Below are 230,686 nucleotides of genomic sequence, written 5' to 3'. Positions count from 1 at the left end.
TCAACGATACGATGGGTCACAGCATCGGCGACAAATTGCTGGTTCAGGTTGCGCAACGGCTACAGCAGTGCGTGCGCTCGTGCGATACGGTGGCTCGCCTTGGGGGGGATGAGTTTGCATTCATTCTTTCCAATCTGGCCCAGGCCGAGGACGCAACCGTGGTGGCGGAAAAGGTGATCGCCGGGCTCTCGCTGGTATTCGAACTGGACGGCCAGGAAATTTATATTTCGGCAAGCCTCGGGATCAGTATCTATCCCGGAGATGGCATCGATGCGGATAGCCTGCTGAGGAATGCCGATACTGCGATGTTTCAGGCGAAGGAGCTGGGCCCTGCAATTTATCAGTTTTACCTGCCGCAGATGAATGAGCGTGCGGTAGCTCGTCTAAAAATTGAGACTCAGCTTCGCGGCGCGCTGGCGCGGCACGAATTCGTGCTTCACTATCAGCCAAAAGCAAGTTTAACCAGCGGTGAGATTACGGGTTTTGAGGCCCTGCTGCGCTGGCAGCATCCAGCGCACGGGCTCGTGCCACCGCTCCAATTCATCTCCGTCCTTGAGGATACCGGGCTGATTGTGTCAGTGGGTGAATGGGTGGTACGAACAGTCTGTGAGCAGATCAAAACATGGAAGAGTCAGGGCCTGGTTCTGCATCCGATCTCGGTCAATCTGTCGGCACGGCAGTTTCAGCAACAGGATCTTGATTCAGTAATCGGAAAAACGCTGGAGGTTACCGGCATCGATCCACGTCTACTCGAGTTTGAACTGACCGAATCGGTATTGATGAAAGAGGCTGAGACAGCCGCCAATGCGCTGCAGAACCTGAAGGCGTTCGGTGTGCAAATATCAATGGATGACTTTGGTACCGGCTATTCGAGTCTCGCTTATCTCAAGCGGTTTCCACTTGACGTACTCAAGATCGACCGCGCATTTATCCGTGACGTGACTACGGATCCGGATGATGCAACCATTGCCGTTGCAATGATCAAACTCGCGCACAGCCTGGGGCTGAAGGTGGTAGCCGAGGGCGTTGAAACCAGAGCGCAACTGGATTTTCTGATTGAAAACGGTTGCGACGAAATGCAAGGTTATTATTTCTCACACCCCCTGCCCCTTGAATGCGCATCGCAGGCTCTTGTCGACGGTTATCGGTTGATGATGAGCGCTCCAGCGATGAATCAGTGAGATCGCTATACCCATCGCTACCGTCGATGCGACCCATGCAGTGGTCCGCGTTCCATTCTTGTTGCCGGCCACCCGGTAGCCAGTCGCTGTACACGTTAATTCGCGATCATTTCCCTCAAAAACAACGCTTCCATTGTCAAAGATGCTCTTTTGCCTAAAGATGAGCCTCTTTACGCACTGGCATTGCGATAAAGCTCTTTCCCTATCTCATGATATTTGTTACTTTAGCTACCGCAAATTCCCAATCCGCGGGGGGCGGATGAATTTTCTAACAGAGAATGACAAATGAAAAAAATTATCCTGGTGATTTGCGTCATGTTTGCGCTTACCAGCGGAGCTTTTGCGCAGCAAGGGGGGTTGAATCTCAGATCGCATTCCGCATTGATTATGGACGCTCAGCGCGGGAACATCCTTTTCCACAAGAACCCGGATAATGTGATGCCGATCGCGTCCATCACGAAGCTCATGACGGCGATAGTTGTGCTCGATGCAGAATTGCCGCTGGATGAGGAGATCGTCATAGAAGCGGCCGACATCGATATTATCAAGAATACCCGTTCCCGCTTGCGGGTAGGGGGAAGTCTTACTCGTCAGGAATTGCTCCGCCTGGCATTGATGTCTTCCGAGAATCGTGCTGCAGCCGCGCTGGGACGTTCGTATCCCGGAGGCATCAGCGCCTTCGTTGCGGCCATGAACCGCAAGGCATTCGAGCTTGGTATGGGTAACAGCTATTTTGTTGATTCTACCGGGTTAAATAGTGCCAATGTTTCCACTGCGCGCGATCTGGCTAAAATGGTCAATGCCGCATACGATTACGATGTCATTCGCGAATTTTCCACGACCGCCGCACATGAGGTGGCGTTCACGGATGATGACCGCAGCTTGCAATTCGTCAATACAAACCATCTGGTACGCAGCAGTAGCTGGGATATTGGCATTTCAAAAACAGGCTTTCTTAGCGAGGCGGGGCGCTGTCTCGTGATGCAGGCAAATATTACAGGCAAGCAGATCATTATTGTATTGCTTGATTCCTGGGGAAAGAACTCCCGTATCGGCGATGCTAACCGCATCAAGAAATGGATGGAGATCGGTTTCACCCGCAAGGTTCGCGGTTAATATATTTTTCGAAGCAGGTTGCTCAACTGGCATCCCGCTTAACCTGAACATGGAATTCTCCGGGCCGGGTTCAGGAAGAAACAGCTATCCGTGCTTTTTTTAGCTCTTGCGCGCCTGTTCTCTTTACGTGCCGCTGCATCTGGCGGGTAACAAATATCGCAAAAACCTCGATTTTTCCGATCGCCTGCTTTAACCTTTTATACAGGCACAGATTGGCCTGCAGCTGGACGGGAAGCGGCGACCGCCCGGGAAGGAGGTGTTTATGCAATTGCAATTGATTGCCGCACTCATCATTGTTTTCCTGATTGTCATGTTCGCGGTTCAGAATGCCGTTGCTGTAAGCGTCGTATTTTTTCTTTGGCGGCTCGATGCATCGCTGGCCGTGGTGATTGCCGCATGTTTTGGGCTCGGTGCGCTTATCGGCGCGCTAGTGACGGTTCCAACGATGCTGCGTGAGCGGATCTCGGCAAGCCGCCTGCATAAACAGGTGGATGCATTACGGGCCGAGAATGACAGTTTGCGCGCTTTGAAATAAGGACGCGTCCTCGATGCCAGGCTGATACTGACGGATATCAAACCGGTTTTAACAGTATCGCGGCAGCGATACCGCTTTGACCATTTAAAGCAACTGAAACACAAGAATGGCGACAAGGGTAGGCGGAAGCGCGGCGGCCAGTAGACCTAAAGGATGGATCGCTCCATCCTTGAACGAACCCTTGAGTATGGAAAAACCGGCGGGGTTTGGCGCGTTGGCAATAACTGTCAGGCCTCCGCCAGTGACGGCCCCGGCAACCAGCGAATACCGGAACTCCGCGCTTGTTCCATCCAGCAGAGAACCAAGATACGTAAGGGCTGCATTGTCCGTTATTGCTGTCAACAGAGTAGCGCCGAAAAAGAGTACCGTGCTGTCCATGTCCACCAGCAAGGGCTGCAACCACCACTTCTGCTGTCCCCCAAGAACAACCAGGCCGGCAAGGAAAAAAGCGACCAATAATCCTTCCCGCAGGATCAGCCGGTCCTGATAGCGTTCATATGCATGGGCAAAACCGAGGAAGAAGAGCAGCAGACCCATGAAGACGACTGGGTGATGCGCAAACACTACCACCGCGACCAGAAACATTATGTGTACAAGCACCACGAGCGGTGGAACTCCGGCATGCGTAGAACATTCCTCGCTCTTCAGTCCCGACAATTCCCGTTGAAACAGGATAGTGACTGCAAGCGCATTCACCAGCACGCCAATCGCGGCTTTCCAACCGAATGTGGTGAACATGAAAACAGTATCCCATCCCCACTTGCCGGCCACCATGAGAACTGGCGGCGCGGCAAAGGATGTCATCGTTCCACCAATCGAGATGTTGACGAACAACACGCCGAGCGTGACATATTTGAGCCGGGCCGAAATTTCCCTGCAGTAATAACGCTCAAGCAGAATCAATCCGGCCAAGGTCATCGCAGCCGGCTCGGTGATAAAAGAGCCCAGCAAAGGCACAAACGATAATGTTACGAAGTAAAACGCTTTGCCCTCCCGCCAGGGAATGAGCCGGGCGAGCGTTTTTACGCAAAGCATGGCGAATTGCAGGATCGGGCGGCTGCCTGAGATTACCATGACCGCAAACACGAACATGGGTTCGGTAAAGCTCTGCTGATCGAGATAGTTTACGGCGGCATGCTTACCGTCTGTAATCAGCATCATGATGACAAGGATCATTGCCCAGAAGCCGAAAACCACCTCAACTTCGCCCAGAAAGTGCCAAATACCCGCATGGGCGGGGTGTGTATGCGCCATCTGCTCGAAATATTTTGTCGAGAAAGTGTGAATTAGCGCGATGCCGAACAGAAGTGCGCCGATGATTTCGATGGGAGCGGGATTCATTCGTTTGCGGCAGATGCGTTGATCTGGTCGGTGTTGCTGCGGGGAACATTCATGTTCGAGCCTTCGGAGGGAGCCCTGACAGGCTTTATGCTCAGCGGTTCACTGTACGTATATGGCGATCGCGTCTATTTTTTGGTGTGAGGATGAGGAATTCGGACGAACCTATCGTTTCAACTATTAGGGCGGGCCAGCGTTTTTCGCCCGTTAGTTGAAAAATAACTCCGCCTGAATCTTGAGCTGCGTTGGATTTTATTTCATAGCGTCAAGGTTGGCCTGTGCATCAGCATTTCCTTGTGCAGCGGCTTTCTTGAACCACTCTTTGGCCTTCGCCTCATCCCTGGGAACGCCTTCACCTGCGTAATACATCACTCCGAGATTGTTTTGCGCATCGACGTTGCCCTGATCGGCTGCTTTTTGAAATAACTCTACCGCTTTGGCCGGATCTTTGGCGACACCTTCACCATTCGCATACATCAACCCGAGGTTGAATTGGGCATCGGCATATCCTTGTGCAGCCGACCGGTGAAACCACGCCGCCGCCGTGACTGGGTCATTACTCAGGATTTTGCCTGTAGAGTCTTTGGATATCGCTTCGCCTGTGTAGAACAGGACACCGAGGCCGTTTTGTGCTTTTGCATCTCCAGCTTCCGCATCCTTCCTTAGTTGCAGAAATTTTTCTTCCGGAGTGGCTTCATTCTCCGGCCCTGCCGGCATGATTTCCTGTAATAGCGCTGACTTCTCTTCTGGCGTTAACTCGCTTTCCAATACCGACGGGATCTCTTTCTCGGACGTGAATTCATCTGGCAGCTTGGTCTGCGCTTCGGTTTTAGCGGCATTCTCCTGCGCTTTCTCGCCGCAACCCGCGAGCATGATCAGGGGCGCCGCAAGCAGTGTCACAATAAGGATATTCATCGAGTATTATGTCCCGTTATGTTCTTTTCCAGGCTGACTCAACAGTATGGTTGCCCTACGAGTCGCCTCAATCTCATAGGCTGTAATACATATCAAACTCCACGGGGTGCGTGGTCATGCGAAATCGCGTAACCTCTTCCATCTTGAGCTCGATGTAGCCATCGATCATATCATTCGAAAATACGCCGCCACGGGTAAGGAAATTGCGGTCCTTGTCCAAGCTGTCGAGCGCTTCGTCCAGCGAAGCACAGGGATTGGGAATCTTTGCGGCTTCTTCAGGCGGAAGGTCATAAAGATTCTTGTCCATGGGATCGCCTGGGTGAATCTTGTTCTGGATACCGTCCAGCCCGGCCATCAGTAAGGCGGTGAAGGCGAGATAGGGATTCGCGGTGGGATCCGGAAAGCGCACTTCAATGCGTCGTCCCTTGGGACTATTGGCGTAGGGGATACGGACTGCCGCCGAACGATTGCTAACCGAGTAAGCGAGGTTGATGGGCGCTTCAAAACCCGGAACCAGGCGCTTGTAGGAATTGGTGCCCGGATTGGTAATGGCATTCAGGGCTTTGGCATGTTTGATAATTCCGCCTATATAGTACAGCGCCATTTCCGAAAGACCTGCATAACCGTTTCCGGAAAATAAATTCTGTCCGGCTTTCCAGATCGATTGGTGCACATGCATCCCTGAGCCGTTGTCGCCAACAATGGGTTTCGGCATGAAAGTCGCTGTTTTTCCGTACGAATGCGCAATGTTGTGCACCACATACTTGAACGCCTGGGTCCAGTCGGCGCGCTTCACGAGGCTATTGTATCTGGTACCTATTTCACACTGGCCTGCAGTCGCCACTTCGTGGTGGTGCACTTCGACTTCAATGCCCATTTCTTCCAGTGCAAGACACATGGCGGAGCGGATGTCATGCAGGGAATCAATCGGGGGAACCGGAAAGTATCCGCCTTTTATACCGGGACGGTGCCCGATATTGCCTCCCTCGTATTTCTCCGCCGAGCTCCAGGCTGCTTCCTCAGACTCGATTTTCACCGAACAACCCGACATGTCCGCATGCCAGGTTACAGAGTCGAAAACGAAGAATTCAGGTTCAGGGCCAAAATAGGCGGTGTCACCGATGCCCGTCGACCTCAGGTAAGCTTCGCCGCGCTTGGCCAGCGAGCGGGGGTCGCGGTCATAGCCCTTGCCATCGGAAGGCTCCACCACATCACACGTGATGAACAGCGTCGCCTCGTCCATGAATGGATCCATTTTGGCGGTGTCGGGATCAGGTATCAGCAACATGTCGGATGCCTGGACCCCTTTCCAGCCGGCAATGGAAGAGCCATCAAACGCATGGCCGTCTTCGAGCTTATCCGCATCAACAGCATGAGCGGGTAGTGTTACATGCTGTTCTTTACCGCGGGTATCGGTAAATCGTAGATCAACGAATCTCACTTCGTTGTCCTGAATCATTTTCAGAACATCGGCTACCGCCATTTTTCTCTCCAAACCGGAATTGCAGTTGTATGAAAATACTCCAGTTGCTGGAGTAGTTACAAAGCGTAGCATTATATCAGCAGGAGCGCCGCCATTTCTTCAAGAAGAAAATACCGGGAAGCATCCAGAGCGAGGTTATGACGCGGGACCTACCAAGCTGCGGATATAAGGGCGGATAAAAGTTTTAAGCAAACGCCAGTTGGAAAATGGATTACCATTGTATTTTTTAATCGATATTATGGGAAACCATATGGAAACCATTACTGCAATACTTGAGAGGGCGCAACAACGCGCCCGGGAAATGGATTTACCCTATGAAGGCGCACTGCTGCCAACTGAAGCACTTACTCTGCTGCAGGAAGCGCCTGAGGCAAAATTGGTGGATGTACGCTCCCGGGCTGAATGGGATTGGGTTGGGAGAATACCGGGCGCGGTCGAAATCGAATGGCAGTCTTATCCTGGCATGCGGCCCAACGCGGATTTTCTCAACTATCTTTCCAGCCAGGTGGACAAGGAATCACTTGTGATGTTCATCTGCCGCAGTGGCGGCCGTTCGCATCAGGCTGCCGCTACCGCCACCGAATTGGGTTATGCGAATTGCTTTAATATTCTAGAAGGTTTTGAAGGCGAGAAAGATGCAACCGGGCATCGCGGCACGAAAGGCGGATGGAAGGCGGCAGGCTTGCCGTGGGTCCAGGGATGATCTGGGAGGGCAGAATGAGAAGCGCGGATCGGAGATTGCTAGACCGCCGCTGACCATTTGACGACGCCGGAGTAGGCTGTGATAAGCACAATAATCCCGAATCCGATGCGATACCATGCAAACACGGTGAAATCATGGTGACTGATAAAACGCAATAATCCGCGTACTGCCAATAGCGCGCTGATGAACGAGGCGACAAAGCCGACAACGAATACGCCGATGTCATCGAAATGAAGGATGTTGTGATTTTTGTATATATCGTAGAAGGTCGCTGCGAACATAATAGGGATGGCCAGAAAAAAAGAAAACTCGGTGGCGGCCTTACGGGATAAACCAAAAAACAGGCCACCAATAATGGTCGCGCCCGAGCGTGAGGTTCCAGGTATCAGCGCCAGGCACTGCATCAATCCCACCTTCAGTGCATGCCTCCAGTCCATATCTTCCACTCGCTCGACATCCACCACGTGATTCCTGCGTTCCGCCCACAGAATCAATACCCCGCCGATGATAAATGCCATCGCCACAGGCACCGGATGAAACAGATATTGCTTGATGGTCTTGATGAACAATAAACCCAGAATCGCGGCAGGCAGAAAAGCAATGAATAGGTTTAACACAAAGCGGTTCGCATCCTGCCGCGAACCGATATCACCGATTACATGTCCGATCTTGACGCGATATTCCCAGCATACGGCCAGAATTGCGCCCAACTGAATGACGATTGCGAATACTTTTCCCTTTTCGTCATTGAAGTCGAGCAAGTCACTTGCGAGGATCAGATGCCCGGTAGAGGAAATCGGGAGAAATTCGGTCAGCCCTTCGACAATGCCGAGGATCAGGGCCTTAAAGAGCAGAAACCAATCCATAGGCGATTATCCGGCCGAAAGCATTTGGCGGCGGATAAGCATGTATGAACAGGGAGAAGTGAAGATAGTACCAGGCAATGGACTTTTCCAGTGGCGAAACACAGGCCGCGATTAACCGGCTGCTTATTTTTTCGGGCATTATCGCACTGAACTGCGCTTCAGGCTCAAGATACTTATAAACGCCAGATTGTAGGGATCTTCTCGCTGGCAACAGCAATCGTTTCCGATGATTTGTCCCCACCGACTCTCGCGATTTGGCGCGACGGCTGTGGGGGATTGCAATTACAGCTTGCTATAAATCTCCGCTCCTTTAGCCACAAATTCGTTAGCTTTTTCTTCCATGCCTTTTTTCAAGGCTTCGTGTTCACTTACCCCTTGGCTAGCGGCGAAATCGCGCACATCCTGGGTTATCTTCATCGAGCAGAAATGGGGGCCGCACATGGAGCAGAAGTGCGCGAGTTTAGCACCCTCCTGCGGCAAGGTTTCGTCGTGAAACTGTTTTGCCTTGTCGGGATCAAGCCCGAGATTGAACTGGTCATCCCATCGAAACTCGAAGCGGGCTTTTGAAAGCGCGTTGTCGCGCATTTGTGCGCCTGGATGGCCCTTTGCCAGGTCTGCCGCGTGGGCGGCAATTTTATAGGTAATAATACCGTCTTTTACATCATCCTTATCCGGCAGGCCCAAGTGTTCCTTGGGCGTAACGTAACATAGCATCGCTGTGCCGTACCAGCCGATCATGGCCGCGCCGATTGCCGATGTAATATGATCGTAGCCGGGCGCGATGTCGGTCGTGAGCGGGCCCAATGTATAAAAGGGGGCTTCGGCGCAGTATTTCAACTGCATATCCATGTTTTCCTTGATGAGATGCATGGGAACATGGCCGGGGCCCTCGATCATCACTTGCACGTCGTGCTTCCATGCGACCTGCGTCAATTCGCCGAGGGTTTCCAGTTCCGCGAACTGGGCTTCATCGTTGGCGTCGTGTATCGAACCTGGACGCAGACCGTCACCCAGAGAAAAGCTTACGTCGTAAGCCTTCATGATTTCGCAGATTTCCTCGAAGCGGGTGTACAGAAAACTTTCCTTGTGATGCGCCAGACACCACTTCGCCATGATCGAACCGCCGCGTGAAACAATGCCGGTCAATCGTTTTGCCGTCATCGGAACATAGGCGAGGCGCACACCTGCATGGATGGTGAAGTAATCGACACCCTGCTCGGCCTGCTCAATGAGGGTGTCGCGAAAGATTTCCCAGGTCAGTTCCTCCGCCTTGCCATCGACTTTCTCCAGCGCCTGATAAATAGGCACGGTTCCAATGGGAACCGGACTATTGCGGATAATCCACTCTCGGGTTTCATGAATATTCTTGCCAGTCGAAAGATCCATTACCGTATCACCGCCCCAGCGGATGGCCCAGGTCATCTTCTCGACTTCTTCCTGAATGCTCGAACCAAGCGCCGAATTACCGATATTGGCATTGATCTTTACCAGAAAATTGCGCCCGATGATCATCGGTTCGGATTCTGGGTGGTTGATGTTGACGGGAATGATGGCGCGGCCTCTGGCCACCTCATCGCGTACAAATTCGGGCGTGATATGTCGAGGCAGCAATGCCCCGAAATCATGGCCTGGATGCTGACGCATGAGTAATTCCCGCTGCTGATGACCCAGGTGCTCACAACGCTGATTTTCGCGTATCGCTACAAATTCCATTTCCGGCGTGATAATCCCGCGGCGGGCATAGTGCATTTGCGTCACGTTTGCCCCTGCTCTACCACAACGGGGTTGGCGTTTCAGATCGAAGCGCATTTCCGCGAGCCTGGGATCGGCCAGACGTTGTCGGCCATACGCGGAAGCAGGGGCGGAAAGAATTTCTGTGTCCCCTCGTTCGTCTATCCATTTTTCGCGTAACGGAGCCAGGCCCGAGCGGATATCTATTTTTGTCTCGGGGTCGGTATACGGCCCGGACGTGTCATAAACATAAAGCGGCGGATTTTTTTCCGTACCCATGCTGGCCGGTGTATCGGATTGGCTGATTTCCCGCATTGGCACCTGTATATCCGCGCGGGAGCCGTTTACATAGACTTTTCGGGATTGTGGCAGAGGCTTGACCGCCCCTTCGTCAACATGGGCGGTCTTGCTCGAAAATGGCGACGGAAATTGCGCCGCGTTCGAAACTGTTGCATTCATAATACGCTCCTTGAGTGCCATAAAAAGGAGCGGGACGGCTAGTTCCCAGCTTCCCTACGGCGGCATTATCCGTGTCAGGTAGAGGAACCTCTGAATAAGTCTCACGCGGGCGCGACGCCGGCTTTGCGGGATGGGATGCGCGAAAGGCGACGACGTGAATGGTCGATCCCCTTCGCTAGGAGCCTGACAACGCAGACCGCCCGCAAAGCCGACGTCCCATTGGGTTGTGGCAAAATCGGGCGCTCACCGCGTTGCACTCCTTGGCATCGTAGGCTAACTACGACCTGCGTCGTGCGCCTTGTGAGCATCCCGATTTTGCCGCAACGCGCTCCACGTGGGACTTATTCAGAGGTTCCATAAGGGACTATCTCACCGGTTGCCGGACGATTCCGGAAACGGACCCCTAGCTGCTGCTGTGAAGCTAACGGAAATGTGGAATAATTGCAAGTTTGTTATGACATTTCATATAGGGCATGGGCTGGACATGGATCTCGAACAAAGCCGGTTTAACATGGTGGAGCAGCAAATTCGTACATGGGAAGTGCTGGACCAGGAAATTCTCAAATTATTATTCGAGGTGCGGCGTGAGGAATTTGTCCCTGCGGCTTACCGTTCGCTTGCATTTGTAGATATGGAAATCCCGCTGGGATACGGTGAAGTCATGCTGGCCCCCAAGCTGGAAGCGCGCATTCTGCAGGAAGTGCAGGTAAAAAAAACCGACAGGATTCTGGAGGTGGGCAGCGGCAGCGGTTATCTGACTGCATTGCTCGCCAAGACGGGCGAGTATGTTTACAGCGTAGAAATAGTGCCGGAACTGAAAGCCATGGCGGAAAAGAATCTTTATGCCCATGACATCACCAATGTAACGCTGGAAACTGGAGATGCCGCCCATGGCTGGCCTCAGCACGGACCCTATGACGTAATCGTACTAACGGGATCCACTCCGGTTTTACCGGAGGCGTTTCAGAATACACTCAGGGCGGGGGGGCGCCTGTTCGCGGTGGTCGGCGACGCGCCCGTGATGCAGGCTGTGCTCGTCACTTGCGTGAAACCGGAAGATGAAGACGGAACAGGGGCATATAATGCCGTCGGCTTGTTCGAGACCTGCATAACGCCGCTCAAAAATGCAAAGCAGCCGGCGAGATTCACATTTTAGTCTTCCGGATCAACCCACGAATTACAAGCAAATCCGGCTGGTCTATTGCGTCTATTGCTTAGGCCAGGTTCAAATCGGCAATAATTTCTCGCCCGACTGAGTAAGGCAATCTGGAATCAAAGTGAAAATTCCGCAATACATTTATGCGATATTGATTGCCGGAGCGGCTTTGCATACTCCGCTTCATGCGGCTGACCTGATGGAAATTTATCGCGAAGCGCTGGAACAGGACGCAGTGTATAGCGCCGCGCGCTACGCGAACCAGGCAGCCCAGGAAAAACTGCCGCAGGGTCGAGCCGGGCTGCTCCCCACCGTCACACTCGCGGGCGTGCGCCGGCGACAATATATAGATATAGAACGCGTTGGAGGACTTCCCCTCGGTGGTATCGCGGTCAGGCCGTCCGAGGTGATCATTGATAACCAGAGCCTGACTATCACGGCAACACAACCGATTTACCGCAAGGAAAATTTCGCTATTTATGAGCAATCCAAACTTCAGGTTGCGCAAGCGGATTCGCAATTCATCATTGCAGCTCAGGATCTGATACTGCGTGTGGCGCAGGCATATTTTGACATATTGGCCGCCGAGGTGAATGTAGAGGTGGCGGAGGCGCAGAAAAAGGCGATTGGAGAGCAATTGGAGCAGGCCAAGCGCAACTTCCAGGTGGGTACAGCGACTATCGTCGATACTTATGAGGCCCAGGCTCGCTTCGATTTAACGACGTCGCAGGAAATTGCCGCCAAAAACGACCTGGAGATACGAAAACGCGCCCTGCAACAGATTATCGGCCGCATGCCCGACGATCTTGTACGTCCGGATGAACTTGCATCCGATCTGCTTACCCTGAAGTATACGAACATGCAGGATTGGGTCAATGTAGCCGAACAAAACAACCTTGCGTTGAAAGTCCAGCAGGCGGTATATGAAATCGCAAAAAAAGACGTGGAACGAGCCAAGGCAGGGCATTATCCAACCCTCGACCTGGTAGCAATATATAGTGATCAGAAAGGTGTCGGCGGTACGATTACCGGTCGCCCAATCGACCTGACCTCAAAGGAAATAGGGGTTCAGCTCAGCTTCCCGCTATTCCAGGGTTTCGCGGTCCAATCGCGTGTACGCGAAGCGCTGGCTACCCAGGAAAAAGTACTCCAGGACCTGAACAATACCCGGCGCAACAGTGTGCTGCAGGTGAGCCAGCAGTACCTTAACGTCACCAACGGCATTGCCCAGGTGAACGCGCTGAAGCAGGCTCTCGTATCGAGTCAGAGCCAGGTGGATTCCACCAAGCTCGGACAGGAAGTGGGTGTCAGGACCGAGGTGGATGTATTGAATGCCCAGCATTTGTTTTATTCCGCGCGACGGGACCTTGCCCAGGCGCGTTACAATTTTCTCATGTCGAGATTGAGATTGGAGGCGGAGGCAGGAGAACTGGATGAGGAAGATTTGCGAGAGATAAATGCGGTATTGCTGCAATAACTTCTTCTAATTAATTCCGGTTGCTGCGCGATCGACTGATGCGGCGAGGAGTGCGGTTATAGGTATTTGGCAGCTTGAGCAATCTCCGGTACGTCGATTTCCAGAAGAGATTTCAAACGGCGGCTTTCCCTGCTGCGTTGACGCACAATCAGTTGAGTGTTAGATTTTCCACCGGGATGTTGCGGTCTTGGCGCAATTTTGAGTTATATCACAAGCATAGGGATAGTTGTGACTGCATGGACAATTAGACTTCGCATCCAGAATTGACTTATTCCGGGCTGCCTTACCGGCTTACGAATAATTGGAATGCCGCGTCTGTCAGATAAGCCCGGTATTAGAATGCTGATAATCTCAAGTCAAATTCCGCAACGATATATTGCCGATCTGCGGGCTTTCACCGGAGCATTGCCGTCAAGACAATGCGGGAACGAGCGCAAGCGCAATCTTCAATATTCGCACCTCGCCGCCATTTTACTTTCAAATCGAATAACATAGCTTGGCAGCTATGAAGGCCAACCATGAGCGAGCCAGCCATATCTGATTCATACTGGAGTCAGCCGCCCATCCTCTCGAGTGGCGATAGGCCGGCGGGCGTTCGAGACACGCGGCCGACTGAAACCGACAAAGGCGTATTGGACGTCAAGACTTTCGATGCAATCGAAACAGACCAATTATTCGATTCGATCAATCATGCCGTCACTCATGCCGGACAATCGGTGCTTTACCGCTCACTGGCTCGGCCCGGCATGGATGCCAGGGTGACGCGGAAAAAGCAGGAGGCCTTGCGGGAACTGGAATCGAATTCCGGTTTGCGGGAAGCGTTGAAACGTTTTATCGAGGAGATGGCGCAGGGGGAGAAATCGTTTTATGAGTTACTCTATGGCACCTTTACCGGCGGTTTAGCCATTGGCAATTCCAGGGGCGGCAAAGATGAAATGGAGTTCAGCGGTTATGGGTATCACCAATTTATCGATGGCACCGGATTTGTGACTGATCTGGTCGAGGCAATGCAAACGTTGCCACAGCCCCGGAGCGCGTATCTCCAGGACTTATTCAATGCCATTCGTGACTTCGGGAACTCTCGTATCTACTCCCTGATAAGCGGGCCGGTCTATCCGATGGAAGGAAAGTTCAAGACACGGGAAGAAAAGCCGCGCTATTTTCCCATCCCGCGCTTCAGGCCCTCAATGGTCAAACCTCTTCCGATGTTTGGCGCCTTGGGTGCGATATGCGCCGCTCTTTATTTTTTTCAGAATGTGCTGGCCGCTTTTGGAATCGGCTACCTGGGGTATGGAATACTCGTGCTGGCGGTGCCGATTCTACCAGTCGTCCTGATAGCCATTGCCAGCTCCGATCGTGATTCCGTCATCTATCCATTACGCAAACTGTTCAAGCACAGCCCTGAACTGGCACGCTTGCTGGAAACGTTTGGCATGATCGACGAGGTTTTGTCATTCCATCGCTATTCGCAGGTTTTTGGCGGCAAGATGGCGTTGCCCGAGATACTCGAAAGCGAACGGCACTCCCTTGTTGTTACCGAAGCAAGAAATCCGCTGCTTGGCAGGGCGAATCCCCACTACGTGCCGAACGATATTTTACTCGACGACGCCGGGCGGCTGCTGGTCATCACGGGACCGAATAGCGGCGGCAAGACCGCGTACTGTAAAACAGTGGTCCAGCTCCAGTTACTGGGGCAGATCGGTTGCTACATTCCCGCTGCTGACGCCCGCCTGGTGCTGGCGGAGCATATTTTTTACCAGGTACCGGACCCTGGACATCTGGATGAGGGCATAGGACGTTTTGGCCATGAACTGAAACGCACGCGCGCGATTTTTTTTTCCTCCACTGCCCTGAGTCTCGTCGTGCTGGACGAGCTCTCGGAAGGAACGACATTCGAAGAGAAAATGGAGCTTTCGGAGTATGTCCTGGCAGGTTTTTACGAACTTGGAGCAAGTACATTGCTTGTTACCCACAACCACGAGCTATGCGAGCGCCTGCAGAGCAAGGGAATCGGCCGTTACCTGCAGGGCGAGTTTCTGCCTCAGGGCCCGACTTATCGTCTGATCCCGGGCGTATCGCGGGTGAGCCATGCCGACCGAGTAGCCGCCGCCCTGGGGTTCAGCAAGGAGGACGTGGAGAAGCATCTTGCCACACGTCGTACTTGAGGCTAGCAGCCTGTCGGACTTGAAGAATCGAAGCGAAAAAGTGACTGGGTGAGGACAGATTTTGAGGATTTTGAAGGCAAATAGTTATTCTATTGGCCGAAAAAGCGGCGAAATATGGACCAGCCAGACGCTTTTGCAGCCGATTTCCTTTAAGTCCGACAGCTGCTAAGCAAGGGTCATGGTATTTGGTCGCTGTTCAGGGCCATAGACATGGGTAACCTCAGCATACCCTTCGGTTTTTGTTCCATACTGCCTTGATGTTGTTGCTTGAATTGCCCCTCAATCGCCACGTCTAAAATCGAATAAATGTAAAAGCTGTGGGGCACCACAACAATGCGAGTTCAATCGCGGCTTCAGATTCCTTAAAAGAATTTGAGAGCTGGATAAGGAGGCATGATGAAATCATTGGTTACGGGTGCAAACGGATTTGTCGGCTCGGCGGTAGCACGCTGCTTACTTAATGCAGGTCACGATGTGCGATGCCTGGTCAGACCAGGAAGTGACCGGAGGAATCTTGACAATCTACCTGTTGAAATTTCAGAGGGTGATTTGCGTTCCGCACCATCTTTGAAACGTGCAGTGGCCGGTTGTGACAGTTTGTTTCATGTTGCCGCGGATTATCGTCTCTGGGTGCCTAATCCGGAAACCATGTATGACATCAACGTAAAGGGAACTCAGGCGCTGATACTCGCTGCGGCCGAAGCCGGAATGAAACGGATGGTATATACCAGCAGTGTGGCAACGCTGGGAGCGAGCCAGAACGGCGACCCCGTCAACGAAAATACGCCTTCGAGCCTTTTATCCATGACGGGACACTACAAGCGGTCAAAATTCATGGCGGAACAGGTCGTTCAGCAGATGACCGATGAACATAAGCTGCCTCTGGTTATAGTGAACCCTTCTACACCGATAGGGCCACGTGATATCAAGCCTACGCCGACAGGACGCATAGTAGTTGATACCTTATGCGGCCGAATGCCTGCGTACGTGAATACCGGCCTGAACATTGCCCACGCGGATGACATTGCATATGGACATCTTCTGGCCTACGCGCATGGAAAACCAGGAGAGCGTTATATTCTGGGTGGCGAAAACATGACGTTGTTACAAATACTGCAAATGATCGATGAGATAAGCGGCAAGCGGACAAAGCGATTTAATCTTCCTGTCAAACTGGTATTGCCCGCTGCCTGGATAATGGAAAAAATGGCAATGGTGACGAATGTTGAGCCGCGCGCAACGGTGGATACCGTATGCATGGCAAAGAAAAAAATGTTCTACTCCAGTGACAAGGCCGTACGCGAACTGGGTTATCGATACCGGCCAGCGGCGGAAGCGCTTGAGGATGCGATGATCTGGTTTCAGGCTAACGGTTATTGCGGCCAAAACTCCATACGCTGAGGAAACCGATCTTTGAACGTCATGGGTTTTTGCTAATTGACGACTTCGAAACCGGCATCCTCGATAGCCTCCTTGAACTGAGCTACCCCAGCCATGGCAACATCATACTGAACTGTGACTAGGCCTTGCTCCAGGGAAACGTCCGCACTGCTTACGCCCGGTATTTTCTCCAGGACATTTTTTACACTGTTGACACAACCCATGCAGGTCATGCCTTTAACTGTAATGGTTTCAGTTTGCACCTGCTTATGCTCCTTTCAGTACCGATAACGCTTGATTAAACCCGCCTCCGCCTCCTCGCGCTTCAATAATAATACCAAATCGGCGGCCCCTCATACCGAACAGCGAACTCATTGGCATTTTCTGTACTGGAGCGGCGACCGGTTCGGAGTGCCTAATTTTCCTGCCGAAGTTGCGGAAACAGAATCACATCACGAATGCTGGGGCTATCCGTAAATAGCATCACCAGCCGGTCTATACCGATACCTTCACCGGCAGCTGGGGGCAGGCCGTATTCAAGAGCGTGGATAAAGTCGGCGTCGTAGTGCATGGCCTCAACATCTCCTGCTTCCTTGGCATTGGCTTGTTCGAGGAAGCGCGCCGCCTGATCCTCCGGGTCGTTCAATTCAGAAAACCCGTTAGCGATTTCGCGTCCGGCAATGTAAAGCTCAAACCGGTCGGTTACCGCAGGGTTGATGTCATTGCGCCTTGCAAGGGGCGAAACCTCGGCAGGGTAATCGACAATGAAAACCGGCTCAAATAGCAAGTGCTCCGTGGTTTCATCAAACAACGCAAGCTGCAATCCGCCGATTCCATCTTCCGGTTTGCAAGCAATTCCAAGCGCGTGTAGCGTGCTGATCAGGAATGATCGATCGCCAAGTTGCGCATCGGTATATTCCGGGTGAAATTTCTGAATCGCTTGAGTAATAGTGAGCCGCTCAAACGGTGGTGCAAGATCGATTTCGCGTCCCTGATACGTTATTCTGGTCGTGCCTAAAACTTTTGCCGCTAATTCCCGCAGCATGGTTTCGGTGAGATCCATTAAGTAAGTGTAATCCTGATAGGCTTCGTAAAATTCCAGCATGGTGAATTCGGGGTTGTGGCGAGTGGAAATTCCTTCATTCCTGAAACTGCGATTGATTTCGAACACTCTTTCCATACCGCCGATCATCAGGCGCTTCAAGTAAAGCTCCGGTGCGATGCGCAGATATAATTGCATATCCAGCGCATTGTGGTGAGTGACGAAAGGCCGGGCCGCGGCGCCGCCGGGAATCGGGTGCATCATTGGCGTCTCTACTTCCAGATAGTCGCGCGCAACCAGAAATTCGCGAATGGACTGGATGATTCTGGATCGTGTAATAAATACTTTGCGGCTATTTTCGTTAGTGATGAGATCCAGATAACGCTGACGGTATTTCTGCTCCTGATCGGTCAGGCCGTGAAATTTTTCCGGCAGCGGGCGCAGTGATTTTGTGAGCAAACGCAAATTCGTGACGCGTACCGACAGTTCGCCCGTCCTGGTTCTGAATAGCGTGCCCCCGGCACCCAATATATCCCCCAGATCATAATGCTTGAATGCATCGTGAACCTCCGCACCGGCCGTGTCGTTGGCGATGTAAAGCTGGATGCGTCCACTCATGTCCTGAACGGTGGCAAAGCTCGCTTTGCCCATCACCCGCTTCAGCATCATGCGCCCGGCTACGTTTACAACCCTCGGTTCTGCTTCCAGCATTTCATTGGAATGCTTCCCATATTGCTGGTGAAGATCCGATGAAAAATCTTTCCGGCGAAAGTCATTGGGAAAGGCATTCCCCGCTTTACGCAGTACATCCAGCTTGGCCCGACGATCTTCGACGAGTTTGATCTCTGCGTGAAGCCGATCGAGCGTTTCATCCAGGCTTTTCTCTAAAGCATCTTCCGTCACTACCGACTCTCCTTATATGCCTTGTTTCAAACTGGCCTCGATGAAATCATCCAGCCCGCCATCCAGTATTGCCTGTGTGTTGCCACTTTCCATACCGGTGCGCAAATCCTTGATGCGCGACTGATCCAGTACATAGGACCGGATCTGGTGCCCCCAGCCGATATCGGTCTTGCTGTCTTCTATCGCCTGCTTTTCGTCATGGCGCTTGCGCAATTCCGCCTCGTACAACCGCGATTTCAGCATTGCCATTGCATCCGCGCGATTGCGGTGCTGCGAACGCCCGCTCTGGCACTGCACCACGATACCCGTGGGATTATGCGTAATCCGAATGGCCGAGTCCGTTTTGTTGATATGCTGACCGCCTGCGCCAGATGCGCGGAATGTGTCGACTCGTAGATCAGCCGGGTTGATTTCTATTTCGATGGTTTCATCCACTTCCGGATAAACAAACACGCTGGCAAAGGAGGTATGGCGGCGATTGCCGGAGTCGAATGGCGATTTTCGCACCAGCCGGTGTACGCCAGTCTCGGTGCGGAGATAGCCATAGGCGTACTCGCCTGAAATTTTGAGACTTGCGCTCTTGATGCCCGCGACCTCGCCGGGCGACTCTTCCATCACCTCCACGTTGTAGTCGCGGCGCTCGCAATAGCGCAGATACATGCGTTCGAGCATCGCCGCCCAGTCCTGTGCTTCCGTGCCGCCGGAGCCCGCCTGAATGTCCACGAAGCAATTATTGGCGTCCATGGGATTGGAAAACATGCGGCGGAACTCCATGTCCCCCACTATTTTTTCCAGCTGAGCGATGTCCCGCTCAATGCTCTGCAGGGTAGCATCGTCATCCTCTTCTTTAGCCATCTGGAACAGATCCCGGGCATCATGCAGCTGCCGCCCTACTGTTTGAAGGTTCAGGACGACGCTTTCCAGCATTTTTTTTTCACGACCCAATTCCTGCGCACGTTTGTTGTCGTCCCAGATGGCTGGATCCTCCGTCATCCGGTTGAGTTCGTTCAGCCGTGTCTGCTTGTTATCGAAGTCAAAGATACCTCCGCAACGCTGCTGCCCGGCTATCGAGGTCATCCAGTTGATAGAGGATGGCGTTAAGCTGTTCCGATTCCATAGAAGCCTTTCAGGATGACAAAAAAAAGAATTATACAGGAAGCGGGATGCGTATTTACCGCACCGCTTGAGGGACGAGAGAAGCCAATGGCATGATCAGGAAACAAAAAATGGAGAATGGGAGCGATTGTTGGAGGAGTTGCCGGAATCGGGATAGGGTCCTGCACGTTCCCGGTACGAATTATCGCTAAACCATCAGTTATCCATTAATAGCTCATCAATCAATCAATGCTTTAGCGTGAAAACGCAAATGGTTTTCGATAAATGTACTGATAAAAAAATAGCTATGGTCATAACCTTCACGAATATTGATCTGTGCGGGGTAGTTAGCTGCCTTACAGGCGGCGATAAAGCGTTCGATTTTGAGTTGCTCAGCCAGGAATTCATCCGCGTCACCCTGGTCTATCAACATGGGCAGATGATCCGATGCGCGCGCGGCCTCAAGGAGCAATGTTGTGTCATAGCCCCACCAGCTCTTTACGTCATTGCCAAGGTAGTGACTGAGCGCTTTTTTTCCCCATGGACTGGTTATCGGGTTAACGATCGGTGCAAAGGCGGATACTGACCGATAGCGCGCCGGGTTGCGCAATGCGATCATCAACGCGCCGTGGCCGCCCATGGAATGTCCGCAGATCGACCTTCGATCGTTAACTGGAAAATGTTGCTCGATCAGGGTGGGTAGTTCATCAACAACATAGTCGTACATACGGTAATGCCGGCTCCAGGGTTCCTGGGTAGCGTTCACGTAAAAACCGGCGCCCAACCCCAAGTCATATGCGGCGTCGGGTGCTCTGGCAACGCCTTCTCCGCGCGGACTGGTATCCGGTATGACAAGCGCAACGCCGAGCGCGGCGGCAAATCGCTGAGCGCCGGCTTTGACGCTGAAGTTCTCGTCGGTGCAGGTTAATCCCGACAGCCAGTAAACAACCGGCACCTTTCCGCTATTGCCCGCCTGGGGCGGCGCTGCCTGGCGCATCTGGGACGCTTGCTGCGCGTCGGGCGGCAGGAAAATGGAAAAGTTCATTTCGCAGTTCAGCGACGTAGAACTGTGCCTGTAACGCTTTTGTGACCCATCGAATGATCGATGGGAGGAGAGAAGCTGCAATTCGGGCATGTCCAGAGTTCTCAATTTTTAAACCTTTGCTATGTCTGGAAATTCATTTATTGAAATGAATAACAGTGCGTATGGATTTACCCTCATGCATCAGATCGAATGCTTCATTGATATCCTCCAGCCCCATGGTGTGAGTGATGAAAGTGTCGAGTTCGAATTCTCCGTCGAGGTAGCGCTGAACATAGCCGGGCAGTTCAGTACGGCCCTTTACGCCACCAAATGCCGAACCACGCCAGACGCGTCCTGTCACCAACTGGAAGGGGCGGGTGCATATTTCTTCGCCTGCGCCCGCTACACCGATTATCACGGACTCGCCCCAACCCTTGTGGCAGCATTCCAGGGCAGAGCGCATGACTTTGACATTGCCGATGCACTCGAAAGAAAAATCGACACCTCCGCCCGTCAGTTCAATAATCACGTCCTGAATCGGTTTGTCATAATCCTTGGGATTCACAACATCGGTGGCGCCCAGTTGCTGCGCGATTCCAAATTTTTCGGGATTGACGTCGATTGCAATAATGCGGCCGGCCTCGGCCATCGCCGCGCCAATAATCACCGCCAGCCCAATGCCGCCCAGGCCAAAGACCGCCACCGTATCGCCTGCTTTCACTTTCGCCGTGTTGGCAACGGCCCCCAGGCCTGTCGTCACGCCGCAACCGAGCAGGCAGACCTTTTCCAGCGGCGCTTCCTTACTGATTCTGGCCAGCGAAATTTCAGGTATCACGGTATATTCGGAAAAGGTCGAGGTGCCCATGTAATGATAAATGGGTTTTCCGTCCTTGAAAAAACGCGTGGTGCCGTCAGGCATCAGCCCCTGTCCCTGTGTGGCGCGAATGGCCTGGCACAAATTGGTTTTGCCGGATTTGCAGAACCTGCACTCGCCGCACTCGGGGGTATAAAGCGGAATCACGTGATCGCCCACCTCGACACTGGTGACCCCTTCGCCTAGCGCCTCGACCACGCCTCCCCCCTCATGGCCAAGAATGGCAGGGAATTTACCCTCGGGATCTTTTCCCGACAGTGTGAATGCATCTGTATGACATACGCCGGTGGCCACCATGCGCACCAGCACTTCGCCTTTCCGTGGAGGCAGCAAATCAACTTCTTCAATACTTAACGGCTGGCCGGAACTCCAGGCGACAGCGGCACGTGTTTTGATCATTTCCATAGGATTCGCACTCCTTCTTTTTTCTTTTATCAGTATCCGTAGTATGCGCAGGAATCCGACAATTTACAAATCCGATCAGCCGTTGAACCATATACAGCAACGGTTTGCTTTTTCAGTTAGGGCGTCCTATTATGAAATCAGGCCGGTTTGAATCTCTGCCGTCACTAATAACTTTTAGGAGATCATGATGCGACGAATTTACTTTTTAGTTCCCGATATTGCCACTACTAAACGTATCGTCGACGAACTGCTTCTTGCGCGAATCGTGGAACGGCATATTCACGTGATCGCAAAGCGCGGCACCGAGCTTGAGGATTTGCCGGAAGCAAATCTGCTTCAGAAGAGTGACTTTATTCCTGCAGTGGAACGTGGACTTGCACTGGGTGGAACGGCCGGGGCACTTGCGGGACTGGTCGCCATTGCGCTTCCCCCTGCCTCAACGGTGATTGCGGGCGGTATTCTTCTGGGAAGCACTCTCGCGGGGGCGGGAGTAGGAGCATGGGCCGGCAGCCTGATAGGCGTGAGCACGGCCAATTCAAGGATCAAGAAATTTGAAGAAGCAATTGAAGCTGGTCAACTTCTGGTTCTGGCCGATGTGCCAAAAGGCCGGGTTGATGAGATTGAGGCACGAATAAAAGAACACTTGCCTACGGTGGAGATTGAAGGAACTGAACCGATCATACCCGCATTTCCGTAATCATCGCCATGAAGGAAATGGCGTAGACAGGCATTGGAACTGCCGCATGAAGCGACAGTTGATGTAGCTTTTCCAGTATCAGTAAAGCGCCCAACGTCCTGCCAGGCAGCGGTATTAAGCAATGGCACATCTATCTGCAGTTGCTGATGAGGCTGAGGCTACGGTTATAATCCTTGAGCAGGCGGCTCGATAGATATACGCGCAGGTTTCTCTCCAGGTGGTTTTGCCATGTGTGCCGCAAACACACTGGACTTGGACAGCTTTTGACCTTCAATAGCCGCTACATCTCCCGCCCCAAAATCCACGGATAATTTATTGCCTGCAGAGCGGATTTGACTCTAACGAAGCCTTCAGGCGTAGTGCGTAGTGTTGAAGCCGCTCTCGGCAAGCCACGCCAGCGGGTGAGGCTGCGTGACCAGAGGCTCGCCGCCACGCACTGCCTATCGTCAAGGCGGACGCTATCATGCGGGACCTCCATCGGCCCGGGCTTCAGTTTGTATCCGGGCAACGGGCGGGGACTCGCTATGAATAATCGTGAGCCCCTATCCCCTAGTTGGGGACACTGTGTCGTATGTTCCCCACCGATAAGTATCAGCTCACGAAGAGGCGGAGCGATCGATGAGTTCGTAGCGATGATCGATGAGTTCGTAATGTAGATGGAAAGCCTGGATTTCGGTATCAAGGTTTTAGTTTTGCTCATGCTGGTTTATCATGCACGGTCCTAAACCGAGGGAGCCGAGGAAACGACACAATGGCAGGATTAAGTAAAGGTACTCCCATTCCCACTGAAATAAAACTGCATCGCAAGTCCGGATGGCTGGAGGTTTCCTTTGCCGACGGTAAAACGTTTCAGTTCTCCTGCGAATTTTTACGTGTCTTTTCGCCTTCAGCGGAAGTGCGCGGCCATAGCCCGGGACAGGAAGTGCTGCAAACCGGCAAAAAAGAGGTGAAGATCAACCATATCGAACCCGTGGGTAATTATGCAATTCAGCTGAATTTCTCGGATGGCCACAATACCGGGCTTTACTCGTGGGACTTGCTGTACGACTATGGCTTGCATCAGGATGAGATGTGGGAAAGATATCTGCACCGAATGAAAGAGGCGGGAGCGAGACGGGAACCGATTGACGTTCGCCAGCCGTGAATCGAAATTCGGGAAAGGAAACCTCCGGGTAAACCGCATAACCTTGCTGCTCGCTATGTGCACTTCTCCGGCAATGATAGCTAAAGATATGGCCTTCGACCGTACTGGTGATCATCTCGGTTTTACAACTGGCCCCTCTGTCGATGACTTTTTCGGCGGTTCCGCAAACGCTTTGGTCTTCCTATAATATACATAACCTTTTTATATAAGAAACTGAACATTCATGACGAAAACTACGGATTTCGGCTTTAATACGGTCGCTGAAACAGAGAAAGCTCGCAAGGTGGCGGGCGTGTTCGATTCGGTTGCGGAACGCTACAACCTGATGAATGACCTTATGTCGGCAGGCATGCATCGATTGTGGAAGCGGTTTGCAGTGGAAACAAGCGGAGCCAGGAAGGGCAGCCGGGTACTTGATATTGCCGGCGGTACTGCGGACCTGAGCTCATTGTTCCTTGAGCACGTAGGTAGCAACGGCGAGGTCTGGCTCACCGACATTAACAGCTCCATGCTCACAATAGGTCGCGACCGCCTGCTGGATGAAGGGGCGGCTGTGTCGGTGGCACAGTGCGATGCAGAAAAACTTCCGTTTCCAGACGATTATTTCGATTGTGTGAGTGTTGCTTTTGGTCTCAGAAACATGACCCGCAAGGACATGGCGCTGAAGGAGATGCTGCGTGTGCTGCGTCCGGGTGGATGTGTTGTCGTGCTCGAGTTCTCCAAGGTATGGAAACCGCTGCGGCGCTTCTACGATTTCTACTCGTTCAAGATTCTCCCGGCCATGGGGGGAATCATCGCCAAGGATCGGGATAGCTATCGCTATCTGGCCGAATCCATTCGTGTGCATCCATCCCAGGAAGAATTGAAGCAATTGATGCAGAAAGCCGGATTCGAGCGGGTAGAGTACTTCAACCTGGCGGCCAACGTGGTTGCACTGCACCGAGGTTACAAATTCTAGGGCATCTGGTTTTCCGGCTCTGTATGTCTGTTAGCGTACAGAAAGATGCCTGGTAGTTGTTAAGATTTATGGGTTCCCGTCCCCTAGTTCTCGAATCGCGGCGGAAAGAGGCGTTTCTCCAAAACAGGAAGTGGAAAACTGGAGAGCCTATTCAATTTGTCATGAGACTGTCCTTATGACATCGTATCAGGTAGCGTAAAGGCTCAACCATAAGCAGATCCGGATACGGCTGCATCAGGAAAAAGTTTTGACCAGCCGAAGATGAGCAGCGGCCGTGAACTCTGGAATTTGAGAAGCCGCCTGCAAAAGAAAGGCTTATCAGTGTCGTTCGTTACCGAAGTCAAGTCGAAATCGGATTGAATCAGGTTCCAATCCGAACCAAGGATCAAACAATGGCTGATATTCGCCACGTGGTACTCATATTTGGCGAAATTCTGATAGATCGGTTTCCCGACAGGGAGGTGCTGGGGGGTGCGCCATTCAATGTCGCCCGGCACCTGGGGGCCTTCGGTTGCGCACCTGTCCTGGTTTCCCGAATAGGACAGGATGCAGCAGGCGCGCGCCTGCTGCAGACCCTGGAAAGCTCGGGGCTGAGCACGCACGGTGTGCAGCTCGATTCCATTTATCCTACCGGGGTAGTAGAGGTCAGCTTCACCTTGGAAGGTCACCGATTCGACATTGTTCCCGACCAAGCCTATGATCATATCCATCCGCGGTTATCTCGAATGACAGCACTTGCTACGACTCCGGAATTGGTCTACTTCGGAACACTGGCGCAGCGTGCCGGCTCACATCGGGCTCTGCGTCATATGCTGCGTGCTGCTGCCGGTCTGCGTTTCTTCGATGTCAATTTGCGCGATCCATGGGTATATGCCGAGCGTCTGCACTGGTCGCTGCAGCATGCGGATATCGTTAAAACCAATGACATCGAGCTTGACCGGATAACTCAACTACTTGATCTGGAGGAAACATCTCCCGAGGCTCAGGCGGAGGCGTTAATCCAGCGATATCAACTACGTGGCATACTGGTAACTTGCGGTGCCTCAGGGGCGTGGTGGCTGGACGATGCTGCGCAACAGACGGCGATGGCATCCGATCCTGTCCCGGATATCCGCGATACGGTTGGCGCCGGGGACGCATTCTGTGCCGTTTTCATGCTTGGTCTGCTAAACGGCTGGGCCATACCGCTCACCTTGCAGAGGGCACATCGTTTTGCCGGAGCGATCTGCCGGATACAGGGCGCCATTCCGGAACACAACGACTTCTACAGGCCGTTCATTGACGAATGGCATGTATTAAGATGAAGGAATTGTATGTTCTGATGCTAAGCCTGCATGGGCTGATCCGGGGAAACGACCTGGAACTGGGATGCGATGCGGATACCGGCGGCCAGGTGTTATATGTGGTGGAACTGACACGGGCCCTGGCTCGTCAACGGCAGGTCGGCAAGGTGGATCTGCTGACTCGCCGCATCGAAGATTCCACCGTATCGCCGGACTATGCCCGTCCTGAAGAGGCGCTCGGCGACAATGCGCGGATTATTCGCCTGCATTGCGGGCCTCGTCGTTATCTCCGTAAAGAAAGCCTCTGGCCCTATCTCGATCAATTGGTGGATCGTGCGCTACTTTTTCTACGCGAGCAGAAGCGTTTACCTGATGTCATTCATAGCCATTACGCGGATGCAGGGTATGTAGGAATGCAGCTTTCCCAACTTCTGGGTATTCCGCAGATCCACACCGGTCACTCGCTTGGACGCAGCAAGCAGCAACGGCTGCTGGCACAAGGCCGCAAACCGCAGGCATTGGAGCGCCAATTCAGTTTCTACCGGCGAATAGCTACCGAGGAAGCCATACTGCAGCATGCCAGTCTAATCATAACCAGCACACCTCAGGAAAGTGCTGAGCAGTATGGTTTATATACCAGCTATCAGCCAGAGCGCGCCGTCGTAATCCCGCCCGGAACCGATATATCGCGCTTTGCTCCCCCAAGTCGGCAGATGCCCCCGGATCCGGAGGCCGCAAGCCTTATCGATCGCTTTCTGGTACATCCGCGCAAGCCGCTGGTGCTTGCAATTTGCCGTCCGGAAATGCGGAAGAATCTCAGCGCTCTGGTTGCCGCATTCGGCAGTTCACCTGCGTTGCATGAGAAAGCCAACCTGGCCATCATAGCCGGCAACCGCGAGGACATCCGCAAGCTGGAAGCCGCCCAGACGGAAGTGATGACCAATTTATTGCTCGATATCGACTGTTACGATCTATGGGGCAAAGTGGCGCTGCCCAAGCACCATAAGCCGGCCAATATTGCCGGGTTCTATCGGCTTGCGGCTCAGCGTCGAGGAATTTTTGTCAATCCGGCGCTTACCGAGCCGTTTGGCCTTACCTTGATCGAGGCCGCTGCGAGCGGGCTTCCTGTCGTTGCTACTGAGGATGGAGGGCCCCGCGATATTGTCGCCAACTGCAAAAACGGGGTGCTGGTGGATCCCCTGGATGCACACGCCATTGCCGGAGCGATTGAATACGCGTTAGCTGATCCGGCGCGTTGGCGGCAATGGGCGCGCAATGGAATTGCGGGAGTTAAAAATCACTATACCTGGGATGCCCACGTCAAGAAGTATCTGCACGTTTTGCTCCGTTTGCTGCATCACGAGCGCAAACAGATTCGCCGGACCATGGCCATATATCAAAGGCCGCAACGCCATCCGCTGCCCTTGATATCTCATATGCTTATCACCGATATAGACAATACCCTGCTGGGTGATCGTGCCGCATTGCGCCGTTTCCTTGCTATCTTGCGGGCAACGCCGCCAAACCTGGGCTTTGGTGTCGCTACCGGCCGGACGCTGGAAAGCGCATTGAAAATACTGAAGGAATGGAGCGTGCCCTTACCTGACGTGCTTATTACCTCGGTGGGCAGCGAGATCAATTATGGCCGTGAACTTCGTCCGGATATCGGGTGGCAAAATTTTATCAAATATCTTTGGCGCCGCGATGCGATCCAAGACGCGCTGCGCGACGTGCCCGGCCTCACTTTGCAGGCGGAGGAAAACCAGCGCGAATTCAAGCTCAGCTATAACGTGGATCCGGAAAAACTGCCCGTGATCTCAAGAATACGCGCTTTGTTGCGCGAAAAAAAACTGTCTGCGCATTTGATCTATTCGCGCCAGTCATATCTCGACATTTTGCCCCTGCGCGCCTCGAAGGGACGAGCAATACGTTATCTCGCCTACAAGTGGGGATTGCCGTTGCGTGCTTTTCTGGTCGCAGGTGATTCCGGCAACGATCAGGAGATGCTGATCGGCGACACGCTTGGCGTGATCGTTGCCAATCATAGCCCCGAACTGGCCATGCTGCGAGGAAATGAACAGATATACTTTGCTCGTGCCAGCTACGCGGATGGCATCGCTGAAGGCATGGCTCATTACGAATTCGGCACTTCCATAATGGAGAACGTGAATGATTCACCAATTTGACGCCTGGGCTGCGAACCATCGCAGCGATTTGTACGCGATGATACGCAGATGGTTCGAACTTGAACGTCCACTTTTGCTGCGGTCTGATTTACGGGCAGCATTTCATGCGCTGAATGCGGAACAGCTGACTGCCGAGCACCCCGGCTCCCTTATTGGAACCCCGCTGAATGAAATTATTGATATGCTGCAGGAAGCGGTGTGCCGTCCCCCCCTGATCTATATGGCGGTACGTGAAGGCGCCGGGAGTTGGCATTTTATGTCCATTCATCAGCAACGGCTTGTACCAGAGCCGGTGAGCGTATCGGATTATCTTGTTTTCAAAGAACTTCTGGTAAACCCGGATGGGGTGAATGAACCTGCATTGGAACTGGATTTTGCTCCTTTTAACCGCGGTTTTCCCAAACTCAAGGAAATCCGATCGATCGGGCAAGGCGTTATTTTTCTTAACAAGCAGCTTTCGAGCGGACTGTTTACCCAGCTTGGCCTGGGGACAGCCAAGCTGTTGCATTTCTTGACCATGCATTCCATGGACGGCAACCACTTGATGCTCAGCGGCAATTTTGCCGACGCTGCCGCATTGCGTACCGGCTTGCGCCGTGCGCTTGGGCTGCTCGATAAATATCCCGGAGATACACCATGGAGCGTAATTGCAGAACCGCTGAGCGGATTGGGTTTTGCGCCGGGCTGGGGTGATTGCGTTACGCGTGTAAGCGACACCATGAGTCTGCTGGTGGATCTTCTAGAAGCGCCTTCACCGCAAATTCTCGAGAACTTTCTGGCGCGAATACCGATGATCTCGAAGTTGCTGATCCTCTCGCCTCACGGATATTTCGGGCAGGATAATGTATTGGGGCTGCCGGACACCGGCGGTCAGGTGGTATATATTCTCGATCAGGTGCGGGCGTTGGAGCGGGAAATGAGCGAACGCTTGGTCCTGCAGGGGATAACGGCGCAACCAAAAATCCTGATCGGCACGCGCCTGATCCCTGAGGCTGGGGATACATTGTGTAATCAGCCACTGGAAAAGATTCATGGAACCCAGAATTCATGGATCGTACGCGTGCCATTTCGTAAAGAAAATGGCGAAATCGTCCGTTCCTGGGTCTCTCGTTTCGAGATCTGGCCGTATCTGGAGAACTTCGCGCACGACATGGAGCGCGAAGCGCTGGCGCAATTGAGCGGACGCCCCGATTTGATAATCGGCAATTATTCGGATGGAAATCTGGTTGCCTCATTGATTGCCAAACGAACTGGCGTGACGCAATGCAACATCGCGCATGCACTGGAGCAGAGCAAATATCTGCATTCCGCCTTGCACTGGCGGGAGAGCGAAAGCCAGTACCATTTCAATTGTCAGTACACGGCTGATCTCATCGCGATGAACAGCGCTGATTTCATTATAACCAGCACCTATCAGGAAATTGCCGGTACCGCCCATACCGTGGGCCAATACGAAATCTATCAGAACTATACGATGCCCGGTTTATATCGGGTAGTGAACGGCATAGATCTTTTCGACCCAAAATTCAATATAGTCTCGCCGGGGGCCGACGCCGACGTGTACTTTCCCTATCTCGACCGCGAGCGCAGACTGCACTCTCTGATACCCGACATTGAACGTCTTCTGTATGAGAATGATCCCGGGGTGCCATGGCGTGGCCATTTCGATGATCCTGCCAAGCCGCTGATCTTTACCATGGCGCGTCTCGATCTGGTCAAGAACCTGACTGCACTCGCGGCATGGTTCGCGCAATGCCCGCGTCTATGGGAAGCTGCCAATCTACTGGTGATCGGCGGACATGTTGATCCCGCTACGTCGACGGATGGCGAGGAACGCGCTGAAATCGAGCATATGCATGCGATCATGAATGAATACAAGCTGGAAGGACGCATGCGCTGGCTCGGCACCCGCCTGGAAAAAAATCTTGCTGGTGAGCTATACCGGCACGTGGCCGATAAGCGGGGTATCTTCGTACAGCCAGCCCGATTTGAGGCATTCGGACTCACCATTATTGAAGCTATGTCCTCCGGTCTGCCGGTATTCGCCACATGCTACGGCGGCCCTCGGGAGATCATTCAGCATGGGATATCAGGTTATCATTTTGACCCTAACGACGGTGCGACGGCCGCCAGTGCCATGGCTGATTTTTTTGATCACGCAGCCGATAATCCCGATTTCTGGGACAAGATTTCGGAAATGGCTCTTAAACGGGTCGAAACACGTTATACATGGCGTCTTTATGCGGAACGAATGATGACCCTGTCGCGTATTTACGGTTTCTGGAAATTTGTCAGTAACCTGGAACATGAAGAGACCGCCCGTTATCTCGACATGTTTTACCATTTGCAATTCCGTCCGATGGCACAGGCGCTGCCCCATCAGTAATGATCTTCAATATATTCAGGTTCATTCCTGATTTCGCCATATTCTCTGAAGAAGGTGCGGGCAAATTTTTACCTTAAACGGCTCAGGGAGAGCGGCTTTCCCAGGCAGTAATCAGGTTGCACGGTGTCGGCTGGACGTTTATTCTCCCTTGTATACCGTTTGAGTACGATTGCAGGCATGCAGTTTTTTTAAGATATTTCGTAGATCGTTCTTCACCTGGAAAGTGCTGATTCCCAATATGGCAGCAGTTTCGGAAGTGGTTTTGCCCAGCTTCGTCCAATTCATTATCTCAATTTCACGAGTGCTCAACCCGAAATCTTCGCCACTCTCTTGAGAAGGAGCAGGTTGCCAAGGTAAGGGATCAATCTGCCCGAAGGCAGCGTCAAGATAGGGAAGCAGTACTTTGATAGTATTCATCGAGGATGTACTGAATTGCTTTCTTGAACTGAAGATTATATAGAGACAGTCGTGCTGTCCGCGTTTGTCGCTTATACCGTGTATCAGTATGGATTGCATGCCTTGCAATGCCTCCCCAAGGGAACACTGCAGTCCACGCTCTTCAAGCAAAAAACCAGATTCACCGACGCCGAGGGTGTAGGGCGTATTGCCTTGTTCAATCCAGCGATTAAAAAGTCCCTGGAGAAGGGGGGAAAGGCTCCTCACGTCGGAATGCTCAGTTCTCACCCCTATTAAGGCAGAGACTATATCGTGGCCAATAAAATTGGAGTTGAAGTTTCCCCACGCCGCAAGCATGATTTCGTGGGGCAGGTAATGTTGTATCTCCCCCTGCAGCCATAAAAAAAGATCGTAATGTCGACGCACAGCCAGCCATTCCTGGGTTATCCGGGCGTATCCTCTTATATTTTCAGCGGAGAGAGGAAAGGGCAAACCCATGTCTGGTCCATGTCTGGTATTCGGTTGTTAAAAAAATTCTTGGTTGTTCCGCTTTGCCGACGTACCTGTGCATCTGCCATAGCGTTAAAGCAAGATACATGCCCAGTTGTTAAAATGCGGATTCTCAAGGGTCAAACGAATATTCTCCGGAAAGATGTAAGGAATTTCGACGCCGTCATCGGCAAGTCTCCTGATAATCTTCCCAATCCTCCCACCGAACTATCGGACTATCGGACTTATACGAGGCGTTTAAGGCACTCGGTTTTTTTGAGAATGCAGCACATCGGTATTGTTTCAGCTTCCGGGATCAACTGCGTGCTACTGTTGACGGATTTACAATCGTCGAGACTGCCCGGGTTTTTCGCCGGCAGTCAAACAGATGCATTCGCAAACGGTTTAACCGATCATCCCGGGATTGAGGTTCAACGCTCCACATTTATACCGTTTTTCTGAAGCCCATTGGCTGAGGAAGCGTGAACAGGCACTCTTGCCAGGCATTTCATTTCATGCTCGCTTGATTGTGCGTTGTACTATCAAGGCCCCGTTTCGGTGTTTCTGAAGATACCGATATGGTCTTCCCGACAGCAGAAACGGGATTTCCTTGTTGATGACTTTCTTTGTTGATAGAATAAATTCGATCCATCCATTAACTCTGTGTTACCCACGCCGTATTTACTACAGCGGGAGCAACCTTGGACGCATCAAACAAACAGCAGAAATTTATAGAGGGTTGCGCTTTTGGGTACACTTCCGTAGAAATCCGATGACAGGGCGCCAGACCGATCTGCGAATGTCCTTTCCGTTCAGTATTCGCTAAGAACTCCGGCAGTGAAGGTCTTTATTATTGCCGGTTGTCGTTCCGAGTGCATTTCGGGTATCTGCGGTTGGAGAGAATTTAGTTAAGGAGCATTTCATGAACAAGAGAGTTGTAGGTGTCGCACTCTTCGCATTTGTCTTGTCATTGCCAGCCTCTGCCGCCTTGCCGCAGTCAGAGCTGCAACCGCAGCAACAATCACAATCACAGCCGCTGCCCCATGGCGATGGTTGGCGACTCGTCCGGTCTGTTCAGCTTGGAAATTCGAAGAACTACATTCATATGGTCCTGATCGATAGCAAGCGGGATATGGACCAGGCCGTCTATGGCGCAGCGCTTAGCAAGATATGCAGATCCGAACCTGACTTTTGCAGAGTGAGGTTCTGGAACGAGGAACGTCATGTAGCCCAAGCAATTTCTTTTACTGATGCGCAGTTTAAGGCGCTGAGGGCCGAGTACGTCTTCAACCGGGCGGGAAGTGTCCAGCAAATGCGATACGCCTGCACGGTTGTATCGGACAAGAACCAGTGTTTTTCCCATTAAGGGATCTGGGCCTCTACGATACCGAAGCATTATGGCAGTCTTTTTTGATCCGCTGTTGACCCGGTCGTGGGGTGATAGTTGAGCATTTGCGGGCTACTTTATATCGAGGAGTTTTCATGCCGCGCCAGTTGATAAGTTCAGGTTCCACGTTCGAGCAGGAGATTGGTTATTCAAGGGCCGTGGTAGAGGGCGACTGGATTTTTGTGTCCGGTACGACTGGATTCGACTATAGCAAGATGACAATATCCGATGACTTGGAGGAGCAGGCTGAGCAATGTTTCAAGAATATCCAGCTAGCCCTGGACGAAGCGGGAGCGAGTATGCGAGATATCGTCCGGGTGACATACGTATTGCCTGATGCTGCTGACTTCCCAAAGTGCTGGCCCACCTTTCGCAAATATCTCGGACAGATCAGACCGGCGGCAATGATGATCTCAGCTGGTCTTTCCGATCCACGCATGCGTATTGAAATTCAGGTAACGGCCCATCGGGGCTCCGGGGCCTGAGATATTGGTCAACATTGGTTCAAAGAGTAATGGGGGACGCAAGTTCGAGTGTGTATTTGGGTGCTGGTAACAATAATACTTGAGGGAGGTAATTAATGGCTTCAACGAACAAAGTCTTTATCAGCTTTGCGCTCAGGGATATCAAGTCGCATGATCGGCTTCTTGAGCAGTTGAACAAGGAGCAAACAAAGTTTTCTTTTGTGGATATGCCTGTGAAGCAGTCATGGGAGCCGGCCTGGAAGGAAGAGTGCCGGGCAAAAGTGACTGAGTGCGATGGCGTGATTGCTCTCGTTACAGCCAATATCATTCGGGCAAGCGGTCAGCTATGGGAATTGATCTGCGCCTATGAGGGCAGGGTGCCTGTGCTGCTCATTCACGGAAATGACGAAAAACTACCCTCCAAACTGCCTGATCCCGTGGGTCAGCGTGATATCGAGCCGTGGACATGGCCGACCATTTCGAACTTTCTCAATAGGCTGTGAAGCTAACACGTGATTGGGACGAGGGGCGACACCTGCAAGAATACGATGCTCGAAACATGATTCCTCACCATGTTTTTCTCCCTGGTGCATGATTCTTGCGATAATTTTTGTTTTGTCGCCCTATTGATATTTGGTCATTATCTTGCAGCCCTACTCCAGCTGGACGGCAACATCCGGCGAGTTGCTGTATTGTAATACGGGCAAAGCGGCGACCCGCTGCTCGATCTTTTCCATCATCCTCCGGTAGGCAGGTGCATCAATTCCGCCGAAGCGTTGTTTGAATTCGACCTCAGACATGAATTCTGGCAGGTCCGACCAAGCCGGCATCAAATCCGCGTCCTCAAGTCCAGACAAGAACCGGCGCTGAAGTTCTCTTGCCGAGGTGCTGCTTGCCACGGCCTTTTCACCAAATTTCGTACCCGCGCGATCAGCGGCAATGTCATTGAACGAGAAACCGCTCCCGTGGCGGGAATCCTCAATCTCCTTATACAAACCGATCGCATCGGATAGGGCGGTATCAGCATAGGCAGCAATTGCGGCTGATACCATGAAATGCTTTGCAAGATCACCGCGTCCATCAACCGTGATTTCCTGAGGCGCGGGGCGGGGCCAGGTTGCTGCCATCGCCGGAAGAATCCCTTCCGGAGAAACTCCGAGCACGTGAAATGTCACGACTAGAATTACTGCCCGGTTTTCCGCCAATGCATCGCCATTTGGCAAATGATTCGCAGCAACGCGCATTAACGGCGACAGGACTTCCGCCAGAGACACTGCTTTATTCTGTTTGCTGTTCGCGGCAAGAAGCGTCTGATAGCGAAGCAAACGCTCGCGCTCCCGTTCGTCTATGATTGACGCTCTCATTTCATGAGAAAAGTCATCCGCCCAACGATAAACAATGCTCAATTGATTCCGTGAGACTTTCACCCGCTTGACCGCGTCAAGCCCAGCTCGATATTCCGGGCTTCGTCGTAACCAATGCACGAGTTGAAGCACGAGTATGTCCGTAAGCATATCGGGCAGCGGAAGTTTTCCAATTTGCATTGACCTGAGTTGGGGTAAGCTGTCTGTCTCTACCAGAGAAGCTTCCAGGTTCAGATAGCGGCCAAAAAATGGCGTTGCAGAGGTTGGAAGGCTCAACCGGATAATGGCATTGCGATCGGCGAAGGTAACCTGGGCGCTACCTTTACCAAGACGGCGCGCCAGGTAATTGACGGCCAGATCGGCGTCCGCGGGCGTTACTCTGGCGGCGACGAGCATACCTGGGTGTACCCAATAGCGATGCGCATCGACAATCTGCTTCGCCCGGCCTATATGCTCAGGCGTAAGAATAACCTGACGGTCAATACGGGGATGGTCTTCAAGGGCCAGCGCCAGCGCGGTTATTAGCGCCAGCGGTATAATGAACAACAAGCCTATTGAAAAAACAAGCAGAAGTTTGCGCATCACTGGAGCCAGGAGTCTGTTGCCAGGGGTTCTGTTCCGGATTACCGAAGGGGACAGAAAAACAAAAAAAACGGCATCCGGGTTCGAATGCCGCCGTTACGTATGCGGAGACAAAGATAGGGAAAATTAGTCCCGTTGCCAGTTGGTAATTTGGAATAAGACGTTATGCATCTCTTACCAGTATGGCCGGTAATATCCTCCCCAATAAAATGGGCTGCCATAATATCCATATCCGAAATATGGGCTAAAGCCATAGCCACCATAGCCTCCATACCCATAGCCATAAGGATAAGCCTGGTAAACGGGCCACAAATAAATGGCCTTGGAAGACAGTAATGGCAGTTGCACGGCTTTTTTTCCTATCATACGCTGGATGTCGCCTTCAAGTTTTCCCGCCACGGTGATTTCCCTGTCCTTCGCATAAACGGCCGGGTCAAGAAACTGGGAGCTCTTGATAACAAATCGTCCTTCGCTCGGCTTGTTCACTTGAGGGCGGCCGGTGTAATTGAGAGGATAGGACAAGACTTGCACGAGCGTGAAGTTTTCCTCATTCTCTACCTCGATAATCACACCGCCCCATCGGACAGAGGTGTCCTTGTAACTATCCGGGCTCTGGCTCGCCTGACTGTAAGTAATATCCGCAACAGGCACATCCTTGACCGCTGCGGGCAACCCCGCGCATGCGCTCAATGACAAACAAACCAATAATGAATACAGTCTCATGTGTTTTCCCCTTCATTAATGAAATACGATGCCATGGCACTTACGAAACTACGCTACAAGCATAGTTGAATCCGGAATAAAAACACGTACTTTAAGACAATTATTGCAGAGGATGATTCGGGTACCATTGAAAAAGTGCATATTTTCAGATGACATTCAGCTCTGGTTTCAGCTCTCTGGGAAAAATGCGTATGCCGCAACCTTTACGCAAGCAGCATATGGCGTAAAGATCCTTGAAATACGCCTGCGTTGTCCCGCAGGAGAGGATTTTTTAAATACTATTTCCGCCAATTGATCCGGCTTTGCACCTCGATGTGAATAGATCAGGATTGTGTTTCTCTCCATACTGCGTTTACCTCCGGGTTGCTAAAACAAGAAGTCAACGTGTCCTGTCCTGGTACACTTTGCCTATTCTGCGCTGAACCAGATATCTCCGTACCACGCAGTTGCAGTTGTGCCTGTATTGTCCGTATCGGTCATGATCGCCACCGCATCGACGCGTTCGGGTTCATCACCGAAAACACTCCGGTAGTCGGCACGCACGTCGCGACGTTCGTCTATCCATTGGCCAACCCGGTCAGCGCCGGATTCTACCGCGAGCATGCGCGCATTACTGGTGTAAGCGTTAGGCCAACTGCTACCGACCGGTTGCTTGTTAGACCACACGTAGTTGATGGCGCGGGTGCGCCAGAAGATAGGCCCACCAGAAAAGATTACGTAGACCCTTGCGGGATAATCATCGCCGGCGCGAGCGCGCTCATCGCCCCCGCTCAGTATGTTGCCGATCCGCCATGTCCAGTTGAGGATAGGCGTTTTACCGAGGTCGATGTTTACCTCGCGATAAAGTCCTGATGCACCTTTGCTGCTATCCGCGCGCAGGACGATTCTCCCGTTTTCGTCCGTCAGGCCGTAGTGGGTGACGCCCGCAAATGTTTTAGATTGCCAGCCGCTCAGGTCGCCGCGTGAAAAACGGGCAATGACCGCACGCTCATCCCCCGCCCATGATAGAGCAGGGCAATAGAGCGCTATTGAAGAGGCCATTATCGAACAGCCCATTATCCAGGTCCAATGCAGTAATTTGGGCATTGTTAAGGTATCCTTTCGAAAAAAATTCGATGAGCAATACCAGCAGGGATACTGTTATGGGCATGGTGAAGGCTGGAATCGCTGGGCGCATTCATTTTTACCTGTTTGCGTGTTACTCTCTTGCGTCTGCATCGTGCCTTATGCTCTACTTATGTAGTAGAAACGCCATCGCATCAAAATTGAACAGGGATTCATGTGGATTAATGAATTGTACTGTCAGGTACGATAAACTTCACCACAAACCCGATCTCTGGAATTGAAAGGAACTCGCTTCGGCCATTACAATCGAATGCGAAAGCAGTGCTCGTTCCAACGCCTTATCTGACCTACTACACCGTTTTGACGCGTTATCGTTGGTTAAGCACAGTTAAACGCTTGCTCGGGCGTACTGATCTTCGTCCAGTTGGGTTCAGTTGGATTTAGTTGGATGTAGGCAGCGGCATATCCAGGTGTACACTTCGTTTATTTTTATAGAGGCAATTCATACCCGAGGTTGAATATGACTTTGAACGCACGAAAAACTATAACACCCGTCCAGTTCGCTTCTGAAAATCCCCAATTACGTGTGATGCCTAAACAGCTTTTTCCACGAAACCCTATTCTTGATGGCGATAATGTAGCTGCAAAGCGTGAGGAGATATGCGAATATTTTCATGCCACGCTTGATCGCTACGAACAGCTCTTCGAGACATTGCGCAGCGATGAAGCCTATTTCAAAAAACCGATCCCGTTGCGTCACCCGCTGATTTTCTACCTGGGGCACACGTCGACTTTCTTTACGAACAAACTGCTGCTGGCGGGACTGATTACTGAACGAATCAACCCGAAAATGGAATCCATGTTCGCCGTGGGCGTTGATGAAATGAGCTGGGATGACCTGAATACCACCCATTACGATTGGCCTTCGGTTGCAGAGGTGCAGGCCTACCGCAATACAGTACGCGACATTGTTAACCGGATTATCGAGGAAACGCCGCTCACTTTGCCGATTGGCTGGGATAGTCCCTGGTGGACTATCATGATGGGCATCGAGCATGAGCGCATCCATCTTGAGACGTCATCCGTCCTCATCCGGCAACACGCGCTGGAATATGTCATTCCTCATCCCGCATGGGAACCTTATCGTAAATCCGGACCGGCGCCCGAAAATCAGTTGATCGATGTACCAGATGGCGTCGTGCGTCTAGGTAAGGATAAAACCGATCCCATTTACGGATGGGACAATGAGTATGGCGCTCATATCGCCGAAGTTGGGGCCTTTCAGGCCGGCAAATTTCTGGTGAGCAACCGGGAGTTTCTTGATTTTGTCGAGGCAAATGGTTATGGCACAGAGACATTATGGGAAGAGGAGGGATGCGCATGGCAACGCCATGTTGGCGCGGAACACCCCACCTTCTGGGTTCGACAAGGCGCCGAGTGGCGATTGCGATTAATGACCAAAGAAATACCGATGCCCTGGGATTGGCCGGTCGAGGTGAATTATCACGAAGCCAAGGCCTTCTGCAACTGGAAAGCCATAGCGAGCGGTCAACCATGCAGATTGCCAACGGAAGACGAGTGGTATCGACTGTATGACGTAGCCGGGTTGTCCGAAGTGCCGCATCTCGAACCGGCGGCAGCGAATATCCATCTTGATCATTGCGCCTCCAGCCATCCGGTAAATGAATTTCCTCAGGGGGATTTCTACGACGTCGTCGGCAACGTGTGGCAGTGGACCGAAACGCCGATCTATCCTTTTGAAGGTTTTGAAATTCATCCGCATTATGATGACTTTACCACGCCGACCTTTGATGGTCGCCATAATCTCATGAAGGGGGGTTCCTGGATTTCATGCGGCAATGAATCGATGAAGAGCGCACGCTATGCATTTCGGCGTCATTTCTTTCAGCATGCCGGGTTTCGCTACGTGGTTGCGGCTGCTCCTGCCGTTCAGCATGGTTCCCACTATGAAACGGACAAGTCGCTCTCGGAATATGCCGAATTCCATTATGGTGATACCTACTTCAGCGTGCCAAACTTTCCGAAGGCACTGGCTGAGCTGGCTATTGCAGCAATGGACGGAAGACCCGCACACAAGGCCCTTGACCTCGGTTGCGCCTCGGGGCGTGCGACCTTCGAACTGGCACGGCATTTTGACGATGTGACCGGAATCGATTTTTCCGCTCGCTTCATAGGCCAGGGCGTCCAGCTTGCGGAGCAGGGAGTACTGCGCTACACATTAACGGATGAGGGTGATCTCGTTTTTTATAGAGAGCGGACGCTGGCTGGGCTGGGCCTGGATAAGGTCAAGGATAAGGTAACGTTTTATCAGGGTGATGCCTGTAATCTCAAGCCTCTGTTTACCGGCTATGACCTTATCCTTGCCGCCAACCTCATCGATCGTCTTTATGACCCAGCCAAACTACTCACAGCTATTCACACACGGCTCAACCCCGGCGGCCTCTTGCTGATTGCTTCGCCATATACCTGGCTTGAGGAACATACCAAGCGGGAAGCATGGGTGGGTGGATTCAAGCGCGATGGCGAGAGCTTTGGAACGCTCGATGGCCTGAAAGAGATCCTGGGCAGCCATTTCAAACTGGTCCAGGGTCCGACGGAAGTGCCATTCGTTATTCGAGAAACCCGGCGGAAATTCCAGCACACGCTTTCGGAAGTAACGATCTGGGAAAGAGTGGCTTGAGTGCGGGCCATGTTTTGAACCACGGCTTCGATCGCGAAATCGATCGTGCCCATACCGCCAGTCTGAAATATGACGCGCGCCAAAGCATGTTCGGCGCAGCGGGGGTTACTCCGTTATGGGTAGCGGATATGGATTTTGCCGCACCGCCAGCGGTGACTCAGGCACTGTCACGGCGCGCCGCCCATCCCGTGTACGGCTATACCGTCTATCCTGATAGCCTGTATGAATCATTGGCAACCTGGTTGAAGCGGCGTCATAGCTGGAACATACACCGGGATTGGATCATGATGTGCCCTGGCGTGGTGCCTTCGCTACACGCGGCTGTCATGACATTCGCCGAGCCAGGCGAAGCTGTCATTGTGCAACCGCCCGTGTATTTCCCCTTTTTTTCGGCTGTCACCAGTACCGGCAGACAACTGGTGCATAATCCGTTGCGCCTGAGGAACAGTCGTTATGACATCGATTATGATCATCTGGAGCGATGTGCAGAAGGAGCCCGTCTGTTATTGCTATGTTCCCCCCATAACCCTGTCGGCAGGGTATGGCGCAAACAGGAACTGAAACGAATCCTGCAAATTGCCGAGAAATACGGCCTGGCGATATTTTCGGATGAGATCCACGCAGATCTGCTCTATCCTGGAAACCGGCATCACGTGCTTTCGATGCTCGCGGAAGCATCGGCCGGAAACAGGGCTAACGTCGTAACCGCCGTTGCGCCCAGTAAGACATTCAACATTCCCGGGCTGAATCTTTCCGTTCTCATCGTACCTAATCCCGAGTATCGAGAAAAGCTTAGCCAGACATTCGACATGATGCACGTCAGCGCATCCAATCCTTTCAGTATCGTCGCTTTCGAGGCCGCCTATCGGGAAGGCGAGGCCTGGCTGGATGAGTTGCAGGTTTATCTGCAGAAAACGCATGATGTTGTCGCGGAGTATCTTGCAGCGCATCTTCCGGAAATTCGCCTCATCAAACCGGAAGGTACTTATCTGCTCTGGCTTGATTGTCATACGCTCATGACCTTGTTACGGATAAATGACATGCAACTAAGGCATTTTTTCGTACATGAAGCTGGTGTGGGCATGAGTCCAGGCACTCTATTCGGCGCGGCGGGAAGCGGCTTCATGCGCATGAATATTGGCGCGCCACGTCACGTCATTGAAACGGCCCTCGAAAATATCAGAAAAGCAGTGTATCGGGCCAAGCATGGAAGCGAGTACGGCTCAGGAAACTTCTGAACGAACCCCAGGTTACCGGCAGAGGTATTGTCCATGGAGCTTGTTCAAAAGTTTCGCCGCACGCCCCGGCGCATGATCATTCCTTTCTATCCCGCAGAATTTGGCAGGAGCTGCATTGCTCCACCGGCAAAGGTCAATTGGGAGTGCCGCCCACCAGCATATCGGTGCAATGGAAGCAACCGTTGGGGTTCATGCGTGGCCCCGACCTGACATTCACTGCGTTCCTGGCGGTCTGGTCACTCCTTTCTTCAGGTAGATGAGGCAGGAAGCCTCACTGCTTCGCCAGACTATTGCCCTCTTGATTGTTCAGTCAAGTTTTGTTTCGGATCCTTGCTTTGCCGACCGTATTTAGCGACATGCCATGAATGCAGCAGTACATGCCCATAGCGGCTGGATCGCAGTTTCCCTTACCATTTGCATCTGGACGGGCTTTATTCTTGTTACACGGCACGCCGGCGCAGGCATGCTGACAAGCTGGGATATCACGTTGCTGCGTTTCGGCGTAGGCGCGTTAATTGCTATCTTTTTCCTGCCGCGGATACTGCTGCCGCCACTCAAGGTCATCGTGCTATTCTCATTGTTTGGCGGTATAGGTTATGCCATTGCCGTATATGCCGCTTTTCGGATGTCGCCCGCCGCGCATGCTTCGGTGCTGTTGCCCGGAGCACTCCCATTCTTGACAGCGATTATTGCGTGGATCTGGCTTGGCCACAAACCGGTAAGGCAGCGCCGAATCGCACTGCTTGTTGTCTTTGCGGGCATCGTGTTAACTGCCGCTGACTCAATTTCACGCGGTCCTCAACTCACCCGCATGCAAATTCTAGGCGACCTGCTTTTTCTTTGCGGCTCATCGTCGTGGGCAGTGTTTACGCTGTTGCTCGGCCGTTATCCGGTACCGCCCCTTGCCGCAACGGTAGCTACCACGCTGGGCAGCGCGATAGTTTATCTGCCCATCTGGTGGTTGTTTCTGCCTAGTACGCTCGGCCAGGCGACCAAAAGCGAAATTGCCGTTCAGGCCGTATATCAGGGTGTGCTAGTGGTGTTCGTCGCAATGTTGCTCTATACCTTCTCGGTGCGCCGTCTTGGATCCCAAACCGTCGCCTTGCTGATGGCTTTTGTGCCGGTCATATCGGCGCTCGCCGCTGTGCCACTTCTGGGCGAGCCGCTGTCTTTACTGACACTGGCGGGACTGAGTGCAGTAACCGTCGGCGCTGTTCTCGGTGTTCGGGCAGATCGCGGCGCCGGGATCAGCGCCTGAATGCGAGTAACATAACATTAAACCTAAATCCGGTAGTTGAGCGGGGTGGAGTGTATGGTTTTTGGGGTGCAGGGCAAGGCGCAATGACGCGGAATGGTCATTCCATTCCAAGGAGTTGTAACGCAGCCATGTGCCGCAAAAACCGTGCAATCCACCCCGTAGCGGACTCACCTAAAAGTTGAAGGTCAAGTGATACAAAAAGTCTTTTTGGATCATAACCCTAAGCTCGAAAATGAGCGGTCAACTGCCGGATTTAGGTTCAATAGGGCATAATGTGTCCGCCGCCTGACTTCGTGAAAACGCTCCCCCTGCGGATTATGGAATGCAGTGGAGCGAGCTGGACATCATGGAATCACTAAAATAAGGAGGGCGGAAAAATGGCTGAATCGGCATTCGGTAAAGAGTGAGAAGGCGTCGTTATCCATTCGCGAGGAAAGGCTACACGACGTGGCCACAATTCAGCTATGTTTAGATGGCAATATTTCTGACACCCTGCTCCGATTCACCATGCCAAAACCCGGACTTTCCCCAACTTCTTCAACAGGCATTCTGCCTGGCATGCCGTCGACAGCCCTTCCTTCCGTCTGGGTAGCCCAAGTCGAATCACAGCTCCTGGATGAAGAGAAGGTGCTGACGTGGCTCGAAACCGATCTCGATACCCAACTATATTTTTCAGCTGGGCTTGTGGTTGTTACCAATAAACGATTGTTGGCTACGGCAGAGAAGGACTTGACCTGGCAGGGCTGGCCCTACCGGCCAGGGCTTACGCTTGCGCGTTATGATCACGCCGGGATAGGCAGCATCGAGCTTCTGGACGAGGATTCATTACTCGCTGCCTGGCATTATACATTGGGTAGCAGTGCGGCTGCCGGTCGTCTGGTTGAGCAATTTACGCAACAGCTCAACTACCGGCTCACCGGAGAACAGCCTCCGCCGCCCGCTCAGGCGCGATGCCCCAAATGTCAGAGAGTACTTGATGTGCCCCTATTGCCGGGCGAGGAAGAATGCGCAGCGTGCAGAGAGGAGAGTCAGATCCCGCCATCGACCTGGACACTCTTTCGCTTGTGGCGTTTTGCCAAACCCTACAAATTGCGGCTGCTCACTGGTTTCCTGCTGACGTTGGGCAGTACTGCTGCTGCGATGGTGCCCCCCTATATGACCATGCCGCTGATGGATAATGTGCTGATTCCCTATCAGAATGGTAAGCCCATCGACGTTGACCTGGTCGTATTCTATCTGACCGGACTGCTTGGCGCCGCGATTCTGGCATGGATGCTTAGCTGGACGCGAACCTATATGTTGGCGCTGGTTTCTGAACGTATCGGTGCCGATCTTCGCACTGCCGCCTACGAACATCTTCTCAAACTCTCGCATGCCTATTTCGGTGGAAAACGGACAGGCGACCTGATGGCGAGAATTGGTTCGGAAACCGATCGCCTTAACATGTTCTTATCGCTACACCTGCTTGATTTCGCTACTGATGTGCTGATGATCGGCATGACGGTCGTCATCCTGGTTTCGATCGATCCCTGGCTTGCGGTAGTGACGCTTGTGCCGCTCCCCATCATCGGCTGGCTGATCCACATGGTGCGGGACAGATTACGCACCGGATTTGAAAAGGTTGATCGTGCCTGGGCTGAGGTCACCAGCGTGCTTGCCGACACCATTCCCGGCGTACGCGTTGTCAAGGCATTTGCGCAGGAGAAGCGCGAGGCTACACGCTTCCGCGCCGCTAACGAGCGCAATCGGGAGGTCAACGATCGGGTCAACAAGGTCTGGTCGTTGTTTACCCCCACCGTTACCCTGCTTACCGAGATCGGGCTGCTCGTGGTGTGGATTTTCGGTATCTGGCAAGTATCCAGAGACGAAATCACGGTTGGCGTACTGACTGCCTTCCTCGCCTATATCAGCCGTTTCTACATGCGGCTCGATTCGATGAGCCGCATTGTCTCGTTTACCCAGAAGGCCGCGGCTGGCACCAAACGGATCTTTGAAATACTCGATCACGTTTCCAGCGTTCCGGAGCCCGCACATCCGGCGCATTTGCCCGTCGTTGAAGGCCGCATCCAGTTATGCGATGTAGGGTTTCGTTATGGCACCCGCAGTGTGACACGCGACATCAATATCAACATCGAGCCGGGCGAGATGGTCGGCCTGGTTGGGCATAGCGGGTCAGGCAAGAGCACGATTGTCAACCTGATCTGCCGCTTTTACGATGTTACTGAAGGCGCGATCTTGCTGGATGGAGTGGATATTCGCACCCTGCCGGTAGCTGAATACCGCAAGCACATTGGTCTCGTGCTTCAGGAGCCCTTCCTGTTTTTCGGGACCATTGCCGAGAATATTGCTTACGGTAAACCCGACGCGAACCGGGAGGAGATTGTTGCCGCAGCCCGCGCTGCCCATGCCCATGAGTTTATTCTGCGCTTGACGCACGGCTACGACTCCCTGGTTGGCGAGCGGGGACAGGCACTATCGGGAGGTGAGCGGCAACGCATATCGATAGCTCGCGCACTGCTGATTGACCCGCGCATTTTGATTCTTGATGAGGCCACTTCCTCTGTTGACACGACCACCGAGAAAGAAATACAGAAAGCGCTCGAAAATCTGGTACGGGGCCGAACGACTATCGCAATTGCCCACCGTCTTTCCACTCTGCGCGATGCGAATCGGCTGATTGTGCTCGACCGTGGCAGTATTGTCGAGGTAGGCAATCACGCTGAATTGATGGGGCGTGAAGGTCATTATTACCGCCTCTATCAGGCGCAGGCACGCAACGTCGACATCGAGGGTGATTTGCGCAGGCCCGAGGTCGAACGCAAGGTTGAGGAGGGCCGCGAATGACTGATAAAACACCTTATCGGCTGAGCCGTGATGCTTTCGGACGTCTGGTGTATACGGGACCAGATGGCGAGACGGAAGTAGGCATAGTCCCGGTGCGCGCGTTTCCGATAACCGCCCCGGATCATGGCCTGGCGTTAATCGATCCGAATGGTCATGAACTGGTCTGGATCGACCGGCTGGATGATGTACCCCGGGATATGCGTGAACTTGTCGAAGCTGAGCTCGCCAGCCGCGAGTTCATGCCTGAAATCAGCCGCATTCAAGACGTTTCGAATTATGCTACGCCTAGCACCTGGTATGTTGAAACGAACCGTGGCAAGACAGCCTTCATTCTCAAGGGGGAGGAGTACATTCGCCGGCTTACCCCGCCTGCTCTGCTGATTACTGACAGCCATGGCATTCACTTCCTGATTCGCGACCGTTATGCACTCGATCATCACAGCCGAAGGATTCTAGACCGCTTTCTTTAGAACGGCCTGCCGAAGTGCTGTGTAGTTCGAGAAATCCGCCAAAAACAGAAAAACCTTCCGTGCCACGTGCGACTCAGGACGTCTGGATAATTGTCGCTGATTAGCGACACAGGATAGTCATATTCCATCAACGTTTAGTAGCAACGTGAAAACAGGTGTCGGTTAAAGGCGACATTAATACTTATTTTCCCGCGTCAACTCATTGTTCGGCCGCTTTATTTAATTTGGCATGATTTATGCTTTGATCTTTTTCGCGTGCCGATCCCTGCCGGACAATAGGGACAATAATGGATCACGCGAAAATACAAGCCCGATTCGCAGGTTTTCCAATTTGAAACATCAGTCATGCGTGAAATTTAATTCCTCATCCGTCAAATCGACGTATGGTAGAACGGCTGCCAATACGACTGCACCAGCCAATCAATAAACCTGGTCAATCAACAGAGAAGCCCGCTGTACCGCGCAGTCGGCTTGAGTGTGAGTGAGAGCCTGCCATATGGATGATCAAGGGTCTGAAACCGTTCTTCCGGGGTCTGTTGTGGCGTTTACGTTCAACAGAATTAATCTGCCGAACGGTAAACCGATTCTCCCCGCTCGCGTTAGTCCAGCTTTAACTTACTCCGTGCGAGAATCTATGCTGGCTTATGCGAATACAACCACTGACTCGACGAACCCAGACCCGAATAGTAGAGATATAAAATTTATTGAGATTCGCCACCTCAACGGCCCGAATATGTGGACTTGCCGCCCCGTCCTCGAGGCGGTTGTCGATATCGGCGAGCTTGAAGACCTTCCATCCGATATGATCCCCGGCTTTTATGAGTGCCTGTCTTCCTGGCTTCCGTCGCTGGTTGAGCATCGTTGCAGCTATGGAGAGCGCGGCGGTTTCCTGCGGCGGCTCAAGGAGGGTACCTGGACGGGCCACATTCTCGAACATGTCACGCTTGAGTTGCAAAATCTTGCCGGCATGCCCGGCGGCTTTGGCAGAGCTCGTGAAACGTCGCTGCGCGGCGTTTACAAAGTGGTGGTCAGCGCCTGGCATGAGGATATTGCACGTAGCGCCTTGTCCTCGGCCCGTGAACTGGTGCTGGCGGCGATGGGACGCTGGTCCGGTGATGGGCTCTATAATATCAAACAGACCATTGAACGCTTGCGTAACATGGTTGACTCGCTTTGGCTGGGTCCTTCGACCGCCTGTATCGTCCAGGCCGCCGCCGGTCGCAATATCCCCGCTATCCGCCTTCTCACCAAGGGAAACCTCGTTCAGCTCGGCTATGGCATTCGAAGCCACCGTATCTGGACAGCGGAGACGGACCGTACGCCAGCCATTGCGGAAAGTATCTCGCGCGACAAGGATCTGACCAAGACATTGCTTCGGTCCTGCGGGGTTACTGTCCCTGAAGGCCGAACTGTTAATAGTGCGGAAGATGCCTGGGAAGCCGCTCAGGACATTGGGTTGCCAGTCGTCATCAAACCCTGCGACGGCAACCATGGACGCGGCGTTTTTATTGAGCTAAGCAAGCGCGAAGAAGTCGAGTCCGCATATCACGTGGCTCTGGAAGAGGGTGATGGCGTATTGATCGAACGTTATGTTCCGGGTACGGAACATCGCTTGCTGGTGGTTGGCGGCAGTCTCGTTGCCGCAAGCCGCGGTGATTCAGTCTCGGTTACCTGCGACGGCAAATCAACTATTGGCGAACTGATCCGCCATCAGATCAATTCAGATCCCCGGCGCGGGGCATCCGAAGACCATCCTCTGAATCCTGTCAGCGTAGATGGTATAACCATTATGGAAGTTGTCCGTCAGGGCTTTACCATCAATTCGGTGCCACCGGCCGGCCTGGAAGTTCTGATTCAGCGTAACGGCAATCATGCTTTCGATGTCACTGACGAAGTGCATCCTAGCATCGCTGCGGCTGCTTCCCTTGCAGCGCGCATTATCGGACTGGATATTGCGGGCATTGACCTCGTGGCCAGGGATATCTCGCGCCCGCTTGCCGAACAGGGTGGGGCGATCGTTGAAGTCAATGCGGGCCCCGGGTTGCTGATGCACATCAAGCCTGCCATTGGCACCCCTCGACCTGTAGGCGAAGCTATCGTAAATCATCTCTTTCCGAACCACGACGATGGTCGTATTCCGATTGTAGGCATCACTGGCAGCTACGGAAAAACCACGGTGGCGCATCTCGTCGCCCAACTACTGGCGTTATCCGGCAAGCACACTGGCCTGGCGTGCAGCGATGGCTTCTATCTCGACCAGAGGCAGGTCTATAAGGGCGATCACGCCAAATGGAAGGCAACCAACGACATTCTGATGAATCGCTCGGTTGAAGCCGCTGTTTTTGAAAATGGGGGCGATACCATGCTGAGTGAGGGATTGGCCTACGATGGTTGTCAGGTTGGCGTCGTAACCAATATCGAGCTATCGCGTCATTATGGGCAGTATATCGAAACGCCCAAACAGGTTTTCGATATACTGCGTACCCAGGTGGATGTAGTGTTGCCTGCAGGCGCAGCAGTGCTGAATGCCAGGGAGGCAATGCTGGTCGAAATGGCTGCGCTATGCAATGGTGAAATCATTTACTTCAGTCTCGATCCTGACTTGCCGGTAATAAAAGAGCATTGCTTGCGCGGTACGGCGGGTATAAACGGCGCGAAGGGCAAACGGGCAGTGATGGTTCGCGATGGCGAAATTCTCCTTGTTTCCGGTTCCAGCGAACTGCCGTTGAGTAAATTGACTGATGTTCCGCTTACCGGAGGCGGGCATGCGATCCATGCTGTCGAGAACGTTCTCGCAGCGGTGGGTGCCGCCTGGGCACTTGGTATCGAACCGACTCTCATACGTGCGGGAATCGAAAATTTTTCGGTATTTAGCATGACGTGAAAACCAAATTAGTAACACCTCCGGTACAAGAAACATCAGGAGAACTTTCGATGAAAGTATCACGTATCCGCGCATTGCGCGGTCCCAATTTATGGAACCGGCACACAGCGATAGAAGCGATTGTTTGCTGTGGCACAACGGAATTTCCCGCAAGGGAAAATCCGGGTTTCCTGGGCCGTTTGCGCGAACGATTCCCTCAAATCAATTTGCTCCAGCCGGCATTCCATCCTGAAGCCGGGACCATGGCCCATGCACTGGAACGCGTTGCGCTCGGTCTGCAAATACAGGCCGGCTGCCCGGTGACCTTCAGTAAGACTGTTCACACGCTGGAAGCCGGCACTTATCAGGTTGTTGTAGAGTACAGCGAAGAGGACGTAGGCAGGCTGGCCATCGATCTCGCGCAAGCATTATGCCAGGCGGCTGCCGACAGCACCTCCTTCGATCTGGACGATGCGGTGAACCGCCTCCGCGAACTGGATGAGGAAATACGGCTTGGGCCGAGTACGAGTGCAGTCGTCCGCGCAGCCGCTGCACGCGGGATTCCCTTCCGCAGGCTGACTGATGGCAGTTTGGTACAGTTTGGTTGGGGTAGTCGTCAGCGTCGTATTCAAGCTGCGGAAACCTGCCTGACCAGCTTCGTGGCGGAGTCCATTGCGCAGGATAAGGAGCTGACCAGAACGTTGCTGAATGCTGCGGGTATTCCCATCGCCCCCGGCAGGCAGGTAGCGAACGCGGAGGACGCGTGGACTGCGACCTGCGAAATAGGCGCACCTGTTGTCGTTAAGCCGCAGGATGGCAATCAGGGCAGGGGAGTTGGCGTAAACCTCATGAGCCGCGAGCAGGTGGAAACCGCTTATGCAGCGGCGGCTGAGATCAGCGGTAAAGTCCTGGTTGAACGTTACATTCCGGGGCACGACTACCGCATTTTGGTGATCGGCAATAAAGTGATTGCCGCGGCACGCCGCGACCCGCCCCAGGTTATTGGCGACGGCACACACAACGTAGGTCAGCTGGTGGATCGGATCAATAGCGACCCGCGGCGCGGAGAGGGTCACGCCAATGCACTTACAAAAATACATTTCGACGAAATTGCCCATGCCCATCTGGCAATCCAGGGTTTGACGGCGGAATCCATACCGTCTCAAGGGGCACGCGTGCTGCTGCGCAGTAACGCCAATCTTTCCACTGGCGGAACGGCTACCGACGTTACCGACGATGTTCATCCCGAGTTCGCTGCACGCATGGAAGCTGCCGCACAAATGATCGGCCTGGACATCTGTGGGGTCGATGTGGTGTGCGATACCGTATCGAAACCATTGGAAGGGCAGGGCGCCGTTATCGAAATCAATGCCGCACCGGGTCTCCGCATGCATTTGCAGCCTTCGTTCGGCAAAGGGCGGGCGGTGGGAGAGGCAATTATCGCCAGCATGTTCAAAAAGGGCGATGACGCACGCATTCCGCTCGTGGCGGTGACAGGTACCAATGGCAAGACTACCACTGTTCGCCTTATCGCCAATATCCTTGATTGCCAGGGCATGCGTGTGGGCATGACCAGTACCGATGGCGTTTATATTGATGGGCAGCGCATTGATACAGGCGACTGCAGTGGGCCCAAGAGTGCAAAAAAAGTTCTCCTCCACCCCGATGTCGATGCCGCGGTATTAGAGACCGCTCGAGGTGGCCTGTTGCGCGAGGGTCTGGGCTTCGATCGCTGCGATGTCGCGGTGGTGACCAACATCGGCATGGGCGACCACCTCGGTCTCTCATACATCAACACCGTGGAGGAGTTGACCGCCGTCAAACGCATCGTCGTTCAAAATGTTACACCTGGTACCGGTATCGCCGTACTGAACGCGGCCGATCCTTTCGTGGCCGGCATGGCTGCTCATTGCCCTGGCAAGGTAACCTTTTTCGCCCGCGATCCGGATAATCCGGTAATAGCGAGGCACCGGGCGCAAAACAAGCGCGTCGTCTATGTCGATGAAGATGCCATTGTCGCTTCAGAGGCTGGCATTGAATACCGCATACCACTGTCTGGAATTCCCGTTACCCAAAATGGTGCTATTGCATTCCAGATTGAAAACGCGATGGCTGCGACGGGAGCGGGCTGGGCGCTTGGCCTTGATTGGGAGATCATACGCGCAGGTCTTGCCAATTTTGTCAGCGACACCCTAACCGCGCCAGGCCGTTTCAATCTCTTCAGTCACCGTGGCGCTACCCTTATTGCGGATTACGGTCATAACGCGGACGCAATCCGGGCGCTTGTGCGTGCCATCGACAAGATGCCAGCCAAGCGGCGTTCCGTGGTTATCAGTGGCGCTGGGGACCGTCGCGATGAGGATATTCGCCAGCAGACTGAAATCCTTGGCGATGCTTTCGACGAGGTAGTGCTTTATCAGGATCAGTGCCAGCGGGGCCGTGCCGATGGAGAAGTGCTTGGTCTGTTGCGGCAGGGACTGGAACATGCGAAACGCACTCGCGATGTCAAAGAGATCCGAGGCGAGTTTGGAGCTATCGATGCCGCTTTTGCCAACCTGAAAGACGGAGAGTTATGCCTCATTCTCATCGATCAAGTGGAAGAAGCGCTGGGGCACATTACCAAACGTGTGGTTGCCGGCTAGGCCGCCGGGTATCAGGCCTTCGTGATTTTTGGAGTCACGTTGTGCAGCCGACATCGGATATGGTCAAAATTTCAGGATGCGGATAATAAAATTGAGTGTCATAGCGAATAAATTTACCGGCTTGCTATAGTCATCTACTTGACCATCATTTACTTGTCCATCCATAGCGTCACTTTCTTCAGCATGCATAACGTCACCTCCCTTGTGTTCCATTAACAGGAAAACCATTAAAACTATCCGGCATATCGCAGGTTGCAATCCGTCAAAGTTAGCCCTAAACTGAAACGGCATCCGGACTTGGCTATACGCCGGGTTCGTGCGATGCTTCTTTGCTGCTTAACTTCCCAGAAGGAGAAAAACCATGGCAGGAGACAGCGTTTATCGAATAACGGAGATAATAGGCACCAGCAAGACATCCTGGGAGGATGCCGCCAAAAATGCTGTTGAGACTGCGTCAAAGAGCTTGAGGGATTTGAGGGTTGCGGAAATAGTAAAGCTTGATATGGTGATTGAAGATGGTAAGGTGGCTGCGTATCGCGCGCGAGTCAATCTGTCTTTCAAGTATGAGGCCGACAAATAGACAGGGAACCCGAATGAGCCTTCGCCTGATCGAAAAGAAGCCGAAGCCCACTCAGGAGTATCCGACACAAAAAAAAAGGCGCATAAGCGCCTTTTTTGTTTCCTTGCTTTCGTGCGATTAAACTACCGCCTACATGGGCTACACGGCCGCGGTCGCTTCTTCCTCAAACTGAAGCTCCACCTTGTTATCTGCACCGATATCCACCGTCACTTTGCCGCCGTTCGCCAGCCGCCCGAACAGTAGCTCATCCGCTAAGGCGCTGCGAATGGTATCCTGAATGAGACGGGCCATGGGACGCGCGCCCATGAGAGGATCAACGCCGTTCCTGGCAAGGTATCCTCTCAACGCCTCGGTGAATATCGCATCCACTTTCTTCTCCTGCAATTGAGCTTCAAGTTGCATCAGGAATTTATCCACCACACGCAGAATTACCTCGCTGTCCAGAGACGCGAACGAAATGATCGCGTCCAGCCGGTTGCGGAATTCGGGCGTAAACATGCGCTTGATGTCCGCCATCTCGTCACCCGCCTGCGCCGCCTTCGTGAAGCCCATGGTGGCCTTGCTGAGTGCTTCCGCGCCTGCGTTCGTCGTCATGATAATCACTACGTTGCGGAAGTCCGCCTTGCGGCCGTTATTATCGGTCAAGGTGCCATGATCCATCACTTGCAGCAGGATATTGAAGATATCGGGGTGCGCCTTTTCAATTTCATCCAGCAGCAGCACAGAATATGGCTGCTTGATGATGGCCTCGGTAAGCAAACCGCCCTGATCGAAACCCACATATCCAGGCGGTGCGCCGATCAGGCGCGAAACAGCATGCCGCTCCATGTATTCAGACATGTCGAACCGGTGCAAATGAATGCCTAATGCATAAGCAAGCTGCCGCGCCACCTCGGTTTTGCCAACGCCGGTGGGACCGGAAAACAGGAATGAGCCGACTGGTTTCTGCGGATTGCCCAAACCGCTTCTCGCCATCTTGATTGCGGCCGTCAGCGCGTTGATGGCCTTGTCCTGGCCGAACACTACCGCTTTCAAATCGCGGTCCAGCGTCTTCAACGTGTTGCGATCATCGCTGGAAACATTTTGCGCTGGAATGCGCGCAATCTTGGCAATAATGCCCTCGATCTCATGTTTGCTGATTATCTTGCGCTGTTTCGATTTAGGGAGGATGCGCTGCGCTGCGCCGGCCTCGTCTATCACATCTATCGCCTTGTCGGGCAAATGCCGGTCATTAATGAAGCGCGCCGACAATTCCGCCGCAGTGGTGAGCGCAACCGCCGTGTATTTGACGCCATGGTGCGCCTCGTAGCGGGCTTTCAGGCCGCGCAGGATGGATACGGTTTCTTCCACGCTTGGCTCAAGCACATCGATTTTCTGGAAGCGACGCGATAGCGCGTGATCTTTTTCAAAGATTCCCCGGTATTCGCTATAAGTCGTGGCGCCAATGCATTTCAATTGGCCGGTATTAAGTATCGGTTTCAGGAGATTGGAGGCGTCCAGCGTACCGCCGGAAGCAGCGCCCGCACCGATCAATGTGTGAATCTCATCAATGAACAGAATGGAGTTGGCGCTCTCAAGCAATTGTTTGAGCACCGCCTTCAGTCGCTGCTCGAAGTCACCACGGTATTTGGTACCCGCTAACAGTGCGCCCATATCCAGGGCATAAACCTGGTGGTGGGCAAGCACTTCGGGAACATCATTTTCGATAATGCGCCGTGCCAATCCCTCGGCGATAGCGGTTTTGCCGACACCAGCTTCACCGACAAGCAAGGGATTATTCTTGCGGCGGCGGCATAGCGTCTGTATCAGGCGTTCCAATTCACGTTCACGCCCGATCAATGGATCGATCTTGCCCGCAAGCGCTTGCGAGTTGAGATTTACCGCGTAACTTTCCAATGCGCCGCCCGCATTCATCTCCTGCTCGGTATCGCCTTCGCTATCGGTTTTGGCGGTACTGCCCTGCGGTACTTTACTGATCCCGTGAGAGATATAATTCACCACATCGAGTCTGGTTACGCCCTTCTGATGAAGAAAATAAACCGCGTGTGAATCTTTTTCGCCAAATATCGCTACCAGTACATTGGCGCCGGTGACTTCTTTTTTTCCGGAAGACTGAACATGCAGAATCGCTCGCTGGATCACCCGCTGAAAACCCAAAGTAGGCTGCGTGTCCACTTCGCCGCTGCCACCCACTGTAGGCGTATTTTCCGTAACATGCTCTGTCAGCAACCGCCGCAAATCATCCATATCGACGGAACAGGCGCGCAGTACCTCTGCGGCAGTCGGATTGTCGAGCAGAGCCAGTAGCAAGTGCTCGACCGTAATGAATTCGTGGCGCTTCTGCCTCGATTCCACGAATGCCATATGTAAACTTACTTCTAGCTCTTGAGCAATCATTTTCAGGTCTCCTCCATCACGCACCTTAGCGGATGTTGATGCTGCCTCGCAAATGCGACCACCTGTTCAACCTTGGTGGTAGCCACATCGTTGGGATAAACTCCACATATTCCCGCTCCATCCATATGTACTTTGAGCATGATTTGCGTTGCCTGTTCTCGATTCTTGGAAAAAAAAATCTGTAACACGGCCACCACGAAATCCATAGGGGTGAAATCATCATTCAGCAAGATCACCTTGAACATTGGCGGTGGCTTGAGTTTACTCTTTTTGGCCTCCAGTACAACATCTCCATGATTTCCTGCCTTCATCTCTCCTGTCTCGCTGTTCATCAGTTAGAGCGCAAACGCAACCGGACCAGCCTCTGCACATTCAGTCCATTTCCATTACTTAATATTTGATGATTACGTCGAATTATTCAAGTACCTTTAGAAAATTATTCTGTTGCATTTCTGTAAAATAACTGCGCACGCTACTTGACTTGGACACCGGATTTGCGTAAAACAGCTCTTGGCGTTTGGCTTCAAGTTCTCTGCAGTACCGGTTACAGCCGTTTGCGGTCTTGAAACTCAAACAGTGTTCGGGTTTCCGGCCCGTTTTTTCATATAGGAAGCAATAATGGCAACTGGTACAGTAAAATGGTTCAATGACTCAAAAGGTTTTGGTTTCATTACCCCCGATGACGGCAGTGAAGATTTATTCGCTCACTTCTCCGCTATCAATATGTCCGGATTCAAAACTCTCAAAGAAGGTCAAAAAGTGAGCTTTGAAGTTACTCAAGGTCCCAAGGGCAAACAGGCATCAAACATTCAGTCTGCTTAACGATTCCATTCTGGCACGGCTAGCCGTGGTCAGACTGTAATCCTATTACAGAATTATACACACCCCTTGCCGGAAAGTCGGCAAGGGGTTTTTTCGTTTTTTCATGCAGAAATCAAGCAGGCATATGTTCGATCAGTGCCTGACCGAATGCCGAACATGAGACCTTCTGCGCGTGGGGCATCTGCCGTGCAAAGTCATAAGTCACGATTTTGTCCTGGATCGTTTTTTCCATAGCACTGGTAATCAGCTCGGCAGCCTCTATCCAGCCCATGTGTCGCAGCATCATCTCTGCCGACAGAATGATCGATCCCGGATTAACCTGATCCTTGCCCGCGTATTTTGGCGCAGTACCGTGGGTTGCCTCGAAAATTGCAATCGAATCGCTGAGGTTTGCGCCGGGCGCTATCCCGATACCACCAACTTGCGCCGCCAAGGCGTCGGAAATGTAGTCACCGTTCAGATTCAGCGTGGCAATCACGTCGTATTCCTCGGGACGCAACAAGATCTGTTGCAGGAAAGCGTCAGCGATCACATCCTTGATGATGACCCCTCCCTTGTCTTCGGGCAACTTCATCCAGGGACCACCATCAAGCATGCCAGCTCCAAATTCTCGGGCAGCCAGTTCGTAGCCCCAGTTTTTGAATGCACCCTCGGTAAATTTCATGATATTGCCCTTGTGCACCAGGGTGACCGAGCGGCGATTATTCTCTATAGCGTACTGTATGGCCTTGCGTACCAGACGCTCAGTACCCTCTCTGGATACGGGCTTGATACCGATTCCCGATGTTTGCGGGAAGCGTATCTTCGTGACGCCCATATCCGTCGTTAAAAAATTAATGATCTTTCTTGCATTCACCGACTCGGCTTCCCACTCGATCCCGGCATAAATGTCTTCGGAGTTCTCGCGAAAAATCACCATATCGGTTTTTTCCGGATTTTTTACCGGACTTGGCACTCCCTGAAAATAGCGGACCGGCCGCAGACATACGTACAAATCCAACTCCTGACGTAAAGCCACGTTGATGGATCGAATACCTCCGCCCACCGGGGTAGTTAGCGGGCCCTTGATGGAGACAACATATTCCCGTGCCGCCTGCAGTGTTTCATCGGGCAGCCAGACGTTTTCACCGTAAACGCGAGTGGCTTTCTCGCCGGCATAAATTTCCATCCAGAAAATCTTGCGTTTGCCGCCATAAGCCAGTTCGACCGCGGAATCCACCACTTTCTTCATGACGGGCGTAATGTCCACGCCAATACCATCACCTTCGATACAGGGGATAACGGGGTTATCCGGCACACTCAGGGAAAAATCTGCATTTACGCGGATTTTTGTTCCTTCGGCTGGTATGCTGATGTGCTGGTACATGGTATCTCCCGAGAGTTGTCAAGCGAATAAGAATCACTGGCGGCGAAGCTGCCGATTATACGATAAGATTCGTTCCTGCATTCGTTTGCGCTCCTCGGCACTCGTTTACTCTCAATTAATTACGTAACGGCAAACTGCACAGAATCATGATCTGGAAACCCAATGTCACGGTTGCAGCGGTCGTCGAGAAGGGCGGGCAATATCTGCTGGTTGAGGAACAAACCAGCAGCGGTATACTGTTCAACCAGCCAGCGGGCCATCTGGAACCAGGCGAATCCATTATCAGTGCCGCCATTCGGGAAACTCTGGAAGAAACGGGCTACACTTTTGTCCCGCAATCAGTGCTAGGCATTTATCACTGGCACTCCCTGGCCGAGAACGTTACCTTTATCCGCTTTGCTTTTACCGGTTCTGTCGTCGATCATGATCCGGATAGAGCGCTGGATACGGGCATAGTGCGCGCCGGATGGTTTGGCGTCGAGGAAATCCGACAGATGACCTATTGCCACCGGAGTCCGCTGGTGATGAGATGTATCGAAGATCATCTGGCGGGCAAACACTATTCTCTGGAAATTCTTACTCATTACGATTAAAAGATGAGCAATTCGGAATCATGAACAAAGCACGAGTAGTAGTCGGCATGTCCGGCGGGGTCGATTCATCCGTCGCGGCATTACTGCTGAAGCAGCAAGGGTTCGAAGTAATCGGCCTCTTCATGAAGAATTGGGAAGACGATGATACCGACGAATACTGCTCTTCCCGGCAGGACCTGCTTGATGCGGCATCCGTTTCGGATATTATTGGAATTCCCCTGGAAGCGGTAAATTTCTCGGCTGAGTATAAGGATCGCGTGTTCAGCCACTTCCTCGCCGAGTATAAAGCCGGACGTACTCCGAATCCGGATGTGCTATGCAACGCCGAGATCAAGTTCAAGGCATTTCTCGACCATGCAGCCGGGCTCGGCGCCGACCATATTGCAACCGGTCATTATGCCCAGGTACGCGAAACGAACGGAATATTCCAGTTACTGAAAGGCGAAGATGGAAGCAAGGATCAGAGCTACTTTCTCTATCGTTTGAACCAGGCACAGCTGTCCAAAACCTTGTTTCCCATTGGCCATCTTTACAAACGCGATGTGCGCAAGATCGCCAGGGACTATGGATTGCCGAATTTTTCCAAGAAAGACAGCACTGGAATCTGTTTTATCGGGGAGCGGCCCTTCAGGGAGTTCCTCAATCGTTACTTGCCGAATGAGCCAGGGGAGATACAGACCGCAACTGGCGCTGTCATGGGCAGGCATGACGGCCTGATGTACTACACTATTGGCCAGCGGCAGGGGCTGGGCATCGGCGGAACAAGAGAAGGTGATGGCGAACCCTGGTTCGTTTCAAACAAGGACGTCGCACGAAATATTCTGGTCGTAGTGCAAGGCCATGATCATCCCGATCTATTCAGACCTTCGCTCACCGCAGCCGATCTGACTTGGATAAGTGGACAAACCCCTCAATGCAACTGGGTTTATGCCGCCAAGATCCGTTATCGTCAAACGGATGCTCCCTGCGCGATTGCGTATGTCGACCACAGCAAATGCAAAATCGAATTCGCGCAACCGCAGTGGGCGGTGACACCAGGACAATCCGTGGTTGTGTACGAGAGTAAGGTGTGTCTGGGCGGGGGGGTTATTACTAATGAGTATCAGGATCTCTGAATAGGTTCTCCGCGGCGCGGTCGGCGCCAGCTGAGTCATCACGAGTAGATGGGCCATGTCCCATCTACTTTACATTCGCATGATTGCCTGCTCGATCAGCCCCGAGGCACCGTTTCGATAAATGGCGTCCGTTTCTCCAACCTGTCGGAAAGATCGGCAAGATTAGGAAAGGTGTTGCGCCATTCGATTTCAGGAAAGCGAAAAGCCAGGTAACCGAGCGAGCACCCCAACGCGATGTCGGCCAGCGTATAAATGTTGGCGTCGCACCATTTCTTATCGCTTAACTCGTGGGCAGCCGCTTCCAGACCCCTGGTAACTTTTTTTTGCTGCCGCGCAATCCATTCCGGGCTTTGGCTCGCTTCAGGGCGTTTGCGTTCGAGGAACATCGCTGCGGCAGCGTCGCAAATACCGTCTGCCAGTGCTTCCCAACGCTTTACCATGATGCGCCGGCGGTTGGATTCGGGAATGAGCCGGGATACGGGATTGATATTGTCGAGATATTCGACGATCACGCGCGAATCAAACAGGCTGGTTCCGTCGTCCATAATCAATATCGGCACCTTTCCCAGCGGGTTGTAATCCGGTACATGGCTATCCGCATCCCAGGGAGCTTCCAGTTCAAAATTGTAACCGATGTGCTTTTCCGCCAGAACGATGCGCGTTTTGCGCACATAAGGACTAGTGAGCGATCCGATAAGCTTCATGGCCGACCTTGGGGGAATTATCAGGTAGCATTATATCGGCTTTCCGCGTGACAGTGCACGGTCCGGACGATGCGGCGGATGCCCTGCCTATGTTAGAATGGCTCCCGCCGGTGAACAGCCTGGAATCGGAATATGAATTCATCTTTTCTCACCGCACTCTCCCCTCTGGATGGACGTTATAGCGCCAAGGTCGCCGCCTTGAGGCCTTACTTCAGCGAATTTGCGCTGATTCGATACCGTGTTCATCTGGAAATAGAATGGCTCAAGGCCTTGAGCAATGCAGCGGGTGTGGCTGAGGCGCTGCCATTCTCTATCGCCACCATTGCTCAACTCGACAGCCTTGCGGCAAATTTTTCCGAGGCCGATGCGGAAGCGGTCAAGCTCATCGAGGCACGGACCAACCATGACGTAAAGGCCGTCGAATATTGGCTCAGAGAGCGTCTGACGGGCAATGTCGAAGCCGCCAGGATTACGCAGTTCATCCATTTTGCATGCACTTCGGAAGATATCAACAATCTTTCTCATGGATTGATGCTGATGCACAGCCGCAACAGTGTCATGCTGCCGGCGCTGGATAAAATCATCAGCAAACTTATCCGGATGGCCCATGAATTGGCAGATATCCCCATGCTTGCCCGCACCCACGGTCAACCGGCAACACCCACTACCGTCGGCAAGGAATTTGCGAATTTCGCTTATCGCCTGTCGCGGACGCGTGAACAGCTGGCTGGAGTTGCCGTTCTCGGAAAAATCAACGGCGCCGTGGGTAACTACAACGCCCATTTAGCTGCTTATCCCGCGTTTGACTGGGAAAAATTTGCGCTTGGTTTCGTTGAAAAACTCGGCCTCAAATTCAACCCCTACACTACCCAGATCGAACCGCACGATGCAATGGCAGAGCTGTTCGATGCATATGCCCGCGTTAACACCATACTGCTGGATTTTAACCGCGACGTGTGGGGATATATCTCTTTAGCCTACTTCAAGCAAAAAACTGGAAAAGATGAAATCGGTTCATCAACCATGCCACACAAGGTCAACCCGATAGATTTCGAGAATTCGGAAGGAAACCTCGGCATTGCCAATGCACTGTTGCGGCATTTGAGCGAGAAGTTGCCTGTATCCCGCTGGCAGCGTGATTTGACCGACTCCACCGTGCTTCGCAATATGGGGGTGGCATTAGGGCACACCCTGCTGGCCTATGACTCCTGCAGCAGAGGGCTGAACAAACTGGAAGTAAGTCCGGAACGTTTGGCGTCGGATTTGCAGAATGCCTGGGAAGTTCTGGCGGAGCCGATTCAGACAGTGATGCGACGTTATGGCATTCCTGATTCCTATGAGCAGTTGAAGGAATTGACCCGCGGCAAAGGCGGCATCACTCAGGATACGCTTCACAAGTTTATTGACAACCTTGCATGCCCGGAAAGCGAAAGAACCCGCTTGCGTGAAATGATGCCGCAGAATTATATTGGCGCCGCCGCCGCGCTGGCCCGAAAAATCGGGGTTGAAAACAACTAACTGAAGCTGTTGCATTTTTTTCATTGGATCCTTCACGTGTCAATGGGATGCCCGGACCACGTTTATAGCGATGGCGCCGCACCGTCTCGACACTTCCATTCAATGTCTTCAAGGTAAACAACCTGCTCTATCCGCAATGATCTCTGCCGGAACTTGAAATTGGAAAACCCGTCCCGATATAGTCATGAACCGAAATTAGGAGAAGCCCATGACAGATGTAAACCGACCTAAACCAGATCAGCCTGAACAGACAGCAGCAACGAATGAAACAGGCGCGCCCCCATCCAAGGACAACGAGACAGCGGAATCGGCGGTGGAATCGATGCCGAGCCTGGAACAATTATTGAAAAAAGCTGAACTCGACGCTGAGGAGCATTATGACGCCTGGCTGCGCGCCAAGGCGGACGCGGAAAACATAAGAAAGCGTGCGCAGATTGACATTGCCAACGCTCACAAATATGCAATCGAGAATTTTTCCACTGAGCTGCTGGCGGTAATGGATAGCCTGGAAGCGGCGCTGGCGGTGGAAAATGCGACCGTGGAGAATTTTAAAAGCGGAATGGAACTTACGCTCAAACAGCTTACGGCCGTTTTCGAAAAATTCAATATCAAGCTGATCAATCCGCAGGGCGCGAAATTCGATCCGCATCTGCATCAGGCAATGTCTACGGTAGACTCCGATCTCGCTCCCAACACCGTCGTGCAAGTTATGCAGAAAGGTTATGTACTCAACGACCGCGTGATTCGACCGGCACTGGTGATGGTTTCCAAGGCTAAAGAGACTTGAAATTCCAACCTTGACCCCCATTTGCGGGACAGACGGATATTTCGCGCAGTCGAATATCAATACTAACTACTAACAAGGATCAAATCATGGCAAAAATTATTGGCATTGACCTCGGCACCACCAATTCATGTGTGGCCGTCATGGAGAACGGCAAGCCCAAGGTAATAGAGAACTCGGAGGGGGCGCGTACGACGCCTTCCATTGTCGCCTACACGGAAGACGGTGAAATTCTGGTGGGCGCATCCGCCAAACGTCAAGCGGTCACTAACCCCAAAAATACTCTGTTTGCGGTGAAACGTCTGATCGGACGTCGTTTCAATGAGGAGATGGTGCAGCGGGATATCAAAATGGTGCCCTACAACATCATCAAGGCCGAGAACAACGATGCCTGGATAGAAGTGCGCGGCAAGAAAATTGCCCCACCGGAAATTTCTGCACAAGTGCTGATAAAAATGAAAAAAACCGCCGAGGATTATCTGGGTGAGCCAGTGACCGAAGCCGTCATTACCGTTCCCGCCTATTTTAACGACTCCCAGCGGCAGGCGACCAAGGACGCAGGACGCATAGCCGGCCTGGAAGTCAAGCGCATCATCAACGAGCCGACTGCGGCGGCCCTGGCTTTCGGCATGGATAAAAAAGAAGGCGATAGGAAGGTGGCGGTATATGACCTTGGCGGCGGCACGTTCGATATTTCCATTATCGAAATCGCGGAAGTGGAGGGTGAGCACCAGTTCGAAGTATTGGCCACCAATGGCGACACTTTTCTCGGTGGCGAGGATTTCGACTCACGCGTAATCGAATATCTTGTGGATGAGTTCAAAAAAGAAAACGGCATAGACCTGAAAAAAGATATGCTCGCTCTGCAACGGCTAAAAGATTCGGCGGAAAAAGCCAAAATCGAACTTTCTTCCAGCCAGCAGACCGAGGTCAACCTGCCCTACATTACGGCCGATGCCTCGGGTCCCAAACATCTGGCGGTGAGAATTACCCGTGCCAAACTGGAAAGCCTCGTGGAAGAGCTGATAGAGCGAACTGTCGAGCCTTGCCGCATTGCAATTAAAGATGCCGGCGTGAAAATATCGGACATTGAGGACATCATTCTGGTGGGCGGACAAACCCGTATGCCCAAGGTGCAGGATAAGGTCAGGGAGATTTTCGGCAAGGAACCGCGCAAGGACGTCAATCCGGACGAAGCGGTTGCGGTCGGCGCTGCCATTCAGGGCGGTGTGCTGCAGGGCGCAGTGAAGGACGTGCTGTTGCTGGACGTTACTCCGTTATCGCTGGGTATCGAGACGCTTGGCGGCGTAATGACCAAACTGATCCAGAAAAACACCACCATTCCCACCAAGGCGCAGCAGGTATTTTCGACTGCGGAGGAAAACCAGACCGCGGTGACGATTCATGTGCTGCAAGGTGAGCGGGAGATGGCCTCCGGTAACAAGAGTCTGGGTCAATTCAATCTGAGCGACATTCCGCCCGCGCCACGCGGCATGCCGCAAATCGAGGTGGCATTCGACATTGACTCCAATGGCATACTGCACGTATCGGCCAAAGACAAGGCTACCGGCAAGGAAAATAAAATCAAGATTCAGGCAAGCTCCGGTTTGTCGGATGAAGAGGTGCAGCGCATGGTCAAGGATGCCGAGGCGCATGCCGAGGAGGACCACAAAACGGTAGAGCTTGTCACCGTCCGCAATCAGTGCGATGCGATGATTCATTCGGTGAGAAAAACATTGAAGGAGCATGGCGAAAAATTGGACGACGATGAAAAGTCCAAAATAGAAGGTGCGCTGAAGGATGCGGAAGAAGCATTGAAATCCGATAGCAAGGACGTCATCGAGGCCAAAACTCAAGCACTGGCCGAGGTGTCGCATAAACTGGCGGAGAAGATGTATTCCCAGGAGCAGGCCCAGCAGGCCCAGCCCGGCGCAGAGTCCGGCCAGCAGGGCGGCGGCGAAAAACCCGTGGAAGGCGAAGTAGTGGATGCCGAGTTTGAGGAAGTAAAGAACAAGAAGTAAGCAGGGGCGCACCAAAGCTGAAGCGCAGAGATGCGGAGAAGAGGTTGAACGTCTTCGGTGCATCCTGCGTTTTGGCGTTCATTGGAGAAGCAAGCATCGAGCGTTGAATGATCCTCTACGCTTCCAATTTTCAAGAAAACCTATATGAGCAAACGCGATTACTATGAAGTGCTGGGCATTGACCGCGACAGCAGCGAAGAGGACATAAAAAAAGCCTATCGCAGGCTTGCGATGAAACACCATCCAGACCGAAATCCGGATAATCCCAAATCGGAGGATCACTTCAAGGAAGCAAAAGAAGCTTACGAAATACTTGCAGATCCGAAGAAGCGGGCCGCGTATGACCAGCACGGACATGCCGGCGTGGATCCGAACATGGCAGGAGCAGGCGCCCAAGGGTTTGCCGACGCATTTGGCGACATATTCGGTGACCTCTTCGGTGGGCGCGGAGGACACGCAAATGTTTATCGTGGCGCGGATCTACGCTATAACCTGGAAATTTCGCTGGAACATGCCGCACGCGGAACGGAAACCAAGATCCGTATTCCCACCATGGATACGTGCGGAACCTGCCATGGCAGCGGGGCAAAACCTGGCACTTCGCCGGTCATGTGTCCTACTTGTAACGGCCATGGACAGGTAAGAATGCAGCAGGGGTTTTTCTCCATTCAACAAACGTGCCCCAAATGCCATGGCAGCGGCAAATTTATCTCGAGTCCCTGTATTACATGCGGCGGCGCGGGAAGAGTCAAACACCATAAGACCCTGGCGGTAAAAATTCCCGCCGGGGTGGATGAAGGTGACCGCATCCGTTTATCCGGAGAAGGCGAGGCAGGCGTCAACAATGGCCCCCCTGGGGATTTGTATGTTGTCATCCATCTGTCGCCTCACGCGGTCTTTCAGCGCGATCACAACGACTTGCACTGCGAAATGCCTGTAAGTTTCACCACCGCCGCGCTGGGGGGGGAAATCGAAATCCCCACGCTTGAGGGCCATGCCAAAATCAGGATACCGCCGGAAACCCAGAGCGGGAAAATATTCCGTCTCCGTGGGAAGGGCATCAAGGGCGTGCGCAGCAATGCTCAAGGCGATTTATTGTGTCATGTGGTCGTGGAGACACCGGTCAAACTCACCGCCCGCCAGAAGGAATTGTTGCAGGAATTGGAGGCACTCAATCAGGAAGACGGTTCCCGTCATAGCCCCCGCGCCAAGTCCTGGATGGACAAGGTGCGGGAATTCTTTGCGGAGTAAGTCTTGTTCCGGCAGTTGCGGTAATTGCAGCCGGTAGCAACTTGAAGTTGATTTGGAAGACCGTATCACTTCATATCGGCTACGTGCAAAGAGCGTAGTACGACATCAATGAAAACCCCAAAAAGAATTGAACCGCTGATCCAGGATGGCCTTGTCGATGAGGTCATCCGTCAGCTGATGAGCGGCAAGGAAGCCACTGTCTATGTAGTGCGCTGCGGTGACGAGATACGTTGCGCGAAAGTTTACAAAGAGGCCAATAAGCGCAGCTTCCGCCAGAGCGTGAATTACACCGAAGGCCGCAAGGTAAAAAACAGCCGTCGGGCGCGAGCCATGGAAAAAGGCACCCGCTATGGACGCAAAGCGCAGGAAGAAGCCTGGCAAAATGCCGAGGTGGACGCCTTGTACCGTCTGGCTGCTGCGGGTGTTCGCGTGCCCAAGCCGTATAACTTCCATGAAGGCGTGCTGCTGATGGAATTGCTGACGGACAGCGAAGGCAACGCCGCGCCGCGGCTCAATGATCTAACGTTCACCGCCGAACTGTCGCGCGAATATCACCGCATATTGATCACACAGGTGGTGCGCATGCTCTGCGCGGGGATCATTCACGGAGATCTGTCAGAGTACAACGTGCTGGTCGACAGCACGGGCCCCGTCATCATCGATCTTCCCCAGGCCATCGACGCGGCGGCCAATAACCAGGCTTTGAAAATGCTGCTGCGGGACGTCGAAAATCTGGCTGCGTACTTTGGCCGCTTTGCGCCCGAGTTGCTGGCCACCGACTATGGCAGGGAGATATGGTCCCTCTACGAAAGCAGTCAACTGCGCCCGGACAGCGTCCTCACTGGCTGTTTCGAGCGAATTGAGAACCCGGTCGATATGAATAGTGTCATGCGCGAAATCAAGGATACGCTCAAGGAAGAAGAGGCGCGGCAGCTTTATCGTTCCTTACGATTACGTCAATAACATGATATGACAATGACAGGGGCGCCCTTGCGACCCTTCAGACACCGTTGCTCTGCTTCAGGGGTTATCAACCGGCTGGTTTAGCCGTTTTCAGCCTCTCGCCTTGGACGATATCGCCATCCAAATAGAACCACTGCCCGGTCTCGCGCACGAACCGGCTGATTTCATGCAAACGATGTGCGCGCCCGCCCACCTTGTAGCGTGCCACAAATTCCACCACCGCATGGTCCGGCTCCAGCTGTTCATGCCGCCGCACTTCCAGCCCCACCCAATTGCGGTGCAGTTCGTTCGTCAGTTCAAGTGAAACCGGACGTGTACTGTGATGCCAGGTCGCCAGCAGATAATCTTTACGACCGAGGGCGTATGCCATATAGCGGGAACGCATCAGCGCTTCAGCAGTGGGAGCAGCTTCGCCATCATCCAGATAGCGGCCGCAGCAGTCGATATATTCTTTGTTGCTGTCAGCGTAAGGAGGACATCGCCCGGTTCCCGATGGTTTCGCCGTTACTCCTGCGCAGCCGCACGGGCCGCGCATTGTTTCGTATCCATGGAAACAAGACCCGGTTGAGCGTTTTCGATTGTAATTCTTCCGATAGTTGCGATATGAACACACGAGAACAGCTGTTATACCTGCCACAGCGGCGGCTCATCCATCAGTGCGATCTGTTCGCGCAGTTCAAGAATGCGATCCTGCCAATAGCGCTGAGTGTTGAACCACGGGAACGCCTGCTTGAAGGCGGGATCATCCCAGCGCTGCGCGAGCCAGGCCGCATAATGGATCAGGCGCAGTGTGCGTAGCGCCTCGATCAAATGCAATTCACGTTCGTCAAAATCGCAAAAATCCTCATATCCGGACAGCACATCGGTCAACTGCCGTATCATGTCGGCGCGCTCGCCCGACAATAACATCCACAAGTCCTGAACGGCGGGCCCCATGCGGCTGTCGTCAAAATCCACGAAATGCGGACCTTCGTCCGTCCACAGCACATTGCCCGCATGGCAGTCGCCATGTAGTCGCAATTCGCGCACTTCGCCCACACGTGCAAAGCAGTGGCGCACGCCATCCAGCGCCTGATTCAACGCGCTGCGATAGGCCGCCTCGAGATCAGCCGGGATGAATTCATGCGCCAGCAGATAGTCGCGCGGCTGCTCACCGAAGCTGGCGATATCGAGCAAGGGGCGTTCGCGAAACGGCTTGAGTGCTCCAATGGCGTGGATGCGTCCCAAGAAGCGCCCCATCCATTCCAGCGTATGGCGGTCTTCCAGTTCGGGCGCACGGCCACCGCGTTTTGGAAAAACAGCGAAGCGGAATCCCTCAAAATGGTGCAGGGTTTTTCCATCCAGCATTAACGCGGGTACGACAGGAATTTCGCGCTCGGCCAATTCCTGAACGAATGCGTGTTCTTCCAATATCGCGGCATCCGTCCAGCGTCGGGGACGATAGAATTTTGCCACCAGCGGCGTGCCCTCTTCCAAGCCGATCTGGTAGACACGGTTCTCGTAGCTGTTGAGCGCCAGCAGGCGGCCATCGCTGCGGAAGCCCACGCTTTCCACTGCGTTCAACACGCTATCGGGGGGAAGTGTTGAAAAATCTTGGGGCGGCGGACTGCTCGTTTTTATCACCGCCAATGACTCAAAGTGAAGTGCCCTTGCGTTTTCGTATTTCAGCGGGTGGGGCTGCATACTGTCAGTTTTTCAGATCCGAACGACTATACTATAAACGGCTGCGCGGTGGGTCATTCGCGATATTCGGAATGACTTTCTACCATTCGCCGCGCAGCACTTTTTCCGCCCAGAACAATCCCGAAACAGATTTGTTATCGGTAATTTTCCCTTCCCTTACCCATTCCAGGGCCGTTGCCAGCGTTAGCGTAAATACCTCCAGATGCTCTCCGTCATCGAGACTGGCGCCTTTGAAGGTGAGTTCTTCCGCAAGGTAATAGATCAGCTTCTCGTCCGAATAACCGATACAGGGATGAAGGGTGGTGAGATAACGCCAGTTTTTTGCCGTATAACCGGTTTCCTCCAGCAACTCCCGTTGAGCGCACAGTAGCGGCTCTTCGCCACAATCTATTTTTCCGGCGGGAAGTTCGTAGAAATCCCGATGCAGGGGATAGCGATGCTGACGCTCCAGCACCAGTTCACCGTTGCCGAGCAACGGTAGGATAACCACCGCGCCAGGGTGGATAATGTATTCTCGCACTGCTATTTTTCCGTCAGGCAGACGAGCCTGATCCGCGCGCACATGCAGAAGTTCACCATCGTAGACATTCTGGCTGCTGACGGTTGTTTCGGTGAGGTCGAGAGCTGGTTTAGACATGAGAAAGACGCATTTCCGATAGTGCGAACAGGCAATATCCTTAACGGGCGCCGCTTGTTCTGCCTGGTCGTTACATCCGGATTTGCTTATGGCAAAAAACTTGCATTGGATTATACACTCGTGCAGCGGGCGGCGATTCACTCATCGTTCTGGTTAATCACACGGGAGGAAGGAAACCATGCGCTGAAACAGCTGCCTTTGCCCAATTCGCTATCGATTTCCAGCCTTGCCTGGTGGCAAGTCAGAACGTGCTTGACAATGGCAAGCCCGAGGCCGGTACCGCCGGTTTCACGCGAACGTCCGCGATCTACGCGATAGAACCTTTCTGTCAGCCGGGGTATATGCTCGGGTTCAATGCCTATGCCTGTGTCCTGTACGGAAAATACACCCTCGCCATCGCGAATCGCCCAGTTCAAGGTAATATCGCCGCCACTGACGGTATAGCGTATGGCATTGCTGATAAGATTACTGAAAGCGCTGCGTAATTCGTCGGCGTTACCCTGCAATTTTGTAGCGGTATCGATATTGAGAATGATACGGTGACGCCCCGCACTCAGGGATTTGGCTTCATCATATAGCTGGCGCAACATTTCAGGAACGTCGACGTTTTCATCGCGAATCAGGTTTTCGGTATCCTCCAGCCGTGACAGCATCAACAAATCTTCCACCAGACTCTGCATGCGCCGGGTCTGGTCGGTCATCAGCGTTAGTGCCCATTTACGTGTTTCAGGATCTGAATGATCTTCGTCCGACAGCGTCTCGAGAAATCCGCCGATCACTGTCAGCGGCGTGCGCAATTCATGCGAGACATTGGCCACAAAGTCCCGGCGCATGGTCTGAATTCGTTCAAAACGGGTCACATCACGGCTAAGGAGCAGTTTCTGTTTATCACCGTAGGGCACGAACTGTAGCGACAGAGTCAGTCCCTGATGCCGGGGTTGCCTGATGATCAGTGGTTCGGTGTAATCCTGGGCAGCCAGGTATTTGGCGAACTGCGTTTGGCGCACCAGGTTGGTGATATGCTGCCCGGCGTCAAGATGGGAATCTATGCCCAAGTGTTTTTCGGCGACAGGATTGCACCATTCGATACGGTCCATTTCATCCATGATCACCACACCCTCCGGCATGGCCGAAGTGGCGCGCCGCAGACGCTCCAGCGCGGAACTGATATGCTGATGGCTTTGTCTCTGATCACGCACGAGGCGGGACAGGCGCGCAAAGACGTCTCCCCATTTGCCCGAACTATCCGGGAATGCAGATTCCCCCGTTTGCAGCCACTTATCCAGGATTGTCAGCTGGCGCCAGTGATGAATGACCAGCAGCAGCAGCGCGACATTATAAAATACCAATGTCGTGATAGGGCCCAGCGTGACCAGGAGTACCCCGGTTACAACCGTAATCAGGATAAGCGTGGGCAAACGCTCCCGGAAGGGCTCCCAGAAACCGGGCACGCGAGTTATTTGGAAGAATGAAGCTTAATCATTATTTTTCTGTTATCCCATGCTTGCCGTCAATAATGCGGAGAAGCGATAGCCGGACCCTCTCACAGTCTGCACCAACCCATCCTTGCCGACTACTTCCAAGGCCTTGCGTAACCGGCGGATATGCACATCCACGGTACGATCCTCAACAAATACATGGTCTCCCCACACCTGGTCGAGCAGTTGCGTTCGGGTATACACTCGTTCGGCGTGCGTCATAAGAAAATGCAGCAATCGGAATTCGGTAGGTCCCAGCGCCACTTCAGTGTCATTGGCCGTTACGCGATGAGCAGCCGAGTCGAGCCGCAACCCGCCAATCTCGACCATGTCATCGGCCGCTTCCGGGGAGCGCCGGCGCAGCACTGCCTTGATCCGTGCGAGTAGTTCACGTGGCGAAAAAGGCTTGGTGATGTAATCGTCCGCACCGATTTCCAGACCTGACACCTTGTCGCTTTCTTCAGCGCGAGCTGTAAGCATGATAATGGGGATTGTTTTAGTACGCGTCGTTCGCCGCAATACGCGGGCAAATTCGACACCGCTCATTCCCGGCAGCATCCAGTCAAGGAGCACCAGGTCGGGCAGAGCATCATTCACGATTTCCATGGCTTCTTCCGCATTCCTTGCGGAAAAAACCACATGCCTGGCTTGCCGCAGGCTGTACGAGATCAATTCCTGGATCGCCGGTTCGTCTTCCACTACCAGTATTGTTGCTGCCATCGGCCTAATCCCTCTAATCCTTTAAAATCTTCTTCGGGTTTGATTTTCCTTAATATTGCGATGATATGTAAACAGTATTGCGGTTTTGTGACATTTGCAAGTCTCGATCAGCAAAAAAGTAGGACGAATCTCAGTCTTATCATAATGTTTCGACCGAACGATGGGAATCAAGCTCTACAAGATCAGGATTACCCGATAATCGTTGACATTGGTCCGAGTGGGTCCAGTCACGACCAGATCGCCGAGCTGATGAAAGAAAGCATAAGTGTTATGGCCGGCGAGCAGGGCTGAGGCGTTAATGCCCATTTCCTTTGCCCGACGCAACGAATCAGGAAGGGCGACCGCTCCGGCATTGTTTTCCGTGCCGTCTATGCCGTCGGTATCGCAGGCAAGGGCATAAGTATTCTCAACGCCTGCAAGCCGGACGGCGAGTGACAGCAAAAATTCGGTATTGCGTCCACCCTTCCCATTTTGCCCAATGTGCCCACCATGGGCGCCACGTCTATTTTCACGCAATGTTACCGTTGTCTCACCGCCCGAGATCAGCGCCATAGGGGGTTTCCATGGCTGTCCATATTGACGGACCTCTTTCACCAGGGCAGCGAAGACGCTGGCGACATCGCACGCCTCGCCGGTAACGGAGTCGCCCAGTATGACAGCGGGAATGCCTTGCGTGTGAAAATATTCTGCAGCCGCCAGCAGCGAATCGTGTGCGGTAGCGATCACTCTATTTTCAACGTGATCGAAAGTAGCGTCGCCAGGTTTGGGCGTCTCGTTGAGCTTGCCCTGAGCACCGGCCAGCAATATTTCCATGATGGCGGGAGGCGCATGTACGCCGTAATATTCGATAATTGCCAAGGCATCCAGGTACGTAGTCGGATCAGGTGCACACGGGCCGGATGCGACATAAGTCGGATCGTCCCCGGTCACGTCTGAAATTATCAATGCAAGCACCGGCGCTCGGCCTGAAGCCGCAAGCCTTCCGCCCAGAAGAGCGGAAAGATGTTTGCGTACCGTGTTGATTTCCTGAATTGTCGCGCCGCAGCGAAGCAGTTCCATGGTGACGTTTCGGAGATCGTTCAGCGATACCCCTTCGACCGGCAGCGATAGCAGACTGGAACCCCCGCCGCTCAGCAGGCATAGAAGCAAATCATCAGGGCCAAGTTTATTTACCTCTGCCTGAATAGCGCGTGCGCCTTTCTCGCCCTGTTCGTCGGGTAAGGGATGCCCTGCTTCAACTACGGCGATCTTCTGGAGAGGCAGGCCGTGGCCATAGCGGGTGAGAACAATGCCGTCTAATCCCGTATTTTCTGGCCAATGGTTTTCCACTGCCAGCGCCATCGCGGCAGCGGCTTTGCCTGCACCGACTACCAGCGTGCGGCCGGCAGGCGATCTGTGAAGCAAATCGGCTGGGAGGTGGCGGGGCACGATATGTAGCGGATCGGCTGCGGCGAGTGCGGCGTTGAAGCTGCCAAGCAGCAGTCGGCGGGCATACTCACCGGCGTTCATATCGCCATCTTTTCGGTCACGAGCCAAGTATGGTTTTCAGATAATGGCCGGTAAAGCTCTTCTCGTTCGCTGCGATTTCCTCCGGCGTGCCTTCGGCTATGATCTCTCCGCCGCCTTCGCCGCCTTCGGGGCCAAGATCGATAATCCAGTCGGCAGTCTTGATGACGTCCAGGTTGTGTTCGATTACTACTACGGTATTGCCGTGGTCTCGCAGCCGATGCAGCACTTTCAGCAGCAGATCGATATCCTGGAAATGAAGACCGGTAGTGGGTTCGTCGAGAATGTAGAGGGTGCGGCCGGTATCGCGTTTGGAAAGTTCCAGCGAGAGCTTTACCCGTTGGGCTTCGCCACCGGACAGCGTGGTTGCGGACTGGCCCAGGGTGATGTAGCCAAGGCCGACATCCAGCAGGGTTTGCAGTTTACGCGCGACAACCGGTACGGCGCTGAAAAACTCATGCGCCTGTTCCACCGTCATTTGCAAAATTTCGTTGATGTTTTTTCCCTTGTACTGAATCTCCATCGTTTCGCGGTTATACCGCTTGCCATGGCAGACGTCGCACGAGACATATATGTCGGGTAGAAAATGCATTTCGACCTTGATCATGCCGTCGCCCTGGCAGGCTTCGCAGCGGCCCCCTTTGACATTAAACGAGAATCGGCCAGGCCCGTAGCCGCGCTCGCGCGCCTGAGGCACTCCCGCAAACAACTCCCGAACCGGGGTAAACAGGCCGGTATAGGTGGCCGGATTCGAGCGTGGCGTGCGCCCGATGGGACTTTGGTCCATGTTGATGACCTTGTCGAAAAAAGCCAATCCATCCAGACTCTGATACGGGGCGGGCTCCGCGGCGCTGCCATAGAGATGACGCGCCGTTGCATGGTAGAGGGTTTCGTTGATGAGCGTCGATTTGCCGGAGCCGGATACGCCGGTTACGCAAACGAACAATCCCACAGGCAGGCTGAGGTTGGCGTTCTTCAGGTTATTGCCGGATGCACCTTCAATTTTGAGCCAGCGATCGTTTTTCGGTTTCGTTCGTTTTTCCGGCAGCGCGATGGTCAATTCACGGGAAAGATACTTCCCGGTGAGAGAGTTGGGATTTTTCTGGATAGCCTCAGGCGTACCCTGCGCAATGACTGATCCGCCATGCTCGCCCGCGCCGGGCCCCATGTCTACCACATGGTCGGCGGTAAGTATGGCGTCCTGATCATGTTCCACCACGATAACGCTGTTGCCAAGGTCGCGCAGGTTCTTGAGCGTTTCCAGCAAGCGTGCGTTATCCCGTTGGTGCAGGCCGATTGAGGGCTCATCCAGCACATACATGACACCCGTCAGCCCTGATCCGATCTGGCTGGCGAGGCGAATGCGCTGGGACTCGCCGCCGGACAGGGTATCGGCGGAACGGTCCAGCGACAAATAATCCAGTCCGACATTGTTGAGGAATAATATGCGGCTGGAAATCTCCTTGACGATCTTTTCCGCAATGGCGAATTTGTGCCCCGTCAGTGTTACCTGATCGAAAAAAGCCTTGGCCTCCTTCAGAGGCAGTGCGTTGATTTCATAAATCGCCTGACCCCCTACCCGAACATGGCGAGCTTCGCGGCGCAGCCGGGTACCCGCACATTCCGGACATGCCTGGGAATTGAGGTATTTTGACAGCTCTTCACGCACGGCAAGCGACTCGGTTTCCTTGTAGCGCCGCTCCAGATTGGGAACGATGCCTTCAAACGTATGCTTCCGATAGTTGCGGGTACCACTTTCGTTCAAATACGAGAATACGATCTTTTCCTTGCCCGATCCGTTCAGGATGATGTCCTGGATATTCGAAGGCAACTGCTCAAAAGGTACCTCCAGATCAAAATGGTAGTGGGTGGCAAGACTCGCAAGCAACTGGTAATAAAATTGGTTACGCCGATCCCAACCTTTGATCGCGCCGGAAGCCAGGGATAAATGCGGGAAGGCGACTACGCGCTTGGGATCGAAGAAAGTGATTTTCCCCAGACCATCGCATTTGGGGCAGGCGCCCATCGGGTTGTTGAAAGAGAATAAGCGCGGCTCCAGTTCCGGCAGGGAATAGCTGCATATCGGGCAGCTGAACTTGGCAGAAAAAAGGTGCTCCTGGTCAGAGTCCATTTCCACCGCTAAAGCGCGTCCGTCCGCGTGCCGCAGTGCTGTTTCGAATGACTCTGCCAATCGCTGCTTGGACTCGGGTGAAACTTTGAGCCTGTCCACCACGACCTCCACGGTATGCTTTTTGTTTTTTTGCAATTTCGGCAGCGCATCGATTTCATATACTTTACCGTCGACCCGCAGCCGCACGAAGCCCTGCGCGCGCAATTCATCGATTAAATCCATTTGCTCGCCTTTGCGTCCCACCACCAGCGGTGCAAGTATCATCAGTCGGGTGTCCGGCGGCAACTGCTGCACATGATCGACCATTTGCGAAACGCTTTGCGCCGTCAGCGTGATGCCATGCTCTGGACATTGCGGATCGCCCACCCGTGCGAACAGCAGACGCATGTAATCGTGTATTTCAGTAACGGTACCGACCGTAGATCGGGGATTATGAGAGGTCGCTTTTTGTTCGATGGCGATGGCGGGGGATAAGCCCTCTATCAGATCGACGTCGGGTTTTTCCATCAATTGCAGGAATTGACGCGCATAGGCGGAGAGCGATTCCACATAGCGCCGCTGACCTTCCGCGTACAGCGTATCGAACGCGAGTGAAGACTTGCCCGACCCGGATAAACCGGTGATCACTATCAGCGTGTTTCGCGGTAAATCAAGATTGATGTTTTTGAGATTGTGCGTGCGTGCACCACGAATTTTTATGAATTCCATTGCTTGCTTCCATGTGGGTGCTCACGGCTCCCCAAGGCACAGACGCCAAGGCACAGACGTATGCAGGCTGCCCCAAAAACAACTGAGACAACCTGAGGCTGAGGCTACCTGAGAACCGGTCAAACCTGTTAATATACGCAACTTTCCGCGTTTCCCCAATCTGATTCATGTCGTCCTCCCTTCCGCACGAGAAAATGTCACCGATAGAGTTGCGCGCGACCGCCGGTCTCGCCGGCATCTATGGGTTGCGCATGTTGGGGATGTTCATCATTCTGCCCGTCTTCGCGTTTTATGCCGAGCATCTGCCGGGCGGCAGCAACTATACGCTGGTGGGTATTGCGCTTGGGGCGTACGGATTGACTCAGGCGATACTGCAAATTCCTTTCGGCTGGCTATCGGATCGGTTCGGGCGCAAGCCCGTCATATACGTTGGCCTGATTCTGTTCGCCATCGGCAGTTTTATCGCTGCATCCGCCACTGATATCTACGGTGTAATTTTTGGCCGCATCATTCAAGGAGCGGGTGCGATTTCAGCCGCGGTGATGGCGCTTGCCGCCGATCTCACCCGCGAGGAGCATCGCACCAAGGCAATGGCTGCGATCGGGATGACCATAGGTGCAACCTTTGCAGTCTCCTTAATTGTCGCGCCGGCGCTAAATCGTTTAATCGGGGTACCAGGCATTTTTGTCATGACAGGGGTGCTGGCGCTACTGGCGATGGCAGTGGTTTCCAGAATCGTTCCCGATCCGGTGATCAGCCGCTTTCACTCCGATACCGAAGCATCGGCAGGACGATTCCATAATGTATTGCGTGATCCACAACTGCTGCGCCTGGATTTCGGTGTCTTTGCTTTGCATGCGGTCTTGATGGCGCTATGGCTGGTGGTACCGCTGTCGTTGCGTACGGCTGGTCTGGCGGCAGACCATCACTGGCAGGTATATCTCCCGGTACTGCTCATCTCCATGATAATGATTATCCCAGTCATCATTTATGGCGAAAAGAAGGCAAAACTCAAACAAGTATTCGTCATTTCGATTGCCGTCCTGCTGGTGAGCCAGGTATTGCTGGCGTATACATCCGATTCATTATGGGGCACCGCAACGGCACTGCTGGTGTTCTTTGCCGCCTTCAACCTGCTGGAAGCCACGTTGCCCTCGCTCATCTCCAAGATTGCACCGGTTGGCGCAAAAGGCACGGCCATCGGTGTCTATAGCAGTGTTCAATTTCTTGGTGCATTTGTCGGCGCAACCGCGGGCGGCTACCTGTATCAGCACCATGGCGGCACCGCACTGTTTGCTTTCTGTGGCATCCTTTTGGCATTATGGCTGATGTTTGCGCTCACCATGAAAGCGCCGGCCGCGGTGCGCACCAGAATGTACCATGTGCAGGAAATGGATACGGGTAAGGCCACAGGGTTATCCCGTCAATTAGCCGCGCTGCCCGGTGTGCATGAGGCCTTGGTGCTCGCGAGCGAAGGCGTGGCGTACCTGAAAGTGGATATGAGCGGTTTTGATGAACAAGGCGTTGTTCAATTATTGGGGGGAGAAGCTTAAATGGCATCAGTCAACAAAGTAATACTCATCGGCAACCTCGGCAAAGACCCCGAGACTCGTTATATGCCAAACGGCGATGCGGTGACAAACATCACTCTGGCTACCACGGAAACGTGGAAAGACAAAAACGGTGAAAAGCAGGAAAAAACCGAATGGCATCGCGTCACTTTTTATCGCAAACTCGCCGAAATAGCCGGCGAATACCTTAAAAAAGGCCGTCCGGTTTATGTTGAGGGACGGCTGGAAACGCGTAAATGGACCGACAAGGCGGGCGTTGAGCGTTACACCACCGACGTTATTGCCACCGATATGAAAATGCTGGGCAGCAAACCCGGCAGCGGCAGTTATGAAGGAGCGGATAGGGAGGAGGGCGGTTTTGCGCCGAGTCCATCCAGTAGTAAAGCCCCTGCCAGAAGCAGCAGCGGGTTTGATGATATGGATGATGATATTCCGTTTTAAAGTACACCTAGTAAAGATTAGTAAACAGAGCTCACGGTTAAACTCGGCGTCTAATTTGCGTTGTCTTTGGATGAGCAGGAATAGCTTGTTACGAAGTGACATTTCCATTCACTCTCTGGCTTATATAGTTATGGGGGAATCGGTCGTAAAAAACGTTGATATACTTTTTTTCCGCTGAACGCCTTCTTTACCAAACATGACAATCGCCGAGATTAACCCAATCAAACTGTCATCTCTCAGAAAAGACATGAAGAACCTGCTGCTGCTTCTTGTCACACTGTTCGCATTTACCGGCGCAGCTTATGCGGTCGTCAATATCAATACTGCAACTCAAGCCGAGCTTGAAACACTTCAAGGGATAGGCCCGGCCAAAGCGAAGGCCATAATCGATCATCGAAAGAAAAAAGGGTCGTTCAAGTCACCGGGCGACCTGGAAAATGTCAAGGGCATTGGTCCGGCAACAATGAAACGGCTTCGCAAGGATATTGCTGTTGGCGGGACCACAGCGGTCAAGAAGGAAAATAAGCCCGTTCCCAGGTAACGACCAAATGCATTGGTAGGATGGAGGCTGCAAGCCGCAATCTGCAATCCATCGTATCAGGGATCGATGGGTTGTGCTTCGCTCCATCCATCCTGCTAATTCCATCGTAGACGTCGCTCAAGCCGGAACGTATGCGATAATCCGGCATAATCCTCTGCAAATTACGTCGTCATGTACAAAACCATAGAAGATTTTGTCGGCAACACGCCGCTGGTAAAACTCAAGCACTTGCCGGGGAATACCAGCAATGCCGTCCTCGTCAAGTTGGAGGGCAACAATCCGGCAGGTTCGGTGAAAGACCGTCCGGCATTGTCGATGATTACGCGTGCGCAAGAGCGCGGGGATATCAAGCCGGGCGATACGCTGATAGAGGCCACCAGCGGCAACACCGGCATCGCGCTTGCGATGGCCGCGGCGGTAATGGGTTATCCGATCGTGCTGGTGATGCCGGAGCACCTGAGCATAGAACGGCGGCAATCGATGAAGGCGTTCGGCGCGGAAATCATACTGACCTCAAAAGAGGGGAGCATGGAAGAAGCGCGGGATGTAGCCGAGCGCATGCGTGATGAGGGGCGGGGGATCATTCTTGATCAGTTTGCCAGTCCAGATAACCCGCGAGCCCATTACGAAGGCACTGCTCCCGAAATCTGGCGAGATACCGGGGGGGGAATTACCCATCTGGTGAGCAGCATGGGTACCACCGGCACCATTATGGGTTGCTCCAGGTATTTCAAGGAAAAAAATCCGGCGGTTCAGATTATCGGTGTGCAGCCGGAAGAAGGTGCGCAGATTCCGGGCATCCGCAAGTGGCCGGAAGCCTATCTGCCAAAAATCTACGATGCCAATCGGGTAGACGCCATTATGCTCGTTTCTCAGGCTGAAGCCGAGGAAATGACCCGGCGGTTGGCGAGCGAGGAAGGAATTTTTGCCGGGATTTCGTCAGGAGGCGCGCTGGCGGCGGCGCTCAAGATTTCGGACGAAGTGGAAAATTCTACGATTGTCTCAATCGTTTGCGATCGGGGCGATCGTTACCTTTCCACAGGGGTTTTCCCAGCCTGATCATGGAGTCGGCGCCCTCCCTGCGAGCCACGGCGGGGAAAACGGCCATGGCTCGCTCGACAGCTGTATGACCGGAATACCACGCACTGCCAGGAGCGCTATGCGAGCTGCCCGAGTCGTGTTTAGCCGAGCCAACCATGATAAAGCTGCTCGTCATCATATTGCCAGTGTTCCTTGCTGCTACCTTTTCCGCACATGCGGATCCTGCAATTACCCTTTCTGTCGATGACGTTCGAAGTCCCGTTTTAAATGCCAAAGGGATTCAAGCCAGCCTGACAGGTCCAAAAGCATCATTGCTGGAAGTGCAGTTGGGCGAAGTCGCAGTACAGAGAAAGGTTTGGCGTGATTTGCGCTTTTCCTGCCACAAGTTTCAGGTTGCCGACGGTTTGATCCGTTGTGATGAGGGTGTGCTGAGGCTTGCCAGTTCGGCACCGTTACCTGTGTCATTCCGGTTTTCTTCCCGCCATAAGACTCTCGACATAAAAATCCGGACTGCATCCAATGAGGGCAGCGAGGACTGGAGGCTATCTGTGCAGTGGGGAAAGCCCATTTGGGAGGGTATGCTGACCATTGCAAACGGGGGCGCCGCGCGTATTGCAGAATTTGTGCCGATTGGTGAAAAAGAAATTTTACCTACCCCCGTCACGGGAAAGGGAAAGATCAATGGCGCCATCAAACTGCATGGCGATGCGGGCGGTCTTGCTGGAATTGAAGCGGACCTGGCGGTGGATGGGCTGTCATTCAGCGATGCCAGCGGTTTGCACGCCGGCGAGGATATTAGCGGCCAAATCAACGCAAAGGCCCAGCGCGAGGGCAGCGAGAAGGCTCCTTTATGGAAATGGCAGGCGGATGCGAGCTGGCCGCGCGGCGAGGTGTTCTGGCAGCCGCTTTATTTCGCGGGCCAGGGTCAGCGTTTGAGCGCGAGTGGAGAACTGAATGAAAACATCATCCGCATTCTCGACGGCAAACTTGTGCTCTCGGGTATCGGCGAGGTGGATTTATCGGGTGTGATAGAGCGGCCAGCGAACACGGTGCGTGATTTCGATTTGAGCGCTGATAATCTGGAGTTATCCATGCTGTTCAGCCGGGTGCTGAAACCGTTTTTCGTGAATACTCCATTTGCCGAATTGAAAGCTGCCGGGCACGCGGGAATCAAATGGCGTTACCGGAACAGCGCCCACGAATTGCTTCATATCAATTTGCGCGATGTATCCGTGGAAGATGAGCGCGAGCGCTTTGCATTTCGCGGCGTTAATGCCCGTATTCCGTGGGAGGTGCAGGGAGCGGACAAGATCCACGAGCCGACGAAAGCGGATATCCATATCCAGGGCAGCGAGCTAGGTCGGATACCAATAGGCCAACTGCACATTCCGCTGGTAATGGACGGGTTGAATTTCAATATCCCGCGATTGACGATGCCTGTGCTTGACGGGGAACTTACTCTTGAGAACTTCAGCGCATCGCCGCAAGCCGACGGTAAGCTACAGGGCTGGCGATGGCAATTCAGTGGAGGGCTTTCGCCCGTATCCATGCAAAAGTTGACCGAAGCACTCGGTACGCAGCCGATGCAAGGCACGCTGTCGGGCGAAATACCCGTGGTAAGCTACAATGGCTCAACCGTCGAAGTGCAGGGCGCCCTGCTTTTCAAGGTATTTGACGGCACGGTATTGTTATGGAATCTGAAGGTGCTGGATCCCTTTGGACCCGCGGCATCACTCATGGCAGATGTGGATATGCGCAATCTCGATCTCGATCTGCTTACGGGTACGTTTTCGTTCGGCAAAATTCAGGGCCGCGTGGATGTCGCAGTGCATGATCTTGAGCTTTTTAACTGGAAACCGGTAAAGTTTGATGCAAGCCTCATGAGCAGTCCAGGCAATTATCCACGCCGCATCAGCCAGGCCGCAGTGCAGAATATCTCCTCTCTGGGAGGGTTTGGAGCTGCAGCCGCAATCCAGCGCAGTTTCCTGCATTTTTTTGATGATTTCGGTTACTCGAAAATTGGCTGGAGCTGTTCATTGCGCAACGGGACCTGCCGCATGGGCGGGATAGAGTCGGAGCCCTTGCAGCATGGTTACCTTATCGTCAAGGGTGGCGGAATTCCGGCTATTACGGTGATAGGCTATAATCGCGAGGTGGACTGGTGGGAATTGGTGAGCCGCCTTCAGCGGATCACTCACCCAGACGCCAAGCCTGTCTTTCAGTAGGGTATATATGAAGAATAATTTTTTTCACGCGGGCTTGCTCACGTTGGCCGGTTCGTTGCTAGCGGGATGCGTCACCATTAACATTTATTTTCCTGCGGCGGCTGCCGAAAAAGCAGCGGACAAGATAATAGAAGAAGTGTGGCAGCTGAAGAAACCCGAGGAGAGTGGAGGTACGGATAGATCCGCGCCTTCCGACGAACCGTCTTCCCAACCCGCCATACGGCCGCAGCAACCGCAACAGTAAAGGCGAATATCATGGGTAACCCAGTCGTTCTCTTCCGTTTGATGCTGCTGACGCTGTTGTCATTGATGCCGCTTCCTGGCTATACCCAGGCAAACATCGAAATCGATACCCCGGCGATTGCGAGTCTCAAGCAGAGCATGCAGCAGCGCCACAACCAGCTCGAGCCCTATTATGCGAAAGGTGCGATAGGGCTCACGCGTGATGGGCTTGTCGCCATGCACGACGCCACTGCGTTGCCATTATCGGCGCGCCAGCCCGTCAACGCCTTGATCGCCGCTGAAAACCAGGACAGAAACGCGCTTTACCGTGAAATCGCCCGCGCCAATAGCCATCCTGAATGGGAAGCGGATATTCGCTCCATTTTCGGCCAGCGGTGGATTGAATTGGCCCGGTCAGGGTGGTGGTATCAGAACGCAAGCGGCTCCTGGGTCAGGAAATAGACTCGCATCCCACAGCCTTGTAAACTCATCGCTCACAAATTCCCTTTGAAGCCCCTCTCGTGATACCCGTACTGGTTTTCGATATCGAAACCGTTCCCGATATTGAGGGATTGCGCAGGCTTTACAATCTCCCTCCGCAGCTTGCACCGGCCGATATTGCCGAGATGGCGTTTCAGTCCCGCCGCCAGGCTATCGGCAATGATTTTCTCCAATTGCATATACAGAGGATTGTGGCAATTTCCTGCGTGCTGCGTGACAAAAATGATTTTCGCGTTTGGTCCTTGGGGAATCCCTTGGATTCCGAAGCGGAACTCATCCGCCGTTTCTTCGAAGGGATAGAGAAATATACTCCTCAGCTGGTTTCCTGGAACGGCGGCGGCTTCGATCTGCCGGTGCTTCATTATCGCAGCCTGATCCATGGCCTTCAGGCGCGCCGCTACTGGGACATGGGTGATGATGACCGCGACTTCAAATGGAACAACTATCTTAGCCGCTACCATACGCGCCATCTCGACCTGATGGATATACTCGCGCTGTATCAGCCGCGCGCCAACGTGCCGCTGGACGAGTTGGTGAAATTGATGGGCTTTCCCGGAAAACTCGGGATGGACGGTTCTCAGGTGTGGAGCGCGTTCCAGAATGGCGAGATTGCCGCTATCCGCAACTATTGTGAAACGGATGTGGTGAATACCTATCTTGTATTTTTGCGCTTTCAGCTCATGCGAGGAGTTTTTGACAACGAACAGTATCAGCGCGAATGCGAGCTGGTGCGGCTCACCTTGAGCAAATCTACCGAACCTCACTGGCAGGAATTTCTCGGTCAGTGGTCCTATTTATCCGGCGAGAAAATACTTTGAACTTCGTCATTCCGGGCTTGACCCACTGCTGTCCGGAATAAATCTGTTGACAAATTCATGAGAACAGCCCTATCTGTACCTGTGCCAATTGTTCAAGCCGGGATCGTCGCCTTCGATATAAAGAAACGTCGATATCGGGACGCTGAAATAGCGTGGCGCGAATCAGGCACAGGCACTCCCATAGGCTCTGCTTCAAGCCCTGCACCTGTTTATAGAGCACTACCAGCAAATAGCTGATGAGCGCGGTCAATATCTGGATGCGCACGGCGTTTTCACTGCATCCGAGAAATTGCTTGATCTTCAAATGCTGTTTGATCCATTTGAAGAACAGTTCGACTTGCCAGCGACCCTGATAGCGCTGCGCAATTTCCAGTGCCGTGCTGCGCAGGTCGTTGGTCGCCAATATCAGGGGTATTGGCTTGTCGCATCTGGCAATACTGATGTAGCGCAGCGGCTTGTCGTAGAGGTTCACGCAGCCACCGCGTGGATGCTTGTGCTTGAAGCGCACGATCCGGTCCTGCAGCACGATGGGCGCAGCTTCCGGCGGGATAGGCAGTTCCTGCTCGACCCGTAACGCAGCATTGCGTTTGAAGCGGGTGACGAATTTTGCCCCTGCCGCATCGATCCGATGCCACCAGTTGTAGTCGCAGTAGCCTTTGTCAAACACATACAATGCCCCCTCCCGCAGTGGCACAGCGATAGCTTTTTCTACATCGTTGACGTTGGCAGCACTGAAGTCGTGCCAGACCGGCGCATGCGGCTCTGAAGCCAACAGCACGTGCAGCTTGATGCCTTGGGTATTGCGAGTGCGATTCTCCAATGTCCAGGTATCAAACTTTGCTCCTTTGAGTGTGATCGAGGTCGAATCCAGCAGATACAGCAATTGTTTGACCTGCTTGCGCATTTGCCGTGATGCCTGTCCCATCAGTAACTGCGCGGTGTCGGCAAACACCGCTTCCTTGCGCTTGCCGTTGGCATCAGCCAGGGTGGAGCGCTTGATGCAGCCGGTATCGAGGTGATAGTGGTGAGCAATGTGACTATTAAAACCCGCCTCCACTTGCCGCAGGCTGCCTGCTCCGCTTAATTGGCCATATACCATCGTCAGCAGTTGGTCCCAGCAACGGAATTTCTTGCTGTATTTGTCCGCTTGATGCTGCTCGACAATGCGATCGAACGCTCCACGCGATAACCCCTTCATTAATTCCTGAAATCGGCTTATCCTAAACATGGTTGCAGGTTTGGTTTTTAAGTTGGCAAACAGGGTTTTAACCCTTTAAACCAATGCCTGCAACCCTTTCCAGATTTATGGATAAATTTATTCCGGACAGCAGTGGGGCTTGACCCGGAATCCAGTCCAAACCAACAGTGGTATGCATTGCACGCCGCTGGATGCCGGTTTCCGCTGGCCGCTGGATACCAGCTTCCGCTGGTATGACGTTTGTACTGTCTGCCTGCCGGATCAATAGCCGATTTACGCTTGTTCCCGACTTCAGGAACGGTCTACCGCAAATATGCCTGCCCCCGTTGTCATCGAATCCCTTGATCAGGAAGGCCGTGGCGTTGCCCATGCGGAAGGCAAAGTCATTTTTATCGAGGGCGCGCTGCCGAGTGAACTGGTTACCTATAACGCATATCGAAAGAAATCAAGCTTTGAACTGGCACAGGTTGGGCGAATTCTCAAGCCTGGATTTTCGCGGGTAGCGCCACTATGCCGCCATTTTGGTGTATGCGGCGGATGCAGTCTGCAGCATATGGACGCTCGTTCGCAGGTGGCGGCGAAGCAGCGTGTTCTGGAAGATAATCTCAAGCATATCGGCAAGGTCGAGCCGGAACTGATATTGCCGGCTGTATATGGATCAGCATGGGGCTATCGATACCGCGCACGATTATCGGTGCGCTATGTCGCCAAAAAAAATGCGGTGCTGGTGGGCTTTCGCGAAAAGCGCAGCAGTTTCGTGGTCGACATGCAGGCTTGCGAAATCATGCCTTCGCGCATTTCACGGCTTATCATGCCTTTGCGGAAATTGGTGGAAAGCCTGTCTATCCGTCAACGTCTCCCTCAGATCGAAGTATCGCTGGGCGAGGATGTAGACGTGCTGGTTTTGCGCATTCTCGAACCGTTGACTCCGCAAGACGAAGCATTACTCAAGGATTTTTCCGATCAGCATCACATTCAGTTTTTCTTGCAGCCCGGCGGTCCCGAGACTGCCTATCCTTTTTATCCGAAAGACGCGGCTGAATTGAATTACACCCTGCCGGAATTCGATATCGTTATGCCGTTTAATCCTACCGAATTTACACAGGTGAATCCTTCCATGAATCGGGTACTGGTAAGGCGCGCGCTGAATCTGCTCGATCCTCAACCGGGGGAGCGCATTGCGGATTTATTTTGCGGATTGGGAAATTTCACTCTCCCGATCGCACGTCGCGGCGCGGACGTGGCAGGTTTTGAGGGAGGCGCGGCCATGGTTCGCCGCGCCAGCGAAAATTCGGAACGCAACGGGCTTGGGCGAAATACGCAATTCATCGAAACCAACCTGTTTGATATAGATGAAACCTGGATGCATAAGCAGGGGTATTTCGACAAGATGCTGATCGACCCGCCACGGGAAGGCGCAATCGCTGTGGTTACTTCCCTTGCAGAAGAAGAGATCAGGCCTCGGCGGATCGTTTATGTATCCTGCAATCCGGCTACGCTGGCCCGTGATGCAGGTGTACTGGTGCACCGAAACGGATATTCATTGAAGGCTGCGGGCATCGTAAACATGTTTCCTCATACCGCACATGTTGAATCCATTGCGCTGTTTGAGAAAGAAACTGTTGAGGCAAGAGAGCACAAATGAAAAAGGGCGGCTGTTGTCAGCCGCCCTTATCCTGCTTAACAAATGTTTCCAGCGTTAGTCTCTTTCACCTGAGAAAGCCAACAACAGGTGCAGCAAGCTGGTGAAAAGGTTGTACAGGCTGAGATAGATACCCATCGTCGCCATCACGTAATTGGTTTCCCCACCGTTAACGATCCGGCTTACGTCAAACAGAATAAAGCCGGAAAACAGCAGCACGGCAACTGCCGAGATGGCGAGTGAGGCTGCCGGTACGGCGAAGAACAGGTTAGCAACGGAAGCGATGATCAGCAGCACAAGCCCCACAAACAGGAAGTTCTGCATAAAGCCGAAATCCTTCTTTGTCACCGTGGCTATCCCTGCCAGCGTGAAGAAAATCATTCCGGTCCCTGCGGCAGCGGTTCCGATAATTTGTGCACCGTTCTTGAAATGAAGCGCATATTGCAGCATCGGGCCTAACCACCAGCCAGCGACGAAAGTGAACAAAAACAGCAGCGCGATCCCCATCATGCTGTTGCGTGTGGCGCTCACCCCAAACAGCAGACCCATCATGACCGCCAGCATTACCAGCGGACCCATGATCGGCGCTTGTGCGAGGAAAGCGAAATTGGTGCTCATCCCAATCATGGCGCCGAACAACGTCGGAATCATGGTCAAGCCAAGCATCCAGTAAGTATTGCGCAGAACCTTGTTGCGGCCGAGAGCAAGTCCCGTTTGCGCGCTCCGGCTGGAATATCGTAGTTCAGGTTGCATGACGTCTCCTTGGTTGACGAACTGATACGTGTGTAAGACTACTCATGTTTAGGGAAAGTTGCAATCGTAACATTTCAGGCGCGTCCTCTACTGGCAAAATAAGGCTCAAAAAGGTATTATTCCTCGCCTCAGCGTTAGGAGGCGTGGCCGAGCGGTTTAAGGCAGCAGTCTTGAAAACTGCCGTAGGGGCAACTCTACCGTGAGTTCGAATCTCACCGCCTCCGCCAGAATGACATCCGAACCCATCCGCCAACGTTCATAAGTACCTGAATTTCAGTAGCCTTTCCCCGCTTTATAGTCCGCAACAGTCCGGTAACATCCGCTTGAGTCCGAGCTGAAACCGTGGTAATTTACGTGGTAACAAACTTATCACATGAAATATTACCACGATGAGGAATTACCACGATGGCTACCAATTTGTTATCCGCTGCAGAGTGCAAGAATGCCACCAGCAATGGCGCGGGCATCCGTAAGTTGCACGATGGCGACGGCCTTTACCTATGGGTTTACCAGGACGGTCGTAAGTACTGGAGGATGCGCTACTGGCAGGCAAGTAAGGAGAAATCCCTCTCCTTGGGTGTATACCCCAAAGTAAGTTTGAGCGATGCGCGGAAAAAGCGCGATGAGCTACGCCAGCAACTGCAAGCGGATCTTGACCCTTCCGCCGAGCGCAAGGCCGCAAACCTGCGGAAAAAGTTGGCGGCGGAAAACTCCTTTGAAGCTGTGGCTCGCGAGTGGTACGGTAAGCAAGTGCATACTTGGGTGTCTCATCATGCCAGCGATGTAAAGCGCCGTCTGGAGAGCAATATCTTCCCTACCTTGGGCAAGCGTCCCGTCGGCGAGATTGAGGCGCCAGAACTGCTCCAGGCTATACGAAAGATAGAGGCACGCGGCGCATATGATCTTGCCCACCGTGTCTTGCAGGTATGCGGACAGGTATTCCGCTATGGCATTGCTACCGGGCGCTGCTCCCGTAACCTTTCAACCGATTTACGCGGTGCACTGACCCCTCACAAGAAACAGCATCAATCCGCGGTTCGTTCCGAGGAATTGCCGGAACTGTTAAGAGCGATTGCTGGCTATGACGAAATCGGCGACAAGCAAACCCGCCTTGCCCTTCAGTTGCTGGCGCAAACGTTCGTGCGCACCAATGAACTTATAGGCGCGGAGTGGGTAGAGTTCGATCTGGACAATGCCTTGTGGGTTATCCCTGCCGAGCGCATGAAGATGAAAGCCGAGCATATCGTCCCCCTATCAAAGCAGGCGCTCCCAATGCTGGCGGAACTCAAGGAGATATCTAGCGGCAGCCGCTTCGTATTCCCCGGGCGTAACCGCGACAAGCCCATCAGCAATAACACAATGCTATTTGCCCTGTACCGCTTGGGCTACAAGGGCAAGATGACTGGACATGGATTCAGGGCGGTAGCATCGACCATTCTTAATGAAACCGGCTTTAATCCTGACGTGATCGAGCGCCAGCTAGCCCACTGCGAACGCAACGAGGTGAGAGGCGCCTATAATCGGGCGGAGTATCTGCCCGAGCGTAAGCGAATGATGCAGCATTGGGCGGATTACCTGGACGGATTGGCCCACGGTGCGAACGTATTGCCGCTGCATGGCAAGGTTGCGTAGTTGTTGACAATCCTATTTATAGGAGCAATACTGTTCTTACCTCTGCAAATTCAGGGGCCGGGTTTGACAGCTCGGGAAACAAGGCGGACAACCGCCATCAAGCGGTTTTTTTACGCCCGTTAAACATGAACATGCGCTTTACGGGTGGCTCGTGTGGGAGGGAGAGATCCCTGCCGGTCCTTGTTCCGGTCTGTCAACCCGCACGTGTCCGCCCACCCATTTGACAGTGGGAGGCGGAAAAACTTAAATAACTTAACAAGGAGAAATACCATGCCTAAATCCGCCGGCACGTCCGTGTCATCAGAAATAGATTCCGTTTACCTCGAAGCAACATATTCCCCCGCTGACAGAAAGCTGCGTTTTTTTACGCCTGCCCCCGACCTAGACGTTAGCGAGAATCTTTTTAACCGCTTGATGGAAGCCGGGTTCAGATGGGACAGCAAGCATTATGTGTTTGTGGCTCCAATTAAGCGATCCGCGATCGAGCTTTTGATCAAGTTATGCGGAAAGATAGGAGATGAACGGATGGCCTAGTGCCTGGCAGGAAGGGGCTTCGGCCCCTTTTTAGTGCGCCTCAAACAGGAAGGAAATTCTAGAACATGACTGGTTACGTGCAAATTTGGAAGTTCTGTGAGCTCACTGGGTATACGGAGGACGCAGTTCGCACCAAAATCAAGCGTGGGGCATGGCTTCAAAACCGTGTATGGCGAAAAGCACCTGACGGACGCATTTTAATCAGCATTGAGGGATATCGTGACTGGGTAGAAACAGGGATGGTGAACAAGAAAGTAGATGGCGAAAAGGAATCGAGGGAACGCCAATCAGTTCGTACAGGATCACCTCTACCTATCGGCCAGCAAGGGACGAGCCCCAAGAGCAATAGCGCGCCTTTACCTATCGGGGCACCAACTGCCAGGAAGCCAAAAAATGGATGACGATAAAGAACCTTCGCCTGAGGATTTTCCGGTTAAAGATATGGAAATGATAGACGCGGAAATGGTAGGCGGGGATACAGATGATCCGCTGAATATTCCAGTAATGAGTATCCGAGCCCGCGTGCGGCAAATGAAATCTGATGCGGAAGGCGGTGACGCCGATGAAATGATCGCTCTACTCAAATTCGCTGAGCGCCTCAGCGAAGAAATCAAAATTGACACAGAAACGCGGCTTGTCGGCATTGCGCTGGCATCTCTCATCAGTCCGATAAAACACCTATTGCAAAACAAAAAAGCGATGCTGGCAGCCTTCGGCATTCCCCGAAAAAAGACGGGTCGCCGCAAGTCGAAGGAAACAGAGGAAGGTAATAAAGACCTTGCCAAACAGGTCGACCGTTACATTGTTAACGACAATACCCTTACTCTCAAAGAAGCCAAAGACAAAGTTCTTACGGATATCGATGAGTTCGTAGATATAAAAACTGTGGAGCGTGCTTACAAGAAATATGGCGCTATGGTAGCAATCGAAAGAATACTGGATGAAAAGTATCGCGACAAAAAGAAACAGCAGTAACCCCAGCGGTTCCCTATAGATAGCCCTCAAGCGCGACATTAATTGCGACCAATTCCTGTCGTGACGGACATCAACGGACACAATAGGATTTCGACGTCTGTAACTTACAAGAGGCGACCGAAATGCATAAACTCCCCGAAACCGGGTTTCTTCGTTTGTACCAAATTATCGGTGATCCCAAAGCGGAACCGCCGATTCCCCCGATAATTCCCGTAAAAAAAACCTGTTGGTGGGACGGAGTGAAGTCAGGCCGTTTCCCGCAACCCGTGCGCACTCTTGGCAAGCGCGTGACGGCGTGGCGAGTGGAAGATATCCGCGAGACCGTCAAGCGTCACGCATCCAGTGAGACCTTGCAATGAGTGCGGCGGGAACATTTCCCATACATTCCACTGCTCTGCCATCCGGAAATCCCGCGCCGAGAAACGCCGAGAAGATGTACGCGGGTGGGGGTGAAACGTGGTCTGGCACCGAGTTATGGGAATACTACTTACTCAAGCGCCGAGATCCAGCGGCAGCCCGAGCGCTCAAGGCTGCTAAGACTGAACAGGTGGAAGACTGGTGGAAGAGAAGCCAAGATTGCCAGAGGAGAGCCCTCAAATGAATGCGGCAGGCAAAGTAATATCATCCCAGGAATGGCGCAAGCTGAGCGAAGTTGAGCAGAAAAAATGTATTGCGGATTACATACCCCGAGGCCTTGAGGGCTGCGCTGATCTGGAATTAATCGAGATGCCGAGACTCGTTGTCAACGGAAAGCGCGTCAAATGGCACAGCCAGCAAGATTCGATCACGGGGCGGGAGCCTGAACGCCTCGAATTTCAAACGGCAGCGGATCTGCTAGCGATGCCACCCGCGCAATATTTGGTAAAACGCATCCTTCCGCAAAATGGGCTGGTCCCTATCTTCGGGCCGCCCAGCAGTGGAAAATCTTTTCTGGCGCTTGAACTGGCCTTTGCCATTTCGGAAGGCAGGCCATTTTATGGCCACCGAACTTTACAGCGTGATGCGGTTTATTTATGCCTGGAGGGTCAAGGCGGTCTAGCACAGCGTGTCCGAGCTTATTATGAATACTATCGGGATGAGGCTATTGAGCCGACCGTACAGTTTGTTAAAGGCTCCTTCTCGCTTTTCAGCCCGCATGATGTCGAAGTCTTTATTGAAAAGGTGAATAATCTTCACTCTGATAACTACTGCCCGGGTATCATCATGATTGACACTTTGAGCGCTGCGGCAGCCGGGGCGGATGAAAATTCGAGTCCAGATATGGGAAGAATTGTAGACACTCTCCATCGTATCGGGGAGGAGTGCGATTGCGTTGTTATTCCTATCCATCACAGTGGAAAAGACGCATCCAGGGGCATGCGAGGGCATAGTAGCCTGCTCGCCGCCAGTGATGCGGTGATCGAAGTAAGGCGTGAGGATGACCGGCGGTCCTGGCGGCTGGCGAAATCAAAAGACGGAGTTGACGGGGAAGAACATGCATTCCGGCTTTCATCTGTGGAGTTGGGCACGGATACCGACGGGGATCCGATAACCTCGTGCATCATCACTCCAGAAGAACGCACCGCTGATTCTGTACGACGCGTGAAGCTCCCTAAGGGCGGAAATCAGAAAGTGGTATATGACGTGGCCGGCGAACTGCTTCGGGCATCAAATGATTTTGCTAAGGGTGGCGCGCCTAACGGGCGTCCTTGTACTCGCGTGGATGAATTAATCGAGGCCTGCCGTGGTCGCCTGGCTGTTGAAAATGATCGAGTGCCGGAACGGGTAAGGATTGCTGTGACAGGATTGGTAAATGCCGGTTGCCTGATACTGCGAGAAGGCTGGATATGGATTCGATAGCATGACAATGGTATCAAGAACTCTTGAATAGTCCCCAAAACGTCCCCAATCTACTGATTAAAAAATAGGCAAAAAGCCCCATTTTCCCCAAAATGTCCCCAAACTGAAATTTTGAGTCCCCAAAACGTCCCCAAAAAAGTCCCCAAAACGTCCCCAAAGTCCCCATTTTCCCCAATTTAGTCCCCAATCTTCCCCAATCCCCCCTTTAGGGGGGATGGGAATGGGTTTGGGGAATGGGGAAGCTGATGCGTTTCGGTGTGATGAGTTGATAAAGTATGATTCGAACCATGGGCAACATTTCCCAATAATTTTTTCTAACTTTGGTCGAACTTGTTTTCTTTCAGTCATTGTCATGGATGAATTAGATATCCGAAGTTTTTGGCGCCGCGGAGACAAGGCTTTTACCGATGACTTCTGCTCGGTGGACGTGCGGAAGCTGTCCCGTGAATATCGTCTTCGCCCGAACAGTGAGGCCTTTATCCTTGCTGGCAGTGTAACGGTGGATCTGGAATGGAGGCCATGCCACCTGGGCGGTTACCGCGTCTATTTTCGCTGCCCACGCTGCCTGGGGCGCTGTTGCATCCTTTACCGCTTCCCAAAGGGGGAGATGCCTTCGGATCAGTATGGGTGCAAGAAATGCCTGAACTTGGCTCATCCTGTTGAGAATGAAGGGGAGTCCGAGCGTGCATTCCGCCGCTTTAAACGAGCTTATGAGCGCCGAGGTAGTGAAGACTCAAGCCAGCCGGAAGGAAAGCCGTTATGGATGCGCTGGCCCACTTGGAGACGGCTAACTGATCAGTTCCTTGCGACTATCGAGGGTCGCCTTGAGCATGACGAAAAGATGACCGAGCGGCTGAGGAGATTGTATGAGGTCCAGCCAGTTACCAAGCGGGCTCGGTAGGCTATGGTTCCTTCCCGGTGTCGCTCGAGCTGGAATTCGAGTTCATCGCCTCGGCTCGCATATCGTCCACCAGCTTCTTGATGTGGTTCAGCACCGTCATCTTCGCCGCCAGGTCGAGAACCTTCTTCCGTTTTTCTGGCGTCAACTTGTCGAGTGCTGGAGTTTTCGATGTAGGCAAGTTCTTCCTCCGATGCGCGCTGTAGCGCTTCAATATTGTCACGATACCATGAGCTGGAAGGCATCATGAGCGACTTCAAAAACGGTGACCTGGTAGTAACACCATCTGGCCACATTGCCAAGGTAAACAGATATTGGGAAGAGTCGCGCCGCGATGATTGCGCACGTGTTGATCTAACCTATGCGGATACGGGCGAGCAGGTAAAGCTATCGCCGAAGCTGCTGAAACTGTATGAGGGGGAACAGCCGCAGCGATGCCGGCGCGAACGCAAAGAGCGCGGGGACGTGTCGATCGGGCCTAAGCGAGTTTCCCGGCGCTTGGATGATGCGCCTATCCCGGCGCTTGATATCGTCGAGCAGCTGCTGCTCATGGATGGCTGCATGAAAGTCCGGATTCAGGGGCAAGCTGGCGGGTTTGCCAGCAGCAAGAAAAGAAGGACGCTGCACTGAAACGAGAGGCGATCACGCGTCCGGTTAACTTGCCTGAACGATTATTATGGTTTGATCGTCCGCACATTCGGCTGTATTGTTGCAGTGACCGGCTACGCATCCCCCAATAACCAATAACCAAAGGAGTGATGGTCATGCTCAAACTCAGGATAGCATTCGTTGCAGTGGTAATGCTGGCAAGCGGACAATCACAAGCTGACTTTACCAGCATCAACGCAGAACAGATGGAGCGAAACGCTCAGCCGTGGCAGCCACGCATTCCCCACTACAACTTAAACCCACAGAATCGGCTTGAGGTTATGGAGAATTACGCGATAGAGAGTCGGGAAATTGCCACGGCGGCAATATATCAACAGAGAATGCGCGATATCCGACGCTCAACGGATGAATCAAATAGCAGAACTGACCTATACAATCAGCTCACTGAGCTTACCAAAGAAAATACCGCGCTTCGGGAAAAAGCAAAAACGCTTGATGACTTATCTCGGCTTATCCGTTCCTCAGGGATGACTCAGGAAGAGTTTACGAGCTGGCTAGAAGCCATGAGACTTAGCCATCAGGACCCGACGCGGTCGAGTGCCATAGTGAAATCCATCCTAAATATACCCCGGTGAAACGCTGAAAATCCAAAATTTTTGGAGAGGGACCTCAATGGAGGTGAGCGCGCGTGCGCCGGGGGTGGCGGGGTGGGGGAAGTGCTCTATCAACCCATGACGCTTGCCGGTCGGTTCCGTACTTAACTGAGGGGAAGGACGCCCCGATTGCTGAGCCGCTCTCCATCGAAGGAAATCGCATTGCTTCATCGATAGTTGAAGAGGTCACCGCTTAATTGCCTCTCATCCGAGGGCTGGAATTCTGCTACGCTTTCATCTGGTCGCGCTCCGAACGTTTCGGACGTATGCGGGTCGCCTTCCTTTTTGGAAGCAGCACCTGGCGCGGAGCGGACCTTCCACATGCTCAAGGGCCTCTCCACGAGGCTCTACAATCGATTTAAATCCTCTTGCCATACTCCTGGGCATCAAGCAGCGCAGATATAGGCGTCTGCCTGCGCATAAGGCAGGCTGAATCCGCGCTCGATTTCTATGGTAGTAATCGCGTAAGCGTTTCCACCCAGTCTCGCTGTTTCGTTGCGAACCTTATTCAGCATGTCCCGCTTGGCCTCGGGTTTGCTGGAATAAAAGATTACGCCTTCGGCCTCTACCATCCCGACAAACTTGCAACTTTCCGTCACTACATGCTGTATCTCGCGTACCTGCATCCCTTCCTCTGTAATAGGGGCGGCACAGCTAGTTATAAGCAAGAGAACAAAAAGCCCGACCCCTATTCGGGTAGCAGGACCGTATGGATTTGGATATGACGACATGCTCGCTCCCGCTAGGCGACGGTTGAATTGAGCGGCAATGGAGATCCTTTCGCAGCCGGCTTTGCTCCTAGCCCGAGGGCATTCTTTATCCCTCCTTTATCCAAAATCTGATACTGTCCAATGGCGTCAGCGATGCCACCGACACCATTCAAGACGCCCGCAGCATTCTTGGCTCCAACGCCCGCAAGGTTCGCGTCGTCCAACTCCAGAGGCAGAATTCCGCTTGACCGTGCCGACTCATTGTTAAGCATGCCGACACGCTCGCCCAGGCGATTCATTCCGAGTTTATTGTCAAGATTGAGGCGGCCAAGTGACGACACTTGCGACAAGTTCCGCGCGTAGTTCTTCCCCTTCTGCAGTGCGCCCACAAGCTGCTGTTGCATCGTGTCCTTGATTATTTGCGGTGCATTCGTGTTGTCAGCCATGTATTCAGTTGATGTGTCCACCGTTGGCGTCATGTACTTGTACAACTCGTCAGCTATCCCTTGTTGTTTCTCTTGCTGAGACTCAACTTCATGCTTTGGCAAGACCTTTTGCATCTCGGCATCGCGCCGCCGGTCAATGTCACGCTGGCGGGCGGCCTCTGCATTTTGTGCAGTTTTTTGCTTATTCCGGATACTGCTCTGGGCGCTCATTTGCGCTACCGTGCCGCCGGCAGATGCAAGCGCAGATGCTACGGCGGCGGCAACTAGCCACGGTGATATCGCTGGCATTATTTTCCTCCTGTCACAAGCTGAACTACAGCGTTCATATCTGGATTTGAAATCAATGTTTCATCAATTCGATCGACATCTGTTTCCGCTGTTGCGTGAATACAGAACCAGACAGAGTCCTTTATGGCCGTGATCATATGATGCTGTTCCGCGCCTATCTCTATGCAGGCAGGAGCCTCATACCTAGCCTCTTTACCGTCAATCTTGACCATAACTTCGCCACTCACCAGAATGCTCATGTGGCTGTACTTGTGTTTGTGCGACACAATGTACTGACCGGCGCCAATGCGCATCTGCTTAGCGTATATCCCATCGCTGAAATAGTGTTTAATCATCAGTTGACTGCCCTGACAGCACTATTAGGCGCGTTGTACAGGAGCTTTTGTTGGTTGTGCAGCATGTTGGCCTCCGCCAAGTCTTTAGCTTCAAGTTCTGATCAATTCTTTTCCATCAATCACCCCGATGTTACGTGTAGATTAATGCCTGATCTTCGTTAAATCAAGCCGTAAAACAAACAGTTATAAAACGTAACAGATGTCTGTGCGTGATCAGGGAAGGATCCGCGTGCTTAGTCCATAACAAGAAATTGTTACAATAATTTATGGTAGCCAAAAAAAATCAGACAACCACCATCCGGCTACCGAAGCACATCAGGGCTCGTACGGACGTATACCTGAAACGTAACCGCTTATCGCTCAACGAGCTGGCAAGCCTGGCGCTCACCGAATACCTGGACCACCACGAATCGGCTCACCATCACGAAGGCCCCGGCCTGTTGCGAATGGATGAAATCGATATCCGCCTTTTAGAAGAAATTTTACGGAAAGAGGGGCGCGACGAGTAAATTGACCAACTTGAACTGGTTGAATTCATCAACAGTCAGCCAGCCGGAGAGGTTGTATTGGCACACTCGGATTTCTTGAAAAAGGGCGCCTGTTGTACTTGGAGAAGTAGCGGGAAATTTTTCCTGCTACTATACTGCCTCAACGGTAAGAAAAATTCCTGCTACCTTTCTCCAGCGTGAAGCCTGCCTGATGGCAATGAATGATAGCAGGCCGACTCTTATTAAGGTCGGCCTTGCCTGTCTGCAACAAGAGGTATCGACGCGCTATTCGTGGTAACAAACGTGGTAACTAATATTTAAGTGATGTAGAGAATGAGTGATGGAAAGGCTTTCAAGGCTTAATGTGAATGACACCGCCCCGCCAATACAGCAGCCCAGTGTGGTTCAAGCGTTATGCAGATCACTAAAAACACTCTAGCTGACCACATTCAAGGCGAATTCAGTGGCATCCTGCGCCGGGAACAAAACGGCCCCTTTAACACATGTTTAACAATTCCGGTAAAGGCCTGCCGGCATTCCCCGCTGGCGTAACTCATAGCGCAACGCCGGCTGCGGCCAGCGTTGCAGCCCTGCCGCCGCGCGGCGGCGTCCAAGGCCGAGATCCGAGCACTGGAGTCGCGGAACTACGTGTTTAAGTTGCCATTTCATCAAATGGCAACCAGCAGACAGCGTTTTGATATTAAGGGCAGCTTGCTTACTGTGCCCACCGATTTTGAAAAGTCTTCAGCTGGTTTTCCATAGAGGCCATTGCAATTTTGCGCATTTTTAATATTCAGAAATCATTAGCTCGGCGCGTTTTAATACATGAAAACTCTAATTGATATTACTTACGATCTTTTTGAGATCGATCCGGTTTCCTTTTATTCGACCCGCTTTTCAAGTGGCGGTGGAAAATTTGAACCCATGGCGCTTCGACCTATCTGCAGGCGGGCAATAGGCTTTCAAAAGTTTGAATTTCTTGCTGAGGAAATTGCCGGAGTTCTACACAGTCAGGCTCCTGGATTTTCTGTACTCGACATTGGCTGCGGCTCGGGGCGATTCGGTGCTTACATTAAAAGCGTATTCCCAAACTGCCGTCTCACTGGCGTTGATATGAGCAAAGCTTGCACCGAAGAAAGTTTAGAAAATGGCTATGATATGGCCATTCAATGCGACTTCATCCAAGGACTCCCTTTTCCCGATGATTCATTTGATTTTGTATTTTCCATGGATACATTTGGGCACGTGGAGTTTCGCAATAAAGACGGGCTGATATCCGAAATCAATAGGGTGACCATTTCCGGCGGCAGTGGTTTTCACGGAATAGAGTGCGGGGATATTAATTACTTAAACTGTAATCCAAAAGACGAGAAAGACCCAATTAGAAGGTACGTTTATATTGACGGACATATTGGCGTTGAAAATCTTGATCAAATATACGATCGTTTCTCGAAGGAAATGACAGTAACAAAGGCGTTCAATTGGCAAGTGAGGCCATTGCTTGAGGTGGAAAATGCTTTAACCCACAGCCAATGGGGCGAAAAATTTAGCGAAGACTTGAGTCAGTTTCAGACACCGGAAGCTATGTTGCTGGCCGATGCTGTGATCGGACACATTAACCGCACAAATATAGACATGTTGCTTTCAGGTTTTGGGCCAATTCTGACTCAAAAGAGGCTTGACGAGATTGTCCCCGCGGGCCCAGTCAGAAACTATGTCTCGTCATTGGTGAATTGGGGTGGTTTTGCAATGATTTCAACTCATTCATGAGGGACTTTTTGGATGGGAGAGCGGCAGGAAAAAAGGGGGTCAGACTGAGCTAACCCGGCTTTTCCGGACACATTGGAAGCTAGACAATGTGACGGAGGTGTCAAATAAAGAAGAGCAATGGCAAGCAGAATCATGAGCACAAGCGAGAGTGATTCGGCAAGGAGTTCAAACTGGAAGCGATCAGGCTTTTGGAGCTTGGACAGAAACTGCCGCTGAGCTTGCTTTGGAACTGGGGATCGCCCGCAACCAGTTATATAAATGGCAGGGCAACTTGGCAAAGTTGGCAAAGAACAAGCCTTTCATGGTCCCGAACGCAAGAAGATGAGCGCAGCGAGAATGAAAGCCGTCATTGAAACTTCTACCTGCATTGACATGACGCCTAACAAAGCAATTCCACAGGTCAAAGGCAGTTTTCTGCTGGGCAATCTAAGCCAGATGAGTGCGAATCCGTTTCAAGCCCTTTGTGACTGGCAGCGAGATTACGGTGGCCTGGTCAGCTTTAGATTGGCTAGCCGCCAGTTTTATCTATTCGGTCATCCGAAGCTGTTTGAACAAGCCCTGATCAAGCAAAGCGATGTTTTTGTAAAAATCCACGATGCCGGAAAACCGACCGGCCTGGCGTTGGTGTTGGGACAGGGATTAGTAACAAGCCAGGGTGATTTATGGCAAAGGCAACGGCGGTTGATGCAGCCGGTTTTTCAGAGAAGCAATATAACTACGCTGTTGCCACAAATCGCCACTGCTGGCAGCAATATGCTGGATAGATGGCGGAAATTAGGTGAACGTGCGGAGGTTAGCCTGTCTCAGGAAATGATGCAGCTGACGCTGGAGGGAATCACCCAGACCATGTTCAGCACCAGCGTCCTCGACAAAATAGAACAGATATCTCCATCTTTGGATACCTTGCTCAGGTATGCCGCTAAAACCATCGTGAGTCCTTTGACGCTTCCGTTGTATGTACCCACCCCGGCCAATCAAAAATTCAAACAGGCGCTGGGAATAATCGATGGTGTCATTTACGGAATCATCGATCAACGCCGCACTACATCATCTGTGCACAACGATTTATTGGATATGTTGTTAAAAGCAAGCGATGACAACGGCGGCGAAAAAATGACTGACAAACAGATTCGTGATGAAGTCATTACCATTTTTGGTGCAGGCCATGAAACCACCGCGAATTTGTTGAGCTGGACTTTATATTTACTGGCCCGGCATCCAGATGTACTCGCCAAACTGCGCCAGGAGCTTGACGGCCTGCTGCAAGGAAAAATACCGGATGCCGAAGATTTGCAGCAGCTTGTTTATACAAGAGCCGTACTGAATGAATCGATGCGTTTTCGTCCACCGGCTGGCATTATTCTGCGTAAAGTCAACAAGGATACCGAGGTTGACGGTTTTTTTTTAAAGGCCGGCAGGCTAGCGATATTCAGCATTTTCAATCTTCATCATCATCCTGATTTTTGGCCGCAACCGGAGAAATTCGACCCTGAACGGTTTTTAATACCCGAAAATCGCAGGTTTTCATTTATGCCATTCGGGACAGGCGAACGCATCTGTATCGGCAGTCATTTTGCATTACTGGAAAGCCAGCTATTGATAAGCATGATAGTTCAGCACTATGATTTACAGTTGCTTAAGGCTGAGGAAGCCGAGATTGAAATGGCGGTAACCCTGCGGCCCAAAGGTGGAATTCCAGTCCGGATAAAGAGGCGATAAAATCAATCTCCAGTTCTGTGGCTTCTGTTATCTACAGGTGCCGTGGAGAGCATGACTTTGAGCAACGTCACGTAAAATTTCCAGACGCATAAACGCAGCCTTTTTCGGTGTAACATGCCCGGGTTTTGTTATTTGTTAATGCCGGGCTGCGTTTCCTGCTGTTTATTTTGTGCAACCTTGAGCTTCTTCAGGGGTACATTGTCCTGCTCTATTGCTGAGGTATAGAATTCGCTAACCAATTATCCATAGTGAGGCCTTCATATGAAGAACAAAGAACAGAATGGGACCGCGCGATCTGGGCGCGTGAAGGGAATGGTCAATAGTATACTGTTGGCAGGCTGCCTGTCGTTCGGGCTTGCTGCCCAGGCGGCGGTTACTTTTCAGTTCCAGTATATTGATCAACCAGGTACCGGATTTCTTGATCCGGCGGACGGCCCAGTCCGTCAAGCTGCCCTGAACACTGCGGCCAGTACGTTCTCCAGCATGTTCGGCCACCACTTCAGCAATTCGGGCACGATTGTGTTAGAGGCCAGCGCCACCGACGATCCCCACAATACAACACTGGCAGCGGCGGGTAGCCAGCTTATCGATCCGGGGCTGGCCGGATTCAATCTTGGAGAGGTCGTGCGCACGAAACTGCAAACCGGCGTAGACCTGAACGGAAACGATGTCGATGGCTCGCTGGATGTCAACTTCGGAAACGCGTGGGAATTGAATTTCAATGCGCCGACCTCGAATACCAAATACGACTTCTACTCCACGATGTTTCACGAGTTTACGCACACGCTTGGTTTCGCTTCATTTGTCGAGCAATCAGGCGACCCGTTTTTCGGAACGTCAGCCGCAGGAAGCTGGAATGCTTTCGATCGCCTTATCGTTGACAAGAGCGGGGTCAGCATTATCAATCCGGCAAACTTTGCGCTGAATCAGGCGGTCTGGGACGCGGGCAGCGTGGGCGGCGCCAGTCCGGCTGAAGGTCTGTTCTTCAATGGCACCAATGCCGTGGCCGCTAACGGCGGTAACCCGGTTGGCTTGTATACGCCCGAGATATGGGAGGAGGGCAGCAGTGTCTCCCACCTCGACGATGAGAACGCGGCTTTAGCCGGAATGATGATGCTTGCGGCATCGGATACAGGCCCTTACGCCCGCGACTATAGTGCGATTGAGGTTGGCATCCTCGAAGATCTCGGCTATGCGGCCGTCGTGCCGGAGCCTGAGATTTATGCGATGATGCTGGCGGGCCTGGGATTGTTCGGCTGGCTTTCGCGGCGTCGCCAGGTCTGACGTTATAACCCTCTTGCTTATTGGTATCCAAAGGGCGTCCGGTTTCATGATCCGGCGTATCGGGCAATGCACGCACCGCACAGCTCTTTTCTGAGTAGTGGCCTCGTAATTTTCATGCTGTGTTTTACGGAGGCAGTATCGATGGCTGCCGATCGTACCTTGGGACCAAACGGCCCGCCGCTCGCCTATCGCATTGATGAGGTCACGCTCCGTCTGACCCGCCACCCCGGCAATTCCGCCTTCCCCATCCGGCGGATCAGCATTTCAGGCACCGGCAGCGCTTCACTGGAGCACGATGGCCGGCTTGTGCAATTCCCCTATGCAACCAAGGATCTGATGATCCTCCTGAATGAGCTTTACAAAATTCGTTTTTTCGATCTCCCTGTCAAGTACACTACCCGATATTCGATCTTCCTGAAAGAGGACGGAATTGTCGGGACGTCCGCATTACGCATGGCAGATGCGGGAAGCACCAGCGTCTGTTTCGCGGTGGCGGAATATGAAAAGTGCGTCACTTACGGCCGCGATGGTCCACTTGAGCTGGAGAACATTGCCAAGCGAATCTTCGCCGATACGGAAGGAGAAGGACTGGCGGGCGAAAGATAGGGGAGCCCGCGGGTCACTACGAATACGCAGAACGAATAAGGAGAAAGCAATGTCAAGTGTTGGTTATCACGAACCCATCGAGGAGCTATCCGATGAAACGCGGGATATGCATAGAGCAATCGTTTCTCTAATGGAAGAGTTGGAGGCGGTTGACTGGTACAACCAGCGTGTGGATGCGTGCAAGGACGAGGACCTCAAGGCAATTCTTGCGCACAATCGGGATGAGGAGAAAGAGCACGCCGCCATGGTTCTGGAATGGATTCGACGCAGGGACCCGGTGTTTTCCGGGGAAATGAAAGAATATTTGTTCAGGGACAAGCCTATCGCTCATGATACATAAGTCCGCATTCCAGCTATTCATTCAGCATGAGCCTCAGGGATGGAGCGGACAATGATTGTCATGCTGTTATTGCTCCGATCAATCCTTCAAGACACATTTTTCAGCCATTGCCGCCGCGCTTCACGTGCGTTCGCGAACGCCCTTTCAAGCGCTTTCCCATCACCGCGCGCCAGCATTTCTCGCACGTCTGCAAGTTCGCGTTGGTAAGCATCGATTTGACTGGATAGTGCTTCACGGTTGGCGAGGCATATGTCGCGCCACATCTCGGGGGAGCTCCCCGCAATGCGGGTAAAATCGCGGAAACCAGTACCGGCAAAATTCAGCGGATCGCTGGAGCGCAGTGGATCGTTTGAGCCCGGCAGATCTTCCGGATGGACCGCAGAGACATGATTCATTAGCGTGAATGCAAGCACGTGGGGAAGGTGGCTGATCGATGCCAGGATTTTATCGTGCTGGCGAGCGTCCATTCGAAAGACTTGCGCGCCGCAAGCCTCCCAAAATTCTGTCATTCGTTTTATCGCCTTGGTAGAGGTTTCTTCCAGAGGGGTCAACACCACTTTCTTGCCGCGGAACAGGTTGGCATGGGCGGCGCCTGCGCCGCTTTGTTCGGCCCCGGCAACGGGATGCCCGGGAACAAAATTTTTCAGGTGTCCAGCCAAATGAGAACGCGCCGCCATGATTACGTCGCGTTTAGTGCTGCCAGCGTCAGTTACGATCGTGTCAGCTTCGAGATATGGAGATATCTGCGCCATGATTTCCGCGGTTTGCCCGACCGGTATGGCAAGGAATACGATATCCGCATTTTTCAGCGCTGAGGGAAGGTCGGCGGCGATTTCGTCGATCGCCCCCAGCTTTAGCGCCCGCTGCATATTTTCCTGGCTGCGTCCCACGCCGGCGATATGCTTGACCAGAGCTGCCTTGCGTAAAGCCAGCCCGAATGAACCGCCGATCAGGCCGACACCGATAATCACCAGTTTGTTGATCACGACGTTCGCCACCTTCGCCACCCTTGAAACAGTTTAGTGCCGCGATCGATGTCTGATCAGATTACGATTGATTACAGACTTCGTCCAATTACTTCCGCTATTCCTTTCAGCGAGCCCATGAGGGTCTCGAATTCCTGGGGATTCAACGCCTGGTCCGCATCGCACCAAGCTTCGCACGGATTTGGGTGCATTTCCACCAGCAGGCCATCCGCGCCTGCCGCGATCGCCGCACGTGCGAGCGCGGGAACCATCCAGGTCTTGCCTCCAGCATGAGACGGATCGACGATAACCGGCAAATGGGTTTCTTTCTTCAGCACAGGGATACAGGTCACATCCAGCACATTGCGATAGGCTGTTTCAAAGGTGCGTATGCCGCGCTCGCAGAAAATGATGTTGTGGTTGCCACCGGCTGCAATGTATTCCGCCGCCATGAGCCACTCGGAAATCGTCGCTGACATCCCGCGTTTAAGTATCACCGGCTTGTTGATACGGCCCACTTCCTTCAGTAGTTCGAAGTTCTGCATGCTGCGAGTGCCTATCTGGATCACATCCACGTCATACTTGAGGAAGGTGTCGAGCATGCGCGCATCCATCAATTCAGTGACGATGCGCAGGTTGTATTTATCCGCCGCACGGCGGAACATTTTCAGCCCTTCTTCACCATTCCCCTGAAACGTATAAGGGCTGGTGCGAGGCTTGAAGGCGCCGCCGCGCATCAGCTTGCAGCCTGCCGTGGCGACATGCTGCGCCGCTAAATCCATCTGGCCTTGCGTTTCCACGGAGCACGGGCCGCCGATCACCTGCACCTGCGTGCCGCCAACCGCCACTCCACCCACATCTATTATCGAATCGCGCTTATGAGATTCGCGCGATACGATCTTGTACTGTTTGACAATGTGCATGGAATATTCGACTCCGCTCAGGGAATCGAACATTTCCGGATCGAGTTTGCGCTCATCGCCAATCGCGCCAATGATTGTGCGTTCGGTGCCCCGTGAGACGTTCGCATTCAGGCCGAAGCTTTGAATTTTAGCTATTACGGTGCCGATTTGCTCGTCGGTGGCGCCGCTGTTCATGACGATGATCAAACGGATTCTCCTCGTACCATTTCAGCCTGACTAGGGGCTATCTCAGGGATGTCGCGAGTCGTACCAAGCGCTATCTCAAGGGATTTCAGGAATTTCTGATTTTCAGATTCGAGCCCGACGGTCACGCGCAGATGCTCGGGCATTTCGTAAATACCAATGGGGCGCACGATAACGCCTTGCTTCAAGAGGCTTTCATTTACCGCCCGGGCGCTTCCCGGTACACGGAAACTCAAAAAATTACCATAAGATGGAATGTACTCGATGCCAAGTTGTCGCAGTCCGGTGGTAATCTGAAGCATCCCTGCCTGGTTGAGCGCATAAGAGCGTTTCACAAATTCCTCATCATTCAGGGCGGCCACCGCGCCAGCAAGACCAATACTGTTTACATTGAACGGCTGGCGTACCCGATTCATCAGGCCGCTCACGTCCGGATGTGCCAGCCCAAAGCCTACGCGTACACCAGCCATGCCATAGGCTTTGGAAAAAGTGCGGGTGATCAGCAGATTGGGAAAACGCTCTAGCCATGCGATGCTGTCAGCCTTGACGGCGGTTGGCAAATATTCATTATAAGCTTCATCAAGCACTACCAATACATCCGGCGATACCCGTTCCAGAAAACGGAGTACCTCGTGAGCAGTCAGCAATGTGCCGGTAGGATTATTGGGATTGGCGATGAATACCATTCGAGTTTCAGGCATCACGGCATGCAGCATGGCGTCAAGGTCGTGGCCATAGTTTCTGGCGCGAACCGTTATGCCGCTTGCGCCCACTGCCTGCGTGACCAGTGGATAAACCGCAAAGGCGTGTTGCGAATAAACAGCCGATGCGCCCGGTTTCAGGAATACCCGGGCCGCCAGCTCCAGAACATCATTGGAGCCATTGCCCAGCACAATCTGATCGCTGCTAACACCATAACGTTGCGACAATGCCGATTTCAACTCGAAGCCGCTTCCATCCGGATAAAGCGCTACCGCATTCAATGCCTTGCTCATCGCCTCCAATGCCAGCGGACTTGGCCCTAACGGATTTTCATTGGAAGCAAGCTTGATGATGGCGCGTTCATCCATATCCATTTCACGCGCCAGTTCAGAAATGGGTTTGCCGGGTTGATAAGGACTGATTGCGCGGATATATACAGGAGCGAGGTCGCAAAGATTCATAAGGTCAAGGGCTCGTAAATTACAGAGCATAGAGAAAAAGTCGAAAAACGGAAAGAATGGACTAGGACGCTACGGGATTCTCATGCGTGAAACTCAATAACTCGAAAAGAAGGTCACCCTGCGGGATACGATCCAAGTACTTTCATGAACGCGGCTTTATCCCGCAGTTCCTGCAGCGCTTTGGCGATTTTTGCATCCTGCTGATGACCCTCGATGTCCACAAAAAATACGTATTCCCATAAACCGGCGCGGGAAGGACGGGATTCCAGACGGCTCATGCTCACTCCATGGTCCGCCAGCGGAGCCAGTAATTCATGTACCGCCCCAGGACGGTTCCTGGTCGACATTACCAGCGACGTCTTGTCCCTGCCGGAGGGAGCGACTTCCTGCGCGCCGATTACCAGAAAACGAGTGGTATTGTTGGGATCATCCTCAATATTCTCGGCGCAGACAGTGAGCCCGAATACTTCTCCAGCCTTTTTGCCAGCTACCGCAGCGGCATTCTCATCCTCCGCAGCCAATCGTGCCGCATCCGCATTGCTGGCTGCGCTGATCCGTGCCGAGCCCGTCAAATGAGGCAGATTGACATTGAGCCACTCATGGCACTGGGAAAATGACTGAGGATGGGAGTAGATTTTTTTGATGCGCGCAAGATCCGGATGGTGCGCGAGCAGAAGCTGATGTATGGGCAGTGCTACTTCACCACACACTTTTAACGTGGTCTGCAGCAACAGATCAAGGGTTCTACCGACCGCCCCTTCGGTAGAATTCTCCACCGGCACAACGCCATAACCGGCTTCACACGACTCCACTTTGCGGAATACGTCATCTATGGAGCTGCATGCGAGAGTTGTCACTACGGCACCGAAGCGCTTTAACGCGGCTTCTTCTGAAAAAGTCCCTCGCGGGCCCAGGTATGCTACTGTTAAAGGCTCTTCCATGGATCGACACAAGGACATGATTTCGGTAAATAGTCGTATAACGTGTTCATTTGCCAGCGGCCCGGGATTCAGTTCGCACAGTCGGGCCAACACCTGGGCTTCGCGCTCGGGGCGATATGCCATGCCGTTTTTGATTTGCCCAATATCCCGGGCAAGCGCAGCGCGGGTGCTCATCAATTTGAGCAACTCGCTGTCAATCGCATCTATCTTGTCGCGTAGCTGTTTGAGTTGGCCGGTCATCGAGAATGAATTTTTATATGGCTTTTACTGCCCCGCCAGTATTGGCAAGTAGCGCACCATCAATACGCCGTTGATTGCCGCAATCTCGTCTATCGTTTTTTGTGGTACCGGGCTATCGACGTCGACCAGCGTGTAGGCCATCTCACCCCGGGATTTATTACCCATGTTGTGAATATTAAGACCTGCTTTAGCCATGCCGGTGGAAATCTGTCCCAGCATGTTGGGTACATTGGCGTTGGCAACCGCCAGCCGGTAGGGGGATCCGCGTTCCATTGTTATGTTGGGGAAATTGACCGCATTGATGATATTGCCGTGCTCCAGATAATCTATCATCTGGTTCGCAACCATTACTGCACAATTTTCTTCCGCTTCCAGCGTCGAAGCGCCCAGGTGCGGCAGCGTGATCACGGCCTCATGATGCTGCAATAGCTGGCTGGGAAAATCGCAAACGTAATATCTTATTTTGCCGGACTCGATTCCCTCAAGTACCGCATTTTCGTCGACTATGCCATCGCGGGAAAAATTGAGCAGGATCGTGCCGTTTTTCATATTCCGCACGAGCTCATGATTAATCAGATGGCGAGTCGTGTCCAGCAGCGGCACATGCAACGTTACAAACTCACTGTTACGCAGGAGATCTTCGATGCTTTCGGCTCGTTTAACTTCCGAAGATAGATTCCAGGCCGCATCTACCGTTATATTCGGGTCGTAGCCCATCACTTTCATGCCAAGCCGCAGGGCTGCATCCGCTACGAGTCGTCCGACAGCACCCAAGCCTATGATGCCGAGAGTGCGTCCCGGCAATTCAATTCCGGCGAATTGCTTCTTGCTTTCTTCGGCCAGTTTGTGCAACGTCGCGTTGTCCCCCTGCAAACCGTCGGTGAAGCGAATCGCGGGAATCAGATTGCGCGATGCCATCAGCAACCCGGCCAGCACCAGTTCTTTCACCGCATTGGCGTTTGCACCGGGGGTGTTGAAAACAGGCACGCCACGGACATTCATCTCTTTCACCGGGACGTTATTTGTGCCTGCACCCGCCCGGCCTATCGCTTTTACGCTGGCCGGAATATCCATTTGCAGCATGTTGTGCGAACGTACCAGGATTGCATCCGGCTCGGATATATCGCTGCCGACCTTGTAATGACCGATATCGAAAAGCTTCAGCCCGAGCGGGGAAATCTGGTTGAGTGTGAGTATCCGGAAAACTTTATGTGCGCGTTCAGGCATGATTGCTCGCAAATTCTTTCATGAATTCCACCAGGACCCTTACCCCTTCAAGGGGCATGGCGTTGTATATCGAAGCCCGCATTCCTCCAACTGAACGATGCCCCTTCAACTGGATCAGTCCGCGTGTCTGCGCCTGTTTCAGAAACTCTTCGTCGAGGCTTTTATCCTTTAAGGTGAACGGTATATTCATGCGCGAACGGTCACGCCTGGCTACGGGACAGTGATAAAAATCGGTGGTATCCAGAAAGCCGTACAACAGGTTGGCCTTAGCAATGTTGGTTTTCTCCATCGCCTCCAGTCCACCTCTTTTTTTCAGCCACTCCAGCACCAGGCCGGTAATATACATCGCATAGGTCGGCGGGGTGTTATACATGGAGTCGTTATCGGCGTGAATTTTGTAGTCGAACATGGTCGGGGTGCCGGGCACGGTTGTACCCAGCAAATCCTCACGCACGATGACGATGCACAATCCGGCGGGCCCCACGTTTTTCTGCGTTCCCGCATAAATCAACCCGAACCGGGACACGTCCAGCGGGCGTGACATAAAGCTGGAGGACATGTCCGCGACCAGCGGCATAACATTCGCCTGCGGCAGGGCCGGCGTCCAATTGAACTCCACGCCACCGATAGTCTCATTGGGTGTGTAGTGCAGATAAGCGGCGTCGGGATCGATATTCCATGTGTCCTGCGTCGGCGCGTAAGTGAAGTTCGCATCCTCGGAGGAAGCGGCGACATTGACGGTGCAATATCTCTTCGCTTCCTTGATGGCTTTTTTGGACCACTCGCCCGTATTGATGTAGTTGGCGCTTTTCTTGCCACGCAGCAGATTCATCGGCACCATGGCAAACTGACTGGAAGCGCCGCCTGACAGAAAGAGCACTTTATAGTTTGCGGGAACGCCCGCCAATTCACGCAAATCCGCTTCTGTCCTGGCGGCAATGGACATGAATTCCTTGCCGCGATGGCTCATTTCCATAACCGACATGCCGCTGCCATGCCAGTCGAGCATCTCATCACGCGCCTGTTGCAGCACCTCCGCAGGCAATACCGCCGGGCCTGCGCTAAAGTTATATATATGTTCCATTAAAGTTCCTTATCTCTACGGGACGCTTTTGCCTGTAAAAGCCAAAAATTGCCATGACCTGCATGGCCCGCTTTCCAGATTCTCAGCCTATCTTTCCTATCTTCTCTTGCAAATGCTTCCTGCGCCCGAAAAAATTCGTACTTTCAAAAAATGGTTTCTTACACATCAAAGTGTATCCGGGCCAAAATTCCGGTTAACGTTTTTGTTTCCCGGTAAATGAGCTTACCCGCAACTTCGGATTTTTAGAAGTGCCCTGAGTCCAAATCCTATTCCTCGTCGGTCTCAACCACTCTTTCCAGTCCGGCGAGTTTCTCACCCTCATCCAGGTTAATCAACGTTACACCCTGAGTAACGCGGCTCATCTCGCGAACTTCCTTGACGCGAGTGCGGATCAGCACGCCGCCAGTGGTGATGAGCATGATTTCATCATCCTCCCTGACAAGCTTTGCCGCAACGACTTTTCCGTTCCGCTGACTGGTCTTGATTGCAATCATGCCTTGGCTGCCGCGACCATGGCGGGTGTATTCGCCTATCGGCGTGCGTTTACCATAGCCGTTTTCCGTTGCGGTCAGGACCGCCAGTTCCTCACTCTCTGCCACCAGCAGCGAAATGACTTTCTGATTCTTGCCCAACTTCATCCCACGTACTCCGCGCGCACCCCGGCCCATCGGCCGCACGTCGTTCTCATCGAAACGCACTGCTTTTCCACCGTCTGAGAAGAGCATTACATCATGCTTGCCTTCCGTTAGTGCGACACCGATCAGAAAATCGTCTTCGTCCAGGCCCACCGCGATAATGCCGCTGGCGCGAGGGCGGGAAAACTCCGAAAGTGGTGTTTTCTTCACTGTACCGAAGGAGGTCGCCATAAATATATAGCGATTCTCGTCGAACACCTTTACAGGAAGAACAGCATTGATCTTTTCGCCTTGCTCAAGTTGCACCAGGTTGACGATGGGTTTGCCGCGCGACGCCCGGCCGCCCTGCGGCACTGAATACACCTTGATCCAGTAGACCCGTCCCCGGCTGGAAAAGCAGAGGATGTAATCATGAGTATTGGCGATGAACAGATTATCAATGAAATCATCTTCTTTAGTGCCGGTCGCCTGCTTGCCACGTCCACCCCGTTTTTGCGCCCGGTAGTCGTCCAACGGTTGCGATTTGATATAGCCGCTATGCGATAGCGTCACGACCACATCCGCAGATGCGATCAGATCCTCCATACTCAAGTCCTGAGTATTAATGACGATTTCGCTGCGCCGTTTATCACCAAATTGTTGCTGGATAGCAAGAAGCTCCCCGGTGATGACGGCTGTGATACGTTCCGGCTTGGAAAGGACGTCGATAAGATCGGCAATCTTTTCCATTATCTCCTTATACTCGCCAACGATCTTGTCCTGCTCCAGCCCGGTTAGCCGTTGCAAACGCAATTCCAGAATGGCCTGTGCCTGCGCATCGGACAGGCGGTATCCTTCCTGCGACAAGCCGAATTCGGGCGCTAATCCGTCAGGACGGAATGCCTTCGCGTCTACTGAGGCGCGAGCAAGCATTTCCTCCACCAGGGTGGAATGCCATACCCTGGACATCAGGGCATCTTTCGCGACCGCGGGGGTCGGCGCCGCCTTGATCAACGCGATCACTTCGTCCACGTTTGATAGCGCCACCGCGAGGCCCTCTAGCAGATGGCCGCGTTCTCGCGCTTTTTTCAGTTCGAACACGGTGCGCCGCGTCACCACTTCGCGGCGGTGACGCAGGAAGGCGTCCAGCATTTGCTTCAAATTCAGCAGCCGCGGCTGACCATCCAGCAGGGCAACCATGTTCATGCCGAAGGTGTCCTGCATCTGTGTTTCTTTATACAGGTTGTTCAGCACCACTTCCGGCACCTCTGCGCGCCGGAGTTCAATGACCACACGCATGCCGGATTTATCCGATTCATCGCGCAAATCGGAAATGCCCTCAATTTTCTTGTCCCGTACCAATTCTCCGATGCGGACCAGTAAATTGGCCTTGTTCACCTGATAGGGCAGCTCGTCGATAATGATGCTCTGGCGGCTGCCCCCCTTTTCCATATCCTCAAAGTGGGTTCGTGCGCGCATGACCACGCGGCCGCGCCCCGTGCGGTAACCTTCTTTTACGCCAGCGACGCCATAGATGATGCCGGCGGTCGGAAAATCCGGCGCGGGAATGATTTCGATCAATTCTTCAATACCGATTTCAGGGTCTTTCAGCAGTGCGAGACAGGCGTCCACCACTTCGTTCAGATTATGCGGCGGAATATTGGTCGCCATGCCGACCGCGATGCCGGAAGAGCCATTGATAAGCAGATTGGGAATTTTTGCAGGCAGAATCAGCGGTTCTCTTTCCGATCCGTCGTAGTTCGGGCCGAAATCCACCGTTTCCTTGTCGAGATCCGCCAATAGCTCATGCGCGATGCGCGACATCCGGATCTCGGTATACCGCATTGCCGCCGCATTATCGCCGTCTACCGAACCGAAGTTTCCCTGGCCGTCCACGAGCATGTAACGCAGCGAAAAGTTCTGGGCCATGCGCACGATAGTGTCATATACCGCGGTATCGCCGTGCGGATGATATTTACCGATCACGTCGCCGACGATACGCGCAGATTTTTTATAGGGCCGATTCCAGTCGTTGGACAGTTCGTGCATGGCGAATAGCGCGCGGCGGTGCACCGGTTTCAAACCATCCCGGACATCCGGCAATGCCCGCCCGACAATTACGCTCATGGCGTAATCAAGGTAGGAGCGGCGCATCTCCTCTTCGAGGCTGATGGGCAGAGTTTCTTTAGCGAATTGATCCATTACCAATTTTCAGTTGAGACAACGAGTTATAGTATGTATTCTGTCCCGGATGCCGTCTCGGATAGCCATACGTAAAGCCTTTGATTTTAGCATGCCGGACGTGTTGAAGTCACCCGCGCATTCGGGTTTTCATGCCGTATGCAACAACATGTTTGACAAGAACAGATATATAAATAGATAATCGATACGGGGATATGCAATAATGAGCCATAGCCAAGTAGAATAGCTGCGCTTGTTATTTGCATGACTAAAGGGATGATTTGATTTTGAATTGAAGTTTTTCTGAAAAAAGGGGCAATAGCATGAAAAATTCAGTAGCGAAAAAACTCTTGCTTGGGGCGGTTGTCTTGCCGGTGCTGTTTTCAGGAGCGGCCATGGCTGAGGAAAGACCCGAAGCATACGCGGCGGATAGCCGTGGCGAGGTTGCCAGAGACTCCTCCGGCGACTGTTGGCGCACAGGGTATTGGACACCCGCCATGGCAACTTACGAATGCGATCCTGAACTGATGCCAAAACCTGAAAAAACAGTCGAAGCACCTGCTGAACCTGCTCCTGCTCCTGCTCCTGTTTACACCGAACCTGAAAAAATATCGCTCTCCGCCGACCAGTTATTCGATTTCGATAAGGCTGTCCTGAAACCTGAGGGGAAACAGGCTCTGGATGACCTTGTAGCCAAACTTGGGGATGTCAAATACGACACCGTAGTTGCAATCGGTTACGCCGACCGTCTCGGTGCCGATGACTACAACAAGAAGCTTTCCATGCGTCGCGCTGAATCTGTCAAGGCCTATCTGGTTAAGGAAAAAGGGATACCGGCAGACAAGGTCTTCACCGATGGTAAAGGCGAAGCCAATCCCGTGACCGGCGATTCGTGCAAAGGCAACAAGAAAACCAAGGCATTGATCGCTTGCCTGCAACCTGACCGCCGCGTTGAAGTCGAAGTAGCCGGCACGAAGGCAACAGTACAGTAATTCTTTTAAACACAAAAATTCAAACCCTGCCGCGCGCAGGGTTTTTTTTTGCTAAGCTTTCCAATAAATGGTCTATCCCGAAAAAATCGATACATTGCTGGAGGCGCGCTGGGTTATTCCGGTGGAACCCGCCGGGGTAGTGTTGCGCGATCATGCCATTGCAATTGACCGGGGCAAGATCCGGGCAATAGTGCCTAGTGCTGAGGCGCAAATGCAATTCTCGCCTCAAGAGCGTATCGTTCTTGGCAACCACGCGCTGATGCCGGGCCTGGTCAATCTCCATACGCATGCGGCGATGTCGTTAATGCGCGGAATTGCGGACGATCTGCCGTTGATGGAGTGGCTCAACAATCATATCTGGCCTGCGGAAACCCGGCATGTCGATTCCGGTTTCGTTTTCGATGGAACCCGGCTTGCCTGCGCAGAGATGCTGAGAGGCGGGATCACCTGCTTTAACGACATGTATTTTTTCCCAGAAGCCTCGGTGAGGGCAGCGGTTGCATCCGGCATGCGTGCCAGCATCGGCATGATCGCAATTGATTTCCCCACCGCTTACGCCAGCGATGCTGACGATTATTTGGCAAAAGGTCTGGCCCTGCGCGACGATTATAACCAGCACCCACTGCTATCGTTCTGTTTCGCACCCCATGCGCCTTATACGGTGAGCGACAGGGTGTTTGGCAGCATTCTCACTTATGCCGAGCAGCTTGATCTTCCTGTTCATATTCACCTGCATGAAACCGAGGACGAAATCAGGAATAGCCTGAAAAGTCATGGCGTGCGTCCGATAGAACGCCTGCACAAGCTCGGCCTGCTCGGCCCGAATCTGATCGCGGTACACATGGTCCATCTGAACAGTGATGAAATCGGGCTCATGGCGCAGCAGGGCTGTACCGTGGCAAATTGCCCTTCTTCCAACCTCAAACTCGCAAATGGGCTGGCGCCTGTGGCAACGCTGCTAGGCGCAGGGGTTAACGTCGGTCTCGGGACGGACGGCGCCGCCAGCAATAATCGCATTGATATGTTCGAGGAAATGCGGTTTACGGCACTGCTTGCAAAAGCGCAAAGTGGCAAAGCGGATATGTTGCCAGCCTGGCAGGTATTGCAAATGGCGACGCTCAACGGCGCCCAGGCGCTGGGTTTGGGCGCGGTTACCGGCTCACTGGTGGCGGGCAAAGCCGCTGACATCACCGCTGTGGATTTTTCCAGCCTGGAACTCGCGCCCTGTTATGACCCACTTTCGCATCTCGTCTACGTCGCGGGGCGCGAACATGTGAGCCATGTGTGGGTAAATGGTAAACTTCTGCTTAATGACGGAGAATTGACCACGCTGGACGAGCAGGAATTATTGCTCAGGGCAGAATTCTGGCGGGAACGAATGACAACCGGGCCTCAAAATATTGAGTAAAACAATGGAAAGTAAAAATGTAAACGTCGATCCGCTGGAACTGGATAAATTCAGCCAGCTTGCGCACCGCTGGTGGGACCCCAACAGTGAATTCAAGCCGTTGCATGAAATCAATCCGTTAAGGCTGAATTATATTGACCGCTTTGCCCAGCTGGCAGGCAAGACCGTACTGGATGTCGGCTGCGGCGGCGGCATCCTGTCGGAAAGCATGGCCGAGCGCGGTGCAGAGGTCACTGGCATCGATCTTGGCGACAAAGCCCTGAAAGTTGCTAAATTGCATTTGCTGGAAAGCGGCAAGCGAGTGAATTACCGCAAGATTGCAGTGGAAGAACTCGCCATCGAGCAGCCTCATCATTACGATGTGGTCACCTGCATGGAAATGCTGGAGCACGTGCCAAATCCCGCGAGCACCGTAAAGGCTTGCGCTCAACTTGCCAAGCCTGGCGGCTGGGTTTTTTTCTCAACCATCAACCGCAACCCCAAATCGTATCTGTTTGCCGTCATAGGCGCGGAATACGTGCTGAATCTGCTGCCGCGCGGCACGCACGATTACGCAAAATTCATCAAGCCATCGGAACTCGCGCGCATGGCGCGTGCCGCAGGACTGGATGTGGAAGAGATCACTGGCATGACGTACAACCCCATCACTAAAGTCTACGCGCTGGAAGCGGATTCGGACGTCAACTACATCATGGTATTTCGTGCCTGAATCGTGAAGTCAGCCAATTTGCTCTAAACCACCTACACCACCTACACCACCTACACTACCTGCAATCGCCTGCAACGCCGTGCTGCCTACGCCTACTCGAATCCAAGGCCCGTTCGCGTCTCACCCAACGAGATATTCGATAGCTCATCCATGATCAAAGCCGTTCTCTTCGATCTTGACGGCACTCTCGCCGACACTGCGCCCGATCTGGGCTACGCCCTCAACCGTCAGCGCATCACACGCGGCCTCTCAGCCCTGCCGATAGAGCTCATTCGTATCGAAGCCTCAGCCGGCGCACGCGGCCTGCTGGGTCTAGGGTTCAATATCAAACCCGGCGATCAGGATTACGACGCAATGCGTGCCGAATTTCTCGATTTTTACGCCGAACGGCTGTGCCAGGAAACATGTCTGTTTCAAGGCGTGGCGGAACTGCTCGATCAGCTCGATGCTCGCGGCCTTCCCTGGGGAATCGTGACCAACAAACCCGCGCGTTTCTCCATACCCTTGATGCAGGAGCTGCGCTTGAGCAACCGTGCCGCATGCCTCGTCAGCGGGGGTGATACAACTCATTCCAAGCCCCATCCAGAGCCGCTGCTGACCGCGAGCAAAGCACTGGATGTAGCGCCGGACGATTGCATCTACCTGGGCGACGACCTGCGCGACGTGCAGGCCAGTCTGGCTGCCGGCATGGAGCCCGTTATTGCCAGATACGGTTATCTCGGGAACGTAGGGGCTCCTGAAGCCTGGGGTGCAAGGTACCTGATAGATCAGCCGCAGGAACTGCTTGGTTACCTGTAGTTACCTGTTGGTTTCTGTTATAGTGAACCTGTGGCTGGATGCTTGAAAGAGGGAATTGAACTCTTCCGTCTAATTCACATCTAATCTTTACTTACAGAATGCCGGGGGCGACCTGGCTTCGACGTGGGTTGCAAAGCAAAGCAGGGCATACCGAGGACCAGTTACCTCGTAAATACATCTGGAAACCAATAGTCGCAAACGACGAACGTTACGCTCTAGCCGCTTAATCCGGCTGGACTCCGCACCGATGGGCCTCAACGTCGGGTCTGACAACAGACAGCGGAGCCATTAACGAGGATCGCGCTCGGTAGGGTCACTTTACAGAGCGCTAAAAAATAGGTGACTCGCCTGTCATCAGTCCGCCAGTTGACGGATTCCAGGTTAAATTAAATAACATGGCTAAGTATGTAGAACTGCCTGTAGAGGACTTGCGGACGCGGGTTCGATTCCCGCCGCCTCCACCAATTAAAAAGCCACCCTAAGGGTGGCTTTTTAATTGGTGAGCCCTGCATGACACGAAATGCGAGCTTGTTGGCCCGAGCTGAGACCTTTCTAATTCCATTTTGGCTACGATCAATCGTGTCTGACCCTATTATCCCTTAAAGGTCAGCAATGCGTCTTTATCCTTATTTGTAGTAGTTTCGATTTGATCCGACAAACAATGTCAGATTCGAACTGCCGCCAAGTGCCGGGAAGCGGCCCTCGGGCGCGAAAACGAATAAGCCACAAGGGGCGCGTCTGCCCCTTTGTGGCTCGGCATCAAACTCTGCTTAAGCAGTCTTGCGGCGGCGCGCGATAAAGCCCAGCAAACCCAGACCGGCCAGCAGCATGGCATAGGTTTCGGGTTCGGGGATTTGGCCAACGGCGGCGACCTGCCCCAGGTTATTGATCCCCGTCGCGGTGATTAGAACATTTTCGCCCGGCAGACTCACCAACGAGTTTAAGTCGGTCATGCCCACGCCATTGGGGCCGGTGATAAAGGCGTGCTGATCACCTGCGGCTGTGCTGGAGTACCCCACCACCTGCCCGGCGTCGTTGATGCCAAGGGCGGCACTGTCACTTCCACCCAACGTCCCGAGATCGGTCATGCCCACGCCATTGGGGCCGGTGATAAAGGCATGGGCAGTAGGACCTGTCGTGGAGTACCCCACCACCTGCCCGGCGTCGTTGATGCCAAGGGCGACACTGCCACTTCCACCCAGCGCCCCGAGATCGGTCATGCCCACGCCATTGGGGCCGGTGATAAAGGCGTGCTGATCACCTGCGGCCGTGTCGGAGACCCCCACCACCCGCCCGGCGTCGTTGATGCCAAAGGCCTGACTGGAACCTCCACCACCCAGCGTCCCGAGAGTCCCGAGATCGGTCATGCCCACGCCATTGGGGCCGGTGATAAAGGCGTGCCGAGCAGTACCTGCGGCGTTGATGGAGTCCCCCACCACCCGCCCGGCGTCATTGATGCCATAGGCGAGACTGTCACCTCCACCACCCAACGTCCCGAGATCGGTCATGCCCACGCCATTGGGGCCGGTGATAAAGGCATGGTAAGGACCTGCGGCCGTGGTGAAGTACCCCACCACCTGCCCGGCGTCGTTGATGCCAAGGGCGACACTGCCACTTCCACCCAGCGCCCCGAGATCGGTCATGCCCACGCCATTGGGGCCGGTGATAAAGGCATGGCGAGCACCTGCGGCCGTGTCGGACCACCCCACCACCTGCCCGGCGTCGTTGATGCCAGAGGCGTAACTATTACTTCCACCCAACGTCCCGAGATCGGTCAGTGATTTGCCATTGGAGTCTACGATGAATGCATGTTCCTGTGCGAAGACAGGGGAAACAAAACCAAGCCCTATACTCAGGGCTGCGGCCAGAATCAAGCTTTGGATTGTAGAGCTATGCGTAATTTTCATGATTTTCTCTCCAGTAAGGGAGAATTTTTAAAGATTCGGGGCTTCTGCTGAGTTGTGAAAAGCGTGCCGACAGCGCGGTCCCCTGCGTCAAAGATGACTGCCCGGCTACCATTTCTCACAACTTATCTTAGATCAATTAAGGGAAAAGTATATGAGCCGAGCGGCCTAGAGAAATATTCAAATGTTGTGTACGGCGGCATGATCAGGCGGCGATTCGTTGATGATTTTCTGCTTTCGTTATGATCCCGTTTTTGAACTGAATGCCAGCAATAACCTTGGCGATTAATTCAGATCCTCGCAGAAGCAGCCAGCGGTGTTCAGCGCTCTTCACCAGTTTAAATACCATGGATAAAATACTTGTCCGCGAGACGCAGCCCCGGGTTTTGGCGGTTCGCAGCCGCACTGTGGCAAATTTTGATTCAATCGGGTTGGTGGTACGAAGATGAATCCAGTGCTCCGCCGGAAAGTCATAAAAGGTCAGCAATGCGTCTTTATCCTTATTCAGGCACTCAGCCGCCTTCGGGTATTTCGGCTGGTAAGTTTGTACGAACAGATCGAAGGCCAAGCGTGCATTCTCCCGTGTGTCCGCCATCCAGATCTGCTGCAAATCCGATTTGGCTTTGGGTTGCAAATGCTTGGGCAGTTTGTTCAATACGTTGGCGGTCTTATGCACCCAGCAGCGCTGTACACGGGTTTTGCCAAACACTTGCGGCAGCGCTTTCCAGAAACCCAATGCCCCATCGCCGACGGCAAGCTTGGGATCGATTGTGAGACCGCGGCTTCTCAAGTCCAGCAATACTTCTTTCCACGATTGCTCCGATTCCCGAAAACCGTCCGCCAAAACGACTAATTCCTTCTTGCCCTCAGCCGTGGCACCTATGATTACCAGGATGCATTGATTCGCTTCCTCATGCCGCACGCCGAAATGAATGCCGTCCACCCACCAATACACATATTGCTTGTTGCGCGTGCTCATCTTGCCAGACTGCTTTTAAGCGGCTGATCGTGGCTGCGGCCAATCCCGGCGCATCCCGTCCCAGGAGGGATGCCAGGGCTTCAAAAAAATTGCCAGTCGAGATGCCTTTCAAGTACAACCACGGCAGCAATTCCTCAATGGTCTTGGTGCGCCGCAAATACGGCGGCAGGATCGCGGAGGTAAACCGAATCCTGCTTGCCCGATCCCGCACCCGCGGCGCTTTGATGCCAACCTCGCCTAGCCCCGTCTGGATCGTCCGCTCCGGCAAGTATCCATTGCGTACCATGCGCGCGCGCCCCGCTTGATCCACATCGAAACGATAGCGTTCGAGAAATTCTGCAACCACCGCTTCGATCGCTCGCGCCAGCATCTGCTGCGCTCCGTCGCGCAGCACTTGCGTCAATCCATCCGACACTTCGCTCACAATCCCTGGATTTCTTAATGCTAAAACGTTATCTTTACTCATGGCGTATTCCTCCTTCTTTTGAAGTTGATGATCTTGGTCGACCATCAAGAATACGCCACCCTCTCAACCCTCGTCATACACAAGTTTCGAGCATAGCTCATGTAACGTTTCCGGTGATTGGCGGTTATCTTTTCTATGAGGATGGTTCCCGTGGGGTGAGAAAGACAAAAACAAAGAACAGTAAAAGGAAATTAAAGTCGTCGAAAAGCACACAAACTAAGGCGGTAGCGAATAGGGAATGCAGTAACTTTTACAGTAACTTGGAATAGATAAATTACATAACATAGTATTAATAAGGGTTTGACTGATCTATTCAATTGACGCCGCCCCCCACCAATTAAAAAGCCACCCCTGCGGGTGGCTTTTTAATTGGTGGATCCCCTATGAGACGGGATACGGACTTGTTGGTCGGTGCGAGTTGAGACCTTTCTAATCTCCACTATGGTTACGATCAATCGTGTCTGGCCCCATTTCTTCTCTTCGGCTTTCCTGCTATGGCGCGAACCATACTTGATGAAGTGCTGGGTTTTCGTCCCTATTTTATCGAACACCAACTAGCTCACTCGGTTAGAGACCCGAATGGCCGCGCCTATAATCGCACGGCGCATCTACCTGAACGCCGCAAGATGATGCAATACTGGGCAGACCACCTGGATAAGCTGAGAGCCGGTGCGGAGATTATCCCCTTGAGTGGCGTGGCCTAGCGCAAACCATGAGCGAAGATAACGCCCCTAATCTTTTTTCAGCTGAACAAGACCTTTGGGCGCTTCGCAAGCCCACCTTGGGACAGCTGGAAATCGGCTAAGCAGGCGAGACTCTGGCATGCTGTTGCACTGCTTGCGATCTTGATCCGGGTAACTTCCAGCTTTTTGATAAGCCTCAACCCGCGAGGTTGTTTAAGGAGCGTCCACGTCAATTTGACGACTTGCTTGTTATGGCTAAAGGCAGCATTGGAGCTAACGGTGTTCTGAAACTGGTTTCCCGTAGCGAGGAAGGGCTGGAAGAGAGCGAAGTCAAGCTTTCAAACTTCGCCACTTGGCTCAAAAGCATACAGCACAAACCTCTCGCACAATTCTTCTGGCAGTCCGAACCCATTACCCTCAGCAACATGGATTGGCCATGGGGGAGGCACGAAACGGATTTACTGCGAAAAGCTGGCTGCCGCTGCCCGGCGCTCCTGTTACCGTACCACCGTTACCGGATATATTCGAACCGATTTCATTTTGCGGTAATGGGGAATACCCTGTGAATTGAACGTTACGCGTATCTTACGCGAATTGTTACTGCTGTTACCGATTAGCTGGGTAACTTTCGGACGGCAGGCAGTTTTCGATACAAGCCACCATGCAATCTTCCCAAAAGCAGACATTCACAGTTTTATAATCACCGGCTTGCGAGGCTTTTCGCTCAGGTCCGGTTTTGCAAACATCCGGGTTCAAGGCGTTCTACCGCCTCGAATCCCTTCGTTTTTTTAAACGACATATTATGGATAAAGTTACTCATACAGTCAGATGAATCAATATTATCCATGTTGAGCGATTGCAGTGTATTACGTGATACACAAGCAGATAGAATCGGAGCTTCTTCTAGATGCCCTGTTTTGCTATTCAGTAATTTATCAACCGCTGTTACAAAAACCATTTCATCAGGGAGAATGGAAAACAGTTCGTTTGCTACTCTAAGAACACAGCTACACACATAATCTTGATAAATTTCGTTAAATTGACTTTTTGGCATTTGCTTCACGGATAGATGGCCACTCTTTAACAAGCTTTTTACCTCATTTGGGATAACCTCAACCCCGTAAATATTGATTGTAGTTTCTATCATTGAGTTCTCTGCAATTTTAAATGACAAGCTCGATCCTAGTGTCGAAATCTCGGAAAAAGGGTCTAGTTTCTCAATTGCCGTCAGTTTTGACTTTATGTCATTATTAAGGATTCCACGAGCCAATTGAGCGTCTTTACTCCAATCGCTATACTCTCTTTCCCAATTCTCAATTTTGTTTATATTTTCAGATTCGTCATCTTCGATAGCCTTTGATATCTCATCCGCTAATTTCTTTCGCTTTTTATCTTCTCTTTTAAAAAGTTTATCTGTAAATCCAGGTTGGTAATTAGCCGCAATGGCTTTTGTTCTTGCTTCACGTTCCCTGAGATTTTTTGGTTTTTCCGGTTCTGGGGCAGACGCCATTGCTTTCCAATCCACCAGTGTGCCACACTCCTTGTGTACTGATTGGATTACATCAATATGATTTTGATATACATCTACTTCATATGCGGCTTGTTCTAGTTCTTGCATTTTTTCGTATTGTTTACGTTGCTGTTCGAGTCCACGTTGGCGACGTTTTGCATCCCTTTCTGCCGCTCGGTATGCAACACCAATAGAGCGAACTGTACCTTTCCATCCCATTTAAATAACCCCTTTACTATGAGTAGCTAACAGATCAGACGGGTCTACTGATCCGTACCATTGAAAATAGTGAAGCATGCAGATTCAAGATAACTAGTTGATTCATTGATGACCTCATAATTTGCCTCTCAGCTTACGCATCTGTAAAGCCTTAGAAACAATAAGGAAAATATATCGACAGAAAGCGCTACCCACAGATAACGTTGTTTTCTCCCATACTTAAGCTGTCGTCAACAAATGCTTCCCGTATTCTCTGGATCCAAATTATTGACTTCCAAAAACCGCCTTCCATTCAACTCTTCCGTTGGAAATGAGCGTGTCTATCCAATGCCAAGGCGAATATAGTCGTCCACCGTAGTCTCGGTCCTGCTTGCTAACTAGCCTCAACCGTATTGACACTGGAGGGTTCACACCATTGCGCTGACGTACCGATTTTTAGCTTGAGATCGTTGCAAATCCATGTCCTGATTGCGATCTATAGTTGACTTTATTGCCCTGCAACACCTGAAGCCGCCACTTTGGTACGTACGAGAATGTTATCTTTCTCAACGATTCCTCCGGTGGCCATCAAGCGATCAATTCCTGCCGCTATTACCCCAAGAAGCTGTGCGCTAGTGGCAGAGTACCCAAATGCTCGGGAAACCGCTTGAATCAACTCATTCCGACCTGCACCAAAGTTGTCGTCGATAATGCGCAACAAAGCTTCGTCTATCTCGACAGGCGGGAGTATCTCAGGTTTACGTAACGTAGGAGACGTAACTATGGAACGATCACGGATAGTGATGGGTTTACCGGGAAAATTGTAAAAATCTTTTCCCTCAATTAGCCCACGTTTGGCAGCGACTTCGGCCGCGCGCGCGACGACCGCCCGTATACGTGCCCCCGCCCGGCCGAGTCCCCAAAGAATTCGAATCCTTGACGTGATCTCATTAAGATGGATTGGGCCTTCAACTTCCACAATCTTAACAACATATGTTGCCATATCCGCCAAAGGAGTTTCGTGTGGGTCGTACTGTTGGTTTACCGGGAAGTTGGCCTCGACATAGAAATGGCGCTCCAGTGCAGAGGAATCGATCGTGTCATTGTCCACTACGGCGGTAACCACTTCTGTGTCATCAATTCTCTCTCCTTCAAAGGTAAGCGGTACAGCGCGCGCCGGTCGGGTGCTTTCCTCGTCGCGATCCCGCCAAACAGATTTTGCTCGGTCGATCGCCTCCTCGATTTTCTTCATCTCTCGTTGCGGCCGCAGGAACCAGTCGGCGCTCCACACGCGGTGGATGATCCATCCATGTGCCTCAAGAACTTGTTGACGTAGTCGATCACGATCACGTGCTGATCGTGATGAATGAAACTGTGCACCATCGCACTCTATGCCAAGGATAAAGCGCCCCGGCCGTTCTGGATCAGATACGGCCAAGTCGACGCGAAAGCCTGAAGCCCCGATCTGACGTTTTACATCGTGGTCAAGAGATTGTAGACGCTCACATACCTGAATCTCAAACTCGCTATCGAAATCCTTTCCCGTTGGTTCGCCCAATCCAAAATTGCCCGTTTCAGCGAAAGTCAGAAACAGTTTGAGTGCTGCTACACCGCGAGCTCGCGTTCTTTCCAAATCGATATCTGAACCGGTAAAATTACAGAATACCTCGCACCTCAGCTTGGCGCGAGAGATCAGAACGTTCAATCGTCGCTCCCCGCCCTCCCCACTAAGTGGACCGAATGCATGAGCCAGATAGCCTTGTTCCGTCTTACCATATCCGATGGAGATGAGGATGACATCACGTTCGTCGCCTTGGATGTTCTCCAGATTTTTTACAAAAAATGGCTCGGTGGAAGCCGCACTGAAAAACTCTTCCACCTCTGGATTGGCCCGTCTTAGCAGTTCAAGTTCTTTCAGCACAGCTTGCCGTTGAGCCACAGAGAAAGTCGCGACGCCGAGACTTTGATTCGGGCACGCCCGCGCGTGGCGGATCACGGATTCCGCGATTGCCTTGGCTTCCCTAGGATTAGTTCGGGATTCACCCCGGCCGTAAGGCGCATCCTTCAAGAGATTGAACTTCAGCCCCATTCCAGCAACAGCGTCGTAGGGGCTTGGAACAATGAAGAGCTTGTTTTCGTAAAATTCCCGGTTTGAAACCGCAATAAGCGATTGATGCCTGGATCGATAATGCCAACTCAGCATCCGATATGGCACACCCTTGGCAAGGCAGAGTTCGAGAATACTCTCCGCATCCTTGGCCTGGATTGTGACGCCATCCTCGACCTCTTCTGGATCTTGCTCTCCCGTCAACTTTTTAAAAAACGCGGTTGGAGGTAATTGGTGTTCGTCACCGACGATAATTATCTGGCTAGTTCGGGCGATGGCGCCCAACGCATCTACGGGCTCAATCTGGCTAGCCTCATCCATGACAAGGAGGTCGAACGTAGGGCCACCGGGTTTTAGAAACTGGGCTACGGACAGTGGGCTCATCATAAAGACGGGCTTCAATTGCTGAATGGCAGCCCCAGCCTTCTCGAGGAGTAGGCGAATAGGCAGATGGCCACGTTTTTTAGCGATTTCTGCGTTCAGGACGCCAAGAGGACCAATGCCCGCAGCTCCGCGTGGCCGTCCCTTAGCATGTTCGGCCACGATTTGTTCTTGGGCTAGTTCAATGCGCTCGCGATCCAACTGGCGAAAAAGCATTACCAAGTTGTTGTGTCCTTCCCCATCGAACGCCTTCAGTTCAGGCCAAGCATCGAACAGTGCAATCCTTATGATTTCTGCATAGCTCCGGTCAAATACACTAACCGCATTATCGTGTTTCAGAACTCCGTCATGGATGGCATCTACCAGTGGCTTGCATCCGAGTCCAGCAAGATATCTGCCACGTGCAGCGAAGGTGATGAAATGGCTCAGTCCTTCCATATCGTTACGCCAGTCAGTTAGGTGGTTTGCTAACTCGTCAAGCGGAATGTCGTCTGAGCTGTTGACACCGAAAGCAGGCTTCATGTCAAGATCAAGACACGTAACCAAATCATCAAAATGGGCCTTCAATGTTGGTAAAGTAGACGAGAGGATCGTTCCGGCATACTCAATCTCGTCTATGTTGGCAACTTCAGCCAATCGGTTCCAGATAAAACTTGGCAGATGATCATTCGCGGCCCGCCACATGAGAATTCGATTTAACACATCCCAATTGGAGCGTTCATCCTTCCACACATTACCGAAGGCTTGCCCTGTCGCTTGCGTTTGCGTAAATCCGGTCTTTGCTGCCTGTGCGGAAATGATCTTGTCAACGAGGAACAATCGCTCGCTTTGTCCCTTCGGAAGCGGAGCTTTCAGGTATGAGCGTAACAAGGATATCTGCGCACGGTAGCTGCTATCCAGAAACCGGAATAAGCCCGTGCCCTTTGTGACGATTGCTCTGCGTATGGAAGTATAATCGGCAGTGCGGCCAGCGTCATTGAAGAGTTCCTCAGCCTCTTTCCAAGCAGTAGAGTAGGAGCGCCCTGTCGCAACAAGAGCTTTAAGGCCTTGTACATCATGTTCTTTCCAGGCGGGAGATACTAGGGCAGAGCGATCCAGGTCTGGCGGAAAGGGGATCGCTGCAAGGAACGTTAAAGCTGATTTTAGATCGTCCCAAGTGCGAAGCTCTGGGCAATTCAAATGCTTCACAGCAGCTGCGGCATGAGTTCTTACTTCTTGTAAAACACCAGCCAATTCTTCGATCTTTCGGGATAACGCTGTCCGTTCCACTGGATCTAGCGGACCACGTCGAACGCCGCGCCAGATGTGCTGTGGAACATGGCCTATACCACGCCACCTTTCGACAATATCTTTTACCACCGCCCTCCGGTGCGCTACACTCTCCCAAGTCCAGACATCCGCACCATCAAATTTGAGTGGAAGATCATCTTGCTGCAGCACGCGAGATAGACGGCCGAGAATAGCATGTGGCGAGAGGCCACAAGGTTGCAACGGGCTGTGGAGCCGGCTTGCAAAATCGTTTAAGGTGGCGCCTGTGTCGCTAAGTTTCTGAATGATTGTAAAGTCGCTACGTGATGATCTAGGCTGAGCGTCGCGGGTACGCTTGAGCTCCTCCAAGACGGATCGCTTGTTCACCTTGTTCGAGTGAAGCTCTAGTGTGAGTGGACCAAGTCCTACCTGACGGAGCCGTCTATGTACCACCTCCAGCGCAGCCATTTTCTCGGCGACGAACAATATCTTCTTTCCATTTGCGACAGAGGCAGCAATAATATTTGTGATTGTTTGCGACTTTCCGGTACCCGGAGGCCCTTTAATGACCAACGTTCGTCCTCGGGCTGCCTCAGCAATTGCTACGGTCTGAGAGCTGTCAGCGTCCACGACATGATGGAGTTCGATGGGAAGGATGACGTCATCGATCCTGGCGGTCTCGTTAACAAGAGGAGCGCTTTCCGGAAACCCATCCCGTAAAAGTGCGGAGATCATTGGATGAGTATCGATTCCACTCTCTTCCGGCCAATTGTCCGGATCAAGGTCACGATACATAAGAAATTTCGAGAATGAGAAAAAACCGAGAACCATGGCATCGGGCAAAACTTCCCACCGCTTTTGATTCGAAACAGTCTCCGCTACCTGAGTGCAATAGGTCGCCAGATCAACTTCGTCCTCGTCCTTGAAATCTTCTATCAATAATCCAAATTCGATCTTCATCTTTGCCTGAAGAGTCAGGTTTGGGGATGGCGGCTCCTCTCTCCATCTGAGCTTGAACCTGTCTGCAACGCTGCTACGCTCCAGCTTGACTGGAAGCAGAACGAGCGGGGCGTTTTTTCCCACATCAGAGCTATCGCTATCGAACCAGCGTAATAGACCGATGGCAAGATAAAGAATATTGACGCCTTGTTCCTGTTCAAGCATCTGTGCGTCATACCAGACATCGAAGAGCCGCTTCTGGAGGCCTCCAGATGTGAGACGGGTCTGCAGGCGGAGATCAGTGTGGCGCGAGGCCACACCTTGCCCATTAACTTCTTCCTCGTCAGGCTGCGGAATGCCCCCGGTAACGTCATCCTCGGGATCCAAAGCAGCACGCTCCTCCTCACTTAATTGAACACCCGGTAAAAAGCTGAGGGTTTTACCTGATGTGAGGAGCCGGAATACTTCTGAAGCTTTTTCATCGACGATCTCAAGGGCACGATTGTTGCGCGTTCGAAGGGGCGTGTTAAGCAAACGATTACGCGACGAAAGATCGAGCAGCGCATGTCGCTCCTTCAGCAAACGATCTCTGATAGATATGATCGCGTTACTCTCGGCCCTTTCTTCCTTAAATGAAATATTATTTCCCATTGTCAGCAGCTCTTTTCCTGAAGTATTAAGAAGATGACTTACCGGAATCCCCAGCTATTTGTTCTAATGCAAGATGATCTACGGAGTACGCGCATTTTCCCCTTGCTCTTTTATTCTAATTTTTGTTTAGGTATCGAGCTTATTTATGTACGAAAATCAAAGTTTTCGGGTGGGGTTGGTAGACTATTTTATCTAACTCAACAGTATTAGCTACTGTCCTGAGGTACACCGGAGTGTCAAAGTGGTTATTTAATCTAGTTATTGAGAGGTAGGTCGGAAGGCGTATGTCAGGAGCAAATCCCTTAAAATGAAAATAGAAAGGCGTATTAATAGGATTGCAATTGCATTTCGGGCAAAGAGAACAGAAAAGCCATCATGACAAAGATCATCATTAATGTAATCCTGAGCTAACCCGGCTTTTCCGGAGCACGTGTGATCATAGTCGAAGCCGTCCAATCACGCTGGGGGTATTTTTGAGGGTATTTACCGGGAATCGGACCATATATTTTCGGCTAACATTAAGCACTGACGCGGTCGTGTTGGGTTCTGGTTCGATTCCCGCCGCCCACCAATTAAAAAGCCACCCCAGCGGGTGGCTTTTTAATTGGATCTCGTATTAATCTGAAATGCGACGAACTTGTTCGGTCCGGGTTGAAACCTTTCTAACTTCCCCTTGGTTTTTAGAACTCCTGATGAGGTATCCTTCGGGGTGTCGGTGAGCTAGACCAAGCAACCACTAGTTGCATTTTGACTTGAATCAGCGCCATGTTGATGATTTTTAAAGAGGAAGAATTTAATGAGTTCTAAATATATTGTATTGATTATTGCCCTTAGTGCCGCTTTGATTAGTTGTGGTGGCGCGGTTCCTGAAGTAAATTCCACGAATTGTTCTGGCATAGGAATGCAGGCGGTACTTCCAACTTTCGAAAACGAAGCTGAGCGGCAAGCATTTGTTGATAAATGCCAATCTGTAGCAGAAAAATAAAGCTCGCGACAAGCTGTCGAGCCGAGTACAGTTGTTATCACCGGACAAGAATTGATCAAATTCTGAGTTGTTTACCGGTCGATGACTGATCATGGCATAGAACAGATCGTGAGTTGCTTTTGTTTGGCTTATTCTGATTGATGCATACGTCGCATTGAATGCTAATGAAATCGTAATTGAAACTTCTAACTGTATTGACGATGTCGCATAACAAAACAGTTCCACAGGTCAAGGGCGATTTTTTGCTGGGCAATTTACTCCAAATGATTGCGAATCCGTTTCAAGCCCTTTGTTGACTGGCAGCGAGGTTATGGGTGACTTGGTCAGCTTCAGATTAGTTACACACCAATTTTATCTATTCGGTCATCCGAAGCTGATTTACCGTGACTAGCTGAACCGCTCGCGCAGGTTCTTCACGGCATTGGGCTCGCCGCGAACCCGAAAGAAGGCGCCCTCACTGTTTGAGTACTCCCCCAGCACCTGGCAGCTTGCGTAAATTTCCCCGCGCAGTTGCTGTGCCGACCAGGGAAGAAAAAGCTCGGCCTCAACCAGATTTTGCTGGAAAAACGCGACGATCGTCTGGCGGAGCTTCGCGATTTCGTCAGGGCGGCGTGCACTCATCACGACGCAATTCGGGTACTGTGTTCGCAATGCCTCTTCGCGTTCAGCTTGCGCTGCTGCATCGCCGACGTGGTCGATCTTGTTGAATACGCGGATACGTGGCACGACATTCGCACCGATCTCCTCAAGCACTCCCTCGGTGACCTCGAGCTGACGCTCAAAACCGGGATCGCTTGCATCGATGACGTGCAGCAGCAGGGATGCATCAAGCGCTTCGTCTAGTGTTGACTTGAACGAAGCGACCAGTCCGTGTGGCAAATTTTTTATGAAACCGACCGTATCACTGACGAGCACGCGTGGCACGCTCTCCGGTTGAAGGGCACGCACTGTGGTATCAAGCGTAGCAAAAAGTTTATTCGCGACCAGCACTTCGCTTCCCGTGAGAGCCCGCATCAAGGTGGACTTGCCGGCGTTTGTATAGCCGACGAGCGCCACGCTGGCGAGTCCTTGGCGCTCTTGCCGCCGCGCACGCTGCGTCTTGCGCTCGGCATCCATCGCGACGATTTCCTGTTGAAGTTCGGCGATGCGATCACGGATCTTGCGTCGGTCCAATTCAGTGTGCGACTCGCCGCCGCCCCGGCCACCGACGCCGCTGCGCTGCCGCCCTTGCGGCCCCGCAAGCTTCGCCGCCTCGCGCAGGCGTGGCGCCATGTACCCGAGGCGCGCGATCTCCACTTGGGCGCGCGCAGCGCGAGAGCGGGCATTGCGATGAAAAATTTCGAGGATGACCATAGTGCGGTCCATTACCTCGCAGCCGACCTCTTTTTCAAGGTTGCGCGCCTGCGATGGTGAGATTTCGTGGTCGATCAGGATGGTATCGATATCCCGGCTGTCAGGGTTAGCGGCTGTTTCCTCGAACCCTGCGGGCTCCTTGTTCACGAAGCTGCGTAGTTCCTGCCGCTTGCCGGCACCCAAGTATGCCGTCATGTCAAAGCCAGAGCGCTTCTGCACGAACGTGCGGACGACTTCATACCCCAGTGTTTTTGCGAGTTCGCGCAGCTCGCTCAGCGACGCCTCGAACTCGCTATCGCTCACGCTCGGCAGTTGTACGGCCGCCACGACGGCGTACCTGGATTTCTCTTCAGCTTCTCTTTGCATTAGGGGATTGCTTATCTTGAGTGGGCGAATTCAGATAGTACCTGCAAATGTAATAGCACCTGCTAATCGCTATAATCTGGAGTATGGAAGGGATCAGGAAAAATGCTTGACGAGATTCTTCTTGCATTCAATCTGACGCCGCATTTTGCCTATTTTAACTTCGATTATCGACGCAGGATCGCCAACCAACGCGCCATATTGAGGAGTGTCATCAGGGAAGCGACAACATAAGTCCATGCCGCGGCGTTGAGCAATCGTCGGGCATGCGGCATGATTGCCTTTGGGCTGACCGCCCAGGCGAACCGGTTTTATCGAGAGTGAGCCGATTTTCCATACTATGAATAAAGGGGCACTCGCCACACCCCGCACTCTTGTGCCCCACCTTCTGTATTGATATTGAGGCGGATTTGCACGGGGTGAACTGGGAATGGACACTGCTGTACTGCCGGCGACGGGAAACGGAGAAGGCACAAAAAAAGCTCGGAGGCGGCTGTCGTTGTGTTGAGCTGTCCACAACCGGTCAATTAAAATAATAAAAATAGAGTGAATGGCTTCATGACCAAAAGACTATTGCCTTGGATGGTGACACGCTCGTGGAAATGATCCTTCTTATCGGCATTCAGGCTTCCGGCAAAACTACTTTTTACCTCGAACGTTTTTTTGAAACCCATGTTCGCATCAGTATGGATCTATTGCGAACACGCAATCGCGAAAGCGTTTTCATGCAGACCTGTCTGGCAACGCAGCAGCGCTTTGTTATTGACAATACCAACCCGACTCGCGCAGACCGTGCACGTTATATTGAACCGGCACGAAACGCTCGGTATCGCGTGATCGGTTATTTCTTCGAGCCCGACCCGAAAGCCTCGTATGAGCGCAACCAAGGCCGGAGCCAAAAGCACCGCGTTCCCTCTCCGGGTCTTTTCGGCACGTTGAAGCACTTGGAGCGGCCTAGTATCGAGGAAGGCTTCGACCAGCTATTCCTCGTACATGCAGATAAAGGCAGATTTGAAATCATGCCGATGTAAAAAGGGACGCCGTCCTGGGTAATAGTTCAGGAGAAAATGCCCACCCGCACGATGCCGTCGTTGCCGATAGTGCCGCGGAACATGCCTCTGGTGTTGAAACGCATTGCATAATTGCCTTTTGCATCCAGCACGATCAAGCCGCCATCACCGCCGATGCCTGCGATTTCCGCCAGCGTATTATCCGCCGCCTCGGTAAGCGGAATGTGCTGCAACCGTACCTGCGCCGCCGTGTTGAACGCAGCTACTGTGCGGATGAATATTTCTCCCGTGCCAGTCGCGGATACCGCAACCGAACGATTGTCCGCGTAGGTTCCGGCGCCGATGACGGGCGAATCTCCTACGCGCCCGAAGCGCTTGTTCGTAAGCCCGCCAGTCGATGTGCCGGCGGCGAGATTGCCGTGACGGTCCAGCGCCACGGCACCCACCGTTCCGCGCTTTTCATCCGCGTCAGGCTGCGGCGTATCGGGAAGCACGTCATGGTCCTGCAGCAGATGTTCTTCGGCAATGGCTTTTTGCAACTGATTCCACCGGAATTGGGTATAGAAATAAGATGAATCAACGATCTCCAGGCCCTTCTCGGCGGCAAAGGCATCAGCGCCCTGGCCCATCAGCATCACATGCGCGCTATTAGTCATCACGGCGTGCGCAGCGCGGATGGGGTTGCGTATTGTCGTAACCGCGGCAACAGAACCTGCCATGAGTGTGGAACCATCCATAATAGATGCGTCCAATTCAATGCGGCCGGCATTACTGAACACCGCCCCCTTGCCCGCATTGAATAAAGGCGAATCTTCCATGACCACGATCGCTGCAATCACGGCGTCAATGCTGCTGCCGCCCGCTTCAAGCACCGTATGGCCGGCAGTCAACGATTGCGCAAGCACTTGCGTATAAGCCTGTTCGAGTTCCGCTGTCAGTTTGCTGCGCGTGATAGTACCGGCGCCACCGTGAATCACCAGTCGGATCGGTGAAGTATCCACCCCAGCGGTGTTTGTTCGTGCTATCACGTGTTACAAAATCTAAGGGTAAGGAAAGTTATTATCGGAGTTTCTTCGGGAGGGTTTGTAAATGTGCGCAAACCTGGATGGTAGCGTTGGACATTTACCTATAACCGATAGAATCAGCGTATGGCTTCTAACTGTTCAAGATGTGGGCACCTCAAGTATTTCCTGATTATAAATCTCATAAGCGGAGTCTAATCTGATCAAAAGGCGAGGAAACGGATTTGGCTGGGGTAACAGACCAAGCTTGGCCGATCATATCATGACAAGCCAAACTAAAATCCTCACGTGAAACATCAGGAATGTTAATGTTTAGCGGACGGCAGCTGGCATTCGATGCCATTCTCTACGCTCTTCATGAAGGCGTTGGCTGCATGGCCCGTAATGTCAATCCTCTGCGTCCGATTTTCAGGGGTCAGGCCGAACCCGCCCCGTTCCGTTTCTGTTCCGTTGCGGGTGCATTGCAACCTGAGCAGATATGCCAGCCCCGTGCAGATCCACTGGTGGTAGCGTTTGGCGCGCTTATCGTCTGAGGTGTGTGTGACCGCGTAGGCGTCGTTGAGTCCTTCCAAGGCGCAGGCCACCTCCACCGACACCTGCTGAGTCGGGTTGCCCTCGACGTTTTCGTAGAAGCCTTGCTCAATGATCTGGTCGTGCATGCGGCAGACGTAGTCCGCGACTTCCTGCTTGATTCCAGCGCTCTGAGTGCATTCGAACAAGAGGCGGCAGGCCTGGGATTGCCAGTTGGCGAAGAAGACAAGCACGTCCTCCGCTACACGAGCGCGCCGGAAGTACTGCACATCATAATGGGAGAAGCCGCGTTCCGCGCTATGCAGGTACCGGGTGTTCTGTAACTGCCGGTAGGTTTCCAGAAGAGCGAGCATGGCCTCGCCGGCGTACAGTTCCTCTCCGTGGTCCGGCAGGTCGTGGAAGTACACCTTGTAGGAGCCGTCTGGCCTCTGCTGCTGGAGTATCCCCTCGGCGAGGGCAGCGATCTGCCGGGTCCTGCGGGGCGGCGAGGCGTGCAGCAGGGCCAGGATCATAAAGGCACTGTGGGCGATGGACGAAGGCTCCTCCAGGCGGCGGGGGTCGAGGATCAGGTACCCGTCGCGTTCCACGAGGTAATCCCCGTAGTGCCGCAACGACTTCTCGACCAGTGGTCGAAGCTCGTGCCTTTTCAGGAAATCGCTGAGCATTTGCACGTCCCACACGGAAGCGATATCCCGGATGGGGGATTTCTCGCGGATGAATTCGTCGTCCCGGGGAATGTAGAGGTACTCGAGCATCCCGGTATCTGGGTTGACCATGCCCTTGTACCATCGGTAGACGAGCTCCAAACGCTGCGTCAGCAACTCTGCTGTTTTCATGGTTTTATCTCTCCAGTCATCCAACCCGAATTTCGCCTGTGGGCCTCACGTTGAACGCCAGAAGTTCCGAATCGCCCGTTGCCCACCGGATCACCGATTCGCGGCAGGCAGATTGTTGGACATGGCTCGATTTTATCTATTCGAGGCAGGAAAGGGACATTCAAATTTATGAGGCATGACGCACAGACCTAAAAGAGAAAGACGAGAATAATGGTTATTCGATGGATGTGCCATGATAAAGTTTTTATTATTTTGTTATAACTCTATCCTTATATACTGGACCGGTTGGGTAGCTCTGGGATTAGCAGGCAACTTTGGACCTTAAAAGAGTTGAAGGGTCCGAAGCGGACAATAGAAAACCGCCCAAGCGATTGGAAACAAGTGACGGTGGAAAATGTTATTCGTCGTTACGTGGCATTATTAGCAGTTAACGGTCGCTGCATGCGTCAAGGTCATATCCGGAAGCAAGCAGGTTGACCATTAATTTCCAACTATGGTCCGCAATACTCCTCTCCAATTCGAACTCCATACTCCGCAATCGTCATTGCGCGCCGCAATTATCGATGCCTACCGGCGCGACGAGGCACAGAGCCTGGATGAGCTGATGGGGCAGATCAATCTGCCGCCCGCAAGCCGTTACCAGGTGCAGGAACGCGCACGCAGACTCGTCACCGCGGTGCGCGGCAAGCGTACCCATGCCAGCGGGGTCGATGCGCTGTTGCATGAATTTTCGCTATCCAGCCAGGAAGGCATCGCGCTGATGTGCCTCGCCGAGGCGCTGCTGCGCATCCCCGACAGGGAAACCGCCAATCGCCTCATCCGGGACAAGATCAGCGGGGGCGGATGGGACGCGCATCTCGGGCACAGCCCATCACTATTTGTGAATGCCGCAGCATGGGGCTTGCTGATTACCCGCAAGCTGGTGTCGACCCACAGCGAGGGCGGATTAACGGCCACGTTGACACGTCTGGTCGAGAAGGGCGGCGAACCCCTGATTCGCAGGGCCATGGATCTCGCGATGCGCATGCTGGGTCATCAGTTCGTGATCGGCGAGACGATCGAGAAGGCACTCGAGCGCAGCCGCGAGCATGAGGCGCGCGGTTACCGCTATTCCTACGATATGCTGGGCGAAGCTGCTCTCACCGCAGCCGACGCCGAACGCTACTATGCATCGTACGAGGCCGCAATTCACGCCATTGGCAAGGCAGCCGCCGGGCAGGGTGTCCACGCGGGAGCCGGCATCTCCGTCAAGCTTTCCGCGCTGCATCCGCGCTACGTCCGCGCCCAGCGCGAGCGTGTAATCGCCGAGCTGCTGCCTCGACTTAAGTCGTTGCTGGCGCTCGCCAGGCAATATGACATCGGGCTGGACATTGATGCCGAGGAAGCCGACCGGCTTGAGCTCTCGCTCGATCTGCTGGAAGCGCTCGCGTTCGACCCTGAGTTGGCCGGCTGGGATGGTATCGGGTTCGTCGTCCAAGCCTATCAGAAGCGCTGTCCAGCCGTAATCGACTGGATTATTGACCTTGCGCGCCGCAGCAGTCACCGGATCATGGTGCGGCTGGTAAAGGGCGCGTATTGGGACGCGGAGATCAAGCGTGCGCAGGTCGAGGGATTGGAGGACTATCCGGTCTATACACGCAAGGTGCATACGGACGTTTGCTACCTCGCCTGCGCACAGAAGATGCTTGGCGCGCCGGATGCGATCTACCCTCAGTTCGCGACGCACAATGCCCACACGCTGTCGGCGGTCTACCAGATGGCGCAGGATGCGCGGATTGACGACTACGAATTCCAGTGCCTGCACGGGATGGGTGAGGCGTTGTACGACCAGGTGGTGGGGGCGGGCCAGCTCGCAAAGCCCTGCCGCATTTATGCGCCCGTTGGCAACTACGAGACGCTGCTTCCCTACCTGGTGCGGCGCTTGCTCGAGAACGGCGCAAATTCGTCCTTCGTCAGCCGCACCGTCGATGAAGACGTAAGCATAGACGAGTTGGTCGCCGATCCGCTCGCCCAGGTCGAGCGCGAAGGTGCGCGGCCGCATCCAGCGATTCCGCTGCCGTGCGAGCTTTACGGCGCCGAGCGCAGGAACTCATCCGGTATCGATTTCAGCGATGAGCACGCGCTTGCCAGACTGGCCGCCGAGCTCGCCGAATTTTCGGGGAAGGATACTCTGGACCAGTCGGCCGTGCCGATGCTCGCCGACGGCGACCGTAACGACGGGGAGCGGCTGCCGGTTTTGAATCCTGCCGATCGGACTGATTGCGTCGGTACAGTGATTGAGGCGAGCGATAGCGATGTAGAGGCAGCGCTTGCCGCCGCCCAGGCATTCGCGCCCGAATGGCAGGCGACGCCGCCAGGGTACCGCGCGATGCTGCTTGAGCACGCAGCTGACGCGCTTGAGGCGCACCGATCAGAATTGATCGGACTCGCGGTGCGTGAAGCCGGCAAGTCCCTGCCGAATGGGCTCGCCGAGGTGCGCGAGGCGGTCGACTTCTGCCGCTATTACGCACAGCAGCTTCGCAGTCAGTTTGCAGGCAGTAGCAAGCCAGAAGCGCTGGGGCCGGTGGTCTGCATCAGTCCATGGAATTTCCCGCTTGCGATATTCATTGGCGAGGTGAGCGCCGCGTTCGCCGCTGGTAACCCGGTACTTGCGAAGCCGGCCGAGCAGACACCGCTGATCGCAGCCGCCGCAGTCAGGCTGCTGCATGAGGCCGGCATTCCGCGCGCGGCGCTGCAACTTCTGCCGGGGCGCGGCGAAACAGTCGGGGCACACCTCATTGGCGATGGGCGAGTGCGCGGCGTGATCTTCACCGGCTCGACCGAGGTCGCGCAGCTCATCCACCGCACGCTCGCCGAGCGATCGCACGAGGGCGAGGTTACGCTGATCGCCGAGACCGGCGGACAGAATGCAATGATCGTCGATTCATCCGCGCGGCTTGAGCAGATGGTGCAGGACGTGCTGGTGTCCGCGTTCGACAGCGCGGGCCAGCGCTGCTCCTCGCTGCGCGTACTGTGCTTGCAGGAAGAAATTGCCGACCGCGCGCTGGAAATGCTGAAGGGAGCAATGCAGGAACTTGCGCTCGGCAATCCAGGGCGGCTGGCTACGGATGTCGGCCCGGTGATCGACGTCGAGGCGCAAGGTGCACTGCTCGCGCATATCGAGAAAATGCATGTCGCGGGCCATGCGATGTTCCAATTGCCACTGCCGCATGTATGCGCAAACGGTACCTTTGTACCGCCGACCCTGATCGAAATTAACGATATCAGCGAGCTGGAGCGCGAGGTGTTCGGTCCGGTGCTGCACGTTGTCCGTTTTGCGCATGACCGGCTGGACGAGTTGGTCAACAGTATCAACGCGACCGGCTACGGGCTTACGCTCGGCATTCACAGCCGCATCGATGAGACCATCGATTTCATCGTGACTCGCGCGCATGTTGGCAATATTTACGTGAATCGCAATATGATCGGGGCTGTGGTGGGGGTCCAGCCGTTCGGCGGCGAAGGTAAATCGGGCACCGGACCCAAGGCAGGCGGGCCGCTCTATCTGTACCGTCTGCTACGGCAAGCGCTGGTGTCGCTCGAGCGCATCGGCGGCGTACATGAAAACGGCGAACGGAACCAGCAGGGTGAACCGGAGGCGCTGGCGGCGCTGCGGGCTCTCGGCGATTGGGCGCAGCAGACAGGGCGCGTCTCGCTCTTTGAACTCTGCCAGGATTACAGGGCGCGCACGCCGCTCAGGTATCGCATCCCGCTGCCGGGTCCAACCGGTGAGAGCAATACGCTCGTGTTCGCGCCACGCGGGGAAGTAGCCTGCCTTGCGAATGACGAGGAAACGCTGCTTGAGCAGATTGCCGGAGCCTTGGCAACCGGCAACCGCGTGCTGCTCGCGGACGGCTCGATACCACGGGCGCTGGTCCACACGCTGCCGCCAGCGGTAAGAGAGCAGTTGCGGATTGAGCAGGACTGGATGCAAGCCGCACCCGACGTTGTGCTGCACGTGGGTTCTGCGGACGACGCCTACCGGCTGAGAAACGAACTTGCGGCTCGCGACGGTGCGCGGGTGCCGTTGATATCAGCCGCGGGCAAAAATTTTCCCCTGTATAGGTTAACGGTAGAGCGCGTAGTGAGCGTGAATACGGCCGCCGCCGGGGGAAATGCCAGCCTGATGACACTGGACGCTTGAACGCGTCCGATGAACATGCTCATGCTGTTATTCTTTTTGAATCAATTTCGTAACCGTAACCATGGGGCGCGTTTTTCGCCTGATCAAGTCTTCATGAATGCTTCATCCAATACTTCATGAACAAATCGTTCAATGCCTGCCGCGCTTGAATTACGCGGTCCCGCCACATTCAGTATCCTGATCCGGTTTGTTTTCAGGAAAGCGCTGATCCATTTACGCCATTCATCGCAGGGATAAACATGCAGGCATGGCCGATTGATTTTTCTTGCCCATTCCTGCGTAAATAGTGATCCCCCTGTCAGCTCTGGCGCCAGCGTAACAATCAGCGTGGCATCGCTGTCGCGCACGTTCCATTTCGTACGCTGCTGGTAGTTGCGTCCCACTGTTTCCTGCAAGCGATAGCAATCCGGAATTATCCCATCTTCTGCTCGCCGCCCAGCCGGACACCAGCCACCATGCTGTATATCATGGGCTATGGCCCAATCCAGCGCAGCGCGATCAGCGCCGGTTTGTCCACCTGAAATTATTTTCTGGATCACTGTGCGCTAAAGAAGCCCCTGAACTGGTTATTAACCGGTCTTGAGTTTAACCGAAAAATCCGCGATGCCTATCTTGAAGAGCAACCTGGCTGCCGCATCGAGTGTTTTGAATTCGCGGGTTTCGCGTCTTGCTGTTTCCAGCGGCTGGCCATCGATCACTACCATATAGCCCTCGGACATTACCGCATAATGCACCTGCACCCGCTTTACGGCGCTGGCATTAAGCAAAAGTTTCACTTCACGCTCTATCATGTTTTCTTGCCCAGCAATAACCCGGTAGCGGGACCACGTATGTCCCATGGTTCAAACAGGTCCTGCTGGTCGACCATCATCAGCAGTTCGCCTGGCTGCACTTGTAAAAATTTGCAAAGTTTTTCCAATACGCCGCGATCAAAGCTGTTTACCCGGTCGTAATAGTAGCGATCGAGCGTCGCGCGAGCAATGCCCGTCGCGCGGCAAACATCGGCGACCTTAATGCGTCGAGTGCCAAGAATGGTAGAAAGTCGACAAGTAATCATTGTTGGGTTTATTGTTGATCGATTTCGATGAAATAATAACATCAATCAGTTAAATATAGCTACGTCCAGAACCCTCTTTGCTGCGGTAGGAATATAAGTTCGACACGTTCTGCGCTGATATTAAGACACTTGTTTTCATACAGCATTGGTGTAATAATGTATTACATGAAATCAGAAAAAGCCTCAACGGAACCCAGCTATTCGCTGGCTGAACTTTGCGTATTTGCGGATCTGCCTCCCCGGACCGTTCGTTACTACGTTCAGATCGGCCTCGTTGACCGGCCCGAAGGCGAGACGCGCGCTGCCCGCTACGGTCCGCGGCATCTCGAACAATTGTTGCTGATCAAGAAGTGGACGACAGCCGGTGTGTCCCTGGAGCGCATCCGCGAACTGCTCCGGGGCGAACAGGCGCCGATTCCTCCTCGTCCACGGGCCGTTGGATCGGTCGAGGTATGCAGCCATCTGACAGTGGCGGATGGGATTGAAGTGGTGATCGAGCCGGGCCGGGCGGGTTTATCGCCTGAGCAGGTGCGTAGGCTGGTGAAAGGCATCATGGGGGTATTTGCTCAGGTCAGCGGCGGCGTGAGACTAGAGCAGGACAAGAGCAATAACTAGAACAAAAGGGAGAAGAAAATGGATCAGTACGGCCATCCACGTCTGGAAACAAGACATGGCGAACCCATGATGCTCGAGGGTGTGCGAGCGACAGGCGAAGTGCGGGGCTTGATGCTGAAAATGAGCGTGGAACAGCGGTTTCGCAATTCCAGCGGAAAGAACGTCGAGATTGTCTACAGTTTTCCCTTGCCCTGGGGTGCAGTCCTGCTGGGCATTGATGTCCAGTTGGGAGATCAGCACCTGGCTGGTTCGGTCATCGAAAAGAATCAGGCCGAAGTCCGCTATGAGGAGGCGCTCTCGGAGGGCAACGCGGCTGTCATGCTGGAGAAGAACCGCGATTGCAGCTACAGCCTGAACCTCGGCAATCTGGCGGCGGGAGAGAATTGTGTAATCAAGCTGCGCTACGCGCAGACATTGCAATTTGAACAGCGCGGCCTGCGCCTGTTGATCCCGACAGTTATCGCGCCACGGTACGGCGACGCCGTCACCGACGGCGGAATGCAACCGCATCAGGCGCCAGTAAGCGATTTATTGGCTGAATACCCATTCGATATTGAATTGAGCCTGCACGGCGAACTGGCGCGTGCGCAAGTGGCGTCACCCAGCCACTCCATCGGTATTTCCCGCAGTTCGACCGGGGCGGATACCATATTGACGATATCGCTGGCGCACCGAGGGACGCTTGATCGCGATTTCGTACTGATCGTTGACCAGCTGACCCAGGACTCCACAGCCATCCTGGCTCGCGATTTTGTTGAACCGGAGGGCGTGGCGGCGCTGGCGAGCTTCTGTCCGCGTATTTCTGCATCGGGCTCGACGGCTATTGCCGTCAAGATTCTGGTGGATTGCTCCGGCTCGATGGAAGGCGACAGCATCCAGGCCGCCAAAGGGGCCTTGCAGTCCATTATTCATCAATTGGACAAAGGTGATCTTTTTTCGCTCTCAAGATTCGGCAGCACTGTTGAGCATCGCTCGCGCGGTCTCTGGGGGGTAACAGAAACCACCCAGTTAGCGGCTCAACGTTGGGTTGCTGGTCTGCAAGCCAATTTGGGCGACACCGAAATGGAAGAGGCGCTGCGTTTGACGTTCGGACTTGCCCAAACTGTGCCTGGCGACGTCCTCATCTTGACAGATGGTGAGATCAGTGCCATTGACAGCGCGGTTGAATCCGCGAAAGCCTCGGGCAATCGAGTGTTCGTGGTCGGTATTGGCAGCAGTCCGGCGGAAAGCCACTTGCATCGGCTGGCGGAAGCCACCCTTGGCGCTTGTGACTTCGTGGCCCCGGGTGAAGCGGTGGAGCCTGCGGTGTCACGAATGTTTGCGCGCTTGCGCTCGCCACGATTGACGGACTTGAATGTCGTGTGGCCCGGGGGTTCAAAACCCGAGTGGGTGTCGCGCCTCGATGCAGCGGTTTTTGATGGGGATACAGTCAATGTATTCGCCTTCTTCAGTGAGGTGTCGCAAGTGCCGGGCGGCGATGTGCGCCTGCTAGGCACTCGTTCAGCGGGAGGCGTACCAGAAGAGATCGGTTGTGCCACGTTCGCGGCAGTTGTGGAACCTGATAACACCTTGTCGAGATTGGTTGCTTCCGTGAGGCTGCAATCCATTGAAACGAATTCGATGATCGGAGTACCACCGGACGCGAAGCAATTGGGGGTTGCCTATCAATTGGTAACTGACCAGACCAGTTTTCTGCTGGTGCATCAGCGAGCCGGAGAATATAAGCCGGCCGATATGCCTGATCTTTACAAGGTCAGGCAGATGGTTCCTGCCGGATGGGGCGGCACAGGGTCAGTGACAGGGTCAGTGATGTTCTCTCGCGGTGGACCCTACCTGGGGGCCGGCATTACCGAATATCAATCAGCTGTTTCCCCGGACTGGAGCGATGTCGATGCGCGCGGCACCAAGGTAGCTCAGAATGCATTGTCGTTCGAATATGGCGCTCACGCGAATACCGCTGCATTGCAGCACAAGCGCGACCACATCATTGACCGCACGAAGCGGCACTATTGGTCCGGCTCGGAACTGACTCCCCTGGGGTTGAGCGAATGGCTGCGCATCGCCCCCATGACAGACTGGCCGAAGACCTACATCGAATTGCGCCAGATCGGTCTCGGTGCATGGTTGACAGATTGGCTGGAACTGGTGATGGGCGTGGATACTCAATCGCTGCCCGAAAAAATCGTGGTCAAAGCATTTCTGTATGTGATGTCGCAGCGAAGCATCCATGAATCCTTGACCAAATCCTCCGGACTTCTGCAGGGCCTTAATTTGATCCCGCAGGGGGTGAAGGATTCGTTTGCGACAAACCTCGGCGTTGGCCGTCCCAATGTGGATACTCTGCTAGTGGAGGAAATGGTGGCTTCGTTGGATGGGATGACTGGAGATACCTGGCCTGATCGGATCTATGCGATGGAAAAGCTGCGAAAAGAAACCCAGTTGAAAGAGAAAGAAGCCGCCGTCTGATGCGCAAAACCGACGGAGGTTCTTGATTCAGTGATGCGCTGGAGACATTGGATGGGCAGACCCGTTTCCCGCACCAAATTCTCTTTGTTTTCCGGTGAGCAACATGGTGAGACGCTACAACCAACAAATTAAACAATTAAAGAGGAGGCGTATTATGAAACCCATCATCCCGGCTCTGCTTGCGGTTCTAATTTCCGGAATCGCTCAAGCTGATCCGCCGCAACTCGGAGATCGGCAAACCGGCAAATACCTGGGAAACCTGAGCGCCAATCCTTACGACCCTAACTCGGTAAGTAATCCGTATGGCCGGTACGGAAGTGAATACAGCCAGGACTCCATCAATAATCCCCATGGACAATATGGAAGCCGCTACAGCAATGACAGCGCTAACAATCCCTATGCCACCAATGCGCCGGCAATACATGGAAATGATGGATATAACCCTGGTTACCGTTATTAGGAGTTATTGAGCAGGTCCAGTACAGAAATATTTATGTGTGTGTTAGTGTCGCCACGGACGTCATCAGCTGGCAGGCTGGCGGACACTTGTAGTTGACATGAACGATTTCAGGATTGGTCTCGTCCAAACGACCGACCCAATCCCCGCCTGAGCAAACGTCAAGTGTCGTTATCTGTCTGATCCTTAAGATCCCGATGCCAGATTAACTCCTTATTCTTATAGACTTCCCTGACCCGGTGGAAGGGAATCTCGTGAATGCGGCCATCCCGGTCTGTGACCTGAAAGAAAAAATGGTCCCCTGGAGTAAAGTGAATCTGATGTAGCGGGACCTGGATGACTATCTCATCTACACGATCGTAGTATCCGATCACAAAATCCCCTTTTGCGAATGAATCATCCCAGCGAATCCGATTGAGTAATTCCTGAATGGGGATCATGAAAGCTCCTCGCATGTGAACCGCCACCATCTTTTTTTTGCAGTCATCAATGACGGCGCACGCGACCGCATTCGATCAGGCACTTCGCCATACATCCGCGATGCGATCACTCAAATGCTCGTACCCTGTCACAAACCCGCAACTGCTCCATCGGCCAAAAACCTTACTGTTATCCGACCTGTTCATTATTTGATGCTACATTAAATTCTTCGATCCCGAAAACATGTTTTTTCCTGGTCGCAATATCAGGTAAGAGGCTCGGCATGCGAGACATCGACGGTTCATATGGAGAAGGCGGAGGGCAACTGCTTCGTACATCGGTGGCGCTTGCGGCAATTACCGGTCAACCTGTCCATGTTTACAACATCCGGGCCAAACGAAGCAATCCCGGTCTTGCACCGCAGCATCTTACCGCAGTCAAGGCAGTAGCCGCGCTTTGCGGCGCGGAGGCGGAAGGGCTGGAGGTCAAGTCCCGGGAAATCAGTTTTCGTCCCGGTCCGTTGCGCGGTGGCCAGTACGATTTCCCCATCGGCACCGCGGGGAGTATCACTCTGGTGCTTCAGGCAGCGCTTCCCGTTGCCATGGTTTGCGGTGAGCCATTGCGGATGAATATCGTCGGAGGTACAGATGTCCGCGCTGCGCCGCCGCTGGATTATTTCCGCTATGTGCTGCTGCCATTGCTATCCGGTATGGGCGTCAGGGCAAAGATCGACCTGCTGTGGCGAGGATATTATCCGCGCGGAGGAGGGTACGTAACGGTGGAGGTGGAACCCTCTCCGTCCCTTCGACCTTTGATCCTGGATGCGCCGGGAAGCCTTACTCAAATTCGCGGCTTTGCGCATATCTCCAATATGCCAGCCCATATTGTCCAGAGAATGGCGGGTTCGGCACTGGCGGAACTTTCAGCTTTTCCCACACCAGCTATCGACCTTGCCATATTAGGCGTCGATAAAGCGATCGGTATGGGTGGAGCAATCCTCCTGAATGCATATATGGAACACACCAGGCTGGCTGCTTCCGCCGTAGCGGAGAGAGGAGTGCCTGCCGAGCGGCTCGGATCTGTGGCGGGACAACTTCTGCGGGAAGAAATTTTATCAGGAGCGACCCTCGACATACATGCTGCCGATCAGGTGCTGATCTATCTCGCGCTGGCTGGAGGCGCTTCCTGCTTTCTCGCAAGAAGCCTTTCGTCTCATGCTGCCACTACTATCTGGTTACTGGAGCAGTTCCTGCCGATCCGCTTTAGCGTTAGCCGGGAAGGGAGTCTGGTTCGTATCAAGGCGGAGCCGAATGGGTTTGATTAGCAATGCGGCTATGGATGATGAAGGGTTACGTTGCTGTATCCGATCTCACCAGTCTACTTATCTTTCATACGGCAGATTCATATACCCACATCTGCTATTTGCCGCTCGCGCAACAGTCCGACCTATGGATAAATCAGCGCGATGGCACACCTGGCATTTTTAATGAAATAGACTATATTAAAAATGCTGGCTCATTCGAACGCACTGGTATTTGACCTGGCTGGAATATCAAATTTACGAGGAAAAAAAATGGCGGAGCAGCGTGAAAATTATAGAGGCCGTGAGATTATTGTCCGATCAGGAGAAGATGCTTTAACGGCGACAGAAGGCCGAGGCCCGGAGGGACTCGAACTATTCATCGAGGGAGAGAAGGTTTTCATGGTGCGAAATGCGGCTGGTGCTTTTATTGCATCCGGCCTTGCTTTCGACCCTCAGCCTTCACCGATGGATTTAGCCAAAAAAATTATCGACTCTAAACAGGCGGGGGAATAACGACATGGGAATCCGAAAGAACCAGTCCAGTCTGACGCCATCCGAGAAATCCGCATTCGTTGCTGCGGTAAAAGCGCTGAAGGCAAGCGGCGACTATGACATATTCGTTGCCCAGCACCGCGCCGCTTTTCTTGCCAGCCCCAACGATCCCGCTCATGGAGGGCCGGCCTTCCTGCCGTGGCACCGGGAATATCTTGCTCGATTTGAACGCGCGCTCCAGGAGATCGATCCCAGTGTTTCTATCCCTTATTGGGACTGGACAGTGGACAGGACGGCTACCGCCTCAATTTGGAATGCGGACTTTATGGGGGGAAATGGAACGGGCGGTAGTCAACGGGTGACGACCGGCCCCTTCGCTTTTTCTACCGGGGAATGGAACCTTACCGTCCTGGACCCGGGCGATACTACGCCCTTCTTAACCCGCGCGTTCGGCGCCATGGGATCTCTGCCTACCCAGTCCGCAGTGGATGCTGCCAAAAATGTAGTTCCATATGATTCCTCACCCTGGAATTCCGGCAGCAGCATGAACACGAGTTTTCGAAACCGACTTGAAGGGGTTATTCACAACCCGGGACACATGTGGGTCGGAGGGTCGATGATGGCAATGTCATCTCCCAATGATCCTGTGTTCTGGCTGCATCATTGCAACATCGACCGGCTGTGGGCCGAATGGCAAAGGGAAAACCCCAGCCAGGACTACAGGCCGGCCAGCGGTACCCCCAACGTGGTAGCCGGCCACGGCCTGGACGATCCGATGCCCCCGTGGGACGAGGAAGCGACGCCGCCAACACCGAGAAGCGTTCTCGATCATCATGCGCTTGATTACACGTATGACAATGAAGAGCCTGAAACGCCGCAGGTGGTGGCACTTACCATTGATGCAGCTCCTGCAGCCGCTTCGATAGCCCAGGCAGGCGAGGTTGACGTTTTCAGTTTCGCGGTAACCGCACCGGGAAGTTATATTGTTGAGACCCAGGGCTCAACGGATGTGGTGGCGTCCCTTTATGGGCCAAACAATATGGCGACCTTCATTACTGAAGACGATGACAGCGGACCGGGAACGAATTCGCGGATTACAAGGAACCTGGGGTCGGGGACATATTACGTTCGCGTGCGGCACTACAGCAGCTCATCGGTCGGTGGTTACAGTATCTCGGTGAGGGGATCGGCAACTCAGCCGGGTGTTCAAACCATCCAGGTGAACGGTCCGGCAGTGCAGGGAACCATCGCTGCTCCGAACGAGCGGGACATGTACACTTTTACAGTCGCTACGTCCGGCATGCACATAATCGAAACAGCTGGCAGCACGGACTGCTTCGTTACATTATCTGGTCCCGATAATCCAGCCACATTCATCGCACAGGATGATGATAGCGGTCCGGGCGCCAACTCGAGAATCGCAATCAGTCTGGCCCCTGGTACGTACTTTGCGCGGGTAAGACATTACAGTCCAAGCGGGACGGGTGCCTATAGTATTTCGGTTAGAGCCTGACAAAATTTCCGGCGGGCTGCGGACTGCCTACTGCCAAAAAAATAAAAACCGATGAAAAGCGTGTTGGCTTTGGGCGCTCATCTGTCTTGCAGGTTGCCGCTCGATGATGGCCGATCACAAGCCCATCAGGACAGAAGATGGCTCCCAAGTTTACTCCATCACAAGCTTATATGACGTAAGCAGGGGAGCAAGGGGGCGGACTGCCGAATGGCTGGACATCAACGCGCGCGAAACCTTTGTCTGTCCGAATATACGCTTATCTCCGAGGACTCGGTTCCGATCCTCAATTGGCTTGATGAAGTCATACACTCGCGTTTTATCTGGGAAATCAGGTGCACGGAAGAAACGCGGGAACCATCGTCCCTGGCATTTATCTGCTCTGCGGTCGCGCCGTGTGGTAGCGCACTGAAAAGTCGTTGGGTATGAAGTATCTTTTTCAAACAGCGGTATTGCTGTACAGATCAGGGAAGCCACATGAACCATTCTTCAATATCAGGAAAGGTACCGCCGAATTCTTTGCCTCTCGTCATTGAGCTGACGTTTAGTGTCGCAGGGCTGATTCTGGCTCTTTCTGCATCCTGCATCGTCCATGCCCAGAGCACCCCAGTGGGGAACAATACCTCCACACAGTCGCCACCCGCGCCGGGGGGTGAATACAATCCTGGAGAAACGCCTTCAGGGCAGGAATACAGCATTATCAAAAAGGGTGAGCCTGACAAAAGCGAAGCTGCAAAGAAAGGTGCCGATCGCTCCAGCAATAAGCAGGAAAAACGCGAGGATAAGCCGGGCACTGGATCCATCATTGATCGAGATCCCAGGGAAACCAGTGAGGGATCCGGCCCCGACCCCTTTGGACGCTATTAGCCCTGGCCATCGTTGCTAATCGGAGGCGTGTCTTGATTCATAAAGTCATGAACAAGCAAGGGCTTAACAAAATGCTCAAAAGTGTTCCAAGTGGCTTGTACAACGCGGCACATACCGCTGCAATCGTTCTCCGTATCGTAGTCCAGAATGGGTTTGCTCTTGCAGTGATCGTAGTGATGAGGCGCTGCTTTTGCGGTTCGTATTTCTATCTCAACCCGGAGCGATAAGAAGAAGGGGAGTTGTATGAATATCAGACAAGTATGGGCTCTGGTCAAAGCTTCCTTTTCGTCCTGGATCGATGATTATGCGCCAAGCATGGGGGCAGCGCTCGCCTACTACACCATGTTTTCGATAGCGCCGCTTTTATTGATTGTCATTTCAACCGCTGGGCTGGTCTTCGGAGAAGAGGCCGTGCGCGGAGAAATTTTCGGCCAATTGCGGGGTTTGATGGGTGAGGAGGGGGCGCTGGCAGTGCAGGGCTTACTTGAAAGCGTGAGCGACAAGGAAGAGGGCGTGGCGGGCACAGTCATTGGAACCGTCTTGTTGCTGATTGGCGCCACAACTGTATTTGGCGAGTTGCAAAACGCATTTGACCGTATCTGGCGCGCGCCTGGCAAAGATAAGAAAGGGGGGATATGGGGCTTGATCAGGTCGCGATTGCTGTCGTTTGGAATAATACTGGGAATCGGTTTTTTGCTGATCGTATCTCTTGTACTCAGCGCTGTGGTGGCTGCGCTCGGAAAATGGTGGGGGCCGTTCTTTGCAGATCTTGAAATACTGGCAACCTGGGTGAATTTCGTCTTCAGCTTTGCCCTTATGACTGCTGTATTCGCAATGCTTTACAAATTCATGCCACGGGTGAAGATTCAGTGGGAGGATGTCTGGGCGGGAGCCGCCGTTACCGCATTATTGTTTACCGTGGGCAAGATTCTGATTGGTGTTTATATCGGGAAAAGCGCGGTTAGCTCAGGATTTGGTGCTGCCGGTTCACTGGTGGTTGTGCTGGTTTGGGTATATTACTCCGCCCAGATATTTTTACTCGGGGCTGAATTTACATGGGTATATTCCCACGCTCATGGATCAAGGAGAGAGCAGAGTCTCCCTGAAACGCCAACTGGAATTGAGCCGGGCAGGAGTGATGCAATGAAAAACGGGGGAATCGAAGACCGTCGGACGAGCCTTTTCCATTAAAACTTCAGTTTTGCCCGACACTTCGCTCGCTCAAATTTCCAACTTGGGCAAGGGTCCTCAATAATCCCCATGTTTGGCTGGTGCTATCGATAAGTTTAAACTTATCTTCAACCCGTTTTCGGGCTGCCTTCCCATTTCAGTTCGCATGGATTCATCTGACATCAAGGTGCATGATTATTTGCCATTCCCTTCAAGTCGCCGATACCGTTCAGCAACCCGGTACCTCCTACTTCGACAACAGTATCATCACGCCGCCGACGTTTGTCGCAATCACCGGCAAGCCGTCCCCAGCGCAGTTGATGTGGGCGTCTATTATCATATCGAGACAGATTTCGACTTATTCCGCCACGTACACTTTTTCTCTTGGCTTCAATTTTTTAATCATGTCCGCCGCCTTTTTTCCCGCTAGAAAAGCATGGTCCGAGTTGTAATATTCCCATTCGCTATAGCGGCCGGACAAGATGATATTTCGTTCCGAGAGCCATCTTTTAACAATTTCCACGTTTTGCTTCCTGACGTGATCATATACGACGTACGCATATGGCATATCTACGAGATTCGCGGTTATCAGTTTGTCGCCATGGGTCAATAGGCCGACGCTGATGCAGTCTTCTACGCACCGGTCGATCAAATCCTGGCCGTCTACTGGAAGAGGCTTGGCTGGCGAGTAGGATATCTCGCATGTCAGGCCAAACCCGCCCGGCGGATTGCAACCAGGGCTTGCATTTCCTTGGAGAAAGACGCGGTGAAAGATGGTATCTTCCGGATAGTAAATCCAATGCTTGTCCGAAATGTTCTCCCGGCCGATACCAAGATTGACGCAGCGCACCGAGACGTAACGTAGCGCTGCTGCCGCTTTTGTGATTGGTGGGGGCGCCTCGTCTCCCATACGACGAATCAACTCGGGCAACGGCATCGTACTGATCAAATTCTCATACCGATAACGCCGTCCATCACGAAGCGTAATCAAATGCTGGTCTGGCGATATGCGGGCAACGTCGGCATTCAGTTCAATAGCGCCTTTGATATGGGGAATAAAACCGGACATCATCGCTTGAAAACCGCCGCGTAAAGGGTAGCCAAAGCGTGCGTTAGGCCCCATCGGTTTGGCGACGGGCTGAAGTGCCCCATCAATGATTTCTTCCAGATCAGGGAGGGGCACCCGGCCACCAAGCCAGGATGTTTCCATTTCCGTCAACGGCACTGTCCAGAGTTTTTTGTTGTAGGGTATTGCAAAATGCTTCGCTATGCCTGAACCCCACATCCTGTAAATGAATTCTTCGAAATTTTCAGATCTGTTTTTCGCCGCCGTCGCATTTTCATACGAAAACGTTTTCCCGGAGTCAGGCAGGGTCCCGTCAGCGCAGCAATCGGATAGAATCGCGGCTGCGCCATCTATCGCCTGACAAGTCCCCGCAGTTATGGATTCCAAATTTTTCGACATCCCATAGCGCGATTCTATTGCCCCGACAATGCACTCTCTGATGACGTTCGGCGGCAGGCCGTAAAGGGCGCCCTGGAACGGATAACGGGTATGTACACCTTTGCTGTAGACCCAGGCTTCACGGTTTTGCCAGTGAACATTGTTGCCGAGCAGAATTTTGTAGAGTTGCTGAACATAAGCGTCGTTTGAAAACATGATGTGACCGGCGTGATCGAAGGTAAAGCCTTTGTCATGGATAGAGCGACACCATCCGCCGACAGTAGGGTTCTTGTCCAGCAAGAGCGTGTCTTCATCAAGATGATAGGCTGCGCTAAGCCCCGTGGGTCCCGCGCCGATAATAACGCACTTTTTGTTTTCCGCCGGCTCAGGCTGAGCCGAACGATGGATAGGTGCATCCTGTCCCATCTGAGACCGTGCAACACTCATTGACTCTTCTTTCTGAGCGCTTGTGAATTGCATCAGTTCGTGCATTTTTTCCGCTGTCGTATTCCACGATGTTGCCGATACCAGCTCTCTCATCCTGATGATGTTTCGTTTATGCTCCTCGGGAGTTGTCAATAACGAATCCTCGCAGGCTTTGATAAAAGCCTGGGGCGACGCCGCAATCGATACCACTTCACCATACAGGTCAACAACGTCAGTAATGGGCGTACTGACAATAGGCAATTCGGCTGCCATGTATTCCAGCGTTTTGGTGGGGCTGATGAAGCGCGTCGATTCATTTAACGCGAAGGGCAGCAGGCACACGTTCCAGCCCGCGAGAAAATGGGGTAGCGCTTTATAAGGTTGTTGCCCCAGATAGTGAATGTTATGGCGTTGTGGCAGCGAGGCGGGGTCAATTTTTACAACCGGGCCTACCAGAACGATCTGCCACCGCGGATGGGCATCGGCAATACGGGCAATAAGTTCCATATCGATCCGCTCGTCAATGACGCCATAATAGCCGAGCCTGGGGCCGGGTATTTCCTCGTGCGCAGGATGGGTATTGCTTCGGTCGAGCGCCTGTTCGAAGTGCACGGTATCGACACTGCTGGGAAAGCAGTGGACATTCGGGTGACGTCCGCGCTTTGCGCGATAAAGGCTGGGGCCTCCGGTAAACACAAGATCGGCGACTTTCAGCAACGCGTTTTCTCGTTGAAGCATCTGTTTTGGGGGGTTCTTGAAGGCAGCGAGCTCATCCATGCAGTCGTAGATGACCAGAGCAGGTTGCAATTCCTGCAAGAGCGGTAATGCCAGGGGTGTATAGAACCATGCAATATGTTCTTCTTCCAAAACGATGAATTGGCGCATCAGCTTGATCAGATGCGGCAATTGCTCGTCATGAAAACCAGACGCGGCAACGGGTGTATGAGGTCTGAGTACGATTACGTTTGGTCCCGGCTCGGAGGTCTCAAGAAAACTGTCATGCTCATGAAAAATCGGCTCTTCAATGAAAACAATCTTGTAATTCTCGGCAAGTCTTGAGAGGAGATGTTGTGGCCGTTGATACACAAAATCCCAGCGCAGGTGGGAAAAAACGATAATTGTCGTCATTGGAACTCCTTGAATGGTCGGTGGGGATTGAGTCGAAAAATGATGTGAAAAAAGGCTTTTTGTCAGGCGCTGAGCATCACGTAATCCAACGGCATAGGGTTCCGACAAGATGCGCTGATAGTGTTTCTCTTTTTCCCCTTGGGTGTTAACGTCCCACAGGCCGCTTTTATGCCATCGCTGAAGGTCATCCCAGTCCGGGCGGTCCACAATCGGATACAAACAGATCCCGTGCAGATCGACGCCAAGTCTCCGCGCCATCACCGCTTGTTGAGCCACTTCTTTAACCCAGGCGCCCCGGCCGCTTCCAACATGGCTGGTTTCAGACAGTATCATCGGCCGCCGGTAGCGGTGATAAACTTCATTCAGGAGATTGTATAAAGGGAGGCGACGCGGATGATCCAGATGCCACGAGAGGCTGCGGCCTAGCTGCCACCGATCAGTGTGATCGATCTGCCATTGATTACTGTGATAGTAGTTAAGCCCGATCAGGTCCAGGAAATGGGGAGCACCCCCCAATTCCGGATCCCGGTTTCCGCAGAGCATGTCCCAGGCTTCGAACTGGGACTCACGATGCTCCCTTGCCTGATCTATAAGCTCGGGCCGGCCATGCGGTGCAACAACATGTATCAGGGGATCGCAATGAAGAATGCGTGCCGAAGGATTGATTTCCCAGATTACTTCGCAGCTCTTCAAGGTGGCGCGCACCAGTTGGCGTTTCAATTCAGCGCCGTCATTTGCAGCAGGATTCGGACATATGAGGCGATTTTTGACCCAGCCCCAGCTCAGAAAGGAAATCTCGTTAATCGGTGAATAGATAGAAACAGTATCAACTGATGAAAACGATTCCAGATAATCCACCACCCGGTAACAATACAGCGAAAACCGGTCTACAAAGTCAGGCGAATAGACATCAACATCATCTGGCCAGCCGTAATGGCATAACGTCCATATGACCTGTAGTCCAAGCTCTTGAGCTGCGCGGGCACGTTTTTCGATGGGTGAAAAATCGAAACATCCATCTTTTTCGACCGATCGCCAGCCGACGCTCTCGCGTATGGTTCCGATTTCAAAATCCTTCAGCAATAAATAATCGTCATACGCAAGATCCGTATGTTTCGTGGCGTTATTCATGGATATGGGCACACCTGAGATATTGATGTGATCCGCACCTTCGTAACCTGCCTGCCAATAAGAACGAAATATTTTGTTGTAAGCCGCGTTCATCTGAATAATAGTTATCTAAATAAGCTTTCCGATAGGAACTTGCCGATCGTGTCTCAAGTTCGGTCACTGACCTGGCCATGCTGTACTTACCGAGTGGACAACGAACGGCACTGCTATGATCAAGGTTTTCAAGGGGTGCTACTGTGCGATAACGAACATTCACAACCGTCTTAGCCGCGGATGCCGTACCCCGAAAGCCGAGCCGAGCCGCCTTGTTGCCCGGGCCTCTGTTCGCTCGATTGCCTGGAACCTCGCGCGGATACATTTCATCGCAGCTGCTCCGATGGTGGGCGCAGCGGGGAACCACTGCGACGGGGAGCCCTCGCGTTGTACCGCCGCTCTATGCAGGAAACATGTCCTCTATAGGAGGAGTGAGTGTTGTTCAGGACAACAGCAAGAAAGGATGGGCTTGAGTCGGTTAAGCGTCGCCGATGCCTGCAGACGCTGGCCGCAGGGGCCGCAATAATGTCATTGGGGGCATGGAGGACACCAGACTCAATGTCGTCGAGCAGCGTGTTCACAGTCCTCACGTTGGGAGATTCGATCCTCGACTGCGGCCGGTACAACGAGTATGGCGTACATCCGGGGCAGCTGATCGTCCGTAATGATGACTATCTATTCCCCGATTTCAAGGGCCGCGATCTGTCGTCGTTCGTTCCCGCACAGCTCGATCATCGTGCTCGGGACGGCGGTCAAGTCGATGATCTCCCTCAGCAAGCACGAGGGGTCTCGGTGACCGGATCGGCGGTCGCATTGGTAACAGTCGGCGGCAACGATCTCCTCGTCAGCCTTGCGGCGGACCGAGGGGGTGGAATCGCGCGGTTTCGACAGCGACTGGATGCGTTCCTGCACACATTCCCCGTGCGGCCAGTTCTGCTCGGCAACGTTTATGACCCGACGTTCGGTGATGATTCCCGCAATTTTTTAGCTGTCGATGCACGCATTGCCCGAGCCAACTTGAACCGGATAAACGCGGTCATTGCAGAGCTTGCCCCCCGTTACGGGCGGCTCGTTGATGTGCACCGCCATTTTCTGGGCGGCGACTCCTCCTGGTTCACGGGGACGATAGAGCCGAGCCTACGGGGTGCCTCGGAAGTCCGTGCCGTGTTCCTGCCGGCCGTGCTGAAGGCAGCCCGCAAATGACGAATTTGATTTCATCGGGTCCCGGAAGTGCTTGAACCTTGGGAAGAACTTGATCCGGTGCCTATGGCTTTTCCTGTGAGAGCCAGACCCCAGCCTTCCGGAATACTTTCCCGACGAAGAGCCGCCTTAATCCGACCGGAACTGTTCGCCCTTCGTTCTCTGTGCCGGCATTCGCTCATTCCGCTGTGTAAAACGAAAATGCTGTTGGCTGGTTATCTCCAGGTTTGCGTTACCTGAACGGATCTCCAACAGCTATGTATGCTTCCGAACAGAGCCAAGTGGTTTTGCCACCTAGGATGCACTCGTTCTCCGGTTCTAACGACAGCAAAATGAAAATAAGAATTGAAGTTATGAAGCAGGGGCCTTGCATTTTATTCTCCATTAATTGACCACGAGGAGCCAGGAATGAGAATCCTATCGATAGTAAGTAAAAAAACCTGTTGTATGGCCGCTACCGCATTGGCGCTTGGATTGGCGGGAGCTGTTCATGCCGAAGGCGGCACGTCCGGAAAGGATATGTCAGGAGCATCAAAAGCAGGATCTCGTGCGGCTGATTCCGGAACCATGGACAATCCGACAAGGGGCGGCACGGAAAAAAGCTTGGGTAGCAGCAGGAGCGGCAGTTCGGGAAGTGGAGCGGCTAGTGGTTCCGGCGGCTCAACGCCACCACAAGGTAGTTCTTTAGGCGGGTCAACTGGAGATAAGGGTTTCAGCAATCTTAGAGAGAATAAAGGGGGCAGCGGCTCGCAAAGTACTTTGGGCGGCAGTACTGATTCAAAAGCAGGTCATGCGGGGACAGGTGGGACAACGGGTGGCAGCAGCTCAGGCGGCGGCAAATAGAAAACCGACAACCATGCATCCGGCTAAGTACGTGTTTCTGCTTAGCCGGAAATGAGCATTCAGGGAGTGAACCGCAAGCCCGCTGGAGATTAGCAGTCCCAGACTGAAGGCTGGTTTCCGGTGTGAACCGGATGATGTGCATCAGTTGATGCTACGGCGTCAGAACAACCTTGCGGCAGTCGTCCTCTTTCTTGTCGAAAATCCTGTAGCCAGCAGCGGCTTCAGCAAGCGGCATACGGTGGGTGATGATGACGTCAGGGTGCAGCTTGCCGGATTCTATATGTTCCAGCAGCTCGGGCAGGAACCGTTGCACATGAGTTTGGCCCATCTTGAATATCAGGCTTTTTTCAAAAGCGTCGCCAAAGAGGAACCCGTGTATGAATCCGGCATAAACTCCCGGTACGCTGACCGTACCTCCCCGGCGAACTGCGGCAATGCATTGGCGAAGGGCTTTGCCGCTGCTGCCTTCGAGCTTCAGGTTGGTCATTACGGTCTCGATTGCGCTGCCTTTAGCTTCAAAACCTATTGCATCGATAGCGGCGTCCACACCCCTGGATGACGTATTTTCGATAATGACTTCCGCCGGATCGACTTCATCAAAATTGATGGGAAAAACATCATACGTTTTACGAGCGAATTCGAGCCGATACGGATGATGGTCTACCATGAAAATTGTTTCCGCCCCTAACATGCGGGCGCAGGCGGCGCTCATCAAACCGACGGGGCCGGCTCCGAAAATGGCAACGGTCGATCCCGGGCCGATATCCGCATTAACTGCCGCTTGATATCCTGTCGGCAGTATATCGCTCAAGAACAGGACTTGCTCATCGGTCAGTGTTTGCGGGATTTTGATGGGGCCCACATTGGCTTTTGGCACCCGGACATACTCCGCTTGGCCCCCCGGTACGCCCCCGTACAGGTGAGTATAGCCAAATAGCGCCGCGCCTGAACGTACGCTCTTTTTGTTCATGATTGCGCCACGGTCCGGGTTTGTTGTCTCGCACGAGGAAAATAACTGCCTCTCGCAAAAGAAACATTGGCCGCAGGCGATGACAAACGGCACGACTACCCGGTCGCCTTTTTGTAGCGTCGTAACCTCGGATCCGGTATCGACCACGATACCCATAAACTCATGACCCAGGATATCACCGTCTTTGAGCTCCGGGATTTTGCCTCGATAAAGATGTAGATCGGAACCGCAGATCGCGGTAGCAGTGATTTTCAGAACGATGTCATCCGGATCCTGAAGTATCGGATCCGGTACAGTGTCAACGCGAACATCGTAACTTCCATGATAGGTCAGTGCACGCATTGGGATTCTCCTTTGCAGTGTTTCTTCCCAGAACCAGTCAGGCAATAGCGCTGGACCTGAGAGGCCGCGCTATCTCGGCAAAGGTGTTCCTGGCGGCATTCTGGAAGCTTCGTCTGGACTTATCCTGCCATCACGGTCGAGGTCCGCGGCTTCTCTATTTGTCCTGTCCAGTTTATCCCTCACCGGATCGTTTCCTATCGTTGATCTGGACCCCGGTTGACCTGGCGTGGAACCGCTCTGTCCGGGCAAAGGTTGAGCTGGTGTCGGACTGCCTGGTCCCGACGGCGGTTGTCCGATGACCGAACCGCTTTGTCCTGAGCCGCCTTGTCCCGGGGGTTGGCCGACGATCGAGCCCCCTGGGCCCGGTGTAACTTGAGCATGAATCGAACCCGTCCCCAGAAAAAAGGCACCGGCGATTACCAACGACTGAACCGTAAATATTGAAGAGAGTTTCATGGCCCCTCCTAAAAGGTTTAGCGATCGAAAAAGAATTTTACGTACTGGTTTTTTCATTTTCGGTGCGGCATCGCACGCAGGAAATCACGGAAACGTGGAAAAGGAAGCTGCCAATTTTTTGAATGCCGGCCGGGAAGAAATAAATTTCCGCCATATTACCCGCTCATACGATTTCCATTCGGATTTGCAGTTCCAGCGAAAACAACCGGGGCTGCGCCACTATAAAACCTTTTTTTTTGCTGATTGTCCAGGAGGCTGCTCGGGTTCCTGTCCATCATTGCGCACTACACTTATTTCCCCATCTTCTTCAAGGTAGGCAATTTTTATTTCATCCAAATTCTGGATGCCTTGTTCACGCAGCTTTGACTGTAATTCTTCCAGGGTAATAAGTTCCTGACGCATGGCCTTACGCTGCAGCTTGCCCTTTCTTACAAGCGCCAGCGGAGGTGGTTGAACCAATGAACGGATGACCTCGGAATGAAAGCTCATCGAGTCCAGGAAGTAATTCCATCCGGCAATGGTGGCAATAAGAATACAGCCGTCGGTTACCGAATCGTATCCGCCGGACATGCCGTTGCTGGCTGCATCGGCAATGAGCACGAGCAGCATCACATCCGCAACGCCGATAGCCCCAATGTCGCGGCGAAGCACGAATCTGAACAGCAAAAATATGAACCAGTAGATGACCGTTCCCCGCACAACGATTTCGGCGGGATTTACTGAAAAACTGAAAAGTTTGGACCAGTCAATCATGCCTTGGCATTAGCGGAGAAAGATCATGTGAGATTAATCGCGGGTGCGGCTATGTCCGGACAGCGGAAGCTGAACATAAGAACAGTAGGAACTTGGTTAAATCCGTTCAGTACGGTAACGCACAGTTGGACGTCTTTATCTTTGGGTAGAGTAACTGGAGGGAAATACATGCTGATACAGTTGACTGTGAGTTGGCTGCGTCCGCTTTACTAAACGCGATACCAGGGTAAACAGTGGATCGGTTTTCGACTGATCAGCGGATGGGGAGCAATCTTTTTTTGACGATCTTCCTGGTTTTGGCGCGGGGCGCGCGATAGCGGTCCGCTAAGGCTGCGGCGGCTAACCCGAGCGCGAAAGTTCCATAAACCATGAGCAGGGAGCGCTTGGACAGACGGTTCTCGAACCCGGGTGTCAGTCGTTTGGGTGTGAAGTGAAAGTCGACGGCGTAAGCTGCGGCGGTAGTCGCGACAGCGGGGGCCAGCACGGCTGCGGCGCTTTGGGGGGGCGAGAAGCGTTGCCGAAGCTTCTCATACCAGATTGCCCAAAAGACGGAGGCCGCATGATGTATGGCATAGCCGACAATGGTATATCTAAGACTGAAGCGGTTCTCGTAAGGTGCGTGCCTTCCCCATATCCATTGGCTCGGACCGTTAACCGGGGCGGCCGACTCGCCTAATTCAACCTTACCCAGAATCGAAAGCGAAATGGTTGAAGCCACGCTAGCAACGGCACCCGAGATCAGAGCATTACGAACTGCTTGACTCCAGGTTTTTCGCGGGCGGGCCATGCTGAAACTATACTTTATTTTGATCTTGCGATGCTATCCGGCTAAAAAAAATTCTGGTCGATTCATTTCCTTCGTCCCGTAATCATGCGAATTCAAGCTACCCGACAATGCCGACCATATTGATTGCGGGCGCCAGTGGGTTTATCGGCAGCCACGTGGTCGCGGTACTGGCTGACGCCGGACATGAAATCGTGTGCGCAATGAAATCTCCGCCGCGGGGAAATCTGAGCCGGTTTACTTTTATCCGCGTCGACTACACTCGCGATTTCGATATAGACACCTGGAAGGCGCGACTCGAGGATATAGACGTGGTGATAAATGCGGTAGGCATATTACGGGAGCATGGACGGCAAACATTCGATGCACTTCACACTCGCGTTCCCCAGGCGCTTTTTGCCGCTTGCGCCGCGATGGGCGTCAAAGTTGTGCAAATATCGGCCCTCGGTGCGGATGAAGGGGCGCGCAGCCGGTATCATCTCAGCAAAAAAGCCGCCGACGATGCCTTGCTTGCCTTGCCAAACAAGGCGGTGGTGGTTCAACCCTCGCTCGTGTATGGACCAGGTGGGGCGAGCGCCAGACTTTTCAACCTCATTGCAAGCTTGCCGGTCATTCCTTTGCCGGGGTCCGGCGATCAGCAAATACAGCCGATTCATATCGATGATCTTAGCCAGGCAGTAGCGGCATTAGTCGATACTGATCGATATCTGGGTCAACGTATTCCTCTTGTCGGTCCGAAACCCATCTCCTTGAGGGAGTACTTGGGCGAACTGCGGCGACTGATGGGGTTGGGGGACGGCATATTTCTACCTACCCCCTGGTTCTCATTGACATTACTGCGCAGGTCGGTCAGCGGCTGGGGAAGGGTTTGCTCGACGTGGAGAGCTGGGAAATGCTTCAGCGAGGAAATACGGCGGATGCGGGACCTACCCGGGAGCTTTTAGGCCGCGAACCTCGACCGGTGAGCGAGTTTACGTCCCGATGGGGTGTGGAGGCGTTACGAATATCCGCGCTCCTGGGCTGGCTGCAGCTTGTGCTGCGCATTGCGATCGCAGCAGTGTGGCTGGTGGCGGGAATTGTATCAATGGGGATTTATCCCGTGGACGAAAGCTATGCCCTGCTTGCCCGCGTAGGAATTACCGGCAGCTTTGCGCCTGTAGCGCTCTATGGGGCTGCTGCGCTCGATATCGCTTTCGGGCTGGGAACGCTATTCCTGCGGCGCCGAAAGCTTCTCTGGATCGCGCAGGTGACCCTCATTGGTGTTTATACAGTGGCCATTACCTTTTTTCTTCCGGAGTTCTGGCTGCACCCTTTCGGTCCGTTGATAAAAAATCTGCCTATTCTCGCGGTCATTTTATTGTTGTATGAGTTGGAGAAACATGATCCTGAATCCAGCAGCTAACCTGCACCGCAAAAACAATCGCACGCTCCATTCCGCCCAACTGCCGGATTCGGGATAATGGATTATATTATCGCAAAGTGGCTTCATATCCTTTCTTCAACACTGCTCTTCGGTACGGGCATAGGCACAGCCTATTACTTCTTTTTTGCCAGCTTGACAAGAAACCCGCCGATCATGGCTGCCGTTGCGAGAAACGTTGTTACGGCCGACTGGGCGTTCACCGCAACGACAATGGTTATCCAACCCCTCACAGGCTTTTATCTCGTCTATCTAACGGGTATCCCTCTGACAAGCCGATGGATAATGTGGTCGACCGGCTTGTATCTGCTCGCGGGGGCCTGCTGGGTACCGGTAGTATGGCTGCAAATAAGAATGCACCATTTGGCGTCCCACGCCAGCAGAAGCGAGAGCGAGTTGCCCGCCCTGTACTGGCGCTATTTCCGGCTGTGGATTGCACTTGGTATTCCTGCATTCGTTGCGCTTGTTATTGTGTTTTATTTGATGGTGGCGAAGCCGGCATGAGCGGGTGTCAACGGCATGCCTGCAAATCATCTATGGTGCCATGAACGACAATTGCGTACTTCACGAATGTCCTGTTGCACTCCTTTTGATAGACGTGATCAATGATCTTGAATTTGAGGAAGGCGAAAAACTCGTTGAGTACGCTATACCCATGGCCCGGAACATCGCACGGCTTAAACTTGAAGCAAAAAAACGGGGTGTTCCCTGTCTGTACGTGAATGATAATTTCGGACAGTGGCAGTCGGATTTCAAGCATCTGGTCACGCGTTGTATAAGAAACGGCGTATTGGGAGCTCCCATAGCACGTGAGCTTGCACCTCATCATGATGATTATTTTGTCCTCAAACCAAGGCACTCGGGTTTTTTCCAGACACCTCTGGATCTTCTGCTTCAAAGTCTGCGTACCAAAAAACTGGTACTCTGCGGTTTGACCACAGATTCCTGTGTCCTCTTTACCGCCAATGACGGGTATCTCCGCGGCTTCGAAATTCTGGTTCCGTCCGATTGCTGTGCTGCGGTAGCCAAGCGCAGGCATACTGACGCCCTTGGGCAGATGCGCAGGACGTTAAAGGCAGACACCACATCCTCGATGGAGATCGACTTCGAGCAATTAATTGTTGCCAGAAAAGAATAATAAGCGCCCCCCGTGACCCCTTGAACATCGTTCGCTTTGCCCCTGTATGTACGCTGTACTTAGGAAGCGCGAGGTCAGTACCATTATCCTCATATTCGCATGCACGGTAAGCTGTCTGGAACGAACATAATTTCTTGACTAAACGCTCGATTAGCTTTAAATTGCCGTATCCTTCTCTCCGGTAATCCGTATCCTTTCTCTCCGGTGTTTATTCTAAAAGGTCGCAAAAAATGACTTTGGGTCTTATCGACTTACCTTGGTGGGGTTATATCGTCGTCATCCTGGCGTTTACCCATATTACCATTGCCAGTATCACAATATATCTGCATCGTCATCAGGCTCATCGCGCGCTTGATCTGCATCCCTTGCCCAGCCATTTTTTCCGCCTTTGGCTTTGGCTCACTACCGGCATGGTCACCAAAGAATGGACGGCGATACACCGCAAGCATCACGCCAAGTGCGAAACCCACGACGATCCTCACAGTCCGCAAGTGCTTGGAATCAGCAAGGTGCTAAGAGAAGGGTCGGAGCTTTATCGCAAAGAAGCCAAGAACCTGGAGACCCTGGAAAGATATGGCCATGGTACTCCGGACGACTGGCTGGAGCGCAATGTCTACTCCAGGCATAGCGCCAAGGGCATCGCACTGATGCTGATTATCAATCTTGTTCTGTTCGGCCCCATCGGGCTTACGATCTGGGCAATACAGATGGCATGGGCGCCCATCATGGCCGCCGGTATTATCAACGGCGTGGGACACTACTGGGGTTATCGCAATTTCCAGGCAGAGGATGCCAGCCGCAATATTTCGCCATGGGGGATTCTGATCGGTGGAGAGGAATTGCATAACAATCATCACGCTTATGCGACTTCCGCGCGATTATCCAATAAATGGTATGAGTTCGATATCGGCTGGATGTATATATGCATTCTGAAATCAATGGGGTTGGCCCAGGTGAAGAAGGTTGCGCCAAAATTGCGCCTGGATGCCGCCAAGACAAAGTGCGATCTCGATACGCTACAAGCTGTTATTTCTCATCGCTACGAAGTGCTGGCAAAATACGCCCAATCTCTCAAGCATACCCTTGCAACGGAAATTGATCATCTGAAGGAATCGGCTACAAATCTTGACGTAGATCGCTCTACCCTTAGGCGCTGGGTACTTGCCGACTCCAAGACCCTGCAAGAGGACGAGCGTGCCAAGCTGAACCTGGTGCTAAGCAAGACCAGCAGGCTCGACAAGGTCTATAAAATGCGTGAAGAGCTTATGGCGGTGTGGCAACGCTCGACGACTTCGAAAGATGAACTGGTCAAGCAGTTGGAGGACTGGTGTCATCGTGCCGAGGAAAGCGGCATCGAAGTACTGGAAAACTTCTCCCGCAGGTTACGCTGCTACGCGTGAGAAAGAATAAATGGATTTAACAAACAGAAAACCCGCCGATGGCGGGTTTTCTGTTTGGGTTGGGTCTTGTACTTCAGGCTGCTTGCTTTCTTGCTTGCATCTCTTCCCATCAGCATAGCTACAAAGCTGCTGTTTCTATTTGAGCTTGGTTTCCTTGTATTTGACGTGCTTACGTACTACCGGATCGAATTTCAGAATTTCAATTTTCTCCGGAGTGATACGCTTGTTCTTGGTGGTGGTGTAGAAATGACCCGTTCCCGCCGAAGATTCGAGCTTAATTTTTTCTCTCATGATATGTCCTTATGTTCCCAAGCCTGAATACCGTTTCCGGCTGTTAGATGCTGCCGCCGCGTACACGCATTTCAGCCAGCACCGCGTCAATACCATTCTTGTCTATGGTACGCAACGCGGCGTTAGACAAGCGCAGGCTGATCCAGCGGCGCTCGCTTTCAACCCAGAATCGGCGGTGCTGCAAATTGGGTAGAAAGCGCCTTTTTGTCTTGTTGTTAGCATGAGAAACATGGTGTCCGGTCATCGGTTTCTTTCCGGTGATTTCACATACTCGTGCCATGGTCATCCACTCCAAAATCCAAAAAACGAATATTATATCCCGACTTCGGGCATTCCTCAAATCAAATCAATCCCCGCTCGGCAAATGACATGGCTGCCCCGCTACCAACGATGAAATGATCCAGCACTTTCACATCCACCAGTGCAAGCGCCTGTTTTAGAGATTGAGTCAGGATTTCGTCAGCTTGACTCGGCTCCGCAATACCGGAAGGGTGATTGTGTGCGAAGATTATGGCCGCTGCGTTATGATGCAGCGCTCTTTTCACCACCTCGCGCGGATATACGCTGGTCTGGGTGAGGGTGCCGTTGAACAATTCTTCAGTCGTGATAGTGCGATTCTGCGCATCGAGAAAAATGGCGACGAAGATCTCATGTTTTTTTCCCTGAAGACTGAGACGCAGATAGTCGCGCACTGAACCTGGTGAACTCATGGTATCGCCACTTTTCAGTTTTTCTTCCAGCGCGCGCCGCGCCATTTCCAATACCGCCTGCAGTTGTGCGTATTTTGCCGGACCCATTCCCGGTACTTCGCAAAACGCGTTCTGGTCTGCGGCGAACAGTCCTGTCAAGCCGTTGAAACGCTTCAGCAGTTCCCGCGACAAATCTACTGCGCTTTTCCCCGCCATACCTGTACGCAGGAATATCGCCAGGAGTTCTGCATCGGAAAGATACGCCGCTCCGTTTTTCAAAAGTTTTTCGCGCGGGCGCTCGGATTCGGGCCAGTCTGTGATCGCCATGGTTGAATGTGGAATATTGATAAGAGATAAGAATCGAAGTTGGAATGTAAGGATTCACCATGGTTAACGGCAAAGTGCGCCACTCCTGTAAAGAAACGCCAGTTTTAGGTTAAACTCCCGTTTTTATAGAAATGATTTTATGATTATGGCTGAAGAGGCCTTACCGAGATCCCGGCGCCTGCTTTTGGGGTTGACCGGCGGGGTGGCGGTGTATAAGGCTGCGGAGCTGGCTCGTCTTTTAATACATGGCGGCACCGATGTGCAGGCAGTAATGACCGAGTCTGCCGGCCGTTTTGTAGGCACGGCGACGCTTCAGGCGTTAACGGGCAAGCCGGTATTCACCGACCTGTGGGATACGAGCATTGCCAACAGCATGGCCCATATTGATCTCTCCCGCCACGTGGACGCTATTCTTATTGCCCCTGCCAGCGCCGACTTTATTGCCAAACTCGCCAATGGCCTGGCTGATGACCTTCTCTCGACGTTGTGCCTTGCGCGTGATTGCCCACTACTGATCGCGCCGGCCATGAACCGGCAAATGTGGGAAAACGCCGCGACTCAACGCAATTTGAGTATGCTGCGGCGTGATGGGGTATTGATACTTGGTCCGGCAAGTGGCGCCCAGGCGTGTGGCGAAACCGGTATGGGCCGTATGCTTGAAGCACATGAACTCGCTGAAACGATGCGTGCTTTTTTTCAGCCCAAGCTGTTGAAAGGCAAGCGTGTACTCATCACTGCCGGACCTACTTACGAGGCGATTGACGCAGTCAGGGGGATCACCAATCTGAGTTCGGGAAAAATGGGTTATGCAGTAACCCGTGCGGCGCTGGAAGCGGGGGCAGAGGCCACCCTCATCTCGGGCCCTGTTTGTCTGGAAGCCCCTCCAACCGCCAAGCTCGTCGGCGTGGTCAGTGCGGAGGATATGCTGGCGGCGGTAAAAAAAGAGCTTTTGGATGCCGATGTTTTTATAAGTGTCGCGGCAGTAGCAGACTACCGTATTAAAAGTGCCAGTAAACAGAAAACAAAGAAAACCAACAATAATATTACGCTCGAACTTATTCCGAACCCCGATATTCTGGAGTTTGCGGCAGGCCTGTCTAATCCGCCCTTTTGTGTAGGCTTTGCCGCAGAGACAGAAAATCTCGAGAAAAATGCTGAAGCCAAGCGGCGCAAAAAAAAGCTGCCGCTGCTTGCCGCCAATCTGGCTCAGGAAGCTATTGGCGCCGAGGACTGCGCGCTGACGCTGTTTGACGATTCAGGCAAACATCATTTATCGAAAGCGCCGAAAATCGAGCAGGCGCGGCGCTTGATTAAACACATTGCATTACTGCTTGAACAGCAAAAGCCTTGACGTAACCGGCATGTTAAAAATCGACGTAAAAATTCTCGACCCACGCCTTAAAAATCAGTTGCCCGCTTATGCCACTCCAGGCTCCGCTGGCCTCGATTTGCGTGCCTGCATTGAGCATGTGATGACCATAGAACCGGGGGAAGCTAATCTCATCCCTACTGGTATCGCCATTCATCTTGGCGATCCAGGACTTGCCGCGATAGTGATTCCTCGCTCTGGCCTGGGACATAAGCACGGTATCGTGATGGGGAACCTGGTCGGGCTGATCGATTCCGATTACCAGGGACAGATTTTCGTGTCCTGCTGGAACCGAGGACGTATTCCTTTTCTGTTGAATCCGCTGGAGCGTATTGCGCAGCTGGTGGTCGTGCCGGTAGTTCAGGTCGGTTTCAACGTAGTAAATGACTTTGAGCAAAGTCATCGCGGCGCGAATGGCTTCGGCAGCACGGGCAAGCACTGATGCGCACCCTTGCAGTGTTTCTGTTTTTTCTTTTATCGATGCCAGCGAGCGTAGTAATGAGCGCAGAAATGCCGGTGCGCCAACTCAGGATTTCAGGCCATTCGCTTTCTGTCGAAGTCGCCCATACTCAAGCTTCCCGCTCGCAGGGATTGATGTACCGCCAGTCGCTGGGTGAAAACAACGGGATGCTGTTTGTATTTTCCGAGCCCGGACGCCACAGCATGTGGATGATGAATACCGACATACCGCTGAGCGTTGCCTTTCTTGATGAAAAGGGGGTGATTCTCAACATTGAGGACATGATGCCCCGCACGGCGACGGCGCATCGTTCCGCAGGCGCGTCGAAATACGCGGTTGAGGTGAATCGGGGCTGGTTTGCGGCAAGAAACGTGAAGCCAGGTGAGCGGGTTACGGGTCTTGAGAAAGTGCCGACAGCAGAATAAACGGAATCGCGAATGCGGGTTTCCCCCGTCTTACTCGCCTCCTGACCCTTCAGCGCATGCCTGGAAGCATCCCTTTCATGCTTCGAAGCATTTTTGCCATCCCTCCCTTACTCATCATCTTCATCATTTTCTGCGCTTGCTCGAATTGCGCCAGCAAGCGGTTTACCTCCTGTACAGTGACACCCGCCCCAGCGGCGATACGGCGTTTGCGCGATGCTTTCAGGATTTCCGGTTTGGCGCGTTCCTGGGGCGTCATGGCATTAATGATGCCTTCGGTTCGGCCCATGACTTTATCGTCGATTTTTACGTTCTGCGCCGCCTGGCTCAATTGGCTGGGCAGTTTGTCCATCATCGCGCTCATGCCGCCCATGTTTCTCATCTGTTGAAATTGCATTTTGAAATCGTCCAGATCGAAGCTTTTGCCCGATTTCATCTTTTTGGCAAGTTTTTCGGCCTCGTGCTGATCTACGCCGCGCTGGGCTTCCTCGATCAACCCCAGCACGTCGCCCATGCCGAGAATTCGTGAAGCCATCCGGTCTGGATGGAATGCTTCCAATCCAGTCAGCTTTTCGGCTACGCCCGCGAATTTTATCGGCTTGCCGGTGACGTGAAGTACTGACAGCGCCGCGCCTCCCCTGGCATCGCCATCGAGTTTCGTAAGAATTACGCCGGTCAATGGCAAGGCTTCGGCAAACGCTTTGGCGGTATTGACAGCGTCCTGTCCCTGCATTGCGTCCACGACGAACAACGTTTCGATGGGATTCAACAGCGTTTCAAGTTCGCGGATTTCCGCCATCATGGCTTCGTCGATCGCCAATCGCCCGGCGGTATCCACAATCATTACATCGTGGAAGTGCCTGCGCGCGAAGCTCAGTGCGCCAGCAGCTATTTCTTTCGGCTGTTGGCCTGCTTGAACAGGAAAGAATTCCGCGCCCGTTTGCCGGGCCAGCAGTTCCAATTGCTGAATGGCCGCGGGGCGATAAGTGTCGCAGGAAACAAGCAACACTTTTTTCTTTTTTTGTTCCATCAACCACTTCGCCAGCTTGCCGCTACTGGTAGTCTTGCCCGCTCCCTGCAACCCTGCCATGAGGATGACCGCTGGCGGCACGGTAGACAGGTTGATGTCGGCTTTTTCCCCTCCCATAAGGGCAATCAGTTCCTGATGCACTACCCCTACCAGTGCCTGCCCCGGTGAAAGACTGCCTATCACTTCCTTGCCGACAGCTTTTTCCTTGATGCGCGCGATAAATTCCTTAACCACTGGCAAGGCAACATCGGCCTCCAGCAGCGCCATGCGCACTTCGCGCAACGCTTCCTGTATATTCGTTTCGGTCAGTCGTGCTTCACCTCGGAGGGTCTTGATGACCCCGGATAGACGGTTGGTAAGATTGTCGAACATGCAAAATGCCTCTCGGGAAAAATTGGTGTAGACTAAACGGACGTTCCGTTTTAATCTGCAATGTCATGTCCGGTATTCTAGCCTATCTCGTTGCTTTCCTGCTGTATGCGCTGATCGGTTGGCACTTCTGGCGCACCAGATGGAACGCGCCCCCAAATACCGCAGGCGGCGGCGCAACTATGGCTGCGGGATGGGAACGTTACGCCATTCTCGCTCCGCTGGTGCTGCACGGCTATACGCTTTATGAGTCCGTATTCGCTGGCGTGGGATTAAACTTCGGCGTGGGCAGCGCCGTTTCCTCTATCGTATGGCTCACAGCCATGATTTACTGGCTGTCCGGCTTTTTCTACCGCCTGGAAGGCTTGCAAATCCTGGTTGCGCCCGTGGCCGCCGTGGCGGTATTGCTTCCGCTGGCGTTTCCTTCCCTGCACCCTCTGGCCAATACGGAGTTTCCTGCGTTCAAGGCACATATTTCAATCGCGATGCTGGCATACAGCCTGCTAACCATTGCCGCGCTCCACGCGTTGCTCATGGCAGTGGTGGAGCGCCGTCTCCATCATCCGGCCATGCCTTCGGTGCTGACTAATCTGCCTCCGCTGCTGGCGATGGAAACATTACTCTTCCGTGTCATCTGGGTAGGATTCGTGTTGCTTACGCTAACGCTCATCAGCGGAGTTGTTTTCTCCGAGGAAGTGTTTGGCCAGCCGGTAAAATTCACTCACAAGACCCTGTTCGGCTTCATTTCATGGGGCGTTTTCGCCGCCCTGCTGGCGGGCAGGCAACTCTACGGCTGGCGTGGACGCATCGCCATCCGCTGGACGCTGGCAGGATTCATCATTCTGCTGTTGGCTTATCTCGGCAGCAAGTTTGTACTGGAAGTGATATTGCGGCGCTAGCGGTACATTTGTGCGCCAGAAAACGGATGTGGTTGAGGCGATAGCGTGTTCAATTCAGAAGCATATCGCAAGCACGCCGCCGTCTTCCGATCCTGAATTTTTTCTACTTGCATAAAAGGCGCTTCTCTTGGAAGACATGCCGTTGTACGTGCTGCTGATAGCGCTGGCCGCTCTGCTGATTCTATCTGCATTTTTTTCCCTTTCTGAAACCAGCATGATGGCGATCAACCGTTACCGGTTGAAACATCTTGCAAAACAGGGAAATCGGGGCGCCCGCCTGACCACCCAGCTGCTATTGAATACCGACAGGCTTCTGGGCGTAATCCTGCTAGGTAATAATCTGCTGAATGCCGCTGCCGCGACGCTGGTGGCGGTGATTGTTTCCGTTTCTTTCGGTCAAAGCGATCTGGCCCTGTTTTTTGGGACGGTGGCCGTAACTTTTGCCATTCTGATTTTCAGCGAAATTACACCCAAGGTCATCGCGGCCGCCCACGCGGAGCCTATCGCGCTGGCTTCGAGTTATGTGTTGACACCATTACTCAAGCTTTTTTATCCGGTGGTATGGTTCGTCAATCTGTTTGTACAGGCGCTGCTTATTATTCTGCGCCTGAAGCCCGCGGCGGATAACGCTGCACAAAAAATCAGCATGGAAGAACTCAAAACGCTGGTCCTGGAAGCGGGGCATTTCATTCGGAAAAAGCACCAGAGCATGTTGCTCAACCTGTTCGATCTCGAAACCATCACCGTTGACGATGTCATGGTGCCTCGCGGCCAGATTGAAGCCATAGATCTGGAGGAGGACGATGAAACCATCCACAATCAGTTGCTCACGTGCCATCACACCCGCCTGCCGGTATACAGGGGAACACTCGATAACGTGATCGGTATCATTCATGTGCGTAAAGTGCTGAACCAGATGAGAAGCGGAGAGGTGACGGCGGCGATACTTGAGAAAATCATGCGCGAACCATACTTTATTCCGTCGGGTACACCCTTGTTTTCGCAGCTGCAACTATTCCAGGAAAACCGCGAGCGAGTTGGACTCATAGTGGATGAATACGGTGAGTGGATGGGACTGGTAGCACTGGAGGATATCATCGAGGAAATTATCGGTGAATTCACAACGCACGCACCTACACAAGCGGGTACATTCGTGAAACAGGAAGATGGTAGCCTGATAGTGGAAGGCAGTACCCTGTTGCGCGATCTCAACCGCAAATTTGGCCTGCAACTGCCCCTGGGTGGGCCAAAAACCCTTAATGGCCTTGTTCTGGAGTACTTTCAGGATATTCCTGAAGCAGGCACCAGCCTTAAAATCGCCGGCTATCCGGTGGAAATCATTCAGACGCAGGATCGGGTGGTCAAAGTTGTACGAATCTTCACCACTTCAACACAAATTGAGCAGAGGCCAACGAGTGAATATACAGAGCAGTAATTCTGATATCCGAGTTTAGATGTCATTTATTTACCTGCTGCAGAATTCCGCAGCTTTTTTTATATTCTTCTGTTCTATCATTGGCCTGGCAGTGGGCAGTTTTCTGAATGTGGTTATTTACCGCCTGCCGAAAATGATGGAGCGAGAATGGCGGGAACAATGTGCGGAGTTCCATGGTGAAGCCGTTGAGGCGCCGCCGCCATATAATATTGTTGCGCCTCGTTCCACCTGTCCCGATTGCGGGCATAGAATAACCGCACTCGAGAATATTCCATTAATAAGTTACCTGGTTCTGAGGGGTCGCTGCTCCCAATGCCGCGCAACCATTTCCGTGCGCTATCCCGTTATCGAGGCATTGACCGGCTTTATAAGCGGTTTTATAGCATGGCATTTCGGCTATGGTTTTGCAGCATTCGCCGCCTTGGCGTTTGCCTGGGCGATGATCACGCTGGCATTTATTGACCTGGATACTCAACTGCTTCCCAATGATATTACCTTACCGTTTTTATGGGCAGGATTATTGGTCAATTTAGGCGATAGCTTCACTGATATCCAATCCGCCGTCATAGGCGCAGTTGCTGGTTATCTCGTGTTGTGGCTGGTATATCGGACCTACAAACTCATCACCGGCAAGGAAGGCATGGGTCACGGGGACTTCAAACTGCTTGCAGTCATCGGAGCCTGGTTCGGATGGCAAATGCTGCCGCTGGTAATCGTGTTTTCTTCCGTCGTGGGCGCCATAAGTGGAATCGGACTGATCCTGATAGCAAAGCACGGGCGCCATATTCCCATTCCCTTCGGGCCGTATCTGGCCAGTGGCGGCATGCTTGCGTTGTTCTGGGGAAATCAGATCAACAGCGCATATTTCGCATTGGCTTTAGCCCGATGACCTTGATAATCGGCTTAACCGGAGGAATCGGCAGCGGCAAAACCAGCGCTGCAAACTTTTTCTCGGCCCTCGGTATTGATATTGTCGATACCGATGTGATTGCGCATGAACTGACCCAGCCAAAGGGGGCAGCGATTGATGCCATTCGACAAACTTTTACCGATCAATTCATCACGGCGGATGGCGCCTTGAATCGAAAAGAAATGCGCAGACTGATATTTTCCGACAGCGGTGCACGACGCAAGCTTGAAACGATTCTCCATCCCCTTATCCGCGATGAAGCGTCGCATCGCGCCGCGTTGTTCTCCGCCCCCTACGGAATAATAGTTGTTCCGCTGCTGCTGGAAACCGGCCAGTATCGCGAGTTGATCCACCGCATCCTGGTGGTGGATTGCGACGAACATGATCAGATTGCCCGTGCCACTGCCCGCACCGGATTGGATGAATCGGCCGTGCGCGCTATCATGGCCACACAGCTTTCGCGTGAGGAACGATTGCGACAAGCGGACGATGTGATCGTCAACGACGCAGATTTGCCACATCTGGCGCGGCAAGTAGGGGTATTACATGCGAAATACCGCGTGTTGGGGGGCGGCAATTAGTCGCTTATTGGCACTTCGCATTTATTGCGTACCCGTTTGATTGTAAAATGACGGTTTATAGCGCAGTATCACCACCAGTTATCCTGTTTTGGACTCGGTTCTCCATTTGCTATCGTGATTTGCTACGAACACCCTCTTAATGAACGCATTCGCACCTTGCTGCGGCTTGAGGACTTATTTGACAAGGTCGCTTTCTTCTCAGCAAGAGAAGACGCTTTTGAGCATCACTCCGCGCTTGTCACGTTATTTGAAATCCTCGATGTAACGGGTCGCGCGGACATGAAGTCCGATTTGCTGCAGGAACTGGAGCGGCAGAAACAGGCATTGGAATTACTGCGCGGAAGTCCAAAAATTTCGGAAGGCGCGTTGAACCAGGTGTTGAGTAATATCCAGATCGCTTCTCAGAGCATGTTGAGTATGCCGGGGAAAATCGGGGAACTCATGCGTGAGAACGAGTGGCTGATGAGCATCAAACAACGGGCCGGGATACCGGGGGGCGCATGTGAATTTGACTTGCCGTCTTATCATTATTGGCTGCATCTGGATCCTGCGGTCCGCCGCAGTGATCTCAACGAGTGGCTTGAGCCGCTGTTGCCTATCGAAAGGGGTTTCAGCATTGTTTTACACCTGTTGCGGAACAGCGGAAAAACATTCCGGCATACCGCTCGGCGTGGTGTTTTCCAGCAGATGGGGCCGGGACGAGTCGCGCACATGCTATGCTTGAAGGTCGATGATAGCCGGCCTTGCGTGCCCGAAATCAGCGCCAATAAATATGCGCTCAACATTCGTTTCGTCATTTCGAGTTCGAGACAAAAAACCAAAGCTTATGAAGAAGATGTAGAGTTTGAATTGACTTTCTGTACGCTATAAGAGGCTTCAGGTCGATTCATGCAGAATCGGCAACTGCTCTAATGCCCCGCTATTGCGGGGTTTTTTGTTTTTTCCAGTGGCAGGTACTATCATGACAATGGGTATTTCATAGGTAGCTAAACAAGCAACCAAGAGTATAAGGCGGTTCTTCAGCACATCACGACAGAAGGGAAGGGATGAATTGGGCATACAGACGAACATGCGGGCTCGGATCCGGGTGAGAGTAAGTGATCGGATACTCGTGCTGTTCGTAGTCACTATGGTCGCGCTTCCGTATTCAGAGCCCGTTGAGCTGCCTGAAATCGATCTCCGTCGATCCTTGGGAGGGTAATGACGAGCATTTTCATCAGTTATCGGCGGGACGACAGTGCTGCTTCCGCAGGGCGGCTATATGATCGTTTAGCCCATCACTTCGGCAAAGAACAGGTCTTCCGCGATCTGGATGCCATTGCGGCAGGCGCCGAGTTTGCGAAGGTGATCGAAGAGCGTATTTCCCAATGTAATGTAGTGGTTGCGGTCATCGGTAAAAGTTGGGTCGATATCAGGAATGCCGCTGGGCAACGAAGACTTGATGACCCAAAGGATGCCGTCAGGATAGAGATTCGTGAGGCGCTCAATCAAAAGAAACTTATTATCCCCACGCTGATAGCGGGGGCGGAGATTCCCAAGCCTGAGCAACTGCCGGAAGATATCGCCGCACTTGTTGGCCGAAACGCGATCGAGATCAGCGAATCCCGTTTTGATTACGACGCGGGCCGCGTGATCGAGGCAATAGAAAAGGCTGGCGTGACGGCCAAGCTAAATGAAACCCCCCCGACAGCACCTCAAGGGGCGTGGGCTGTAATAAGCAACAGAACTCACCAACGCACCTGGAAGTTTATCGGCAGCGGTATTGCGGTCCTGGTTGGCGGGGTGTGGACGCTTTACACCCATTTTTCCGATAAGGAACCTGCGCCCGCTACCGGCCCGACTGTCACCGCGTCAGGTGGAGGCATTGCCGCGGGGCGCGATGTAAACATCACTGCTGGGCGCGACATAAAGATCGGTCTGTCCCTTCCGGAGTTTGAGGAATGGCGCCGCAAGCTCAAAGAAGAAGCGATTGCAGAGCTTACCAGGGAATTCGCGAAGGAAAGACAGGCGGACCAGGAGAAGATTGCTGAGCTCGAGCTCAAGATCAAGAAAGCGGAAGCCGATCTGCAGGCTCCTGAAGAAGCCAGCACGAGATACAACGCAACGATCGCGAGCGCCGGCAAAAGCTTGCAGGATATAGCGCCTAACGTTCCGGAATCGGTTCTTGGACAAGCGCGTGAGTCGCTCTTCAAGGGGGATACGGCAAAGGCCGAGCAGTTATTCGAGCAAGCGTTGGGAACGGATACCAAGCGCGCCGCTGAAGCTGCGTTTCAGCTGGGCGAACTGGCTTTGGGCAGGATCGACTACATCAGGGCGCGGAAATATTACCTGGAAGCCGCGCGCCTTCAGCCGGAGAATGCCGACTACGTCAACAAAGCGGGGAAGATCAACCATGAAATGGGGCGCTATTCCGAAGCGCTTACATCCTATCAAAAAGCCCTCACTATTCGAGAAAAGTCGCTCGGCCCCGGCCATCCCGATGTGGGAGTGAGCCTCAACAACCTGGCAGGGCTCTATCACGACCTGGGCCTATATGCCAAGGCCGAGCCCCTGCTTCAACGGTCATTGGACATCATGGTAAAGGCCCACGGTCCGGACCACCCCGATGTAGCGGTGTGTCTGAACAACCTCGCAACCCTCTACTACACACAGGGGGAATACGCCAAGGCCGAGCCCTTGTATCAGCGATCATTGAAAATTGGGGAAAAAACCTACGGTCCCAACCATCCCCATGTGGCGGTGCGGCTCAACAATCTGGCGAAGCTCTACTATGCCTTGGGCCAATATGCCAAGGCCGAACCGTTGTTTCTGGGTTCACTTAAGATTTTTGAAAAGACGCTGGGACCGGACCATCCTCATGTGGCGACGAACCTCAGCAACATGGGCGGGTTCTACTATACTCTCGGCGAATACGCAAAGGCCGAGCCCTTGTATCTGCGCGCGCTTAAGATTCGCGAGAAGGCCCTTGGCCCCGATCATCCTGATGTAGCGGCAAGCCTCAACAACCTCGCCACTCTTCACTATGCCCAAGGCCATTACGCCATGGCCGAGCCGTTGTATCAGCGCTCTTTGAAAATCCTGGAAAAGGCCCTCGGTCCTGATCATCCTCATGTGGCAGCCAACCTCAACAATCTGGCCGAACTCTACCAGGAGCAGGGTCAATATGCCAAGGCCGAACCCTTGTATCGGCGGTCGCTGAAGATTTGGGAAAAAACTCTCGGCCCCGACCATCCCCACGTTGCAGTTAGCCTCAACAATCTGGCGGCCCTTTACTATAATCAACAACAATACGCCAAGGCCGAGCCATTGTTCCAACGCTCACTGAAGATATGGGAAAAAACCCTTGGCCCCGACCATCCGGATGTGGCGAACGCACTGGAAGCTTATGCCGACTTGCTCAGTAAAATGGGGCGCGCTAAAGAAGCGGCATCGCTACACGCCCGTGGGGAGGTGATTCGGAAGAAGCACGCACAAGCCAATGGTGACGGTAACGCGAAGAAGTAGAGCGGCAACGTGTGCTTTTTTATACCGCGGGCCTTCGCACTATACCTCTGTACCGCATTTCTCCCACATTACTTTGAATCCACGCATGCATAAAAATAACAGGATTTTATTGTCAAAGCCCTTTCCCAATCTGACGCGCGGAATTAGAGGCGATTCAGATGCGAGGTGTCGGTCACAAGAAATCTGAATCGGCGTCTGCCGAATTCTTCGTTTCGATGTGTTCCGGCTTCTCCCGTTGCAGTTGTTGCCCCAATGTTGATTACAAGCTCACTTCAGGCGTGGCGAAGTCTCCCCGCTTCATGCACGCGTACCCGCTTGGCAAGTCTCCAGGCTCTTTAGTAATCGCACAGCAGGCTGTAGATCAGTTCAAAAGAATTGTATAGGCTCCCCATTTAACTCCTTTCTGAGGTTTTCCCATTACCGATACATAATCGTTTACTCCGAAATCTTTTACTTTCCCCGACTTTCAGTCACCAGACTTAACCACCAGCATCCGATCGTTATTGCGCCCTCACTGAGCGACTATCATCATGAGCGGACACGCCGGCGTTACACCTGGATACGCTATACATATCCTTATTTTTTCTATCCAATCGCCGCCTTGATTTTTTTCAGATTGTACCAACCATAAACAATTTTTGTCGGGACATAATTCGTATGGTTTATTTCGTTTACCTGGTAGTGGCTGCCCGTTTTCTATCGACTTCTCGACTAAATTAAACGTACGTTGTACTCCTTCGCCCGGTGCACATTCCTCTGTTTTTATTGGCTCTGGGGTTGTGAGGATATGCTTTTGGTATTGTTTGTCCGTAACAATTACTAATATGTCTGTTACGCCCAGCGTCTCAATATCATTTAGCGTGAATTCTCCTGTAAATGCCTTACCGGGAATCTTGTCAACAGGTAGGGTTGTTTCCTGTTTTTTGTCCATTTTCTTAATCTCCTTAAAAGTTCAAAGTCAGTCGTAAAAAAAAGGTGCGGTCAGGGGAATAACGTAGGTTGTAAAATTGTTGCTCAGATTGTTGTAAGTTTATATTTCTATAAAAAAAATCTTCGTTTAAAAGATTTCTGCCTTCCAAGCTGAGAATACCTCTTCGTTTAGGAAGTCTATAGCCGATCGCCGTATCGAGTAAGACGAAGCCGTCAACTCCAGCATTTGTAGAAGCCAAGCGCGCCACTTCTTGCCGGACATAGGACGTTGTGAGTTTTGCAAATACTCCGGAGGGGTCGAAATAATTCAGACTAACAGGCACGCTTAATGTTTCCATTCGATAAGGGTTGCTTCCGGCGCTGTCGGGATGTTGAGAAAATTTCTCAAATCGGAGTTCACCCCTGATCGCCCAATATGGGTGAGGTAACCAATAAAGATAGGTGCGGTAGAGCTTCTCTTTTTGCTTCACAATTCTGCGTAAAGACAAATACTCTCGCAACAACGGAACGTCAAGATCGCGTGCCGATACTTCAAAGCCCCCGTATAACTTATTTGCAATACGAGCATCCAAGCCCAGTCCCATTCGTCGAGCTCTGGTTCCATTAACATCATCAAACATCTGATTAAAACCGGCCACTTGAGTTGGCTCAAGGGTCTGATTGGCAACCAGCGCCGGCTTGATCGTTTCGAACCAGGCAAGTCTCAGACGTAGATCGTCGGTAATATTCCACTGTAGGCCGATTTTTGGACTTACTTTATGAAAACTGAAACTTTTATCATCCCCTGCCCCAATTGGAATGCCTAATCTCCGAAAATCCTCTCTGTCAATGTCATATTTAAAGGAGTCGTAACTTAGGCCAAGTGTCGCATTTATATTTTTAGGAAGATTGAGGTTTGTATAGATATAAGCATTGTCGCGCTTGCTCCCAACATCCGGCCGTATGAGATTACAAATGACGCCGGGGAAGCAGGGCGGATTTCCAAAATCCAGGTTTTGTTCCCTCTCTACATCGAATCGATAAGTGCCGCCCCCAGCAGTCACATTGAATCGGTCTTCCCGGAGCAAGTACTGAACCTCTGCTTGATATCCGCGGTCTCTCCTTCCATCGGTAACAAATGGTGAGCCGAAGGTTATGGTGGGCGCGACGGGAGACAATAAATCCTCTTTTCGGTCAGTGTAGATTCCCGAAACGATAAAATCCTGCTTCGGTGATAATGAGTATCTCGCTCCTATCCGTACCCAATCCTGTTGCAGTTTTCGTCGACTTTGCTCACTAAAGGTATCGAGGTCGAAATCTTGCAATAGATCTCCGTGCTCAGTCTCACGCGTGCGCACCTCTGCCTGTACGTTGAACCTGGGCGTCACCGCATACTGAATAAATGCATTGTAGACGTTATGTTTTTGGTCATTGTTTGGACGAAATCCGTCAGTGTTATAGTGAAACTGTCCGACGCTGACCGAAGCGCGGCCATAGAGTGCCGTGAGCACGGCTTCGTCTCCTATCGTGTTGTTACTGCCAAAGATTCCGGAAGCCACGAGTTGGGGCTTGTTACGCTCCACCAGTGGCGCGAATTCGTTAAAACCCGCCACTGCGGGACCGGTGGTCGTGATGACGTTGAGATCAGCCACAGCCAGGCGAGGTTGGACTGGGTTGACGTTGATCGGTTGCAGAAGCTGAGCTTGAAGCAGTTCGCTTACACGCGCGATATCGTGCCTTGGTATGTCGGCGTATGCGTCCGAAAGAAAGCGATGCGATGAGTGACTGGCGGGATCTAGGCTCAAGGATTTTGCGGTTTCCATGAGTGCGCGCTTCTCGAACCCCAAATTGTCGTATATTCGCGCCAGGCTGGAGCCACGTGCCGCCTGATCCCGATCCAGCAGCAGCTTTGAGCGATACACGGCCCGGTTGTCATTGAGTTTGATGGATTTTTGTAAATCCCATAGCGCCTCTACCGGTCGATTCTGCGTCTGCTTCTGGATTGCGTCATAAAACCAGGGAGTGGGATCGTTCGGATCGAGCGCCTTGGCCAGATCGAACTGCGCCTCAGCAAGGTTGTAACGCTTCTCCTCAAAATACGCTTTACCCAGATAGCTGCGGATCAGCGAGTTCAGCGGATCGAGACTTGTTGCGATCTCCAGTTCAATGCGTCCTGCTTCCAGATCCCCTTCGCGTATCTTCGCAAGGCCCATGCCGAGTCTCGGCATGGGGTCGGCCTGATCGAGTTCGATGGCTTTAGTAAAGGCAGACTTTGCTGCCCCGGTATCGATTTGGGTCAGATGGGCAAATCCCAGTACCGTCTGTGTCTTTGAGAGATTGGGGTTCAGATCGACTGCACGTTGGGCTGCTTCCAAGGCACGATCCAGATAGCCAGTGGACATATGCAATTCAGCCAAACGCGCCCAGATGAGCGCATTCTGTGGATCAAACTCCGTCGCTTTTTGGGCGCTCTCAAGCGCTGCCTCGATCTGGAAGTGAGCCTGCTGCGCATAGGAAAGCGCCAGCCTTGCGGTGGATGAGGCTTCATCCAGCTCGACAGCTTTTGTCGCCAGAGCGAGGGCCTGTTCCTTATCGTTTTGGACGACGGCAATGATTGCTTGTAATGCATAGGCGTCGCTGTTGCCGGGTTCCAATTTGAGCGCTTGCTCGATATCTGCTCTGGCTTGCTCGACCCGCCCGACTGAGAGTAAAAGACCTGCGCGATACGTCAAAAAGCGCGGAGAACGCTCGCCCTGAGGCACACCGTCGAGCGCCGCCAGCGCTTCGGGCAGCCGGCCTTGTCGATACAGATCAATAGATGTACTTAACATTGGCGCCGCTGGTTCATCAGCTAGCTTCTCATCCAGCCGATAGCCGATAATAGTTGGGTAATACAGTGCCCATTGAACCGCGTCGGTGGGACGGACAACCTCTTCCTTTCTCGGGGGCTGATCCCTGGCAATAGTCGCCGCTTCGTTGCTGACCAGACTAATGCTCCCCTGCTCGTTGCTGGCGGATACCTTGCCCTCGTAGATCACGAGCCTGGCGCTGTCCTGATCGGTGCCGATGAAGAATTCGGTTCCTTCAACATTTGCGACGAGAACCGGTGTTCTCACCCTGAACGGCTTGGGTGTACGGGTGATGACGTAAAGCGAGCCCGTGAGCAATTCCACCAGCGCAGTCCTGTCCTGTCCTGATGCGGCGAGGGTGAGGACAGTCTTCTGATCGAGCCGGAGGGTGCTCTCGTTACTAAGCCGCAGGGCCGCTCGGCTGCGCTCGCGAACACGAACCGTATCGCCAGGGCAAAGCGCGGCATTCAACTTCGCTGGTTGCCAGTCAGTTTCCCTGACACGGCGCAGTTCTACTGCTCCTTGCACAGAAACCATCATCGCAATGGCCGGTGTGCAGAGTTCTGCGGCGTGAACATCGAGCGCGGAATTTAATAGAGCAACAACAGTGGCCCATAAGACTGCTACCCCGGCACTCCAGAAGCGTTCGGATTTCTGACAACTGTTCCAATACGATTTCATCCTTCCCCTGGCAAATAGTGAAGCGAATTCTTGTTGTATGTCAGGAAATCCGTTTTTGTGTAGCAGTTATGGAGTCAGTAAAAAAGATAAACAGCCAATTTGCTAATATTAAAAAGTTCAGCCTTGGCGCCCTGTTTGCCTGGCCCTCATGTACTTGAAATACAGTCTTGAAGCGCTAGATGCACATCGTATAATTCCGGGCCAGAATCTTTCTAATTTATTCGACTATGGCAACCAAAATACGGTCTGGATGAGAAACATTTCCCCTAGAGTCTGAGTCTGAATCGGACGTCTCTCGATTAGCAGTTGGCAATGAGTCATGCGCAGTTTCTGGCCGCGCATAATTTTTTGGTTATAATGTTTTCTCTGGGCAGGACATTCGGTGCGTCACCGCACATATTCGATAGTTTTTTTTGTAGCCCGCCTCTTCTACATTCCGCATGTAACTGATCCAAGCCGATCCGTTTCTGCTTGACTAAAACTTATTCAACTCAGTATCTTACCTTTCATCAAATCCATTAGATCAACCCAACGTTATCCACTCGATGGTAAATTTTTTTGCGCTAATTCCTGCTGCCGGTTCCGGTTCACGCATGGGAGACGAACTTCCCAAGCAATTTTTGTCATTAGCCGGGAAGCCAATGATTTACCATACGTTAAGGACGCTGTGCAGTTCTCCCCGGATCAGTTGTGTGTTCGTTGTGCTTGCATCAGGCGATGGCGAGTGGGCGCGGCATGACTGGTCGGAATTCTCGGGCAAGCTCGTCGTGCTTGAATGCGGTGGCGCAACCCGCGCGGAGAGCGTGCTCAATGGCCTGAAGGCCGCGCGGGAAGCCTCGTCCGTCAGGGATGACGATTGGATGTTGGTGCATGATGCCGCGCGTCCCTGTTTGGGGAAAGCGCAGCTCGACAAGTTGATGGAAGAGTTGGCTGACGACGAGGTGGGCGGATTACTCGCAGTTCCAGTGGCGGACACATTGAAGCGCAGTGATACCGGCAGCCGGGTTGAACGTACAGAATCCAGGGAAAATTTATGGCAGGCGCAAACGCCGCAGATGTTTCGTTACAAGTTGCTTATGGAAGCATTGAGCATGAGCGGCGGCGTCGCCATGACGGACGATGCGGGTGCAATTGAGGCGCTTGGGCTCCGCCCCAAGCTCGTTCTGAGCGACGCACGTAACCTGAAAGTTACTTATCCGCAGGATCTGGTTTTGGCGGAACTGATACTGAGAAATCTCTAAATGGTAACGCACCGCAGGCGCAGCGGCGGGTTATAGACTGGCTGCAAGCAGAGTTGAGAGAGGAAATGTGAGTAATTACAGAATTGGGCAAGGCTTTGATGTACATCAATTGGTGGAAGGCCGCAAACTTGTCATCGGCGGGGTAACCATTCCTTATGACAAAGGCCTCCTCGGACATTCCGATGCGGACGTGTTATTGCACGCAATATGTGATGCTCTCCTGGGAGCGGCGGCGTTGGGCGACATTGGCAGGCATTTTTCCGATACAGACCCGCGGTACAAGAATATCGACAGTCGCGTATTGCTGCATAATGTTTATCGCCTGCTGGCGGAGCATCATTACAGGGTGGTGAATATAGATGCTACCATCATAGCGCAGGCGCCTAAAATGTCGCCGCACATTCCCGCCATGGTTATCAACATCACGCAGGATCTTCGAATGAGGGCGGGGGATGTCAATGTCAAGGCAAAGACCGCCGAACGTCTTGGTCCCGTTGGCAGGGGTGAAGGAATAGAGGCGGAGGCGGTCTGCCTGATCACGCGAATGGACGATGCGGACTAAAGACAGCACTGAAATCGGGCGACGAACAGCTCGGGTTTTTTTTGCGATATGGCCGGACAGCAACGCCCAAAGGCAGTTGGGCGGGCTCGTAAAGCGGTTGCAATTGGAAGCGCTCTGCGGCGGACGAAAAACGAAAGCGGAAAACATTCATCTAACGCTAGTGTTTGTGGGAGAAGTGGAGATCGACAAGTTGGAAATCCTATGCCGGGTGGCCAAGGAAATCAGGGATTCCGGAGCGCGTGCTTTCGATCTAGTTGTGGAAAAAATATGCTACTGGAAACACAAAGGCATCGTTTATGGGGAAATCGGCAGAATCCCACAAGAACTTATGAGTTTGGTAACCGCCTTACAGGATGGGCTGTCCCATGCCGGATTTTCATTGGAACAGAGAGCTTACAGACCGCATATAACGTTGATGAGAGATGCTTCGTGCCAGACTTTGCCTGAATTGACGGAACCGATAGCCTGGCGGGCATGCGAATGGGTGCTGGTTAAATCTGAACAGACCAGCGACGGATCGGTTTATGTACCTGTTGACCGCTGGTCTTTGGATTCCTGACTCCTGACTCCAAGGTACTTAAAGATAAATGCAGCTTTCCAGATGTCTGGTCAGATTTTTCTCACTGGCCCTGGTGTAATCCTTTTCAAAAGTATCGCTTACGAGGTTATGCACGTGGCTTCCCAAACTGCTGTTGATCAGACCGATGAACGGAGCTGACACAACCAGGATCAAACGCTGGTAGCTGTTGGTTGTGCGTCCTTGTTCCAGTTCTCTCGCTAACCTGCAGGCAAAATTGTGTGCCTCGTGTTGCTTTGGATCAGTGGCCGGTATATAGGCGCCGCGGCCATTGCCGTTACTTTTGTTGGAGCCGGGACGGTCGGAGACCAGGCCCACCCGTTTTTCCCTGCTGGCGTCGTGTCTGAATTCCTTGACTTTCTGTAGTCCTTTTTTTGGTCCGTAATTCGCGTAAAGATATGCTGCGCTTGCGTTTGCGACGAGAATCCACGTGATGCTCATGACTCCTCCCTGCGATAATGGTAAAGTAAAACGAGGTAGGTGCTACTCAACAATGGACATTGAATTCCCGGCAGAAGTTTCCTGCCGCCAGTGATTGCCTGGAATCATAATGATGCCTGATATTCGTTCGACTTTACATTGAAAATTCTCGCTCTCGATACATCTACCGAATACTGCTCGGTCGCAGTATTGCAGGATAGCGAAATACTGGATCAGGAGGTGCTTGCCGGACAGGGGCATTCGGAGCTGATTTTGCCGATGGTAAAGCGGGCGCTAGGCGAAACCGGACTGGCACTGGTGCAACTTGATGGTATCGCCTTCGGTGCCGGTCCTGGATCTTTTACCGGTTTGCGCATCGCATGTGGCATAGCTCAAGGTCTGGCTTTTGGCGCGGACCTGCCGGTGGTGGGTATATGCACCTTGGAAGCGCTGGCACAGGAGGCCGGTGAAAATAGAGTAATTGCAGCGCTTGATGCCCGTATGAAGGAGGTCTATCACGCCGCCTATGAAAAAACGGCGGACGGATGGCAAGAGGTAAGCGAACCGACCCTGTGCTTACCTTCCAATGCGCCGGGCGTTCCGGGATCCAGTTGGACGGGCTGCGGCAGTGGCTTTGATATCTACAGTGACGTCTTGCGTAACCACTACAGCGGGTGCGTCAGTCACATTATCAACGGTCTTCGGCCGAATGCGCGTGCAATGGCTCAGTTGGCTGCACCCAGACTCGCAGAGGGGCTGGGTATCGACGCTGCTGATGCTGCGCCGCTTTATATCCGTAATAAAGTAGCTCTGAAGGAGAAAGAGCGATGAGCGCCCAATTGCAGGATATGCCCCAAATCAGACGAATGGTTCAGGCAGACCTGGATGCGGTGGTAGCCATAGAGCGGGAAGTTTTCCTGTTTCCCTGGACACGCGGAAATTTCTTTGACTCTATCGATTCAGGCTATTACTGTCTGGTATTAGAACAGGATGGTGATATTTTTGGCTATGGCGTTATGTCGATCGGAGCGGAAGAAGCCCATTTGCTAACCCTCAGCATTGCTGCAAGCACCCAGCACAAGGGCTGGGGTGAAAAATTGCTGCGGCGTTTCATTCATATCGCCAGGGAGCAGCGCGCACTGACGATGTTTCTGGATGTACGAGAATCCAACCATGCAGCTGCCCGGCTATACGAACGCATCGGATTCAGGCAGATTGCCAGACGCAGGGATTACTATCCTGCGATGGGAGGTCGCGAGGATTCCTTGGTGATGGAGTTGGTTTTATGACCGGTGGCGGGAATGCGCGGAATGGCAGACGCAGGGAAATACTTAAAGAGCTGGGTTTGACGCCTTTGTGGCATGTCAGACCGGCTAGACCGGCCAGTATGCCCCAGCCGCCCGAACTGTCCCAGGAGCGCCAAGCGGCGCCACTGCCCCCACCGCCTCCTGCCGCTTCTGCTATGAAGGCTGAGTCCGGGGAGCAAGTTTGCAGCGACTCCTCTGTCGGTGCAGTGAGTGCACTGGAAGACCGGCGTTCGAAAATTCTGCAGATGGGCTGGGAAGAACTTGAGACGAGTGTAGCGGGTTGCATCGCATGCCGGTTATGTCACTCTCGCACTCGGACGGTATTTGGCGTGGGTGATCAAAACGCGGACTGGCTGTATATAGGCGAAGGGCCGGGTGCGCAAGAGGATGCCACTGGGGAGCCCTTTGTCGGACAGGCTGGAAAACTGTTGGACAACATGTTGACGGCAATTGATCTTAAGCGCGGCCGCAATGTTTTTATCACCAATATCGTAAAATGTCGCCCGCCCGGCAACCGGGAACCCCGTCCCGATGAGGCACAGTGCTGCGAGCCATACCTTGCGCGGCAAATCGAGCTGATCAGGCCTAAACTTATTATTGCATTGGGGAAGACAGCCGTACAGAATCTTCTGCACACAGATGCCAGTCTAGGCAGTCTTCGAGGCAGATTGCACCGGCATTCCGGCATCCCTGTTATTGTCACCTATCATCCGGCCTATCTGCTGCGCACGCTGCCTGCCAAGGCGAAGGCGTGGGAAGATTTATGCTTTGCCAGAAGCACAATGGAGGCTTTGAGAACTTCCGGATAAGTTCTTATCATCCCTTGCGTTACCCCAAAATCAGCGCTCGGCGCTTTGCATTCCCTGGCATCGTAGACTAAGCTACGATCTACGCCGTGCCTATTGATCATCTCGATTCTGCCACCTGCTTGATCAATGGATGCGCCATGGATTGCTCCTTCAGGTCCTTGCAATCGGATAATCAGCCCCCATTTCTCATCCATGTGAGGCAACACTTTATTCCAGGAAGAATTTCATGCATAACCTGATGCGGACGCTGACGTTGTTTCTTGTCCTTACCTTGAGTGGCTGTGGCTACAATACCTTACAGTCGACGGATGAACAGATTAAAGCGAGCTGGGCAGAAGTCCTGAATCAGTATCAGCGTCGCGCCGACCTGGTTCCTAACCTGGTCAACGTCGTAAAAGGTTTCGCCGCGCAGGAAAAGGAAGTGCTGATGGGAGTGACCAATGCCCGCTCCAGGGTTGGAAGCATTCAGGCCACACCAGAGCTCATCAACGACCCGGAGGCGCTCGAAAAATTTCAACGTGCCCAGGGAGAATTGTCGAGTGCCTTGTCGCGCTTGCTTGTGGTGGCCGAGAATTACCCCCAACTGAAATCGGACGCTAATTTTCGCGATCTACAGGCACAACTGGAAGGTACGGAGAATCGTATCACCGTTGCCCGGAACCGTTATATCAAGGCAGTTCAGGAATATAACGTCGTGGTGCGCTCGTTCCCCAGCAATCTCACGGCAATGGTATTCGGCTTCCAGGTGAAACCTAGCCTCACCGTTGAAGACGAGAAAGCAATTTCCACTGCCCCCAAAGTGGATTTCAGCAAACCATAGCGGGAAAACGGTCGTTCCAAAAATTTGTTCGAAGACAAGCGGTAGTAGCTGAGTATCTCGCTAACGATTACGCCTAGGCTGACCAAGGAATCTAAACCGCACGTCAGCTTTTATTTTTATATGCGGCTGTGCGTTTTTCAGTAGGATGGATGAAACGAGCGCAACCATCGTTTGGTTATTCCCACATCTCACCAAACTGCAATCGCGCTGGTTCTTGGTCCTGGTTTAATGTGTCGTATGTTTTGATGGGTTACGCTGCGCTCCACCCATCCTACCCAGCTACCCAGGTTATATAGCCGTCAAACTGGAATGGTTCATAGGTACATTTATTTATGATGCAAGCTGGGAGAAAAGCTCTTGTATTCATTGCCCTGCTTTTTTCCGCCTCCTTATCGATCGCGGATGTGGCGATTCCGCCCCTCAAGTCCCCTGTCACTGATCTAACCGGTACGCTGTCCGCGAATGAGACTGAGCAACTGGAGCGGAAACTGGCGGTGTTTGAAGCCAGGAAAGGCAGCCAGATTGCGGTATTGATCGTTCCCACCACCCAGCCTGAAACCATCGAGCAATATTCCATTCGTGTTGCCGAGGCCTGGAAGCTGGGACGCAAGGGTGTCGACGACGGAATCCTGTTGCTGATTGCAAAGCAGGACAGAACAATGCGCATCGAAGTGGGTTATGGTCTGGAAGGCGTGCTGCCTGATGCTATTGCAAAGCGCATAACCGAAGAGATAATCATTCCCGAACTCAGACAGGGAAACTTTACGGGCGGCATCGATGCGGGTATCGAGCGGATAGCGCGCGTTATCGAAGGTGAACCGCTGCCGCCGCCTCAAACCAGAAATATCAGGCGTGGCGACAGCACCGGCGCGGCTGCGGATGTTTTCCTGAATAATATTATTTTCGTTTTTATCGTACTCATCATCATCGCCAGGATATTGCAGTCCTTTGTGGGACGTTTTATAGGCGCCACATTGATGAGCGCGGCGGCTGGTTTCATAGGCTGGCTGGTATTTTCTTCAATAATCGTTGCCCTGGTTGTTGCGGTTGGCGCGTTTTTTATAAGCTTGTTCGGCAACCCAGGCGGAGGGATTTCCAGAGGAGGGCGCGGCGGTTGGCCGGGCGGCTTTGGCGGCATGGGGGGCAGAGGCGGTTTTGGAGGCGGCGGATTTGGGGGCGGGGGTTTCCGTGGGGGTGGTGGCGGCTTTGGCGGTGGCGGCGCATCGGGGAGATGGTAAATGAATTTGTCACGCATACTGCGGCATCTTTTTACCGGACCTCTGGCAGTGCGGCGACTATTTCCCGGTCCAGCCCTGATCGCAATCGAACAAGCTATCAAACAGTCTGAAATCAGTCATGACGGAGAGATCCGTTTTGCCGTGGAGCCAGCCCTGAACATGCTGCCTCTGCTTGCAAACCAGCCGGCACGCGAGCGGGCGATAGAGGCGTTTGCCCAACTCAAGGTCTGGGACACTGAACATAATAACGGCGTGCTGATTTATTTGCTGCTGGCCGATCATGACGTTGAAATTGTTGCCGACCGGGGAATCGACGTCAGGGTCGGTGGCGGCAATTGGGAAAAAATATGCCGCGAAATGGAAGGTGCTTTTCGTCGGGGACAGTTCGAAGCAGGAGTAATTGCGGGAATCCAGGCTATCGGCGATCACTTGCGAGAGCATTTTCCAGCAGAGCGGGAAGGCGGGCAAAATGAACTGCCCGACAGGCCGGTTATCCTGTAGCAGTCGCTCAATGTCCTTTGTGCGCACCGATGAGATGAAGGGAATCTTCAATACTCTGGTTGCGCAAATGCCACTGGCGTATCAGCGCCATGATCACGGCGACGAATAGACCGAAAAGAACAATAACCGTATAAACATGGACGTCGAAGCTCACCAATATCGCGTACAGCGCCAGCATGGTGAGAATACTCAGGTTTTCGTTGAAATTCTGTACCGCGATAGAGTGTCCTGCGCCCATCAAGATATGTCCTCGGTGTTGCAGCAGCGCATTCATCGGCACGACAAAAAATCCGGCCAGTCCGCCGATCAGCATTAAAAGCGGGATCGCAATCCACAGGTCTTGTGCCAGAATCATGGCCATCACCACAACACCCATCGCGATACCAAGAGGAATGACTTTCACCGATTGACGCAGCGACACTACGCGTGCCGCAACAATCGCGCCTATCGCAATCCCGACGGCGACCACGCCTTGTAACTGTGCGGCTTTACTTAACGGGTAACCCAGCGCCGCATCAGCCCATTTCAATACAATAAACTGCAGGGTTGCACCTGCGCCCCAGAACAATGTTGTGACGGCGAGCGAAATTTGTCCGAGCTTGTCTTTCCATAACAGCCTCAAACAATGTGCGAACTCATGCACCAGGAATACCGGGTTTTTCTTGAGAATCCGGTGGTCAACCCCGGTATTGGGAATGTACAGATTGAAGATTGCCGCAGTGGTATAAAATATGGCAATAAGAAGTATGGTGGCTTCCGGAATTGTGTCCACCCCTGTGTCTATAACAGGGAAATCAAACGCCAGAAATATGGCGGCTATTGCGGGAGATATCAGCAACCCGCCCAATACCGTGCCCAATATGATAGAAGCTACGGTTAAGCCTTCGATCCAGCCATTGGCAATGACCAGCTTTTCGGGGGGCAGCAGTTCAGTCAGTATTCCATACTTCGCGGGAGAATAGGCAGCCGCGCCAAGCCCGACAACCGCATATGCCGCAAGAGCGAAGTACTGGTGCGACGCCAGGAAAAGCAGGCTGCAGCCCACGATCTTGATAGCATTGCTGATGAACATCACCCGTCCCTTGGCCATGGAGTCCGCGAATGCCCCAACGAACGGCGCGAGAATCACATAGAACAAAACGAATACAAACTTGAGCATCGGGGTGAGATAAGCGGGAGCATGCAGTTCTACCAGAAGTGCAATGGCAACCACCAGCAGCGCATTGTCCGCCAGTGAAGAAAAAAACTGCGCTGCCATAATGGTATAAAATCCGCGTTTCAAGCTACTCTCCTTCCAGAAACTTGTTCATCCTCAGGCCCGGATTATACAATGCTCATTCAAGCTATATCATCAAACCGCTCATGCCATCCAGTTGAATTCTCCGGATTCACGCACTAATGATTAAACTCCCTGCCACCTGAGATGCCGCGCCCTATCCAGGCGCGGATTGATCTCTCCGCGCTCGAACATAACCTGTCCGTCGTTCGTCGTCATGCGCCCCACTCGCGCGTAATGGCGGTTATCAAGGCTGACGCATACGGTCACGGGTTGCTCCGCGCGGCTGAAGCGCTAGCGCGGGCGGATGGGTTCGCCATGCTTGAGCTCGATGCCGCCGTGCGGCTGCGGGACGCGGGCTATCGCCAGACCATTTTGCTGCTGGAAGGATTTTTTGACGTAGATGAATTGGCCTTGATCGAGCAGTATCATTTAAGCACCGTAATTCATCACCGCGAGCAGCTCGCCATGTTGTCTGCATCCAAGGTGCGCCGGAGACTGGACGTATTTCTAAAGCTTAATACCGGCATGAACCGCCTTGGATTCACGCTTGAGGAATTTCCCGCTGTGCTGGAAACCCTCAAAGCTAATTCTGCCGTAGAACACATTACGCTCATGACCCATTTTGCTCGCGCCGATGAGCCCCACAGAAATGAAAACATTGCCGCTCAGTTACAACGTTTCAACGTAATCGCCGGAGGACGATATCTGCCTCGCTCAATGGCCAATTCGGCCGCCATTCTGCGCTTTCCTGAAACACATGCGGACTGGGTGCGCCCCGGCATCATGCTTTATGGAGCGTCGCCGTTTGCGGACACGACTGCCGAAGAATTGAATCTGTATCCGGCAATGACGGTATCAAGCAAAATCATCGCGGTACAAACGCTTAAAGCGGGGGATGGTGTTGGGTATGGCCATACTTTTCGCACCGGCCAGCCGATGCGGGTTGGTGTTGTTGCAGGAGGTTATGCCGACGGCTACCCTCGTCATGCGCCTACCGGTACCCCCGTCATGGTGAACGGGAAGCGCACTCGTGTCATAGGGCGTGTGTCAATGGACATGCTGCATGTAGATCTGAGTAACATAGAAGATGCCGGGGTAGGCAGTCCGGTCACACTCTGGGGAAAGGGGATGCCCGTCGATGAAGTGGCGCAGTCAGCCGGTACGGTGGGTTATGAGCTGTTGTGTGCCTTGGCGCCGCGAATGCAGAAGGTAACGTAACCCAAATAAAAAAGGCAGTCGTGACTGCCTTTTTTATTTACCCCGGACTTGTGGAGACTTATTCGACTTTCGCTTTGGAGCGCAGATCATTGACCGATGACGCGAACTCCTTCTGCAACACACGTTGCGCCAGATTCTGCTTTACTTCCTCGAATGGCGGAATTTTCAGCGGCCGTACATTATCCAGGCGGATCACGTGCCAGCCGAAGGGGGTTTTCACCGGCTGCTGGGTAAGTTGACCTTCTTTCAATTTCGTCAAGGCTTCGGCAAAGGGCTGAACGTAGCTTGCAGCGGGACTCCAGTCGAGTTCACCACCCTTGTTTTTGCTGCCCGTATCAAGGGATTTTTCCTCGGCGATCTTCTCAAGCTTGGTGCCTTTTTTGATACGAGCGATGATATCTTTAGCTTCTTCCTCGGTAGCAACGAGAACATGGTGCGCTTTATATTCCTTATCGCCCATCTGAGTTTTCAGCGCTTCGTATTCTTTCCGCAACTCTTCATCACTGACAGGGTGCTTCTTTATATAATCCACCTGATAAGCCCTGACCAGGGCTGTCTGACGCGCCATATCGAGCTGAGTCTGGAAATCAGGGTCCTTGTCGAGTCCCTGTTTCTTGGCTTCCTGAGCTATTACCTCCTCGGTTATGAGGTCATCACGCAAAGCCTTTCTGGACTCCGGGCTATCCGGCTGACCCTGGGCGGTACGGGCTTTCACAATAAATTCGAGGCGGGACTGAGGAATTGCTACACCGTTCACCTTGGCCATGGTTGAGCCGGATTGAGCCTGAACAGCCGTTACGGCAATCAATCCGGAAATACCCAGTGATATTAGTTGAGCAAGTTTGATAAATTGCATAGAGGCTTCCTTGTCAGTGGAAAGTTAAATTTCTTCAGGAGTATACGCCTTTACACTCAGCGCGTGAATATTCTTGTGCATCATCTCGTGCAGCGCCGCATAGACCAGACGATGCCTCTCCAGGGGGGATTTGCCGACAAATTTCGAGGAGACAATGGTGAGCAAATAGTGTCCGCCGCCGCCTTTGGCCCCCTCATGGCCCGCATGCCGCGAGCTATCATCCACAATTTCAACCTCTTCGGGTTCAAGCACGGAAAGCTTCTGCCTGATCAATTCGAGGGTGCTCATTGGTTTACTATTTATGATGGCAAGACTTTCTTGAATGGCCTGACTATCAATTTTGCATATACGCCTGAAGTGGCGTAGGGATCGTTTTCGGCCCAGGTACGTGCTGCTTCTAGCGATTCAAATTCAGCTACGATCAGACTGCCGGAAAATCCGGCGGGACCAGGATCGGGGCTGTCAATCGCGGGATATGGTCCCGCCAGGATGAGACGCCCTTCTTCCTGCAATGCCTTGATGCGTTCCAGATGCGCGGGACGCGCTGCCAGCCGCTTTTCAAGGCTGCCGGAAACATCTTCGCCGCTTATCGCGTAGAGCATCATGTCTCCTTATCCTCATCGTGTTCAACATATTTCCCCAGCATCAACCCCTGTAATACAACAAAAACGAGCATCAGACCCATAAACCCGAACAACTTGAAGTTGACCCAGGTTTCCGTGGAATAATTAAACGCCACATAAAGATTAGCCACGCCCATCAATGCAAAAAACGCCGCCCAACTGGCGTTCAGCCGGCTCCATACCGGGTCTGGCAGCGTGATCTGTTCTTTCATCATCGTCCGGATCAAATTCTTCTTGAAAATCGCATGGGCCAACAGCAGTGCCGCGGCGAAAAGCCAATAAAGCACTGATGGTTTCCATTTGATAAAAGTCTCGTCTTGCAGGATCAGTGTCGCACTGCCGAAGATGACAATGAGAACCAGGCTTACCCACAGCATCGTATCAACTTTGCGGTGGCGGTACCAAACCCAGCCGATTTGGACAAAAGTGGCGGCAATGGCTACAGCGGTGGCAGCGTAGATGCCGTAGATCTTGAAAGTAATGAAAAAAAGGATTACCGGAAAAAGATCAAAAAGAAATTTCATAATGTGGAACGATGACGCCAGCAATTGGCTGATGAGCTGATTATCACGGTTACGAAGAGAAAAATCTATTGAATTTCCTGCTGATTAGAACGATAAGCACGTGATCTATATGCTTTGACGGCTGTGAATATAATCTGTCATCGATGTCGTCTCAACCAGGGCTGGATGCAGACGAGCAACCTTGAATTGCCCTTTGCTTTTTTAACTGTCAGGTTTCTGATCACCAGACCCGCGATCGAGTTTGAGCGAGGCGGAATTGATACAGTAGCGCAAACCGGTGGGCGCGGGGCCGTCCTCGAATACATGGCCCAGATGCGCGTCGCAGCGAGCGCATAACACTTCCGTTCGCCGCATGAAAAGGCTGTTATCTGCCACGGCAGTAACGTTGGACGGATCAATGGGCTGCCAGAAAGAAGGCCAACCGGTACCGGAATCGAATTTGGTATCCGAGCCGAATAATGCTGCACCACAGCAGGCGCAACGGTAAACCCCCTGGTCGTGGCAGTTCCAGTATTCGCCCGTAAAAGCGGGTTCCGTGCCCTTTTCACGGCAGACATGGTACCGTTGAGGCCCGAGCTGGGTTTTCCATTCCTGCTCCGATTTTGCAATTTTGCCGCTCATGGCTCCTTTCCCTCCAAAAATTAACGCAATCTGAAAGTATCATTCCGAGGGTGTGCTTGAAGAGTATATCTCAGTGTAGATGTACTGGCGTCACTTCACCTTCTTCAGGAAATTCGGCATGTACCACTTCGCCTTCCGGGCTTGGAAACAGTGGGGCGCCGCACTCTTCGCAATAGTCAAGAAGGAAACGGTTTTCGAGCAGCGTGGTGTGGGTTATGCCGCATTCTCGCAGGGTAGCTTCGATTTGCCCCACGATATCGCTATTCTCATCTTCATCGCCAACCAATGTCCAGACTATCCCATAGAGCACATCGTCACGCTCCTTGAGCGTAAAACTTATACGATATTCCTCCAGCCATTGGTCATAAAAAGGTGCGACCACCGCACGCAGCCTGGATGCCGGTATATTCAAGGTGGTTTGCAGGAAATCGACAGTGGCATGCATGGAATAGGGCCGGGCCAATCGATCCGCCATACGCCAGGCAGAAAAAAAGCCATCGGGTATCAGTAATTCGAACGCGCAACCCTGGAATAGGGGCCGCAGAGCTTCGACGCCATGAGTCTGCCATGCCTGCACTATTTCCTCTTTTGAAAACTTCGGAACGGGCGAACTGCTGCCTCTAGGCTCACCGGTTCCATCCGCCTGCCAGCGGAACATGGGCTTTCCCTGAGGCACGGCAATGCCGCCGAGGAGATAACGGGTATCGGAAAGAAAGCGTCCCGTTTCGGCCAATTGTCGTGGGTTCATATGCAGGTCACGTTCACCCGCCACGGCCGCTGCCCACAGCTTGCTGGCCAGCTCATGCGTAAGATGATAGCCGCGCGGCAATTGATCGGGACTGAACAGGCAGTCGGCCAGCACGAACTGTACATTCGCGGCCAGCACATGGGTCTGCAACTGTACCCGCAATTTGGCGAGCACCGCTTCGGTTACAGGTCCCGAAGGAATCGAAAAGCGAGACCAGGTCAGTACCGGTACCGCGAACATCAGCACATCATAGCGGCGGTCCTCGTGGGTCAGTATGCTGCATTCGATTGCCGCTTCTATGGCATAAATGAACTCGCTATAACCAGCGGGATCCGCATCATAAAGCTGATCCAGGGCGGCTTCCAGGTTTTGATCATCGCCAGTGCGCAACTGAGCGGCAATCTTTACCGCGAGCCGGTTCTCCCAGAACGCGTCTTCTATCCGGCTGCCCGAAGCAGCAAGACCAGCCGCCAGCCGAGAAAGCTCCTGGACCACCCGCGGAGATTTGATGCGGTGAGGGACGCGAAGTTTTTTCATGAGGTTGGCGTCCTTTAGGATCAAAAAAATATTTTAACCTAATTCGACAGATTGAAACGAGGCCCCGTATCGTTGCTCCGGTAAAGATAGCGAAGAATAAAGAACCAATACGACAGTCCAGGTTTTTCCATCATGGCTGGGGGAATAAGGTTTTGCGGGCGAATTCACTTCCTACCGGCACTTATGGCGAATATTCGCGGCACTCGGAGTCGGCATTATCCGGCAAGGATCCCTCGCGAATCGACCGGGTTAGTGTTTATGCGTCGTCATGAAGAAAAGTATGTGGTTGCAGCAGGTCTTGCACAGGCATGGGAGGGCCCATCTAGCGTATACGATCGGGATACCAGGCCAGTGAGCATCCAGGTGGACTTGGGGACGGGAAGCATCCGGATGCGGAGATTACACCCGCGTTCGTGCTCATTTCGATTTCGGCCCAGCGGCGATTCTCCGCGCGTTTAACCTGCGTCATCGCCGCAACTATATTTTGAAGGGTTTTACCGCAGTTCGTGGAATATGGGCAAGTGGGACGAATGGATGCAGGCCTTCCATGGGAGACAGCGGACAACGCAGCATGGGTGAAAATACCGCAACCTTCTGAATCTGAGGAGTCACCTGCGTCGTTCGACTTGTTACAGCTTTATGAATTAGTCGTGGTTTGGAACACCCTGATCATGAAAAAGTAACGGTCCCGTTGAGAAGCTTTCCTAAAAGCTGGCTGAAGGGTTATTCGTGCAACAAGCGAAAACCCGCCGAAGCGGGTTTGGGGGCATTGGCTTACAGCTCGTCTGCGGCGTCCTTTTATGGCTTCCCTGGCATCTCCGTATTTCTTCCAGGCTTAACCAAGCTTTTGACGTTCAGAAAAAACGAATTTGAGACATACAAATCCTGTTTAAGACCTTCGATGAACAATAAAGCCCATTAAGCCCACAACAGACAGCAACATGGACAAAGCCATCGATTCCGGCATTGTGGAGGCCAGATTTGATTCTGGAATTGCGGAGATCATGATTGTACTGTCCACGAGACTATCCGGATGTTGCACATTCACATAGGCGACATTGGCATCAAACTTGTCAAAATAAAGGCCGGTAGCCTCGGCCCCTATGGTGGATAGAGAGGCCCAGCGCGCGACAGAGTCAGCCACGCCATCATTATTGGCATCCAGGGCAAACCAGATGTCAGCCATTCCGGCGGGCTGGTCCTCAACAATATAAATATTCCCGGCCGCATCGATCGCCAAATTATCCGGGTTGGCCAAGGAAGTGCCCACCGGTGCGCCCGTCGACTTGTTGGGAGTGTTACGGCTTACAAAGTGCTTCACTTCATTGGAATCAAGATTAACGGAGTACACCTCGTGGGTCCCCGTGGTGGCCACAAATAACATTTCATCTCCGTTGGCCAAGGTTTTGATCTCGATATCCTCGGGACGCTGGTAGCCAGTTCCTTTTACCGCATTCGCCGTTTCGCGGCCATTTATGGTTCCATCGGCATTCATCACCGATATCCCATCAATGGGGCCGCCAGTGGCGTCAGTAATCGGAATCCAGACAAAAGACCCTACCGTATTGGCATTGTCACCCCCGTTCACCTGCAGGACGAAGGTCTGACCGGCTGAGAAATACTCATTGCCCGTGGTGGCAGCGGGACTTGCCGGCACATATCTGTAAATGCTACCGCCATTAAACTCATCAATGAAATACAGGTTGTTTTCTTTATCAAAGGCTAGTCCTTCATGCGCTACGCGTGGCACAATTGACCGATGGACGAAACTGGAGTCACTGCTGCCGGTAGCAGTTGTCGGGTTGGTCAGTTCAAATAAACGTCCTTTAGTACTCTCCTTTTCCCACGACTCCTCCGCGGTCAGGTGGCTGCCCCAGGGTGTCCAGCGCGAGGCATCTCCCTTGGTGAAGCCTTGTGTGCCAGGCCGAACGAGGGTTTTGGTCAGTCCTGTTTTTAAATCTATACGCTGTACTCCTGCCTCCGAAGTTTCAAAGGGAATAAATAAGTAGCGCCCGGCATCGGGGCCGGTCTCGTTAGCGGTGATCATGTCCCAGCCACCAGAGTTGGGCTCTCCAAGCTTGAGTTGGCTTATGCGATCTGCGATTCGAACCTGCGAGAAATTAAGTGAAGAGAACGTAAAAGGAGAACTCTCCGGAAGGGAGCCGGCGGTAACGCTGCCCGGGAGGGCATTGAATTTGGCGAAATGCGTATTGGCAGCTGTAGCTTGCGCCGTCCCAATCATTACCAGAAGTACCGCTGCAACAATAACGTTCAGTATCTTATGGTTAAACATGGAAGCTCCGAATTAAACGCTAAAATGAATACTTTCATTGACCGTCACTACTGAAAAAGCACGTAGTGCTCCCAAGCCCATCCTTTAACCGACTGCCGGGCCCTGTAGGTAAATATACCTACTGAATATGACGCAACGATGACAACGCTGTTGCCTTGCTCGACGACCCGCTACATGAAATATCAGCCCGATAATCCTGCGAAGCCAGTTAAGGTCTTAGCGTGCCGGAATCGTCGCCTGAGCGCGGTCAAGTGAGGCTTACTGGGTTAGAGGGGGTGTGAGCATGATGCGATTTAAGTTGAAGCAAGTTCTATTTATGTGCGAGCGCTTTAAACATTCTGGGCAAGGGTATTGCGTGCAATAAAGAAAAAAACCGCCGAAGCGGATTTGAGAGGAGCAATGTTGGGAGATTGACTTGAAGCGCGTCTGCGACGTCCTTTGGCTTTCCTGCCATCTCCATATTTTTTCCGGGCTTTGCCGCGCCCTCTGGCCAGGGAAAACAATGGATCAAATAGCTCAAACAACAGGCAAGGGAATTTACTTAAATGCCTGTGGCTTGAGAAGCCAGAGATTAGGCGGTAACGCGCATTTCACGGAGTCTACGGCGAGGGAGCTTGCGAGTTTCATCTTCATACGCCGCGAAGACGGTAGGCATGTCTAACTCCGATCTGGATTTTCCGGCAGAGCGAAGCTTTTTGTTAATACCTCTCTCCAGTAAGCGATCAAACTCATCCGAAGTATAACCATACAGATCAACGTACCTTCGTTTTTTCATAACATTTCTTTGGGGGTGGAAAAACATATCAACTAAAAAAGCATTCGAGTCAGGGCTGGCCGCATTTTTACAATCTTGGGAGGATTTTGGGAGGAGTATGTTTGGTACCGTCCCCCAAAATCCATTCGACCTCGCCATGGCAGTTTACTTGTCGAATCGAAATGAATCAGTTTCCTGGTTACAATTTGAAGCAACCGATCCGTGATTCACGCACTTCCTCAACTAATCTGAATTTAGAAGGCTATTTGACTACGGAACATGAAAGTATTCAGATCATCCGGCTGGCCGCCGCTCGCGGTCGTCAAAGGCGAATCCTTGATTTCCAATATCTTGTCGTAATTAAACATGAAGCGAATGTTGTGGTTCACGTACCAGTTCAGGGCAACGGTAAAGTTTTTCATTTCACCTGCTCTGAAGGCGCCATCGTTCATGTCTACTCCGCCGACACGTGCCGCCAGTTCCCAGGCGCCCCATCCACCATTTGAAAAGCTGAAGTTACGGGTCGGCGCCACTCTGAAGAACCGTCCTTCTTTGTAGTTGCGTGATTCACCGGTGAGCGTCCATGCGGCTTCTCCATACCAGCCATTTAAGCTTAGTGAATCCAGACCGTTTCGGCCAACCCAGCTATGGGTATACTCGCCTCCCGCGCTGAATGGGCCATATACGCCGCTTGCCTCCAGGCCAAGCATCTTTACGTCCTGAATATTCCCTACGGTGCCCGAGTCAATCGGAAACAGATCAGTCATATGCGACGTTTCATGCCTGAATCTCACGCCATTGGAGGGACCGAATGCCTGACCGCTGCCGCTCGGTTGGCGATAATTTCCTGCCACACCTAAATGGACAACCTTTGTCTTTTCGTTAACGGGTGCAAAAGTGACACGCGAATTGGTTCCCCAGCTTTCATCCATGCTGTTGTTATTAGAGTCGATTGACTCGCCATAGAGTCCAACCTGTCCAGTCCAGTTTTTATCGCTTTTTGACAGATTTAGACCAATGGCGCGATCTACAAGCGGTGCGTTAAGAACATTCATTAATGATCTTTCCATAAACATAAGATCGTTGGAGCTTTCCTGCAACTCGCGACTGAAAGCCTGTTTCTGGTGGCCCAGGTTGACCTTCGCGAAATCCAATCCCTTGTATGAGATAAACATATCTTTAACGCCGACACTATTATCTGCAAAGTCGATCTGGCTCTTAAAATCCCAATCTTTAAAGAAAGTGCCTGAAAACTCCAGGCGCCCCCTGCGGAGTTCTGCGCCATCATTGGCTTCAACCGGAGCACCATCTCTAAAAAAATTATCATTACTGCTATGGGTGTAATCCGTGTGAATCCGGCCTCCGATCTTGAACTTGAAATTCTTGTCTGCTGTTTCGAATTGCAAGCCGTTTTTATCCAGTTTGAGTTGCTTTTCGCTTTCTTTGACACGTTCCTCAATGGACTCAACCTTGCCGACGAGCTGAGCCCGCTCCGCCTTTTCTTTTAATCTTGCACTTCTGTCGCCGGGAGTTGACTGGCCGGTTCTCTCTGCCTCCGGCGCTGGCGTTGCACTGCTTGATGGAGCACGTTCGACTCTCTCAAAAGTACCTAAAGGTTGCCGGTCAGGTCCTGGCTCTCCATATATCTGCTTGGTTTTGGTATCGATGTAAAGATCAATCGCAAAAGCCCCGGATGATGTGATTGCCCCTAAGACAGTAGCCACTGCCAATGCAAGTTTTGAAAATTTCAATGCTATGCTCCCAGTGTTGTATTGATTGGTTATGTTTATCGGTATAAACCGGGAGTAAGAATACGGAAAAGAAATGACTGCCTTATTACCGTTTTGTAACAGTTCTATGACTAAAGTCAGTGTCAAGCGCTGATGACCGATGCGAAGAATGCCGTATGGCTATGGGCTCCAGCGTGCTACAGATGGAAATCGAGCTTTACCTTTTCGGCATGATAGCCCGCCTGCTTACAGAATTTAAAAGTAACTGAAGGAGCACTTTCCCCAAGGGCTGCCGTGCTACTGGATGTTTGCCGATGGATTTTTACGGAATTGAGGAGACGAACACTTGGAGCTGATCGTTTTCGGGCGGAGCTTCGAGCGAGCATTCGATACTATAAGATCCATAGGCGCCATACCGATGCTAGCCCCTTCGTCATTTGCCCAAAACACTTTTTGCTCGGCCATCCGACCAATACTTCCTCGTGCACGTAAGGGACTTACGACCAGTAACAAAGAAAAATCGCGAAACCTTTTCGCTCTACGCTGCCGGCTTTGTTTCGTATGTAGAGGACGTATTTTTTAAGCGCGTTTTCTGGATCAAACTAAATTGGCGCTTGTTCACCGCCTTCTCCACTGGAATAGACATAGAAGTTGACGTGCCTGGTCAAGGTCATGCCAGTTGCCCAGGCAGTTTTGGTTCCAGCCCCCGCTATTAGGGCGGCGGGTTGGTATCAGTAGAGTGAGAAGAAGGGTTAATAGGGGCAATGCCTACGCTGGGCCCTGTGCTATTCTCCCACAGCACTATGGATTCAGGAAAACCGACGAGTTCTTCTCCGTGCACATAGGGGGATAAAGAACCATAGGTTTTTCGCCAATCGTAAGGTAGATTAGAAATAACGTTCTTCATGCGCTCGATATAGCCCTCGTTGGTTCGTATATACACAGCGTATTCGAACATTGTTCACTCCTGTTCTGATGAAATTCGGTTCAACATCGTACTGTATATTTATTACGAAATTTTTAAGGGCCTGGGGGATCGATAACGGGAGGCGGCTGCAGTGATTCTCAGGAATAAGCCTTCGGCGAAGAGCTGTACAAGGACATCTGACGGAAAGGAAGTGTGGAACGATAAACTCATAACACTGAGCAGTTGAATTTGATCTGGCGCATCACGCCGCGCGATTCGGGAAACTGCCAGATGAGGTCGCAACTGCTACAGCTTAGCCGTGAATACTATATCGGTGGAAAGTTTAAAGGCTTAAATCGCGGTAGTTATTTGCAGTCTGCCACCTCATCTTTTTCGTCGTACTATAGGCTGGCCTCACGTTTGAGCAATTCATCGATCTTGAGCCCCACCGCCGGTTGGCCGTTAAATACTGTGCCAAGCTTCTTCTTGTTTAGGTGCTCCAGATTAGTGGTGTAAGCTTGACTTGGCAGCGGAAAGTATTTAACTTCTTTTACCAGAGCCGGTCCATTTTTCATATAAAACTCAACAAACTCCTTGACTCCGGGTTTTTCTGTCGCCTTGATATTCACGTAAATAAAAATCGGGCGTGATAATGGCTGGTAGCTTCCATCCTCCACCGTTTTAATGGATGGGATAATACCGCCCTGGCCTCCATCAACAGCGAGCGCCTTAACCTTTTTCTGGTTTTCGAAGTAGTAAGCGAAGCCAAAAAACCCGAGCCCGTTTTTATTGCTCGCTACCCCCTGGACCAGCACATTGTCGTCTTCGGAAGCAGTGAAATCGCCCCGACTCGATTTGGCCTTTCCGACGATTGCTTCCGTAAAGTAGTCAAAGGTGCCAGAGTCCGCTCCTGGACCGTAAAGGTTTATCGGATCATCAGGCCATGCGGGGTTTACCTGATTCCACTTGGTTATTTTCCCCTGGGCGTCGGGCTCCCAAATCTTTTTTAATTCTGCGGCGGTAATGACTTTAACCCAATCATTTCTTGGATTCACCACAACCGTCAATGCATCATACGCCACTGGCATTTCAACGTATTGCACCCCGGCAGTTTTGCAAGCGTCCATTTCTTTTTTCGAGATGGGGCGCGAAGCGTTGGCGATATCTATTTCATCACGGCAAAATTTCTTGAAGCCACCGCCAGTGCCGGAAATACCAACTGTGACTTTAACGGCACCCCTGTTGTCTATTTGAAAATCTTCCGCCACTGCTTCGGTAATGGGATAAACGGTGCTGGAACCGTCAATTTTTACAATCGGCTCAGCATTCGCAACGCTGACACCTCCAAGCAGCCCACCCAATACCACTACTACTATCTCAATACCCAGCAATTTCAGCATTTCGTTCTCCGCAAGATGGATCAGGATCCGCTTTCCGGTGACATCCCTGCTCTGGCTATTAACTCGAGCCCCGACAGCACACCAGGCTAGCGCCCTGCATTAAGTTATTGATATAAGTATTTTTGCCTTTTTTGGACAATTACGAAAATAGAGCGGATTTAACGCAAGCCTCATATTTTCATCTGATTGTTTCTCGTCTTCTTTAAGGAAAACAATTGGGAGAATACTGCCCGGTCATGTCGGTATCATTTCAGTTTTGTGGCTGTTTTATGACACGGGGAACTTGGCTATAAACGAGAGGTAAAGTGGTGGGACGATCTCGGGAGAGTTCAAGTCGGCACGGCCGGAAGATGCATGGGCAATGAAACGAGATGATGGGTCTTGGTAATTGGATGGCTTTGTTTCTATCCTTTCATGAAGGATGACTTGCCCTTACCGTGACCAAAAACACATTTTTCTATTCTCGATCTCGCGGAACATTCAGGCGCCTGAAGAATATCAACAAGGCCAGATCGTAGGCAATCTTCAAAGCTCCACAAGCAATCAAAGGTGCGCTCAACAGTCCGCTGGCCAGCAAGGCCCCGGTGAAGGTTGGACTCGCGATTGAAGCGAGGCTGCGGGATACTGCAGTGAAGCTTGCAGCGGCAGCTCGCTCCGACGGGGTGACCACAGCCATTACGTAGACAGTACGGGTTGGCACATCCATCTGCGATAATGCACTCCGTAGGAACAGCAGAGCGAGTGCGATTTCCAGATTTGGGGCAATTGCAGCAAATATGAGGCATACGTTAGCAGGGATGTGAGTGAAAACCATTGTATTGAGCAGCCCGATCCTGCGCGCGATGACTGGTGCAGCGAGTTGGGATCCGGCCGACAGGAGTCCCGCGCAGAAGAAGAATGTCCCGGCCTGCCCAAGTGACAGTCCAAACCGCTCAAAGAGCCAGAGCGTCAGCAGCGAATTTCCCAACAATCCCCCAGCAAACGCATCAATGCTAAATAACATGGCAAGCTTGAACACAATGCTGCGAGATGGACCCAGCGGCTTCGGTAACGGGGCAGTCTGGAGCTCGATCGCCGGGAGAGTTCGATAGAGCAGCCAGACCGATCCGCCGAGTAGACCATAAAGCACGAACATTGCGCGCAGGCCATCAATTAATGAAAGACCCGACCATGGCACGAGCCAGGACGGGATCCCGGCGGCTAAGGCACCCGCGGCGGCGCTCAGTGAGCCAATAAGCGAATAACGAGCGAACAGCGTGGTTCTTGCGTTGCCGCTAGCCGCCTGTGCCAAGCGGGCATGCTCCAGCGGCAAAAATACGCTTACATCACCCGAACCCGGACTAAGTGTTCCTACGAATGCGATAACAAACAGTGGCCAAAACGATGAAACGCTCGCGAAGCTAAGGCCGGTAATCATCATTAAAAAGGCAGCGGACAGCAACAACCGGCGAGTTGTCCATCTGTAGCCAATCGCACCTAGCGCCAACATCGCCAAGGCTGATCCGGCTAACGTTGCCGTACTTAAAAAGCCTACGTCCAGTTGATCAAATCCCAGCGCCAGCAGATAAGCGGGCAAAAGCACAGCAACATAGCCATCGCCAAAGGCGCGCAATGCGCGAGCTACCAGTAATGGGAAAGCGGTTTCGTCTGCCCCCGCAGGCATGAGTAAACGGGTAAATATTCTGCGCCCCACGCCCGTGTTCACTGCTTGATCCTCCATCTGCGATCTATCTACAAGATAATGCCGATTTTGTCACTCAGGATTATTCGGCGCTACCTCATGCATCTAACGCCTTTTTAATGGTTTTCTTGCCAGATGACGTTGGCACTCAACCCAGCTTACATGCGATTTCCGCATGGCAGGGCTATTAAAAGTAAAAGGGGATTGGACTACGTTGTATCGTCAGCCATGACGGACAACGAAAGATTGAGCGCTCTTGTCCGCAAGGAGAAAGGAGAGGGGGAATTGAAGGAACCGCCAAAGGCAGTGAACCGAGGTCTGTACGTTTGGAAATAACTCACGCGCATGCTGACCGCGCGCATTGAATTATTCTATAAGCGGCGCTGATAGAGCTATTCACCGAGGCAAAATTCGGAACATCACTGGTGATCTGGTCAAAAACACCGCCCCTGGCAAAATGTGTTTTCTGGGCTCTCTGCCAGCCACCGGACACCTCGTCGACCGTAAATAAGTCAAGGTGAGGAAACCGGTCCTCGTACCTCGAGGCCACGGACGGATCGCGGGGACGGTAATAGTGCTGGGCGGCGATATGCTGTGCCTGGGGTGTATATAGATATTCGATGTATGAAGCCAGACCGCGTGCGCTTTTCCCGTTTCCAACCGCGTCCACTACGCTGATAACGGGTTCGGCCACTATTGATATAGACGGGGTAACGATTTCAAACTTATCGTTTCCGCTATTCTGAACGATCCGATGCGCTTCATTTTCCCAAGTGAGGAGTACATCGCCTATGTTGAGAAAGACAAAGGCAGTAGCCAAGTTTCCCGGCTTTTTACCCTCGTAATCCACTGTCTGGGCGTTGGCGAACAATTGGCTGACAAATTCACGTGCGGTTTGTTCACTGCCGCCTGATTGCCTCATTGCATATCCCCAGGCAGCCAGATAATTCCAGCGGCCGCTTTCAGAGCGCTTTGGGTTCGGGGTAACTACTTTTATATCAGAGCGTACCAGATCGCCCCAGTCCCGCAGTTCCTTTGGGTTGCCTTTTCGTACGAGAAACACGATGGTTGAGGTATAGGCTGAAGGGTAAGAGCCAATCCGAAGGTCCCGCGCTAAAAGCTCGCGGACGCCGGGTGCAATAGATCTTTCCTTATTATTCAGCCTGTCTACATCGTAGGACAGCGCGAGGGCCGGAACATCAAGTCCATCGACCGTAACATGCACCGGCTTGCCTGGTTTGCTCCGTGCCTGCTCGACTTTGATATCCAGGCCCGTCCGGGTTTTCCAGTGAGAGGCAAAGGCGACATTCAAATCCCCGTATAGGCGCCCTGTGGAGCCGAGTGCAGGAAGATCGGCAAAATTATTCAGGGTGGCATAGGCGGCACCCAGGCTCACCAGCACTATAGATATACCAACAGCAAAACGGGAACTATCCAGCAACATTTTTATTTCCTCCAGACCATGACGGATTCAGGAAAGCCGGCGAGTGCCTCTTCGTGCACATAGGGGGCTAAAGAACCATCGGTTTTTCGCGGATCGTAAGGTAGATTAGAAATAACGTTATTCATGCGCTCGGTATAGGCCCTCTTTAGTCCGTATATAAACAGCATATTCAAACATGGCTCACTCCCGTGCTAATGAGATTCGGTTCGCACATCGTACTGTGGATTTATTACATTTTTAAGGGCACTTGGAGGCGGCCCATGGGAGACAACTGCGTGATCCCTTAGGAAAGGAACAAGTCTTCAGCGAAGGGAAATGGGGGGATTTAACGCAAGCCTGAGATTCTCATCTAATTATTCCCGCCTTCTTAATAGGAAACAATCGGGAGAATACTGCCTATTTGTGTCTATATCATTTCCGTTTTATGGCTGTTTTATGACAACTGGTGGGGGTTGGCTATAAACGAGGCCGCCTGATGGTTGCATAAGGTTTCCCTTTTGCGAAACTGAAAACGAACAATGCAAGGCATTGTTTTTGTTCCCACTTTGTTACATAAGGGTGATGCAAAAACAGAGAGGGAAATTTCATGAAAACCGAACCATCTTCCGACCCAGTCTTGCGATGATCATCGTTTGTTGTCGTGATATTCGCATGCCCGATGGGCCAGGCCGATGCATACCGGATGATCCGCCGGGAGCCACGGATGCAGATATCCTCACTCGTATCGGCAATCACTCCTTTCACGCTACAGTTATCACGGAATACTTACGTAATGGCGGAAAGCTTGAAGTGGCGCAACAAATGGCCGCTCACGAGAGTGTGCGCACGACGGGCTCTATGACCGGCGTAACGACCAAGTATCCCTGGATGAGGTTGAGCGGATCGTGATCTGACTGAAGATGATGGATCCATATTTTATCAATACTAACGGATAACTCGACTCGATTCACTAGCCCATAAGATACGTTATCGAGGGTAAATATAGGTTTGTTTGCCCCAACTAATTCAGAGCGTGCGGTTGGAACCCTTTCACTCGAAACGGCGTCTGGTGGGCGGGGTGCTTGTTTCTACCCAGTGCCGCTATAGAACTGCTGCATGCCAGCGATAATACTGCCGCCACGACTGTGCAAAACACGCTTGTTCCAGATTTCATATTCCTCTCCTTAGACGGTGGAACACCCCAAAAAGATCAGCTTAGCACTCGTGCACTGGACCTCACCTAAAACACCAGAACACTACGGTTAGCAGATACTCTCCACGGAAATTCAAGTGAATTAGCGGCAAGATCATGCAGGCAAATGACAGGCAAGGCGTCGATAATCTTTACATTATCTAGCCGCCTTAAGAATCCAAACAACTAGTTATTTGTTTTATAGGGGAAAAAATACGGGCACAAAATATGCTTGAGCTCAAGCCTGAGCTTTAGCTCAAGCTCAAACTCAAACTTGAGTAGATTCCTCAAGGATTATGAGGCCCTATTTGTGTTGTGGCATTACCTGTTAAAAATATTCCTTATAAATAAAGAGAAAATAACGATGAAAATAAAATATCTGATAACTTGCGCCTTTACTTGGTTCAGGTTTATATGGAATTGAATATAATGGTTTAACTCCAGTTTTCACGGTAGTAGGTTTGCTCGATATGAGCCTGGCTACCCATAATATTGCGTTTGGCGTTGCTGATACCTCCGATTTAATCTTTGATAGCGGAGTGTTTATCGGAGATTTAATTGCCGGCACGGATACTGGTGGAGGTATTGATCCTGATCCTAATCAAGTACCCGAGCCTGCTTCTATGGCACTTATAGCAGTGGGACTAACAGGTTTTGCCTGGAGTCGCCGTAAGAGAATCTAAGGGAGTTCGTTTCTGAGACGCTGAGTCAGCCCGCATTTTCTGGACAGTTTATTGGGAACCTCGTTTACTCGTTTTTTGATTGCCTTTATTGCAGCATCGCATCTCTGCCGGATTTCCTTTGCCGGCACACGAGTAAAGGAAAGCCTCGATCTCAATACCTACCTCTACGATAAAGGAGCCACTGGTTTTAACGCGACAACCACGTTTTTCCCTCTTTAGTCCCTCGGGCACCGCTTTGTTTACAGGATCTGTTCCGGCTTCTTTTCCAGAATTTGGTGATACTGCGTAAGGGTCTTGGCAATTAATCAACCCGACAGGGACCTCTGGAACAATTGGAATAATTCCCACCGGTTCCGGAGCCGGAGATTTGCGCTATGTTGCTGGCTGGATTAATCGAAAGGTGGGGCGGCAAAGTAAGTAAAGGTAGCGTTACCTGCTCGAAAAATCACGTTGCGCCCCTGTTATAAATGAAAAATTTACATTCCAAAAAAAACTTATTTATACTCAGCAGTAGGAATATTAATCAGATTGGAGACGCGAAATGATAACCACGGGTAATAAGAACGTTTTCTACGGGTTTCTGCTTTTTGCTTCCATACAGAGCACTGCTGCATGGCCACAGAACCTGGAGGAAATCCAGAGGCAGTTCAATGAGGAAACAATTTCCAAGCCTTTTATTGTTCCGGATGATGCGAGTCTGACAGCATCTCTCAAAGCTGCGACGGAGAGGGGAACTCCAACCAAATCCTCTGGCTATGTTACCCCTAGCATACCGCTGCTAGGGGGGTTTGGTTACGGTGGTTATATTCGCCCCTATTATGGCGGACTTTATGGAGGGGGCTACCACCCGTTCTACGGCAGTTGGTGGTAAAGCTCTTCGGAAGTATAGGTTCATGTAGTTCAATAGCAAATTGGCGATAGTTAAATAAGAAAAACAATAAATAATTTCTTATTACCCCGCCCGAATTAATTTAGTCATTAATAAAAAAGGGGAGAAAATGAGTTACTTGAAAGGTAAAGGTATTACGCTGGCCGGTCTCATAGTATTTTCGATGATATTAAGCGGTTGTGCCGCCGTGCATACGTCAATAGCCAAAAAGGATCTGGACGTTCAAACAAAAATGAGCGATACCATTTTTCTTGATCCAGTTGACCCGGATCAAAAAATTATTTACTTAAATGTTCGGAATACGTCTGACAAAGCAAACTTTGATATCACGGGTCCTGTTGTAAGAGTGCTTGAAGGAAAAGGCTATACCATTACCAATAATCCAAAAACGGCTCATTATTGGCTCCAGGTCAATGTCCTAAGCGTGGACAAGGCTAGCCCGACAGCCGCTCAAGCTGCTTTGGGAGCGGGCTATGGTGGTGCTATTTCTACTGGGGCTGCAGTGGGAATGGCAACAGGTGCCGCGCTGGCTGGTTGGACGGGTGCCGGTATTGGCGGACTAGCCGGTGCAGCGGCTTTTGGTATCGTGGACACTGTCGCAAGTGCCGCAGTCAAGGATGTCATGTTCATGGCCATTACTGATGTTGAAATCGCCGAACGAGCTGAGCAAGGTGTTGTAATTCGACAAGATAGTCAGCAGGATGCCAAGCAAGGGATCGGCGGATCAAGAAGACAGTCATCTACCAAGGTCAGCAACATGAACAAGTATCGCACTCGTGTTGTCAGCACGGCCAATAAGGTAAATCTGGTGTATGACGAAGCGGCCCCTGATTTGACGAATGGATTGACGCGCTCTATTTCTGGGCTTTTCTAGTTTTCCGCTGGAGTGACTTTAGTTACGATGATCGTGAATAAAGTCACTCCTGTCCGCTAGTCCTTGAATCATATCTACTTTTCTTTATCGGGAACCACCTAATTCTGGTCAATTCAGGCTATTACTCCACCATAAGTAAACAATCACGGTATAAACCCAAGAGAAATAATAATGAATAAAAAACTGACAAGTATCTCACTGGCTTTTGTCTTTCTTTTAACTCCTGTTGCCAGCCATCCTCAACAAAACGACACGGGATCTGCTGATAGGAAAAAAGGAATCGAGCACATGAGTAAGGAACTGGGTCTTAGTGCAGACCAACGAACCAAGGTTGAAGTTATTTTTGATACGGAGAGAAAGAAAGTCGAAGCCATTTTCAATGAGGAAAAGCAAAAATTGCAAAGAGTACAGCAGGAAACGCGGTCGAGCCTCCAAGGAGTGCTCACGCCAGAGCAGATGAATAAACTGGATCAAAAGATGCGTCAAAATTCTAAGCACGATCCAAAGAAAAAGCAGGATCGTGAAAACCGGATCTAGAAAATTAAGGTTTGAAACGTGGGATGTCGAGACAAGGGGGCGGGTCAGGAGCCGGAATTTTCCATTTTAGACCGGTACTGATTTCGGGGTAGGGTCAGCCACACAAACTGAACCGAGAGAAGGTCAGCCATGCTGCGCAAATCATTCGGGGAATGACGTGAAACCGGCATGGCCGAGCTGCTGAGTGTAGACCGGACTACCATCTATCGTGCGCTGAGCTGGAGATAAGTTGTAGAGCCAGATTGGCTGCATTTAACTGTCAGATTGAAGTTATCGCTTTCTACGATGAAAAGACCGCCTTGCGGCCGTACTAGGTGCGGTAGCGAACATATTCCTCGCCTAAAGATTGTCAGAATGCAGTCAGCTTTGAAAACGAAGGTCTCTTTTTTTAACTGATATATATAGAGGAAGCAAAAATGGCAATTGGCACAGTAAAATGGTTCAATGATTCAAAAGGCTTTGGCTTCATTACTCCTGATGACGGCAGTGAGGATTTATTCGCGCACTTTTCGTCAATCGGCATGTCAGGATTCAAGACGCTCAAAGAAGGTCAAAAAGTAACGTTTGAGGTTACGCAGGGCCCGAAGGGCAAGCAAGCATCAAACATTCAATCTGCGTAAGATTTCATGCTGGGGCGACAAACCGTACCAGCAAATAACTTAAATACGTTGTTTTGGGAGGGGCAGGTCAGGGCAGTGGCCGGTAGGCTTTGGGCAAAAATGCCGGGACTGGCTAAACCCGACCAGTGAACTCATAATCTTGTTTCATATTTCACCCCTGCCATTTTTCGCTCTTGATTAATCGAGGTGATTATTGCGATTCTTCAGCGACTACTCATATTTTATTAGATGAAAAAAAGGAGAAAACAGGTTGCGGTGAAATAGATTTTTTCCGTTTTTACCCCTGATAACGTTTGTATCATTGATAACTCCAGGTTTTTCCCACCACGGCTCAGTCCGGGAGCTGGCACCGAAAACATCTACGTAGTCGGTCTGCGAGGACTCGGACTGAGTTGCCCCTGAAAACAGTAGACACCTATAAGCCAAGGAACATGAATGCCGGTATTCCACCAGGAGGCACTCGGAGGTTTTGCCGCGTCGTGGCTTTCCATCCGATCAGGGCGTATTTGTGGTCGCTAGAGTAAAAACTAGCAGCTTAAGGTCGCGTTATTCAGGGTGGCTGGATTTTTCTCAGATCAAGGGTGTAATCAGGTTTTCCTGCATCAGGAAGTTAAAGACATTTGAATTTTTCAGGGGGAGTGTCAATGCAGGAATGAAAGGAGATGCCGAAATGAGAGATGACTATAGACAAGGGTTTGCGGATCAAACAAAAGAAATTACTGTTCCTTCGCTAGCGGTAGAGGGCGTTATTCCCGACTGGCTATCCGGCACGCTTGTACGTAACGGCCCTGCCCGTTTCCGTCTGGAAGACAAGACACTTAACCACTGGTTCGACGGCCTGGCGATGCTGCATAGGTTCGATATCGCGGGTGGCCAAGTCAGCTACGCGAATAAATTTCTCGACACCCCCGCTCTTAGAGCGACTAAAGACGGAAAAATGAAATATGCAGAATTTGCCACTGATCCCTGTCGCAATTTGTTTAAACGTATTACCCAAGTCTTTACAGGTCCAACATCTGGTGCCAACGCTAATGTTTCAATCGGCAAGATTGCCGAAGAGTTTGTAGCTCAAACCGAAACTCCCCTGCCGGTTGCATTCGACAAAGACACCCTGAAGACTATTGGTATTGTCAGCTATAGCGACACGCTAAAGGGCGAATTGACAACCGCTCACCCGCATTACGATCAAGACAGCCGCGAAGCGTTTAACTACCTGCTCAGTTTTGGCCGTAAATCCACATACAACATCTACGCATTACCTGATGGCAGCAAAAAGCGCCAACTGACAGGCAGCTACAGCACAAACAGGCCATCGTATATGCACAGTTTCGGGCTCAGCCAAAAATACGTGATTTTGATGGAATTCCCGTTAGTAGTGAATCCAATAAGCATGTTGGTGAGAGGTAAGCCTTTTATAGCAAACTATACTTGGGAACCCCAGCGCGGTACGCGCTTTTCGCTTGTGGATCGCTACACGGGCGAAGTCAAATATGCGCACACCGACGAAGCCTGGTTCGGTTTTCACCACGTTAACGCAGTTGATCGAAGCGGCAAAGTAGACCTCGACATTATTGTGTATCCAAATGCCGACGTGGTGCAGTACTTCTACCTGAATTCATTACTCAATAGGCCGAACCATGAGGCCTACCCCAAAAACCAATTGCGGCGATTTGCGATCGACGTCTCCGCCGGCTCCGTTAGCTCCCGCACGCTGATTGACCACTCAGCCGAACTGCCGCGCATTAATTATGGGCAGTACAACAGCAAAACGTACCAATATGTTTACGCAACCGGCATCGCAAAACAGGGTGAATCCGCCTTCCTTGATACTGTCGTCAAGTTTGATTTGGCGGGCGACGTCAAAGAGTGGCGGCAGGACGGTCAATACCCTGGCGAGCCTGTGTATGTGGGGCGGCCAGACGCCCAATCCGAGGACGATGGCATATTACTCACGGTGGTCCTGGATGCTGCTGCGAACAACTCGTACCTGCTGCTACTCGATGCGCGCGACTTGTCGGAAATTGCCCGTGCAGGTGTTCCCCAGCACGTGCCATTTGGCTTCCACGGTGCGTTTATTCGTTCGTAACTTCGTGCCTTTGTAACGTTGGGCAATACAATGAAAACGGAATCTTATACTCCAGGTTATACGACAAATTCCACCGACTTCATGGTGATTCTAGTTCCGATCCCAATCACAATCCCAATAATAGCGGGATGGTTTCGGCAGAAAAATTGACACCGCAGCCAATCTGCCGAGGAATTTGTGATGCCCAAAGCTGCAATTCAGCCGCACTTCAGCCGCACTTCAGGCGGTCACGTGACATTATCGGCAACCGTAAGATTTCACCTTAAATGAGTAGTATCAAAACGGAGTACATGGTTAAGCATGTGATTGGTCCATTCTCTGGCACCTTATCTTCCCATGTCGCAGACATAGCAAAACGTCATAGTCGTATTCCCAAGCCCTATTGGACTTACTGCATCCCTTCCCCATACACAGATAGCTGCATTCATGTCTTTCGCAGAAGCGAAATAGTCGGGTAAGCGAGGAGCAAAGGGTGTCCCCGAATTTATCGTTGGTAACCGGCGATTCACTTTTTCACTGATGGTCTCAGCCCGGGAGTTTGACGCCGAGAACGTCTACGTGCTCAATTTGTGGGGGCTCGGACAATAGATCGGCTGCGTTTGCCATCAATGCCTCGGCAATCGGACCGGAGAGATGCGCTGATCGCCCTGCCTCATCGGCGAAGGCGTCAAAAATGCCGAAAGTCGATGGCCCCAGGCGCAGCGCAAACCAGATGGGAGTGGCGGTTTCCTGATTTGCCAGTGCAAGCCCCTGTTCGAGGAAACCGGCTACATCGGCTTCTCTTCCTGGCTTGGCCTGTAATCGTACAAATAGAGCAACTTTTACCATTTCTATTTTCCTTTCTAAAGTTGAACAACGGGAGGGGAGACTCTATCTGGCATATCAACTCTTGCCAAGTGGCAAGATCGACAAATTTGATATAATTTTCGCCATGCGTATTTACATTCTTGCCCTTAACGAGGTTTTTGACACTGGGCTGTCCACTCTTCTGGATACCCTGCATGTCGCGAACGATCTCGCAAGTTCCGCCGGCGCGGCTTCGGCGCATTTCGATGTGACCGTGATTAGTGTTCGCCGCCGCGTACGCACCAGCCAGGGGTTTTCCGTGCCCGTGATGGCGGCGACAAGATGTGAACCTCCAGATGTGGTATTGGTCCCGGCACTTGGGGCAAAAATGCCGGAAACGCTGCGGAAGGCGCTTGAGCGGCCCGACGTGGCGGATGCAGGTGCGGTTTTGCGGAAGTGGTCTGACAACGGTGTTCTGGTAGGGGCCGCATGCACGGGCACGTTTGTTGTCGCCGACGCCTTGCTGCTCGATGGGCAAAGCGCCACTACCTCGTGGTGGCTTGCGCCCATGTTCCGGGAGCGTTATCCCCATGTGAGACTGGAAGAGTCTCGCATGGTGGTAAGCTCATCCGGTTTTGTCACCGCCGGGGCAGCGCTGGCACATATTGATCTTGCGCTATGGCTGATAAGGCGCAGCAGTCCGACGCTCGCAGAATTGACCGCTCGATTTCTGTTGATCGAACCGCGGTCGTCGCAGGCGGTTTTTGCGATTCCTGATCACCTTGCACATACGGACCCGCTGGTCGAGCGATTTGAGCGCTGGGCACGACGCAGGCTGGGCGAAGGCTTTTCGCTCAGCGAAGCAGCCAGCGCCGTGGGGACGAGCGAGCGAACGCTTTCCCGGCGTCTTGGAGCGGTACTGGGCAAGTCTCCACTTTCATATTTTCAGGATCTTCGTGTTGAGCGGGCGGTTCATCTCTTGAGGACCAGCAGCGACGGCATAGACGTTATTGCCGCTCAGGTCGGTTATGCGGATGGCACCACGCTGCGCGCGCTTCTTCGCCGCAAGATCGGCCGGACAGTGAGCGAACTCCGAACCCCATACGGATAAAATCAGGAAAGGCTCAGGCTACCATCGGTTGTGTTCAGTTTGTCCCGGCCATGGACGATCCGGTACAGGACCGGCAATACCAGCAGGGTCAGCGCGGTGGACGAGAGAATGCCTCCAATGACTACCGTTGCCAGTGGCCGTTGCACTTCAGCGCCGATGCTCGTGGCCAGGGCCATGGGAACAAACCCCAGGGCCGCCACCAGTGCCGTCATCAATACCGGGCGCAATCTGACGAGCGTTCCATTTTTAATGGCGTCATCCAGGGGTTGGCCCTGTGCCCGTAAATCCCGGATAAACGACAGCATGACCAGACCATTCAGCACTGCTACGCCGGATAGCGCGATGAATCCGACGCCGGCGGAAATGGACAATGGGATATCGCGCAACCACAATGCCAATACCCCGCCGCTGAGAGCAAATGGGACTCCGGTAAACATCAGCAACCCATCGCGGAAATTTCCAAACATGGCATAAAGCAACATCAGGATCAGTCCCAGCGCCAGGGGAATGGCTATTCGTAGCCGTTCGGCAGCGGAAATCATCTGTTCGAATTGACCGCCCCATGCCAGCCAATATCCTGGCGGAACCTGCACTTTTTCTCCGACGAGCTTTTCTGCTTCCTCAACGAAGGAGCCCAAGTCGCGGCCACGCACATTTGCCGTAACGACTGCTCTGCGCTTGCCATTTTCGCGGCTCACCTGATTGGGTTCCTGGACAACCTCGAGGGTGGCCACCTCGTCCAGTCTAACGTAAGCTTGCGAGCCGGCTAAAGACGCATTTTGGACATTTGCTGCGCTGCCCGCGCCTGGAGCGGGCAGGCCGATCGGCAAACGCTTGAGTGCCTCGATATCGCTGCGTTGTTGCTCCGGGAGCCGGACCTGCAACTCGAAGCGGCGGTCCCCCTCGAAAATAGTGCCGGCATTCTGTCCGCCGACCGCAACGGCTACCGCATCCTGTACGTCGGCTACATTCAAACCGTAGCGCGCCAGTTTTGCACGGTCAGATTGAACCGTAAGCACTGGCAAGCCGGTAAGTTGCTCAATTTTCACGTCCGCCGCCCCGGGAACCGTTTTCAGGAGCTTCTCTATCTGCCCTGCTACGGCAAATAGCATGTCCATATCATCACCGAACACTTTTACCGCTACATCGGCGCGCACGCCCGACAGCAATTCGTTAAAACGCATCTGTATGGGCTGGGTGAACTCGTAGTTGTTGCCTGGCACTTTCAGGACCGCTTGTTCCAGGGCGGTAACCAGTTCCGCCTTTGTCCGATACTGTCCACGCCATTCCGATTCTGGTCTAAGAATGATAAAAGTATCTGCGACACTCGGCGGCATGGGGTCGGTCGCAATCTCGGCGGTTCCTATCTTGGCGAAAACACGCTCCACTTCGGGAAACGTCTTGATCGTTTTTTCCAGTTCATCTTGCATTTCGATAGCTGTCGTCAGGCTTGTGCCGGGAATACGGATCGCATGGAGCGCGATATCGCCCTCGTTGAGACTGGGCACAAACTCGCTACCCATCCTTGTCGTCAGCAGGCCGGATAGCGTCACGATCACCACGGCTATCGTGACCGTCAGGCCCTTGTTGCGCATCGCCGCGCCCAGAGCGGGTACATAAAGTTTTTTTGCCCATACAACCGCAGAACTCTCCTTTTCCGCCACTTTGCCGGAAACGAAGAGCGCGATCGCGGCCGGGACGAATGTTACGGAGAGAATCATGGCACCCAGCAGCGCTGTTACTACTGTGATGGCCATCGGATGAAACATTTTTCCTTCCACGCCAGACAGCGTGAAAACGGGAAAGTAAACGACCATGATAATAAGCTCTCCATAGATGAGCACGCGCCGTGCTTCCCTGGTGGCGTCAAATACCGCGGCCATGCGCTCGGTGGCCGTGAGCTCCCGCCCGAGCCGTATCTGTTCATGGGCCAGGCGGCGCATACTGTTTTCGACGATGACGATGGCGCCGTCCACGATGAGGCCGAAATCGAGCGCGCCCAGGCTCATCAGATTGGCACTGACGTTGCTTGCCACCATGCCGCTGAAGGTGAACAGCATAGAAAGCGGGATGACGAGCGAAGCAATGATCGCCGCGCGCAGATTACCCAGAAACAGGAACAGCACGACGATTACCAATATCGCGCCTTCGACCAGATTGGTTGCGACGGTTCGGATGGTTTTATCCACCAGCGTGGTACGGTCATAGACGGGCGTAGCGACCACGCCTTTGGGCAGAGTCCGGTTGATATGCGCCAGTTTTTCCGCCGTTGCCTGGGAAACGGCACGGCTATTTTCACCGATCAGCATATGTGCTGTGCCGAGAACCACCTCTCTCCCATTTTGGGTGGCAGCGCCGGTGCGCAACTCCTTGCCTATCAGAATATCCGCCACATCTCTGATGCGTATGGGTATTCCCAGCCGGGAACCGAGCATGATGTTCCCGATCTCGTCCAGATCAGCTACCTGTCCAGGCAAGCGAACCAGATACTGTTCGCCGCTTTTTTCAATGTAACCCGCGCCTACGTTGAGGTTGTTCCGTTCCAGAGCAGTGACCACATCCTGCAGGGTTAATCCCAAAGAGATCAGCCTTTCGGGGTAGGGGGCAACATGAAACTGTTTGACATAACCGCCAATGGAATTGATTTCCGTGACGCCTGGTACCAGACGTAATTGCGGCCGGATGATCCAGTCCTGGATTTCACGCAGATCGGTCGGGGTATATGCCGAGCCATCCGGTTTGGTCGCTCCCTTTTCGGCGTCGACCGACCACATGAAGATTTCGCCCAGTCCCGTGGAGATAGGACCCATTGTGGGCTCGACGCCGGCGGGTAGCCGGTCTTTTGCTTCTTCAATTCGTTGACCCACTAACTGCCGAGCAAGGTAGATATCGGTCCCGTCCTTGAAAATAACGGTGACCTGCGATAATTCGTAGCGTGAAAGCGATCGCGTATATTCAAGATTAGGGAGTCCGGCCATGATAATCTCGATCGGAAAGGTTACGCGCTGCTCTGCCTCGACAGGAGAGTAGCCCGGCGCGTGCGTATTGATTTGTACCTGCACGTTTGTAATATCCGGCACCGCATCGATGGGAAGTTTCTGATAGCTGTAGAATCCAAGCATGGCCATTCCTGTTACCGCCATGAGGACCAGGCCGCGCTGCTGAATCGATATTCGTAAAATATGTTCAATCATGATATGGGTTCGGGCTGGTTTTTCGCACCGGGAAAGGTGAGATTCTCGGGTAGTGACTGATCAATGGTCGTGAGTTGCGCCTGATTTGCCCAGCTCAGCCTTGATGGCAAAACTGTTGCCCCCCGCGTATTGTTCTCCTGCGCGAAATCCCTCCAGCACTTCTACCATGTTGCCGTCGCTGCGGCCCAGTTCCAGCGGACGCACTTCGAAGTATTGGCCATAGCGGCCGAATACCACCGTCCAGTCATTGACTGTTTGAATAGCGGTTGTGGATACCGCAGCGGGAACCTGGATTTCTTCGGCCACCAATTCCGCATTAACAAACATACCGGGGAGCCACCTGCCGTCCTTGTTTTCCAGCTCGATCCGTGCTGTGGCGTTACGGGTTTGCCCCCCAACCAGGGCGGTTATGTAAGTGACAGTGCCTTTTCCTTTGATATCAGATGCGGTTGCTTTGACCGTTGCCTTCTGACCGATCTTGACCGCCGCTATGTCTTTCGGGTAAACCGTTATTGCCGTCCACACTGTCGATACATCGGCAATAGTGAAAATATTGTTATCTTCCTTGAGTGTTTGTCCCAGTGCGATGGATTTTTCAGTGATGAGCCCGGAGATAGGTGCACGGATTTCATAGCGTGCCAGGTTGTTTCCGTGAGAGCCCGATTCGGGCTGTACCCCCAGCGCGCGCAGCTTTACCGAAGCGAGATCCAACGCGATCTCGGCTTCATTCCACAACGTCTGTGCGACGAGATAATCCTGTTTGGCGGAAATTTTTTCTTCCCAGAGCCGCTTTTCTCGCTCATAGGTAGTTTGTGCCAGCGCCAATCGCTTCCGGGCTACCCGATACTGGCTGCGCAGCTCCGCCAGCATCTGACTCTCGATTACCGCAAGAACCTCTCCCTTCTTTACCTGCTGGCCATGATGACGCTCGACAGACGTGACGATTCCCGGCAAGCGGGGCACTACCTGCACGATGGTGTGTTCGTTGAAGATGATCTCGCCGGGGAGCTTGAGCGTGGGTTTGATGATCGCGGGCCCCGCGGTAAGTATTTCGACCCCGATACTTTTCAGCATTTCGTCAGGCATTGTCACCCTGCCTTCGACCTGGCTATATTTCCAGTGAAAGGTTTTGTCCTTCCGCTCGGCGGCAATTGCAACATCGAACGAATGCGGCTCTTCCACTATCTGATCACCCACCAGGTAATCGGCCTGAGGCTTGAACTTGTAAACCTGGGCGGGTGCGCCGAGCCGTGACAGCGTAACGGTGACTTTGGCGGCGGAAGGTGGAAGCGGTTCACCATTTTCATAAAGATAAAGCCTGAATTGTGGTGGAACACCCTTTTCGAAAATGGTTACTTCCAGTCCAAAGCCATCTGCTGTGAACAGCTTGCCGCCTTTGGATCCCTCGCGATATTGAGACCCGGTTTCGCCGCCCGGCGATCCGCGCGTACCGCCGGGCTCCTGGACACCGGTCGCTTCAGCTTCGGCATCGGCCGTGGATTCGGTTGAGGCAGGCTGCGTTTTATCCAATGTGAGAATCAGACCGCCCACTGCAATTCCGATGGCGATCACGGCGATGATTGGAATGAGTCGTTTTTTGTTCTCCACCGTCTACTCCTTATATTCCAGGTCGGCGTGGCCATCGTCAACCGCGTTGGCAATGTCGTCAATCGGCGCTGCGGTCAGACGCTCGATCTCATTGACCAGGCGATGGTGGTTTGCGAGGGCGCGGACGTACATGACCCGGTTCTGAAACAAAGTGCGCTGCGCATCGAGCACCTCCAAAAAGCCGAATTTGCCGAGTTCATAGCCCTTATTGGTAACTTCGAAAGCGCTTTTTGCGGAGGGTAGTATCTCGCTGCGCAATATCATGATCTCGTTCTGCACCGCCGATAACATCTCGTAAGCCTGCACCAGCTCGGTTTTGAGCCGTAAGTCGGTGGCAGCCTGTTCATCAAGTGCCTTATTCAGTCGCTGGTGGGCTTCCCGCACATTTCCCTGATTCCGGTCGAAAAACTGCAATGGCATGGAAATCCCGACAATGCCCGTTGTTCCGCCCGATTCCCAATGTTTGATCATGCCGCCTCCAATGGTGATGTTTGGCACGCGGCGTGTCTGCTCCACTTCCAGCAGCGCCTTGCGATGTTCTATCCCTTTCCTGGCCCGGTCGGCCATGGGACTTGCCTGAACGCCTTCCGTGAGTGCCTCGAAATTCGGTAAGGCAGTGAGTAACTCCAGATTTCCAAGGACCTTTACGAAATGAGGCGAAGCGTCGCCCCATAGCAGTGCCAACCGCTTGCGGGCAGCCATCAGCTCCCGCTGTGCCTGTCCCAGCGCAATCTGTGTGGTGGAAAAAGCAACCCCGGCTTTGGTCTCCTCGATGGGAGGCACTTTTCCGGCCTGAACACGCTTCTTTACCGTATCCACCACTCTCTGTGCCAGTTGCTGGCTCTCTTCCGCCAGCCGTAACTGCTCCTGACCCGCCAGCACTTCCATAAACGTGTTTGCCACGCGGGCGATAAGTTCCAGTCGTTTAGTTTCAAAATCCTTGCCCGCCAATTCCTGGCTGAGCGATGCCGCATATACCCGAGCGGCGCGTTTTCCGCCAAGTTCGATCAGTTGGCTGATGCGGAAAATCAAATCCTGCTGTTCGACGTTTTCCTTGATGCTCGTGCCCAAGGGGGCACCACCCCCCTGACGGACCCCCATATTTCCGACATTGTCGATATTTACGGACAAATCGGGATTTCGCAGCAGTCCAGCTTGCAGCGTTGCGCCTTCCAGGGCGCGTATTTCCTTGTCGAAAGCCGCCAGCTCAGGATTATGCCGTAGCGCGAGGCGTACCGCATTTTTCATGGTCAGGTCGCCCTTCGCCTCAAGCGGGGAGCCCATCGAGAAGCTCATGTCTCTGTCTTCTCTGTCCGGGATGATACCCGCAAAGCTATTTTCGGCGATTGCTGAAGAGGGCCAACCCAGCGCAAGAATAAGCCATCCGCACGGCGCCAGATATCCTGGCGCCATGAACAACCGATCAAAGTTCATGGAAATCCTCCGCAAGTGTTGTGTGAAACACTCAGTTGTGCACTTAATTACGCTCAGTTACACGCAGACTACGCCAATGGCGTCATAATGAGAACGTCCTGCCGTCTGTCAAAATCGACAGGAACGTGCTTGATCCGGCCTCAGAGAGACACACGTCTGAACTGTACCGGTAACAACGTCAAAGGTGACCGATGATCTAGCTTGAGAAAATGCTTCGGGGAGGATGCAGAGGCGAATCCGGAATGGACTCGGGAATGATGACGGAGACAAATGCCGTCGGAACTTCAATACCGATGGAAGCAGGTACGATCAGGGGAGCCGTGAAGAAAAAGGGCTGGTATTGCCCGGCCGCGTGGAGACACATATGGGTCGCGGCATCCAGATGATCGTCGTCGTTTATTGCTGCATGTTGATGGGCCTCAAGGTGAGCCGCCGGATCGAGAGAGAGAACATGATGTTCGTGATCGAGCTCGTGAGCAAATACTTCGCCATTAAACGCCCAGCCAAAAGCATTCGTCATCATACTGACGAACAGTACAAGCATGACGGAATAAGTATGGCGACGCTTGTTCATGGCGTTCAGATTGTATCCCCTCAGGAAGAGTAATGCCAATTTTTGTGTTTCAATGTGTCTCCCCAAGTGGGAGCAGCGAGCTTCAGCTAACCGGATAGAATTACGCGCTTCGCCAAACACGGCCGTAATTGGACGGCACAGTCAACCAACGCTCTTGCCTTTCCTCGACCGCAAAATTATCCTGTCCGTGAAGCTGCTCGATGTAGTTGCCGTTGCGCGTGAATACGAACGGCACGCTTTGCTCTATACCAGTGAAATTCACAGCGATCAGGCTCACCGCAGCAGCATCTTCACGTCGGAAAAGCAGAACGCCGCGCGATAGATAGCGGTCGTAATCATTATGAAAATAATGAGCGCCCCGGCGCAGCTCAGCGCAATTCTTGCGCAGGCTCACCAAATTGCGCGTCAGTTTGACCAGGTTTTTACCGGCCTCATCGTAGAAGTAATCCCACCGCAATGGCCGCAATAGCAATACCCGGCCAAGACCGCCATCGGGGACGAAATAATTCTCCCCAAATTCCTGGCCCTGCCATAGCATGGGAATGCCTTTTGCCGCCAGCAACGCAATCAGGTAAGGCTGGAGCCGATACCAGTTCGCCCGGTTTCCTTCCGTAAATAACGGATTCCAGTCGCGATGATGGAGACCAAATTCGCACAGAAAACGGCTATGGTCATGGTTCTCGATATATTGCAGAGGTGCCTTGACCAAGGTTTCTCCGTTCTGCGTTGCCTGTTCGATATAGCCCAGCGCGCCAAGCCGATGTCCGAGATTCTCTATCGCACCCGACGCGCCGCGAGCACAGGCTGTGGCCGCGCCAAAAGTCGCATTTTGCCATGTCGTATTGCTATAGCTCTGCTCAAGAATCTGTTCGGGAGCTTCCAACTGCTCCGCGATCTGGATCAGCCGCGGGCCTTCCGGCGCGTCGAACCGGGTAAGACCGTCAAGCGAGTCTCTTACGTATTCGTAAGTGTGGAAGACCAGGTTGGCGTAACCGGTACCCAGTGCGCCATCCCAATAGTTCGGCACGCAGTCGTAACGGAAGCCGTCGACATGATAGGTATCCAGCCAGTGCCGGTTGACACTATAGAAAAAATCGCGGGTCAGATCACGGTTGAAATCAGTGCTGACACCAAAATAGTCCTTGGTAAACGAGCCCATGAAAGGATTTTCATGGTATTGGAGCCGCCGGTAGAGGTCGGCGTAAGGAAAGTCTTCTCCGGTATGTCCGTAAACCACATCAACAACTACCGCCAGCCTACGCCGATGCGCCTCATCGACGAAGCGCTGAAAATCGTCCCTTCGCCCGAAACGTTCATCGACTCCAAAGTAACCCAGCGGCAGATAGCCCCAATCGACCTCCAGCGAAACATTGCTGACAGGCATTACCGATAACGCGTTCACACCAAGGTCGGCGAGATAGGCCAGTCGGTCGATGGCCCCTTGCAGGCTGCCGCCAAATTCGGCGAGGTTCAACTCATACAGAATCAGGTCGTGCAGCGCTGGTGTTTTCCAGTTCGCCTCTTCAGTGCTCCAGACATAGGGAATATAGCCGAGTGTGAACGCAGACAGCTTACCGACAGCGTATTCGCGGGCAAAAGGATCAATAATCCAGTCCAGTATGCCGACGTTCGGATTATGCAGTTCGAAGCGGTAGACGTGCCGGCCGGGTGAACCAAAATGCGAACCCGGTTGAGAATCGTGAACGGTGTTGAAATCCACCTTTACCGACCACATATCGCCATAATCGGCATTGATACCATGCTGCAACTCGAAAGATAGCGGCTGGATTGACTGGATGAACTGATCGCGCTCGTGAATGATCTTTACAAACAGTCGATTGCCGAGCGTAGCCGAAACCCACGGTAGCAATACTCCGAAATCCACGATGCCGGGTGCGGACTCGTGGGGACCAAGTTGATCAAGTGGAAGATTTTTCATGACTTCCTCGCCTGTTGCAATTCATTGGATCAGCAGCCGATTACGAGCGTTCAACACCATTTTCACCACCCTTTGCTCCCCAGAATACCACCCAGGTCCCAAAATCGCTGGAGAAATTCTCGAACCGGTGTTCAACGTTAGCCGCCACAAAAAGGCAGTCCCCGGCCTTGAACGAGTGTCGATTGCCGCTGATGACAAGCTCGCCTGTTCCCCGATGGATGAAATAAACCTCATCCTGTTCATGCGGAGTTTGCGGATCGTGGCCGATGGGGGCGTAATATTCGACCGACATGGTGCCGTGAGCAAGAGCCACCGCAAAACGCTCCCCCATCGGCCATTCGACGGTGACAGGACCGGGGATGCGGGAAAATACTTCTTCAAAGGTCGCTTTAACTTTCAATGGGAACTCCTTGCTGGACAGATTTTGTAGTGTAGTACGGTTAGTCGTCAGTAACAGGCTCATTCGCCGGGCCATTCGGTACTTCCTGAAATGTGCCTGAAAGAGAAGCAAGGAATTGGCTATGAGTGGTCAGTAACCTGTACAGCGGGAATGCGAGCGCACCAAAGATCATTCCCAGAAGCAGACCGGCGAACGGCGCTAAAAGGAGCGCGAAAATTGCCGTGTTGATACCGCTGCTCTGAAAAGTGAAAAATGCATTGAAAGGAGAAAAAAGCGTATTAGCGCAAGCGAACGCCAGAGAATTGAATTTTATGAATGAAGTGAAGTCGAGTTGGACGAGGTATCTGCTCATTTAATCCTCTGTAACTGATTGTGCCGCCAAGGACAGCCATGAGCTCGACCGTATGAAGTCTGCGTCCTCGGCAACTTGAATGTGAGCAATGTTGCGAGGGCACGGCGGTGGCCTGCGCTTCAGCGTTGGCAAAATGCAATGGATCAAATACCGAATATGGCACCCCATGCTCTGCCTCATTCATTATAGTGGTTGCTTGTCATACGTGCCGAAGGTAACCTGTTGGATCAGGCAAAATCCCGATCAAGTTGACGCTCGGTCGACCGATGCTAGACTGAAGATGTGAAAACGTAAATTTTCGTCGTTCATCCCGACTTTGCAGTTAACTGCTGCAACACCAACGGGCCGCTTGCCACAGGGGTGGGCCCATCCGGCATCCGACTATGCAACTTCCTGAAGAACCGCTAACGCCAAGGGAGTCGTTATGGAACAGTCTAATGTAACCAGTCTCGAATTACCCCAGGATGTGATCGCGCTGGTGCCCATGCGCAACATTGTATTGTTTCCACACGTATTGACGGCTATTACGGTAGGCCGTGCCAAATCGATCTCCGCGGTGGAACATGCCCTGCACACTAAAGGCCCGCTCGGTATCGTTCTGCAAAAGGACCCGGCTGTCGATGAGCCGGGAATCGATGCGTTGTTCAACATGGGTACCGTAGTCAATATCGTCCGGCATATTACTTCGACGGACGGACTGCGTCATGCTGTGTGCCAGGGTTTGGAGCGGTTCTGCATTGAAGAACTGGTCGAGGGTTATCCATTTTTAGCTGCCCGGATACGGCGTATCGGCGAACCAGCCGAGGTATCCACGGAGGCCGAGGCGCTTGCGATGCAACTACGCGAGCGCACCATCGAAATCCTGTCGCTGTTGCCAGGCGTGCCGGCGGAGCTGGCTCACGCGCTCCAGGCCACACGGGCGCCATCGCATCTGGCCGATATTGCGGCCAGCCTGCTCGATACGGAAGTGGCCGAGAAGCAGCTGCTGCTGGAAACTGTCAGTACCGAGGAACGGTTGCGAAAGGTGCTGCAGATACTGTCGCGCCGCATTGAGGTGCTCAGGCTCTCTCAGGAGATCGGCGAACGTACCAAGGAACACCTGGAGGATCGGGAACGGCAATTTCTGTTGCGTGAGCAACTGAAAACGATCCAGAAGGAGCTTGGCGAAACCGAAGGCGAGGATCAGGAGATTGCAGAGCTGGACGAGGCCATCGCCAAGGCCGGCATGCCCGATGAAATCGAGGTGCAGGCACGAAAAGAATTGCAGCGGCTGAAGCGCATGCCTTCAGCCTCAAGCGAATATTCAATGCTCCATACTTATCTTGAATGGATGACCGAGCTGCCCTGGCGGCTGCCAGAGGACGCGCCGATCGATCTGAACGCCGCACGCGAGATTCTCGAAGCGGATCATTTCGGGCTTGAGCGCGTCAAGCAGCGCATTGTCGAATTTCTGGCAGTGCAAAAGTTGAAGCCGCAGGGACGCGCGCCGATTCTATGTTTTGTCGGTCCGCCAGGGGTAGGCAAGACCTCGCTCGGTCAGAGCATTGCCCGCGCATTGCAACGGCCATTCGTGCGCGTGTCTTTGGGCGGCGTGCACGACGAAGCTGAAATGCGCGGACACCGCCGCACTTATATCGGCGCGATGCCGGGCACTATTGTCCAAAGCTTGCGCAAGGCCAACGCGCGCAACTGCGTGATGATGCTTGACGAGGTCGATAAAATGTCAGCAAGTCTTCACGGGGATCCTTCGGCGGCGTTGCTTGAAGTGCTCGACCCGGAACAGAATTCGACGTTTCGGGATAATTACCTCGGTGTACCCTTTGATTTGAGCCGCGTTGTTTTCATCGCCACGGCAAATGTGATTGATAACGTGCCGCCGCCGGTGCGCGACCGCATGGAAATCATAGATCTTCCGGGTTATACCAGGGAGGAAAAGCTCCAGATCGGTCTGCGATACCTGGTGGCCCGTCAACGCGAGGCTAATGGTCTGAGCGAAGAGCAATATGAAATTACGGTCGAAGCACTGGACAGCATTATTGCGAACTACACCCGTGAGGCGGGGGTACGCCAATTCGAACGCGAGATCGGGCGTGTCATGCGCCACGCAGCCATGCGCATTGCCGATCACACTGCTGATGGTGAGCAGTTCAAGGTGCGTATCGACATCGGCGATTTGGACGCTATCCTGGGTCCTGCAAAATTCGAGTATGAGATCGGGCTGCGTGCCAGCCTGCCGGGTGTGGCTACCGGCCTTGCCTGGACGCCGGTAGGCGGCGATATTCTTTTCATCGAAGCGACGCGAGTGAGCGGGCGCGGACAGTTGATTCTGACCGGGCAGCTTGGCGGCGTCATGAAGGAAAGCGCTCAGGCGGCGCTGACCCTCGTGAAGGCGAGCGCGGGCGATTTACAAATCCCGGCATCGATGTTTGAGGGCATCGACTTGCATGTGCACGTGCCGGCAGGCGCTATTCCCAAAGATGGTCCAAGCGCCGGAGTCGCCATGTTCGTAGCGCTCGCTTCACTTTTTACCGACCGGCCAGTGAATCATGACGTAGCGATGACAGGCGAGATCAGTCTGCGCGGATTGGTGTTGCCGGTGGGAGGAATCAAGGAGAAGGTGCTTGCGGCACAGCGTGCCGGTCTACGTGCGGTACTGCTGCCGGCGCGTAACGAGAAAGATTTGAGGGATGTACCCGAAGCGGCGCGCTCCACACTGCAATTCGTTTTTCTTGAAACAGTGAGTGATGCCATCCAGGCATCGCTAGGGCAGCGGGGTGCGAGTCGCGCCGGGTCCGAGTTCAAGCTTGTCTGAGTCTGATTCGTAGTTAGTCATTCAGGCGAGTTCAAGTCCGACGTCGAAAGTTGCCGCATACCCCTCGCCCGTCTCGACAAGTTTGAGCATTAACTGGTCTCCGCCCTGACGGAATATGCTGTCATCTTCATTTCTCGCTCTGGTCAGGTAAGCCTCCCTTCTGGCATACGCCTGTTGCTGTGCATATACCGAATCCGTAATCGAGTCATTGAAGTAGAGTTGCGACGTAAACTCATGGGCCTGCATATATTTCGGATCGGTGCGGATCTTGAAATGAATATGAACCGTCCTGCCGGGATACCAGCCAGGATAAATAGTGATAAATCGTACACTGCCGTTTTTGTCGGTTACCTGATACCCGCGCAGAAATTTTTTCCCGACCGTATTGAAATGGTCATCCATGACGTCAGAATAAATCCCCTGCGCGTCACAATGCCAGATATCCACAACGGCGCCTGCGATCGGCTTGCAGTCGGCTCCCCTGTCGCCGCCAACCGCGAAAACGCGAATCTCGAGTGCGAGCGGGAGCCCTTCTTTTATCGAGCCATCAGAAGGATCGGTCCGAACGTCCGAACGATGCAGACGCTCATCAACAAAATAAGGGCCTTCGGTCTGCTGAGGGGTGACGACACATGAGAGTGCCCTTTGAACTGTTTCCCTGCCGGCAGAATTACCGAATGAAGATCCGCTGAGCATATTAATTCCCGTTACGCTGAGTAAAGCAAGCATTTTCCTTCGACTCATCAACCACTTCTGGCAATCTTCCGCGTTCATGCTGTCTTCCTTGACTGTTGCGTCAGCAAGATGTCAATTTCATTTACTTTGACGGCTTTGCTGCTTTCGAAGTTCCTGAATTCGGAAATAGTTCAGGCAAGGCAGATTATGCATCTTTTTCAATTATTCAAAGAGTAGCTGGTTTATTAAGCGAAAGCTTGCACACCAGATTGTTTTTCACCGACGGCCACTCATGCTGGAGTATCGAGTAGATAACCGTATCACGAATTGAGCCGTCACGCATTATTTGGTGGTTGCGTAAAATTCCATCCTGTTTGGCGCCCAGTCGTTCAATCGCGGTTCTAGAGGCCTGATTAAAATAGTGTGTTCTGAACTCTACCGCAATGGCTTTTTTTTGCTCAAAGACATGTTCAAGCAACAACAGCTTGCTTTCTGTATTCACGCCTGTTTTACAGGCTGATTTTGCGTACCAGGTGTAACCGAGCATAGCCCTCCTGTTCGTTTCGTCCACGTTGTAGAAGCGGGTGGTGCCTACGACTCTGTTTGTATTGTTTTGTCTGACTGCAAACGCGATATTTCCTTTCCTGGCATTTTCAACAGCATTAATTACATAGCTTTCCATCTGGGCAGGAGAGGGCACATTTGCAAACCAGAGCTTCCAGAACTCCCCGTCCATTACCGCAGCCTTTAAAGGCTCGATATGGCTAATGTCAAGAGGATCAAGGGTAACAATTTTCCCCTTCAATTCTATCGGTTCGAGCCAACTCATTTTTTTGTCAGACCGCTTATACTCTGAAGTATGTCGATTATATTGATAACATTACCCGTTTACACTCTGAAAAATGAGACCCGGAGTATTTTCCGTTAAGCAAAACGAGTTTGTAAGCCGGTGATTCTTTTTAGAGTCAGTTTTTGTCAGATTCAGAACTATCGGAAAGCTTGGGTGGGGTGACTGATTCGCCTTCGTTTAACGTCTTTTCCGCATCGGCACGTAGCGCGCGTCCAATATCTTCCATTTTTTTGGTTGTTTCGCGCAGACTTTCAATCCACTTTTTAACGATTTCCATTTCCGAGCGCGTTCTCGTGGCAGCTTCCAGGATTTCTGAAAAAACTTCACTGTCGAGGAATAGTTGCAATTGCTCCGTACTGATTAGCCCCGCATCATAGTCGTTAAGGATCCTTGCCACGTCGTCGTATCCCTGTATTAAAGGGTCGACGCCAAAGGGCAGTCCCTTTTCCTGGAAATATCTGGATTGCGCATTCCGTATCATCTGCAAGATACCCGGATCTTTCTTCTCGAGCTCGCGCAACATAGGGGCTTTCATAACGCTATGAATTGCGTAATGCTCATCCGTCAATTTCTCGACGAACGAGAGTTGGGTAAAGTCCCCGAAGCGTTGTTTTGGATATCCCGTTTCCAATGGCCCGGAAAGCAGGCGCTTGAATAACGCTTCGTCGAAATAGACAACCGCTGACAATTGCTTGATTGTTTGTTGTTCTTCCCGGGTTAGGCCAATGCACAAGCTATCGAGCAGACTCGCCTCATCCATGCCTAGAATGACGGGAATAATCGGACAACCGTCGCGCACAGCTCGAAGGTATCGCTCCGTAACCAGCTTCAGCCAGAACGGATGCCCTTGCGTCGTTTTGAAGATGTCACTGAGAGAGCTCTGATCGTCAATGCCGTGCAGCTTGAGAAATTGGAAAGCGTCCTCACGCTGAAGTCCGCTCAACTCGTATTGCTCTGGTCTTGCCGTATGAGTCTGCGATAAATTTTCCCAGTTAAGCTTATTTTGTCCCGCAATGACAAATAGTACACGAGGCACGTTTATGATTAATTGACGAACCCATTCGTCCTGCATGGCAGTGCCTCGTCGATGCTGTTCCGCCTCAAGTCCTCCCCAAAGCTTGTCGTATGAGTCCATGAAGATGGCTACATGCAGAGCATCCGATCGCTGTTTATACAGAGTGAGGTCATGGCCAAAAAAAGATGGGAGCAACTGGAGTATTTCGGCATCATCCATCCACTGCAATTGCCGAAGCTCTACCTCACATGGAGCCGCAGCAAGTGCATGCTCTTTCTTTATATGATCAATGGCCTGGTTTACCACATCCCGAAAGAGTGATCCGACGACAGGGATATAGCCGCCCGCCGGCCCGGCAGCTTTCCTCAGCATCCATTGAAGCGGTCCATCCGAAAGCTGCCTAAGCTCATCGGCAAGCGGTTTGCTCCTTTCCGCCCCAAACGCTTTATCAGTGTAGGCATAGATCGCCAAGTCGAATGCGTTGAACATCAGCGAGGTTTTTGCCGCTTTAGCGCCAACCGCCAACTCGCGGCGCAGCCGTTTCAGCGCCTCATCTGCTCGCCCATACTCCGGTTCCGCAAAATTAACCGAACCGCTAATCGCCCCGATGTTGGCATCCTCAGCTATTTCGTTACGTAGCTTTCTGAGTAAAGTCGTCTTGCCTATGCCGCTGATACCGTGATAAACGAGCACGTTAGGATCCTCTTGGCCCAACAGGAGAGAATGAAACGTTTTGCGCTCGGGAATTCTGTTAACGAAAATTTGCATCCTCTCGCCATCCTCTAATATGACCAGCCTGCCATAGCATGGGGCGCCTCAGCAATTGCGCAATGCTCAGCACGTCACCTGCTATTACAAGAGACAGGCTAGGAGTTCAAATAAGGCAAGATCGATTGTGAGGAATAATGGAAATGACCCTGGATTTTAGGGGCGCCACCGAGAAGTTGTCGAAGTAGTCGAGATCGATGAATAGGCGTCAGCGGACTTATATGGCTCGTTTTCCCGGTATTGGTTAAATGATCTAAAACATCGGTTTTTTCTTCGCAGAGTTATAACGGTCTACTCCGCTCGTGATCTCCACTTCAGCTTCTGCGACCCCTGCCCAGCCATTTATCTTGACCCATTTGCCTGGTTCCAGATCTTTGTAGTGTTCGAAAAAATGTGCGATCTGTGAACGCGCCAGTTCCGAAAGATCGGCTTGCGATTTAACGTCGCGGTAGAGGCCGCAAAGCCTGTCGATAGGCACGGCCAGAACTTTGGCATCTCCACCGGCCTCATCGGTCATTCTTAGCATGCCTAGAGGTCTGCAGCGCACTACTACGCCGGAAATGAGCGGAACTGGCGAAATCACCAGCACGTCCACGGGATCTCCATCTTCTGAAAGGGTGTGAGGAATATAACCGTAGTTGCAAGGATAGTGCATAGACGTTGACATGAAACGATCCACGAACATCGCGCCGGTTTCCTTGTCCACTTCGTACTTGATGGGATCGGCATTCATGGGTATTTCTATGATGACGTTGAAATCGCTTGGCACGTCCCGGCCAGAACTTACGCGGTCAAGATTCATCGGCGTTCCTGTTGTTGGTTGCGTATAGTGGCTTATTATAACCGGGAGGCCCGGGGGACTGATCCATTTAAACCGAAATCCGGCATCGCATCCGCCATCGCCCGGGTAGCGAATTCACTATAACGGTAGGAAGGTCGAGCGGCGCAAAGGTCTTCGTGGCTAGCTAAACTGAATAATAAGCGTCAATTGCCGGATTTGATTTTCAATATATGTCACCCATACGAATGCTGTTCAGTTTAGGCATTATGGTCGCTATCACCTATGTTGTTTTCGCCGCGGTTATATTTTTTGTACAGCCGCGGCTTGTCTATTATCCTGAATATGGGCGCAGCATCACCGAGACGCCGGATGATCTGGGGCTCCCCTATGAGACTGTGGAGCTTGCTACCGATGACGGCGAAATCCTGCATGGCTGGTTTGTTCCTGCACCCGACGCAGCGGGGACAGTGCTGTTTTTTCACGGCAACGCCGGAAACATTTCGCATCGCATGGGTTATCTGTTGATGTTTTACCGCCTTGGCTACAATACCTTTATTATCGATTATCGCGGCTATGGGCAAAGTAGCGGGGTACCTTCAGAGTCGGGCACATATCGGGATGCTCAGGCGGCATGGCGGTATCTGACTGAAAAAAAAGGTATAGTACCCTCCAATGTTGTGTTATTTGGCGAGTCCCTGGGCGCGGCGGTAGCAGCATGGCTTGCAGCGCGCGAAAAGCCGGCCTTGCTGGTGCTGGCTTCTGCGTTCACCTCCGTACCCGATATGGGAGCGAAGCTTTATCCTTTTCTGCCAATACGGCTACTGTCCCGTTTCGAATACAACACCCTGGAGTATTTGCGGAGTGTTAATTGCCCGGTGTTCATTGCGCATAGTCCACAAGATGAAATTGTGCCATTTGAGCAAGGCCGGGCACTATATGAAGCAGCGCCCGATCCAAAGCAATTTCTGGAATTGCAGGGGGGGCACAACAACGGTTTCATTTACATGCAGGAAGACTGGCAGGAAGCATTGGGCGACTTTATTCGAGAGAATTCAGGCATCTCGCCATAATTTATAATTTGATGTCTCACGGCGGCAATGCACGTTCGATGCCATTCTCTACGCTCTTCATGAAGGCGTTGGCTGCATGGCCCGTAATGTCAATCCTCTGCGTCCGATTTTCGGGGGTCAGGCCGAACCCGCCCCGTTCCGTTTCTGTTCCGTTGCGGGTGCATTGCAACCTGAGCAGATATGCCAGCCCCGTGCAGATGCATCGGTGGTAGCGTTTGGCGCGCTTATCGTCTGAGGTGTGTGTGACCGCGTAGGCGTCGTTGAGTCCCTCCAAGGCGCAGGCCACCTCCACCGATACCTGCTGAGTCGGGTTGCCCTCGACGTTTTCGTAGAAGCCCTGCTCAATGATCATTCTGCCGGGGAGGGGAGTTTAAGTCTTCGTTCGACTGGAACATCACTCCATGCCTCGAACTCCTGAACCCAAAGGCTTGCCACTTCCCAAGCGGTCCGAGCGTATGATCTGCCACTAGGGGAATCGGGATCACATGGCGGAATCAGGTCAAGACCTAAAATTTGATGTTTCATATCCGCTTTCGCATGAACCGCCCAGTAGCCTTTGGGAGTCAAGCCCAATTCGTCTAATTTCGGGTTCATGGCCCCGTAGAAATCACATGCCATTCCCTCAATCATCAAATTAAGCGTGACAATCTGATGGGGTATCGGCTCGCGAATAGCCGAGCGAAGAAAATACGAGCCTAACGCCAGAGTTTCGAAGGTCGGTGGAACCGACAACGGTTCGTCGTCAGCGGCCAGAAAACCGAACTCACGCATCCATTCGGTTAAGTCTGCGGGATGCATCACTTCTTCCGCGGCATGTTCGCCGAAAGCATCACGAAAACGTGGATCTCGGCAACTGCCGTAGCGCAATGCCACTGCCGCGGTAAAGTCGGAGGACAAATAATACAACTGCTAAATCCATTGGAAGTCTTCAGCGGAAGACGCCGAAGCCACTTTTTTAAAGAAAGCGCTTTGTCTGACCAGGCTTCGATACTCCTCTTGGAGATTCTTGAGCTATTGTGTAACGGGTACTGTACTGGTTGTCATAGCTATTCTCCTTCGCACAAATTCAATAGCATAGCTTCTCAATCAGAGTTGAATTTGGCTAGTTTCAGCGCCAATATGACTCGAACCTTTCATGCAAGATGCCGGTGCAAAAACTTTTTATACGTTTTCGTATGGTTGGAATTCTGAGTCAACGCTATTACCTGATTACCTGATCAAATGTGCTGCCGATTTACGTGCAGGATTAAATAGGCATTAAGTTTTTTATAGATATCCGAAAAGAAAAAGGCAACTTTGTCTAGTAGCCGCCCATGTGAGCTTTGCTTTGCATAGCGGGGTTGGCTAGGCGCCGACTGTCGCGCTCGCCGAACTCTATGTGACAGGACGCAGGTATGGGGATGTTAAACGAAAGGGTGCCATGTTAAATTTGCGTTTTGCGATTTATAAAAGTTAAGGTTAGGCCACAACGATGACAACAAGGCTCCGTGCCATTCGTGGTGACATTACAAAGCTGGAAACTGATGCAATTGTGAATGCGGCCAATTCGTCATTGCTGGGTGGCGGTGGCGTTGATGGCGCTATCCATCGGGCTGCGGGCCCGGAGTTGTTGCAGGAATGCAAGTTGCTTGGGGGTTGTAAAACTGGAGATGCAAAGCTCACAAAAGGCTACCGTTTAAAGGCAAAGCACGTCATTCATACCGTTGGTCCAATCTGGCATGGAGGAAAAAGCAATGAACCAGAACAGCTTGCTTCCTGTTATCGGCGGAGTCTGGAAATTGCTGTTGCCAGCGGCTTGAGTTCAGTTGCGTTTCCGTGCATCAGCGCCGGTGCATATGGTTACCCGGCTAAATCTGCTGCGGAAACAGCGGTCAAAACGGTGCGGAAGTTTGTTGAAACTGAGACTTCGCTCAAAGAAGTGTTGTTTTGCTGTTTCTCCGAGCAAGACCTTCAGTTATATCAACAGGCATTGAATGAGTGGACGGCTTAATAATTCGTTCAGGGCCGATGGAGCCCGACCAGCACGACGCAACACCATCGCCGCGAGACTGCGTGAAGCCGACTGGGAAGGAGAGCTATATGGATGGCTTAATCCGGCTGCTTCAGTGCGTTAGCACGAATGGATAGCGTGCCCTAAAGGCGCGATCAAACAGGGCGACGCCGCATTCAGTGCCTACCGTTTCTGCTGCAATGACATAGTCGGCAGTTGCGAACGATACCTGCAGCCGCTTGCCCGCTGCTTCTGCCAACGCCTTCATGTGCTCGCCCACCTGGCGCTCCACCTCTTGGCTCATTACTTGGCCGTGCAGTCCGCGCCGCTCCAGCCGCACGTGAAAACTGCCCTCCGACATGCGCTCTATGAAAGGCGCTATCCCCTGTTTGAGCTGTTCGGTCAGGGTTTCGGGAGTGAAGGAAAAGGTTTGCTCGACTGGAATGGCGCGTCCCACATCGGAAAACCAGGGCTTTTCGTTTTCGCGCGCTTCCCGCAGCGTCTCCAGGAATTGGGTCACATTCTCGACATGCCCTAAGCACACGTTTTTAAATTCGGTGCGCTCAAAATGACCAAGGCGACGTAATTGCCCCAAGACCCTGGATTGACGGCCCGGTCCTGTCGCCACGGTTACGATTACGTTCCAGTTTCTCATCTTTCCTCCTGTTCATAAGCTGGTGATGGATAGATGGAGCGCTTTTCACTATATTACTCATTTGAGTGAGGTACATTGCATTTTCTGCTGCCTAGCTTGAACCCCTTCAAAGGAGGCGTGGCTGGAGCCGCTGGCGGAGTAGTGGCAGGTTTGGCTTGTTTGGCTTGGAGCGGAGCGTAACTCCAACAAAGAACCGGATAATTCCTCTTATCTGGCTGGTCGAAGAGCGGTATGGCTTGGTCGCGCGCGATTTGCTGCGACGCTTGCCCATTGCGTGTTATCTCATCATGAAAAAAGTAAATTTCGCATGTTAGGTTACGCTTCGCTAACCTGACCTACAATTACTGATCTGCCAACGCCGTCCTCCGCAGTGCATAGGGAGGCTGGGTTGCTATAGGGACGAATCCGGAAGCCAGCAATATCCGCCCTTCCTCGGCCGTGGTCGCCCGGATCGGGGTAACTTCATCGCCTTCGTGGCCAACCTGCGCTCGCGCCGGCTGCTCAAGCGAGCCCTGGCCGCATTCAAGGAGTGTACTGATTTCCCGGTGGAGGGAACGGCAACCTTTGGCTGGCTGCCCGGCGTGAACTGGAGCGATCATCTTAATTTCTGGCGGGAGGGGTACCCGGCGCTCATGGTCACGGACACTGCTTTCTTCCGTTATCCCCACTACCATGCGCCTCAGGACACGCCAGAGAAGCTGGATTACCGCCGCATGGCGACCGTGGTGGAGGGGTTAGCGGGGATGCTGATCAAGCTGGCCGACGACGAGAGTCTGTAATGTACAGCGCCCATATGATGGATATCCGTCATCCTCGCAGCTTGTCGGACTCATCCCGACGCGAGGGGTCGAATTTGGGATGTAGCGCAAGGGCGGATTGGCGAAATCGAACACACCTCTTTTTTAGGTGCTACGTATACTGGACAGAATGGCACTGTTCAGGTTACCGCTATCGACATTCATCTTGCTCGCAGCACCGGCGAGGCTTACCATGGCGATCTCCAGTTTCGTTGCACGACCGAGTTAAAAATCTGCTTGCGCAATTGCCTGGAAATTAATGACCAGCGTGAAAGGAATCGCTGGTGTCACATCGGCCTCGCATAACCGCTTGCGTTGTGACCCCGGCGTTTTTTATTTGCTTGTATAAAGCCTTCGGTCACAAAGCCTTCAGTCCATTTTAAAGGAAAGAGATCATGCCCGATCATGTGCCTCAAGTCGGTGCCCAAGACCCCGAACTCAACACCTCCCCTATCTTCGACGAGTACGAGGATATCTCGCTTGACCTCGAACTGGAGGTTGGTGTGTGTTATTTCAATAATGTGGCCTTCCGGATTGATCAGTATGTGCTGAGCGGCAGTGAACTGCTGCGCTGCGAGGAGCGGGGCGTGTGGGTGCGCAAAGGCGAAATGCGGTCCAAGTAGCGAGCCGTCTCCCTCAAGACGTCTACCTTGCCTATCTGCCTCCAATTCTGTGCCGCACCATACTCGGCTTGAGCGAGGTGCGCTAGTCTGGGAATCTGATCTTGCCAAATCATCTGGATTGATAAAACACCATCTCAGCCAGGCAGTGCTGAAACAGCACAGATGCGCAAGGTCTTGGCCGGCGCGCGCTGCTAATGTTTGCGGCCATCGGTTGTAATGCCCTACGGGTTTCCCTCTCCGCCCGACATCCCAAACACTTGTCCGGTCGCATAGCTCGACTCCTGCGATGCAAGCAACACGTTATAGCGGGCCGAGTTCCGCAGGCTGACCTGGACGGCCAGGCGGCGTTTCTTACCAAGGATCTGAAGATTGTCCGGCATCACGCAAAACATTGCATCCGTTACCCGCGTTTCTTCGTCATGCATAACAACTTGCTTTTGCTACACTGAATAAAGAAACCCGTTACCTTGCTTTTTTCTCATGCTCTATATGGAAAGCAAATGGACGCAACTGGCTTGTTTAGGACATCGTCCTTTTAGGTCACAAATAGGAGACAATTTAACATGGGTATAAAAAAAACGTTGTTTGCTACCTTTTTCATATCGTTTCTTGTAACCGCTTGCGCAGGCGGGCGAGACGTCAAGCCCGGTCCGATCGAAATCGCTGAGGATTTTAATAGAACCTCCACCGATTGGGCCGGAGGACGCTCGGACTATATGCCTGATACACAACCAAATGATGTCATTGTTGCGCCTCGGCGGGTACCCGCGCCATTTGGGGGCTACGGCCTCTACACTGCCGGTACGAACCGAAGCGATGATCTTTTTATCTATATAAAGAAGAAATTCTCTGAATTCAGGCCCAACCAGGATTATCTGCTTACTTTCAGCGTTACATTTCTTACTGACGCTCCGGCCGGATGTATTGGGGT

General features: G+C 52.7%; 206 protein-coding genes, 1 tRNA gene, 1 other RNA gene and 1 pseudogene (2 of these 209 cut by a window edge). 114 read left to right on the top strand and 95 right to left on the bottom strand.

Annotation, left to right across the window (positions count from 1 at the left end):
• The 3 genes from CRO05_RS14615 to CRO05_RS14600 form a co-directional block, all read left to right on the top strand.
• A protein-coding gene (locus tag CRO05_RS14615) for an EAL domain-containing protein (RefSeq protein ID WP_097067822.1) crosses the window boundary here: on the top strand, window positions 1-1,181 show its final stretch. The gene continues 1,903 nt to the left of window position 1, outside the view; 1,181 of the gene's 3,084 nt are visible here — the last part of the coding sequence; its start codon lies off the left edge, out of view; the stop codon is at window positions 1,179-1,181.
• Between the two features lie 285 nt (window positions 1,182-1,466).
• Entirely contained in the window at window positions 1,467-2,297 is an 831-nt protein-coding gene (pbpG, locus tag CRO05_RS14610; protein WP_097067821.1) for a D-alanyl-D-alanine endopeptidase, read from the top strand.
• Between the two features lie 262 nt (window positions 2,298-2,559).
• A complete protein-coding gene (locus CRO05_RS14600; RefSeq protein ID WP_097067819.1) occupies window positions 2,560-2,832 on the top strand; it encodes a lipopolysaccharide assembly LapA domain-containing protein in 273 nt (90 codons plus the stop codon).
• An 84-nt stretch (window positions 2,833-2,916) separates the two neighbouring features.
• On the opposite strand, the gene CRO05_RS14595 is transcribed toward CRO05_RS14600, so the two are convergent.
• From CRO05_RS14595 to glnA, 3 genes are all read right to left on the bottom strand, one after another.
• Complete coding sequence (locus CRO05_RS14595) at window positions 2,917-4,173, bottom strand: putative Na+/H+ antiporter (protein ID WP_097067818.1); 1,257 nt, start codon at window positions 4,171-4,173, stop codon at window positions 2,917-2,919.
• A gap of 249 nt (window positions 4,174-4,422) precedes the next feature.
• A complete protein-coding gene (locus CRO05_RS14590; RefSeq protein ID WP_097067817.1) occupies window positions 4,423-5,085 on the bottom strand; it encodes a tetratricopeptide repeat protein in 663 nt (220 codons plus the stop codon).
• Window positions 5,086-5,158: 73 nt separating this feature from the next.
• Window positions 5,159-6,568: a type I glutamate--ammonia ligase gene (glnA, locus tag CRO05_RS14585; protein ID WP_097067816.1), complete on the bottom strand. Its 1,410-nt coding sequence runs from the start codon at window positions 6,566-6,568 to the stop codon at window positions 5,159-5,161.
• Between the two features lie 250 nt (window positions 6,569-6,818).
• Here glnA and CRO05_RS14580 point away from each other — a divergent pair, with 250 nt between their 5' ends.
• Window positions 6,819-7,271 carry a rhodanese-like domain-containing protein gene (locus CRO05_RS14580; RefSeq protein WP_097068016.1) on the top strand — a complete coding sequence of 151 codons (453 nt, stop codon included), beginning with the start codon at window positions 6,819-6,821 and terminating at the stop codon, window positions 7,269-7,271.
• A gap of 38 nt (window positions 7,272-7,309) precedes the next feature.
• Here the strand turns inward: CRO05_RS14580 and CRO05_RS14575 are convergent, their stop codons facing one another.
• The gene (locus CRO05_RS14575) at window positions 7,310-8,137 is read right to left on the bottom strand and encodes an undecaprenyl-diphosphate phosphatase (RefSeq protein WP_090879443.1); all 828 of its coding nucleotides are present in this window, start codon (window positions 8,135-8,137) and stop codon (window positions 7,310-7,312) included.
• A 282-nt stretch (window positions 8,138-8,419) separates the two neighbouring features.
• Window positions 8,420-10,327 (bottom strand): phosphomethylpyrimidine synthase ThiC, encoded by a 1,908-nt coding sequence (gene thiC, locus CRO05_RS14570; protein WP_097068015.1) that lies wholly within the window; start codon window positions 10,325-10,327, stop codon window positions 8,420-8,422.
• A gap of 484 nt (window positions 10,328-10,811) precedes the next feature.
• Here thiC and CRO05_RS14565 point away from each other — a divergent pair, with 484 nt between their 5' ends.
• From CRO05_RS14565 to hpnA, 4 genes are all read left to right on the top strand, one after another.
• Window positions 10,812-11,483: a protein-L-isoaspartate O-methyltransferase gene (locus CRO05_RS14565; RefSeq protein WP_097068014.1), complete on the top strand. Its 672-nt coding sequence runs from the start codon at window positions 10,812-10,814 to the stop codon at window positions 11,481-11,483.
• A gap of 121 nt (window positions 11,484-11,604) precedes the next feature.
• Window positions 11,605-12,960: a TolC family outer membrane protein gene (locus CRO05_RS14560; protein ID WP_181319840.1), complete on the top strand. Its 1,356-nt coding sequence runs from the start codon at window positions 11,605-11,607 to the stop codon at window positions 12,958-12,960.
• A 518-nt stretch (window positions 12,961-13,478) separates the two neighbouring features.
• A complete protein-coding gene (locus tag CRO05_RS14555) occupies window positions 13,479-15,125 on the top strand; it encodes a DNA mismatch repair protein MutS (protein WP_097067815.1) in 1,647 nt (548 codons plus the stop codon).
• 393 nt (window positions 15,126-15,518) lie between these two features.
• Window positions 15,519-16,526, top strand: a complete 1,008-nt coding sequence (hpnA, locus tag CRO05_RS14550) for a hopanoid-associated sugar epimerase (RefSeq protein WP_235001459.1) — start codon at window positions 15,519-15,521, stop codon at window positions 16,524-16,526.
• 32 nt (window positions 16,527-16,558) lie between these two features.
• Here hpnA and CRO05_RS14545 read toward each other — a convergent pair whose 3' ends face one another.
• From CRO05_RS14545 to CRO05_RS14525, 5 genes are all read right to left on the bottom strand, one after another.
• The gene (locus CRO05_RS14545; RefSeq protein ID WP_097067814.1) at window positions 16,559-16,768 is read right to left on the bottom strand and encodes a heavy-metal-associated domain-containing protein; all 210 of its coding nucleotides are present in this window, start codon (window positions 16,766-16,768) and stop codon (window positions 16,559-16,561) included.
• Between the two features lie 152 nt (window positions 16,769-16,920).
• Window positions 16,921-18,450: a lysine--tRNA ligase gene (gene lysS, locus CRO05_RS14540; protein ID WP_097067813.1), complete on the bottom strand. Its 1,530-nt coding sequence runs from the start codon at window positions 18,448-18,450 to the stop codon at window positions 16,921-16,923.
• 12 nt (window positions 18,451-18,462) lie between these two features.
• Window positions 18,463-19,567, bottom strand: a protein-coding gene (gene prfB / locus CRO05_RS14535) for a peptide chain release factor 2 (protein WP_143860943.1) whose coding sequence is annotated in 2 segments (ribosomal slippage) — window positions 18,463-19,485 and window positions 19,487-19,567 — 1,104 coding nt in all. Because the reading frame shifts where the segments join, the coding sequence is not laid out codon by codon here.
• Between the two features lie 216 nt (window positions 19,568-19,783).
• Window positions 19,784-20,671: an S-formylglutathione hydrolase gene (gene fghA / locus CRO05_RS14530; protein WP_181319845.1), complete on the bottom strand. Its 888-nt coding sequence runs from the start codon at window positions 20,669-20,671 to the stop codon at window positions 19,784-19,786.
• Window positions 20,672-20,723: 52 nt separating this feature from the next.
• Entirely contained in the window at window positions 20,724-21,842 is a 1,119-nt protein-coding gene (locus CRO05_RS14525) for an S-(hydroxymethyl)glutathione dehydrogenase/class III alcohol dehydrogenase (RefSeq protein ID WP_369831635.1), read from the bottom strand.
• 193 nt (window positions 21,843-22,035) lie between these two features.
• On the opposite strand from CRO05_RS14525, the gene CRO05_RS14520 reads away from it, so the two are divergent.
• Window positions 22,036-22,545, top strand: coding sequence for a DUF1269 domain-containing protein (locus tag CRO05_RS14520; RefSeq protein ID WP_090879426.1), 510 nt, complete (start codon window positions 22,036-22,038; stop codon window positions 22,543-22,545).
• 280 nt (window positions 22,546-22,825) lie between these two features.
• Here the strand turns inward: CRO05_RS14520 and CRO05_RS15645 are convergent, their stop codons facing one another.
• Entirely contained in the window at window positions 22,826-23,245 is a 420-nt protein-coding gene (locus CRO05_RS15645; protein WP_146166046.1) for a hypothetical protein, read from the bottom strand.
• Between the two features lie 51 nt (window positions 23,246-23,296).
• On the opposite strand from CRO05_RS15645, the gene CRO05_RS14515 reads away from it, so the two are divergent.
• The 5 genes from CRO05_RS14515 to CRO05_RS14490 all read left to right on the top strand — a co-directional run bounded on the left by CRO05_RS14515 (window position 23,297) and on the right by CRO05_RS14490 (window position 30,502).
• Entirely contained in the window at window positions 23,297-23,689 is a 393-nt protein-coding gene (locus CRO05_RS14515; RefSeq protein WP_097067809.1) for a gamma-butyrobetaine hydroxylase-like domain-containing protein, read from the top strand.
• Between the two features lie 223 nt (window positions 23,690-23,912).
• Window positions 23,913-24,647 carry a bifunctional demethylmenaquinone methyltransferase/2-methoxy-6-polyprenyl-1,4-benzoquinol methylase UbiE gene (ubiE, locus tag CRO05_RS14510; protein ID WP_097067808.1) on the top strand — a complete coding sequence of 245 codons (735 nt, stop codon included), beginning with the start codon at window positions 23,913-23,915 and terminating at the stop codon, window positions 24,645-24,647.
• A 392-nt stretch (window positions 24,648-25,039) separates the two neighbouring features.
• The gene (locus CRO05_RS14500; RefSeq protein ID WP_097067806.1) at window positions 25,040-25,951 is read left to right on the top strand and encodes a carbohydrate kinase; all 912 of its coding nucleotides are present in this window, start codon (window positions 25,040-25,042) and stop codon (window positions 25,949-25,951) included.
• On the top strand, window positions 25,948-28,116 hold the full coding sequence (locus tag CRO05_RS14495) for an HAD-IIB family hydrolase (protein WP_097067805.1): 2,169 nt from the start codon (window positions 25,948-25,950) through the stop codon (window positions 28,114-28,116). Before CRO05_RS14500 ends, CRO05_RS14495 begins: the two co-directional genes overlap by 4 nt.
• The gene (locus CRO05_RS14490; RefSeq protein ID WP_097067804.1) at window positions 28,100-30,502 is read left to right on the top strand and encodes a sucrose synthase; all 2,403 of its coding nucleotides are present in this window, start codon (window positions 28,100-28,102) and stop codon (window positions 30,500-30,502) included. Before CRO05_RS14495 ends, CRO05_RS14490 begins: the two co-directional genes overlap by 17 nt.
• Window positions 30,503-30,640: 138 nt before the next feature.
• Here the strand turns inward: CRO05_RS14490 and epsA are convergent, their stop codons facing one another.
• On the bottom strand, window positions 30,641-31,396 hold the full coding sequence (gene epsA, locus CRO05_RS14485; RefSeq protein ID WP_235001458.1) for an XrtB/PEP-CTERM-associated transcriptional regulator EpsA: 756 nt from the start codon (window positions 31,394-31,396) through the stop codon (window positions 30,641-30,643).
• A 913-nt stretch (window positions 31,397-32,309) separates the two neighbouring features.
• On the opposite strand from epsA, the gene CRO05_RS14475 reads away from it, so the two are divergent.
• The 3 genes from CRO05_RS14475 to CRO05_RS14465 all read left to right on the top strand — a co-directional run bounded on the left by CRO05_RS14475 (window position 32,310) and on the right by CRO05_RS14465 (window position 33,741).
• A complete protein-coding gene (locus CRO05_RS14475; protein WP_097067802.1) occupies window positions 32,310-32,753 on the top strand; it encodes a hypothetical protein in 444 nt (147 codons plus the stop codon).
• A gap of 116 nt (window positions 32,754-32,869) precedes the next feature.
• Complete coding sequence (locus CRO05_RS14470; RefSeq protein ID WP_097067801.1) at window positions 32,870-33,259, top strand: RidA family protein; 390 nt, start codon at window positions 32,870-32,872, stop codon at window positions 33,257-33,259.
• A 95-nt stretch (window positions 33,260-33,354) separates the two neighbouring features.
• Entirely contained in the window at window positions 33,355-33,741 is a 387-nt protein-coding gene (locus tag CRO05_RS14465; protein ID WP_090879410.1) for a TIR domain-containing protein, read from the top strand.
• A gap of 150 nt (window positions 33,742-33,891) precedes the next feature.
• On the opposite strand, the gene CRO05_RS14460 is transcribed toward CRO05_RS14465, so the two are convergent.
• From CRO05_RS14460 to CRO05_RS14445, 3 genes are all read right to left on the bottom strand, one after another.
• Window positions 33,892-35,184 (bottom strand): hypothetical protein, encoded by a 1,293-nt coding sequence (locus CRO05_RS14460; protein WP_097067800.1) that lies wholly within the window; start codon window positions 35,182-35,184, stop codon window positions 33,892-33,894.
• 174 nt (window positions 35,185-35,358) lie between these two features.
• The gene (locus tag CRO05_RS14455; RefSeq protein ID WP_097067799.1) at window positions 35,359-35,907 is read right to left on the bottom strand and encodes a Slp family lipoprotein; all 549 of its coding nucleotides are present in this window, start codon (window positions 35,905-35,907) and stop codon (window positions 35,359-35,361) included.
• A 408-nt stretch (window positions 35,908-36,315) separates the two neighbouring features.
• Window positions 36,316-36,993: a DUF3047 domain-containing protein gene (locus tag CRO05_RS14445; protein ID WP_235001457.1), complete on the bottom strand. Its 678-nt coding sequence runs from the start codon at window positions 36,991-36,993 to the stop codon at window positions 36,316-36,318.
• Between the two features lie 568 nt (window positions 36,994-37,561).
• Here CRO05_RS14445 and ovoA point away from each other — a divergent pair.
• From ovoA to cphA (CRO05_RS14410), 7 genes are all read left to right on the top strand, one after another.
• Window positions 37,562-39,673 (top strand): 5-histidylcysteine sulfoxide synthase, encoded by a 2,112-nt coding sequence (ovoA, locus tag CRO05_RS14440; RefSeq protein ID WP_235001456.1) that lies wholly within the window; start codon window positions 37,562-37,564, stop codon window positions 39,671-39,673.
• The gene (locus CRO05_RS14435; protein WP_369831628.1) at window positions 39,670-40,911 is read left to right on the top strand and encodes a MalY/PatB family protein; all 1,242 of its coding nucleotides are present in this window, start codon (window positions 39,670-39,672) and stop codon (window positions 40,909-40,911) included. Before ovoA ends, CRO05_RS14435 begins: the two co-directional genes overlap by 4 nt.
• A gap of 361 nt (window positions 40,912-41,272) precedes the next feature.
• On the top strand, window positions 41,273-42,169 hold the full coding sequence (locus CRO05_RS14430) for a DMT family transporter (RefSeq protein WP_097067796.1): 897 nt from the start codon (window positions 41,273-41,275) through the stop codon (window positions 42,167-42,169).
• Between the two features lie 558 nt (window positions 42,170-42,727).
• The gene (locus CRO05_RS14425) at window positions 42,728-45,013 is read left to right on the top strand and encodes an ABC transporter ATP-binding protein (protein ID WP_235001483.1); all 2,286 of its coding nucleotides are present in this window, start codon (window positions 42,728-42,730) and stop codon (window positions 45,011-45,013) included.
• Window positions 45,010-45,483: a DUF1854 domain-containing protein gene (locus CRO05_RS14420; RefSeq protein ID WP_097067794.1), complete on the top strand. Its 474-nt coding sequence runs from the start codon at window positions 45,010-45,012 to the stop codon at window positions 45,481-45,483. Before CRO05_RS14425 ends, CRO05_RS14420 begins: the two co-directional genes overlap by 4 nt.
• Before the next feature lie 634 nt (window positions 45,484-46,117).
• Complete coding sequence (gene cphA / locus CRO05_RS14415; RefSeq protein WP_097067793.1) at window positions 46,118-48,367, top strand: cyanophycin synthetase; 2,250 nt, start codon at window positions 46,118-46,120, stop codon at window positions 48,365-48,367.
• A 50-nt stretch (window positions 48,368-48,417) separates the two neighbouring features.
• Window positions 48,418-50,988: a cyanophycin synthetase gene (gene cphA, locus CRO05_RS14410; protein WP_097067792.1), complete on the top strand. Its 2,571-nt coding sequence runs from the start codon at window positions 48,418-48,420 to the stop codon at window positions 50,986-50,988.
• A 63-nt stretch (window positions 50,989-51,051) separates the two neighbouring features.
• Here cphA (CRO05_RS14410) and CRO05_RS16060 read toward each other — a convergent pair whose 3' ends face one another.
• The gene (locus CRO05_RS16060; protein WP_255405927.1) at window positions 51,052-51,177 is read right to left on the bottom strand and encodes a hypothetical protein; all 126 of its coding nucleotides are present in this window, start codon (window positions 51,175-51,177) and stop codon (window positions 51,052-51,054) included.
• A gap of 172 nt (window positions 51,178-51,349) precedes the next feature.
• Here CRO05_RS16060 and CRO05_RS14400 point away from each other — a divergent pair, with 172 nt between their 5' ends.
• Entirely contained in the window at window positions 51,350-51,568 is a 219-nt protein-coding gene (locus CRO05_RS14400; protein ID WP_090879385.1) for a dodecin family protein, read from the top strand.
• A 138-nt stretch (window positions 51,569-51,706) separates the two neighbouring features.
• Here the strand turns inward: CRO05_RS14400 and clpA are convergent, their stop codons facing one another.
• Window positions 51,707-53,965: an ATP-dependent Clp protease ATP-binding subunit ClpA gene (gene clpA, locus CRO05_RS14395; RefSeq protein WP_097067790.1), complete on the bottom strand. Its 2,259-nt coding sequence runs from the start codon at window positions 53,963-53,965 to the stop codon at window positions 51,707-51,709.
• A 2-nt stretch (window positions 53,966-53,967) separates the two neighbouring features.
• A complete protein-coding gene (gene clpS, locus CRO05_RS14390; RefSeq protein ID WP_097067789.1) occupies window positions 53,968-54,276 on the bottom strand; it encodes an ATP-dependent Clp protease adapter ClpS in 309 nt (102 codons plus the stop codon).
• Between the two features lie 307 nt (window positions 54,277-54,583).
• Between clpS and CRO05_RS14385 the strand changes: the two genes are divergently transcribed.
• On the top strand, window positions 54,584-54,787 hold the full coding sequence (locus tag CRO05_RS14385; protein WP_004174375.1) for a cold-shock protein: 204 nt from the start codon (window positions 54,584-54,586) through the stop codon (window positions 54,785-54,787).
• Window positions 54,788-54,899: 112 nt separating this feature from the next.
• Here CRO05_RS14385 and icd read toward each other — a convergent pair whose 3' ends face one another.
• Window positions 54,900-56,153 (bottom strand): NADP-dependent isocitrate dehydrogenase, encoded by a 1,254-nt coding sequence (icd, locus tag CRO05_RS14380; protein ID WP_097067788.1) that lies wholly within the window; start codon window positions 56,151-56,153, stop codon window positions 54,900-54,902.
• 146 nt (window positions 56,154-56,299) lie between these two features.
• Between icd and CRO05_RS14375 the strand changes: the two genes are divergently transcribed.
• Both CRO05_RS14375 and mnmA read left to right on the top strand, forming a co-directional pair.
• The gene (locus tag CRO05_RS14375; RefSeq protein ID WP_097067787.1) at window positions 56,300-56,746 is read left to right on the top strand and encodes an NUDIX hydrolase; all 447 of its coding nucleotides are present in this window, start codon (window positions 56,300-56,302) and stop codon (window positions 56,744-56,746) included.
• Window positions 56,747-56,766: 20 nt separating this feature from the next.
• Window positions 56,767-57,861, top strand: a complete 1,095-nt coding sequence (gene mnmA / locus CRO05_RS14370; protein ID WP_097067786.1) for a tRNA 2-thiouridine(34) synthase MnmA — start codon at window positions 56,767-56,769, stop codon at window positions 57,859-57,861.
• Between the two features lie 95 nt (window positions 57,862-57,956).
• Here the strand turns inward: mnmA and CRO05_RS14365 are convergent, their stop codons facing one another.
• Window positions 57,957-58,565, bottom strand: coding sequence for a glutathione S-transferase (locus CRO05_RS14365; protein WP_097067785.1), 609 nt, complete (start codon window positions 58,563-58,565; stop codon window positions 57,957-57,959).
• A gap of 132 nt (window positions 58,566-58,697) precedes the next feature.
• On the opposite strand from CRO05_RS14365, the gene purB reads away from it, so the two are divergent.
• From purB to CRO05_RS14340, 5 genes are all read left to right on the top strand, one after another.
• Window positions 58,698-60,083, top strand: coding sequence for an adenylosuccinate lyase (gene purB, locus CRO05_RS14360; RefSeq protein WP_097067784.1), 1,386 nt, complete (start codon window positions 58,698-58,700; stop codon window positions 60,081-60,083).
• A gap of 208 nt (window positions 60,084-60,291) precedes the next feature.
• Window positions 60,292-60,870 carry a nucleotide exchange factor GrpE gene (gene grpE / locus CRO05_RS14355; RefSeq protein WP_097067783.1) on the top strand — a complete coding sequence of 193 codons (579 nt, stop codon included), beginning with the start codon at window positions 60,292-60,294 and terminating at the stop codon, window positions 60,868-60,870.
• An 86-nt stretch (window positions 60,871-60,956) separates the two neighbouring features.
• Window positions 60,957-62,888 (top strand): molecular chaperone DnaK, encoded by a 1,932-nt coding sequence (gene dnaK / locus CRO05_RS14350; RefSeq protein WP_097067782.1) that lies wholly within the window; start codon window positions 60,957-60,959, stop codon window positions 62,886-62,888.
• 144 nt (window positions 62,889-63,032) lie between these two features.
• Window positions 63,033-64,139, top strand: a complete 1,107-nt coding sequence (gene dnaJ, locus CRO05_RS14345) for a molecular chaperone DnaJ (RefSeq protein ID WP_097067781.1) — start codon at window positions 63,033-63,035, stop codon at window positions 64,137-64,139.
• A 108-nt stretch (window positions 64,140-64,247) separates the two neighbouring features.
• Window positions 64,248-65,102: a PA4780 family RIO1-like protein kinase gene (locus CRO05_RS14340; RefSeq protein ID WP_097067780.1), complete on the top strand. Its 855-nt coding sequence runs from the start codon at window positions 64,248-64,250 to the stop codon at window positions 65,100-65,102.
• Between the two features lie 67 nt (window positions 65,103-65,169).
• Here CRO05_RS14340 and CRO05_RS14335 read toward each other — a convergent pair whose 3' ends face one another.
• From CRO05_RS14335 to uvrA, 7 genes are all read right to left on the bottom strand, one after another.
• Window positions 65,170-65,637 (bottom strand): YchJ family protein, encoded by a 468-nt coding sequence (locus CRO05_RS14335; protein ID WP_159462753.1) that lies wholly within the window; start codon window positions 65,635-65,637, stop codon window positions 65,170-65,172.
• A gap of 89 nt (window positions 65,638-65,726) precedes the next feature.
• Window positions 65,727-66,731, bottom strand: coding sequence for a serine/threonine protein kinase (locus CRO05_RS14330; RefSeq protein WP_235001482.1), 1,005 nt, complete (start codon window positions 66,729-66,731; stop codon window positions 65,727-65,729).
• 133 nt (window positions 66,732-66,864) lie between these two features.
• On the bottom strand, window positions 66,865-67,422 hold the full coding sequence (locus tag CRO05_RS14325) for an NUDIX domain-containing protein (RefSeq protein ID WP_097067779.1): 558 nt from the start codon (window positions 67,420-67,422) through the stop codon (window positions 66,865-66,867).
• A 137-nt stretch (window positions 67,423-67,559) separates the two neighbouring features.
• Window positions 67,560-68,873 (bottom strand): phosphate regulon sensor histidine kinase PhoR, encoded by a 1,314-nt coding sequence (phoR, locus tag CRO05_RS14320; protein WP_097067778.1) that lies wholly within the window; start codon window positions 68,871-68,873, stop codon window positions 67,560-67,562.
• A 42-nt stretch (window positions 68,874-68,915) separates the two neighbouring features.
• Complete coding sequence (gene phoB / locus CRO05_RS14315; protein WP_097067777.1) at window positions 68,916-69,620, bottom strand: phosphate regulon transcriptional regulator PhoB; 705 nt, start codon at window positions 69,618-69,620, stop codon at window positions 68,916-68,918.
• Between the two features lie 174 nt (window positions 69,621-69,794).
• Entirely contained in the window at window positions 69,795-71,129 is a 1,335-nt protein-coding gene (locus CRO05_RS14310) for a glycerate kinase (RefSeq protein ID WP_097068007.1), read from the bottom strand.
• Between the two features lie 16 nt (window positions 71,130-71,145).
• Window positions 71,146-73,965, bottom strand: coding sequence for an excinuclease ABC subunit UvrA (gene uvrA / locus CRO05_RS14305; RefSeq protein WP_097067776.1), 2,820 nt, complete (start codon window positions 73,963-73,965; stop codon window positions 71,146-71,148).
• A 194-nt stretch (window positions 73,966-74,159) separates the two neighbouring features.
• Between uvrA and CRO05_RS14300 the strand changes: the two genes are divergently transcribed.
• The 8 genes from CRO05_RS14300 (at window position 74,160) to CRO05_RS14265 (ending at window position 81,325) form a co-directional block, all read left to right on the top strand.
• Entirely contained in the window at window positions 74,160-75,518 is a 1,359-nt protein-coding gene (locus tag CRO05_RS14300) for an MFS transporter (protein WP_097067775.1), read from the top strand.
• On the top strand, window positions 75,519-75,977 hold the full coding sequence (ssb, locus tag CRO05_RS14295; RefSeq protein WP_097067774.1) for a single-stranded DNA-binding protein: 459 nt from the start codon (window positions 75,519-75,521) through the stop codon (window positions 75,975-75,977). It begins immediately after the preceding gene.
• 247 nt (window positions 75,978-76,224) lie between these two features.
• Window positions 76,225-76,518: a ComEA family DNA-binding protein gene (locus tag CRO05_RS14290; protein ID WP_097068006.1), complete on the top strand. Its 294-nt coding sequence runs from the start codon at window positions 76,225-76,227 to the stop codon at window positions 76,516-76,518.
• A 171-nt stretch (window positions 76,519-76,689) separates the two neighbouring features.
• A complete protein-coding gene (gene cysM / locus CRO05_RS14285; protein ID WP_097067773.1) occupies window positions 76,690-77,577 on the top strand; it encodes a cysteine synthase CysM in 888 nt (295 codons plus the stop codon).
• A gap of 137 nt (window positions 77,578-77,714) precedes the next feature.
• On the top strand, window positions 77,715-79,784 hold the full coding sequence (locus tag CRO05_RS14280; RefSeq protein WP_097067772.1) for a hypothetical protein: 2,070 nt from the start codon (window positions 77,715-77,717) through the stop codon (window positions 79,782-79,784).
• 7 nt (window positions 79,785-79,791) lie between these two features.
• Window positions 79,792-80,028, top strand: coding sequence for a hypothetical protein (locus CRO05_RS14275; RefSeq protein WP_097067771.1), 237 nt, complete (start codon window positions 79,792-79,794; stop codon window positions 80,026-80,028).
• Between the two features lie 11 nt (window positions 80,029-80,039).
• On the top strand, window positions 80,040-80,468 hold the full coding sequence (locus CRO05_RS14270; protein ID WP_097067770.1) for a YdbL family protein: 429 nt from the start codon (window positions 80,040-80,042) through the stop codon (window positions 80,466-80,468).
• Between the two features lie 59 nt (window positions 80,469-80,527).
• Complete coding sequence (locus tag CRO05_RS14265) at window positions 80,528-81,325, top strand: 3'-5' exonuclease (protein ID WP_097067769.1); 798 nt, start codon at window positions 80,528-80,530, stop codon at window positions 81,323-81,325.
• 55 nt (window positions 81,326-81,380) lie between these two features.
• Here the strand turns inward: CRO05_RS14265 and CRO05_RS14260 are convergent, their stop codons facing one another.
• Window positions 81,381-82,523 carry an IS4 family transposase gene (locus tag CRO05_RS14260; protein ID WP_200814297.1) on the bottom strand — a complete coding sequence of 381 codons (1,143 nt, stop codon included), beginning with the start codon at window positions 82,521-82,523 and terminating at the stop codon, window positions 81,381-81,383.
• A 271-nt stretch (window positions 82,524-82,794) separates the two neighbouring features.
• Between CRO05_RS14260 and rlmD the strand changes: the two genes are divergently transcribed.
• On the top strand, window positions 82,795-84,168 hold the full coding sequence (gene rlmD / locus CRO05_RS14250) for a 23S rRNA (uracil(1939)-C(5))-methyltransferase RlmD (protein WP_255405940.1): 1,374 nt from the start codon (window positions 82,795-82,797) through the stop codon (window positions 84,166-84,168).
• A gap of 54 nt (window positions 84,169-84,222) precedes the next feature.
• On the opposite strand, the gene CRO05_RS14245 is transcribed toward rlmD, so the two are convergent.
• Complete coding sequence (locus tag CRO05_RS14245) at window positions 84,223-84,918, bottom strand: Bax inhibitor-1/YccA family protein (RefSeq protein WP_097067766.1); 696 nt, start codon at window positions 84,916-84,918, stop codon at window positions 84,223-84,225.
• Between the two features lie 137 nt (window positions 84,919-85,055).
• Between CRO05_RS14245 and CRO05_RS14240 the strand changes: the two genes are divergently transcribed.
• The 5 genes from CRO05_RS14240 (at window position 85,056) to CRO05_RS14205 (ending at window position 89,898) form a co-directional block, all read left to right on the top strand.
• Window positions 85,056-85,145, top strand: a tRNA-Ser gene (locus tag CRO05_RS14240).
• Window positions 85,146-85,323: 178 nt separating this feature from the next.
• Window positions 85,324-86,550 carry an integrase arm-type DNA-binding domain-containing protein gene (locus CRO05_RS14235; RefSeq protein WP_097067765.1) on the top strand — a complete coding sequence of 409 codons (1,227 nt, stop codon included), beginning with the start codon at window positions 85,324-85,326 and terminating at the stop codon, window positions 86,548-86,550.
• Between the two features lie 927 nt (window positions 86,551-87,477).
• The gene (locus CRO05_RS14220) at window positions 87,478-88,059 is read left to right on the top strand and encodes a hypothetical protein (protein WP_097067764.1); all 582 of its coding nucleotides are present in this window, start codon (window positions 87,478-87,480) and stop codon (window positions 88,057-88,059) included.
• 122 nt (window positions 88,060-88,181) lie between these two features.
• The gene (locus tag CRO05_RS14215) at window positions 88,182-88,418 is read left to right on the top strand and encodes an AlpA family transcriptional regulator (protein ID WP_090879320.1); all 237 of its coding nucleotides are present in this window, start codon (window positions 88,182-88,184) and stop codon (window positions 88,416-88,418) included.
• A gap of 238 nt (window positions 88,419-88,656) precedes the next feature.
• Complete coding sequence (locus CRO05_RS14205; protein ID WP_097067762.1) at window positions 88,657-89,898, top strand: AAA family ATPase; 1,242 nt, start codon at window positions 88,657-88,659, stop codon at window positions 89,896-89,898.
• Between the two features lie 361 nt (window positions 89,899-90,259).
• On the opposite strand, the gene CRO05_RS14200 is transcribed toward CRO05_RS14205, so the two are convergent.
• Window positions 90,260-90,553, bottom strand: a complete 294-nt coding sequence (locus CRO05_RS14200) for a hypothetical protein (protein WP_097067761.1) — start codon at window positions 90,551-90,553, stop codon at window positions 90,260-90,262.
• Window positions 90,554-90,800: 247 nt separating this feature from the next.
• Complete coding sequence (locus CRO05_RS15640; protein WP_159462752.1) at window positions 90,801-90,977, bottom strand: hypothetical protein; 177 nt, start codon at window positions 90,975-90,977, stop codon at window positions 90,801-90,803.
• 65 nt (window positions 90,978-91,042) lie between these two features.
• Here CRO05_RS15640 and CRO05_RS14195 point away from each other — a divergent pair, with 65 nt between their 5' ends.
• Window positions 91,043-91,426, top strand: coding sequence for a hypothetical protein (locus CRO05_RS14195; protein ID WP_097067760.1), 384 nt, complete (start codon window positions 91,043-91,045; stop codon window positions 91,424-91,426).
• Window positions 91,427-91,560: 134 nt separating this feature from the next.
• Window positions 91,561-92,040 carry a hypothetical protein gene (locus CRO05_RS14190; protein WP_097067759.1) on the top strand — a complete coding sequence of 160 codons (480 nt, stop codon included), beginning with the start codon at window positions 91,561-91,563 and terminating at the stop codon, window positions 92,038-92,040.
• 404 nt (window positions 92,041-92,444) lie between these two features.
• Here CRO05_RS14190 and CRO05_RS14185 read toward each other — a convergent pair whose 3' ends face one another.
• From CRO05_RS14185 to CRO05_RS14175, 3 genes are read right to left on the bottom strand one after another with little or no spacing between them, the layout of a single operon-like run.
• A complete protein-coding gene (locus tag CRO05_RS14185) occupies window positions 92,445-92,789 on the bottom strand; it encodes a DUF4156 domain-containing protein (protein WP_143860942.1) in 345 nt (114 codons plus the stop codon).
• 11 nt (window positions 92,790-92,800) lie between these two features.
• Complete coding sequence (locus tag CRO05_RS14180; protein WP_097067757.1) at window positions 92,801-93,502, bottom strand: hypothetical protein; 702 nt, start codon at window positions 93,500-93,502, stop codon at window positions 92,801-92,803.
• Window positions 93,502-93,837, bottom strand: a complete 336-nt coding sequence (locus CRO05_RS14175) for a cupin domain-containing protein (protein WP_097067756.1) — start codon at window positions 93,835-93,837, stop codon at window positions 93,502-93,504. The genes CRO05_RS14180 and CRO05_RS14175 overlap by 1 nt, the downstream gene beginning before the upstream one ends.
• A 266-nt stretch (window positions 93,838-94,103) precedes the next feature.
• Between CRO05_RS14175 and CRO05_RS14170 the strand changes: the two genes are divergently transcribed.
• From CRO05_RS14170 to CRO05_RS14145, 6 genes are all read left to right on the top strand, one after another.
• Window positions 94,104-94,346: a hypothetical protein gene (locus CRO05_RS14170; protein WP_097067755.1), complete on the top strand. Its 243-nt coding sequence runs from the start codon at window positions 94,104-94,106 to the stop codon at window positions 94,344-94,346.
• An 804-nt stretch (window positions 94,347-95,150) separates the two neighbouring features.
• Complete coding sequence (locus tag CRO05_RS14165; protein WP_097067754.1) at window positions 95,151-96,095, top strand: class I SAM-dependent methyltransferase; 945 nt, start codon at window positions 95,151-95,153, stop codon at window positions 96,093-96,095.
• A 258-nt stretch (window positions 96,096-96,353) separates the two neighbouring features.
• Complete coding sequence (locus CRO05_RS14160; protein ID WP_235001455.1) at window positions 96,354-97,814, top strand: cytochrome P450; 1,461 nt, start codon at window positions 96,354-96,356, stop codon at window positions 97,812-97,814.
• Window positions 97,815-98,075: 261 nt separating this feature from the next.
• The gene (locus tag CRO05_RS14155; RefSeq protein WP_097067753.1) at window positions 98,076-99,098 is read left to right on the top strand and encodes a PEP-CTERM sorting domain-containing protein; all 1,023 of its coding nucleotides are present in this window, start codon (window positions 98,076-98,078) and stop codon (window positions 99,096-99,098) included.
• A 141-nt stretch (window positions 99,099-99,239) separates the two neighbouring features.
• Entirely contained in the window at window positions 99,240-99,704 is a 465-nt protein-coding gene (locus tag CRO05_RS14150) for a hypothetical protein (protein ID WP_097068004.1), read from the top strand.
• Window positions 99,705-99,753: 49 nt separating this feature from the next.
• Entirely contained in the window at window positions 99,754-100,044 is a 291-nt protein-coding gene (locus tag CRO05_RS14145; RefSeq protein WP_097067752.1) for an encapsulin-associated ferritin-like protein, read from the top strand.
• Window positions 100,045-100,130: 86 nt separating this feature from the next.
• On the opposite strand, the gene CRO05_RS14140 is transcribed toward CRO05_RS14145, so the two are convergent.
• The 7 genes from CRO05_RS14140 to gyrA form a co-directional block, all read right to left on the bottom strand.
• Window positions 100,131-101,030 carry a prephenate dehydrogenase/arogenate dehydrogenase family protein gene (locus CRO05_RS14140; RefSeq protein ID WP_097067751.1) on the bottom strand — a complete coding sequence of 300 codons (900 nt, stop codon included), beginning with the start codon at window positions 101,028-101,030 and terminating at the stop codon, window positions 100,131-100,133.
• A gap of 71 nt (window positions 101,031-101,101) precedes the next feature.
• A complete protein-coding gene (gene aroF / locus CRO05_RS14135) occupies window positions 101,102-102,118 on the bottom strand; it encodes a 3-deoxy-7-phosphoheptulonate synthase (protein WP_097067750.1) in 1,017 nt (338 codons plus the stop codon).
• The gene (hisC, locus tag CRO05_RS14130) at window positions 102,115-103,278 is read right to left on the bottom strand and encodes a histidinol-phosphate transaminase (protein WP_097067749.1); all 1,164 of its coding nucleotides are present in this window, start codon (window positions 103,276-103,278) and stop codon (window positions 102,115-102,117) included. Before hisC ends, aroF begins: the two co-directional genes overlap by 4 nt.
• Before the next feature lie 113 nt (window positions 103,279-103,391).
• Window positions 103,392-104,459, bottom strand: coding sequence for a prephenate dehydratase (pheA, locus tag CRO05_RS14125; RefSeq protein WP_097067748.1), 1,068 nt, complete (start codon window positions 104,457-104,459; stop codon window positions 103,392-103,394).
• A 24-nt stretch (window positions 104,460-104,483) separates the two neighbouring features.
• Entirely contained in the window at window positions 104,484-105,686 is a 1,203-nt protein-coding gene (locus tag CRO05_RS14120; RefSeq protein WP_097067747.1) for a phosphoglycerate dehydrogenase, read from the bottom strand.
• Window positions 105,679-106,770 carry a 3-phosphoserine/phosphohydroxythreonine transaminase gene (serC, locus tag CRO05_RS14115; protein ID WP_097067746.1) on the bottom strand — a complete coding sequence of 364 codons (1,092 nt, stop codon included), beginning with the start codon at window positions 106,768-106,770 and terminating at the stop codon, window positions 105,679-105,681. Before serC ends, CRO05_RS14120 begins: the two co-directional genes overlap by 8 nt.
• Window positions 106,771-107,036: 266 nt before the next feature.
• A complete protein-coding gene (gyrA, locus tag CRO05_RS14110) occupies window positions 107,037-109,586 on the bottom strand; it encodes a DNA gyrase subunit A (protein WP_097067745.1) in 2,550 nt (849 codons plus the stop codon).
• Window positions 109,587-109,888: 302 nt separating this feature from the next.
• Between gyrA and CRO05_RS14105 the strand changes: the two genes are divergently transcribed.
• From CRO05_RS14105 to ssrA, 5 genes are all read left to right on the top strand, one after another.
• Window positions 109,889-110,557 (top strand): OmpA family protein, encoded by a 669-nt coding sequence (locus tag CRO05_RS14105; RefSeq protein WP_097067744.1) that lies wholly within the window; start codon window positions 109,889-109,891, stop codon window positions 110,555-110,557.
• A 67-nt stretch (window positions 110,558-110,624) separates the two neighbouring features.
• Complete coding sequence (locus tag CRO05_RS14100; protein ID WP_097067743.1) at window positions 110,625-111,965, top strand: TRZ/ATZ family hydrolase; 1,341 nt, start codon at window positions 110,625-110,627, stop codon at window positions 111,963-111,965.
• A 4-nt stretch (window positions 111,966-111,969) separates the two neighbouring features.
• Window positions 111,970-112,674, top strand: coding sequence for a bifunctional 2-polyprenyl-6-hydroxyphenol methylase/3-demethylubiquinol 3-O-methyltransferase UbiG (gene ubiG, locus CRO05_RS14095; RefSeq protein WP_097067742.1), 705 nt, complete (start codon window positions 111,970-111,972; stop codon window positions 112,672-112,674).
• A 150-nt stretch (window positions 112,675-112,824) separates the two neighbouring features.
• Entirely contained in the window at window positions 112,825-113,472 is a 648-nt protein-coding gene (locus CRO05_RS14090) for an HAD-IA family hydrolase (protein ID WP_097067741.1), read from the top strand.
• 103 nt (window positions 113,473-113,575) lie between these two features.
• Window positions 113,576-113,936, top strand: a transfer-messenger RNA (tmRNA) gene (ssrA, locus tag CRO05_RS14085).
• A 306-nt stretch (window positions 113,937-114,242) separates the two neighbouring features.
• Here ssrA and CRO05_RS15945 read toward each other — a convergent pair.
• Both CRO05_RS15945 and CRO05_RS14075 read right to left on the bottom strand, forming a co-directional pair.
• A complete protein-coding gene (locus CRO05_RS15945) occupies window positions 114,243-115,379 on the bottom strand; it encodes a PEP-CTERM sorting domain-containing protein (RefSeq protein ID WP_097067740.1) in 1,137 nt (378 codons plus the stop codon).
• Between the two features lie 202 nt (window positions 115,380-115,581).
• Window positions 115,582-116,821, bottom strand: a pseudogene (locus tag CRO05_RS14075) (IS256 family transposase).
• 494 nt (window positions 116,822-117,315) lie between these two features.
• Between CRO05_RS14075 and CRO05_RS14070 the strand changes: the two are divergent.
• Both CRO05_RS14070 and CRO05_RS14065 read left to right on the top strand, forming a co-directional pair.
• Window positions 117,316-117,525, top strand: a complete 210-nt coding sequence (locus tag CRO05_RS14070) for a hypothetical protein (RefSeq protein WP_339389733.1) — start codon at window positions 117,316-117,318, stop codon at window positions 117,523-117,525.
• 230 nt (window positions 117,526-117,755) lie between these two features.
• Entirely contained in the window at window positions 117,756-118,070 is a 315-nt protein-coding gene (locus CRO05_RS14065; RefSeq protein ID WP_097067739.1) for a hypothetical protein, read from the top strand.
• Window positions 118,071-118,228: 158 nt separating this feature from the next.
• Here the strand turns inward: CRO05_RS14065 and CRO05_RS14060 are convergent, their stop codons facing one another.
• Window positions 118,229-119,233, bottom strand: a complete 1,005-nt coding sequence (locus tag CRO05_RS14060; protein ID WP_097067738.1) for a hypothetical protein — start codon at window positions 119,231-119,233, stop codon at window positions 118,229-118,231.
• A 487-nt stretch (window positions 119,234-119,720) separates the two neighbouring features.
• A complete protein-coding gene (locus CRO05_RS14055) occupies window positions 119,721-124,538 on the bottom strand; it encodes a DUF3320 domain-containing protein (protein ID WP_097067737.1) in 4,818 nt (1,605 codons plus the stop codon).
• Window positions 124,539-125,334: 796 nt separating this feature from the next.
• Here CRO05_RS14055 and trbK point away from each other — a divergent pair.
• Window positions 125,335-125,523: an entry exclusion lipoprotein TrbK gene (gene trbK / locus CRO05_RS14050; protein WP_097067736.1), complete on the top strand. Its 189-nt coding sequence runs from the start codon at window positions 125,335-125,337 to the stop codon at window positions 125,521-125,523.
• A gap of 387 nt (window positions 125,524-125,910) precedes the next feature.
• On the opposite strand, the gene hflX is transcribed toward trbK, so the two are convergent.
• Window positions 125,911-127,242 (bottom strand): GTPase HflX, encoded by a 1,332-nt coding sequence (hflX, locus tag CRO05_RS14045; protein ID WP_097067735.1) that lies wholly within the window; start codon window positions 127,240-127,242, stop codon window positions 125,911-125,913.
• Between the two features lie 164 nt (window positions 127,243-127,406).
• Window positions 127,407-127,514, bottom strand: a complete 108-nt coding sequence (locus tag CRO05_RS14040; protein WP_235001454.1) for a zinc metallopeptidase — start codon at window positions 127,512-127,514, stop codon at window positions 127,407-127,409.
• Window positions 127,515-127,841: 327 nt separating this feature from the next.
• On the opposite strand from CRO05_RS14040, the gene CRO05_RS14035 reads away from it, so the two are divergent.
• A complete protein-coding gene (locus CRO05_RS14035; protein WP_235001481.1) occupies window positions 127,842-128,270 on the top strand; it encodes an AAA family ATPase in 429 nt (142 codons plus the stop codon).
• 26 nt (window positions 128,271-128,296) lie between these two features.
• Here CRO05_RS14035 and CRO05_RS14030 read toward each other — a convergent pair whose 3' ends face one another.
• Window positions 128,297-129,277: an isoaspartyl peptidase/L-asparaginase family protein gene (locus CRO05_RS14030; protein ID WP_235001453.1), complete on the bottom strand. Its 981-nt coding sequence runs from the start codon at window positions 129,275-129,277 to the stop codon at window positions 128,297-128,299.
• Window positions 129,278-129,576: 299 nt separating this feature from the next.
• Window positions 129,577-130,638 carry a hypothetical protein gene (locus CRO05_RS14025; protein WP_097067733.1) on the bottom strand — a complete coding sequence of 354 codons (1,062 nt, stop codon included), beginning with the start codon at window positions 130,636-130,638 and terminating at the stop codon, window positions 129,577-129,579.
• 493 nt (window positions 130,639-131,131) lie between these two features.
• On the opposite strand from CRO05_RS14025, the gene putA reads away from it, so the two are divergent.
• Complete coding sequence (gene putA / locus CRO05_RS14020) at window positions 131,132-134,821, top strand: trifunctional transcriptional regulator/proline dehydrogenase/L-glutamate gamma-semialdehyde dehydrogenase (RefSeq protein ID WP_097067732.1); 3,690 nt, start codon at window positions 131,132-131,134, stop codon at window positions 134,819-134,821.
• Window positions 134,822-134,904: 83 nt separating this feature from the next.
• On the opposite strand, the gene CRO05_RS14015 is transcribed toward putA, so the two are convergent.
• Genes CRO05_RS14015 through CRO05_RS14005 form a run of 3 tightly spaced genes read right to left on the bottom strand, consistent with a single transcriptional unit; the run spans window position 134,905 to window position 135,878 of the window.
• Entirely contained in the window at window positions 134,905-135,360 is a 456-nt protein-coding gene (locus tag CRO05_RS14015; protein WP_090879248.1) for a putative molybdenum carrier protein, read from the bottom strand.
• Window positions 135,361-135,390: 30 nt separating this feature from the next.
• A complete protein-coding gene (locus tag CRO05_RS14010; RefSeq protein WP_090879246.1) occupies window positions 135,391-135,612 on the bottom strand; it encodes a hypothetical protein in 222 nt (73 codons plus the stop codon).
• Window positions 135,609-135,878 carry a helix-turn-helix transcriptional regulator gene (locus CRO05_RS14005; RefSeq protein WP_097067731.1) on the bottom strand — a complete coding sequence of 90 codons (270 nt, stop codon included), beginning with the start codon at window positions 135,876-135,878 and terminating at the stop codon, window positions 135,609-135,611. The genes CRO05_RS14010 and CRO05_RS14005 overlap by 4 nt, the downstream gene beginning before the upstream one ends.
• A gap of 165 nt (window positions 135,879-136,043) precedes the next feature.
• Between CRO05_RS14005 and CRO05_RS14000 the strand changes: the two genes are divergently transcribed.
• From CRO05_RS14000 to CRO05_RS13990, 3 genes are all read left to right on the top strand, one after another.
• Entirely contained in the window at window positions 136,044-136,493 is a 450-nt protein-coding gene (locus CRO05_RS14000; protein ID WP_097068002.1) for a MerR family transcriptional regulator, read from the top strand.
• 18 nt (window positions 136,494-136,511) lie between these two features.
• Window positions 136,512-138,959, top strand: coding sequence for a VIT and VWA domain-containing protein (locus tag CRO05_RS13995; protein WP_097067730.1), 2,448 nt, complete (start codon window positions 136,512-136,514; stop codon window positions 138,957-138,959).
• Between the two features lie 154 nt (window positions 138,960-139,113).
• Window positions 139,114-139,419, top strand: a complete 306-nt coding sequence (locus CRO05_RS13990) for a hypothetical protein (protein ID WP_097067729.1) — start codon at window positions 139,114-139,116, stop codon at window positions 139,417-139,419.
• Window positions 139,420-139,577: 158 nt separating this feature from the next.
• Here the strand turns inward: CRO05_RS13990 and CRO05_RS13985 are convergent, their stop codons facing one another.
• On the bottom strand, window positions 139,578-139,856 hold the full coding sequence (locus CRO05_RS13985) for a DUF504 domain-containing protein (RefSeq protein WP_097068001.1): 279 nt from the start codon (window positions 139,854-139,856) through the stop codon (window positions 139,578-139,580).
• A gap of 263 nt (window positions 139,857-140,119) precedes the next feature.
• Here CRO05_RS13985 and rtcA point away from each other — a divergent pair, with 263 nt between their 5' ends.
• The 5 genes from rtcA to CRO05_RS13955 all read left to right on the top strand — a co-directional run bounded on the left by rtcA (window position 140,120) and on the right by CRO05_RS13955 (window position 145,199).
• Window positions 140,120-141,160 carry an RNA 3'-terminal phosphate cyclase gene (rtcA, locus tag CRO05_RS13980; protein ID WP_097067728.1) on the top strand — a complete coding sequence of 347 codons (1,041 nt, stop codon included), beginning with the start codon at window positions 140,120-140,122 and terminating at the stop codon, window positions 141,158-141,160.
• A 249-nt stretch (window positions 141,161-141,409) separates the two neighbouring features.
• A complete protein-coding gene (locus CRO05_RS13970; protein WP_097067726.1) occupies window positions 141,410-141,652 on the top strand; it encodes a tyrosinase family oxidase copper chaperone in 243 nt (80 codons plus the stop codon).
• 4 nt (window positions 141,653-141,656) lie between these two features.
• Window positions 141,657-143,144, top strand: a complete 1,488-nt coding sequence (locus CRO05_RS13965) for a tyrosinase family protein (RefSeq protein ID WP_097067725.1) — start codon at window positions 141,657-141,659, stop codon at window positions 143,142-143,144.
• 474 nt (window positions 143,145-143,618) lie between these two features.
• On the top strand, window positions 143,619-144,008 hold the full coding sequence (locus CRO05_RS13960) for a hypothetical protein (protein ID WP_097067724.1): 390 nt from the start codon (window positions 143,619-143,621) through the stop codon (window positions 144,006-144,008).
• 243 nt (window positions 144,009-144,251) lie between these two features.
• The gene (locus CRO05_RS13955; protein ID WP_097067723.1) at window positions 144,252-145,199 is read left to right on the top strand and encodes a YihY/virulence factor BrkB family protein; all 948 of its coding nucleotides are present in this window, start codon (window positions 144,252-144,254) and stop codon (window positions 145,197-145,199) included.
• Window positions 145,200-145,536: 337 nt separating this feature from the next.
• Here the strand turns inward: CRO05_RS13955 and CRO05_RS13950 are convergent, their stop codons facing one another.
• The gene (locus CRO05_RS13950) at window positions 145,537-149,307 is read right to left on the bottom strand and encodes an NAD(P)-binding protein (RefSeq protein ID WP_235001451.1); all 3,771 of its coding nucleotides are present in this window, start codon (window positions 149,305-149,307) and stop codon (window positions 145,537-145,539) included.
• A 591-nt stretch (window positions 149,308-149,898) separates the two neighbouring features.
• Here CRO05_RS13950 and CRO05_RS13945 point away from each other — a divergent pair.
• Both CRO05_RS13945 and CRO05_RS13940 read left to right on the top strand, forming a co-directional pair.
• A complete protein-coding gene (locus CRO05_RS13945; protein ID WP_235001450.1) occupies window positions 149,899-150,543 on the top strand; it encodes an SGNH/GDSL hydrolase family protein in 645 nt (214 codons plus the stop codon).
• A 405-nt stretch (window positions 150,544-150,948) separates the two neighbouring features.
• The gene (locus tag CRO05_RS13940; RefSeq protein WP_143860941.1) at window positions 150,949-151,383 is read left to right on the top strand and encodes a hypothetical protein; all 435 of its coding nucleotides are present in this window, start codon (window positions 150,949-150,951) and stop codon (window positions 151,381-151,383) included.
• A 151-nt stretch (window positions 151,384-151,534) separates the two neighbouring features.
• Here the strand turns inward: CRO05_RS13940 and CRO05_RS13935 are convergent, their stop codons facing one another.
• The 4 genes from CRO05_RS13935 to CRO05_RS13925 all read right to left on the bottom strand — a co-directional run bounded on the left by CRO05_RS13935 (window position 151,535) and on the right by CRO05_RS13925 (window position 154,622).
• Window positions 151,535-152,695 (bottom strand): zinc-dependent alcohol dehydrogenase, encoded by a 1,161-nt coding sequence (locus CRO05_RS13935; RefSeq protein ID WP_097067720.1) that lies wholly within the window; start codon window positions 152,693-152,695, stop codon window positions 151,535-151,537.
• Between the two features lie 69 nt (window positions 152,696-152,764).
• Window positions 152,765-153,151: a hypothetical protein gene (locus CRO05_RS15355; protein ID WP_143860940.1), complete on the bottom strand. Its 387-nt coding sequence runs from the start codon at window positions 153,149-153,151 to the stop codon at window positions 152,765-152,767.
• Between the two features lie 219 nt (window positions 153,152-153,370).
• A complete protein-coding gene (locus CRO05_RS13930; RefSeq protein WP_097067719.1) occupies window positions 153,371-153,904 on the bottom strand; it encodes a DUF421 domain-containing protein in 534 nt (177 codons plus the stop codon).
• Window positions 153,905-154,157: 253 nt separating this feature from the next.
• Window positions 154,158-154,622, bottom strand: a complete 465-nt coding sequence (locus CRO05_RS13925; RefSeq protein WP_200814409.1) for a hypothetical protein — start codon at window positions 154,620-154,622, stop codon at window positions 154,158-154,160.
• Between the two features lie 176 nt (window positions 154,623-154,798).
• Here CRO05_RS13925 and CRO05_RS15940 point away from each other — a divergent pair, with 176 nt between their 5' ends.
• From CRO05_RS15940 to CRO05_RS13905, 5 genes are all read left to right on the top strand, one after another.
• Window positions 154,799-155,632, top strand: a complete 834-nt coding sequence (locus CRO05_RS15940) for a complex I NDUFA9 subunit family protein (protein ID WP_235001449.1) — start codon at window positions 154,799-154,801, stop codon at window positions 155,630-155,632.
• Window positions 155,581-156,090 (top strand): DoxX-like family protein, encoded by a 510-nt coding sequence (locus CRO05_RS15935; RefSeq protein WP_235001448.1) that lies wholly within the window; start codon window positions 155,581-155,583, stop codon window positions 156,088-156,090. The genes CRO05_RS15940 and CRO05_RS15935 overlap by 52 nt, the downstream gene beginning before the upstream one ends.
• 57 nt (window positions 156,091-156,147) lie before the next feature.
• A complete protein-coding gene (locus CRO05_RS13915) occupies window positions 156,148-156,612 on the top strand; it encodes a DUF2269 domain-containing protein (RefSeq protein ID WP_097067718.1) in 465 nt (154 codons plus the stop codon).
• 40 nt (window positions 156,613-156,652) lie between these two features.
• Complete coding sequence (locus tag CRO05_RS13910) at window positions 156,653-157,246, top strand: cysteine hydrolase family protein (RefSeq protein WP_097067999.1); 594 nt, start codon at window positions 156,653-156,655, stop codon at window positions 157,244-157,246.
• Between the two features lie 230 nt (window positions 157,247-157,476).
• A complete protein-coding gene (locus tag CRO05_RS13905) occupies window positions 157,477-158,646 on the top strand; it encodes a fatty acid desaturase (protein ID WP_097067717.1) in 1,170 nt (389 codons plus the stop codon).
• A 135-nt stretch (window positions 158,647-158,781) separates the two neighbouring features.
• Here CRO05_RS13905 and rpmG read toward each other — a convergent pair whose 3' ends face one another.
• The 3 genes from rpmG to radC all read right to left on the bottom strand — a co-directional run bounded on the left by rpmG (window position 158,782) and on the right by radC (window position 159,953).
• Window positions 158,782-158,937, bottom strand: coding sequence for a 50S ribosomal protein L33 (gene rpmG, locus CRO05_RS13900; protein ID WP_090879207.1), 156 nt, complete (start codon window positions 158,935-158,937; stop codon window positions 158,782-158,784).
• Window positions 158,938-158,980: 43 nt separating this feature from the next.
• On the bottom strand, window positions 158,981-159,217 hold the full coding sequence (rpmB, locus tag CRO05_RS13895) for a 50S ribosomal protein L28 (RefSeq protein WP_097067998.1): 237 nt from the start codon (window positions 159,215-159,217) through the stop codon (window positions 158,981-158,983).
• 61 nt (window positions 159,218-159,278) lie between these two features.
• Complete coding sequence (radC, locus tag CRO05_RS13890; RefSeq protein ID WP_090879205.1) at window positions 159,279-159,953, bottom strand: DNA repair protein RadC; 675 nt, start codon at window positions 159,951-159,953, stop codon at window positions 159,279-159,281.
• 145 nt (window positions 159,954-160,098) lie between these two features.
• Here radC and coaBC point away from each other — a divergent pair, with 145 nt between their 5' ends.
• The 3 genes from coaBC to CRO05_RS13875 are packed head-to-tail and all read left to right on the top strand — an operon-like array spanning window position 160,099 to window position 162,207.
• Entirely contained in the window at window positions 160,099-161,304 is a 1,206-nt protein-coding gene (gene coaBC, locus CRO05_RS13885; RefSeq protein WP_097067997.1) for a bifunctional phosphopantothenoylcysteine decarboxylase/phosphopantothenate--cysteine ligase CoaBC, read from the top strand.
• A gap of 10 nt (window positions 161,305-161,314) precedes the next feature.
• The gene (dut, locus tag CRO05_RS13880; RefSeq protein WP_097067716.1) at window positions 161,315-161,764 is read left to right on the top strand and encodes a dUTP diphosphatase; all 450 of its coding nucleotides are present in this window, start codon (window positions 161,315-161,317) and stop codon (window positions 161,762-161,764) included.
• Window positions 161,764-162,207 (top strand): DUF192 domain-containing protein, encoded by a 444-nt coding sequence (locus CRO05_RS13875; protein ID WP_235001447.1) that lies wholly within the window; start codon window positions 161,764-161,766, stop codon window positions 162,205-162,207. Before dut ends, CRO05_RS13875 begins: the two co-directional genes overlap by 1 nt.
• Before the next feature lie 49 nt (window positions 162,208-162,256).
• Here CRO05_RS13875 and ffh read toward each other — a convergent pair whose 3' ends face one another.
• Window positions 162,257-163,606, bottom strand: a complete 1,350-nt coding sequence (gene ffh / locus CRO05_RS13870; RefSeq protein WP_097067715.1) for a signal recognition particle protein — start codon at window positions 163,604-163,606, stop codon at window positions 162,257-162,259.
• A gap of 65 nt (window positions 163,607-163,671) precedes the next feature.
• On the opposite strand from ffh, the gene CRO05_RS13865 reads away from it, so the two are divergent.
• The 6 genes from CRO05_RS13865 to CRO05_RS13840 all read left to right on the top strand — a co-directional run bounded on the left by CRO05_RS13865 (window position 163,672) and on the right by CRO05_RS13840 (window position 170,932).
• Window positions 163,672-164,502 (top strand): inner membrane protein YpjD, encoded by an 831-nt coding sequence (locus tag CRO05_RS13865; RefSeq protein ID WP_097067714.1) that lies wholly within the window; start codon window positions 163,672-163,674, stop codon window positions 164,500-164,502.
• 136 nt (window positions 164,503-164,638) lie between these two features.
• Window positions 164,639-165,937: an HlyC/CorC family transporter gene (locus CRO05_RS13860; RefSeq protein WP_181319777.1), complete on the top strand. Its 1,299-nt coding sequence runs from the start codon at window positions 164,639-164,641 to the stop codon at window positions 165,935-165,937.
• A gap of 19 nt (window positions 165,938-165,956) precedes the next feature.
• Entirely contained in the window at window positions 165,957-166,826 is an 870-nt protein-coding gene (locus CRO05_RS13855) for an A24 family peptidase (RefSeq protein WP_097067712.1), read from the top strand.
• Entirely contained in the window at window positions 166,823-167,428 is a 606-nt protein-coding gene (gene coaE, locus CRO05_RS13850; protein ID WP_097067711.1) for a dephospho-CoA kinase, read from the top strand. The genes CRO05_RS13855 and coaE overlap by 4 nt, the downstream gene beginning before the upstream one ends.
• A gap of 114 nt (window positions 167,429-167,542) precedes the next feature.
• Complete coding sequence (gene zapD, locus CRO05_RS13845) at window positions 167,543-168,298, top strand: cell division protein ZapD (protein WP_097067710.1); 756 nt, start codon at window positions 167,543-167,545, stop codon at window positions 168,296-168,298.
• Window positions 168,299-168,628: 330 nt separating this feature from the next.
• The gene (locus tag CRO05_RS13840; protein ID WP_097067709.1) at window positions 168,629-170,932 is read left to right on the top strand and encodes a toll/interleukin-1 receptor domain-containing protein; all 2,304 of its coding nucleotides are present in this window, start codon (window positions 168,629-168,631) and stop codon (window positions 170,930-170,932) included.
• 511 nt (window positions 170,933-171,443) lie between these two features.
• On the opposite strand, the gene CRO05_RS13835 is transcribed toward CRO05_RS13840, so the two are convergent.
• Entirely contained in the window at window positions 171,444-171,863 is a 420-nt protein-coding gene (locus tag CRO05_RS13835) for a hypothetical protein (RefSeq protein ID WP_097067708.1), read from the bottom strand.
• A gap of 13 nt (window positions 171,864-171,876) precedes the next feature.
• Window positions 171,877-175,371: a TonB-dependent receptor domain-containing protein gene (locus CRO05_RS13830; RefSeq protein ID WP_097067707.1), complete on the bottom strand. Its 3,495-nt coding sequence runs from the start codon at window positions 175,369-175,371 to the stop codon at window positions 171,877-171,879.
• Between the two features lie 545 nt (window positions 175,372-175,916).
• Here CRO05_RS13830 and ispD point away from each other — a divergent pair.
• From ispD to thpR, 3 genes are all read left to right on the top strand, one after another.
• Window positions 175,917-176,612 (top strand): 2-C-methyl-D-erythritol 4-phosphate cytidylyltransferase, encoded by a 696-nt coding sequence (ispD, locus tag CRO05_RS13825; RefSeq protein WP_097067706.1) that lies wholly within the window; start codon window positions 175,917-175,919, stop codon window positions 176,610-176,612.
• 67 nt (window positions 176,613-176,679) lie between these two features.
• On the top strand, window positions 176,680-177,174 hold the full coding sequence (gene ispF, locus CRO05_RS13820; RefSeq protein ID WP_097067705.1) for a 2-C-methyl-D-erythritol 2,4-cyclodiphosphate synthase: 495 nt from the start codon (window positions 176,680-176,682) through the stop codon (window positions 177,172-177,174).
• Window positions 177,164-177,733, top strand: a complete 570-nt coding sequence (gene thpR / locus CRO05_RS13815) for an RNA 2',3'-cyclic phosphodiesterase (protein WP_097067704.1) — start codon at window positions 177,164-177,166, stop codon at window positions 177,731-177,733. The genes ispF and thpR overlap by 11 nt, the downstream gene beginning before the upstream one ends.
• An 18-nt stretch (window positions 177,734-177,751) precedes the next feature.
• On the opposite strand, the gene CRO05_RS13810 is transcribed toward thpR, so the two are convergent.
• Window positions 177,752-178,192 carry a host attachment protein gene (locus CRO05_RS13810; protein WP_097067703.1) on the bottom strand — a complete coding sequence of 147 codons (441 nt, stop codon included), beginning with the start codon at window positions 178,190-178,192 and terminating at the stop codon, window positions 177,752-177,754.
• Between the two features lie 138 nt (window positions 178,193-178,330).
• On the opposite strand from CRO05_RS13810, the gene tsaB reads away from it, so the two are divergent.
• From tsaB to CRO05_RS13780, 6 genes are all read left to right on the top strand, one after another.
• Complete coding sequence (tsaB, locus tag CRO05_RS13805) at window positions 178,331-179,002, top strand: tRNA (adenosine(37)-N6)-threonylcarbamoyltransferase complex dimerization subunit type 1 TsaB (RefSeq protein WP_097067702.1); 672 nt, start codon at window positions 178,331-178,333, stop codon at window positions 179,000-179,002.
• Complete coding sequence (rimI, locus tag CRO05_RS13800; RefSeq protein ID WP_097067701.1) at window positions 178,999-179,460, top strand: ribosomal protein S18-alanine N-acetyltransferase; 462 nt, start codon at window positions 178,999-179,001, stop codon at window positions 179,458-179,460. Before tsaB ends, rimI begins: the two co-directional genes overlap by 4 nt.
• Window positions 179,457-180,287 (top strand): uracil-DNA glycosylase family protein, encoded by an 831-nt coding sequence (locus CRO05_RS13795; protein ID WP_097067700.1) that lies wholly within the window; start codon window positions 179,457-179,459, stop codon window positions 180,285-180,287. Before rimI ends, CRO05_RS13795 begins: the two co-directional genes overlap by 4 nt.
• A 226-nt stretch (window positions 180,288-180,513) precedes the next feature.
• Entirely contained in the window at window positions 180,514-181,107 is a 594-nt protein-coding gene (locus tag CRO05_RS13790; RefSeq protein WP_097067699.1) for a LemA family protein, read from the top strand.
• A gap of 332 nt (window positions 181,108-181,439) precedes the next feature.
• A complete protein-coding gene (locus tag CRO05_RS13785) occupies window positions 181,440-182,345 on the top strand; it encodes a YgcG family protein (protein WP_339389726.1) in 906 nt (301 codons plus the stop codon).
• Complete coding sequence (locus CRO05_RS13780; RefSeq protein WP_097067698.1) at window positions 182,346-182,846, top strand: TPM domain-containing protein; 501 nt, start codon at window positions 182,346-182,348, stop codon at window positions 182,844-182,846.
• Window positions 182,847-182,853: 7 nt separating this feature from the next.
• Here the strand turns inward: CRO05_RS13780 and lplT are convergent, their stop codons facing one another.
• On the bottom strand, window positions 182,854-184,128 hold the full coding sequence (gene lplT, locus CRO05_RS13775; RefSeq protein ID WP_097067697.1) for a lysophospholipid transporter LplT: 1,275 nt from the start codon (window positions 184,126-184,128) through the stop codon (window positions 182,854-182,856).
• Window positions 184,129-184,269: 141 nt separating this feature from the next.
• Here lplT and alr point away from each other — a divergent pair, with 141 nt between their 5' ends.
• Window positions 184,270-185,343: an alanine racemase gene (alr, locus tag CRO05_RS13770; protein WP_097067696.1), complete on the top strand. Its 1,074-nt coding sequence runs from the start codon at window positions 184,270-184,272 to the stop codon at window positions 185,341-185,343.
• Between the two features lie 58 nt (window positions 185,344-185,401).
• On the opposite strand, the gene CRO05_RS13765 is transcribed toward alr, so the two are convergent.
• The 6 genes from CRO05_RS13765 to CRO05_RS13740 all read right to left on the bottom strand — a co-directional run bounded on the left by CRO05_RS13765 (window position 185,402) and on the right by CRO05_RS13740 (window position 189,252).
• Window positions 185,402-186,199 (bottom strand): peptidyl-prolyl cis-trans isomerase, encoded by a 798-nt coding sequence (locus tag CRO05_RS13765; RefSeq protein WP_097067695.1) that lies wholly within the window; start codon window positions 186,197-186,199, stop codon window positions 185,402-185,404.
• Window positions 186,200-186,223: 24 nt separating this feature from the next.
• Window positions 186,224-186,487, bottom strand: a complete 264-nt coding sequence (locus CRO05_RS13760) for a BolA family transcriptional regulator (protein WP_097067694.1) — start codon at window positions 186,485-186,487, stop codon at window positions 186,224-186,226.
• 11 nt (window positions 186,488-186,498) lie between these two features.
• Complete coding sequence (locus tag CRO05_RS13755) at window positions 186,499-186,801, bottom strand: YciI family protein (protein WP_097067994.1); 303 nt, start codon at window positions 186,799-186,801, stop codon at window positions 186,499-186,501.
• Window positions 186,801-187,346 (bottom strand): septation protein A, encoded by a 546-nt coding sequence (locus tag CRO05_RS13750; protein ID WP_097067693.1) that lies wholly within the window; start codon window positions 187,344-187,346, stop codon window positions 186,801-186,803. Before CRO05_RS13750 ends, CRO05_RS13755 begins: the two co-directional genes overlap by 1 nt.
• A 201-nt stretch (window positions 187,347-187,547) precedes the next feature.
• Window positions 187,548-187,967 (bottom strand): peptide-methionine (R)-S-oxide reductase MsrB, encoded by a 420-nt coding sequence (gene msrB, locus CRO05_RS13745; RefSeq protein WP_097067692.1) that lies wholly within the window; start codon window positions 187,965-187,967, stop codon window positions 187,548-187,550.
• Between the two features lie 70 nt (window positions 187,968-188,037).
• Window positions 188,038-189,252 (bottom strand): DUF2863 family protein, encoded by a 1,215-nt coding sequence (locus CRO05_RS13740; RefSeq protein WP_097067691.1) that lies wholly within the window; start codon window positions 189,250-189,252, stop codon window positions 188,038-188,040.
• 152 nt (window positions 189,253-189,404) lie between these two features.
• Here CRO05_RS13740 and CRO05_RS16185 point away from each other — a divergent pair, with 152 nt between their 5' ends.
• Window positions 189,405-189,524, top strand: a complete 120-nt coding sequence (locus CRO05_RS16185) for a methionine adenosyltransferase domain-containing protein (protein WP_159462751.1) — start codon at window positions 189,405-189,407, stop codon at window positions 189,522-189,524.
• A 617-nt stretch (window positions 189,525-190,141) separates the two neighbouring features.
• Here CRO05_RS16185 and CRO05_RS13730 read toward each other — a convergent pair.
• The 6 genes from CRO05_RS13730 to CRO05_RS13700 all read right to left on the bottom strand — a co-directional run bounded on the left by CRO05_RS13730 (window position 190,142) and on the right by CRO05_RS13700 (window position 199,461).
• Window positions 190,142-191,545: an alkaline phosphatase PhoX gene (locus CRO05_RS13730; protein WP_097067689.1), complete on the bottom strand. Its 1,404-nt coding sequence runs from the start codon at window positions 191,543-191,545 to the stop codon at window positions 190,142-190,144.
• Window positions 191,546-192,553: 1,008 nt separating this feature from the next.
• Window positions 192,554-194,050 carry an OprO/OprP family phosphate-selective porin gene (locus tag CRO05_RS13720; protein ID WP_097067687.1) on the bottom strand — a complete coding sequence of 499 codons (1,497 nt, stop codon included), beginning with the start codon at window positions 194,048-194,050 and terminating at the stop codon, window positions 192,554-192,556.
• Between the two features lie 691 nt (window positions 194,051-194,741).
• Complete coding sequence (locus CRO05_RS15630; protein WP_146166036.1) at window positions 194,742-194,987, bottom strand: hypothetical protein; 246 nt, start codon at window positions 194,985-194,987, stop codon at window positions 194,742-194,744.
• Window positions 194,988-195,337: 350 nt separating this feature from the next.
• Window positions 195,338-196,336, bottom strand: a complete 999-nt coding sequence (locus tag CRO05_RS13715) for a PstS family phosphate ABC transporter substrate-binding protein (RefSeq protein WP_097067686.1) — start codon at window positions 196,334-196,336, stop codon at window positions 195,338-195,340.
• Window positions 196,337-196,793: 457 nt separating this feature from the next.
• Window positions 196,794-198,041 carry an MFS transporter gene (locus CRO05_RS13710; protein WP_235001446.1) on the bottom strand — a complete coding sequence of 416 codons (1,248 nt, stop codon included), beginning with the start codon at window positions 198,039-198,041 and terminating at the stop codon, window positions 196,794-196,796.
• A 313-nt stretch (window positions 198,042-198,354) separates the two neighbouring features.
• Window positions 198,355-199,461: a sulfate ABC transporter substrate-binding protein gene (locus tag CRO05_RS13700; protein WP_097067683.1), complete on the bottom strand. Its 1,107-nt coding sequence runs from the start codon at window positions 199,459-199,461 to the stop codon at window positions 198,355-198,357.
• A 651-nt stretch (window positions 199,462-200,112) separates the two neighbouring features.
• Here CRO05_RS13700 and CRO05_RS13695 point away from each other — a divergent pair.
• Window positions 200,113-200,349 carry a hypothetical protein gene (locus CRO05_RS13695; RefSeq protein ID WP_181319779.1) on the top strand — a complete coding sequence of 79 codons (237 nt, stop codon included), beginning with the start codon at window positions 200,113-200,115 and terminating at the stop codon, window positions 200,347-200,349.
• A gap of 112 nt (window positions 200,350-200,461) precedes the next feature.
• Here the strand turns inward: CRO05_RS13695 and CRO05_RS15930 are convergent, their stop codons facing one another.
• Window positions 200,462-200,614, bottom strand: a complete 153-nt coding sequence (locus CRO05_RS15930) for a hypothetical protein (protein WP_235001445.1) — start codon at window positions 200,612-200,614, stop codon at window positions 200,462-200,464.
• A 437-nt stretch (window positions 200,615-201,051) separates the two neighbouring features.
• Here CRO05_RS15930 and CRO05_RS13690 point away from each other — a divergent pair, with 437 nt between their 5' ends.
• From CRO05_RS13690 to CRO05_RS13665, 6 genes are all read left to right on the top strand, one after another.
• Window positions 201,052-201,315 carry a choice-of-anchor L family PEP-CTERM protein gene (locus CRO05_RS13690; protein WP_181319788.1) on the top strand — a complete coding sequence of 88 codons (264 nt, stop codon included), beginning with the start codon at window positions 201,052-201,054 and terminating at the stop codon, window positions 201,313-201,315.
• Between the two features lie 541 nt (window positions 201,316-201,856).
• Window positions 201,857-202,186 (top strand): hypothetical protein, encoded by a 330-nt coding sequence (locus CRO05_RS13685; protein ID WP_097067681.1) that lies wholly within the window; start codon window positions 201,857-201,859, stop codon window positions 202,184-202,186.
• Window positions 202,187-202,313: 127 nt separating this feature from the next.
• Window positions 202,314-203,078 (top strand): complement resistance protein TraT, encoded by a 765-nt coding sequence (locus tag CRO05_RS13680; protein ID WP_097067680.1) that lies wholly within the window; start codon window positions 202,314-202,316, stop codon window positions 203,076-203,078.
• A 171-nt stretch (window positions 203,079-203,249) separates the two neighbouring features.
• Entirely contained in the window at window positions 203,250-203,615 is a 366-nt protein-coding gene (locus tag CRO05_RS13675; protein ID WP_097067679.1) for a Spy/CpxP family protein refolding chaperone, read from the top strand.
• A 416-nt stretch (window positions 203,616-204,031) separates the two neighbouring features.
• Window positions 204,032-204,235: a cold-shock protein gene (locus CRO05_RS13670; protein ID WP_097067678.1), complete on the top strand. Its 204-nt coding sequence runs from the start codon at window positions 204,032-204,034 to the stop codon at window positions 204,233-204,235.
• Window positions 204,236-204,887: 652 nt separating this feature from the next.
• Entirely contained in the window at window positions 204,888-206,321 is a 1,434-nt protein-coding gene (locus CRO05_RS13665) for a carotenoid oxygenase family protein (RefSeq protein ID WP_200814407.1), read from the top strand.
• Between the two features lie 525 nt (window positions 206,322-206,846).
• Here CRO05_RS13665 and CRO05_RS13660 read toward each other — a convergent pair.
• Window positions 206,847-207,149: a putative quinol monooxygenase gene (locus CRO05_RS13660; RefSeq protein ID WP_097067677.1), complete on the bottom strand. Its 303-nt coding sequence runs from the start codon at window positions 207,147-207,149 to the stop codon at window positions 206,847-206,849.
• A gap of 103 nt (window positions 207,150-207,252) precedes the next feature.
• Between CRO05_RS13660 and CRO05_RS13655 the strand changes: the two genes are divergently transcribed.
• The gene (locus CRO05_RS13655) at window positions 207,253-208,218 is read left to right on the top strand and encodes a GlxA family transcriptional regulator (protein ID WP_097067992.1); all 966 of its coding nucleotides are present in this window, start codon (window positions 207,253-207,255) and stop codon (window positions 208,216-208,218) included.
• A 2-nt stretch (window positions 208,219-208,220) separates the two neighbouring features.
• Here the strand turns inward: CRO05_RS13655 and CRO05_RS13650 are convergent, their stop codons facing one another.
• The 7 genes from CRO05_RS13650 to CRO05_RS13620 form a co-directional block, all read right to left on the bottom strand.
• Window positions 208,221-211,412: an efflux RND transporter permease subunit gene (locus CRO05_RS13650; RefSeq protein WP_097067676.1), complete on the bottom strand. Its 3,192-nt coding sequence runs from the start codon at window positions 211,410-211,412 to the stop codon at window positions 208,221-208,223.
• Window positions 211,413-211,472: 60 nt separating this feature from the next.
• Window positions 211,473-213,020: an efflux RND transporter periplasmic adaptor subunit gene (locus CRO05_RS13645; RefSeq protein WP_097067675.1), complete on the bottom strand. Its 1,548-nt coding sequence runs from the start codon at window positions 213,018-213,020 to the stop codon at window positions 211,473-211,475.
• Between the two features lie 3 nt (window positions 213,021-213,023).
• Window positions 213,024-214,454 carry a TolC family protein gene (locus tag CRO05_RS13640; protein ID WP_097067674.1) on the bottom strand — a complete coding sequence of 477 codons (1,431 nt, stop codon included), beginning with the start codon at window positions 214,452-214,454 and terminating at the stop codon, window positions 213,024-213,026.
• 196 nt (window positions 214,455-214,650) lie between these two features.
• Window positions 214,651-215,028 carry a hypothetical protein gene (locus CRO05_RS13635; RefSeq protein ID WP_235001444.1) on the bottom strand — a complete coding sequence of 126 codons (378 nt, stop codon included), beginning with the start codon at window positions 215,026-215,028 and terminating at the stop codon, window positions 214,651-214,653.
• A 100-nt stretch (window positions 215,029-215,128) separates the two neighbouring features.
• The gene (locus tag CRO05_RS13630; protein WP_097067673.1) at window positions 215,129-216,967 is read right to left on the bottom strand and encodes an alpha-amylase family glycosyl hydrolase; all 1,839 of its coding nucleotides are present in this window, start codon (window positions 216,965-216,967) and stop codon (window positions 215,129-215,131) included.
• A gap of 40 nt (window positions 216,968-217,007) precedes the next feature.
• Window positions 217,008-217,367: a cupin domain-containing protein gene (locus CRO05_RS13625; RefSeq protein ID WP_097067672.1), complete on the bottom strand. Its 360-nt coding sequence runs from the start codon at window positions 217,365-217,367 to the stop codon at window positions 217,008-217,010.
• A 40-nt stretch (window positions 217,368-217,407) separates the two neighbouring features.
• On the bottom strand, window positions 217,408-217,719 hold the full coding sequence (locus tag CRO05_RS13620; RefSeq protein ID WP_097067671.1) for a hypothetical protein: 312 nt from the start codon (window positions 217,717-217,719) through the stop codon (window positions 217,408-217,410).
• A 424-nt stretch (window positions 217,720-218,143) separates the two neighbouring features.
• On the opposite strand from CRO05_RS13620, the gene lon reads away from it, so the two are divergent.
• Window positions 218,144-220,531: an endopeptidase La gene (gene lon, locus CRO05_RS13615; RefSeq protein ID WP_097067670.1), complete on the top strand. Its 2,388-nt coding sequence runs from the start codon at window positions 218,144-218,146 to the stop codon at window positions 220,529-220,531.
• A 21-nt stretch (window positions 220,532-220,552) separates the two neighbouring features.
• On the opposite strand, the gene CRO05_RS13610 is transcribed toward lon, so the two are convergent.
• From CRO05_RS13610 to ppa, 4 genes are all read right to left on the bottom strand, one after another.
• Entirely contained in the window at window positions 220,553-221,305 is a 753-nt protein-coding gene (locus CRO05_RS13610; protein ID WP_097067669.1) for an intradiol ring-cleavage dioxygenase, read from the bottom strand.
• 127 nt (window positions 221,306-221,432) lie between these two features.
• A complete protein-coding gene (locus CRO05_RS13605; protein ID WP_097067668.1) occupies window positions 221,433-222,035 on the bottom strand; it encodes a GNAT family N-acetyltransferase in 603 nt (200 codons plus the stop codon).
• A 136-nt stretch (window positions 222,036-222,171) separates the two neighbouring features.
• Entirely contained in the window at window positions 222,172-223,839 is a 1,668-nt protein-coding gene (locus tag CRO05_RS13600) for an ATP-binding protein (RefSeq protein ID WP_097067667.1), read from the bottom strand.
• Between the two features lie 253 nt (window positions 223,840-224,092).
• Entirely contained in the window at window positions 224,093-224,641 is a 549-nt protein-coding gene (ppa, locus tag CRO05_RS13595) for an inorganic diphosphatase (protein ID WP_097067666.1), read from the bottom strand.
• Window positions 224,642-224,850: 209 nt separating this feature from the next.
• Here ppa and CRO05_RS13590 point away from each other — a divergent pair, with 209 nt between their 5' ends.
• Entirely contained in the window at window positions 224,851-225,690 is an 840-nt protein-coding gene (locus CRO05_RS13590; protein WP_235001443.1) for an alpha/beta hydrolase, read from the top strand.
• Between the two features lie 16 nt (window positions 225,691-225,706).
• Here the strand turns inward: CRO05_RS13590 and CRO05_RS13585 are convergent, their stop codons facing one another.
• Window positions 225,707-226,042: a hypothetical protein gene (locus CRO05_RS13585; protein WP_097067664.1), complete on the bottom strand. Its 336-nt coding sequence runs from the start codon at window positions 226,040-226,042 to the stop codon at window positions 225,707-225,709.
• Window positions 226,039-226,587: an iron-containing redox enzyme family protein gene (locus CRO05_RS13580; RefSeq protein WP_159462750.1), complete on the bottom strand. Its 549-nt coding sequence runs from the start codon at window positions 226,585-226,587 to the stop codon at window positions 226,039-226,041. The genes CRO05_RS13585 and CRO05_RS13580 overlap by 4 nt, the downstream gene beginning before the upstream one ends.
• A gap of 574 nt (window positions 226,588-227,161) precedes the next feature.
• On the opposite strand from CRO05_RS13580, the gene CRO05_RS13575 reads away from it, so the two are divergent.
• On the top strand, window positions 227,162-227,680 hold the full coding sequence (locus CRO05_RS13575) for an O-acetyl-ADP-ribose deacetylase (protein ID WP_097067662.1): 519 nt from the start codon (window positions 227,162-227,164) through the stop codon (window positions 227,678-227,680).
• Between the two features lie 112 nt (window positions 227,681-227,792).
• Here the strand turns inward: CRO05_RS13575 and CRO05_RS13570 are convergent, their stop codons facing one another.
• Window positions 227,793-228,335 carry a THUMP domain-containing protein gene (locus CRO05_RS13570; protein WP_097067661.1) on the bottom strand — a complete coding sequence of 181 codons (543 nt, stop codon included), beginning with the start codon at window positions 228,333-228,335 and terminating at the stop codon, window positions 227,793-227,795.
• Between the two features lie 473 nt (window positions 228,336-228,808).
• Here CRO05_RS13570 and CRO05_RS13565 point away from each other — a divergent pair, with 473 nt between their 5' ends.
• A complete protein-coding gene (locus CRO05_RS13565; protein WP_097067660.1) occupies window positions 228,809-229,114 on the top strand; it encodes a M28 family peptidase in 306 nt (101 codons plus the stop codon).
• Window positions 229,115-229,527: 413 nt separating this feature from the next.
• Complete coding sequence (locus tag CRO05_RS13560; RefSeq protein ID WP_097067659.1) at window positions 229,528-229,755, top strand: hypothetical protein; 228 nt, start codon at window positions 229,528-229,530, stop codon at window positions 229,753-229,755.
• 221 nt (window positions 229,756-229,976) lie between these two features.
• Here the strand turns inward: CRO05_RS13560 and CRO05_RS15925 are convergent, their stop codons facing one another.
• The gene (locus CRO05_RS15925) at window positions 229,977-230,180 is read right to left on the bottom strand and encodes a hypothetical protein (protein WP_235001442.1); all 204 of its coding nucleotides are present in this window, start codon (window positions 230,178-230,180) and stop codon (window positions 229,977-229,979) included.
• Window positions 230,181-230,318: 138 nt separating this feature from the next.
• Here CRO05_RS15925 and CRO05_RS13550 point away from each other — a divergent pair, with 138 nt between their 5' ends.
• Window positions 230,319-230,686, top strand: partial view of a hypothetical protein gene (locus CRO05_RS13550; RefSeq protein ID WP_097067658.1) — the 5' portion only. The gene runs 343 nt beyond the window's last position; 368 of the gene's 711 nt are visible here — the first part of the coding sequence; it begins with the start codon at window positions 230,319-230,321; its stop codon lies beyond the right edge, outside the window.

The organism is Nitrosovibrio sp. Nv4, from assembly GCF_900215485.1.
Taxonomy (GTDB): domain Bacteria; phylum Pseudomonadota; class Gammaproteobacteria; order Burkholderiales; family Nitrosomonadaceae; genus Nitrosospira.
The sequence above is the reverse complement of the archived record's forward strand: the minus strand, read 5'-3'. Positions and strand labels throughout refer to the sequence as shown.

Excerpts from the sequence above, each read along its gene's own strand:
- CRO05_RS14445 (WP_235001457.1), bottom strand. The coding sequence starts at position 36,993 with ATGCCCAAATTACTGCATTGGACCTGGATAATGGGCTGTTCGATAATG.
- CRO05_RS13960 (WP_097067724.1), top strand. The coding sequence starts at position 143,619 with ATGAACCATTCTTCAATATCAGGAAAGGTACCGCCGAATTCTTTGCCT.
- CRO05_RS13655 (WP_097067992.1), top strand. The coding sequence starts at position 207,253 with ATGCGTATTTACATTCTTGCCCTTAACGAGGTTTTTGACACTGGGCTG.
- pheA (WP_097067748.1), bottom strand. The coding sequence starts at position 104,459 with ATGACCGGCCAACTCAAACAGCTACGCGACAAGATAGATGCGATTGAC.
- CRO05_RS13765 (WP_097067695.1), bottom strand. The coding sequence starts at position 186,199 with ATGCAATTTATCAAACTTGCTCAACTAATATCACTGGGTATTTCCGGA.
- CRO05_RS14035 (WP_235001481.1), top strand. The coding sequence starts at position 127,842 with ATGATCCTTCTTATCGGCATTCAGGCTTCCGGCAAAACTACTTTTTAC.
- dnaJ (WP_097067781.1), top strand. The coding sequence starts at position 63,033 with ATGAGCAAACGCGATTACTATGAAGTGCTGGGCATTGACCGCGACAGC.
- CRO05_RS13835 (WP_097067708.1), bottom strand. The coding sequence starts at position 171,863 with ATGGACAAAAAACAGGAAACAACCCTACCTGTTGACAAGATTCCCGGT.
- cysM (WP_097067773.1), top strand. The coding sequence starts at position 76,690 with ATGTACAAAACCATAGAAGATTTTGTCGGCAACACGCCGCTGGTAAAA.
- CRO05_RS14170 (WP_097067755.1), top strand. The coding sequence starts at position 94,104 with ATGGTAGCCAAAAAAAATCAGACAACCACCATCCGGCTACCGAAGCAC.
- CRO05_RS13985 (WP_097068001.1), bottom strand. The coding sequence starts at position 139,856 with ATGATCCCCATTCAGGAATTACTCAATCGGATTCGCTGGGATGATTCA.
- CRO05_RS14235 (WP_097067765.1), top strand. The coding sequence starts at position 85,324 with ATGGCTACCAATTTGTTATCCGCTGCAGAGTGCAAGAATGCCACCAGC.
- CRO05_RS13795 (WP_097067700.1), top strand. The coding sequence starts at position 179,457 with ATGACCGGTGGCGGGAATGCGCGGAATGGCAGACGCAGGGAAATACTT.
- CRO05_RS14525 (WP_369831635.1), bottom strand. The coding sequence starts at position 21,842 with ATGATCAAAACACGTGCCGCTGTCGCCTGGAGTTCCGGCCAGCCGTTA.
- CRO05_RS15645 (WP_146166046.1), bottom strand. The coding sequence starts at position 23,245 with ATGAGCAAAACTAAAACCTTGATACCGAAATCCAGGCTTTCCATCTAC.
- uvrA (WP_097067776.1), bottom strand. The coding sequence starts at position 73,965 with ATGGAATTCATAAAAATTCGTGGTGCACGCACGCACAATCTCAAAAAC.
- CRO05_RS14090 (WP_097067741.1), top strand. The coding sequence starts at position 112,825 with ATGATCAAAGCCGTTCTCTTCGATCTTGACGGCACTCTCGCCGACACT.
- cphA (WP_097067792.1), top strand. The coding sequence starts at position 48,418 with ATGAAAGTATCACGTATCCGCGCATTGCGCGGTCCCAATTTATGGAAC.
- CRO05_RS13620 (WP_097067671.1), bottom strand. The coding sequence starts at position 217,719 with ATGAGCAGATACCTCGTCCAACTCGACTTCACTTCATTCATAAAATTC.
- clpA (WP_097067790.1), bottom strand. The coding sequence starts at position 53,965 with ATGATTGCTCAAGAGCTAGAAGTAAGTTTACATATGGCATTCGTGGAA.
- CRO05_RS14145 (WP_097067752.1), top strand. The coding sequence starts at position 99,754 with ATGTCAAGTGTTGGTTATCACGAACCCATCGAGGAGCTATCCGATGAA.
- CRO05_RS14310 (WP_097068007.1), bottom strand. The coding sequence starts at position 71,129 with ATGAACGCCGGTGAGTATGCCCGCCGACTGCTGCTTGGCAGCTTCAAC.
- CRO05_RS14460 (WP_097067800.1), bottom strand. The coding sequence starts at position 35,184 with ATGCGCAAACTTCTGCTTGTTTTTTCAATAGGCTTGTTGTTCATTATA.
- CRO05_RS13605 (WP_097067668.1), bottom strand. The coding sequence starts at position 222,035 with ATGAGTTGGCTCGAACCGATAGAATTGAAGGGGAAAATTGTTACCCTT.
- rpmB (WP_097067998.1), bottom strand. The coding sequence starts at position 159,217 with ATGGCACGAGTATGTGAAATCACCGGAAAGAAACCGATGACCGGACAC.
- CRO05_RS14120 (WP_097067747.1), bottom strand. The coding sequence starts at position 105,686 with ATGCCTGAACGCGCACATAAAGTTTTCCGGATACTCACACTCAACCAG.
- serC (WP_097067746.1), bottom strand. The coding sequence starts at position 106,770 with ATGGAACATATATATAACTTTAGCGCAGGCCCGGCGGTATTGCCTGCG.
- CRO05_RS13585 (WP_097067664.1), bottom strand. The coding sequence starts at position 226,042 with ATGATCATTGAGCAGGGCTTCTACGAAAACGTCGAGGGCAACCCGACT.
- CRO05_RS15355 (WP_143860940.1), bottom strand. The coding sequence starts at position 153,151 with ATGAAACTCTCTTCAATATTTACGGTTCAGTCGTTGGTAATCGCCGGT.
- hpnA (WP_235001459.1), top strand. The coding sequence starts at position 15,519 with ATGATGAAATCATTGGTTACGGGTGCAAACGGATTTGTCGGCTCGGCG.
- CRO05_RS13715 (WP_097067686.1), bottom strand. The coding sequence starts at position 196,336 with ATGCTGAAATTGCTGGGTATTGAGATAGTAGTAGTGGTATTGGGTGGG.
- lon (WP_097067670.1), top strand. The coding sequence starts at position 218,144 with ATGGAACAGTCTAATGTAACCAGTCTCGAATTACCCCAGGATGTGATC.
- CRO05_RS13730 (WP_097067689.1), bottom strand. The coding sequence starts at position 191,545 with ATGTTTAACCATAAGATACTGAACGTTATTGTTGCAGCGGTACTTCTG.
- CRO05_RS15925 (WP_235001442.1), bottom strand. The coding sequence starts at position 230,180 with ATGCATGACGAAGAAACGCGGGTAACGGATGCAATGTTTTGCGTGATG.
- grpE (WP_097067783.1), top strand. The coding sequence starts at position 60,292 with ATGACAGATGTAAACCGACCTAAACCAGATCAGCCTGAACAGACAGCA.
- CRO05_RS13695 (WP_181319779.1), top strand. The coding sequence starts at position 200,113 with ATGCCCGATGGGCCAGGCCGATGCATACCGGATGATCCGCCGGGAGCC.
- dnaK (WP_097067782.1), top strand. The coding sequence starts at position 60,957 with ATGGCAAAAATTATTGGCATTGACCTCGGCACCACCAATTCATGTGTG.
- CRO05_RS13785 (WP_339389726.1), top strand. The coding sequence starts at position 181,440 with ATGATGCAAGCTGGGAGAAAAGCTCTTGTATTCATTGCCCTGCTTTTT.
- CRO05_RS13590 (WP_235001443.1), top strand. The coding sequence starts at position 224,851 with ATGTCACCCATACGAATGCTGTTCAGTTTAGGCATTATGGTCGCTATC.
- CRO05_RS13750 (WP_097067693.1), bottom strand. The coding sequence starts at position 187,346 with ATGAAATTTCTTTTTGATCTTTTTCCGGTAATCCTTTTTTTCATTACT.
- CRO05_RS13810 (WP_097067703.1), bottom strand. The coding sequence starts at position 178,192 with ATGAGCATCACGTGGATTCTCGTCGCAAACGCAAGCGCAGCATATCTT.
- CRO05_RS13865 (WP_097067714.1), top strand. The coding sequence starts at position 163,672 with ATGTCCGGTATTCTAGCCTATCTCGTTGCTTTCCTGCTGTATGCGCTG.
- CRO05_RS14325 (WP_097067779.1), bottom strand. The coding sequence starts at position 67,422 with ATGTCTAAACCAGCTCTCGACCTCACCGAAACAACCGTCAGCAGCCAG.
- phoB (WP_097067777.1), bottom strand. The coding sequence starts at position 69,620 with ATGGCAGCAACAATACTGGTAGTGGAAGACGAACCGGCGATCCAGGAA.
- CRO05_RS14515 (WP_097067809.1), top strand. The coding sequence starts at position 23,297 with ATGGCAGGATTAAGTAAAGGTACTCCCATTCCCACTGAAATAAAACTG.
- pbpG (WP_097067821.1), top strand. The coding sequence starts at position 1,467 with ATGAAAAAAATTATCCTGGTGATTTGCGTCATGTTTGCGCTTACCAGC.
- ubiE (WP_097067808.1), top strand. The coding sequence starts at position 23,913 with ATGACGAAAACTACGGATTTCGGCTTTAATACGGTCGCTGAAACAGAG.
- CRO05_RS14195 (WP_097067760.1), top strand. The coding sequence starts at position 91,043 with ATGAGCGACTTCAAAAACGGTGACCTGGTAGTAACACCATCTGGCCAC.
- CRO05_RS14065 (WP_097067739.1), top strand. The coding sequence starts at position 117,756 with ATGGCTAAAGGCAGCATTGGAGCTAACGGTGTTCTGAAACTGGTTTCC.
- CRO05_RS14300 (WP_097067775.1), top strand. The coding sequence starts at position 74,160 with ATGTCACCGATAGAGTTGCGCGCGACCGCCGGTCTCGCCGGCATCTAT.
- CRO05_RS14565 (WP_097068014.1), top strand. The coding sequence starts at position 10,812 with ATGGATCTCGAACAAAGCCGGTTTAACATGGTGGAGCAGCAAATTCGT.
- CRO05_RS14575 (WP_090879443.1), bottom strand. The coding sequence starts at position 8,137 with ATGGATTGGTTTCTGCTCTTTAAGGCCCTGATCCTCGGCATTGTCGAA.
- CRO05_RS13930 (WP_097067719.1), bottom strand. The coding sequence starts at position 153,904 with ATGATTGACTGGTCCAAACTTTTCAGTTTTTCAGTAAATCCCGCCGAA.
- CRO05_RS13630 (WP_097067673.1), bottom strand. The coding sequence starts at position 216,967 with ATGAAAAATCTTCCACTTGATCAACTTGGTCCCCACGAGTCCGCACCC.
- CRO05_RS14335 (WP_159462753.1), bottom strand. The coding sequence starts at position 65,637 with ATGCGCGGCCCGTGCGGCTGCGCAGGAGTAACGGCGAAACCATCGGGA.
- CRO05_RS14365 (WP_097067785.1), bottom strand. The coding sequence starts at position 58,565 with ATGAAGCTTATCGGATCGCTCACTAGTCCTTATGTGCGCAAAACGCGC.
- CRO05_RS14455 (WP_097067799.1), bottom strand. The coding sequence starts at position 35,907 with ATGAGACTGTATTCATTATTGGTTTGTTTGTCATTGAGCGCATGCGCG.
- CRO05_RS13610 (WP_097067669.1), bottom strand. The coding sequence starts at position 221,305 with ATGAACGCGGAAGATTGCCAGAAGTGGTTGATGAGTCGAAGGAAAATG.
- CRO05_RS13600 (WP_097067667.1), bottom strand. The coding sequence starts at position 223,839 with ATGCAAATTTTCGTTAACAGAATTCCCGAGCGCAAAACGTTTCATTCT.
- CRO05_RS13990 (WP_097067729.1), top strand. The coding sequence starts at position 139,114 with ATGAAACCCATCATCCCGGCTCTGCTTGCGGTTCTAATTTCCGGAATC.
- CRO05_RS14010 (WP_090879246.1), bottom strand. The coding sequence starts at position 135,612 with ATGATAGAGCGTGAAGTGAAACTTTTGCTTAATGCCAGCGCCGTAAAG.
- CRO05_RS13575 (WP_097067662.1), top strand. The coding sequence starts at position 227,162 with ATGACAACAAGGCTCCGTGCCATTCGTGGTGACATTACAAAGCTGGAA.
- CRO05_RS13855 (WP_097067712.1), top strand. The coding sequence starts at position 165,957 with ATGTCATTTATTTACCTGCTGCAGAATTCCGCAGCTTTTTTTATATTC.
- CRO05_RS15945 (WP_097067740.1), bottom strand. The coding sequence starts at position 115,379 with ATGAAAATTACGCATAGCTCTACAATCCAAAGCTTGATTCTGGCCGCA.
- CRO05_RS13740 (WP_097067691.1), bottom strand. The coding sequence starts at position 189,252 with ATGAAAAAACTTCGCGTCCCTCACCGCATCAAATCTCCGCGGGTGGTC.
- CRO05_RS13955 (WP_097067723.1), top strand. The coding sequence starts at position 144,252 with ATGAATATCAGACAAGTATGGGCTCTGGTCAAAGCTTCCTTTTCGTCC.
- CRO05_RS14185 (WP_143860942.1), bottom strand. The coding sequence starts at position 92,789 with ATGTCGTCATATCCAAATCCATACGGTCCTGCTACCCGAATAGGGGTC.
- CRO05_RS14000 (WP_097068002.1), top strand. The coding sequence starts at position 136,044 with ATGAAATCAGAAAAAGCCTCAACGGAACCCAGCTATTCGCTGGCTGAA.
- CRO05_RS13875 (WP_235001447.1), top strand. The coding sequence starts at position 161,764 with ATGCGCACCCTTGCAGTGTTTCTGTTTTTTCTTTTATCGATGCCAGCG.
- CRO05_RS14490 (WP_097067804.1), top strand. The coding sequence starts at position 28,100 with ATGATTCACCAATTTGACGCCTGGGCTGCGAACCATCGCAGCGATTTG.
- msrB (WP_097067692.1), bottom strand. The coding sequence starts at position 187,967 with ATGAGCGGCAAAATTGCAAAATCGGAGCAGGAATGGAAAACCCAGCTC.
- glnA (WP_097067816.1), bottom strand. The coding sequence starts at position 6,568 with ATGGCGGTAGCCGATGTTCTGAAAATGATTCAGGACAACGAAGTGAGA.
- CRO05_RS14590 (WP_097067817.1), bottom strand. The coding sequence starts at position 5,085 with ATGAATATCCTTATTGTGACACTGCTTGCGGCGCCCCTGATCATGCTC.
- CRO05_RS14215 (WP_090879320.1), top strand. The coding sequence starts at position 88,182 with ATGCATAAACTCCCCGAAACCGGGTTTCTTCGTTTGTACCAAATTATC.
- CRO05_RS13790 (WP_097067699.1), top strand. The coding sequence starts at position 180,514 with ATGCATAACCTGATGCGGACGCTGACGTTGTTTCTTGTCCTTACCTTG.
- CRO05_RS13640 (WP_097067674.1), bottom strand. The coding sequence starts at position 214,454 with ATGAACTTTGATCGGTTGTTCATGGCGCCAGGATATCTGGCGCCGTGC.
- thpR (WP_097067704.1), top strand. The coding sequence starts at position 177,164 with ATGCGGACTAAAGACAGCACTGAAATCGGGCGACGAACAGCTCGGGTT.
- thiC (WP_097068015.1), bottom strand. The coding sequence starts at position 10,327 with ATGAATGCAACAGTTTCGAACGCGGCGCAATTTCCGTCGCCATTTTCG.
- CRO05_RS13685 (WP_097067681.1), top strand. The coding sequence starts at position 201,857 with ATGATAACCACGGGTAATAAGAACGTTTTCTACGGGTTTCTGCTTTTT.
- ispD (WP_097067706.1), top strand. The coding sequence starts at position 175,917 with ATGGTAAATTTTTTTGCGCTAATTCCTGCTGCCGGTTCCGGTTCACGC.
- CRO05_RS14150 (WP_097068004.1), top strand. The coding sequence starts at position 99,240 with ATGGCTGCCGATCGTACCTTGGGACCAAACGGCCCGCCGCTCGCCTAT.
- purB (WP_097067784.1), top strand. The coding sequence starts at position 58,698 with ATGAATTCATCTTTTCTCACCGCACTCTCCCCTCTGGATGGACGTTAT.
- CRO05_RS14245 (WP_097067766.1), bottom strand. The coding sequence starts at position 84,918 with ATGCAACCTGAACTACGATATTCCAGCCGGAGCGCGCAAACGGGACTT.
- CRO05_RS16060 (WP_255405927.1), bottom strand. The coding sequence starts at position 51,177 with ATGCATGCTGAAGAAAGTGACGCTATGGATGGACAAGTAAATGATGGT.
- CRO05_RS13915 (WP_097067718.1), top strand. The coding sequence starts at position 156,148 with ATGGATTATATTATCGCAAAGTGGCTTCATATCCTTTCTTCAACACTG.
- cphA (WP_097067793.1), top strand. The coding sequence starts at position 46,118 with ATGCTGGCTTATGCGAATACAACCACTGACTCGACGAACCCAGACCCG.
- rtcA (WP_097067728.1), top strand. The coding sequence starts at position 140,120 with ATGCGAGACATCGACGGTTCATATGGAGAAGGCGGAGGGCAACTGCTT.
- CRO05_RS13860 (WP_181319777.1), top strand. The coding sequence starts at position 164,639 with ATGCCGTTGTACGTGCTGCTGATAGCGCTGGCCGCTCTGCTGATTCTA.
- hisC (WP_097067749.1), bottom strand. The coding sequence starts at position 103,278 with ATGAATCTTTGCGACCTCGCTCCTGTATATATCCGCGCAATCAGTCCT.
- CRO05_RS13830 (WP_097067707.1), bottom strand. The coding sequence starts at position 175,371 with ATGAAATCGTATTGGAACAGTTGTCAGAAATCCGAACGCTTCTGGAGT.
- CRO05_RS13940 (WP_143860941.1), top strand. The coding sequence starts at position 150,949 with ATGAGAATCCTATCGATAGTAAGTAAAAAAACCTGTTGTATGGCCGCT.
- CRO05_RS14340 (WP_097067780.1), top strand. The coding sequence starts at position 64,248 with ATGAAAACCCCAAAAAGAATTGAACCGCTGATCCAGGATGGCCTTGTC.
- CRO05_RS14060 (WP_097067738.1), bottom strand. The coding sequence starts at position 119,233 with ATGGGATGGAAAGGTACAGTTCGCTCTATTGGTGTTGCATACCGAGCG.
- CRO05_RS14600 (WP_097067819.1), top strand. The coding sequence starts at position 2,560 with ATGCAATTGCAATTGATTGCCGCACTCATCATTGTTTTCCTGATTGTC.
- CRO05_RS13665 (WP_200814407.1), top strand. The coding sequence starts at position 204,888 with ATGAAAGGAGATGCCGAAATGAGAGATGACTATAGACAAGGGTTTGCG.
- CRO05_RS13950 (WP_235001451.1), bottom strand. The coding sequence starts at position 149,307 with ATGAATAACGCCACGAAACATACGGATCTTGCGTATGACGATTATTTA.
- gyrA (WP_097067745.1), bottom strand. The coding sequence starts at position 109,586 with ATGGATCAATTCGCTAAAGAAACTCTGCCCATCAGCCTCGAAGAGGAG.
- CRO05_RS14205 (WP_097067762.1), top strand. The coding sequence starts at position 88,657 with ATGAATGCGGCAGGCAAAGTAATATCATCCCAGGAATGGCGCAAGCTG.
- CRO05_RS14500 (WP_097067806.1), top strand. The coding sequence starts at position 25,040 with ATGGCTGATATTCGCCACGTGGTACTCATATTTGGCGAAATTCTGATA.
- CRO05_RS14180 (WP_097067757.1), bottom strand. The coding sequence starts at position 93,502 with ATGCCAGCGATATCACCGTGGCTAGTTGCCGCCGCCGTAGCATCTGCG.
- CRO05_RS15940 (WP_235001449.1), top strand. The coding sequence starts at position 154,799 with ATGCCGACCATATTGATTGCGGGCGCCAGTGGGTTTATCGGCAGCCAC.
- CRO05_RS13700 (WP_097067683.1), bottom strand. The coding sequence starts at position 199,461 with ATGTTGCTGGATAGTTCCCGTTTTGCTGTTGGTATATCTATAGTGCTG.
- CRO05_RS14275 (WP_097067771.1), top strand. The coding sequence starts at position 79,792 with ATGAAGAATAATTTTTTTCACGCGGGCTTGCTCACGTTGGCCGGTTCG.
- CRO05_RS14465 (WP_090879410.1), top strand. The coding sequence starts at position 33,355 with ATGGCTTCAACGAACAAAGTCTTTATCAGCTTTGCGCTCAGGGATATC.
- CRO05_RS13650 (WP_097067676.1), bottom strand. The coding sequence starts at position 211,412 with ATGATTGAACATATTTTACGAATATCGATTCAGCAGCGCGGCCTGGTC.
- icd (WP_097067788.1), bottom strand. The coding sequence starts at position 56,153 with ATGTACCAGCACATCAGCATACCAGCCGAAGGAACAAAAATCCGCGTA.
- CRO05_RS14520 (WP_090879426.1), top strand. The coding sequence starts at position 22,036 with ATGCGACGAATTTACTTTTTAGTTCCCGATATTGCCACTACTAAACGT.
- CRO05_RS13635 (WP_235001444.1), bottom strand. The coding sequence starts at position 215,028 with ATGAACAAGCGTCGCCATACTTATTCCGTCATGCTTGTACTGTTCGTC.
- CRO05_RS15630 (WP_146166036.1), bottom strand. The coding sequence starts at position 194,987 with ATGTTCGAATACGCTGTGTATATACGAACCAACGAGGGCTATATCGAG.
- CRO05_RS13970 (WP_097067726.1), top strand. The coding sequence starts at position 141,410 with ATGGCGGAGCAGCGTGAAAATTATAGAGGCCGTGAGATTATTGTCCGA.
- CRO05_RS13840 (WP_097067709.1), top strand. The coding sequence starts at position 168,629 with ATGACGAGCATTTTCATCAGTTATCGGCGGGACGACAGTGCTGCTTCC.
- putA (WP_097067732.1), top strand. The coding sequence starts at position 131,132 with ATGGTCCGCAATACTCCTCTCCAATTCGAACTCCATACTCCGCAATCG.
- CRO05_RS13995 (WP_097067730.1), top strand. The coding sequence starts at position 136,512 with ATGGATCAGTACGGCCATCCACGTCTGGAAACAAGACATGGCGAACCC.
- ppa (WP_097067666.1), bottom strand. The coding sequence starts at position 224,641 with ATGAATCTTGACCGCGTAAGTTCTGGCCGGGACGTGCCAAGCGATTTC.
- CRO05_RS13570 (WP_097067661.1), bottom strand. The coding sequence starts at position 228,335 with ATGAGAAACTGGAACGTAATCGTAACCGTGGCGACAGGACCGGGCCGT.
- CRO05_RS14175 (WP_097067756.1), bottom strand. The coding sequence starts at position 93,837 with ATGATTAAACACTATTTCAGCGATGGGATATACGCTAAGCAGATGCGC.
- CRO05_RS13560 (WP_097067659.1), top strand. The coding sequence starts at position 229,528 with ATGCCCGATCATGTGCCTCAAGTCGGTGCCCAAGACCCCGAACTCAAC.
- CRO05_RS13945 (WP_235001450.1), top strand. The coding sequence starts at position 149,899 with ATGTCGTCGAGCAGCGTGTTCACAGTCCTCACGTTGGGAGATTCGATC.
- clpS (WP_097067789.1), bottom strand. The coding sequence starts at position 54,276 with ATGAAGGCAGGAAATCATGGAGATGTTGTACTGGAGGCCAAAAAGAGT.
- CRO05_RS14220 (WP_097067764.1), top strand. The coding sequence starts at position 87,478 with ATGGATGACGATAAAGAACCTTCGCCTGAGGATTTTCCGGTTAAAGAT.
- CRO05_RS14470 (WP_097067801.1), top strand. The coding sequence starts at position 32,870 with ATGCCGCGCCAGTTGATAAGTTCAGGTTCCACGTTCGAGCAGGAGATT.
- CRO05_RS14375 (WP_097067787.1), top strand. The coding sequence starts at position 56,300 with ATGATCTGGAAACCCAATGTCACGGTTGCAGCGGTCGTCGAGAAGGGC.
- CRO05_RS14595 (WP_097067818.1), bottom strand. The coding sequence starts at position 4,173 with ATGAATCCCGCTCCCATCGAAATCATCGGCGCACTTCTGTTCGGCATC.
- CRO05_RS14160 (WP_235001455.1), top strand. The coding sequence starts at position 96,354 with ATGGCAGGGCAACTTGGCAAAGTTGGCAAAGAACAAGCCTTTCATGGT.
- rpmG (WP_090879207.1), bottom strand. The coding sequence starts at position 158,937 with ATGAGAGAAAAAATTAAGCTCGAATCTTCGGCGGGAACGGGTCATTTC.
- CRO05_RS14290 (WP_097068006.1), top strand. The coding sequence starts at position 76,225 with ATGAAGAACCTGCTGCTGCTTCTTGTCACACTGTTCGCATTTACCGGC.
- dut (WP_097067716.1), top strand. The coding sequence starts at position 161,315 with ATGTTAAAAATCGACGTAAAAATTCTCGACCCACGCCTTAAAAATCAG.
- CRO05_RS13670 (WP_097067678.1), top strand. The coding sequence starts at position 204,032 with ATGGCAATTGGCACAGTAAAATGGTTCAATGATTCAAAAGGCTTTGGC.
- CRO05_RS14420 (WP_097067794.1), top strand. The coding sequence starts at position 45,010 with ATGACTGATAAAACACCTTATCGGCTGAGCCGTGATGCTTTCGGACGT.
- CRO05_RS13965 (WP_097067725.1), top strand. The coding sequence starts at position 141,657 with ATGGGAATCCGAAAGAACCAGTCCAGTCTGACGCCATCCGAGAAATCC.
- CRO05_RS14280 (WP_097067772.1), top strand. The coding sequence starts at position 77,715 with ATGATAAAGCTGCTCGTCATCATATTGCCAGTGTTCCTTGCTGCTACC.
- CRO05_RS14260 (WP_200814297.1), bottom strand. The coding sequence starts at position 82,523 with ATGAAGGGGTTATCGCGTGGAGCGTTCGATCGCATTGTCGAGCAGCAT.
- CRO05_RS13780 (WP_097067698.1), top strand. The coding sequence starts at position 182,346 with ATGAATTTGTCACGCATACTGCGGCATCTTTTTACCGGACCTCTGGCA.
- CRO05_RS13935 (WP_097067720.1), bottom strand. The coding sequence starts at position 152,695 with ATGCGTGCACTGACCTATCATGGAAGTTACGATGTTCGCGTTGACACT.
- CRO05_RS14070 (WP_339389733.1), top strand. The coding sequence starts at position 117,316 with ATGGCGCGAACCATACTTGATGAAGTGCTGGGTTTTCGTCCCTATTTT.
- CRO05_RS13910 (WP_097067999.1), top strand. The coding sequence starts at position 156,653 with ATGAACGACAATTGCGTACTTCACGAATGTCCTGTTGCACTCCTTTTG.
- hflX (WP_097067735.1), bottom strand. The coding sequence starts at position 127,242 with ATGCAAAGAGAAGCTGAAGAGAAATCCAGGTACGCCGTCGTGGCGGCC.
- CRO05_RS14475 (WP_097067802.1), top strand. The coding sequence starts at position 32,310 with ATGAACAAGAGAGTTGTAGGTGTCGCACTCTTCGCATTTGTCTTGTCA.
- CRO05_RS14155 (WP_097067753.1), top strand. The coding sequence starts at position 98,076 with ATGAAGAACAAAGAACAGAATGGGACCGCGCGATCTGGGCGCGTGAAG.
- CRO05_RS14580 (WP_097068016.1), top strand. The coding sequence starts at position 6,819 with ATGGAAACCATTACTGCAATACTTGAGAGGGCGCAACAACGCGCCCGG.
- radC (WP_090879205.1), bottom strand. The coding sequence starts at position 159,953 with ATGGCGATCACAGACTGGCCCGAATCCGAGCGCCCGCGCGAAAAACTT.
- CRO05_RS13680 (WP_097067680.1), top strand. The coding sequence starts at position 202,314 with ATGAGTTACTTGAAAGGTAAAGGTATTACGCTGGCCGGTCTCATAGTA.
- CRO05_RS15930 (WP_235001445.1), bottom strand. The coding sequence starts at position 200,614 with ATGAAATCTGGAACAAGCGTGTTTTGCACAGTCGTGGCGGCAGTATTA.
- CRO05_RS14005 (WP_097067731.1), bottom strand. The coding sequence starts at position 135,878 with ATGATTACTTGTCGACTTTCTACCATTCTTGGCACTCGACGCATTAAG.
- CRO05_RS14400 (WP_090879385.1), top strand. The coding sequence starts at position 51,350 with ATGGCAGGAGACAGCGTTTATCGAATAACGGAGATAATAGGCACCAGC.
- alr (WP_097067696.1), top strand. The coding sequence starts at position 184,270 with ATGCCGCGCCCTATCCAGGCGCGGATTGATCTCTCCGCGCTCGAACAT.
- CRO05_RS15935 (WP_235001448.1), top strand. The coding sequence starts at position 155,581 with ATGCTTCAGCGAGGAAATACGGCGGATGCGGGACCTACCCGGGAGCTT.
- ffh (WP_097067715.1), bottom strand. The coding sequence starts at position 163,606 with ATGTTCGACAATCTTACCAACCGTCTATCCGGGGTCATCAAGACCCTC.
- CRO05_RS14425 (WP_235001483.1), top strand. The coding sequence starts at position 42,728 with ATGCCGTCGACAGCCCTTCCTTCCGTCTGGGTAGCCCAAGTCGAATCA.
- CRO05_RS14555 (WP_097067815.1), top strand. The coding sequence starts at position 13,479 with ATGAGCGAGCCAGCCATATCTGATTCATACTGGAGTCAGCCGCCCATC.
- ubiG (WP_097067742.1), top strand. The coding sequence starts at position 111,970 with ATGGAAAGTAAAAATGTAAACGTCGATCCGCTGGAACTGGATAAATTC.
- CRO05_RS13905 (WP_097067717.1), top strand. The coding sequence starts at position 157,477 with ATGACTTTGGGTCTTATCGACTTACCTTGGTGGGGTTATATCGTCGTC.
- CRO05_RS13660 (WP_097067677.1), bottom strand. The coding sequence starts at position 207,149 with ATGGTAAAAGTTGCTCTATTTGTACGATTACAGGCCAAGCCAGGAAGA.
- CRO05_RS14200 (WP_097067761.1), bottom strand. The coding sequence starts at position 90,553 with ATGAGCCAAGTTCAGGCATTTCTTGCACCCATACTGATCCGAAGGCAT.
- CRO05_RS14055 (WP_097067737.1), bottom strand. The coding sequence starts at position 124,538 with ATGGGAAATAATATTTCATTTAAGGAAGAAAGGGCCGAGAGTAACGCG.
- CRO05_RS13755 (WP_097067994.1), bottom strand. The coding sequence starts at position 186,801 with ATGCTCTACGCGATAAGCGGCGAAGATGTTTCCGGCAGCCTTGAAAAG.
- ssb (WP_097067774.1), top strand. The coding sequence starts at position 75,519 with ATGGCATCAGTCAACAAAGTAATACTCATCGGCAACCTCGGCAAAGAC.
- CRO05_RS13760 (WP_097067694.1), bottom strand. The coding sequence starts at position 186,487 with ATGAGCACCCTCGAATTGATCAGGCAGAAGCTTTCCGTGCTTGAACCC.
- CRO05_RS13675 (WP_097067679.1), top strand. The coding sequence starts at position 203,250 with ATGAATAAAAAACTGACAAGTATCTCACTGGCTTTTGTCTTTCTTTTA.
- coaE (WP_097067711.1), top strand. The coding sequence starts at position 166,823 with ATGACCTTGATAATCGGCTTAACCGGAGGAATCGGCAGCGGCAAAACC.
- CRO05_RS14025 (WP_097067733.1), bottom strand. The coding sequence starts at position 130,638 with ATGAAAACAGCAGAGTTGCTGACGCAGCGTTTGGAGCTCGTCTACCGA.
- trbK (WP_097067736.1), top strand. The coding sequence starts at position 125,335 with ATGAGTTCTAAATATATTGTATTGATTATTGCCCTTAGTGCCGCTTTG.
- CRO05_RS14495 (WP_097067805.1), top strand. The coding sequence starts at position 25,948 with ATGAAGGAATTGTATGTTCTGATGCTAAGCCTGCATGGGCTGATCCGG.
- CRO05_RS14385 (WP_004174375.1), top strand. The coding sequence starts at position 54,584 with ATGGCAACTGGTACAGTAAAATGGTTCAATGACTCAAAAGGTTTTGGT.
- CRO05_RS14100 (WP_097067743.1), top strand. The coding sequence starts at position 110,625 with ATGGTCTATCCCGAAAAAATCGATACATTGCTGGAGGCGCGCTGGGTT.
- CRO05_RS14270 (WP_097067770.1), top strand. The coding sequence starts at position 80,040 with ATGGGTAACCCAGTCGTTCTCTTCCGTTTGATGCTGCTGACGCTGTTG.
- epsA (WP_235001458.1), bottom strand. The coding sequence starts at position 31,396 with ATGGGTTTGCCCTTTCCTCTCTCCGCTGAAAATATAAGAGGATACGCC.
- coaBC (WP_097067997.1), top strand. The coding sequence starts at position 160,099 with ATGGCTGAAGAGGCCTTACCGAGATCCCGGCGCCTGCTTTTGGGGTTG.
- CRO05_RS14430 (WP_097067796.1), top strand. The coding sequence starts at position 41,273 with ATGAATGCAGCAGTACATGCCCATAGCGGCTGGATCGCAGTTTCCCTT.
- rimI (WP_097067701.1), top strand. The coding sequence starts at position 178,999 with ATGAGCGCCCAATTGCAGGATATGCCCCAAATCAGACGAATGGTTCAG.
- mnmA (WP_097067786.1), top strand. The coding sequence starts at position 56,767 with ATGAACAAAGCACGAGTAGTAGTCGGCATGTCCGGCGGGGTCGATTCA.
- CRO05_RS14040 (WP_235001454.1), bottom strand. The coding sequence starts at position 127,514 with ATGCCGCATGCCCGACGATTGCTCAACGCCGCGGCATGGACTTATGTT.
- CRO05_RS14105 (WP_097067744.1), top strand. The coding sequence starts at position 109,889 with ATGAAAAATTCAGTAGCGAAAAAACTCTTGCTTGGGGCGGTTGTCTTG.
- CRO05_RS14165 (WP_097067754.1), top strand. The coding sequence starts at position 95,151 with ATGAAAACTCTAATTGATATTACTTACGATCTTTTTGAGATCGATCCG.
- ovoA (WP_235001456.1), top strand. The coding sequence starts at position 37,562 with ATGCCTAAACAGCTTTTTCCACGAAACCCTATTCTTGATGGCGATAAT.
- CRO05_RS14190 (WP_097067759.1), top strand. The coding sequence starts at position 91,561 with ATGCTCAAACTCAGGATAGCATTCGTTGCAGTGGTAATGCTGGCAAGC.